This window comes from Arthrobacter sp. KBS0703 (genome assembly GCF_002008315.2).
Taxonomy (GTDB): Bacteria; Actinomycetota; Actinomycetes; order Actinomycetales; family Micrococcaceae; genus Arthrobacter.
This window is the reverse complement of record NZ_MVDG02000001.1, coordinates 4,097,091-4,327,776: the sequence shown is the minus strand read 5'-3', so window position 1 is coordinate 4,327,776 and position 230,686 is coordinate 4,097,091. Positions and strand designations below refer to the sequence as shown.

The 230,686-nt window shown below is 66.6% G+C and carries 196 protein-coding genes, 1 tRNA gene, 6 rRNA genes, 13 pseudogenes and 2 riboswitches (2 of these 218 only partly in view); of the genes and pseudogenes, 104 read left to right on the top strand and 112 right to left on the bottom strand.

The features are described 5' to 3' along the window. The 4 genes from B1A87_RS20070 to B1A87_RS20055 all read right to left on the bottom strand — a co-directional run. Window positions 1-1,406 carry the 5' portion of a sensor histidine kinase gene (locus tag B1A87_RS20070; RefSeq protein ID WP_078026994.1) on the bottom strand. The gene continues 232 nt to the left of window position 1, outside the view, so only the first 1,406 of its 1,638 coding nucleotides appear in the window; the start codon lies at window positions 1,404-1,406; its stop codon lies off the left edge, out of view. Window positions 1,407-1,599: 193 nt separating this feature from the next. Then, a complete protein-coding gene (locus B1A87_RS20065) occupies window positions 1,600-2,286 on the bottom strand; it encodes a DNA alkylation repair protein (protein ID WP_078026993.1) in 687 nt (228 codons plus the stop codon). 124 nt (window positions 2,287-2,410) lie between these two features. Continuing rightward, entirely contained in the window at window positions 2,411-2,641 is a 231-nt protein-coding gene (locus tag B1A87_RS20060) for a zinc-ribbon domain-containing protein (protein WP_078026992.1), read from the bottom strand. A gap of 31 nt (window positions 2,642-2,672) precedes the next feature. Continuing rightward, the gene (locus B1A87_RS20055; RefSeq protein WP_078026991.1) at window positions 2,673-3,383 is read right to left on the bottom strand and encodes a TetR/AcrR family transcriptional regulator C-terminal domain-containing protein; all 711 of its coding nucleotides are present in this window, start codon (window positions 3,381-3,383) and stop codon (window positions 2,673-2,675) included. A gap of 174 nt (window positions 3,384-3,557) precedes the next feature. On the opposite strand from B1A87_RS20055, the gene B1A87_RS20050 reads away from it, so the two are divergent. From B1A87_RS20050 to B1A87_RS20030, 5 genes are all read left to right on the top strand, one after another. Continuing rightward, entirely contained in the window at window positions 3,558-3,830 is a 273-nt protein-coding gene (locus B1A87_RS20050; protein WP_078026990.1) for a hypothetical protein, read from the top strand. A 143-nt stretch (window positions 3,831-3,973) separates the two neighbouring features. Further along, window positions 3,974-4,228, top strand: a complete 255-nt coding sequence (locus B1A87_RS20045; RefSeq protein ID WP_078026989.1) for a hypothetical protein — start codon at window positions 3,974-3,976, stop codon at window positions 4,226-4,228. A 3-nt stretch (window positions 4,229-4,231) separates the two neighbouring features. Then, complete coding sequence (locus B1A87_RS20040; protein WP_139362700.1) at window positions 4,232-4,657, top strand: hypothetical protein; 426 nt, start codon at window positions 4,232-4,234, stop codon at window positions 4,655-4,657. A gap of 58 nt (window positions 4,658-4,715) precedes the next feature. Then, window positions 4,716-5,771, top strand: coding sequence for an iron-containing redox enzyme family protein (locus B1A87_RS20035; RefSeq protein ID WP_078026987.1), 1,056 nt, complete (start codon window positions 4,716-4,718; stop codon window positions 5,769-5,771). Window positions 5,772-5,850: 79 nt separating this feature from the next. Beyond that, a complete protein-coding gene (locus tag B1A87_RS20030) occupies window positions 5,851-6,096 on the top strand; it encodes a CDGSH iron-sulfur domain-containing protein (protein WP_078026986.1) in 246 nt (81 codons plus the stop codon). On the opposite strand, the pseudogene B1A87_RS20025 reads toward B1A87_RS20030, so the two are convergent. After that, window positions 6,086-6,439: pseudogene (locus tag B1A87_RS20025) on the bottom strand (LssY C-terminal domain-containing protein); the annotation flags it as partial. The gene B1A87_RS20030 and the pseudogene B1A87_RS20025 overlap by 11 nt on opposite strands. A gap of 95 nt (window positions 6,440-6,534) precedes the next feature. Further along, a complete protein-coding gene (locus B1A87_RS20020; RefSeq protein ID WP_395940281.1) occupies window positions 6,535-7,440 on the bottom strand; it encodes a LysR substrate-binding domain-containing protein in 906 nt (301 codons plus the stop codon). A 273-nt stretch (window positions 7,441-7,713) separates the two neighbouring features. Between B1A87_RS20020 and B1A87_RS20015 the strand changes: the two genes are divergently transcribed. Continuing rightward, window positions 7,714-8,832 carry a PrpF domain-containing protein gene (locus B1A87_RS20015; protein WP_078026984.1) on the top strand — a complete coding sequence of 373 codons (1,119 nt, stop codon included), beginning with the start codon at window positions 7,714-7,716 and terminating at the stop codon, window positions 8,830-8,832. A gap of 12 nt (window positions 8,833-8,844) precedes the next feature. Continuing rightward, window positions 8,845-10,290 (top strand): SLC13 family permease, encoded by a 1,446-nt coding sequence (locus tag B1A87_RS20010; protein ID WP_078026983.1) that lies wholly within the window; start codon window positions 8,845-8,847, stop codon window positions 10,288-10,290. A 1,328-nt stretch (window positions 10,291-11,618) separates the two neighbouring features. Here the strand turns inward: B1A87_RS20010 and B1A87_RS20005 are convergent. Continuing rightward, complete coding sequence (locus tag B1A87_RS20005) at window positions 11,619-13,160, bottom strand: APC family permease (protein ID WP_078026982.1); 1,542 nt, start codon at window positions 13,158-13,160, stop codon at window positions 11,619-11,621. Window positions 13,161-13,282: 122 nt separating this feature from the next. Then, on the bottom strand, window positions 13,283-14,188 hold the full coding sequence (locus B1A87_RS20000; RefSeq protein ID WP_221937596.1) for a LysR family transcriptional regulator: 906 nt from the start codon (window positions 14,186-14,188) through the stop codon (window positions 13,283-13,285). A gap of 121 nt (window positions 14,189-14,309) precedes the next feature. Between B1A87_RS20000 and B1A87_RS19995 the strand changes: the two genes are divergently transcribed. From B1A87_RS19995 to B1A87_RS19935, 13 genes are all read left to right on the top strand, one after another. Further along, on the top strand, window positions 14,310-14,807 hold the full coding sequence (locus tag B1A87_RS19995; protein ID WP_078026981.1) for a secondary thiamine-phosphate synthase enzyme YjbQ: 498 nt from the start codon (window positions 14,310-14,312) through the stop codon (window positions 14,805-14,807). A gap of 2 nt (window positions 14,808-14,809) precedes the next feature. Then, window positions 14,810-16,264 carry an L-fuculokinase gene (locus B1A87_RS19990; RefSeq protein ID WP_185982374.1) on the top strand — a complete coding sequence of 485 codons (1,455 nt, stop codon included), beginning with the start codon at window positions 14,810-14,812 and terminating at the stop codon, window positions 16,262-16,264. 16 nt (window positions 16,265-16,280) lie between these two features. After that, window positions 16,281-17,126, top strand: a complete 846-nt coding sequence (locus tag B1A87_RS19985) for a sugar phosphate isomerase/epimerase (protein ID WP_185982373.1) — start codon at window positions 16,281-16,283, stop codon at window positions 17,124-17,126. Beyond that, window positions 17,123-17,851 (top strand): triose-phosphate isomerase, encoded by a 729-nt coding sequence (locus B1A87_RS19980; RefSeq protein ID WP_078026978.1) that lies wholly within the window; start codon window positions 17,123-17,125, stop codon window positions 17,849-17,851. The genes B1A87_RS19985 and B1A87_RS19980 overlap by 4 nt, the downstream gene beginning before the upstream one ends. A gap of 11 nt (window positions 17,852-17,862) precedes the next feature. Continuing rightward, window positions 17,863-18,630, top strand: a complete 768-nt coding sequence (locus B1A87_RS19975; protein WP_078026977.1) for an SDR family oxidoreductase — start codon at window positions 17,863-17,865, stop codon at window positions 18,628-18,630. An 18-nt stretch (window positions 18,631-18,648) separates the two neighbouring features. Continuing rightward, window positions 18,649-18,873 (top strand): hypothetical protein, encoded by a 225-nt coding sequence (locus tag B1A87_RS19970; RefSeq protein WP_139362699.1) that lies wholly within the window; start codon window positions 18,649-18,651, stop codon window positions 18,871-18,873. A 38-nt stretch (window positions 18,874-18,911) separates the two neighbouring features. Further along, a complete protein-coding gene (locus B1A87_RS19965; protein ID WP_078026975.1) occupies window positions 18,912-20,276 on the top strand; it encodes a glutamine synthetase family protein in 1,365 nt (454 codons plus the stop codon). Further along, window positions 20,276-21,430, top strand: coding sequence for an amidohydrolase family protein (locus B1A87_RS19960; protein WP_078026974.1), 1,155 nt, complete (start codon window positions 20,276-20,278; stop codon window positions 21,428-21,430). Before B1A87_RS19965 ends, B1A87_RS19960 begins: the two co-directional genes overlap by 1 nt. A 211-nt stretch (window positions 21,431-21,641) precedes the next feature. Further along, on the top strand, window positions 21,642-22,652 hold the full coding sequence (locus B1A87_RS19955) for a tripartite tricarboxylate transporter substrate binding protein (protein WP_078026973.1): 1,011 nt from the start codon (window positions 21,642-21,644) through the stop codon (window positions 22,650-22,652). Continuing rightward, window positions 22,649-23,152 (top strand): tripartite tricarboxylate transporter TctB family protein, encoded by a 504-nt coding sequence (locus tag B1A87_RS19950; RefSeq protein ID WP_078026972.1) that lies wholly within the window; start codon window positions 22,649-22,651, stop codon window positions 23,150-23,152. The genes B1A87_RS19955 and B1A87_RS19950 overlap by 4 nt, the downstream gene beginning before the upstream one ends. Further along, the gene (locus B1A87_RS19945) at window positions 23,153-24,796 is read left to right on the top strand and encodes a tripartite tricarboxylate transporter permease (protein ID WP_144275898.1); all 1,644 of its coding nucleotides are present in this window, start codon (window positions 23,153-23,155) and stop codon (window positions 24,794-24,796) included. Beyond that, on the top strand, window positions 24,793-25,188 hold the full coding sequence (locus B1A87_RS19940; RefSeq protein ID WP_078026971.1) for a universal stress protein: 396 nt from the start codon (window positions 24,793-24,795) through the stop codon (window positions 25,186-25,188). Before B1A87_RS19945 ends, B1A87_RS19940 begins: the two co-directional genes overlap by 4 nt. 159 nt (window positions 25,189-25,347) lie before the next feature. Beyond that, a complete protein-coding gene (locus tag B1A87_RS19935; RefSeq protein ID WP_078026970.1) occupies window positions 25,348-26,310 on the top strand; it encodes a D-2-hydroxyacid dehydrogenase family protein in 963 nt (320 codons plus the stop codon). A 52-nt stretch (window positions 26,311-26,362) separates the two neighbouring features. On the opposite strand, the pseudogene B1A87_RS19930 reads toward B1A87_RS19935, so the two are convergent. From B1A87_RS19930 to B1A87_RS19885, 10 genes and pseudogenes are all read right to left on the bottom strand, one after another. Further along, window positions 26,363-29,061 (bottom strand): annotated as a pseudogene (locus B1A87_RS19930) (PEP/pyruvate-binding domain-containing protein). Window positions 29,062-29,210: 149 nt separating this feature from the next. Then, the gene (locus tag B1A87_RS19925) at window positions 29,211-29,633 is read right to left on the bottom strand and encodes a heat shock protein transcriptional repressor HspR (RefSeq protein ID WP_144275897.1); all 423 of its coding nucleotides are present in this window, start codon (window positions 29,631-29,633) and stop codon (window positions 29,211-29,213) included. 15 nt (window positions 29,634-29,648) lie between these two features. Continuing rightward, window positions 29,649-30,643 (bottom strand): annotated as a pseudogene (locus B1A87_RS19920) (DnaJ C-terminal domain-containing protein). Between the two features lie 83 nt (window positions 30,644-30,726). After that, complete coding sequence (locus B1A87_RS19915; RefSeq protein WP_078026969.1) at window positions 30,727-31,407, bottom strand: nucleotide exchange factor GrpE; 681 nt, start codon at window positions 31,405-31,407, stop codon at window positions 30,727-30,729. Window positions 31,408-31,409: 2 nt separating this feature from the next. Beyond that, a complete protein-coding gene (gene dnaK, locus B1A87_RS19910; protein WP_078026968.1) occupies window positions 31,410-33,281 on the bottom strand; it encodes a molecular chaperone DnaK in 1,872 nt (623 codons plus the stop codon). A 322-nt stretch (window positions 33,282-33,603) separates the two neighbouring features. Then, window positions 33,604-34,026: a hypothetical protein gene (locus B1A87_RS19905; RefSeq protein WP_078026967.1), complete on the bottom strand. Its 423-nt coding sequence runs from the start codon at window positions 34,024-34,026 to the stop codon at window positions 33,604-33,606. A gap of 111 nt (window positions 34,027-34,137) precedes the next feature. Then, window positions 34,138-35,037: a carbohydrate ABC transporter permease gene (locus B1A87_RS19900; protein ID WP_078026966.1), complete on the bottom strand. Its 900-nt coding sequence runs from the start codon at window positions 35,035-35,037 to the stop codon at window positions 34,138-34,140. A gap of 2 nt (window positions 35,038-35,039) precedes the next feature. Next, window positions 35,040-36,017 (bottom strand): carbohydrate ABC transporter permease, encoded by a 978-nt coding sequence (locus tag B1A87_RS19895; protein ID WP_078026965.1) that lies wholly within the window; start codon window positions 36,015-36,017, stop codon window positions 35,040-35,042. A gap of 66 nt (window positions 36,018-36,083) precedes the next feature. Further along, window positions 36,084-37,415, bottom strand: coding sequence for an extracellular solute-binding protein (locus B1A87_RS19890; protein WP_078026964.1), 1,332 nt, complete (start codon window positions 37,413-37,415; stop codon window positions 36,084-36,086). Between the two features lie 171 nt (window positions 37,416-37,586). Beyond that, entirely contained in the window at window positions 37,587-38,297 is a 711-nt protein-coding gene (locus tag B1A87_RS19885; protein ID WP_078026963.1) for a TetR/AcrR family transcriptional regulator, read from the bottom strand. A 132-nt stretch (window positions 38,298-38,429) separates the two neighbouring features. On the opposite strand from B1A87_RS19885, the gene B1A87_RS19880 reads away from it, so the two are divergent. Then, window positions 38,430-39,392, top strand: coding sequence for an NAD-dependent epimerase/dehydratase family protein (locus tag B1A87_RS19880; protein ID WP_078026962.1), 963 nt, complete (start codon window positions 38,430-38,432; stop codon window positions 39,390-39,392). Here B1A87_RS19880 and B1A87_RS19875 read toward each other — a convergent pair. Then, window positions 39,385-41,601, bottom strand: coding sequence for an MMPL family transporter (locus B1A87_RS19875; RefSeq protein ID WP_078026961.1), 2,217 nt, complete (start codon window positions 41,599-41,601; stop codon window positions 39,385-39,387). The genes B1A87_RS19880 and B1A87_RS19875 overlap by 8 nt on opposite strands. A 224-nt stretch (window positions 41,602-41,825) precedes the next feature. Between B1A87_RS19875 and B1A87_RS19870 the strand changes: the two genes are divergently transcribed. Next, window positions 41,826-42,317: a MarR family winged helix-turn-helix transcriptional regulator gene (locus B1A87_RS19870; protein WP_260680990.1), complete on the top strand. Its 492-nt coding sequence runs from the start codon at window positions 41,826-41,828 to the stop codon at window positions 42,315-42,317. Here the strand turns inward: B1A87_RS19870 and B1A87_RS24310 are convergent. Then, complete coding sequence (locus B1A87_RS24310; RefSeq protein WP_260680989.1) at window positions 42,292-42,681, bottom strand: hypothetical protein; 390 nt, start codon at window positions 42,679-42,681, stop codon at window positions 42,292-42,294. The genes B1A87_RS19870 and B1A87_RS24310 overlap by 26 nt on opposite strands. Further along, window positions 42,645-43,645, bottom strand: a pseudogene (locus tag B1A87_RS19865) (APC family permease). Before B1A87_RS19865 ends, B1A87_RS24310 begins: the two are co-directional and overlap by 37 nt. 104 nt (window positions 43,646-43,749) lie before the next feature. On the opposite strand from B1A87_RS19865, the gene B1A87_RS19860 reads away from it, so the two are divergent. From B1A87_RS19860 to B1A87_RS24305, 5 genes and pseudogenes are all read left to right on the top strand, one after another. Further along, complete coding sequence (locus tag B1A87_RS19860) at window positions 43,750-44,565, top strand: methyltransferase domain-containing protein (protein WP_078026958.1); 816 nt, start codon at window positions 43,750-43,752, stop codon at window positions 44,563-44,565. 134 nt (window positions 44,566-44,699) lie between these two features. After that, the gene (locus B1A87_RS19855; protein WP_078027097.1) at window positions 44,700-45,323 is read left to right on the top strand and encodes a LysE family transporter; all 624 of its coding nucleotides are present in this window, start codon (window positions 44,700-44,702) and stop codon (window positions 45,321-45,323) included. Between the two features lie 115 nt (window positions 45,324-45,438). Next, window positions 45,439-46,011 (top strand): low molecular weight protein-tyrosine-phosphatase, encoded by a 573-nt coding sequence (locus B1A87_RS19850; RefSeq protein ID WP_078027096.1) that lies wholly within the window; start codon window positions 45,439-45,441, stop codon window positions 46,009-46,011. Then, a pseudogene (locus tag B1A87_RS19845) lies at window positions 46,008-47,952 on the top strand (chorismate-binding protein); the annotation flags it as partial. The gene B1A87_RS19850 and the pseudogene B1A87_RS19845, both read left to right, overlap by 4 nt. 146 nt (window positions 47,953-48,098) lie before the next feature. Continuing rightward, window positions 48,099-48,227 (top strand): hypothetical protein, encoded by a 129-nt coding sequence (locus tag B1A87_RS24305; protein WP_260680988.1) that lies wholly within the window; start codon window positions 48,099-48,101, stop codon window positions 48,225-48,227. Window positions 48,228-48,297: 70 nt separating this feature from the next. Here B1A87_RS24305 and cls read toward each other — a convergent pair whose 3' ends face one another. Next, window positions 48,298-49,785: a cardiolipin synthase gene (gene cls / locus B1A87_RS19840; RefSeq protein ID WP_185982370.1), complete on the bottom strand. Its 1,488-nt coding sequence runs from the start codon at window positions 49,783-49,785 to the stop codon at window positions 48,298-48,300. Window positions 49,786-49,878: 93 nt separating this feature from the next. Here cls and B1A87_RS19835 point away from each other — a divergent pair, with 93 nt between their 5' ends. The 6 genes from B1A87_RS19835 (at window position 49,879) to B1A87_RS19820 (ending at window position 54,696) form a co-directional block, all read left to right on the top strand. Then, window positions 49,879-50,811: an aminodeoxychorismate lyase gene (locus B1A87_RS19835; protein ID WP_078026956.1), complete on the top strand. Its 933-nt coding sequence runs from the start codon at window positions 49,879-49,881 to the stop codon at window positions 50,809-50,811. 49 nt (window positions 50,812-50,860) lie between these two features. Continuing rightward, entirely contained in the window at window positions 50,861-51,643 is a 783-nt protein-coding gene (locus B1A87_RS19830) for an alpha/beta fold hydrolase (RefSeq protein WP_078026955.1), read from the top strand. Window positions 51,644-51,812: 169 nt separating this feature from the next. Beyond that, window positions 51,813-52,988, top strand: a complete 1,176-nt coding sequence (locus B1A87_RS19825; RefSeq protein ID WP_260680987.1) for an FAD-binding oxidoreductase — start codon at window positions 51,813-51,815, stop codon at window positions 52,986-52,988. Then, window positions 52,989-53,267, top strand: coding sequence for a hypothetical protein (locus tag B1A87_RS24300; protein WP_260680986.1), 279 nt, complete (start codon window positions 52,989-52,991; stop codon window positions 53,265-53,267). It begins immediately after the preceding gene. Then, window positions 53,258-53,407, top strand: coding sequence for a Rieske 2Fe-2S domain-containing protein (locus B1A87_RS24295; RefSeq protein ID WP_260680985.1), 150 nt, complete (start codon window positions 53,258-53,260; stop codon window positions 53,405-53,407). The genes B1A87_RS24300 and B1A87_RS24295 overlap by 10 nt, the downstream gene beginning before the upstream one ends. Before the next feature lie 281 nt (window positions 53,408-53,688). Continuing rightward, window positions 53,689-54,696: an EAL domain-containing protein gene (locus tag B1A87_RS19820; protein ID WP_260680984.1), complete on the top strand. Its 1,008-nt coding sequence runs from the start codon at window positions 53,689-53,691 to the stop codon at window positions 54,694-54,696. A 46-nt stretch (window positions 54,697-54,742) separates the two neighbouring features. Here B1A87_RS19820 and B1A87_RS19815 read toward each other — a convergent pair whose 3' ends face one another. The 3 genes from B1A87_RS19815 to B1A87_RS19805 all read right to left on the bottom strand — a co-directional run bounded on the left by B1A87_RS19815 (window position 54,743) and on the right by B1A87_RS19805 (window position 58,739). After that, window positions 54,743-55,792, bottom strand: a complete 1,050-nt coding sequence (locus B1A87_RS19815) for a PLP-dependent cysteine synthase family protein (RefSeq protein ID WP_139362697.1) — start codon at window positions 55,790-55,792, stop codon at window positions 54,743-54,745. A gap of 258 nt (window positions 55,793-56,050) precedes the next feature. Then, the gene (locus tag B1A87_RS19810; protein WP_260680983.1) at window positions 56,051-57,439 is read right to left on the bottom strand and encodes an aromatic amino acid ammonia-lyase; all 1,389 of its coding nucleotides are present in this window, start codon (window positions 57,437-57,439) and stop codon (window positions 56,051-56,053) included. Between the two features lie 4 nt (window positions 57,440-57,443). Then, window positions 57,444-58,739, bottom strand: a complete 1,296-nt coding sequence (locus tag B1A87_RS19805; protein WP_078027094.1) for an NtaA/DmoA family FMN-dependent monooxygenase — start codon at window positions 58,737-58,739, stop codon at window positions 57,444-57,446. A gap of 243 nt (window positions 58,740-58,982) precedes the next feature. Continuing rightward, window positions 58,983-59,098, top strand: a riboswitch (SAM riboswitch). Window positions 59,099-59,111: 13 nt separating this feature from the next. Between B1A87_RS19805 and B1A87_RS19800 the strand changes: the two genes are divergently transcribed. The 4 genes and pseudogenes from B1A87_RS19800 to B1A87_RS25120 all read left to right on the top strand — a co-directional run bounded on the left by B1A87_RS19800 (window position 59,112) and on the right by B1A87_RS25120 (window position 63,729). Beyond that, the gene (locus B1A87_RS19800; protein WP_078026952.1) at window positions 59,112-59,420 is read left to right on the top strand and encodes a DUF1737 domain-containing protein; all 309 of its coding nucleotides are present in this window, start codon (window positions 59,112-59,114) and stop codon (window positions 59,418-59,420) included. Next, window positions 59,417-59,827 (top strand): rhodanese-like domain-containing protein, encoded by a 411-nt coding sequence (locus tag B1A87_RS19795; RefSeq protein WP_078026951.1) that lies wholly within the window; start codon window positions 59,417-59,419, stop codon window positions 59,825-59,827. Before B1A87_RS19800 ends, B1A87_RS19795 begins: the two co-directional genes overlap by 4 nt. Then, window positions 59,828-61,036, top strand: a complete 1,209-nt coding sequence (locus B1A87_RS19790) for an O-succinylhomoserine sulfhydrylase (protein WP_078026950.1) — start codon at window positions 59,828-59,830, stop codon at window positions 61,034-61,036. Window positions 61,037-61,108: 72 nt separating this feature from the next. Continuing rightward, window positions 61,109-63,729 (top strand): annotated as a pseudogene (locus tag B1A87_RS25120) (AMP-binding protein). Here B1A87_RS25120 and B1A87_RS19780 read toward each other — a convergent pair. From B1A87_RS19780 to B1A87_RS19770, 3 genes are all read right to left on the bottom strand, one after another. Then, entirely contained in the window at window positions 63,717-64,415 is a 699-nt protein-coding gene (locus tag B1A87_RS19780; protein WP_260680980.1) for an aspartate/glutamate racemase family protein, read from the bottom strand. The pseudogene B1A87_RS25120 and the gene B1A87_RS19780 sit on opposite strands and share 13 nt — an antisense overlap. 104 nt (window positions 64,416-64,519) lie before the next feature. Continuing rightward, window positions 64,520-65,755 (bottom strand): glutamate--cysteine ligase, encoded by a 1,236-nt coding sequence (locus B1A87_RS19775; protein WP_078026948.1) that lies wholly within the window; start codon window positions 65,753-65,755, stop codon window positions 64,520-64,522. 148 nt (window positions 65,756-65,903) lie between these two features. After that, on the bottom strand, window positions 65,904-67,427 hold the full coding sequence (locus tag B1A87_RS19770; protein ID WP_078026947.1) for a UDP-N-acetylglucosamine 1-carboxyvinyltransferase: 1,524 nt from the start codon (window positions 67,425-67,427) through the stop codon (window positions 65,904-65,906). Window positions 67,428-67,653: 226 nt separating this feature from the next. Between B1A87_RS19770 and B1A87_RS19765 the strand changes: the two genes are divergently transcribed. Together B1A87_RS19765 and B1A87_RS19760 are read left to right on the top strand one after the other, a co-directional pair. Then, entirely contained in the window at window positions 67,654-68,631 is a 978-nt protein-coding gene (locus B1A87_RS19765; protein WP_078026946.1) for a hypothetical protein, read from the top strand. 27 nt (window positions 68,632-68,658) lie between these two features. After that, on the top strand, window positions 68,659-69,144 hold the full coding sequence (locus tag B1A87_RS19760) for a GNAT family N-acetyltransferase (protein WP_078026945.1): 486 nt from the start codon (window positions 68,659-68,661) through the stop codon (window positions 69,142-69,144). Window positions 69,145-69,155: 11 nt separating this feature from the next. Here the strand turns inward: B1A87_RS19760 and B1A87_RS19755 are convergent, their stop codons facing one another. Genes B1A87_RS19755 through B1A87_RS19745 form a run of 3 tightly spaced genes read right to left on the bottom strand, consistent with a single transcriptional unit; the run spans window position 69,156 to window position 72,207 of the window. After that, window positions 69,156-69,959, bottom strand: coding sequence for an energy-coupling factor transporter transmembrane protein EcfT (locus tag B1A87_RS19755; RefSeq protein ID WP_078026944.1), 804 nt, complete (start codon window positions 69,957-69,959; stop codon window positions 69,156-69,158). Next, complete coding sequence (locus B1A87_RS19750; protein ID WP_078026943.1) at window positions 69,956-71,587, bottom strand: ABC transporter ATP-binding protein; 1,632 nt, start codon at window positions 71,585-71,587, stop codon at window positions 69,956-69,958. Before B1A87_RS19750 ends, B1A87_RS19755 begins: the two co-directional genes overlap by 4 nt. Next, window positions 71,587-72,207, bottom strand: a complete 621-nt coding sequence (locus B1A87_RS19745) for an ECF transporter S component (protein WP_078026942.1) — start codon at window positions 72,205-72,207, stop codon at window positions 71,587-71,589. Before B1A87_RS19745 ends, B1A87_RS19750 begins: the two co-directional genes overlap by 1 nt. A gap of 70 nt (window positions 72,208-72,277) precedes the next feature. Continuing rightward, window positions 72,278-72,421, bottom strand: a riboswitch (TPP riboswitch). A 118-nt stretch (window positions 72,422-72,539) separates the two neighbouring features. On the opposite strand from B1A87_RS19745, the gene B1A87_RS19740 reads away from it, so the two are divergent. Both B1A87_RS19740 and B1A87_RS19735 read left to right on the top strand, forming a co-directional pair. After that, window positions 72,540-73,091 (top strand): heme-degrading domain-containing protein, encoded by a 552-nt coding sequence (locus B1A87_RS19740; RefSeq protein ID WP_078026941.1) that lies wholly within the window; start codon window positions 72,540-72,542, stop codon window positions 73,089-73,091. 36 nt (window positions 73,092-73,127) lie between these two features. Then, complete coding sequence (locus B1A87_RS19735) at window positions 73,128-73,391, top strand: DUF4235 domain-containing protein (protein ID WP_078026940.1); 264 nt, start codon at window positions 73,128-73,130, stop codon at window positions 73,389-73,391. A 55-nt stretch (window positions 73,392-73,446) separates the two neighbouring features. Here the strand turns inward: B1A87_RS19735 and mnhG are convergent, their stop codons facing one another. The 6 genes from mnhG to B1A87_RS19705 are packed head-to-tail and all read right to left on the bottom strand — an operon-like array spanning window position 73,447 to window position 79,941. Further along, window positions 73,447-73,860 (bottom strand): monovalent cation/H(+) antiporter subunit G, encoded by a 414-nt coding sequence (gene mnhG / locus B1A87_RS19730; protein WP_078026939.1) that lies wholly within the window; start codon window positions 73,858-73,860, stop codon window positions 73,447-73,449. Continuing rightward, a complete protein-coding gene (locus B1A87_RS19725) occupies window positions 73,850-74,128 on the bottom strand; it encodes a monovalent cation/H+ antiporter complex subunit F (protein ID WP_078026938.1) in 279 nt (92 codons plus the stop codon). Before B1A87_RS19725 ends, mnhG begins: the two co-directional genes overlap by 11 nt. Further along, window positions 74,125-74,670, bottom strand: a complete 546-nt coding sequence (locus B1A87_RS19720; RefSeq protein WP_078026937.1) for a Na+/H+ antiporter subunit E — start codon at window positions 74,668-74,670, stop codon at window positions 74,125-74,127. The genes B1A87_RS19725 and B1A87_RS19720 overlap by 4 nt, the downstream gene beginning before the upstream one ends. After that, entirely contained in the window at window positions 74,667-76,271 is a 1,605-nt protein-coding gene (locus B1A87_RS19715) for a Na+/H+ antiporter subunit D (protein WP_078026936.1), read from the bottom strand. The genes B1A87_RS19720 and B1A87_RS19715 overlap by 4 nt, the downstream gene beginning before the upstream one ends. Continuing rightward, complete coding sequence (locus B1A87_RS19710) at window positions 76,268-76,876, bottom strand: Na(+)/H(+) antiporter subunit C (RefSeq protein ID WP_078026935.1); 609 nt, start codon at window positions 76,874-76,876, stop codon at window positions 76,268-76,270. Before B1A87_RS19710 ends, B1A87_RS19715 begins: the two co-directional genes overlap by 4 nt. Continuing rightward, window positions 76,873-79,941, bottom strand: coding sequence for a Na+/H+ antiporter subunit A (locus B1A87_RS19705; protein WP_078026934.1), 3,069 nt, complete (start codon window positions 79,939-79,941; stop codon window positions 76,873-76,875). The genes B1A87_RS19710 and B1A87_RS19705 overlap by 4 nt, the downstream gene beginning before the upstream one ends. A 191-nt stretch (window positions 79,942-80,132) precedes the next feature. Here B1A87_RS19705 and B1A87_RS19700 point away from each other — a divergent pair, with 191 nt between their 5' ends. The 3 genes from B1A87_RS19700 to B1A87_RS19690 all read left to right on the top strand — a co-directional run bounded on the left by B1A87_RS19700 (window position 80,133) and on the right by B1A87_RS19690 (window position 83,311). Next, complete coding sequence (locus B1A87_RS19700) at window positions 80,133-81,536, top strand: MFS transporter (protein WP_078026933.1); 1,404 nt, start codon at window positions 80,133-80,135, stop codon at window positions 81,534-81,536. Between the two features lie 102 nt (window positions 81,537-81,638). Then, window positions 81,639-82,121 carry a cation:proton antiporter regulatory subunit gene (locus B1A87_RS19695; protein ID WP_078026932.1) on the top strand — a complete coding sequence of 161 codons (483 nt, stop codon included), beginning with the start codon at window positions 81,639-81,641 and terminating at the stop codon, window positions 82,119-82,121. A gap of 5 nt (window positions 82,122-82,126) precedes the next feature. Beyond that, window positions 82,127-83,311 (top strand): cation:proton antiporter, encoded by a 1,185-nt coding sequence (locus tag B1A87_RS19690; RefSeq protein ID WP_078026931.1) that lies wholly within the window; start codon window positions 82,127-82,129, stop codon window positions 83,309-83,311. A gap of 58 nt (window positions 83,312-83,369) precedes the next feature. On the opposite strand, the gene B1A87_RS24280 is transcribed toward B1A87_RS19690, so the two are convergent. The 3 genes from B1A87_RS24280 to dcd all read right to left on the bottom strand — a co-directional run bounded on the left by B1A87_RS24280 (window position 83,370) and on the right by dcd (window position 85,047). Next, a complete protein-coding gene (locus tag B1A87_RS24280; protein WP_260680978.1) occupies window positions 83,370-83,564 on the bottom strand; it encodes a hypothetical protein in 195 nt (64 codons plus the stop codon). After that, window positions 83,561-84,001 (bottom strand): hypothetical protein, encoded by a 441-nt coding sequence (locus tag B1A87_RS24275; protein WP_260680977.1) that lies wholly within the window; start codon window positions 83,999-84,001, stop codon window positions 83,561-83,563. Before B1A87_RS24275 ends, B1A87_RS24280 begins: the two co-directional genes overlap by 4 nt. Before the next feature lie 470 nt (window positions 84,002-84,471). Continuing rightward, entirely contained in the window at window positions 84,472-85,047 is a 576-nt protein-coding gene (dcd, locus tag B1A87_RS19680) for a dCTP deaminase (RefSeq protein WP_078027092.1), read from the bottom strand. A gap of 105 nt (window positions 85,048-85,152) precedes the next feature. Between dcd and B1A87_RS19675 the strand changes: the two genes are divergently transcribed. Further along, window positions 85,153-86,988, top strand: coding sequence for a CAP domain-containing protein (locus B1A87_RS19675; RefSeq protein ID WP_260680976.1), 1,836 nt, complete (start codon window positions 85,153-85,155; stop codon window positions 86,986-86,988). A gap of 21 nt (window positions 86,989-87,009) precedes the next feature. Here the strand turns inward: B1A87_RS19675 and B1A87_RS19670 are convergent, their stop codons facing one another. Then, a complete protein-coding gene (locus B1A87_RS19670) occupies window positions 87,010-87,456 on the bottom strand; it encodes an SRPBCC family protein (RefSeq protein WP_078026930.1) in 447 nt (148 codons plus the stop codon). A 244-nt stretch (window positions 87,457-87,700) separates the two neighbouring features. Between B1A87_RS19670 and B1A87_RS19665 the strand changes: the two genes are divergently transcribed. The 3 genes from B1A87_RS19665 to B1A87_RS19660 all read left to right on the top strand — a co-directional run bounded on the left by B1A87_RS19665 (window position 87,701) and on the right by B1A87_RS19660 (window position 89,204). Beyond that, window positions 87,701-87,774 (top strand) — tRNA-Gly (locus B1A87_RS19665). Between the two features lie 123 nt (window positions 87,775-87,897). Further along, a complete protein-coding gene (locus B1A87_RS23140) occupies window positions 87,898-88,044 on the top strand; it encodes a hypothetical protein (RefSeq protein ID WP_185982369.1) in 147 nt (48 codons plus the stop codon). Next, window positions 88,041-89,204, top strand: a complete 1,164-nt coding sequence (locus B1A87_RS19660) for a N(5)-(carboxyethyl)ornithine synthase (protein WP_078026929.1) — start codon at window positions 88,041-88,043, stop codon at window positions 89,202-89,204. The genes B1A87_RS23140 and B1A87_RS19660 overlap by 4 nt, the downstream gene beginning before the upstream one ends. Before the next feature lie 3 nt (window positions 89,205-89,207). Here B1A87_RS19660 and B1A87_RS19655 read toward each other — a convergent pair. Then, window positions 89,208-90,511, bottom strand: a pseudogene (locus B1A87_RS19655) (MFS transporter). 176 nt (window positions 90,512-90,687) lie between these two features. Here B1A87_RS19655 and B1A87_RS19650 point away from each other — a divergent pair. Together B1A87_RS19650 and B1A87_RS19645 are read left to right on the top strand one after the other, a co-directional pair. After that, on the top strand, window positions 90,688-91,542 hold the full coding sequence (locus B1A87_RS19650) for a LysR family transcriptional regulator (protein ID WP_078026927.1): 855 nt from the start codon (window positions 90,688-90,690) through the stop codon (window positions 91,540-91,542). Window positions 91,543-91,757: 215 nt separating this feature from the next. Continuing rightward, window positions 91,758-91,988, top strand: coding sequence for a hypothetical protein (locus B1A87_RS19645; protein ID WP_260680975.1), 231 nt, complete (start codon window positions 91,758-91,760; stop codon window positions 91,986-91,988). 104 nt (window positions 91,989-92,092) lie between these two features. Here B1A87_RS19645 and B1A87_RS19640 read toward each other — a convergent pair whose 3' ends face one another. Next, window positions 92,093-95,626 (bottom strand): bifunctional proline dehydrogenase/L-glutamate gamma-semialdehyde dehydrogenase, encoded by a 3,534-nt coding sequence (locus B1A87_RS19640; RefSeq protein ID WP_078026926.1) that lies wholly within the window; start codon window positions 95,624-95,626, stop codon window positions 92,093-92,095. A 312-nt stretch (window positions 95,627-95,938) separates the two neighbouring features. Continuing rightward, a complete protein-coding gene (locus B1A87_RS19635; protein WP_078026925.1) occupies window positions 95,939-97,399 on the bottom strand; it encodes an amino acid permease in 1,461 nt (486 codons plus the stop codon). Between the two features lie 154 nt (window positions 97,400-97,553). Between B1A87_RS19635 and B1A87_RS19630 the strand changes: the two genes are divergently transcribed. The 4 genes from B1A87_RS19630 to B1A87_RS19615 all read left to right on the top strand — a co-directional run bounded on the left by B1A87_RS19630 (window position 97,554) and on the right by B1A87_RS19615 (window position 101,193). Continuing rightward, on the top strand, window positions 97,554-98,486 hold the full coding sequence (locus B1A87_RS19630; RefSeq protein WP_078026924.1) for a LysR substrate-binding domain-containing protein: 933 nt from the start codon (window positions 97,554-97,556) through the stop codon (window positions 98,484-98,486). Between the two features lie 59 nt (window positions 98,487-98,545). Beyond that, window positions 98,546-98,974, top strand: a complete 429-nt coding sequence (gene panD, locus B1A87_RS19625) for an aspartate 1-decarboxylase (RefSeq protein ID WP_185982368.1) — start codon at window positions 98,546-98,548, stop codon at window positions 98,972-98,974. Window positions 98,975-99,110: 136 nt separating this feature from the next. After that, window positions 99,111-100,037: an AEC family transporter gene (locus B1A87_RS19620; protein WP_078026922.1), complete on the top strand. Its 927-nt coding sequence runs from the start codon at window positions 99,111-99,113 to the stop codon at window positions 100,035-100,037. A 25-nt stretch (window positions 100,038-100,062) separates the two neighbouring features. Beyond that, a complete protein-coding gene (locus B1A87_RS19615) occupies window positions 100,063-101,193 on the top strand; it encodes an FAD-dependent oxidoreductase (protein WP_078026921.1) in 1,131 nt (376 codons plus the stop codon). A gap of 37 nt (window positions 101,194-101,230) precedes the next feature. Here the strand turns inward: B1A87_RS19615 and B1A87_RS19610 are convergent, their stop codons facing one another. The 3 genes from B1A87_RS19610 to B1A87_RS19600 all read right to left on the bottom strand — a co-directional run bounded on the left by B1A87_RS19610 (window position 101,231) and on the right by B1A87_RS19600 (window position 106,810). Then, complete coding sequence (locus tag B1A87_RS19610) at window positions 101,231-103,858, bottom strand: trehalase-like domain-containing protein (RefSeq protein WP_144275896.1); 2,628 nt, start codon at window positions 103,856-103,858, stop codon at window positions 101,231-101,233. Window positions 103,859-104,087: 229 nt separating this feature from the next. Further along, on the bottom strand, window positions 104,088-105,410 hold the full coding sequence (locus tag B1A87_RS19605; RefSeq protein WP_078026919.1) for a hypothetical protein: 1,323 nt from the start codon (window positions 105,408-105,410) through the stop codon (window positions 104,088-104,090). 410 nt (window positions 105,411-105,820) lie between these two features. Next, window positions 105,821-106,810 (bottom strand): LLM class flavin-dependent oxidoreductase, encoded by a 990-nt coding sequence (locus B1A87_RS19600; RefSeq protein WP_078026918.1) that lies wholly within the window; start codon window positions 106,808-106,810, stop codon window positions 105,821-105,823. Window positions 106,811-106,986: 176 nt separating this feature from the next. Between B1A87_RS19600 and B1A87_RS19595 the strand changes: the two are divergent. Beyond that, window positions 106,987-108,700: pseudogene (locus B1A87_RS19595) on the top strand (helicase HerA-like domain-containing protein). A 128-nt stretch (window positions 108,701-108,828) separates the two neighbouring features. Next, the gene (locus tag B1A87_RS19590) at window positions 108,829-109,821 is read left to right on the top strand and encodes a hypothetical protein (protein WP_185982367.1); all 993 of its coding nucleotides are present in this window, start codon (window positions 108,829-108,831) and stop codon (window positions 109,819-109,821) included. Window positions 109,822-109,980: 159 nt separating this feature from the next. Here the strand turns inward: B1A87_RS19590 and B1A87_RS24270 are convergent, their stop codons facing one another. The 16 genes from B1A87_RS24270 to rpmB form a co-directional block, all read right to left on the bottom strand. Beyond that, a complete protein-coding gene (locus B1A87_RS24270; protein WP_260680974.1) occupies window positions 109,981-110,283 on the bottom strand; it encodes a type IV toxin-antitoxin system AbiEi family antitoxin domain-containing protein in 303 nt (100 codons plus the stop codon). A gap of 182 nt (window positions 110,284-110,465) precedes the next feature. Continuing rightward, window positions 110,466-112,466, bottom strand: a complete 2,001-nt coding sequence (locus B1A87_RS19580) for an NHL domain-containing thioredoxin family protein (protein WP_078026915.1) — start codon at window positions 112,464-112,466, stop codon at window positions 110,466-110,468. Further along, complete coding sequence (locus B1A87_RS19575; protein WP_078026914.1) at window positions 112,466-114,661, bottom strand: cytochrome c oxidase assembly protein; 2,196 nt, start codon at window positions 114,659-114,661, stop codon at window positions 112,466-112,468. Before B1A87_RS19575 ends, B1A87_RS19580 begins: the two co-directional genes overlap by 1 nt. Before the next feature lie 119 nt (window positions 114,662-114,780). Beyond that, on the bottom strand, window positions 114,781-115,068 hold the full coding sequence (locus B1A87_RS19570; RefSeq protein WP_056625601.1) for an HU family DNA-binding protein: 288 nt from the start codon (window positions 115,066-115,068) through the stop codon (window positions 114,781-114,783). A 462-nt stretch (window positions 115,069-115,530) separates the two neighbouring features. Continuing rightward, window positions 115,531-115,647: ribosomal RNA gene (rrf, locus tag B1A87_RS19565) — 5S ribosomal RNA — on the bottom strand. A 222-nt stretch (window positions 115,648-115,869) separates the two neighbouring features. Continuing rightward, window positions 115,870-119,007 (bottom strand): 23S ribosomal RNA (locus B1A87_RS19560). Window positions 119,008-119,559: 552 nt separating this feature from the next. Beyond that, window positions 119,560-121,086 (bottom strand): 16S ribosomal RNA (locus B1A87_RS19555). The 16S, 23S and 5S rRNA genes sit together here, the layout of an rRNA operon. A 611-nt stretch (window positions 121,087-121,697) precedes the next feature. Next, window positions 121,698-122,663, bottom strand: a complete 966-nt coding sequence (locus B1A87_RS25115) for a beta-galactosidase small subunit (RefSeq protein WP_144275895.1) — start codon at window positions 122,661-122,663, stop codon at window positions 121,698-121,700. Next, entirely contained in the window at window positions 122,545-124,758 is a 2,214-nt protein-coding gene (locus B1A87_RS19545) for a glycoside hydrolase family 2 TIM barrel-domain containing protein (RefSeq protein ID WP_144275894.1), read from the bottom strand. The genes B1A87_RS25115 and B1A87_RS19545 overlap by 119 nt, the downstream gene beginning before the upstream one ends. Window positions 124,759-124,859: 101 nt before the next feature. Then, complete coding sequence (locus B1A87_RS19540) at window positions 124,860-125,969, bottom strand: LacI family DNA-binding transcriptional regulator (RefSeq protein ID WP_078026896.1); 1,110 nt, start codon at window positions 125,967-125,969, stop codon at window positions 124,860-124,862. Between the two features lie 150 nt (window positions 125,970-126,119). After that, window positions 126,120-126,236 (bottom strand): 5S ribosomal RNA (gene rrf / locus B1A87_RS19535). 222 nt (window positions 126,237-126,458) lie between these two features. Then, window positions 126,459-129,595: ribosomal RNA gene (locus B1A87_RS19530) — 23S ribosomal RNA — on the bottom strand. Between the two features lie 553 nt (window positions 129,596-130,148). Then, window positions 130,149-131,674, bottom strand: a 16S ribosomal RNA gene (locus B1A87_RS19525). A 667-nt stretch (window positions 131,675-132,341) separates the two neighbouring features. Then, window positions 132,342-132,647 (bottom strand): 30S ribosomal protein S14, encoded by a 306-nt coding sequence (rpsN, locus tag B1A87_RS19520; RefSeq protein WP_026266887.1) that lies wholly within the window; start codon window positions 132,645-132,647, stop codon window positions 132,342-132,344. A gap of 4 nt (window positions 132,648-132,651) precedes the next feature. Continuing rightward, window positions 132,652-132,819 (bottom strand): 50S ribosomal protein L33, encoded by a 168-nt coding sequence (gene rpmG, locus B1A87_RS19515; RefSeq protein WP_078026306.1) that lies wholly within the window; start codon window positions 132,817-132,819, stop codon window positions 132,652-132,654. Continuing rightward, the gene (rpmB, locus tag B1A87_RS19510; RefSeq protein WP_050687447.1) at window positions 132,819-133,055 is read right to left on the bottom strand and encodes a 50S ribosomal protein L28; all 237 of its coding nucleotides are present in this window, start codon (window positions 133,053-133,055) and stop codon (window positions 132,819-132,821) included. The genes rpmG and rpmB overlap by 1 nt, the downstream gene beginning before the upstream one ends. A gap of 496 nt (window positions 133,056-133,551) precedes the next feature. Between rpmB and B1A87_RS19505 the strand changes: the two genes are divergently transcribed. Genes B1A87_RS19505 through B1A87_RS19495 form a run of 3 tightly spaced genes read left to right on the top strand, consistent with a single transcriptional unit; the run spans window position 133,552 to window position 136,422 of the window. Then, a complete protein-coding gene (locus B1A87_RS19505) occupies window positions 133,552-135,021 on the top strand; it encodes a ferric reductase-like transmembrane domain-containing protein (RefSeq protein ID WP_078026307.1) in 1,470 nt (489 codons plus the stop codon). After that, window positions 135,018-135,551 carry an FMN-binding protein gene (locus tag B1A87_RS19500; protein WP_078026308.1) on the top strand — a complete coding sequence of 178 codons (534 nt, stop codon included), beginning with the start codon at window positions 135,018-135,020 and terminating at the stop codon, window positions 135,549-135,551. The genes B1A87_RS19505 and B1A87_RS19500 overlap by 4 nt, the downstream gene beginning before the upstream one ends. Further along, on the top strand, window positions 135,535-136,422 hold the full coding sequence (locus B1A87_RS19495) for an FAD:protein FMN transferase (protein WP_395940260.1): 888 nt from the start codon (window positions 135,535-135,537) through the stop codon (window positions 136,420-136,422). Before B1A87_RS19500 ends, B1A87_RS19495 begins: the two co-directional genes overlap by 17 nt. A 70-nt stretch (window positions 136,423-136,492) precedes the next feature. Here the strand turns inward: B1A87_RS19495 and B1A87_RS19490 are convergent, their stop codons facing one another. Then, the gene (locus B1A87_RS19490) at window positions 136,493-137,254 is read right to left on the bottom strand and encodes an SGNH/GDSL hydrolase family protein (RefSeq protein WP_078026309.1); all 762 of its coding nucleotides are present in this window, start codon (window positions 137,252-137,254) and stop codon (window positions 136,493-136,495) included. Window positions 137,255-137,310: 56 nt separating this feature from the next. After that, window positions 137,311-137,790, bottom strand: coding sequence for a MarR family winged helix-turn-helix transcriptional regulator (locus B1A87_RS19485; RefSeq protein ID WP_078026310.1), 480 nt, complete (start codon window positions 137,788-137,790; stop codon window positions 137,311-137,313). 94 nt (window positions 137,791-137,884) lie between these two features. Here B1A87_RS19485 and B1A87_RS19480 point away from each other — a divergent pair, with 94 nt between their 5' ends. Further along, window positions 137,885-138,187, top strand: a complete 303-nt coding sequence (locus B1A87_RS19480; protein WP_078026311.1) for a YciI family protein — start codon at window positions 137,885-137,887, stop codon at window positions 138,185-138,187. Between the two features lie 90 nt (window positions 138,188-138,277). Here the strand turns inward: B1A87_RS19480 and B1A87_RS19475 are convergent, their stop codons facing one another. The 10 genes from B1A87_RS19475 to B1A87_RS19430 form a co-directional block, all read right to left on the bottom strand. Next, the gene (locus tag B1A87_RS19475; RefSeq protein WP_078026312.1) at window positions 138,278-139,399 is read right to left on the bottom strand and encodes an ABC transporter ATP-binding protein; all 1,122 of its coding nucleotides are present in this window, start codon (window positions 139,397-139,399) and stop codon (window positions 138,278-138,280) included. A gap of 9 nt (window positions 139,400-139,408) precedes the next feature. After that, the gene (locus B1A87_RS19470; protein WP_078026313.1) at window positions 139,409-140,236 is read right to left on the bottom strand and encodes an ABC transporter permease; all 828 of its coding nucleotides are present in this window, start codon (window positions 140,234-140,236) and stop codon (window positions 139,409-139,411) included. Then, window positions 140,223-141,107: an ABC transporter permease gene (locus tag B1A87_RS19465; RefSeq protein WP_078026314.1), complete on the bottom strand. Its 885-nt coding sequence runs from the start codon at window positions 141,105-141,107 to the stop codon at window positions 140,223-140,225. The genes B1A87_RS19470 and B1A87_RS19465 overlap by 14 nt, the downstream gene beginning before the upstream one ends. Window position 141,108: 1 nt before the next feature. Next, window positions 141,109-142,203 carry an extracellular solute-binding protein gene (locus B1A87_RS19460; protein WP_078026315.1) on the bottom strand — a complete coding sequence of 365 codons (1,095 nt, stop codon included), beginning with the start codon at window positions 142,201-142,203 and terminating at the stop codon, window positions 141,109-141,111. Window positions 142,204-142,470: 267 nt separating this feature from the next. Further along, window positions 142,471-143,253, bottom strand: coding sequence for an SGNH/GDSL hydrolase family protein (locus B1A87_RS19455; RefSeq protein ID WP_260680973.1), 783 nt, complete (start codon window positions 143,251-143,253; stop codon window positions 142,471-142,473). A 311-nt stretch (window positions 143,254-143,564) separates the two neighbouring features. Then, window positions 143,565-144,569 (bottom strand): siderophore-interacting protein, encoded by a 1,005-nt coding sequence (locus B1A87_RS19450; protein WP_260681079.1) that lies wholly within the window; start codon window positions 144,567-144,569, stop codon window positions 143,565-143,567. Between the two features lie 98 nt (window positions 144,570-144,667). After that, the gene (locus tag B1A87_RS19445) at window positions 144,668-145,495 is read right to left on the bottom strand and encodes an ABC transporter ATP-binding protein (RefSeq protein ID WP_078026318.1); all 828 of its coding nucleotides are present in this window, start codon (window positions 145,493-145,495) and stop codon (window positions 144,668-144,670) included. A gap of 1 nt (window position 145,496) precedes the next feature. Beyond that, window positions 145,497-146,549, bottom strand: a complete 1,053-nt coding sequence (locus tag B1A87_RS19440) for an iron ABC transporter permease (RefSeq protein ID WP_395940280.1) — start codon at window positions 146,547-146,549, stop codon at window positions 145,497-145,499. Between the two features lie 107 nt (window positions 146,550-146,656). After that, window positions 146,657-147,760, bottom strand: coding sequence for an iron ABC transporter permease (locus B1A87_RS19435; RefSeq protein WP_144275893.1), 1,104 nt, complete (start codon window positions 147,758-147,760; stop codon window positions 146,657-146,659). 10 nt (window positions 147,761-147,770) lie between these two features. Next, window positions 147,771-148,883 carry an iron-siderophore ABC transporter substrate-binding protein gene (locus B1A87_RS19430; protein WP_078026320.1) on the bottom strand — a complete coding sequence of 371 codons (1,113 nt, stop codon included), beginning with the start codon at window positions 148,881-148,883 and terminating at the stop codon, window positions 147,771-147,773. Window positions 148,884-149,088: 205 nt separating this feature from the next. Here B1A87_RS19430 and B1A87_RS19425 point away from each other — a divergent pair, with 205 nt between their 5' ends. Together B1A87_RS19425 and B1A87_RS19420 are read left to right on the top strand one after the other, a co-directional pair. Then, entirely contained in the window at window positions 149,089-151,062 is a 1,974-nt protein-coding gene (locus B1A87_RS19425) for an MFS transporter (RefSeq protein ID WP_078026321.1), read from the top strand. Further along, entirely contained in the window at window positions 151,059-151,610 is a 552-nt protein-coding gene (locus tag B1A87_RS19420; RefSeq protein ID WP_078026322.1) for a TetR/AcrR family transcriptional regulator, read from the top strand. Before B1A87_RS19425 ends, B1A87_RS19420 begins: the two co-directional genes overlap by 4 nt. 64 nt (window positions 151,611-151,674) lie before the next feature. Here the strand turns inward: B1A87_RS19420 and B1A87_RS19415 are convergent, their stop codons facing one another. From B1A87_RS19415 to B1A87_RS19400, 4 genes and pseudogenes are all read right to left on the bottom strand, one after another. Then, complete coding sequence (locus B1A87_RS19415; RefSeq protein ID WP_078026323.1) at window positions 151,675-152,343, bottom strand: hypothetical protein; 669 nt, start codon at window positions 152,341-152,343, stop codon at window positions 151,675-151,677. A gap of 246 nt (window positions 152,344-152,589) precedes the next feature. Then, a complete protein-coding gene (locus tag B1A87_RS19410; RefSeq protein WP_078026324.1) occupies window positions 152,590-156,054 on the bottom strand; it encodes an ATP-binding protein in 3,465 nt (1,154 codons plus the stop codon). Continuing rightward, the gene (locus B1A87_RS19405) at window positions 156,051-156,893 is read right to left on the bottom strand and encodes a DUF4194 domain-containing protein (RefSeq protein ID WP_078026325.1); all 843 of its coding nucleotides are present in this window, start codon (window positions 156,891-156,893) and stop codon (window positions 156,051-156,053) included. The genes B1A87_RS19410 and B1A87_RS19405 overlap by 4 nt, the downstream gene beginning before the upstream one ends. Continuing rightward, a pseudogene (locus B1A87_RS19400) lies at window positions 156,886-158,374 on the bottom strand (DUF3375 family protein). Before B1A87_RS19400 ends, B1A87_RS19405 begins: the two are co-directional and overlap by 8 nt. Window positions 158,375-158,676: 302 nt before the next feature. Here B1A87_RS19400 and B1A87_RS19395 point away from each other — a divergent pair. From B1A87_RS19395 to B1A87_RS19385, 3 genes are all read left to right on the top strand, one after another. Beyond that, a complete protein-coding gene (locus tag B1A87_RS19395) occupies window positions 158,677-158,979 on the top strand; it encodes a hypothetical protein (protein WP_078026327.1) in 303 nt (100 codons plus the stop codon). A gap of 63 nt (window positions 158,980-159,042) precedes the next feature. Beyond that, window positions 159,043-161,088, top strand: coding sequence for an acyl-CoA dehydrogenase family protein (locus B1A87_RS19390; RefSeq protein ID WP_395940259.1), 2,046 nt, complete (start codon window positions 159,043-159,045; stop codon window positions 161,086-161,088). A gap of 179 nt (window positions 161,089-161,267) precedes the next feature. Further along, the gene (locus tag B1A87_RS19385) at window positions 161,268-162,188 is read left to right on the top strand and encodes a hypothetical protein (RefSeq protein ID WP_078026328.1); all 921 of its coding nucleotides are present in this window, start codon (window positions 161,268-161,270) and stop codon (window positions 162,186-162,188) included. Window positions 162,189-162,194: 6 nt separating this feature from the next. On the opposite strand, the gene B1A87_RS19380 is transcribed toward B1A87_RS19385, so the two are convergent. Continuing rightward, window positions 162,195-162,602, bottom strand: a complete 408-nt coding sequence (locus B1A87_RS19380; RefSeq protein ID WP_078026349.1) for a YchJ family protein — start codon at window positions 162,600-162,602, stop codon at window positions 162,195-162,197. A gap of 210 nt (window positions 162,603-162,812) precedes the next feature. Between B1A87_RS19380 and B1A87_RS19375 the strand changes: the two genes are divergently transcribed. The 5 genes and pseudogenes from B1A87_RS19375 (at window position 162,813) to B1A87_RS19355 (ending at window position 166,873) form a co-directional block, all read left to right on the top strand. Beyond that, window positions 162,813-163,397 (top strand): hypothetical protein, encoded by a 585-nt coding sequence (locus tag B1A87_RS19375; RefSeq protein WP_144275892.1) that lies wholly within the window; start codon window positions 162,813-162,815, stop codon window positions 163,395-163,397. Beyond that, window positions 163,303-163,683: a hypothetical protein gene (locus tag B1A87_RS19370; RefSeq protein ID WP_144275891.1), complete on the top strand. Its 381-nt coding sequence runs from the start codon at window positions 163,303-163,305 to the stop codon at window positions 163,681-163,683. The genes B1A87_RS19375 and B1A87_RS19370 overlap by 95 nt, the downstream gene beginning before the upstream one ends. Before the next feature lie 117 nt (window positions 163,684-163,800). After that, a complete protein-coding gene (locus B1A87_RS19365) occupies window positions 163,801-164,805 on the top strand; it encodes an aldo/keto reductase family protein (RefSeq protein ID WP_078026329.1) in 1,005 nt (334 codons plus the stop codon). Window positions 164,806-164,813: 8 nt separating this feature from the next. Further along, a complete protein-coding gene (locus tag B1A87_RS19360; RefSeq protein WP_078026330.1) occupies window positions 164,814-165,665 on the top strand; it encodes an SDR family oxidoreductase in 852 nt (283 codons plus the stop codon). A gap of 100 nt (window positions 165,666-165,765) precedes the next feature. Further along, window positions 165,766-166,873 (top strand): annotated as a pseudogene (locus B1A87_RS19355) (sulfite oxidase). A 46-nt stretch (window positions 166,874-166,919) separates the two neighbouring features. Here B1A87_RS19355 and B1A87_RS19350 read toward each other — a convergent pair. From B1A87_RS19350 to B1A87_RS19340, 3 genes are all read right to left on the bottom strand, one after another. Next, window positions 166,920-167,141, bottom strand: a complete 222-nt coding sequence (locus tag B1A87_RS19350) for a hypothetical protein (RefSeq protein WP_144275890.1) — start codon at window positions 167,139-167,141, stop codon at window positions 166,920-166,922. Between the two features lie 149 nt (window positions 167,142-167,290). Continuing rightward, window positions 167,291-168,064, bottom strand: a complete 774-nt coding sequence (locus B1A87_RS19345) for an SDR family NAD(P)-dependent oxidoreductase (RefSeq protein WP_078026333.1) — start codon at window positions 168,062-168,064, stop codon at window positions 167,291-167,293. A gap of 56 nt (window positions 168,065-168,120) precedes the next feature. After that, the gene (locus tag B1A87_RS19340) at window positions 168,121-168,945 is read right to left on the bottom strand and encodes a sugar phosphate isomerase/epimerase (protein ID WP_078026334.1); all 825 of its coding nucleotides are present in this window, start codon (window positions 168,943-168,945) and stop codon (window positions 168,121-168,123) included. Between the two features lie 193 nt (window positions 168,946-169,138). On the opposite strand from B1A87_RS19340, the gene B1A87_RS19335 reads away from it, so the two are divergent. The 4 genes from B1A87_RS19335 to B1A87_RS19320 all read left to right on the top strand — a co-directional run bounded on the left by B1A87_RS19335 (window position 169,139) and on the right by B1A87_RS19320 (window position 173,161). Then, window positions 169,139-170,476 carry an MFS transporter gene (locus B1A87_RS19335; RefSeq protein WP_078026335.1) on the top strand — a complete coding sequence of 446 codons (1,338 nt, stop codon included), beginning with the start codon at window positions 169,139-169,141 and terminating at the stop codon, window positions 170,474-170,476. Then, window positions 170,476-171,366 (top strand): transketolase, encoded by an 891-nt coding sequence (locus tag B1A87_RS19330; RefSeq protein WP_078026336.1) that lies wholly within the window; start codon window positions 170,476-170,478, stop codon window positions 171,364-171,366. The genes B1A87_RS19335 and B1A87_RS19330 overlap by 1 nt, the downstream gene beginning before the upstream one ends. Further along, on the top strand, window positions 171,363-172,370 hold the full coding sequence (locus B1A87_RS19325; protein ID WP_078026337.1) for a transketolase family protein: 1,008 nt from the start codon (window positions 171,363-171,365) through the stop codon (window positions 172,368-172,370). Before B1A87_RS19330 ends, B1A87_RS19325 begins: the two co-directional genes overlap by 4 nt. A gap of 131 nt (window positions 172,371-172,501) precedes the next feature. Further along, the gene (locus B1A87_RS19320; protein ID WP_078026338.1) at window positions 172,502-173,161 is read left to right on the top strand and encodes a GntR family transcriptional regulator; all 660 of its coding nucleotides are present in this window, start codon (window positions 172,502-172,504) and stop codon (window positions 173,159-173,161) included. Window positions 173,162-173,179: 18 nt separating this feature from the next. Here the strand turns inward: B1A87_RS19320 and B1A87_RS19315 are convergent, their stop codons facing one another. Beyond that, window positions 173,180-173,959, bottom strand: a complete 780-nt coding sequence (locus tag B1A87_RS19315) for an SDR family NAD(P)-dependent oxidoreductase (protein ID WP_078026339.1) — start codon at window positions 173,957-173,959, stop codon at window positions 173,180-173,182. Between the two features lie 95 nt (window positions 173,960-174,054). Between B1A87_RS19315 and B1A87_RS19310 the strand changes: the two are divergent. Then, window positions 174,055-174,479, top strand: a pseudogene (locus tag B1A87_RS19310) (RNA-binding S4 domain-containing protein). A 61-nt stretch (window positions 174,480-174,540) separates the two neighbouring features. On the opposite strand, the gene B1A87_RS19305 reads toward B1A87_RS19310, so the two are convergent. The 3 genes from B1A87_RS19305 to B1A87_RS19295 all read right to left on the bottom strand — a co-directional run bounded on the left by B1A87_RS19305 (window position 174,541) and on the right by B1A87_RS19295 (window position 177,272). Then, entirely contained in the window at window positions 174,541-175,191 is a 651-nt protein-coding gene (locus tag B1A87_RS19305) for a dihydrofolate reductase family protein (RefSeq protein WP_078026340.1), read from the bottom strand. Further along, window positions 175,188-176,108 carry a DUF4389 domain-containing protein gene (locus tag B1A87_RS19300; RefSeq protein WP_144275889.1) on the bottom strand — a complete coding sequence of 307 codons (921 nt, stop codon included), beginning with the start codon at window positions 176,106-176,108 and terminating at the stop codon, window positions 175,188-175,190. The genes B1A87_RS19305 and B1A87_RS19300 overlap by 4 nt, the downstream gene beginning before the upstream one ends. 717 nt (window positions 176,109-176,825) lie before the next feature. Further along, the gene (locus B1A87_RS19295) at window positions 176,826-177,272 is read right to left on the bottom strand and encodes a hypothetical protein (protein ID WP_078026342.1); all 447 of its coding nucleotides are present in this window, start codon (window positions 177,270-177,272) and stop codon (window positions 176,826-176,828) included. 242 nt (window positions 177,273-177,514) lie between these two features. On the opposite strand from B1A87_RS19295, the gene B1A87_RS19290 reads away from it, so the two are divergent. After that, entirely contained in the window at window positions 177,515-179,020 is a 1,506-nt protein-coding gene (locus tag B1A87_RS19290) for an amidohydrolase (protein WP_078026343.1), read from the top strand. Here B1A87_RS19290 and B1A87_RS19285 read toward each other — a convergent pair. Next, window positions 179,017-179,526: a hypothetical protein gene (locus B1A87_RS19285; protein WP_078026344.1), complete on the bottom strand. Its 510-nt coding sequence runs from the start codon at window positions 179,524-179,526 to the stop codon at window positions 179,017-179,019. The genes B1A87_RS19290 and B1A87_RS19285 overlap by 4 nt on opposite strands. A gap of 27 nt (window positions 179,527-179,553) precedes the next feature. Continuing rightward, a complete protein-coding gene (locus tag B1A87_RS19280) occupies window positions 179,554-179,829 on the bottom strand; it encodes a hypothetical protein (protein ID WP_139362658.1) in 276 nt (91 codons plus the stop codon). 10 nt (window positions 179,830-179,839) lie between these two features. On the opposite strand from B1A87_RS19280, the gene B1A87_RS19275 reads away from it, so the two are divergent. The 3 genes from B1A87_RS19275 (at window position 179,840) to B1A87_RS19265 (ending at window position 182,049) form a co-directional block, all read left to right on the top strand. Further along, a complete protein-coding gene (locus tag B1A87_RS19275; RefSeq protein ID WP_144275888.1) occupies window positions 179,840-180,640 on the top strand; it encodes a glycoside hydrolase family 16 protein in 801 nt (266 codons plus the stop codon). Window positions 180,641-180,867: 227 nt separating this feature from the next. Then, entirely contained in the window at window positions 180,868-181,263 is a 396-nt protein-coding gene (locus B1A87_RS19270; protein WP_078027536.1) for a nuclear transport factor 2 family protein, read from the top strand. A 168-nt stretch (window positions 181,264-181,431) separates the two neighbouring features. After that, entirely contained in the window at window positions 181,432-182,049 is a 618-nt protein-coding gene (locus B1A87_RS19265) for a uracil-DNA glycosylase (protein WP_078027535.1), read from the top strand. Window positions 182,050-182,077: 28 nt separating this feature from the next. Here B1A87_RS19265 and B1A87_RS24265 read toward each other — a convergent pair whose 3' ends face one another. The 4 genes from B1A87_RS24265 to B1A87_RS19255 are packed head-to-tail and all read right to left on the bottom strand — an operon-like array spanning window position 182,078 to window position 183,625. Next, the gene (locus B1A87_RS24265) at window positions 182,078-182,377 is read right to left on the bottom strand and encodes a hypothetical protein (protein ID WP_260680972.1); all 300 of its coding nucleotides are present in this window, start codon (window positions 182,375-182,377) and stop codon (window positions 182,078-182,080) included. Then, window positions 182,368-182,472, bottom strand: coding sequence for a HipA domain-containing protein (locus B1A87_RS24260; RefSeq protein ID WP_260680971.1), 105 nt, complete (start codon window positions 182,470-182,472; stop codon window positions 182,368-182,370). The genes B1A87_RS24265 and B1A87_RS24260 overlap by 10 nt, the downstream gene beginning before the upstream one ends. Further along, window positions 182,454-183,302: a type II toxin-antitoxin system HipA family toxin gene (locus B1A87_RS19260; RefSeq protein ID WP_260680970.1), complete on the bottom strand. Its 849-nt coding sequence runs from the start codon at window positions 183,300-183,302 to the stop codon at window positions 182,454-182,456. The genes B1A87_RS24260 and B1A87_RS19260 overlap by 19 nt, the downstream gene beginning before the upstream one ends. Then, window positions 183,299-183,625 carry a helix-turn-helix transcriptional regulator gene (locus B1A87_RS19255; RefSeq protein WP_078027533.1) on the bottom strand — a complete coding sequence of 109 codons (327 nt, stop codon included), beginning with the start codon at window positions 183,623-183,625 and terminating at the stop codon, window positions 183,299-183,301. The genes B1A87_RS19260 and B1A87_RS19255 overlap by 4 nt, the downstream gene beginning before the upstream one ends. A gap of 250 nt (window positions 183,626-183,875) precedes the next feature. Between B1A87_RS19255 and B1A87_RS19250 the strand changes: the two genes are divergently transcribed. The 13 genes from B1A87_RS19250 to B1A87_RS19190 all read left to right on the top strand — a co-directional run bounded on the left by B1A87_RS19250 (window position 183,876) and on the right by B1A87_RS19190 (window position 197,241). Further along, window positions 183,876-184,619, top strand: coding sequence for a phosphatase PAP2 family protein (locus B1A87_RS19250; RefSeq protein WP_260680969.1), 744 nt, complete (start codon window positions 183,876-183,878; stop codon window positions 184,617-184,619). Window positions 184,620-184,686: 67 nt separating this feature from the next. Next, the gene (locus tag B1A87_RS19245) at window positions 184,687-185,358 is read left to right on the top strand and encodes a response regulator transcription factor (RefSeq protein ID WP_078027532.1); all 672 of its coding nucleotides are present in this window, start codon (window positions 184,687-184,689) and stop codon (window positions 185,356-185,358) included. After that, the gene (locus B1A87_RS19240) at window positions 185,355-186,326 is read left to right on the top strand and encodes a HAMP domain-containing sensor histidine kinase (RefSeq protein WP_078027531.1); all 972 of its coding nucleotides are present in this window, start codon (window positions 185,355-185,357) and stop codon (window positions 186,324-186,326) included. The genes B1A87_RS19245 and B1A87_RS19240 overlap by 4 nt, the downstream gene beginning before the upstream one ends. 69 nt (window positions 186,327-186,395) lie before the next feature. Further along, window positions 186,396-187,109: a FadR/GntR family transcriptional regulator gene (locus B1A87_RS19235; protein WP_078027530.1), complete on the top strand. Its 714-nt coding sequence runs from the start codon at window positions 186,396-186,398 to the stop codon at window positions 187,107-187,109. Between the two features lie 45 nt (window positions 187,110-187,154). After that, a complete protein-coding gene (locus B1A87_RS19230; protein WP_078027529.1) occupies window positions 187,155-188,237 on the top strand; it encodes an asparaginase in 1,083 nt (360 codons plus the stop codon). A 9-nt stretch (window positions 188,238-188,246) separates the two neighbouring features. Next, window positions 188,247-189,662, top strand: coding sequence for an aspartate ammonia-lyase (locus B1A87_RS19225; protein ID WP_144275887.1), 1,416 nt, complete (start codon window positions 188,247-188,249; stop codon window positions 189,660-189,662). A 44-nt stretch (window positions 189,663-189,706) separates the two neighbouring features. Continuing rightward, window positions 189,707-191,248, top strand: a complete 1,542-nt coding sequence (locus B1A87_RS19220) for an amino acid permease (RefSeq protein WP_144275886.1) — start codon at window positions 189,707-189,709, stop codon at window positions 191,246-191,248. A 229-nt stretch (window positions 191,249-191,477) separates the two neighbouring features. Then, a complete protein-coding gene (locus B1A87_RS19215) occupies window positions 191,478-191,726 on the top strand; it encodes an SCO4226 family nickel-binding protein (RefSeq protein ID WP_078028286.1) in 249 nt (82 codons plus the stop codon). A gap of 218 nt (window positions 191,727-191,944) precedes the next feature. Next, window positions 191,945-193,315: an MBL fold metallo-hydrolase gene (locus tag B1A87_RS19210; RefSeq protein ID WP_078028287.1), complete on the top strand. Its 1,371-nt coding sequence runs from the start codon at window positions 191,945-191,947 to the stop codon at window positions 193,313-193,315. 39 nt (window positions 193,316-193,354) lie between these two features. Then, a complete protein-coding gene (locus tag B1A87_RS19205; RefSeq protein WP_078028288.1) occupies window positions 193,355-193,846 on the top strand; it encodes a universal stress protein in 492 nt (163 codons plus the stop codon). A gap of 108 nt (window positions 193,847-193,954) precedes the next feature. Next, window positions 193,955-195,271 carry an ATP-binding protein gene (locus B1A87_RS19200; protein ID WP_078028289.1) on the top strand — a complete coding sequence of 439 codons (1,317 nt, stop codon included), beginning with the start codon at window positions 193,955-193,957 and terminating at the stop codon, window positions 195,269-195,271. 31 nt (window positions 195,272-195,302) lie between these two features. Further along, window positions 195,303-195,953 (top strand): hypothetical protein, encoded by a 651-nt coding sequence (locus tag B1A87_RS19195; protein ID WP_078028290.1) that lies wholly within the window; start codon window positions 195,303-195,305, stop codon window positions 195,951-195,953. A gap of 28 nt (window positions 195,954-195,981) precedes the next feature. Next, on the top strand, window positions 195,982-197,241 hold the full coding sequence (locus tag B1A87_RS19190) for a low temperature requirement protein A (protein ID WP_078028291.1): 1,260 nt from the start codon (window positions 195,982-195,984) through the stop codon (window positions 197,239-197,241). Here the strand turns inward: B1A87_RS19190 and B1A87_RS19185 are convergent. The 3 genes from B1A87_RS19185 to gluQRS are packed head-to-tail and all read right to left on the bottom strand — an operon-like array spanning window position 197,219 to window position 199,838. Next, complete coding sequence (locus tag B1A87_RS19185) at window positions 197,219-198,232, bottom strand: NADP-dependent oxidoreductase (protein WP_078028292.1); 1,014 nt, start codon at window positions 198,230-198,232, stop codon at window positions 197,219-197,221. The two genes, B1A87_RS19190 and B1A87_RS19185, sit on opposite strands and share 23 nt — an antisense overlap. 2 nt (window positions 198,233-198,234) lie before the next feature. Continuing rightward, a complete protein-coding gene (locus B1A87_RS19180) occupies window positions 198,235-198,915 on the bottom strand; it encodes a phosphohydrolase (protein WP_260680968.1) in 681 nt (226 codons plus the stop codon). Between the two features lie 41 nt (window positions 198,916-198,956). Continuing rightward, window positions 198,957-199,838, bottom strand: coding sequence for a tRNA glutamyl-Q(34) synthetase GluQRS (gene gluQRS, locus B1A87_RS19175; protein ID WP_078028293.1), 882 nt, complete (start codon window positions 199,836-199,838; stop codon window positions 198,957-198,959). Window positions 199,839-200,203: 365 nt separating this feature from the next. On the opposite strand from gluQRS, the gene B1A87_RS19170 reads away from it, so the two are divergent. Together B1A87_RS19170 and B1A87_RS19165 are read left to right on the top strand one after the other, a co-directional pair. Continuing rightward, complete coding sequence (locus B1A87_RS19170; RefSeq protein ID WP_260680967.1) at window positions 200,204-200,680, top strand: Lrp/AsnC family transcriptional regulator; 477 nt, start codon at window positions 200,204-200,206, stop codon at window positions 200,678-200,680. A 186-nt stretch (window positions 200,681-200,866) separates the two neighbouring features. Next, complete coding sequence (locus B1A87_RS19165) at window positions 200,867-203,587, top strand: FG-GAP-like repeat-containing protein (protein WP_078028294.1); 2,721 nt, start codon at window positions 200,867-200,869, stop codon at window positions 203,585-203,587. A gap of 75 nt (window positions 203,588-203,662) precedes the next feature. On the opposite strand, the gene B1A87_RS19160 is transcribed toward B1A87_RS19165, so the two are convergent. After that, complete coding sequence (locus tag B1A87_RS19160; protein ID WP_078028295.1) at window positions 203,663-204,118, bottom strand: Lrp/AsnC family transcriptional regulator; 456 nt, start codon at window positions 204,116-204,118, stop codon at window positions 203,663-203,665. 104 nt (window positions 204,119-204,222) lie between these two features. Between B1A87_RS19160 and B1A87_RS19155 the strand changes: the two genes are divergently transcribed. Further along, window positions 204,223-204,870, top strand: coding sequence for a LysE family translocator (locus B1A87_RS19155; protein ID WP_078028296.1), 648 nt, complete (start codon window positions 204,223-204,225; stop codon window positions 204,868-204,870). A 7-nt stretch (window positions 204,871-204,877) separates the two neighbouring features. Here B1A87_RS19155 and B1A87_RS19150 read toward each other — a convergent pair whose 3' ends face one another. From B1A87_RS19150 to B1A87_RS19125, 6 genes are all read right to left on the bottom strand, one after another. Then, window positions 204,878-205,237, bottom strand: coding sequence for a nuclear transport factor 2 family protein (locus tag B1A87_RS19150; protein WP_078028297.1), 360 nt, complete (start codon window positions 205,235-205,237; stop codon window positions 204,878-204,880). A gap of 58 nt (window positions 205,238-205,295) precedes the next feature. Beyond that, a complete protein-coding gene (locus B1A87_RS19145; RefSeq protein ID WP_078028298.1) occupies window positions 205,296-206,258 on the bottom strand; it encodes a hypothetical protein in 963 nt (320 codons plus the stop codon). A gap of 26 nt (window positions 206,259-206,284) precedes the next feature. Continuing rightward, the gene (locus tag B1A87_RS19140; RefSeq protein ID WP_078028299.1) at window positions 206,285-206,788 is read right to left on the bottom strand and encodes a DUF456 domain-containing protein; all 504 of its coding nucleotides are present in this window, start codon (window positions 206,786-206,788) and stop codon (window positions 206,285-206,287) included. 158 nt (window positions 206,789-206,946) lie between these two features. Beyond that, complete coding sequence (locus B1A87_RS19135; protein ID WP_078028300.1) at window positions 206,947-208,152, bottom strand: NADP-dependent malic enzyme; 1,206 nt, start codon at window positions 208,150-208,152, stop codon at window positions 206,947-206,949. A 287-nt stretch (window positions 208,153-208,439) separates the two neighbouring features. After that, entirely contained in the window at window positions 208,440-209,039 is a 600-nt protein-coding gene (locus B1A87_RS19130; RefSeq protein ID WP_078028460.1) for a TetR/AcrR family transcriptional regulator, read from the bottom strand. A 145-nt stretch (window positions 209,040-209,184) separates the two neighbouring features. Next, window positions 209,185-210,486: an MFS transporter gene (locus B1A87_RS19125; protein WP_078028301.1), complete on the bottom strand. Its 1,302-nt coding sequence runs from the start codon at window positions 210,484-210,486 to the stop codon at window positions 209,185-209,187. Window positions 210,487-210,647: 161 nt separating this feature from the next. Between B1A87_RS19125 and rraA the strand changes: the two genes are divergently transcribed. From rraA to B1A87_RS19110, 3 genes are all read left to right on the top strand, one after another. Then, window positions 210,648-211,163 carry a ribonuclease E activity regulator RraA gene (rraA, locus tag B1A87_RS19120; protein ID WP_078028302.1) on the top strand — a complete coding sequence of 172 codons (516 nt, stop codon included), beginning with the start codon at window positions 210,648-210,650 and terminating at the stop codon, window positions 211,161-211,163. A 106-nt stretch (window positions 211,164-211,269) separates the two neighbouring features. After that, window positions 211,270-212,922: an MDR family MFS transporter gene (locus B1A87_RS19115; RefSeq protein ID WP_078028303.1), complete on the top strand. Its 1,653-nt coding sequence runs from the start codon at window positions 211,270-211,272 to the stop codon at window positions 212,920-212,922. Window positions 212,923-213,158: 236 nt separating this feature from the next. After that, window positions 213,159-214,598, top strand: coding sequence for a sugar porter family MFS transporter (locus B1A87_RS19110; RefSeq protein ID WP_078028304.1), 1,440 nt, complete (start codon window positions 213,159-213,161; stop codon window positions 214,596-214,598). 122 nt (window positions 214,599-214,720) lie between these two features. On the opposite strand, the gene B1A87_RS19105 is transcribed toward B1A87_RS19110, so the two are convergent. Beyond that, window positions 214,721-215,209, bottom strand: coding sequence for a GNAT family N-acetyltransferase (locus B1A87_RS19105; protein WP_078028461.1), 489 nt, complete (start codon window positions 215,207-215,209; stop codon window positions 214,721-214,723). A gap of 481 nt (window positions 215,210-215,690) precedes the next feature. Here B1A87_RS19105 and B1A87_RS19100 point away from each other — a divergent pair, with 481 nt between their 5' ends. Continuing rightward, window positions 215,691-216,734, top strand: a complete 1,044-nt coding sequence (locus B1A87_RS19100; RefSeq protein ID WP_078028305.1) for an NAD(P)-dependent alcohol dehydrogenase — start codon at window positions 215,691-215,693, stop codon at window positions 216,732-216,734. Window positions 216,735-216,895: 161 nt separating this feature from the next. Here B1A87_RS19100 and B1A87_RS19095 read toward each other — a convergent pair whose 3' ends face one another. From B1A87_RS19095 to B1A87_RS19075, 5 genes are all read right to left on the bottom strand, one after another. Next, on the bottom strand, window positions 216,896-217,603 hold the full coding sequence (locus B1A87_RS19095) for a triacylglycerol lipase (protein WP_078028306.1): 708 nt from the start codon (window positions 217,601-217,603) through the stop codon (window positions 216,896-216,898). Beyond that, a complete protein-coding gene (locus B1A87_RS19090; protein WP_078028307.1) occupies window positions 217,600-218,391 on the bottom strand; it encodes an alpha/beta fold hydrolase in 792 nt (263 codons plus the stop codon). The genes B1A87_RS19095 and B1A87_RS19090 overlap by 4 nt, the downstream gene beginning before the upstream one ends. A 111-nt stretch (window positions 218,392-218,502) precedes the next feature. Continuing rightward, window positions 218,503-219,666 carry a mannitol-1-phosphate 5-dehydrogenase gene (locus B1A87_RS19085; RefSeq protein WP_078028308.1) on the bottom strand — a complete coding sequence of 388 codons (1,164 nt, stop codon included), beginning with the start codon at window positions 219,664-219,666 and terminating at the stop codon, window positions 218,503-218,505. Further along, complete coding sequence (locus B1A87_RS19080; RefSeq protein ID WP_144275885.1) at window positions 219,666-221,714, bottom strand: PTS mannitol transporter subunit IICBA; 2,049 nt, start codon at window positions 221,712-221,714, stop codon at window positions 219,666-219,668. The genes B1A87_RS19085 and B1A87_RS19080 overlap by 1 nt, the downstream gene beginning before the upstream one ends. 57 nt (window positions 221,715-221,771) lie before the next feature. Beyond that, on the bottom strand, window positions 221,772-222,500 hold the full coding sequence (locus B1A87_RS19075; protein WP_078028310.1) for a TetR/AcrR family transcriptional regulator: 729 nt from the start codon (window positions 222,498-222,500) through the stop codon (window positions 221,772-221,774). Window positions 222,501-222,662: 162 nt separating this feature from the next. On the opposite strand from B1A87_RS19075, the gene ptsP reads away from it, so the two are divergent. From ptsP to B1A87_RS19055, 4 genes are all read left to right on the top strand, one after another. Continuing rightward, entirely contained in the window at window positions 222,663-224,348 is a 1,686-nt protein-coding gene (gene ptsP / locus B1A87_RS19070) for a phosphoenolpyruvate--protein phosphotransferase (RefSeq protein WP_078028311.1), read from the top strand. A 181-nt stretch (window positions 224,349-224,529) separates the two neighbouring features. Further along, window positions 224,530-224,949 (top strand): helix-turn-helix domain-containing protein, encoded by a 420-nt coding sequence (locus B1A87_RS19065; protein WP_078028312.1) that lies wholly within the window; start codon window positions 224,530-224,532, stop codon window positions 224,947-224,949. A gap of 138 nt (window positions 224,950-225,087) precedes the next feature. Then, window positions 225,088-225,360, top strand: coding sequence for a hypothetical protein (locus B1A87_RS19060; RefSeq protein ID WP_139362819.1), 273 nt, complete (start codon window positions 225,088-225,090; stop codon window positions 225,358-225,360). A gap of 89 nt (window positions 225,361-225,449) precedes the next feature. Further along, window positions 225,450-226,823, top strand: a complete 1,374-nt coding sequence (locus B1A87_RS19055; protein ID WP_078028313.1) for an FAD-binding protein — start codon at window positions 225,450-225,452, stop codon at window positions 226,821-226,823. On the opposite strand, the pseudogene B1A87_RS19050 reads toward B1A87_RS19055, so the two are convergent. Then, a pseudogene (locus tag B1A87_RS19050) lies at window positions 226,820-228,137 on the bottom strand (PucR family transcriptional regulator). The gene B1A87_RS19055 and the pseudogene B1A87_RS19050 sit on opposite strands and share 4 nt — an antisense overlap. Before the next feature lie 136 nt (window positions 228,138-228,273). Here B1A87_RS19050 and ald point away from each other — a divergent pair. Continuing rightward, window positions 228,274-229,413: pseudogene (gene ald / locus B1A87_RS19045) on the top strand (alanine dehydrogenase). Window positions 229,414-229,523: 110 nt separating this feature from the next. Here the strand turns inward: ald and B1A87_RS19040 are convergent. Together B1A87_RS19040 and B1A87_RS19035 are read right to left on the bottom strand one after the other, a co-directional pair. Continuing rightward, window positions 229,524-230,582, bottom strand: a complete 1,059-nt coding sequence (locus B1A87_RS19040) for a Gfo/Idh/MocA family oxidoreductase (protein ID WP_078028316.1) — start codon at window positions 230,580-230,582, stop codon at window positions 229,524-229,526. 9 nt (window positions 230,583-230,591) lie between these two features. Further along, on the bottom strand, window positions 230,592-230,686 hold the final stretch of the coding sequence (locus B1A87_RS19035; protein WP_260680966.1) for a TetR/AcrR family transcriptional regulator. It continues 517 nt past the right edge of the window; the window shows 95 of its 612 coding nt (coding positions 518-612); the start codon falls outside the window, past its right edge — the gene reads right to left on this strand; the stop codon is at window positions 230,592-230,594.

The following is a 230,686-nucleotide window of genomic DNA, read 5'->3' as shown; positions in this document are numbered from 1 at the left end:
TCCATGACGTCCGCCGGGACCCCCGGTCCGGAGTCCCGCACCACAACCTGCACCCCGCCGTCGTCCTCCTCGATGAGCACCTCCACCTCGGCGCCGGCAGCGGTGTTGGTGACGGCGTCGAGCGCGTTGTCCACGAGGTTTCCCACCACGGTGGTCAGGTCCCGGGACAGTTCCTCATCAATCCGGCCGAGCCGGGACTCGTCGGCCAGCTGGAGGGACACGCCGCGCTCCGTGGCAAGGCTTGATTTGGCGATGAGCAGGGCGGCCAGCGCGGGGTCGTGGATCCTGCTGGTGACTTCGTCGTTGAGGCGGGTGCGGTTCGAGGTGGTGCCGTTGACGAACTGCACCACGGCGTCATACTCGCCGATCTGGATCAGCCCGGAAATGGTGTGCAGCTGGTTGGCGAACTCATGGGCCTGGGCGCGGAGGGTGTCCGTGGCTGTCCGGGTGGTGCCCAGTTCCCGCTCCAGGGAAGCCAGTTCCGTCCGGTCACGCAGCGTGGTCACCGAGCCGATGACGCGGCCGTGCGAGCGCATGGGCATCCGGTTCAGGACCACCAGGCTCTCGCCGACCAACACCAGCCGGTCCGGGCCGGGCTGGTCCTGCGTGAGGACTTCCTTGAGCGCGGGCTGCACGGCAAGGCTGCGGAGGTCCTTCCCGACGCAGTCGTCGGGGAGGCCAAGCAGGCGCCGGGCGCTGTCGTTGACCACGGTGATCCGCTGCTGGGGATCCAGTGCCACCACCCCCTCCTTGAGCCCGTGGAGCATGGCTTCCCGGTTCTCGACGAGCCCGGTGATCTCGTCCGGTTCCATGCCGAGCGTCTGGCGCTTGACCCGCCGCGCAAGCAGCAGCGAACCGGCCACGCCCAGGACACTCGCCACCCCCAGGTACGTCAGGAGGTTCGGCACGGCATCGACCAGCCGCTCCAGCACGGACGGGAAGTTCCTGCCGACGGCGGCGATGCCCACCATCTTCCCGCCGTCGTCCAGCACAGGGACGTGGGCCGAGAGCGCTTCGGCGCCGCCGGTGTCCACCAGGCCGGTCCAGGCCCGCCCATCCATCACGACGCTGTCACCGAGCTGCATCTCGCGGCCCTCCTGTGAGGGGTCCGAGGAGGTCACCACCGTCCGGTCGGCGCGGGCCAGGGCGACGTGCGAGGAGCCTGAGATGGTCCGCACGGATTCGGCGACGGCGGGCAGCGCGGACCCGCTTCCCGGTTCGGCGTTTGCCAACAGGCTGCGGACGGCCGGGTGCGCCGCAAGAGTTTCTGCCGCCGACAGCGCGCGGCGGCCTTCGATGCGTTCGAATGCGGCGGCGGACTGCGCCAGCGAGATCGCCACCACAGCCACCAGAACGGCCAGCACGATCAGCAGCTGCAGCCGGAGATACTGCCCCGCAAGGGACATTCCTCGACGTCGAGTCATGTGCTGCTGTCTTTCTGTGCGTGTGGGCCGCCGGAGTGCGGTACGTGGAGTGCGGAGGCTGTCTGCGAGCCTGTTCGCCGTGCCCCGCGATTTCCGCGCCGTTTCCGTGGCGGTGGGGTGAACTATACCGCACCTGTGACGGCGGATTTTTTGCGGGGTGCGGAGGCGAACCTGGCTACTGATCGTGCCGTCGGCGCACCATCTCGGTGATCCAGACGGGCGCGAACGGCGAGGTGCAGTTGGGAGGAGTCGGGTAGTCCTTGAGCACCTCCAGGCGCTCACCGATGCCGATTGCACGGGCGCGGTGCTCGGCGTGCTCGATCCCGATCTGGGCCAGGCACTCGTTCATCGCCCACTGCAGGCGGTCCGGGGCGTCTTTCATCTCCGCCTCAAGGACGTCGAGCAGTCCTGCGAGGTCGAGGCCCTCGGGCTTCTCCGCCACGCGTTCGGTGGTGAGCGCCCAGCCGGCACTCGCAACCACCGGATCCGGGTCGGCGGACCAGGCGAGGCGCAGCTCTTCGGAGTGCGGGGTCTTCTTCACCACGTAATTCACGAGCCAGCCGTGCACCTTGGGCGTGCGCGCCTGGCGCAGCATGACGTCCAACTCGTCACGCCCGAACGCCTTCGGGCGGCAAATCAGGATCGCCAGCAGTCTCGCCGCGGTGTCGCCCGTCTCCCAGAGCCGGCATGCGAGTTCCTGCTGAGTCTTCAAGCGCTTCGCGACCGCGCGCAGCTTGCCGAGGTTCACCCCGTGATCGTCACCGTGTTTCTCGTTCACCTCGCGTGCCCTCGGGTCCTCGAGCGCAGCCAGCTCGGCCATCACCTCGGCCACCATCGGCTCCGTCACCGTCGTCTCTGCCATTGGGCCCTCCTCTCCATCACGTGCGGGATTCAGCCTACGACGGAGGTGGCCCCCCTCGGGTCCGTCCGGGCCTCCGGTGGTGCCCGGGCCCGTGCTTTTTGCAAAGCACGGGCGGTTCACCGGTTCACCGGACCAGCGCGTTTTTCTGGCGGGCGTTGATCACTGACATCTGTCCGCAGTTCGAGCAGGTGATGCGATAGGACCTGGAGGTGGTGAAAACGGGAATGAAGAAGAGCGTGAATTTGGTGGCGCGCTCCTCGAGGTGATGATGGACGAACGACCCGCAGGACTGACATGTGGCTGCCCGTCCAGGCAGGGGGCGCAGAACGGTCTTGAGACCAAAGAGCAGAAGCATCGTTTGTACTTTCTAACGTCGAAGTTGCCGCTCACGCGGTGGTTGAATGGCCCGGCGACGGGAGGCGTGCGGCCAGGCCGGAGAGCAGGATACTCAGGCCCTGGTCCAGTTCGGCCGCTCCGTCGTAGTCGGCGAGGACCGGAGCCAACGCGCGCAGGCGCGGAAACTCCTTCGGCGGCAGGCGGTGCAGGCCAAGACGGAGCAGGGCCTCATTTTCTTCGGGATCGACGATGAATTCCTGCAGTTCATTGAGGATGTGCCCGTACAGGAACCCGTAGTAGGCCCGGTAAACATGGAGCGCTTCGCGGGGTTGGAATCCCGCGTCGATAAGCAACGACAGGATCTGCTCCAGCGGACGCAAGGTCCCCAGCGGCCGCAGGCCCAAGGGCGTGGACAGCGGCCGGGTGACCAGCAGCGGCACGACGTTCGGGTGTCGCAGCGCAAGCAGGCGTAAGTCATGGGCAATGCGCCTTAGCTGCGATTGCCAGTCCGGGTCATCAGGAATGATCGCCAGCTCGTTCAAGACCAGCTCGGACACTCCGTCCAGCAGTGCGGCGCGGTTGGCTGCGTAGCGGTAAAGACTCATCGGGTCCCGGCCGAGTTCCTGCCCCAGTCGGCGCATGGTCAGCGCATCGAGTCCGTCTGCATCCACCAGCTCCAACGCAGCGGAGAGCACCACCTCCCGGCTGAGGCGCTTCTTCGTGCCGGGGGCGGCTGCCACCGGATTCTGTGCGGGCACCATGGGTTCCCTCCTAAAGGACGGGCAGGCGTGCTGCCGATGAAGGTAAGCATGCTTGCTTTACTTGGTAGTCTACGGGTAACGTCTACGTTGTAGAGAATTTGTTATCACCGGTTTTAGAAGCGGGACCCTGGTGGCATGGCCGTTCCGGCCGCTCACACCACCAAGGAGTAACCAATGACATCCCACGCGCAGTCCGCCCACGCTGAAACCACGCGGAACACCAACAACATCAAAGCCTCCGTCAGGACCGTCGAATTCGCCGTCTACGTCGCCGCGGTGCTCGCCACGATCATCACGTCCGCGGTTGTCGGGGACAACGCCAGCGAAAACGGCGTCGATGTCTTCAACGCCAGCCAGGCCATGCAGTACATCACCTGGCTCACCGTCGGATTCATGATCGCCCGCGGACTGGCCAAGGCCGGCAACCGCGCACACACCCACGCATAACCACCGGCGTCACCATGCTCGACCCACCGGCCCCGCAGAAATTGCGGGCCCGGAACCGCTTCAACGCCCCGTGCAGGCCTTGAAGCGTCAGCCGCTGTAGCCTCACGGCGGCACCAGACGCACCCCGCGGAAAAGAGCCACTCTTGGCAACTTCGCAGTACGACCAATTCCTCAACGAAGCCACCGCCGCCGACGGGTCCGGCTCGACACTCGGGCAGGACTGCCTCTACGGCCTGTATACGAGCTGGTGCTTCCTGCATCAGCGGACGCCCCGGCCCGAAGGCGCCTTCTGGTCGGCCATGAAAAAGAAGCACGTCCATCCCCGCCACAACAGGCTCCGCATGAAGGGCCCGGCCGCCGCTGACTACATCCTGGCCAGCTACCCGGGGCTGGTCTGACCAGTGAGTACTTTCGCCAGCACCTACATCCCGCGGGACGCCCAACAGCCCCGGGGAAAGCAGCCCTGGTGCTCGACCTGCGATACCGACTTGCACCTCGTTGTGGACTCCATCGCCGTCATGGACAGCCGGAGGGAAAGCCTCGCCGTTGCCTTCAACTGTGAGAAGTGTGGCGGAACCCGGGTTCTGTCCACCACGGCAGGTTTCGTCGCTGCAGTTTTGGCCCGGTCGACCCACAACGATGACGTCATGCACCTGGGCACCGAGTACATCCACTGCGGCGAACCCATGTCCCCGACCGATCCGGAGCTCAGGAACTCCCGTACGCCGGTCGCCACCCATCCGCGGCCGGCGGATTTCCTCGGCGCCTACCTTCGGACCCGGGTAATTCGGTGCCGGTGCGGCTTCCAAATGGAAATCCCGCACTAATTCCAGATACCCCACCCCGGTCTTTAGCCCCCACGGCTAAAGACTGCATAGGAGAACAATGAAGATCCCTGAACCACGTGGACCCGTCAGCTCCGGGGTGCTGGGCCTCCTTTCCGGACGGCCCGGGGCCGAGCCGGCGGCACAGGCGCACCTGCACGAACTGGTCACAGCGCAGATGCGCGACATCGGGGACATCATCGAGGACGATGACCTCCAACTGGCCCTGTTTTGCCTCTACGAGCTTCACTACGGGGGTTTGGACGGTGTGGATGACCTGTGGGAATGGAATCCCGGATTGCTCGGGATCCGTCAACTGCTCGAGGCACCGTTCGAAAAGGCGCTGCGCTCGGCAGCGCACCGCTGCGCCCCGCAAACCAGTTTGCCTCCGGCGGAAACCCTGAGCAGCGATGACGTCGCTGCCATCCTGTTCGAACTCGCGGCCCGGGACAGCGGACCCAGCGTGTCCCGCTTTATCGCCAGGAAGGCGTCCGTCGAGCATCTCCGTGAGTTCCTGATCCACAAGTCCATGTATCAGCTCAAGGAAGCCGACCCGCATACGTGGGCGATTCCCCGCCTGGCCGGGCGGGCCAAGGCAGCGCTGGTTGAGATCCAGGCTGACGAGTATGGCGGCGGACGCCCGGACCGGATGCACAGTGCCATGTTTGCCCGGACCATGAGGGGCCTGGGCCTCGAAGACCAGTTTGGCGCCTATGTGGATGCCGTACCGGCGATCTCCCTGGCCTCAGTGAACATGATGTCCCTGTTCGGCTTGAACCGCCGGCTCCGGGGAGCCATAGCCGGGCATCTGGCGATTTACGAAATGACGTCCTCCCGGCCGAACCAGCTGTACGGCCAGGGGTTCCGGCGCCTCGGCTTCGGCGCAGAGGTGACAGCATACTTCGACGAGCATGTGGAGGCCGACGCGGTCCACGAGCAGATCGCCGGAAGGGATCTCGCCGGCGGCCTGGTGGAGGCGCAGCCGGACCTCCTCGCCGACGTATTGTTCGGCGCCACGGCCGTCCTTGCGATCGACGGGCGGCTCTCCTCCCTGGTCACGGACGCATGGGACAACGGCAGGTCCTCCCTGGGAACCGCTGTCCCGGCTGGCCTGTGACGCTCTCGGAAACTCTGCGCGCCCAGCACGCGTGCCACGGCAGCCACTCTTTCCTTGCCCTACCAGATCGGGATTACACATGAATCAGAACCAGCAGGAGTCTCCCGGAAACGGCTCGATCGTCCTCTGTCCCGACGGCCCGATCCTGGTCCGCGGCGACTTCGACATCGTCGCATCGTCGGGGGAACCTGTGCCCCGGCAACGGCGGACCGTAGCCCTTTGCCGGTGCGGGGCCTCCGCGATCAAGCCCTACTGCGACGGCACCCACAAAATGATTAAGTTTCGGACCGGTTACCCGTCCGCTCCGGAGGATTCAGATCAATGATCGGAAGGTGGCCGTCGGTTCGGATGGCGTCACCCCCGCCGTTGCGATGGTGATAGCCAGTCGAGAAGTTCCTGATGACATGCACTGATTCGACCGCGTTGGCCGCCCGCAGGGTGTCGATGATGAAATCGCGCTCTTCGTCGGTGCGGTCGGCGATTTTGTGGGTGATCTGGAATGTGAAGAGGGAAAGACCGACACTTCTGTCGTAGGTTCCGGCGCCCACCCAGTCCACCGCAATGCCGCCGGGCAGCATCCACGTGTCCGGGCATCTCCAAAACCGCACGTGATGCCGTTTGCGGGGGTTGCCATCGATTTCCCGCTGAAAGGCCAAATGCTCCTGGCGGTCGTCAGCCCGGGCGTGGTCCGGTTCCGCCGGAACGTCCCCGCAATCCTCCCCTGACATCACTTCGCAGTCCCCTTCCACCAAGAGCACACAGTCTAGAGGTAGTCGCCGGCTTGTTCGCGGGCGATTTCAAGCAGTGTGGAGTGGAAGGCGACCTCAGCCGGAGCGTAGACCTTGTCCTGGCGCTGCGCCAGCAGAATCCGCCGCAGCGGGGCGGCCGGACCGAGGCTGAGCACCCTCACGTCGGGGTGCTGGAGAGCTACGGCGGTCTTGGGCACCATGGCCACCCCCATCCCGACGCTGACCATGGCCTGCGCCTCTTGGTAATCGTTGGCCAGGAAGCCAATGGTTGGTTCGAACCCGGCTTCGTGCGCGGAACGCTGCAGCACCTCGACCACCGGGTGGGCCTCCGCGCGCACGATCCACGATTCGTTGCGCAGATCCTCCATGCTGACCTGCTCCCGGCCGGCGAGCGGATGGTTGCCAGCCACCAGGATCACAGTTCTCTCGAGGAAGACTTCGGTTACCCGGATCGACTCGTCGTGGAAGCGATTCCAAGGGTAATCCCACAGCAGGCACAATCCGGTGACCCCGGACTCCAGGTCCGCCACGAGTTCGTCGAAGCGTGCGCTGCGCAGCGAGAGGCTGATGGCCGGGTAGCGCTTCTTGAAGGTCCTGATGACGATGGGCAGGAAGGACCCGGCGAGCGTGGGGAAGGTGCCGACGGTCAGGGACCCGCGCTTGAGGCCGGCGATCTGGTCCAGGTCGGATTGGGCTGCTTGCATCTGCCGCACGATCTTGCGGGCGTGGCCGGCCAGCACCTGGCCGGCTTCGGTGGGTACCACCCCGCGGGAGCGCCGGTTGAGCAGAGGCTGCCCGACCTCTTGTTCGAGCTTGCGCAGCTGTTGGGAGACGGCGGAGGGCGTGTACATCATTAGTTCCGCCGCTGCCGTGATTGATCCCTGTTCGACGACCTCCAGCAGCAGGGCCAGCCGGCGCATGTCGAACAAAGACTGGTTCTCTTCGTGAAGCAACGGTTTACCCTTCTTCGGATTTGGTTCATTCCCTGCATGCACACTCATATCTGCGGGATGACGGGCCACTTCTAGGGGCCGTGAATGCCGAACCATGCGGCCATCATCCTTTTCGGAACAGTGACTTAAGCAATACTACATCCCTCCTAAAAAATCGAACATTGTCTTACTTTGTGATCTGGCTCAATCTTTTCTCAGGCCCAAAGCAAAGTTGAGGCACGAGGAGATGTGGGAAACGCGATGAAGCTCGAAGCAGAATTAATGCGTGGAGGCACCAGTAAGTGCTGGGTGTTCGAAGCCGAGCATCTGGACGAGTGCGGCACCAGCCCTGATGTGCTGCTGCCGCGGCTGTTCGGCAGTCCCGACCCCCGGCAGATAGACGGGGTCGGCGGGGCGACCTCGACGACCAGCAAGGCCGTCATCCTGCACCGCCCCGACGACGAGAATATCGACGTCGACTTCACCTTCGCCCAGGTGGGCATCGAAGAGGCCGCAGTGGACTGGGGCAGCAATTGCGGCAACTGCTCGGCGGTTGTAGGCCTCTACGCGATCGAGAAGGGATGGGTGATCCCCAGCGGCGACATCACCCGGATCGTCACCCGCAACACCAACACCGGCCAGGTCATCGTCCAACGCGTGGCCACGCCCGCAGGTGCCCTTCCCATCGTTCCGGACGCCCGGATGCCCGGGGTGCCCTTCCCCGGATACCGGGTCGGGCTCGGCTTCCAGGACCCTGCCGGCAAGACCACCGGCAAGTTGCTTCCCACCGGGTCAGCTTCAGACCGGATCACCGCCGGCGGAACCCGCTGGACCGTCTCCATGGTCGACGCCGGAGCGCCGGTAGTGATTCTCCGTGCCGAGGACCTTGGCCTTGACCCGGAGCGCTACGACAGCTGGCTCGCCGGGGTGGAGCTGCAACTGGAAACCCTGGAATACGTCCGTCGCCAGGCCGCAGTGCGTATGGGGCTGGCAGCGACCACGAGCGAAGCTGCCCGCGCCGTCCCCAAGGTCGCAATCGTGGCTTCGCCGGCCCAGTCCGATCCGGACAGCGACGTCAGCGTCATGATGCTCTCGATGGGCAAGCCGCACCCGGCCTTGGCCATCACCGGCAGCATCGCACTGACCCTCGCCGCCCGCACCCCGGGCACCGCACTCAACGACATCACCGGCGACACCCTTCAGCCCACCCTGCGGCTGCGCACACCGGCCGGGGTCATCGAAACCTGGTGCGAGGAACGGGACGGATCGCTGCTCGTCGGCGTCGACCGAACGGCCCGCACCATCGCCACCACCATCATCCACCTCCCCGAGGCCTTCGGCAGCGCCGTCGAGGCCTCCTTCGCCAGCGCCACTCAATGAGGAGACAGCATCATGACTAAGACCGCAGAACAAACTGCACCCCTGGAAAGCGACACCCGCGACGACGGCTCACAGCGTCCCAACCGTCGCCGCCGTATCCTGCTGATGACGGTAGCCGCCATCACTATCCTGGGTCTGGCCGCCCTCCTGTTCGGGGGTGTCCTCTTCAATCCAGCGGCCGCCTCGGGATCGGAGCCGACCATGACCGCCACCCAGATCATCCCGCTCGTCATTCTCGTCGTGATGTTCGTCGTCGCCACCAAATGGCCGCTGAACATCGGCGTCATGGGGCTGGTGGCATCCTTCGGCGTCGGCTACTTCATGCTCGGAATGAGCGACAAGGAAATCCTTGAGGAGTTCCCGGCCAGCATCGTCCTGACGATCATCGGCGTCACCTACTTCTTCAGCATGGCCCAAAGAAACGGGACCATCGACATCATCGTTCAGACCTGCGTGCGCCTGGTCAGGGGCAAGACAGTGCTCCTGCCATGGGTGTTCTTCCTCATGGCTGCCGCGCTGACCGCTCTGGGCACCTTCTCACCGGCCGCCGTCGCACTGCTGGCACCGGCGGCCCTCGGACTTGCCTACGAGTCACGCATCCACCCTGTCCTCATGGGCGCCTTCGTCATCAACGGGGCCCACGCGGGCGGCTTCTCCCCGCTGTCCGTTGCGGGCGTGCTGGTGCACGACATCGCACTGAAAAACGGATTCCCCATCTCCCAAGGCGCGCTTTTCACGGCCAGCTTCGCCCTCAATCTCATCCTTTCAGCCCTGACCATCGTGCTGTTCGCCCTTTTCGGCAAGCTGCACGATAACCACGTCAACGAGTACGCCGGTCTCGACACAACCCGCGTCGGACGTCCGAAGGGTCAACAGATCTTTACGCTGGCGTTGATCGCTGTGATTCTCGTGTGCACCCTGGGCTTCCACATGCCCATCGGATTCGTCGCTCTCTCGGCCGGCCTGCTTCTGGCATTCGTCAACATCAAGGAACACAAAACGTTCATCGGCGGCGTTTCCTGGTCCACGGTCCTCCTGGTGGCCGGCATGATCACCTACGTCTCACTGCTCCAGCACGTAGGTGTCATCGACACCCTCGCCGAGCAAGCCCTCGCACTGGGTGCACCCCTGCTGATCGCCCTGGTGCTCTGCTACGTCATTGGCGTAGGCTCAGCCTTCGCCTCCTCCACGGCATTGCTGACGGCATTCATCCCCCTGGCCGGTCCCCTCTTGGCATCCAGTTCGCTGAGCGCTTCGGGAACCGTCGCTGCACTCGCCATCGCCGCGACAGTGGTGGACGTCTCCCCCTTCTCCACCGACGGCGCCCTCGTTGTAGCCAACGCCCGGGAGAACGACCGCCAACGCGTCTACAAGCAGCTAATGATGTACGCCGGCGGAGTGGTCCTGGTGGCCCCCGCGCTGGCATGGGCCCTGCTGGTACCCACCGGCATCATGTGACCCGGATCCCGCACCTCGGCCACCGGTCAGCCAAGACGGTGACCACGCCGATGTGTGAAATCTGCCGGACTCAACGTCCGGCACGCGCGCTGCCGTTCCCGCACTCCATCGCAACAGGTAGCCCGACGGACGGGCGCGGGAACTCCGCAGCATGCAAAGGAGGCAGGGTGACCACGACGTCGCCCTGCCTCCTCCCATAATGGATCAGCGTCAGGAGTGCTCCGATGGATTCCGCTCAGCCGGTATCGCGGCCACTACTTCGTCGCCGATAGACCAGAATGCCGATTAGCCCAAGGGGTGCGACGTCGGTCTCGCGCGTATTGGCCGATCGCCCGAGCGTTTCCCTGATCTGCAACTTTACCAATCTTCACTTTGGCTGGAACGGTCCATCCGCGACAGTCAACTTGCGGCGAACGTCCAACAGGACCCCGCATGCATTCCCGTCGCGGTCGCGGAAGCACTCAGGGATCTGTAATTCTGTGATGCCAGGGAACAGACAAGGACACTCAGGCCTTCCAGCCCATCCTGCCCAAAAACTATCCGCACCACATCGGCAATGCGGTCAGCCCCGAAACATGGGTTGGGAAATTCCTCCGCTGCCATTTCTGTCAAAGCCAGGGCAGCATCATGGGGATTGGAGTAAGGCGTCATACCGAATTCACCGTTCTTTTTTCTCTGCGAGACAGTTGTGGGGACCTACCCCACTCGGAAGCGCCCAAGGTACTGAAGACACAGCAAGACGATGGCGTGCGGAGGTCAGAAGGTTAACGAGACGGCGGCTGCGCTAACAACAGCCGGTTCCGACGCTGAACGTCCAAGTGCACTGCGCAAATTCCAACCGATGGGCCGAAGTCTAGAGGGGTGGTTCGGCGTGCCCTTTCTGGGGTAGGTGCGGCCGCCCAGTCAGACCAGCCGTCACGTGCTCACTAATGTGCTGACGTTTGGTACTCCATCGGAGATCTCCACTCCGGCTTTAGGCCATGTGGACTCACTGACCACAAGGGCGGCACCCGCTTGTTCGTATTCATCTTGGAGAGTGCCGGTATCGAAGCGGACTTAGATCGCCCGTGTATCGTCCCATGGTGCGAGCAGGGCGTGGGCATTCCGGTGATGAAATCCGTACACCGTACTCTCCCATAGGTCGCTCCCTTTCTCGGCCGATGCGATAAGCGCGGCCCCCGTCTGGCCGTGTCCGCGTCGGACGCGACCACGCTCCGCTTACCCAGGAGATCGCGGATCTAGGGTGCTTATTCGTATGGTCCTGCGCAAATAGATCTTCACTGGATCACCGGATAGAAAGGCATTCCAGAATTCCTATGTCGCGGAACTCATCCGATGTTTGATACTGCTGGGCTGTGATCATCGGGGTGTTCCTGAGCATATCGGGGGCCGGCCTCGCCCTTCTTGAGACGTTTCCGCAACGCCAGCAGCCACCAGATCGCCGCGAGTGCCATGAAGCCGGCGAAAACGTAGGCGTTGCCGGCGAATGCGGGGAGGAAGATGAGCGCAGCTTCCACCAGCAGGAAGACGATGAGGCTGACAATCAGGAGCGGCACGCGTGCCCGGCCGAGATCGAATGTGCCAGGCTCGGCTGCTGGAATCCGGCCACGGGCTGCAGCATTGAGAAGACCGATGGTCTGCAGCACGTAGGTTGTGAAGAACGCCAGGGTCGCGATGCCCAGGAAGTAGTTGAACGCCTGCTGATTGATTAAAGCGGACAGCAGAAGCAGCACGGACACGACGCCGAGCGAAACAACTGCTGTCGAAGGCGTCTTCCGCTTTGATGCGACGTGCCGAAGCGCGTGCGAGAACGGCATCATGTTGTCACGAGAAAGTGAGTACAAAAGTCGAGTTCCCACGAGCACGTTGGACAGCAGGCAGACAAGGATGTTCGTCAGTGCGATGGCAACGACCATGCGTGCGAACACTGGCCCGAGCTGCCCAGAGATGATCTCTTCGATCGGGGCGGGCGAATCCGCCAGCGCGGCAGGGTCCTTGATCGCGAGCACGTACACGAGGTACATGAAGAACTCAATGACGCACGACACCGCAAAGGCATAGAACATGGTGCGTGGAATTACTCGTCGCGCGTTCTTCGTCTCTTCTGCAACATCGGCAACAGCCTCGACGCCTACCAAGCCAAAGAAGGGGCCGAGCGATGCGGAGAACCAGGCAAGGATGTAAGGCGTCGACTCGTCGGCGCTGCGCCCGACAAAGAGTGAAGAGATCGGTTGCGCGTTGTCCGGGATAACGATGAGTAGTACGGCGATGACTGCGGTGACACCGACCGTCACGACGATTTCCAATCCGACACCGATGTTGTTAACAAGGGTTGCCAGACGTACGCGGTATGCGTTGATGAGGACGCACACGATGACGACGCCGACGGCGATGAGGATCTGCTGGGGTTGGGTGAGCTGCCAATCGAAGACGCTCCCGAAGTACCCGGCAAAAATGTATCCGAGGCTGGTCATGCCGCTGATCCAGCCGATGAGGGCGCTGACGCCGGTGAACCAGCCGAAGGTGGAGCCGTTCAGCCGGCTCGTCCACTGATAGGCATAGCCGGCGAGCGGAATCTTCGCGGCGATATCCGCGGCAATCAGCGTCCAGAGCAGGAACACCGGGATCGCGAGGAAAAGGGTCCAGATGAATGGCGACCCGGCATTGAGGTACCCGGCGGAAAACCCGGTGAACACCGCCGTGGTGGCGCTGATCGTTGAGAAGCCGATAGCGAACGATGCGATCCGGCCGACGGAACGGTCCAGCTTCTGCTTGTAGCCGAACTCCTCGAGGCGCGTGTCTTCGTCCTCGCCCACTACCCGCGGTGGCGGTGCAAGCGATGGATCCTGATGTGTTTTCGATTCGGCCATGGTGTTTCTCCTCGCGTCATTGCTGGACGGGTCCGGAAGACCTGTTATTGATCAATGAAGCCAGCAGAGGGGACGGCGCGGAAGGTGAAAGTTTCTATTTATTGATAAGCACGGCTGATAAGTCAGGCGGACTTTCGGGGAACCAGTCGGCCGAGCATGTGCTGCACCAATGGGCGCATGGCCGTTGAAAGACGCTCCGGGCGCCAGGCGACCGCGGTGAAGCTGGTTGGTCTGTCGATGATCGGAACGAACTTAATACCCGGCCGATCGTACAAACGAACCATTGAGGACGTCGTGAAGCTCAGTCCGACTCCGCGGGCTACCATCGTGGTTTCCGCTTCGTATGTTGCGGCCTCGGCCGCAACTATTGGGGGCTTGCCTTGGCGTGCGTCCGCAGCGAGCCAGTAGTCGCGCCAGCGTCCTGCGGATTGCGGTGCCACGATGATTGGTTCATCCAGGAGCTCTTCGATGCGTAGCTCGGACCTGTTCGCCAGGCGGTGAGAGCGTGGAAGGCATGCGACCCAGGACTCTTCGGCGACAACCGCCATCTCCAGGCCCGGTACGTCGACGGGTGGTCGTAGCAGGGCAATGTCCGTGGCTCCGGATGCGAGCCCGGCGCTTGGATCAGAGAAGTCGTACTCGACGGTTTCGATGGTGATATCGGGGAAGGCACGATCTGCCCCATCGAGGAGCTGGAACAGTAGATCTGCGCCGGTGCCGATCAGATAGCCGATGCGCACGTGCGCATGGTCGACGAGCATCGCCACAGCCTCGCGTGCCAGGTCAACTTCAGCGAGGGCCTTCCGCACATAGGGCAGCCAGTCTCGCCCGAGCTTCGTGAGAGCAACCGAACGAGTATCACGGTCAAACAGGCGATCACCGATGGCCCGCTCGAGCTGCTGGATTGCCCCGGACAGGGCCGGCTGCGTGATGAACAGTTTCTCGGCCGCGCGCCGGTAGTTCAGCTCGCTGCCCAGTACCTCGAAGTACCGCAGCAGCCGCAGGCTCACGTCGGGTAAGGACCGCATGTCACCAGCTCCATTGATAAGCAGTAGTTATCTCTTCAGTGTAACTTCGACCTTCCGTCCCCCGGAACGCGGCCACAAACTGGATCAGAGTCTTCCGGATGCATGAAAGTAGGAACCCCCAATGGCCAGTCAGAGCCGATCGATCACCCTTGAAACTCCCGCACGGCAGGAGTTCTTCGATGTGACGTCCCAGCTAGAGGACTTCGTTCGGGACAGCGGGGTGTCCGATGGGATCGCGATCGCCTATTCACCACACACCAGCTGCTGCGTGGTGATACAGGAGGAGTCCGAAGACACCACTTACTACGGCACTCAGCTGCTCCTGCAGGACACTTTGAACGTGTTCGCCAAGATCGCGCCGACGACGCGACATGAGGGGCAGTACCTTCACCCGGGGCCGATCCACATCCGAAATGCCGGCGAACTGCGCAGCGAGTTGCCGGAATGGGGGCTCAACACCGATGGGCATATCATCTCCTCAATCCTCGGCCGTTCAGAGGTCATCCCGATCGTCGAGGGAGAGCTTGTGCTCGGAGAGTTTGGGCGCGTGTACTTCGGGGACCTCGACTCTGTTCGGGCGCGTACACGCACGGTGCACTTCCAGATTCTGGGCAGCTGACGGTGCTGGTTTATGCAGTGGACGTCGGCACCACCAACCTGAAGGTGGTGCTCTACGACGACCAGCTGCGCCGGCTTGGGACCGCTTCGGCGCCCGCCGTGTACGCTCGTGACGGCGTTCGGGTCGAGTTCGATCCCGAACAGCTGTTCGACACCGTGCTCGATCTGATCGGCCAGTGCGCGGCGAACTGCGACGATGTTGCCCGACACGAGGCCGTCATTGCCATCACCGGGCAAGCTGAGTCGCTCGTGATCAACGACCGGAGGGGCACGCCCGTGCGTCCGGGGATGTCCTGGCTTGACGATCGTGCGGTGGCCGAAGCAGCCGAACTCGCCGAACGGTTCGGGACTGATTACGCGTTCGCGGTCACGGGTCAACCCTTCCCATCTGCGACCTGGCCGGCCGCGAAGCTGCGCTGGCTTGGGCGGCACGAGCCAGCGACGCTCGACTCCGCTCGATCGGTGCTCATGATCAAGGACGACTTGGTCAGGCGTTTTACCGGGATCGCCGTCGGAGAGATCACTACTCGTGGTTTCACCTACTTCTGGGACGTGCCGAACGGCATGTACTGGCACGAGATGCTTGATTTCTGCTCGATTCCAGGCGGCTCTCTCCCGGAGGTGGTACCGGCCGGGACTGAGGTGGGCCAGGTTTCCGAGGACGTCGTGACCCGGCTGCCGGGCGCGAGCGGGTACCGTGTCAACGTGGGGGCGCTCGATCATTTCTGCGCCATGGCCGGCACGGGTTCCTATGCAGCTGGCATCGTCAGCGAGTCCGCAGGGACGGTTCTTTCCCTCTCTCTGCTCGATCACGAGTGGTCGTTCGACGCGGACCGGAAAGTTTCCTTCCATTCTGGCCTCCGCCCCGGTGACACGGTCCTGTTCAGCGGCGTCGACGGTGGCGGGGCAGCCTTGGAATGGTTCCGAGGCCATGGCCTCGCCGGCATGTCCTACGACGAGCTCGAGCAGCGGCTCGGATCCCGGGAATACCGCGAACCGCCAATCTTCCTGCCCTATCTCACCGGGGTAAACCCACCGGACTACTTCCCGGACGCCAAGGGCGCGTTCCTGAATCTCGACCTCGGCCATGACCAGATCGACATGGCCTTCGCTGTCGAGGAAGGAATCGCGCACCTGCTCCGGCGCAATGTCGAGTACCTCTCGCCTGAGCCCGCACACGGGATGGTCTCGACAGGCGGGGGTGCCGCTTCCGCGTTCTGGAACCAGCTCAAGGCGGACGTCTGCGGAGTGGACGTGCTCGTCCCGGACGAGCACGAGGCAACGTGCCGCGGCGCCGCAGTGCTGGCCCTTGTCGCCGGCGGAAAGCTCAACCGGCTCGAGGACGCGAACCAGCTGCATGCACCCGCCACGGTCCGGTACCGGCCGTCCCAAACGGAAACACGGCAGGCACGTTACCGGCTCTTCGCAGACTATCTGCGCCGCCTTTACCAAAGCTGATCACGACGGAGGACACATGAAAACGCAGGACACGATGAAAACGGAGGAGACACAGATGAAGTTGTGCTGTTCGTCCCCCATGGTGCCGGGGACAACACTGACCGAGAAGGCTGAACTGCTCAAGCAGTGGGGCTACGAGGGGATCGCAGTGTTTCAGCCGCTCGATACCTGGGATGACAAGACCCGACGTGAGCTGACCTCGCTGCAGAGCCGCACCGGTGTTCGGCCGGTGGAATTCGTACTGACGGACGATGTCTACGGTAAGGCCATGTCCCCGAACGCGGCGCTCAGAGAGCAGTGCCGGGCAATGTACCGGGAATCGGCAGCGGTCTGCGCCGAGATCGGAGCTGTCACCGAGATCGAATTCGAATACGGCTCGCAGAACCCGCTGCCGCTCTTCGAACCTTTCCAGCAGCTGAACACCCAGCAGCACGAGGAGTTCCTCGCTTTCTACCGAGAGATGCTGGACCTCGTGGCCGGATCGGAGGCACACATCCTGCTGGAGCCAATCAACCGGTACGAGAGCCGGTACCTGAACCAGGTGGCAGACAACATCAGGATCATCGATGACGTAGCGCACCCCAACGCCGGTCTGCTGCCTGACCTGTTCCACATGTCGATCGAGGAAGCCGACCCGGCGCAGGCGCTGCGTGATGCCGGAGACCGGACCGTCCATGTGCATCTCGGGGACAGCAACCGCCTGCTGCCAGGCCACGGTCACCTCAACTGGCCAGAGATCTTCGCGGCGCTACGCGACGTGGGCTATGACGGATACCTCAACCTCGAATGCTCAACCATGGGTGACGCATCGACGACGCTGCCCGCGACCGCAAACTATCTCCGGAAACTTGTCGAGGCGTGAAGGCCGCACTGACCGCTCCGTTCTTCGAGATCGGGCCGAAGAACTTCCTCCGCCGCGCCGAGCTGGAAGCGCTTGCGCACGCCGCTGGGCGCGCGGGCAGCGAGTTCGACGTCGCAGTGGTCCTCACGGTGCCGATAGCGCTTGTCGCCCCGATCGCCGATCTTCGCACCGGCGTTCTCGTCTTCGCGCAAGGCATGGACGCGGATCTGCCGGGCGACTCCGTAGGACGCGTGACCGCTGAGTCGCTCGTCGACGCCGGTGCCGCTGGAGTAATGCTCAACCACGACAGCAACCCGCTAGACAACGACAGCTTGGCCCGCACGGTTCACCGGGCCCAGGCCGTTGATCTACAGACAGTCGTATGCGCGGGAACAGAAGCCGACGCCTTCCGGTACACCACCCTGGGTCCAACCGCAGTCCTCTTCGAACCCCCCGAGCTCATCGGAACCGCCGGCAACGCCGTCCGGGCATGGATTCCCGGCACCACTGCAGTTATGCGGGAAGCACACCCGGATGTGCTCGTCATGCACGCGGGCGGCGTCGCGTCACCATCGATTGCCCGGGCCATCATGGCCGCCGGCGCCGACGGCACCGGCTCGACCAGCGGCGTCCTCACGGCGGACAACCCATGTGCCGCCGCACGGTCGTTCATCGCCGCCGCCCGAGCCGGATGGGACGACGCCCAAACCGACGCCCCGGCGCCGACCAATCATCAACACCAATAAGGAGAAACAGAATGGAAACCAACCTCAACGGCAAGACCGCTGTCATCACCGGAGGAGCGCGCGGCATCGGCCTGGCGATCGCTCGGTCGCTGGCATCGGAAGGCGCCAACATTGCCCTGCTCGATCTGCTTGACAATGTTGCAGAAACCGCGCAAGAGATCGCTGATAAGTACCATGTACGAACTTTAGGGCAGCAACTCGATGTCACCGACCAGGACGCGACCGCAGCTGCCTTCGACGCAATCAGTGAGGGGCTCGGTGTCCCGCAGGTCCTCCTGACCGCAGCGGGAATCGAAATCAACGGCGATTCAGTGGACGTTTCAGCCAATGAATGGCGCAAGGTCATCGACGTGAATCTGACCGGGACATTCTTCGCGGCCCAGTCATTCGGCCGTGGCTTACTCGCGGCCGGCTTGCCCGGGAGCGCAGTATTCATCTCGTCAATGTCGGGATCCATCGTGAATGTGCCTCAATGGGCGGCGTCGTATAACGCGTCAAAGGCTGCGGTCGCCCACCTCGGTAAGTCTTTGGCGGTCGAGTGGGCGGCGGCAGGCATCCGAGTCAACTCGATTGCCCCAGGGTACGTTCTCACTGACCTGACTCGGCAAATCATCGAACGCGAACCGTCCCTCGAAGCCGACTGGATCTCTCGAATTCCTCAAGGCCGTATGGCCACACCCGAGGACCTTACAGGGCTCGTGAGGTTCCTTGCTTCGGACGTTTCCAGCTATCTGACTGGCCAGGAGATCATTATCGATGGCGGGTACACCGCGATCTAGCTTCAGAAAGCTGTCCGGGTGATGCGCGTTGCCTGCTTAGTTGCCAGCAACGCGCAGACCCGGACAGCGAACTGCCTGCTGTTGAATGCCATCATCATCGGAACAGGAGTCGACGAGGTGATCCCCACCCCGAGAGCGTTCACCGCCTGGACCGACGCTCTGGCCTTCTCCGGCGGCGGCTTCAGCGGAATCGTCGCATCCAACGGAGCTACCCCCACTGGCCCAAACCCGGCACATTTCTGAACCTTTCATTGGCCGGGGAGGCACCGCATGATAGGCGCATGACCCAAACCGCATCAGCCGACGAAACCTCCGTATCCAGCGCACATCGCGAGCTCCAGGAGGCCGGCGTCCGCGCCGTGATCGGCACGGTGGTGAATGCTGCGGGCATCACGCTGGCCAAGAGCGTTCCGTTGGCCCGGCTCGGAGCCTTCCACGAATCCGGGATGGGTGCCGCCCCTGTCTGGCATGTCTTCACCATCGACGGCGGAATAGCGTTCACGGACAGCATCACCCCCGTAGGCGATATGCGCCTCAAGATAGACATCGCGGGACTCCGCGTCCTGCGGGGCGGCCGGGCATGGGCACCAGCCGGCCTTTTTGAACAAAACGGAGCCGCCTCCCCTGCCTGCACCCGCAGCGTTCTGGCCGGTGTCGACGGCAGTCTCAACGGCGCCGGATACCAGGCGCTCGTCGGCCACGAACTTGAGTTTTTCCTGGTCTCCCCTGATGGTTCAGCGCTGGAAACCACGCCCTGGGTTCCGTACGGGGCCACCGGGCTCCTGGACCGCTCGGAATTCCTTGACGATCTGCTGTCGGCGCTGAACCGGGCCGGCATCCCCATGGAGCAGATCCACGCCGAGTACGGCAGGAACCAGTTCGAGTTTTCCCTTCCCCCCGCCCCGCCCGTTCAGGCCGCGGACACTGCGGTCCTCGCCAAGATCATCGTTGGCATCGTCGCCAGGGCCCACAGCATGCAGGCCTCGTTCTCCCCCTCGCCCTTTCCCGGCACGGTCGGAAACGGCGCCCACCAGCACTTTTCGCTCCGAAAGAACGGCCTGCCGCTGTTCTCCGGCGGCAGCGGACCGCACGGCATCTCCGGCGAGGGAGGCGCCGCCATCGGAGGAATCATCGCAGGACTCCCGGATATGCAGGGTTTCCTCACGGGATCAGTCCTGTCCGGAAGCCGGCTGGCGCCCGGCACGTGGTCGGGTGCCTACTTATGCTGGGGCCTGGAAAACCGGGAAGCCTCAGTGCGCTTTCTGAACGAGGGCACGAGCAATCCGCACGGAGCCAACGTCGAGGTGAAAATCATCGACCCGTCGGCCAACGTGTACCTGGCCTCCGCGGCCATCCTCGCGCTCGCCCTCGACGGCATCCTCGGCGGTCGCGAGCTTCCGGCGGAGGTACCGGACGACCCGGGACGGCTTTCCGAAGACGAGCGGCACCGGTCCAACGTCCGTTTGCTCCCAAACTCCCCCGCCGCCATCATCGACACGCTGGACAAGTCACGCCTTGCACGCGGGCTTCTCGGCGACGCCGTCGTGGATGCCACGGTGGCCGTGCGGCGCTATGAACAGCGGACCTTCGCGGAACTCGCGCCTGACGTACTTGCCGAACGCTTCCGCCTTGCCTGGTCAATCTGATGGCGGGCAATTCCTTTCCGGACTTCGTCGAACACGTCAGCCTTATTGACCACCACGTGCATGGCGCGTTTCATGCCGACGGTGATGAGTCACGCTTTCAGAACGCGCTCAATGAGGGGAACACCGAGCCTCTGGCCAACCCTGGGGACGCCTACAACACGCAAATCGGGCTCGCCATCCGCCGCTGGTGCAGCGGCATTCTCGATCTGCCGCGGCACGCCTCAGCGGCTGACTACTGGAGACGGCGCTCCGAGCTTGCAGAACTCGAGGTCAGCCGGCTCATGACCCGGGCTGCCGGCGTGAGCGACTGGCTGATCGATACAGGATTGGATACCGCTGACTACCTCGGCATGGCCGGGATGGCCGCCGCCTCCGGCGGGCGAACCCACGAGATCGTTCGGCTGGAAGCGGTCGCCGAGTCATTGATCCAGGAGATTTCCGACCCGGCAGGTTACGTCGATGAGTTCGGCCAGCGGCTGCACGAGCTCACGCGCAGCGCCGTGGGCGTCAAAACAGTTCTCGCCTACCGCGCAGGATTCGACCAGAATCTCAGCCGGCCCACCCCCGCCGCGGTCGCCGAAGCAGCCCGGCGCTGGCAGGAGCGCTGGCACGAGAAAGCGGGCGCCGGCATCAGGGCGAAGCTCACCGACGTGACCCTCATGGCCCACGGGATGCATACGGCGGCGTCCATGAAGCTTCCGCTGCAGTTCCACGTCGGATTCGGTGACCGCGACCTGGACCTCCACAAAACCAATCCCCTGTACCTCCTGGACTTTCTCCGTTCCCCCGAAATCCGGGGCACGCCGATCATGCTGCTCCACTGCTATCCGTTCGAGCGCGAGGCCGGCTATTTGGCGCACGCTTTCGAGAACGTCTACATCGACATCGGCCTTGCCCTGAACTTCACCGGGGCACGGAGCCCGGACCTCGTGGCCCGCACATTCGAACTGGCCCCCTTTCCAAAAATCCTCTACTCCTCCGACGCATACGGCCCGGCCGAACTCCACTACCTTGGGGCGAGACTCTGGCGGAACGCCATCACCAAGGTGGTCGGCGGATGGATCGACGACGGCGACTGGTCGGAGGCGGACGCCCGCAAGATCGTGCAACTCATCGCACGCGATAACGCCCGCCGCGTGTACGCGCTCCCCTGAGCCGCCGGCCCGAGCCGGCCCGAGAAGGGCCGAGCCGCCCCGAGCCGCCCCTGGAAGGGCCGCAATTGGCCACGGATTGCCCGCCGTGCGCCCCCGGAAACGTGAACGCAATGAACTTAACGTTCTCTGGTTACACAAGAGTGAGCGGCGTCACTTTCGGCCCTAGCATCGGAGAACCCCAATCAAACGGACCAACGAGAAGAGGAACAACATGCGCGGATTGAGCGCATTGCGCGTGGCTGCAGTCGCGGCAGGCATCGCCCTGATGGCGTCAGGCTGCGGAGCAACCGGGAAGCCTGCCGCCGGCCCCTCCACGAGCGGAGCCAGCACCGCCCCCCTTGCCGGACTTCGCATCATGGTGCCGAACACCCCCGGCGGCGGCTACGACACCACGGCCCGTGCAGCGGCGAAGGTTCTCGAAGACGAGAAGCTTGCCACGAACCCTGAGGTCTTCAACCTCGCCGGCGCCGGCGGCACCGTGGGCCTGGCCCGCATCGTCAACGAAAAAGGCAATGGCGATCTGGCCATGCTCATGGGCCTTGGCGTCGTTGGCGCAAGCTATACGAACAAGTCCGAGTCGAAGCTGACCCAGACCACCCCGTTGGCCCGCCTCATCGAAGAGCCTGGCGCCATCATGGTCTCCAAGGACTCCCCGTACAAGACCATTGACGATCTTGTAGCCGCTTGGAAGAAGGACCCGTCCAAGATCAGCGTCGGCGGCGGCTCCTCGGCCGGCGGCCCGGACCACCTCCTGCCCATGCAGCTCGCAGGGGCCGTGGGCATCGACGCCAAGAAGGTCAACTTCGTTTCCTACGACGGCGGAGGCGACCTGCTCCCGGCCATCATCGGCAACAAGCTCGGCTTCGCGGCCTCCGGAGCCGGCGAATACATCCAGCAGATCCAGTCCGGCGACATCCGAGTGCTGGCGACAAGCGGTGAAAAGCGCCTTGAAGGGGTAGACGCCCCCACGCTCAAGGAATCCAACATCGACCTGGTGTTCACCAACTGGCGCGGCATGGTAGCTCCCCCCGGCGTCAGCGACGCTGACCGCGACGCCCTGATCGCCACCCTGGAGAAGATGCATGAGTCAGCGGCGTGGAACGAGACGCTGAAGACGCGCGGCTGGACCGACGCCTTCATCACCGGCGACGAATTCAAGTCGTTCCTCACCGACCAGGACAAGCGCGTTGCCGACGTCTTGACGAAGCTCGGCCTGGCGTGACCTCCTTGTCTTCCCGCCTCAAAGGCCGCTCCGAGCTGGGCGTCGCAGCCCTGCTCGGGGCGGCCGGCGCCCTGGTCCTCCTCGACGCAGCGCGCCTGGTTGTGCCCTACTCCCAGTCGGATCCGGTAGGCCCCAAAACGCTGCCCATCGTCGTGGGGGCACTCCTGCTCATCTGCGCCGTGATGCTGGCAGTGAACGTTGTGCGCGGCGGCCGCGGCGAGGCCGAGGCCGGCGAAGACGTCGACCTGACCCACCCGGCCGACTGGAAGACAGTCCTCCCGCTGGCCGGCGCCTTCATCGCCAACATCCTGCTGATCGACTGGGCCGGCTGGGTCATCTCCGGAACGGTGCTCTTCTGGGGCAGCGTCTGGGCGCTCGGAAGCCGCCACTACGTCCGCGACGGACTCATTTCCCTGGCGCTGGCGCTCTTGACCTTCTACGGCTTCTACCTCGGCCTGGGCATCGCCCTTCCGGCCGGGCTCCTTGAAGGGATTCTCTAAATGGACATCCTGTCCTCACTCATGGCCGGGTTCGCGACGGCGCTGACCCCCATGAACCTCCTGTACGCCCTGATCGGCGTCATCCTGGGCACCGCCGTCGGCGTCCTGCCCGGCATCGGCCCTGCCATGACCGTAGCGCTGCTGCTCCCGGTGGCCACCGTCCTCGAACCGACCAGCGCGTTCATCATGTTCGCCGGCATCTACTACGGCGGCATGTACGGCGGTTCCACAACGTCCATCCTGCTCAACACTCCCGGCGAATCGTCCTCCGTGATCACCGCGATCGAGGGCAACAAGATGGCCAAAGCCGGAAGGGCCTCCCAGGCCCTGGCGACGGCGGCCATCGGCTCGTTCATCGCCGGCACCATCGGCACCACCCTCCTGGTGGTTTTCGCACCGATCGTGGTCCAGTTTGCGGTCAGCCTCGGCGCGCCGAGCTACTTCGCCATCATGGTCCTGGCCCTGCTCGCCGTGACCGCCGTCCTGGGTTCGTCGCGGCTCCGCGGTTTCGCGTCCTTGGGCCTCGGCCTGGCCATCGGCCTCGTCGGGCTCGACTTCGTCTCAGGCCAGGCCCGCCTCACCTTCGGCCTGCCGCTGCTGGCCGACGGCCTCGACGTCGTGGTGGTCGCCGTCGCAATCTTCGCCGTCGGTGAAGCCCTCTGGGTGGCGGCGCACCTGCGCCGCACGCCGCTGCAGATTATCCCGGTTGGCACTCCGTGGATGGGCAAGAAGGACTGGAAGCGGTCCTGGAAGCCCTGGCTGCGTGGCACGGCCCTCGGCTTCCCGTTCGGCGCGCTGCCCGCCGGCGGCGCTGAAATCCCCACCTTCCTCTCGTATGTCACGGAGAAGCGGCTGTCCAAACACCCCGAGGAGTTCGGCAAGGGCGCCATCGAAGGCGTTGCCGGGCCGGAGGCTGCCAACAACGCCGCTGCGGCCGGCACCCTGACCCCTATGCTGGCCCTCGGCCTGCCGACGAACGCCACCGCCGCCGTCATGCTGGCCGCCTTCACGCAGTTCGGGATCCAGCCCGGACCGCTGCTGTTCAAAAACGAGGGTCCCCTGGTCTGGGCGCTGATTGCCAGTCTGTTCATCGGCAACTTCCTCCTGCTGCTGGTCAACCTTCCCTTGGCCCCGGTCTGGGCGAAGCTGCTCCGACTTCCGCGCCCGTACCTGTACGCCGGCATCCTGTTCTTTGCCACGCTGGGCGCCTACTCGGTGAACCTGCAGGCGTTCGACCTGGTGATCCTGATGGTCCTGGGCGGCCTCGGCTTCATGATGCGCCGTTACGGGCTTCCCGTCCTGCCGCTCATCCTCGGCGTGATCCTGGGACCGCGCCTCGAAAAGCAGCTACGCCAGGCACTGCAGCTGAGCGCGGGCGACGTGTCCGGCCTATGGAGCGAGCCGATCGCCGTCGTGGTTTACATCATCGTGGCTCTGGTCCTGGCCTGGCCTCTGGTGGCTAAGCTCTGGCGCGCCCGGCGGCCCCGGACGTCCGGGCTGGCCATGGCCGGCGCCCCTGCTATTGACGGACCCCTTGTTGAGGGCACTCGCGCTGACAGCCCTGCTGTTGCTGTGCCTGCGAACGCTGAGGCGGCCGAAGTCCCGGACGCCACCCCCGCCAACCACGGACAGGAGAAATCGTGAGCATCATCGTCGGCTACGTCCCCACCGCAGAAGGCTCGGCAGCGCTCGACCGCGCCATCAGCGAGGCGCACAAAAGCCAGAGCCGGCTGGTCATCATCAACTCGTCGCGGGGCGACGCCATCGTGGACAAGCGGTACGCCCAGGCGCAGGACATCAGCGAGGTCACGGACCGGCTGGAGAAGGAAGGCATCGAGCACCTTGTCCTGCAGCCGGTCCGAGGCAATGACGCAGCCAACGAGGTCCTGGACGCCGCGGAGAAATACCAGGCGGAACTGATCGTCATCGGCCTCAGGAAGCGCACCCCCGTGGGGAAACTGATCATGGGCAGCACGGCGCAGCAGATCCTGCTCGAAGCGTCGTGCCCTGTGCTGGCGGTCAAAGCCGGCGCCTGACGCTGCAGCGGAGCACTCATCAGTCCGCGCCACCCACCACGTCAACAACCTCGCCCCCGAACTCCGGGCCCGTTCAACGTGGCCGCCCCGCGAACCGGTAGCCAACTGGGCAACGTTGTCCCTGGCTGACGAGTTGGGCCCGTCCGATACCGTAAAGCCATGAACCAGTACCGGCTAGCCATCCTGGACGACTACCAAGGGGTCGCGGAGGACTTCGCCCCGTGGAGCTCCCTGGAGCAGCGGGCCGTCGCCGTCGTGGTGTTCGGCGGTCATTTTGGCTCGGAGGCCGAAACCGCTGCGGCCCTCGCGGACTTTGACATCGTCATCGCCATGCGGGAGCGCACTCCGTTCCCCCGCAGCGTCATCGGGCAGCTGCCCCGGCTGAAACTGCTCGTGACCACCGGCGCCGCCAACGCGGCCATTGACCTGCAGGCGGCGGCCGACCACGGCGTGGTGGTGTGCGGAACCGGCGGCTCTCCCACAGCCGCGCCGGAACTTACGTGGGCCTTGCTGCTGGCTTTCGCCCGGAACCTGACCGCCGAGGAGGCCGCCTTGCGCTCCGGCCGCTGGCAGACCGCCGTCGGGTTCGAGCTGTCCGGAAAGACCCTGGGTATCGTCGGGCTGGGAAAGATCGGGACGCGCATCGCCGCCTACGGCCGCGCCTTCGGGATGGACGTGCTGGCCTGGAGCCAGAACCTGACGGAGGAAACCGCCGCGGCGGCCGGGGCCCACAGGGTCGGCAAGGAAGAACTCTTCACAGAGTCCGACGTCGTGTCCCTGCACCTGCGCCTGTCGCCGCGTTCGGAGGGAATCGTCGGCGAACGTGAACTGCAGCTCCTCGGCCCCGACGGCGTCCTGGTCAACGCCGCCCGCGGCCCGCTCGTCGACCAGACGGCCCTCGTCTCCGCCCTGCAGGAGGGGTGGATCCGCGGGGCGGCCATTGACGTATTCGACGAGGAACCGCTTCCGGCCGGGCACGCCTTGCTGGCCGCGCCCCGGACACTCCTGACGCCCCACCTGGGCTATGTCACGCAGGAAAGCTACCGGGCGTTCTTCGCCGGCGCGTTCGAGGACGTGACGGCGTGGCTGGACGGCGCACCGGTCCGGACACTGACGCCGTAACCGAAATGCACGCAGGCGCCGGCTGGCCCCGCCGCCGCCACCGGCGGCTGAGTCATGCTTCGGCGCGCTCCACCGTGACGGTGCCGGCGTCGCCGTCGACCCTGACCCGCTGGCCGCTCGCGAGCCGCTGCGTGGCCACGCCGGTGCCCAGGACGGCCGGGATGCCGTACTCCCGGGCGACGATCGAGCTGTGGCTCAGCGGCCCGCCCACGTCGGTGACCACCCCCGATGCCATGGCGAACAGCGGAGTCCACGCGGGCGTGGTCATGCGGGCAACCAGGACCTCGCCCGGCCGCATGCTGGCGAAGTCCTCGGGGCCGCCGAGGAGGCGTGCCGGCGCGGTCACCTGCCCTGAGCTGGCGCCGACTCCCGAGATCGTGTCTCCACGCTGGTCCTGGGAGCCGGCCGGCATCATCTTTCCAAACGCCCGATCGGCCCAGCGGCTCTCGGGCAGGATCTGGGGCGCGGCTGCCTTCCGCTGGCCGCGCCACAGCATCTTGCGCTGCTCCACGGCGTCGGCCCGCACCGGCCGTGCGGCGCCGGTGATGGCTGCCCCGGGGTAGCGAGGCCGAAATCGATGGCGTTGCGGAGCTCACCGAGCCGCAGCCAGAAGATGTCGGCGGGTTCGGCGATGATCCCCGAGTCCACCAGCCGCCGGCCGAGCTCCAGCAGCATCCGGCGCATCAGCGGCCACGCCAAGCCAATGTCGGCCAGCGCATCCTCACGGACGGGCGCCGCTTTCTGCGCCCAGCGCAGCAACCGGGTAAAGACGGCGCGGCGTGCGGGGCCGAGCCTGTCGCGGATCGCCCGGCCCTGGCCATCCCGGCGGTGTCTCTTATACACATCTAGATGTGTATAAGAGACAGCATGCGGGTCGTTGCCCTCCCCGCGCAGGAAGAACTTCAGGGTTTCCAGCAGGGCGGATGGGTCGTCGGCGGGCACCGGGTTGACGAAGTCGAGGTTGTACACGGCGTGTCCGAACCGGTCCAGATGCCGCTGGAAGCGCGTCCGCCATTCCTCCCAGTCCCCCGCCTCGACGCCGTCGGGCCTGTCTCCCGTCCGCAACGACGCCGCGATCGATGCGGCCGGTCCTGAGGTCAGCGCTGCGGCCAGCCCGGGATGTCCGCGGGTCCACGCTGCGAGGTTGTACAGCGACTTCTCCGCACGGATGGGCTCGCTGTCGTACCCGAGCAGGAACGTCTGCCCCGGCGGGTCGCCGGCACGGCGGACCAGCCGGTCGTAAAACGTCCGGAACGCGATCTCGCTCGAAGCCGCGATCGGGATGACGGACTGCACCGCCGTGTAATAGGAGGTTCCGGCGTCGAGCAGTTCGGAGATCCCGCCCAGCAGCTCCGCGGACGGAAGGTCCTTCAGCGGTTTGGCGGCCCAGCGCCGCACCAGCCCGCGGTAGCGGGGGTGGGAGTAGTCCCGCCAGCCGTTGATGCCCATGTGCGCCTTGCCCCGTGCCAGGGCACTCATCGCGGTCAGCGACTTGCCCATCAGCCGCCACATCCCGCTGGACGTGTAGTAGTAGTACGCGTAGCCGTTGATCGTGGGCAGGGAGATGTCCCCCTCCCGCACCACGTCGCTGCCGACGGCCTGCGCCATCAGGGCCTTGATCGAGCGCGTCACCGAGCCGTCAATGAGGTCGGCGAACAACGGCGAGAGCGGATCGGGCAGCTGCTCCACAATGCTTGCCCGGAAGTACAGGCCCTTCGGAAAGGGCAACGGCCATTCCGTCGGGGCCTCGGCCGAGGGTTCGGGCAGCGCGGTGACGGGGCGGGACTGGACAATGGAGAACTCACCGGCGGAAAGAGCCCATTCGATGTCCTGCGGCGAGCCGAAATGCTCCGCGATGGCCACGCCCTGCCGTGCCAGTGCGGCCGCCGCCGCGTCATTTAACACCGGCTGGCGGCGCTGCCGCTCGGGAACCGGGAGCTCCGTGGTGCCCTGGTCCGAGTAGGCGGTCATGACCTGCTTATCCGCGGTCAGCCGGGACGCCACGCGGCCGGTGGCGGGATCCACCACGACGTCGTCGGTGGTGACGGCTCCGCTGACCACGGATTCGCCCAGGCCCCAGGCGGCACTGATCACCACCTGGTCGCGGCGGCCGTTGGAGGGGTTGGCGGTGAACATGACCCCGGCGGCGTCGGACTCGACCATCCGCTGGACCACCACCGCCAGGCGGACCGTGGCGGGATCGAGCCTTTCACGGGACCGGTAGGCCATGGCGCGCGCGGTCCACAGGGACGCCCAGCAGTCGATGACCGCGGCCGTCACGGCGTCAGGGCCCTGGACGTTCAGGTAGGTGTCCTGCTGACCCGCGAAGCTGGCAGAGGCGAGGTCTTCGGCGGTGGCCGAGGACCTGACGGCCACGGACGCATCTGCCCCGGCGTCGCCGTCGCCGCCGTCGATCTGGGCCGCGGACCTCCGGGAGAGCCCGCTGTACGCCTCACGCAGCTCGCGGGCGATCTCCTCCGGCATCACGCCTCCGGTGAACAGCGCTCGGATCCGCTGCGACGCGGCATCGTAATCGGTCCCCTGCGCACCGGCGGGAAGGGCGGCAAGTTCCAGGATCCGCGGGGCGATGCCGTTGGCCTCGACGAAGTCCGCGTACGCCGCGGTGGTCAGGACGAAGCCGGGCGGAACCGGAAATCCTGCCTGTAGCAGTTCCCCGAGGTTGGCGCCCTTGCCGCCGGCCATGCCGACGTCGCCGCGCCCCACCTGGGCAAAGTCCTTGATGTAGGTCATGACAGTGCGTCCCTTCTGCCCGGGCCCAGGTTAGCGTGCCGCCCAGTTCGCAGCGCTGCGCCTGGTTGACCCCATTTTGGCACGGCCGGACGCACTGTCCTATGGCCCGGCGTGACCCCTCAGATGCGGGCAGGTCCGTGAAATGCCCTCTAGTCCCGGCTGTGCGGGCGCCATACCACCACGGCCTGGGACCTTGCCCGCGGCCGCTGTCCACGGGTCAGGCTGACCACGTCACCGGCCGTGCCGGCGGCGAAGATGCGGGAGTCCAGGGGCTGGCGACGGCGGCCCAGCTCCTCGGTCAGTTCGCTCACCCGCCGCTGCAGCGCGGCCACCTGGTTCTCCAGCTCGAGGATCCGTTTGATCCCCTCGAGGGAGACGCCCTCGTGGGAGAGCCGCTGCACCTCCCGGAGCATGGTCACGTCCCGCTGGGAGTACCGGCGGGACTTGCCCGGGGCCCGGCTGGGCGACACGATGCCCAGCCTGTCGTACTGGCGGAGGGTCTGCGGGTGCATGTCAGCGAGCTCGGCTGCCACCGAGATGACGAAGATCGGCTGATCGAAGTTGATGTCCACGGCTGACGCCCGTCGCTAGAGCTTGGCCTTGGCTGCCAGGCCCTCGCGGACATCCGCGCCGGCGGTGGCGGCTGCGAATGCTTTCACGGCCTCCTCGGCTTCCTTGCTCAGGTTCCGCGGAACGGCGACATCGATGGTCACCAGCAAATCGCCGGTGCCCTTCGAGGTCTTCACGCCGCGGCCCTTGACCCGGAGGGTGCGCCCGGACGGGGTGCCGGCCGGCACCCGGACCCGGACGTGTTCGCCGTCGATCGTGGGGACTTCGATGTCGGCGCCCAGGGCGGCCTCGGGGAAGCTGACCGGCACGTGGATGCGTAGGTTGTCGCCGTCCCGCGTGTAGAAATCGTGGGGCTTGACGTTGACCGTCACCATCAGGTCGCCGTTGCCGGAGGGGCTGTACTGCCCCTTGCCGCGGACGCGGACCTTCTGGCCGTCCTTGATACCTGTCTCTTATACACATCTAGATGTGTATAAGAGACATCGCCGTCCGGCTCGCGCAGGCCGATCGTCGTGCCGCGGATGGACCCGGCGAAGGAAATGCTGGTGGTGGCCGTCCGGTCGGCGCCCTTCTGGGGCGCGCGCTGGTAGCCTGCCGGCCCACCGGCGCCGCCGAAGCCGCCGCCGAACAGGTCCGCGAACTCGGGCGGGATGCCGCCGGCGGTGCTGTATCCGCCGGAGTGCCGTCCGCCGCCGCCGGTGAACAGGCCGCCGAAGAGGTCTTCGAACCCGCCGTTTGCGGTGCTGCCCGCACCGTGGGGCGCGAAGCGGGCCCCGCCGCCCATGGCGCGGATGGCGTCGTACTGCTGGCGCTCGTCGGGGTCGGACAGCACGGAGTAGGCCTCGGAGATGTCCTTGAACTTCTTCTCCGCAGCCGCTTCGCCGGAGTTCGTATCCGGATGGTACTGCCGTGCGAGCTTCCGGTAGGCCTTCTTGATATCAGCGTCGGAAGCGTCCTTGGCAACACCAAGGATCTTGTAGAAGTCCTTGTCCACCCAGTCCTGGCTAGCCAATGGCGTTTCCTTTCAAAAGTAATGGGCCGGTGGTTGAGCTTGCCGAAACCGGGTTTCGACAGGCTCAACCACCGGTGATAAAACTACGCCGGAACGGCCACAATCACTTGTGCCGCGCGGAGGACGCGCTCGCCCGACTTGTAGCCGGAGCGGAGCACCTGGCTGACGGTGTCAACCTCGATGTCCTCGCCAGGCTGCTGGATGAGAGCCTCGTGGATGGTCGGATCGAACTCCACGCCGGTCTCATCAATACGGCTCAGGCCGTACGTCTTCAGCGCGTTTTCCAGCTTGGCGGCGATCGCGGCGAACGGGCCGTCCGCGAGGTCACCGTGCTGGCGGGCGGCGTCGACGTCGTCCAGCACCGGAAGCAGCGAGTTCAGGACGCCGATGACGGCCATCTCCCCTGCCACGGCGCGGTCGCGCTCGACGCGCTTGCGGTAGTTGACGTATTCGGCCTGCAGGCGCAGCAGATCGTTCTTCAGCTCCGCGGCAGCGGCGGCTTCAGTTCCCTGGGCCACCGATTCCTCCGCCGGCACCTCCACCTGGTTGAGGATTTCCTCAGCCTGGGCGAGGGCGTCGCCGTCGGAATCCGCGGCGGCCTCGACAGGCTCGGCCGCCGGTTCGCTGTGGTGCTCGCCCTGCGGGTGCCGTGCCTGCCCGGTCACCGGGTCCACCTTGCGGTGGTCCCGGATGACCGGTTCGTCACGCTTGCTGCCCTGATCGCGGGAAGAATCGTGCTCTTCTTCGTTACCGTGATGCGGCATGGTTACTTCTTCTCGTCTGCGGCGTCTTCGTCAACGATCTCGGCGTCGACGATGTCCTCGTCAGCCTTGCCGCCGGCGGGAGCGCCTTCAGCACCAGATGCACCCGTGGCACCGTCCGGCGAGCCGGCCTGTGCGTAGATGGCTTCGCCGAGCTTGGACTGGGACGCCTGCAGCTTCTCGAACGCGGCCTTCACGGCTGCGTCGTCGGTGCCTTCGAGCGCTTTCTTGAGGGCGTCGACGTCGGCCTTGACCTCGGTCTTGACCTCTTCCGGCAGCTTGTCGCTGTTGTCGGCGATCAGCTTGTCCACGGAGTAGGCGAGCTGCTCTGCCGTGTTGCGGGTGTCCGTTGCCTCGCGGCGGGCCTTGTCCTCGGCTGCGTGCTCCTCGGCGTCCTTGACCATCCGGTCAATGTCTTCCTTGGAGAGCGCGGTGCCGCCGGTGATGGTCATGGACTGTTCCTTGCCGGTGCCCTTGTCCTTCGCCGAGACGTGCACGATGCCGTTGGCGTCGATGTCGAAGGTGACCTCGACCTGCGGGACGCCGCGGGGAGCCGGGGCGATGCCGGTCAGTTCGAACGTGCCCAGCGGCTTGTTGTCGCGGGTGAATTCACGCTCGCCCTGGAAGACCTGGATGGCCACGGACGGCTGGTTGTCGTCAGCCGTGGTGAAGGTCTCGGACCGCTTGGTGGGGATGGCCGTGTTGCGCTCGATGAGGTGCGTCATGACACCGCCCTTGGTTTCGATGCCCAGGGACAGCGGGGTGACGTCGATGAGGAGAACGTCCTTGCGCTCGCCCTTCAGCACGCCGGCCTGCAGGGCAGCGCCGACAGCCACGACCTCGTCCGGGTTGACGCCCTTGTTGGGCTCCTTGCCGCCGGCCAGTTCCTTGACCAGTTCGTAGACGGCGGGCATGCGGGTGGAACCGCCCACGAGTACGATGTGGTCGATCTCGGAGAGCTTGATGCCGGCTGCCTTGATGACGTCCTGGAACGGCTTCTTGGTGCGCTCGAGCAGGTCCTTGGTGAGGTCCTGGAACTTGGCGCGGGTCAGCTGCTCGTCCAGGTGGACCGGGCCGTCGGGGGTGACGGAGAGGTACTGGAGCGAAACGTTGGTGCTCGAGGAGGAGGACAGTTCCTTCTTGGCCTGCTCGGCAGCTTCGCGGAGGCGCTGCAGGGCGATCTTGTCCTTGGACAGGTCGATGCCCTTGACCTTGAGCTGGTTCAGCAGGTAGTCAACAACGCGCATGTCCCAGTCGTCGCCGCCCAGGTGGTTGTCACCGGCGGTGGCGCGGACCTGGATGGTGGAGAAGTTGTCTTCATCCTTGCCGACTTCCAGCAGGGAGACGTCGAACGTTCCGCCGCCGAGGTCGAACACCAGGATGAGTTCGTCTTCCTTGCCCTTGTCCAGGCCGTACGCGAGCGCGGCGGCGGTGGGCTCGTTGACAATGCGGAGGACGTTGAGGCCTGCGATTTCGCCGGCTTCCTTGGTGGCCTGGCGCTGGGCGTCGTTGAAGTACGCCGGAACCGTGACCACTGCGTCGGTGACCTTTTCACCGAGGTAGGACTCGGCGTCGTTCTTCAGCTTCATCAGGATGCGCGCGGAGATTTCCTGCGCGGTGTACTTCTTGTCGTCGACCGGGACGCTCCAGTCAGTGCCCATGTGGCGCTTGACGGAGGCGATGGTGCGGTCAATGTTGTTGACGGCCTGGCGCTTGGCGATCTCGCCGACCAGGACTTCGCCGGACTTGGAGAACGCAACGACGGACGGCGTGGTGCGGCCACCCTCGGCGTTGGCAATAACGGTGGGCTCGCCACCTTCGAGAACGGAGACGACGGAGTTGGTGGTTCCGAGGTCGATACCTACTGCACGTGACATGTGTTGCTTCCTTCTTTCCTTGGAAACTTGTTGCCCCGATCCTGCGCCGGCGGCCGGGCTTTGACCCGGCGGAGGACCGCAGGCCCGCTGACCGGACCTGCCTGGATCGGGGTTCGCTCACTCCTTGAGCGATCTGCACTCAACTCTACTCAGGACCGGATTTAAGTCAATCCAAACTTGAGTCAAACACGCTCAACTTTGGTTTTGGGGCAGTCTGCATCCAAGGAAAAGCCCCCGGTATTCCGCGGATATCCGCGGAATACCGGGGGCTGGGACTACGGCGCCACCACAGTTTCGCTGAGCGTGAACTGCGGGCGGGGAGCTACGCGCCAGCGGGAGCGCCGCCGTCGTCCTTCCGTGGTGCGTTGACCTGGCCGTCCGTCAGTTCATCCTTGAGGTCATCGGCCGTGCCGCGCTCCGGGGCGGTTCCGGCGGCACCGTAGTCGCCTTCCGGGTACTCCCCTTCTTGTTCGGCGGGCAGTTCCTGGCCCACCGTGCCGGCCTTCCCGTAGTCGCCCTCGGGGTAAGTGCCTTCCTCGGCATCGGCAGGGACTTCCACCGTTCCGGCGTCGCCGTAATCACCGGTAGGGTATTCGCCTTTCGCATCTGCGCGAGCATCGTCACCCACCACGCCGGCGTCGCCGTAGTCGCCTTCAACATACTGGCCGCTCTCATCCTCGAGCGCCGGTTTCCCTGTGCTGTTGGCGGCCTTTCCCGGGGTTTCAAACTCGCTGTTTTCGGTCATCGCGTGATCACTCCTTCGGAGGACTGGGCGCGCCCATCCAGGCGCATTGGCAGTCTACTCAGCCGGGGCAGGCCGCAACAGGGGCCCGAACGGGGGGCCGGCCGGTGCGGCTCAGGTCCCGGCGAGGCCAGTGGTGGCCACGCCCTTGATGATCTGCCGCTGGAAGAACAGGAAGACGACGATCAGCGGCAAGGCGGCCAGCAGCGCGGACGCCATGTTCTGGGCGTACTGGATGCCGTAGGCGCTCTTGATGGTCTGCAGGCCCACCGGAAGGGTCAGCAGCGAACTCTCGTTGGTGGCGACGAACGGCCACAGGAAGTTGTTCCATGCACCGATGAACACGAAGATGGCCACGGCGGCCAGGATCGGCCGGGACAGCGGCAGCACAATGGTGGTGAAGATCCGCAGCCTGCCGGCGCCGTCCATCAGTGCCGCTTCCTCGAGTTCACGCGGGATCTGGTCAAAGAACTTCTTGAGCACGAACACCATGGGCGAATGGATCACCTGGGGCAGGATCAGCGCCCAGTAGGTGTCGATCAGGCCGAGGGACTGCATCTGCTGGAACAGCGGGATGATGAGGACCGGCGGCGGAATGATGATGGACGCCACGATCACGCCCATCAGCATCCTCTTGCCGCGGAAATCGATCCGCGAAATGGCGTAGGCCACCGACGCGGAAATCACCAGCGTGATGGCGGTGATCGCCGCTGACGTGAACAGCGAGTTGAGCGTCCAGGTGGGGATGTTGCCGCTCTGCAGCACTTTGGCAAAGGCATCGAGAGTGAAGCCCGACGCCGGTATCCAGCTGATGGGGGTGGACGCGGCATCCGTTTCGGTCTTCAGCGCGGTGGCGGTGGCCCAGGCGAAGGGCACCAGCCACGCCACAGCGAGGGCCGACACGACGACGGTGGCCAGGACGCGGCACAGCGGCGGCTTCGGGCGGCGGTTTGGCACGGGTTCGGCGGAGCCCTTGAGCCGGAGTGCGGGCTTGGACAGTGTGGTGGTAGCCATGGCTAGGCGCTCCTTTTCCGTGTGGTGAAGACCTGGGCCAGCGCAATGAGCAGGATCAGGCCGAAGAAGATGTAGGAAATGGCTGCCGAATAGCCCAGCCGGTAGCCCGTGAATCCGGCCTCGAAGATGTACTGCACGATGGAGCGGGTCGCTCCGCCCGGTCCGCCTTCGGTCATCTGGTAGATCTGGTCAAAGACCTTCAGGGACGCGAGGATCTGCAGGATGACGATCATCACCGTGGTGGGTCCGAGTTGGGGAAGACTGATGGAGAAAAACTGCCGCCAGCCGCCCGCGCCGTCGAGTGAGGCCGCTTCATAGTGCTGCTGCGGGATGTTCTGCAGGGCGGCCAGGTACAGCAGGAAGTTGAAGCCCACGGTCCACCAGACCGTTGCAATCACCACGGCCCACATCGCTACCGAGGGATCGTTCAGCCACGCCACCGGCGGAATGCCCAGGTTTGCGAGCATGTCGTTGAACAGCCCCAGCTCCGGGTTGTACATCCAGGCGAAGAAGAGCGAGACCACGGTGGAGGCGAGCAGGAACGGGGAGAAAAAGGAGAGCCGCCACAGCCACTGCGCCGGAAGGCCCATGTTGACGAGTGCCGCGAGTGCCAGGGCGATCACCACCAGCGGCACGGTGCTGATCAGCGTGAAGTACAGGGTGTTACCCAGCGACCGCCACATGTCCGCGTCGGCGAACGCCTCGGCGTAGTTGGCCAGGCCGATGAACCCGCTGTTGGCGCCCGTGAGCGACTTTCCGGTGAGGCTCATGACCGCCCCGGAAATCATGGGCCAGACCAGGAACGTCAGGAAGAAAACCAGGAACGGGGCGGAGAAGGCCCAGCCGTGGATGTTGGCGCGCCTGGCGCGGGGCGATTTCGCCGCGGGCGCCGGGGCGGGCGATTGGACCTGCGCTGGAATGTCGTCGCGCCGGATTCGGGATGATTTCCCGGCGGGCGCCGTTGTGGGGGCGGTGCTCATGAGGACTCCTTTGTCACGAACGGGTCGGTGCTCAAACGGGGTTCGGCGGCCATGCGGGATCGCTGCTCACACCGGGTTGGGCATGGCGAGGACTGAGTTGATGCGCTTCATGAAGGCGTCCCAGCCGTCTGCGGCCTTGTCCCGTCCCAGGAACACGTTCTGGACGTTCTCGGCGAAGTAGCTCTGGAAGTCGGATCCGGAACCGGTGAACCAGGCCTCGGGATCGTAGTTGATGATGTCCGCCGCGTGCGCATAATCCGCCTGCGGATGCAGTGCCGCGTACTCGCTGGACTTCACCACCGGCTGGTAGGCCGGAATGTGGCCGGCCTCCGCCCAGCTCAGCGAACCCTTGAGCATCGACGCAACGAACTGGTACACGCCGCGGCGCTTGGATTCGTCCAGCTGGGCCTGGTGCGGCAGCACGAACGAGTGCGAGTCGGCGAAGGCCGCCGGCGTTCCGAACAGGGTGGGGATGGTGCTGGCACCGAGCGGAACACCCGCCGTCTTCATGGTGGGTAGCTCCCAGACGCCGGTGAAAAGCAGCCCCGACCCCTGGCTGGCGAATTCCGCAATGGCCGTGCCGCCGTCGCCGCTTTTCGTGGAAATGGTGTTGTCCAGCAGCGACCTGATGAACTCCAGGCAGTCAATGGCCACGTCCCGCTCCACCTGGGCGGGCTTGCCGGGATCCAGGACGAAGTCCGCGCCGTGCTGGCGGTAGAGCGTATAGAACAGGCGCCACATCTGCGCGCCGTCGCCCAGGTATCCGTACGAGAGCCCGTGCTTGCCGGTGACGCGCTGCAGTTCACGGCTCACATCAAGGAACTGAGAGGGCGAGGAGATCCCGGCCAGCTTCCCGTTGCTCCCCAGCACGCCGGCCTTGTCTGCCACCTCCGTGTTGTAAAGCATCACGAACGGGTGCGAATCCAGGGCCAGCGAAAACACCCGGCCGTTGAACTGGCTCTTCTCCCAGATTCTCGGGCCGAAGTCCTCCGGGCGCACCCCGAACTCCGCCAGCAGGTCCAAATCCCAGGCATCAAGCAGTCCGCCCGGTGCGTAGCCGGGCACCCTGGCCGCATGCATGATGGCCACCTCGGGCGGCCGCCCGCCCGCCGAGGCCATGGCCAGTTTGGTGTAGTACGGAGCACCCCACGCCAGCACAGTGGGCTTGATCCTGAAGTCAGTGTGGTCCGCGTTGGCTTTGTCGATCATGGCCATCATCTTGATGCCGTCGCCGCCGGAGAGCAGGTGCCAGAAGCGGATGTCATTCCCGGCAGCCTGCGCGGACCCGCCGCATCCTGTCAGGCTTGCCCCGAGCGAAAGACTGCCAACCAGCGCACCTCCTCCCAGCAGCAGTTGCCTGCGGGAAAGATGCCTCGGGCCTGTATCAACTTGCTTCACCGTCACTCCTTTGGACGTAGCCGCTGGCAAATGGACGGCCCCGGCGACCACCGGGGCCAGGCTCAACGACTGTGGGCTGAAACACACTTTATATCGTTGTAAATTCACATACAAGACATTTTTGTTAGCGTTAACAAACTGATAGTGGCCACTCTTCCGGCACAGCAGTCCCTACTCGAGACCAGCGACGCCGGCCAGTATCTGCACGTGGTGCTCGAACAGCTCATCCCGCGCCGCGAAGGTGTCGGCACCGTACTGGCCGAAGACTTCAAAGCTGATGGCACCGAAGACCGACGTCCACGCCAGCGCGCCGCGGGCCAGCAGCGCCTCGGGAACAGCCAGCCCCAGTTCACCGCGGATTGCCTTAAGGTCCGCAGCCAGCGCGGGACCCACGGCGGCGGCGTCCGGCGCTGCCAGCTTGCCGGCCCTGTAGGCGGAATCCAGGATCCCCGTCAGGCTGATGACCACGCGCGTGCCGGGGCCCGTGGTCCGCTCTGCCGGGGCCTGATAACCGGGCACCGGACTTCCGAACAGGAGCGCGTAGCGGGCGGGTTCGCCGAGTGCCCATTTCCTGACGGCATGGGCCAGGGCGCCAAAGCGGCCCGTGAAGTCGCCCGCCGGGAGGGCCTCGACGGCAGCGTCCACCGCATCCCCCAACTCGCCATAGGCATCGATGAGCAGGAGCGTCAGGAGCTCGTCCCGGTTCTCCACGTACCGGTAGACCGCCGAGGACACGACGCCGAGGTCGCGGGCCACCGCGCGGAGCGAGAGGGCGGCGGCTCCGTGCAGGGCGAGATGCTCGCGGCCCAGCCTGATGATCTGCTCGATGGTCCGGATGCGGGCCTGTTCGCGGGGCGTCCGGGGCTTGGGGGATTCGGCCATTCCCCAAGGATGGCATGAAATAGAGCAGCGGACACAATTGTGAGCAGTGCTCTTGACTTTCAGACGCCCAGCGCCCATTCTGGATTCAGAGAGCACCGCTCTCATACGACTCCTCACGAAAGCGGGCACACCATGCCAGAAGAACTATGCGTCGTCACGGGCGCCGGGCCGGTGGGCTGGACGGTCGCCGAGCAGCTCGCCGGCCAGGGCCACCGCGTCCGCGTCCTGACACGGTCCGGCAGCGGTCCGGAACACCACCTGATTGAAAAGCGCGCCGTGGACGTGAGCGACCGGGCCCTGGTGGCGGATTCGCTGGCCGGCGCCACCGCCCTTTTCCATTGCATCCACGGCTCTGCCTACAGCGCCAAGGCCTGGGAGCGGGAACTTCCGCGGGCAGAAGAGGCCATCCTGGCGGCGGCAGGCGAGGCGGGCGCCGTCGTCGTCTTTCCCGAAAGCCTCTACTCCTACAGTGAACCCGACCGGGTGATGACGGAGAACGGCCCGCGCGAGGCCCAAGGCGGGAAGCGCAGGGTGAGGACGGCGCTGCTGCAGGCACGGGCGGCGAGCGCCACCAATACCGTTAGCGTGGTTGCAGGCGACTTCTTCGGGCCCCGGGTGCGGACATCGCACGCGGGTGAGCGCATGGTGCCGAGAATTATGGCGCGGCGGCCGCTGCAGGTGGTGGGCAGCGCGGACCAGCCGCATTCGTTCACGTTCGTGCCCGACCTGGCGGCGGCCATGATTAAGGCCGCACAAACGCCCGCGCTGTGGAACCGCGTGCTGCACGCCCCCACCAACCCGGCCCTGACCCAGCGGCAGCTCGCCGGCGCACTGGCTGAGGCGGCTGGCGTCCCCGGGCCCAAGGTCGGCGTGCTGCCGGGCTGGCTGCTGCGCGCGGTCGGAGTGTTCTCGGCCGATATCCGCGAACTCGCCGAGATGCTCTACCAGTTCCAGCGGCCGTTTGTGATGGACTCCGCGGCCAGCGAGGCGGCGCTGGACCTACGGCCCACTCCCCTGGCCGACGCTGCCCGGATGACCGTGGACTGGTGGAAATCGGAGGCGCCCGCAGGCGCCGCACACGGTACGGCTAACTGACGCCGGCACCCTGGACCTCGGCCCTGCCCGCACTTTCGTCCGCCGGGGGGAAGGGCTCCTGCTCCGTGCGCCCCGGTCCGCGCCCCAGCCTGCTGGGCCACCAGATGCGCCGGCCCAGATCGTAGGCCAGGGCCGGGACCAGCAGCGAGCGCACCAGCACCGTGTCCAGCAGCACGCCGAAGGCTACGATGAACGCGAGCTGGACCAGGAACATGATGGGGATGACGCCCAGCGCCGCGAAGGTTGCGGCGAGGACCACCCCGGCGGACGTGATGACGCCGCCCGTCACGCCGAGGCCGCGCAGGATCCCGGGCCGGGTGCCGTGCTTGAGCGATTCCTCGCGGACGCGGCTCATGAGGAAGATGTTGTAGTCCACGCCGAGGGCCACCAGGAACACGAAGCCGAAGAGCGGCACGGTGGCGTCGGCTCCCGGGAACCCGAAGATGTGGTTGAACACGAGGGCGGAGACCCCCATGGCGGCCGCGTAGGAAAGGACCACGGACGCCACCAGCAGGGCGGGCGCAAGGACGGACCGCAGCAACAGCATCAGGATGACCAGGATGACGCCCAGCACCACGGGGATGATGGTGAACAGATCCCGCTGCGCCGTGGTGTTGGTGTCCCGGGCCGTGGCCGTCACCCCGCCAACCAGCGCCGCCGGGTCCAGCCCCTTCATGTTATCCCGCAGCGCGACCACAGCATTTTCGGCCTCATTCGAGTCTGCGGCGAAGTCGAGGGTGGCGTTGATCAGTACCCTCCCGCCGCGGACGGCCGGGGCGGTGGGCGCACCGGGCGCGCCGGTAATCGGCACGCTTCTGTCGGCCAGCAGATAGGCGCTCCCCACGCCGTCGGCCGCCCTGACCTCCGCCAGCACCTCCGCGGCTTTGGCCTCCGAAGCCACAATGACCGCGGGGCTTCCGCTTCCGGCGTCGAAATGTCGGCCCAGCGCGCCCTGGCCGTCCACGGCGTTGGAGGCGTTGAGGATGACGTCGGTCTGCGGAACGCCGTGAGCCTTGAGCTGCAGGATGCCCGCCGAAGCGGCAAACAGCAGGAGGGCAGACGCCACCCAAACAATCCGCGGCCGCCGGGACACCAGGGAGCCGGCGGCACGCCACAGCCCCTTCTGGCCTTCCAGCCCCGTGGCCAGCCGCGGCCCGCGCTCACCTTCCGGCACCAGTCCGGGACGGAACGGCCAAAAAGCGCCGCGCCCGAGGAGCGCCATGAGGGCGGGCAGCAGGGTCAGCGCCGCAAAGAGGGCGCACAGGATGCCTGCTGCCGCCACCGGACCCAGGGCCTTGTTGGAGTTGAGGTCGGAGAACAGCAGGCAGAGCAGGGCAATGATCACCGTGGCTCCGGACGCCAGGATCGGCTCGAAGGAGGCCTTCCACGCCGTGAGGACGGCCGCGGTCCGGTCCGCGGTGTGGGTGAGCGCCTCGCGGAACCGTGCCACATAGAGCAGGGCATAGTCCGTGGCGGCGCCGATCACCAGGATCGACAGAATGCCCTGGCTCTGGCCGTTGAGCTGGATCCAGCCGAGTTTCGCCATGCCGAACACCAGCAGGATGGCCGCACACAGGGCGAACACCGACGTCAGGAGGACGGCGAGGGGCAGGAGCAGGGACCGGTAGACCGCCAGGAGGATGGCGAAAACCGCTCCAAGCGCCACGAGCAGCAGGATCCCGTCGATGCCGGCAAAGGCGCCCGCCAGGTCCGCCGCCAGCCCGGCGGGGCCGGTGACAAACGTCTGCGTTCCGCCCGGCGCTTTGGCGCGGACGGCGTCCCGCAGCTCCGCCACGGCGTCCTTCACTTCGCCGGACGACGAAATGGGCACGATGAACTGCACGGCCTTTTGGTCCTGGGAGGGCAGGGGCCCGATCACGGTACTGCCCGCCCGCAGCGCCTCCAGCGCGCCCTTGAGGGCTGCCGCCTCGCCCAGTTGGGCCCGGGTGAAGGCGGCACCGCTTTCAAGAACGACGACGGCGGGAACCTCATCGGAGTCCCTGAACTTTTCCTGCCAGTCGCGCGCCTCGGTGGCTTCCGCACCGGCCGGCAGGAACGACGCCTGGTCATTGGACGAGACTTCGTCCAGCCTGCCGAAGGTGGGCCCACCGACGCCGGCGATGGCCAGCCACGCGAGGACGAGCAGACCCGGAATAAGCCACCGCAGCCAGAACGGGACGCGCGGCGCGGTGTGGATTCTCATCTTCATGGCGACCTTCGTTGATGGTGGTGGACCTCGGCTGGTATGGGCCGAAGCAGAATCAATCCAGCATAGACTATCTCCATCATAGAGATAGTTCCCACTCTGTAGTGGCGGCGCGCTGCTCCGCGTGGCACCGCTGGAGTAAACTCCGGAGGGCGTCAAAGGGAAAGGAGGCCACCGTGTCCGAAGAACCGGCTGACCGACCGCACCCCGATGAGCCTAAGGAGGCCTTGCCCGGCACACCACAGCCCCTGGTGCGGCTGCTTCAGGAGTTCACGCTCGAGGCCAACCGGTACGTCGATGCCGCCGGCGGCCGGAACGACATGCACCGCACCGACCTCAACGCGCTCGCCGTGATTATGCGGCACTCCGCCACGGATCAGGTGGTCACCCCCGGGACACTGCGCAAGGAACTCAATCTGAGCTCCCCCGCCACCACCGCGCTGATCGACCGGCTCTGCAGCTCGGGGCACGTCATCCGCGAGCGCCAAGGCCAGGACCGCCGGCAGGTCCAGCTCCGGATGACGGACAAGGCTTACCATGACGGCAGCGCCATGTTCCTCCCGCTTGCCCGGCACATGGGCGCGGCGATGGCCGGGTTCACGCCGCAGGAACTGGAGACGGTGACCCGGTTCATGAACTCGATGATCGAGGCCACCGTCCGCGCCGGCGTGGAAGCCTCCGGCAAAGCGCCGGCTACCGGACCGTACGGCCCGCGCTAGGCTTCTGTGCCGGCACAGCTTGTTCAGCCGCAGCGCCGCTACGGACTTCGGCCTCTTTGCGCCGGCGTTGACCGCGCCCGCCGGCAACCAACGCCGCCGCGCCGAGGAGGACCGGAACCAGCAGCGCCCACCCGCTGAAAAGCAGGACCAGCACCATCACCGCGGCGGCAACGATCACGCCGTACCAGGCCGCCGTCCCCGGACGAAGCAGCCGGACGCCTGACGCAAGCCCGAACGCCGTCACCGCCGTGAAGCAGGCCGATGCCGCACCGATCTGGAACTGCATGCTGGCCAGTCCGGCCGCCGCCGCGCCGAAGGACACGAACGTCATCGCGGCCAGCAGCGCAAGGCTGGCGGCCGGCACCTGCCCTGGGGCTCCGCCGCGCGCCAGGCGCCGCGGCAGCACGCCGTCGGACGCCAGCTTCGCGCCTGGCGGCTGGCGCCGGCAACGAAGGTGTTCAGCGGGCCGAAGGTGAGGACCGCCGCCGCGACCGCCGTAAGCGGGGCGGCCAGACCTCCGAGCCCTTTCTCCAGCAGGTCCGCCACGGGCACCGCACTGCCGGGCAGCCCGGGGCCGAGGACCGCGACGGCGGCCGCCACGACGCCGATGTAGACCACGCCCACCACGATCAGCGTGAGCCAGGTGGCCCGTTTGAGGTCCTGCTCCGGGTGGCGGAACTCCGCGGCCAGATGCGTCACGGCCTCCCAGCCGGCGAAGCAGAAGAAGAGCAGGCTCGCGGCGCCGCCCACAGCCCAGTAGCCGTGCGGAGCGAAAGGCTCGAAGTTCTCCGCCTTCGCGTGCGGCGCCGCGACGGCCACGGCCAGCGCCAGTAGCCCCACGAGGACCACCATGAGCGTCAGCTGGATGCGGCTGGAGAGCTTGATTCCGACGGCGTTGCTCGCGAACCCTGCCGCCAGCAGCACGGCTCCAGCGGCCAGCGCCGTTCCGCGGCCGCCGCCCAGGGCGTGGGCGATGTAGTTGCCGCCGATCACCGCGGTGGCGGGAGCCCCGAACGGGATGGCGAAGTAGAAGAGATAGCCGGCCACGGCGGAGGCGCGCCGCCCGAATGCCCGCGTCACGAAGTGCGCTATCCCCCGGCGTCGGGCTGCTGACGGCTCATTTCGGCGAAACTGAACGCCACGGGAGTGCAGAACACCAGCAGCAGCGCCCACGCGAGGAGCGACGCCGGACCCGCCTCCCGGGCCGCGATGGCGGGGAGCACCAGCACGCCTGACCCGAGGATGGCACCGACATAGATCCCTGTTGCCCGGAAGACGCCGAGCCCTGCTTTGTTACTGATCCTGTTGTTCTCCACCCCTCTAATCATCCGCAGAAGCCGGGCCGGCAGAAGCGGGGAAACAGACGGCCGACGACAAAAAACTGCCGGTCTTGCTCCGGCCCATCCCCGGCGCGGAGGAGTAGCGTTTCCCTATGAGTGCGCAGCAGCCAGAAGATGTATATACGCATGGCCACCACGAGTCAGTGGTCCGCGCCCATGCCTCGCGGACGGCGGAGAACTCCGCGGCGTTCGTGATTCCGCACCTCACCCCCGGGGTGTCGGTGCTGGACGTCGGGTGCGGGCCGGGCAGCATCACGTGCGACTTCGCCGGACTGGTGGCCCCCGGGAAGGTGACCGGGCTGGACCGTTCCCCGGACGTCATTGCCCACGCGCGGGAACTTGCGTCCGATCGCGGCGTGGAGAACGTCGAGTTCGTGGCCGGCAACATCTACGACCTGGACTTCGAGGACGACACGTTCGACGTCGTGCACGCCCACCAGGTCCTGCAGCACCTGACCGATCCCGTGGAGGCGCTGCGCGAGATGCGACGGGTGGCCAAGCCGGGCGGCATTGTGGCTGTGCGCGACGCCGATTTCCACGGCATGAGCTGGTACCCCGCCATCCCCGAACTCGACGAGTGGATGGACCTGTACCAGCGGATCGCCCGGAGGAACGGCGCCGAACCCGACGCCGGACGCCGCCTGGTTTCCTGGGCGCAGGCGGCAGGATTCACGGACGTGGCGCCCACGAGCAGCAATTGGCTTTACGCCACCGGGCAGCAGCGGCGCTGGCAGGCCAGGGTGTGGGGCGAGCGCGTGCTGCACTCAGCCTTCGCCGAACAGGCCCTCGAGTACGGGTTCGTGCAGGAGGCAGACCTCACCCGCATCTCGGCAGGGTGGCACCGTTGGGGCTCCACGAACGACGGCTGGTTCCTCATCCCCAACGGCGAGGTCATCGCGCGCGCCTGAACCTGGGCCCGGCCCGTAGGCCCGCCGCCTCCACCGATTCACCAAAAATGGCCGACCAGGGCACCGTCCGGGCGGCCATTTTCGGCGAATGGCCGCGGGCGCAGCCCACCGGCAGGCCGCACTAAGCTTGTTTGGTGCAAATCTCCCTGTGGCTGGCCCTCGCGGGCGCCGGCGTCCTCATCAGCTTCACTCCCGGCGCGGGCGCCATCAACACCATGAGCAACTCGCTGACGTCCGGCTTCCGCCGCTCCATCTGGGGGATCCTCGGCCAACAGGCCGGGCTGATCATGCACGTTGTCATCGTCGCACTGGGCGTCGGAGTCCTCGTGGCGGGATCCCCCGTTGCCTTCAACGTCATCCGCTACGCCGGGGCCGCCTACCTCGTGTACCTCGGGATCCGGCAGTTCCTGCACAAGCCGGACCTGGACCAGGAAAAGGCCGCCGCCCTCAGGAACGAGCCCGCCTGGTCCATGTTCCGCCGCGGCCTCTGGGTGAACCTGCTCAATCCCAAGGCGATCGTGTTCTTCCTGGCGTTCATGCCACAGTTCATCCGGCCCGAACAGCCGCTGCTGCCGCAATACGTCGCCCTCACGGCCACCGTGGTGGTCATCGACATCCTCGTCATGTGGTTCTTTTTCGCAGCGGCCGCGAAGTCGTTCCAGCGCTTTACCCACGATGTCCGGGGCCAGACGAGGCTCAACCGGATCTTCGGCGTCCTCTTCGTCGCCGTGGGCGTCCTGCTGGCGCTCATCCATTAACCGGGCGGACGCGTTTTCGCAAATGTGACCCCGCGGTCAGGCAACTTTACGGAATCCGTAGACCATAAGGGCACTTACTAGCCAAGCGGGACGGTCATCCTCCATGCTTAGCACCATGACCTCAATGACCAGCCCGTACCGGATCATCGCGGTCTGCACCGGCAACATCTGCCGCTCCCCCATGGCCGAGCTGATGCTCACCGAGGCCTTCGCCGCCGCGGGGCTCGCGGGGGACGTCGTGGTGGACTCCGCCGGCACCACCGCCTACGAGGCCGGCCGCCCCATCGACCTCCGGGCGGCGCGGAAACTGACTGCCAACAACCTCAGCTCGGACCACCACACCGCCAGGGAGTGGCGCGCCGAATGGTTCGCCGAACGCCATCTGATTCTTGCCCTGGACGTGGACCACTACGGCTGGCTGCGCGCGTCGGCGCCGGATTCGGAGTCGCTCGCGAAGGTCCGCATGCTGCGCAGCTTCGACCCCGCACTCGAGTCGAAGGACCCGCTGGAACAGGGCATCGAAGACCCCTGGTACGGCGGGCACGCGGACTTTGATGCCGTATGGGACCAGGTCCGGGCATCGGTGCCGGGAATCGTCGAGTACGTCCGTTCCGCCCTCGCTGCAGCCTCAGCCGATGACGCCCCGCTCCAGCTTCAGAACAGCGAGCAGGTACGCTCTATTTCATGACCCCCGCACCTGTGATCATCGCCATTGACGGGCGGTCCGGCGCAGGCAAGACCACGTTGGCCATCGAACTGGCGGCACGGCTGCGGAACCACCACAAGGTCTCCCTGTTTCACCTTGAGGACATCTATCCCGGCTGGAACGGCCTCGCCGCCGGCGTGGAGCGTTACGTGACCACGGTGCTGGCGCCCCTCCGGCGCGGCGAACCGGCAACCTGGGTCAGCTGGGACTGGGAACGGCATTACGACGGCGACGCCCGGGTCACGCTGCCCGCCGAGATCGTGATCGTCGAAGGCGTGGGAGCAGCTGCCGCGGCGGCCAGGCCGCACCTGGACGCCGTCATCTGGGCCGATTCGCCGGACAACGAACGCCGCAGCCGCGCCCCTCGAGCGCGACGGTGATACCTATGAGCCCTACTGGGACCAGTGGGCCGCCCAGGAATCAGAGCTCCTTGCCGCGGACAACGTGCGGGAGTACGCGGATGTCCGGGTCCTGAACCGTGCCGACGACACCGCTCCGGCGGACGTGCTGCAGGCGCTCACTTACCTCCCGGCCCTCGCCACCGTGCTGGTTCCGGAGCTCTCCGCGCGCCGCGGCCTCCGGCTGCTGGCCGAACGCATCGACGGCCGCCCGGACGCCGCTGTCCTCTTCGAACGGCTATACGGCGCGTCGGCGAATGCCGTCTGGCTGGATTCGTCCCTCGTCCCGCCCGTCCCGGACAGCGCGGACTGGGAGGGGACGCCCGCCGCGGAGCGCAGCCGCTTCAGCGTCCTTGCAGACGACGGCGGCACGTTCGGCCAGTCGGTCCGGCACCGCTCGGGGACCAACCGGATCACCGCCGGCTGCGCCACGGCCGAGGTGCCCGGCACGTTCTTCCGCTGGCTGGAGACCGTCTGGGGCCGGAAAGCGCTCCGCGCCCCCGAGGGGTATCCGTGCGATTTCACCCTGGGCTGGCTCGGGTACCTCGGCTATGAGCTCAAGCGCGAAACCGGCGGATCCGACGTCGCGGCGGAGACCCCTGATTCGGCCCTGATCTTCACCGGGCGGGCAGTGGTCCTGGACCACGCTGAGGGCTCCGCATGGCTGCTCGCCCTTGACGCGCCGGATGCAGCCGACTGGCTCGCCGACGCCCGCGCCGCCGTAACCGCGGCCGGCACCGCACCCGAGGCGGGTGCCGGCAACCAGGCCGGCGGCAGCAACGGCGTCGTGCGTCCGGCGGTGCCGGCCTTCAGAAACCGGGACACCGAGGCCGGGTACAAGCGCAAGATCGCCGAGGCCCAGCACGAGATCGCCGAAGGCAACACCTACGAGGTCTGCCTCACCACCACCCTCACGGCCGAGGTTCCCGCCGGCGGCCTCGATCCGTGGCCGACGTACCTGGCGCTGCGAAGGCGGAACCCGGCGCCGTTCGCGAGCTACCTGCGCTTCGGCGCCCTGACGGTGGCCAGCACGTCGCCGGAGCGTTTCCTGCGGATAGCGTCCGACGGCGGCATGCGGGCCGAGCCGATCAAGGGCACCCGGCGCCGGGCTGCCGATCCGGAGCTCGACGCGGCCCTGCGGCGCGACCTGGCGACCTCGCTGAAGGACCGGGCCGAGAACATCATGATCGTCGACCTGCTCCGGAACGACCTGAGCCACTTTGCCGAACCGGGCTCCGTGACCGTCAGCCGGCTGTGCGAAATCGAAAGCTACGCAACGGTCCACCAGCTCGTGAGCACCATCGACGCCACCTTGCCGCCGGGGTCGCCGCGGGCCGAGGCGGTGGCCGCGTGCTTCCCCGCCGGCTCCATGACAGGCGCCCCGAAAATCAGCACCATGGCCATCCTCGACCGGCTGGAGGGAGCCCCGCGCGGTGTCTACTCGGGGGCTATCGGCTACTTTTCGCTCAACGGGGCCACGGACCTTGCGGTGGCCATCCGCACGCTGGTGATCCAGACGGACGGCAACGACGGCGGGACGGCCGGGCCCGGCGCCGCAGGAACGGACGCCGGCAGCACGGGCGCCGGCGGGAACGCCTCCGGGGGAACGCCTCCGGGGGAACGCCTCGGGGGAACGCCTCCGGGGGGAACGCCTCCGGGGGAGAGCGGCGGATGAAGCTCAGCCTTGGCATCGGCGGCGCGATCACCGCCGATTCGGCGCCCGGGGAGGAATACGAGGAAATCCGTACCAAAGCCTTCGGCGTGCTGTCCGCGCTGGGTTCGGAATTCCCCGGCGAATGAGCCGGCGGCCGGCCCGAATGCGGCCGCCACTGCGGCCTGGTTACTGCACCGTCGCTTACTGGACCGTGGCTTACTGGACCGTCGCCGTGAGCCGGGCGACGTTGTCCACATACCTCGCCGCAAGCGGACGGCGCATCCAGTCCTCGAGCTTCAGCTCGTGGGAGATGTCCCGGTAGGTGTCCTCCACTGAGCGCATGCTGTCCACGATCTCCGCGCCCAGGAGCATCACGGAAACCTCCATGTTCAGCGAGAAGGAGCGCATGTCCATGTTGCTGGAACCCAGGACGGCCACTTCGTCGTCAATGGTGAAGTGCTTGGCGTGGAGCACAAATGGCGCCTTGTAGAGGTAGATCTTCACGCCGGCTTCGAGGAGCGCCTTGTAGTACGACTGCTGCGCGTGGTGGACCAGGAACTGGTCGCCCTTCTCGGAGACAAAGAGTTCGACGTCGACACCCCGCTGCGCCGCGGTGGTGATCGCATAGAGCAGCGAGTCATCTGGCACGAAGTAGGGGCTGCAGATGGAGATCCGGTGCTGGGCGGAGTAGATGAGCGTGTTGAACAGGCGAAGGTTGTTCTCAGTGCTGAACCCGGGGCCGCTGGGAACCACCTGCGCCGTGACATTGCCCGGGGCGGAATTGGCGGGAGGCTGCAGCTGGTCCTCGAGCTGCGCTTCCAGGGACTCGTCCGTCTCGCTGAGCCAGTCGGTCGCGAAGACCACGTTGAGCGTCGGCACGATGGGGCCCCGCAGCCGGGCCATCAGTTCCACCCATTCACGGCCCACCTTGCGGTGCTTGGGGTTGTTGTAGGACGGCTCGATCAGGTTCTGCGACCCGGTGAAAGCCACTTCGCCGTCAACCACCATGATCTTGCGGTGGTTGCGCAGGTCCGGCCGGCGCCACTGGCCGTGGATGGGCAGCAGCGGGAGCATCCGTCGCCACTGGATCCGGCTGGCCCTGAGGCGCCTGAGAAGCCTGCGGTAGCCCTTGATCCGGAGGGTGCCGATGTGGTCAAACAGCACGCGCACTTCAACACCGCGGTCGGCGGCCTCTTCCAGCGCCGTGAAGAGTTCATCCGTCACGTGATCCGTGCTCATGATGTAGAACTCGGCGTTGACGAACCTCTTGGCGTTGCGGACGGCCTCGGTCATGGCCGCGATGGAATCGGGGTATCCGGGGATCAGGTCCACGGAGTTGCCGTCCACCATGGGAATGGACCCCAGCCGGTGGTTGAGTTCGGCCGCGGACTTCACCCATTCCGGCCCCGGGTATTCGCTTGCGGCGTCGGTCAGAACGGACGTGCGGGCCCGCACCCTTTCGCTGACCAGCTGCTGCTGCTCCACGCGGCGCCGGGAAAGCCGGAAGTTGCCGAAGAGCAGGAACAGGATCAGGCCGACGGACGGCACGAAGAAGATGCCCAGCAGCCAGGCCATGGCGGTGGTGGGCCTGCGGTTGCCGGGAATGATGCCCACCGCGAGGATCCGGATGATGAGGTCAGCGGCGCCCAGCAGCAGGATCAACCAGGACGGCAAGGTCCCGGCAAGCGGAAATGGCCACAACACAGGCGAACCCCCGATATTTCGTACCCTCGGAGCCGTTCCGGAAGGCGCTGACCTGCCCAGCCTATCGGGCGCGGCCCGCACTAAGCTGGAAGCATGACTTCTCCTGCCCTCGCCACCGTGCTGGTATTCCTCGACCCGGACTACGAATATGGCCGGATAGCCGACCCCACGCAACCGCAGCTGATGGCCACCGACCAGGGCGCCACGCGCGGCGACGGCGTATTCGAATCCATGCTCGCCGTCGCCGGCCGGACCCGGAAGGTCCAGGCGCACCTGGACCGCCTGGCCGGGTCCGCGCGGGCCCTGGACTTGGAAATCCCCGGTGAGGATGTGTGGCGACGGGCCATCGAAACGGGCGTCTCGGCGTTCCGTTCGGACAACCCGGCCTCCTCTCCCGATGAGGATGAGGCCGTAGTCAAGCTCCTGGTGACGCGCGGCGTGGAGGGCGCCTCCTCCCCCACGTGCTGGGTGCAGGTGTCCGCTGTCGGCGCGGCCGGCCGCCGGCAGCGCGAAGCGGGCGTCGACGTCATCTTCCTGGACCGCGGCTACGACAGCGATGTTGCCGAACGCGCTCCGTGGCTGCTGCTCGGCGCCAAGACCCTGTCCTACGCGGTGAACATGGCAGCGCTCCGCCACGCGCACAAACAGGGCGCTGACGACGTCATCTTCACCTCGTCCGACGGCCGCGTGCTGGAGGGCCCGACGTCCACCGTCCTGCTCGCCCACGTCGAAACGGGCGACGGCGGCGCAACGGTCAAGCGGCTCATCACGCCGCAGCTGGACAGCGGCATCCTTGCCGGCACGTCGCAGGGAGCCCTGTTCGCCGCAGCCAAGGCAGCCGGCTGGGAGCTCGGCTACGGCCCGCTGGAGCCCCAGGACCTGTTCGACGCCGACGCCGTCTGGCTGATTTCCAGCATCCGGCTGCTGGCGCCGGTCAACCACATCGACGGCCGCGAAATCGGCACGCCCGCCCTCCGGAAGCAGCTGACCGCCGAGCTGAACGAGCTGTTCGCCGGGATCGAATAGGCACGCCTGCCGTTGTGGTGCTGGCCGGCCCGGAGGAAAATAGCGAACCATGGCCAGCACAGTGGAAATCGACGGGCACCCGACATGGGTCGAAGACCGTGGCGGTTCAGGCCCACCGCTGCTACTGCTGCACGGTGGCCTGAGCAACAGTGACGAGCTACTCAACAGCATCGGGCGCGACCTCTCCGAAAGCTACCGCGTTGTCGCCTTCGACCGCCGCGGCCACGGCTATACGGCAGACTCCGACGCCGACTTCCACTACGCGGACATGGCTGCCGAAACCATCGGCGTGCTGGAAAAGGTAGTGGGCGGGGCGGCCCACCTGGTGGGCTGGAGCGACGGCGGGATCATCGCCCTGCTCGTCGCCTTGCAGCGGCCCGACCTGGTTCGGAAGATGGTGGTCATCGGGGCGAACTTCCACTATGACGGCATGGTGCCCGTGGAGATGGACCCCGATTCGCCGATGGCAAAGGAACTGGGCAGGGCCTACATCGAACGCTCCCCTGACGGCGCGGAACACCTGGATGAGGTCTTTAGGAAGAGTCTCGCGATGTTCTCCGCAGAGCCGACACTCACCGCCGCGGACGTCTCGCAGATCGGCAGTCCGGTGCTCGTGTTGTCCGGCGACGACGACCTCGTCTCGCTGACCCACACCGTCGCCCTCTACGAAGCGCTGCCTGAGGGCCAGCTCGCCGTCGTACCGGGCGCATCGCACGCGCTTCCACTCGAGCAGCCGGACGCCGCCACCGCCCTCATCCTCAAGTTCCTTGGTGCTGCAGGGTCGCCGCAGACGCTGTTCCCGATCCGCCGCGCACGCCCGGCCAACGCATAACTCCAAGCCCGTTCCTTCCCGGACGCATTAAAGGTATCGTCTGGCACAGCGACTACTACTGCTTCATGTCCCTGGCGGACTTCATGGCGTGGATAGAGGAGGACGGCGGCAGTGAACCGAACATGTCCTACACCCGGGAACGCGCCAGGTAGTCGATGGGGCACGGGCCGTGGTTGAGCGGCCTGCGGATGGGCAACCCGGGGGCAAGCCCCTTTCCCTCTGGGTGGCAACGGCAGGGGCCACCGCCTATGCCTCCCTGGACGCCGACATTGACGTCGACGTTGCCGTGATCGGTGGCGGCATCGCCGGACTCACGGCGGCTTTGGCCCTCAAACGCGCGGGCCAGACGGTTGCGGTGGTCGAGGCCGCACGGGTGGGCACCGGAGTCACCGGACACACCACCGGGAAAGTCACCTCGCTGCACCGCCTCGCCTACACGGAGCTGGCCGGCAGCCACGGAGAAGCCGCCGCCCGCACCTATGGGGAGGCCAACCAGGCCGCGATCGAACACATTGCACGCACGGTTGCCGGGGAAGGCATCGACTGCGGCTTCCGCCGCGTCGACAACTACACCTACGCCGAGACCGACGACGCCCTGGCCCGCGTGCGCGACGAAGCCTCCCTCGCGGCCCGGCTCGGCCTTCCGTCCGCCTATACGTCCGATGTCCCCTTGCCCTTTTCCGTCAAAGGCGGCGTCCGCTTCGACGGCCAGGCACAGCTCCACTCGGTGAAGTACCTTCAGGGCCTGGCGGGCGCCGTCCACGGCGACGGCAGCTTCGTGTTCGAGGAGTCGCCTGCGGTCTCGCTGCAGGACGGGTCACCGGCCGTGGTCAGCACCGAGCGGGGCTCTGTCCGGGCGCGGGACGTCATTGTGGCCACGAATGTGCCGTTCGCCGACCGGGGCGCCTTCGACGCCCGCTGTTATGCGCACCGCTCATACCTCACCGCCAGCCTGGCCACCGGGCCAGTCGATGATGCGTTCAGGAGTTCGTCGTTCATCAGCGTCGACGAGCCGATGCGCTCCATCCTGACCGTCGATGTGGACGGAACCGGTTACATGCTCACCGGCGGTGAAGGCCACCGGGCGTCCGACATCGGCGACGCCGCCGAACGGTACGGCCGGCTCGCCGCCTTCGCCCGGGACCGCCTCGGCGCCGGCGAGACGGCATTCCGATGGTCAACGCAGGACGCCATGCCCGTGGACGGGTTGCCGTACGTCGGGCTCATGCGGCCGGATGCCCGCCACGTCCACGTGATCACCGGCCTGCGGAAGTGGGGCCTGACCAACGGCACTGCCGCGGCGATCATCCTCACGGACGCCCTCCTGTCTCTTATACACATCTAGATGTGTATAAGAGACCGCCGTGTTCGACAGCAACCGGCCCACCCCGGTAACGGAGGCACTCCAGCCAGCCCCTTCCGCCGCCGCGCCGACGGCCGGCGCGGGCGCCCAACCGGCGGCGCGCCCATCCAGCCGGCGGGCGGGCGCGGCCCCGCGTTGCCGGCTCCGGGTGAGGGGAAGGTCATAGACGTGGGCGGGGAGCCCACAGCCGTCTACGCCACCACGGGCGGCCAAATGGAAGCGGTCTCGGCCTGTCTCTTATACACATCTAGATGTGTATAAGAGACAGGGGCTGCACCGTCGGGTTCAACGCGGCCGACCTGAGCTGGGACTGCCCCTGCCATGGTTCCCGCTTTGCCACCGACGGCACGGTTATCCAGGGCCCTGCCACGAAGAATCTCCCGCCCAGGCACCTGCCCTAGCGTCCAGATGCCGGTGCCGGCCGGGCGGAGCAAACGCGGCGCAGCGCACAAAATTCGCAGTGCGCAAAAATGAGACACGTCAGTCTTTCCCGTTGTACGCTTCTACCACGGCCATCCCGTCAGCGCCCCGCGGCGAAGCGGCAGGACGGCCCGGTTCCGGGCTCAGCCGGAATCGTGAACCTATAAAGGAATAGCCGATGTCTAGGGACGAGACCTCCCTTCCTCCGTTGACAAACTCACTACCCACGGGTCTGGGGGCCCAGGCAAAGCTGCCGGGGGATGTGGGTGGCATAACTGTGCGCTGGCAGGCGCAAGAAATCATCGACGAACTGCTGTCCGAGTCCGAACCGGACAGCCAATGGACGCGCACCCAACTGCGCGAACTCGTGGCGGCGCATCCGGACAGCCCTGAACAGGCACTCTTGGAGCACCTCACCGCCACCACCGCGCTGACGAACGCCCCGGATAACGGCGCACCTGGTATTCAAGCCGATCAGCCGCTGCAGGCGCCCGCCCCCGTTCCCTTTACCAGGCGCAGCAGGAACCGCATTGAAGCCGTCCTCGGCGACAAGATGCTCATGACTGCCTTCCAGCCTGTCCGCCGGATTCCGGCGGGGCACGTGATCGGCGTCGAAGCCCTGACCCGGTTCGTCAGCGACGACGGCGCCAGCGCTGACCACTGGTTCAGCGAAGCCCAGTCGGTGGGCCTCGGCACTGACCTTGAAATCGCCGCCCTCCACCGGGCCCTTACGGCGGCGCAGGCTGTCCCCGAGCACCTGTTCATCGCCCTGAACCTCACTCCCGCCACATGCATGGATCCTCGGATCCAGGGATTGCTCGAGCACTCCCAGCTGGCGATGGACAGGATCGTCATCGAGCTGAACGGCAACGTCCCCGCCGATCAGTACGCGTCACTCACGGCCGCGCTGGCACCGCTCCGCGGCCGCGGACTGCGGATCGCCGTGGACGGAGCCGGTGCGGGGTTCACCTCGATGGACCAGGTGCTGGCACTCCACCCGGACATCATCAAGCTGGGCCGCAAGTTCATTGACGGAATCGAAAACTCCGAGTGGCAGCGGCTGCGCGCCGCCGCAATGGGTGAGCTCGCCCGGCACATCGGCGCTGTTCTGGCAGCGCAGGGCGTCGAAACCCAGGAGGAACTGGCCGCAGTGACGGACCTCGAGATGGCTGCTGCGCAGGGTTATCTCCTGGGCCGCCCCACCGTGCATCCGCTGGACTGGAACGCCTGGACGCAGTCGGAAAGCGAGGCCGCTCCCAGCGGTTCCTGACTCCGGCCGGCACCGAAAGACCGGCCGGCACCGAAGGACGGAAGGATCAGTCCTCGGCAGTGTCCGTGGCAAGGCGGATGTGGTTGTCCGCCAGCCACTCCGGGTTGAAGGCCTTGCTCAGGTAGTTGCTGCCCGTGTCGGGGGCTATGGCCACCACCACGGACCCGTGCGGCGCCGCCCGCGCCACCCGGAGGGCCGCTGCCACGGTCAGCCCGGATGACGGCCCCAGGGACAGGCCCTCCTCGTTGAGAAGCCGGTGCACGGTGGTGTACACCTCGTCGTTGGGAATCCGAAGGAACCGGTCCAGCAGGCTGCGGTCAAAGACCCTCGGCCAGTCCGGCTTGGGCCAGGAATTGCCGACGCCGTCCACCAGGATCTGGCCCGGGTGCCCGCCGCTGTACACCGAGCCGTACGGGTCCGCGCCGATCACCTCCACATGCCCGGCCGATTTCTCCTTCAGGTACCGGCCGTTCCCGGTGATGGTGCCGCCGGTTCCCACTCCGGCCACGAAGTGCGTCACCCTTCCGGCCGTCTGTTCCCAGATTTCGGGAGCGGTGCCCTCGTAGTGCGCCTGCGGATTGGCGGGGTTGTCGAACTGCAGTGGCCGCCAGGCTCCCGGCGTTTCCGCGGTGATGCGGGCGGCGACGGCCCTGGCGTTGGCCGGCGAATCCGAGGGTGCGGTCCAGTCCGTGAACACCACGCGGGCGCCGTACCGGTGCAGCAGCTCCAGCTTTTCGGCGGAAATGGAGTCTCCGGTCACCACCACCACCGGATGGCCGGTCAGCGCCCCGATCAGCGCCAGCCCGATCCCCGTGTTCCCGGACGTGCTCTCCACGATGGTTCCGCCGGGCTGCAGTTGCCCGCTGCGCTCGGCCGCCCGGACCATGCTCAGCGCGGTCCGGTCCTTGATGGAGCCGCCGGGATTCTCCGATTCCAGCTTCACGAAGACCTTGCTGCCCAGCCCGCGGCTGAGAACGTCCAGGGGGACCAGGGGCGTGTTGCCCACCTGCGCCAGGACAGCCCCGGCGTCGGCCGCAAGGTCCAGCGCGGGCGCCGCATGCCTGGGCGGCCGGTTTTGGCCGGTCACGGTGCTCATGCCTCTCCTCTCACATCGTCGTCCTCGGGGGCCGGCGTGCGCAGCTCGGGCAGCCCGGAAATCAGCTCCCCCAGCTCGTCCCTGGCCCTGTCAGCCAACACCGCCGCCGGCAACTGTTCCGCCAGCAGCACGGCGAGGCGGTCGACGACGGCGCCCGTCCCCTGCCGAGCGGCCTCGCCTCGCCCGCGGACTGGCTTCCTCCGGCCTCCGCGCCCTGCGCCTCGGCCAGGAGGTACGCGGCCGTCAATGCCTCGATGGTCAGCAGCTTCCCGCGGTTTCCACCGCCCGTTCCAGCTGCTGGAGGGCCAGCGGCGCCAGGGTGGAGTGGTCCTCCACGTCGGCAGAGAGGGTCGGGGCGCCGAGCGTTGCCGGGGCGGCGAGGAACTTGAGTTCGGCCAGCAGCCCCGCGGCCGAATACCACAGCAGGCCGGGAAGGTCCTCGGCCGCCAGCGGGGTGCCGCTCCGCGCGGCCTCCAGGTTGAGCTGCCTGATAAGCCGCTGCGGCGGATAGAGCTTCGCAATCCGCCGCTCGCTGCTGATCCCCACGTGCGCCAGTCCCAGCCGCAGCGCTTCGAAGGCCAGGGCAAGCTGCATCGGCTGGAAATTTCCGCCGGAGACCATCCGGCCGGACACCAGGTCCGTCAGAGGATTGTCGCCGCGGCCGTTGAGTTCCACCTCCAGCGCCTCGGCGAGCGCCGTCACCTGGGCCCTGAACGCCCCGTGCGTCTGCGGTGCCGCGCGGAAGGACAGGGCGTCCTGCACCGAGGCTTCGCGCCGCGGGTCCTCCAGCCAGCCGCCCCGCAGCAGGCACCGGACCTTGGCGGCCGAAACCCTTTGGCCGTCCACGGCCTTGGCCGCCTGCACCGCAGGCGAAAACGGGCTGAGGTTCCCGCCGCCGTCGTACCTTGCGGTGGCCTCCAGGGACAGCGCGAGCGCGGTGTCTGCGAGGTCGGCGAGCCGCAGGAGCCGGCCGAACTGGAGTGCGCCCGCGCCGATGGAGTACGCGTTGGCGCTGACCAGCGCGAGGGCCTCGCCCGGTGCCAGGACCAGCGGTTCCAACCCTGCCCGGGCGAGCGCCTCGGCACCGGTCACGACGGTGCCGTCCTCTGCGAGCGCCTGCCCTTCGCCGATGGCGACGGCGGCCACCGCGGCCAGCTGCGTCAGGTCCGATGAGCCCACGGAACCGTCACGCGGAATGGCCGGAACCACCCCCCTGTTGAGCAGTTCGGCATAGAACCGGGCCGTGTCCGGGCGGACTCCCGAACCGCCGCGGGTGAAGCCGATGAGCCTGGTCAGGATCACGGCGCGCACCTCGTCGCGGGCCAGCAGTGCTCCCACGCCGCTGTGGTGGTACCGGATCACCTGGATCTGGTAGTCGAGGATGGATGCCTCCTCGACGGCGGTGTCCCGGCCGGAGCCGAGCAGGGTGTTGAGCCCGTACACCTTGTGGCCGGAGTCGATGGCCGCCTGGACCACATCGCGGGACAGCCCCATCAGCTCCAGGGCGTCGGCGCTCAGGACAACCTCGACTGCCGGATCCGCCGCGGCCCTGGCCACCTCCTCCGCCCGGATATGCGCCGTGCCGATCAGGAAAGCAGCCGGCCGAGTGCCCGGCCGGAGGTCTTCGGAAGCTCTGGCCCCGTCCATCGCGCTAGAAGTCCAGCAGGTTCCGGCGGAACCCGCCGTCGCCGTAGCTTGTGCGGAGCAGCCCCCGGCGGCGCAGCACCGGCGCCAGTTTGTCCAGCACGCCGTGCACGGTGGCAGGGTCCACGAAGCCGGAGAACAGGAAGCCGTCCCCGCCCACCGCCGCCCCGGTCTCCTCAAGGTGGTCGGCGATTTCCTCGGCGGTGCCGATGATGCTGTCGCCCGCGCCGCCGCTCCTGGCCTGCAGGAGCTGGCGCAGCGTGGAGCCGGGCGGACCGGACTTGGCGAAGTGGTCCAGGGTGCCCTGGTTGCTGTTGGTGGTGAGCTCCGGGAGCGGTGCGTCGAGGTCGAACTGCTTGAAATCGATCACGGAGAGGTAGGAGATGGAGTTGAGCTGGCTGTCGATGTCCCGCTGCGTGAGCTCCCGGCGCGCGGCCCGGAGCTCCTCAGCCTCGGCCCGGGATCCCACCACCGTGGGTTTGAGGACGAAGAGGACCTTGACGTCGTCGGGGTTCCGGCCGGCGGCCGCGGCCTCGGAGCGGATGGAGTCGCGGTACGCCTTCATGCCGTCGGCACCGCGGGCCAGGGCGATCGCCACGTCCGCGTTGCCTCCGGCGAAGGCCTTGCCCCGCGGGGAGGCGCCGGCCTGCACCAGCACGGGCTCCTCCGGCAGCGGTGCCGTGTTCAGCGGGCCGCGGACCTTGAAGAACTCGCCGCTGTGGTTGATGGGGTGGACCCTTGTATGGTCCGCGAAGATCCCGGCCCCGGCGTCCTCCACGATGGCGTCCGGCGCCCAGCTGCGCCAGAGCTTCCGCACGACGTCCACAAACTCCTCCGCCTTCTCGTACCGGAGGTCGTGTTCGATCTGCTGGTCCAGGCCGAAGTTCTGCGCGGCCAGGTCGCTGCCCGAGGTCACGACGTTCCAGCCGAGCTGCCCGTTGGAGAGGTGCTGCAGCGTGGCCAGGAGCCGGGCCGCGGTGAACGGCGGGTAGAAGGAGGCGCTGACGGTGGGCACGATCCCGAGGTGCTCCGTGGCGGACAGCAGGTACGGCACCAGCGCGAGCGGATCGTGCTTCGGGGCAAAGGACGCCTGCGCCAGGGACACCTCGGCACTGCCGCCGTACGTGTCCGGCACCGTGAGGGAGTCCTCGATGATGAACAGGTCCAGGCCCGCCCGCTCGAACTCCCGCACGGCGTGCTGGTACAGCGCGGGTTTCTTCCAGTCGTATCCGATCCCGTAGCCCGGCGTCCCCCAGCCCTGGACTCCGAAACCGTGGCCCACAAACCATCCAAAGTGCAGCATGGGACTGACTGTATTGCGGTTCGACTCGTTCACTGTTGCCTGGTTTCATCCGGCGTTACGGTGGTTCATCTCCCGTCATTATCCTCCCGGGCGGCGGCATTGTTACCGCGACGCGGGGTCACTTACGGCCGCTTCCGCAGCCTCGATTGGGCCGTAAGTGACCCCGCGTTGCTGTTTGATGCGTTACGCAACATGACGACGACGGCGGTGCGCGCCGCCGTCGTCGGTGTTACGTTTTTGGGGAGTAATGAGAACCGGCGCCAAGCCCTGACTGGCCGGTCGGCAACCCTCCCTTTCGCGGCGGGGTGCCTCAGGTGAATACTCGGCATATCGACCACTTCGAGCTGCAAGCGTGAGAGAAGGAGATCCGTCATGACGGACGCCCCCGCCGGCACAACCCTGCCGTCCCCGCAGGACCAACCTGAGGAAAAACTGTCCTACCGCCTGATCACGGGCCCGGACGACCGCACCTTCTGTGAGCGCATCTCCACGGCCCTGGCGGAGGGGTACGTGCTGCACGGCAGCCCCGCCGCCGCGTACAACGGCATCAATGTGATCGTGGCGCAGGCCCTTGTGCTGCCCGCCGCCATCGCCAGCGCCGACGCCGCGGTGGCCACGGCCGTGGACCGGCTGGACTCGGACGACGACCTCAACGCCGAAGCATTCGAGGGGCACGCATGAGCTACGCCGGAGACCTGACCCCGCCGGATGCGTGGGCCAAGCTGGAGCAGGGCGCCATATTGGTGGACGTCCGCACCGAGGGCGAGTGGGCCCACATCGGCATTCCGGACACCAAGGCCACGGAGAACGACCCGCTGTTCATCCAGTGGACCTTCCCCGGCGGCATCCCCAACCGCGACTTCATCGAGCAGCTTAAGCAGCAGGCCCCCGAGGACACCGCGGTGGAGCTCATCTTCCTGTGCCGTTCGGGCCAGCGCTCCATCGCCGCCGCCATCGCCGCCACGCAGGCCGGCTTCACGGCCTACAACGTCCTTGAGGGTTTCGAGGGCGAGCCGGACCGCTACGGCGAGCGCACCGTCAACGGCTGGAAGAACCGCGGCCTGCCAACGAACGTGGGAAAGAACTAAGTGACCTTCAATCAAGACGCCGCAGGCTGGAGCCCGGAGACCCAGGCCGTCCGCGGCGGGCTGGACCGTACCAACTTCCAGGAAACCACGGAGCCCGTGTTCCTGAACTCCGGGTTCGTTTATGAATCCGCCGCCGCCGCCGAGCGCGCCTTCACCGGCGAGGACGAACGCTTCGTCTATTCCCGCTACGGCAACCCGTCCGTGGCCACCTTCCAGGAGCGTCTGCGCCTGCTGGAGGGCACCGAAGCGTGCTTTGCGACGGCGTCCGGCATGTCCGCCGTGTTCACCGCCCTCGGCGCGCTGCTCGCCGCCGGGGACCGCGTGGTGGCGGCCCGCTCGCTGTTCGGCTCCTGCTTCGTGATCCTCAACGAGATCCTGCCGCGCTGGGGCGTGGAGACGGTGTTCGTTGACGGACCGGACCTGGACCAGTGGCGCGAGGCCCTCTCGGGGCCCACCACGGCCGTGTTCTTCGAATCGCCGTCGAACCCCATGCAGGAGATCGTGGACATCGCCGCGGTCAGCGAACTGGCCCATGCCGCGGGAGCCACCGTCGTCGTCGACAACGTCTTTGCCACCCCGCTGCTCCAGCGCTGCGGCGAGCTCGGCGCGGACGTGATCGTCTACTCCGGCACCAAGCACATCGACGGCCAGGGCCGGGTCCTGGGCGGGGCGATCCTGGGCACCAAGGAATTCATCGACGGACCGGTCAAGCAGCTCATGCGCCACACGGGGCCAGCCCTGTCCGCGTTCAACGCCTGGGTGCTCACCAAGGGCCTGGAAACCATGGCCCTGCGCGTGAACCACTCGTCGGCCACAGCGCTGCGCCTCGCCGAATGGCTCGAGGACCAGCCCGCTGTCAGCTGGGTCAAGTACCCGCTGCTGAAGTCCCACCCGCAGTACGAGCTGGCCGCGAAGCAGATGAAGGCCGGCGGCACCGTGCTCACGCTGGAACTCGCGACGACGGCCGGCCAGTCCGGCAAGGCCGCCGCCTTCGCGCTGCTGGATGCCCTGAAGATCATCGACATCTCCAACAACCTGGGCGACGCCAAGTCCCTTATCACCCACCCCGCCACAACGACGCACCGGGCCATGGGCCCGGAGGGCCGGGCGGCCATCGGCCTCAGCGACGGCGTGGTGCGCCTGTCGGTGGGGCTGGAGGATCCCGAGGACCTGATCGGTGACCTGGAGCAGGCACTCAAGCAGATCTAACGAGAATGGCACGGCGTAACGCCAGGCCGACCGGTTTTACTTAGGTAAGCCTTAACTAATAAAATCTTCCGGGTGACCACACAGCTCGATTTCGAGCGGGTGTCCTTTGCCTCGGATCTTGCGAGCCACGGGGACAGGCCCGCCATCCTCGCCGGCGACTTCGCCCTGACCTACCGGGAGCTTGCCGACCGCGTCGATGCCCTCGCGCTCCGGCTCGGCACCGAGCGGCGCCTGGTGGCGTTGGCCGCCGCCAACGACGTCGATTCGCTGATCGCCTACCTGGCGGCCCTAGTCTCCGGCCACCCGCTGATCCTCCTGCCGGAGGACAAACCCGCAGCCCTGGACTCCATCGTTGCGGCCTACGAGCCCGACGTCATTCTGCGCTCCGGAGACGGGCAGCCCGTGCTGGAGGAGCGCCGCCCCGGCACCCGGCACGAGCTGCACCCGGACCTTGCGCTCATGCTCAGCACGTCCGGCTCCACGGGCTCCCCCAAACTGGTGCGCCTGTCCCACGCCAACCTGCAGGCCAACGCGGAGTCCATTGCCGGGTACCTGAACATCGGCCCGGATGACCGCGCGGCCACGACCCTGCCGATGTCGTACTGCTACGGGCTGTCCGTGATCAACAGCCACCTGCTCCGCGGGGCAGGCCTGGTGCTCACGGACCTGTCCGTGGTTGATCCGTGCTTCTGGGAACTGTTCCGCAGCCGCCGGGCGACGTCATTCGCGGCCGTTCCCTACACCTTTGAGCTGCTGGAACGGGTCGCCTTCGCTGAGATGGATCTCCCCAGCCTGCGCTACGTGACCCAGGCCGGCGGCCGCCTCGCACCCGAGATGGTGCAAAGCTACGCCGGGCTCGGCCGCCGGCGCGGCTGGGAACTCTTCGTGATGTACGGCCAGACGGAGGCCACGGCCCGGATGGCCTACCTTCCTCCCGATCTGGCAGCCACGGTCCCGGGTTCCATCGGCGTTCCCGTGCCCGGCGGGGCGTTCCGCATCGACCCCGTGCCCGGCCTGGAGCACGGCGAACTCGTCTACACCGGACCCAACGTCATGCTCGGGTACGCCGAGAGCCCTGCGGACCTCGCCGCGGCCAGGACCATCAGCGAACTCCGCACCGGCGACCTCGCCCGGAGGCATCCCGCCGGTGTCTACGAAGTGGTGGGCCTGTCTCTTATACACATCTAGATGTGTATAAGAGACAGCTCCGGGTCGACCTCGGGCAGGTGGAACGGATCCTGGCCGGCCTTGGCGTGCAGGCGGCGAGCGCCGGCACCGACCAGGGCGTCGTGGTCGCCGTCGAGGGCGACCACGACACGCACCTGCTGGCCAAGGTCCTCGCGCAGATGTGTATAAGAGCCAGGCCCCGGGCGGCACTTGAGCTGCACGCCGTCGAGCATCTCCCCCGCCTGGCCACCGGCAAACTGGACTATCCGGCGGTCCTTGCGCTGTCCGGAAACGGCGTGTCCCACAGCAACCGGCCCGGAACTGAGCCGGCGGCGAGCTCTTCGGGGGCCGCCGCCGGGCCCGACAACGTCCTCAGCATCTTCCAGGACACGCTGGAGCTCACGGAGATCGCGCCCGGCGATACGTTCGTCTCGCTGGGCGGGGACTCGCTGTCCTATGTGGCGGCGTCCGTCAGGCTGGAACAGGCGCTGGGGCACCTCCCGCAGGACTGGCACGTCACCCCTGTCCGGGACCTGGAACCGCGACTGCGCGATGTGCCGGAGCGCAGCCTGCCGGGGCGGAGCAGTGTGTCGGGGCGGAAGATGCGGCGCTTCTTGGTGCCGCTGGAAACCAGCATCGTGCTGCGGGCTGTGTCGATCGTGCTGATCGTCAGCACGCACGTCGGATTCTTCAGCTGGCAGGGGACAGCCCACGTGCTCATGGCGGTGGCCGGCTACAACTTCGCGCGGTTCCAGCTGTCCGGGGAACAGCTGCCCCGGCTCCGGCGGCAGCTTGCCAGCCTGGCCAGGGTGGTGGTCCCCAGCATGGCGTTCATCGCGTTCGCCTACCTCATCACCGACAGGTACAGCCTCGCCAACATCGTGCTCCTCAACGCCGTCATCGGGCCGGAGGCGGTGACCACCCAGTGGCACTTCTGGTTCATTGAGGTGCTTGTCTACCTGCTTGCGGGCATGACCGCCCTGCTCGCGATTCCCTGGGTGCACCGCGCCGAGCGTCGCCTTCCGCTGCTCTTCCCGCTCGTCCTCACCGGGGCAGGGCTGCTCACGCGCTACGAGCTGGTTGATCCCGGCGTGCCGCACACCGCGCCCGCCCTGTGGCTCTTCGCCCTGGGCTGGGCCGTCGCGCGGTCCCGGACCGCGGTTCAGCGCTGCGTCGTGTCTGCCCTTGCCGCCGCGACGGTTCCCGGTTTCTTCGAGAATGCCACCCGGGAGCTTACGGTGGTCGCGGGGATCCTGCTGCTCATCTGGCTGCCAACCCTGCCGGTGCCGAAGGTCTTCGGCCGCCTGACCATGCTGCTGGCCAGCGCCTCGCTCTACACGTACCTGGTCCACTGGCTGGTCTACCCTCCGCTGGCCGGGATCAGCCCCGCCCTGGCCGTGGCGGCATCGCTTGCCGCCGGCGTGGCCTACTGGGCGGTGTGCACACGGGTGATGGGCACGGCGCACCGGTGGAAGACCAACCGGCGGCGGCAACGTGCCGGCAGGATCCGGCCTCAGACCGCCTGAAGCGCCCGGGGCGTCGGCAGGGCACGCGACGCCACGGCCGAGACCAGCATGGACCCGGCAGCCATCACCGGGTCGATGACCGGAATCCCGAGCCTGCTCCGCAGGACGTCCGCCATGCCGATGCTGGTCAGCCCGGTGCTGGCCTCCACGATGACATCCGCGCCCGCGTCCACCAGCATGTGGGCGGCGGCCAGGGCGTCGAAGATCCCCGTCGGCATGAGGAACCCTTCCGGAGTCTCCACGCTCTCCGGGCCGTCGATCAGCAGCATCCGCTCCCCCAGGGCGTCCGAGATCGGGCTCGGCACCGAGTCCTTGAGGCCCAGCACCCCCACCCGGCCGCCGAACGTGAGCGCGGCAGCAGCAGCCGCGGAACCGGCACCGATCACCGGAACGTTCACCAGGCCGCGCGCCTCCGCCAGGCCCGGATCGGCGGCGCAGCTGACGATCAGGGCATCAACGTCGCCGGCCATGTCGAGCGCCAGTTCCACGACCTTCGGAACGGCGCGCTGCAGCGACTCGGCGTTGTGGACCCCGGACGGCTGGTCCGGGATGCACCGGGACGTTACCTCGAAGCCGAAGGTTTCCTGCAGCAGCCTGCCGTGGGAGTTCAACAGTCGCCGGTCCGACGTCGTCAAAACCCGGATGATTCCTACGCGCATGGTCCATGCCTTCCCCGAGTGGATCATTTGGTTCCACAGTAGCCAGCCAATATTTCGGCTGGTTTACCGCGAAATGACCATCGGAAACATCCCCGCCCCTTTGAGCGCGAACGAACATTTGGGCAACGGGATCAGGACTGGCGCACGCGCAGCAGCTCCGGCACAGGCACCGTGTCCGCGTCGTCCGCGTAACCCGCCGTCCCGCGCAGCGTGGCCCGCACGGCATGCCCGACGACGGCACCCAGCCCGCCGTCGTCGGGCTCTGCCTTTTCCATCACGGTTTCCCGGACGGTGCGCTGCTCCGCGGCGCCGGTACCGCGCGCAATGATCTCCTCGACGCCCTGCCTGGCGAGCTCGAGCTCACCGTTCTCGGCCAGGACCGGCTCGAGGAAATCGACGAGCGAGCGCGCTACGTCCGCGGCGGGTGCGGGCCGGAAGCTGCCGAAATCCAGCAGCTCGCCGCGCAGGCCGAAATTACTGGCCTGCCACGCCGCCATGCGCAACAGCACGGTGGGGACCGGTGCCGGCTCCACGCCTTCGCGCCATTCCCTGCCGGCGGACTCCACCAGCGCGCGGACCAGGACGGCGATCAGCGCGGCGTCCTCGGCACGGAGGCAGACGTCGGCCACCCGGACCTCCACCGTGGGGTGGTTCCGGGAGAGCCGCGCATCGAAGTAGATCATGCCCTCATCCAGCAGCACACCGCTGTCCAGCAGGCGGGTCACCACCCGCCGGTACGCCGACAGGCTGCCGTAGATGGCGGTGGGGCCGGACGTCGGCCAGCGGTTCCAGGCCTGGGTGCGGTAGCTCTCGAACCCGGTTTCCACGCCCTGCCAGAACGGGGAGTTGGCGCTGAGGGCAATCAGGACAGCCAACTTGTCCCTGATCCGGTCCAGGACCGCCACGCCTTCGTCCTGGGATTCGATGAAGGTGTGGACGTGGAAGCCGCAGGTCAGCTGTTCCTGGGCGGTCAGGCCGAAGCGCTCGAGCATCCGGGCGTACCGCGGGTCCGGGGTCGTGTGGCTTGCGAGGGACAGCGGGGAGGTTGCCAGCGCCGCCACCCGCGCGCCCTGCCGCTGGGCGGCATCATCCGCCATCGCCCGGCCGGCGCCGATCTGGCGGAGCAGTTCCGCATAGTCCAGGCACGGCCGGGTCTGGGTTTCGATCTGTTCGAGCTTGAGTTCAGCGCTCAAGCCCATTTCGTCGTCGCAGGCGGGTTTGGTCTGCTTCTGCAGCAGCCGGGGCTTGTCCGGAGCGTCGTCGGCCGCGAGTTTGCGGCCGGCCAGCAGCGCATCGGCGAGCGCGAGCGGTTCGCCGCTGTCCGGATCCACGATCAGCAGTTCTTCCTCGACCCCAAAAGTCCGCATGCCTACATTGTGCGCCAGACCGGCCCAATCGTCCCCGACATGACGAAGCGCGAACGAGCACTTGTGGCCCTCAAATCCTCCCGGAGCGGTCGTTGTCTGCCAGTTCGCGCCCTCGGGCGGGGGCTTAAGTGTCCGTTCGCGCCCTGCGTTAGTCCTGGAAGTACTCGATCTTGGCGCCGATCGTGTTGAGCCGCTCGGCCAGGTCCTCGTAGCCGCGCTCGATCACATAGATGTTGCGCAGTTCCGACACTCCCCGCGCCGCGAGCATGGCCAGGAGCAGGCAGGCTGCCGGGCGGAGGGCCGGCGGGCAGCCCACCTCGGCGGCCCGCCAGCGGGTGGGGCCGTTGACGTAGATCCGGTGCGGATCCAGCAGCTGCACGCGGGCGCCCAGCTTATTCAGCTCCGTGAGGTAGATGGCACGGTTCTCGTAGACCCAGTCGTGGATCATGGTCTGGCCCTCCGCGTTGCCCGCAATGACAGCGAAGAACGGCAGGTTGTCGATGTTCAGCCCCGGGAACGGCATCGGGTGGATCTTGTCCTCCGGCGCGCGCAGTTCGGAGGGCCTGGTGGTCACGTCCACCAGCCGGGTGCGTCCGTTGCGGGCCATATACTCCCCGGAAACCTCCAGCTTCTGGCCCATCTGCTCCAGGGTGGCAAGCTCGATTTCCATGAATTCGATGGGCACCCGGCGGATGGTCACCTCGGAATTGGTCACGATGCCGGCAGTGATGAGGCTCATCGCCTCGATCGGGTCCTCGGAAGGGAAGTATTCGATGTCGACGTCGATGGACGGCTTGCCGGTGATCTTCAGCGTTGTGGTGCCCACGCCGTCGATCTCCACGCCGAGCCTCTGCAGGTAGAAGCAGAGGTCCTGCACCATGTAGTTGGGGCTGGCGTTCCGGATGATGGTGCTGCCGCAACGGTGGGCGGCGGCCATGATGGCGTTTTCCGTGACCGTGTCCCCGCGTTCGGTCAGCACGAAGGACCGGTCAAAGCTGTCCGACGGCGGCGCCTGTACGGTGTAGAAGCCGGCGGTGGCCTCCACCGACAGCCCGAACTGGCGCAGCGCCTGCATGTGCGGCTCCACGGTGCGGGTGCCCAGGTCGCAGCCGCCGGCGTAGGGAAGCCGGTACTCGGCCGACTGGTCCAGCAGCGGCCCGAGGAGCATGATCACGCTGCGGGTCCGGCGGGCGGCCTCGACGTCCATGGACTCGAGGTCCAGGACTGCGGGCCGACGGAGCTGGAGATCGTTGTCGTTGAGCCAGATGCATTCGACGCCGATGCTGGTGAGCACCTCGACGATCCGGTTGACTTCCTCAATCCGGGCCAGCCGGCGCAGGGTGGTGGTGCCGCGGTTGATGAGGCTGGCGCAGAGCAGCGCCACGCCGGCGTTCTTGCTCGTGTTGACGTCAACAGAGCCGGAGAGCGTCCGGCCGCCTTCCACACGGAGGTGGGTCATCTGGGACTTGCCGAGCTGGACGATGCTCCGGCCAAAGATCGCCTCGAGGCGCTGGATCATTTTCAGGCTCAGGTTCTGCTTGCCCTGCTCCATCCGGGCAACGGCACTTTGGCTCGTCCCGAGCTCGGCCGCAAGCTGCCCCTGCGTCCAGCCGTTCTGCCCCCGGGCGTCGCGGAGCATGAGGCCGACCTGTTCAGCAGTCTGTTGTGTCATGATGAAAAAATATCACTAATGATGTATTGCTACCGAGGAAACGACTAAAGTGCCGTAAATGTCACATTCATACCCGCTTCATGCGATAAAAGTAATCCTCCCGTTATCTGACCTGCGCCAGCAGCAACGCGTCCCGGCTCGGCACGCCGGAAGGCCTTGACCGGAGGAGGCATCCGGAGCAAGCTAACGCTACCGGCTGGGGTCGTTATCGGAACGGGAGGCCGCATTGTTCACCTTCACCTCCGCGGTGTTCAGCAAGAAACGCCCTCCCCGGCCGCAGGCGTCCGTGATGCTCTCCTTCGTGATCACAACCGTCCTGGGCCTGGTGCCCGGACCCCGCGTGGATGGAGGTCCGGTGCCTGCGGGAGACTGGCCCGCTGCCCAGTCGTCTACCGCCCAGCCTGCCGTCCCGCCGTCGTCATCTCCCTCCCCCCTGGCCCAGCCGTCGGGCGCACAGCCCCCCGGCGCACAGCCCTCCGGGGCTCAACCATCCGGGGGCGGCGGGGTCCTGCTGGGCAACGACGTTTCCTGGCCGCAGTGCAACAAGGCCCTGCCCGAGGACGCGGCGTTCGCAATCGTGGGCGTCAATAACGGGCTGGCTAACACCACCAACCCGTGCCTGCACCAGCAGCTCGACTGGGCGGATGACTCGCTCGGCGGAACCGGCCAGCCCACCGTGGCCCTGTACGTCAACACCGCCAACCCCGGCACGGCCGGGACCTGGTGGCCCACCAGCAACGAATATGGCGGCAAGACCGTAGCGAACCCGTACGGCGAGTGCACGGAAGGAAAGAAGGACGCACCGTGCTCCTACATGTACGGCTACGCCAAGGCCTTCGACGACGCCTACCTCCGCAGCATAACCAACCCCGAGGACTACCTCTGGTGGCTTGACGTCGAAACCGGGAACACGTGGTCCGGGGACAAGACCGCCAACCGGGCGGACCTCGAGGGCATGACGGACTTCTTCCAGAGCATCGGGGCGACCGTGGGCATCTACTCCACCGGGTCCCAGTGGGGGCAGATCGTCGGCCAGGTCACTGCGGACAGCAGCCTGTATGACCTCCCGAGCTGGCTCGCCGGTGCCCGCACTGCGACCGGGGCCAAGAACAACTGCGCCGCCTCACCCCTCACTCCGGGCGGCAACGTGGTCCTCACCCAGTTCGTCGCCAAGGGCTTCGACTACGACTACTCCTGCCTCTAGCGGGGCACCGGCCGCTAGAATCTGGCCATGCATACCATCGACGGCGTCCGGCCAGCCGAACCAAGCGAGGCCGAGGCCCTGGCCCGGCTCCATCTTGAGTGCTGGCGCGAGACGTACTCGGGGCTCCTGTCCCCCGCATTCCTCGCGGCACAGCGCGTGGAGGAACGGCTGGCCCTGTGGCAGCGCCTGCTGGCCGGCCCGCACGCGGAGCGTCAGTTCGTGGCCATGAGCGGCGGACGCCCGGTGGGATTTGCCGGCTCACTTCCGCCGGCGGAAGGCCGGGACGTGGCCGAACTCTGGGGCATCTACCTCCTGAAGGCTCACCACGGCACGGGGCTGGGCCAAAAGCTCCTGGACGCAGCGCTCGGAGCCGGGCCGGCGGCGCTCTGGGTTGCGGAAGACAACCCGCGCGCCCAGGCGTTCTACCGCCGCAACGGCTTCACCTTCACCGGCGCCCGGGAAACCATTGACGAATGGGAGGGGCTACCCGAGCTGCGGATGGCTCGCTCCTGAAGCCCCTGGGCCTAGGACCCTTCGAGCCACACCATGTTCCACGTGCCCGCCCACAGCGCGGCGGTCACGGCTCCTCCTGCGATCAGGGCGCCGCCCAGCAGTACCCAGATGTCCAGCCCGCTGTACGTTGATTCGCGGGCCCAGGTCCGGCTGGCGCCGCCGAAGCCGCGGGCTTCCATGGTGACGGCCAGGCGGGTTGCCCGGCGGATGGCCTGCACCAGCAGCCCGAAGCTCTGGCCCAGGGTGGCGCGGAGCCGCTGCCACGGGTTGCCGCGGGACCCCACTCCACGGGCCCGGCGCGCCATGCCGATGGTCTGCCATTCCTCCGCCATCAGCCCCACCAGCCGCATCGCCGCGAGTGTGCCGAGCACGAAGCGGTGCGGCAGCCTCGCCTTCTGTGCCAGCGCGTCGGCGAGGTCCGTGGGGTCGGTGCAGCTCATCAGGAGCACCGCGGGCAGCGCGATGGCGAGGCCGCGGAGCAGGAAACCGAGCCCCAGCTCCAGGGAACCTTCGCTCATGGACCAGAGTCCGACGTCGAGCAGCACCTTGCCGCTGTCCGGCGCCAGGATGGAGGTGCTCCAGCCGCCGACGGCCGCCGCGAGGATCAGCGGCCAGCCGCGCTGCCACAGCAGCGTGAAGGTCAGTCCGGCCAGCGGGAACAGCAGGATCTCGCACACCAGCGCCACGGACGCGGACATCCAGTCGATGGACAGCGCCAGGACCAGCGTGATGAGGAAGACCGCCGCGAATTTGGCCAGCGGGTTGGCCCGGACCAGCACGGCCTGGTTGCCGGCGAGGGTCAGCGCGTCCCTCATGGCGCGGCCTGTTCAGGAGCCCTGAGTTCACGGCTGCCCAGCCGGAGCTCGGTGCCGCCCAGGACGTGGGTGAACTCCTCGTCGTGCGTCACGGAGACCACGGCGGTTCCGGCGTCGAGCAGTTCGGACAGGAAGGAGGCGAGCTCGGCCCAGGTGTTGGCGTCCTGGCCGAAGGTGGGTTCGTCGAGGACCAGGACCTGCGGGTGCGCCGCCAGGACGGTGGCCACCGAGAGCCGGCGCTTCTCTCCGCCGGAGAGGGTGTATGGGTTGGCGTCCACGAGCTCGGTCAGGCGGAGCCGTTCCAGCAGCTCGTCCACGCGTTCCTCGCCGTGGCCCAGGTGCTTGGGGCCGAACTGGAGCTCGTCCAGGACCCGGCCCGTGACGAACTGGTGCTCGGGTTCCTGGAACACCGTTCCAATCCTGGCGATCAGCTGCTCCGCCTTCCATTTGTAGGGGTCGATCCCGGCGCCGCGGCTCAGTTCCACTGCGGCGGACACCGTGCCGGCCACGGGCGGAAGCAGTCCGGCGAGGGTCAGCGCGAACGTGGACTTGCCGACGCCGTTTGGTCCGGTGACGGTCAGCGCCTCACCGGCGCGGACCTGTGCCGCGACGTCCCGCAGGACGGGAACGGGCGGGACGGACTTGAAGCCGCGGCGGCGGGGACGTTCGCGCGAAACCGCCAGGTCCTCGGCGGCGAGGAGCAGCTGGCCGGAGGCAACGGCCAGCTCCCCCGGCATGTTGGCGGCAGCAAGGCCCGCGGCTGCTGCAGTGCCGCCAAACGTCCGCCGCCGCGTGGCCGGAACGTAGCCCGGCACCCAGACCCCGGCGGCGGTGAGCATGCCGCGTGCCTGTTCCAGGACCTGGTCCGGGGGGCCGTCGATCAGCACGGCCGGCCGCGTGGCGGACCCCGGCTGCAGGACCACGATCCTGTCCACGAGGTCCTTCCACACCGCCACCCGGTGCTCCACGACCACAAGCGTGGCGCCCGTCTTGTCGAGGCAGCGCCCCACGGAGTCCCGGACTTCCAGCACACCGGCCGGGTCAAGATTGGCCGTGGGCTCGTCCAGCAGGATCAGCCCGGGACGCATCGCCAGGATGCCGGCCAGCGCAAGGCGCTGTTTCTGCCCGCCGGACAGCGCCGACGTCGGATGGTTCAGCGGCAGGTGCACCAGCCCGACGTCGTCCAGCGCCTCGTGCACGCGCGCCCAGATCGCGTCGCGGGGAACCGAGAGGTTCTCCGCGCCGAACGCGACGTCGTCGCCGAGGCGGGAGAGCACCACCTGGGTTTCGGGGTCCTGCTGCATGAGGCCGGCGCGGCCCCGCCGGGTGTGCGGCGGCTCGCCGTCGATCAGGAGGCTGCCGGATTCGTCCGCGTCGTCGCTGTCTGGGGTGCCGCCGTCGGCTGCTGTCACGTTTCCGGAGGTACTGTCGCCGAGCACGCCGGCGAGGGCGTGGAGCAGCGTGGATTTGCCGGCGCCGGAGGGGCCCAGGAGCAGGACGCGCTCCCCGGGACGGATGTCCAGGTCCAGCCCGTGGACTGCCGGCCTGATTCGTCCGGCGTGGCGCCAGCCCCAGCCGCGGGCGGTGACCGCGGCGGGGCGGACACCGCCGTCGTGAGGTGTGGGCATCAGGAGAAGACGGGCTCCGTGGCTGCCTTGCGGGACGCGAACGAGCTCAGCACGCCGGTTTTGGCCAGGGCGCGGGTGGCGATCCAGGACAGGGCGCCGGCAATGATCGCGCCGGAGATGGAGGTGAAGATGATGTACGCGAGCTTGTCCCCTGCCGTGTAGGCGATGTTCCAGCCCCACGGGAGGAACGAATCGTTCAGGCCGCAGAACAGGCCGGCGCCGGCTCCTGCCAGCAGCGACCCGGGCAGGTTGAATTTCTTGTACATGAAGGCGGCGAACACCAGCTCAGCGCCGAGGCCCTGCAGGACACCCGAGATGAGCACCGTGGTGCCGTACTGGGATCCCATGATCAGTTCACCGGTGGCGGCAACGGTCTCGCAGAACAGCGCCGCGCCCGGCTTGCGGATGATGAGCATGCCGAGCACGGCCGGGATCATCCAGCCGCCGGCGTAGAGCCCGGAAAGGGGCGGGTAGACCGCGTTGACCGGAGCGGAAATGAGGTTGGCGCCCTGGGACCAGGCCCAGAAGATCACGCCGCCGGCAACGGCGATCAGTGCCGCCACCACGATGTCCGTCACGCGCCAGTTGTAACCGGTCTTCTTGATTGCTGCAGTTGTCATAATGTCCTCCTGAGGAACAGGAGGGGAAAGCGCTCCCCGGCTGCGGGTGGTTGGGCCGCCAGCTGCCGGACACTTTGAGAACTCGACTCCCTTGCGCCGGTACTAGCCGGATCAGGTTCGAGGGTCTGCGGCTGTCCGCACTCTCAGCGCCCATCCGCGGTTCGGCTGGCAGTTGCCAGTGATCCCCGACGGTGGCGCTCCCCTGTCGTAATAAATCTGCCCTTGTGGGCTGATCCAGTTTACACCGGGACGGCCCCGGAAGACCGGGGGCAGGTGTCACAATCCGGGAGTTTCCGCGCCTGCCGGTTACCGGTCCGGAGTACATTGGGGCCATGACACAACAGGACTCCGTCATTGGCGCAGCGACCGGCTTCGACCCCGACTCCCCCGACGAACAGCCCGCAGGTTCCCTGGAGGCGCTGATCGCCGAGATCGAGGCGCAGATCGCCGCGCTGCAGTTTCCCGCCTTCAGCAAGGACGACGCCCTCAACCTGGGCCTCCTGCTGGTTGAACTCGGCAAGAAGGGCAACCTGCCCATCGCCATCGACATCACCAAGGGCGAACAGGTCCTGTTCCACGTGGCGCTCGAAGGCGCCACGCCGGACAACGAGGGCTGGGTCAAGGCCAAGCAGCGGACGGCGGCACGCTACGAGGAACCGTCGCTGCTGGTGGGCCTGCGCGGCAGGGTGGGCGGCAGCCGGATCGAGGACAACGCCTGGTTCGACCAGTCCACCTATGCGGCCCACGGCGGCGCCTTCCCCGTCTATGTGCGCGACGTCGGCGCGGTCGCCATTGTCACGGTGTCCGGGCTGCCGCAGAAGGCCGACCACGATCTGGTGGTTCAGGCGCTGACGGAAATCCACCAGTCCATGCGGCTAGGCTAGGGGAAGTCCAGAATTCAAGACGCTAGGAGTCCCTGAATGAATTTCTTCATCAAGCTGCTTGGTACGGGCGTCAGCCTGCTGGCCGGGTTCGCCGGCACCAAGGCCGTGGATACCATCTGGGAAAAGACCACCGGCCGGAAGCCGCCGAAGGGCGGCAAGGACGACGTCCCCACCACGCTGCGTTCGGCGCTGACGTTCGCGCTCATTTCCGCATCCGTGAGCGCCGTCATCCAGGTGCTGGCCAACCGCGGCACGCAGCGGGCCATCACCCGCTTCGCCAAGAGCCAGGACATCGTCTAGCCCACGCTGGTTGAGCCGGCCGCTGGTTGAACCTGCCGGAACCCGCGGGCCGCGCTCAATCGGCGGTGCGGTTCCCGCCGTCGCGCTTCGCGTCCTTGGCCGCCTGGGCGGCCTTCAGCACCACGGCTTCCAGCTCATCGCTGCTGAGCAGCTCCCTGTGGAGGTGCTTGGTGCGGTAGCCGGCCCGGCCCACCATGTGGGCGGAAACCGGCACCGTCAGCAGCTGGAAGATCCACGCCACCAGCAGCACCGGCCACACCCACCAGGTGCGCAGCTGCAGCCCCACCGCGGCCAGCAGCAGGAACAGCCCCAGCACCTGCGGCTTGGTGGCCGAGTGCATGCGGCTCATGAGGTCGGGGAAGCGCAGCAGGCCAATGGCTGCGGCCAGGGACATCACTGCCCCCACGATCATGAAGACGGCCGAAACCGCGTCGATCACAGTGTCCACGGTGCTGGCCTCAGGATTCATTGGTCTGCTCCCGCCGGTCGGCCACGAACCGGGCCACCGTGACCGAACCGATGAAGCCGATGATGGACACGGCCACGAGCAGCATCAGGTTGTTGAGGTGCCTGTTCACGGCCATGTCGATGCACAGCGCCGCTCCGAGAATGGCCAGCAGCACGTCGGCCGCCAGCACCCGGTCCAGCAGGGAGGGGCCGCGGGCGATGCGCACGATTGCGCCTGCCGCGGCGAGGGACAGGACCACTGCCGTGACGGTCAGGACCAGCTCCATCATGCGCCAACCTCCTGGTTCAGGGCGGCAAGTTCTTCTTTGGATCCCATGACCCGGATGAGCCCTGCCTCGGTGTCCCGGACCTCCTTGCGGAGCTTCTGCACGTCGTCGGCGTTCCGGACGTTCAGCCCGTGGATGTACAGCGTGGACGTGGACCTGTCGACTTCCACCACCAGTGATCCGGGGATCAGGGAGATGACGTGGCCGGTGGCGGTCACCATGAGGTCGGAATGGCTCCGCAACGGCACGGCGACGACGGCGTTGGTCACCTTGGGCCCCTTGGCCACGGCCAGGTAGAAGACCTGGAAACTGGCGGCCACCACCCTGCCAAGGAACATGACGGCGAACGGAACCGCCCGGAGAACGTTGAACCGGCCGCTCAGCTCCACGGGCGGCAGGTAGAAGAGGCGCGCAACTGCGGCGGCCAGCAGGGCTCCGAACAGCAGGTTGCCCGGGCTGAAGTCCTGCCAGAGGGCGCCCCAGACGATCACGAGCCACACGAGCAGCGGCAGTTCCTGCCGCAGGGAGATTCGCTGCCGGCTCATTTCCCACCGCCGCCCAGGGCAAATCCCGGAACAGGCGCGTTCTCGCCTAGCACCGACTGGATGTAGGCTGACCTGTCCAGCATGACCGCCGCGGACTGGTTTGCCAGGTCAAACAGCGGGCCTGCGAAAACGGTCAGCGCCACGCCCAGCACCACGAGCCCGAGCGTGGAGCCCACCATGGTCCTGGGCAGCAGCGTCACGTTGGACTTGCCCGCGCGATCGCCGGTCGCTGAGTCCTTGGCCTCGGCGAGCAGCACGGGATCCGGGTGCTCGGCGTCCTCGGGTTTCCGCCAGAACGCACGGTTCCAGACGCGGGCAACCGCCAGCAGGGTCAGAAGGCTGGTCAGCGTCCCTCCTATGACCAGTGCGTAGGCCAGTGGGGTGCCCAGCCCGATGCCTGCCTGCATCAGCCCGAGTTTGCCCAGGAATCCTGAGAACGGCGGAATGCCTGCCAGGTTCATGGCGGGCACGAAGAACAGGAGGCCCAGGAGCGGGGACAGCTTGGCCAGCCCGGCCAGCCGGTCCACGGAGGAGCTTCCGCCGCGCCGTTCAATCAGGCCGGTGACCAGGAAGAGGCTGGTCTGGATGGTGATGTGGTGCGCCACGTAGTACACGGCCGCACCGAGCCCGGCCACGGAGGACAGCGCGAGACCGAACACCATGTAGCCGATATGGCTGACCAGCGTGAACGAGAGCAGACGCTTGATGTCGCTCTGGGCGAGGGCGCCAAGGATTCCCACCACCATGGTGAGCAGCGCGGCCACCATCAGCGGCGAATTAAGGGTGTCCCCGGGGAAGAGGAGGGTTTCGGTGCGCACCATGGCATACACGCCCACCTTGGTCAGCAGGCCGGCGAACACGGCGGTCACGGGCGCGGGAGCCGTGGGATACGAGTCAGGCAGCCAGAAGGACAGCGGGAAGACGGCCGCCTTGATCCCGAAGGCGACGAGCAGCATGACGTGCAGGAGGGTCTTGGTGCCTTGGTCGAGCTCCCCGAGCTTGATGGCCAGATCGGCCATGTTGATGGTGCCGGTGGCGCCGTAGATCATGGCGATGGCGATGAGGAACAGCACGGAGGAGACCACGGAGACCACCACGTACGTGACGCCGGCCCGGATGCGCGGGCCCGTGCCACCCAGTGTCATCAGGACGTAACTTGCCGTCAGCAGGATCTCGAAACCGACGTAAAGATTGAACAGGTCCCCGGAGAGGAAGGCGTTGGAGACGCCCGCCACCAGGATGAGGTACGTGGGGTGGAAGATTGAGACGGGGGCGTCCTGGTCGCCGTCGGCCATGCCCTGGCCGGTGGCATACACCAGGACCGCAAGGCTCACCGCGGAGGAGACCACGAGCATCAGCGAGGAGAACTGGTCCACCACCAGGACGATTCCCCAGGGCGGCAGCCAGCCGCCGATGTTGACCGCCTCGGTGCCGCCGCCCCAGACAGACGCCAGCAGCCAGCATTCCAGCAGGAGCGTGAGCGACAAAAGGGCGATACTGACGGTGCGCTGGGCGTGGGAATGCCGGATCAGCAGGAACGTCAGCGCGGCGCCCAGGATGGGAAGTACGACGGCGAGCGGGGCAAAGCTTGCGATGTTCACTTCACACCTCCTTCGGGGCCGGGGTGGACGTTGGCGGAGCCGGGTTTTTCCTCGAGGGCGGCGTCCTCTGCGGGAATCGTCTTCGCGCCGGCCTTGACGGTGGCCGACGAGTCGCTGCCTGCGGAGTCGCCGTCCGCCGCGTCGCCGGCGGACGAATCTGTCACGCCGGTTCCGTCGGAGCCGAGCATGGTGAGCGGAAACTCCGAGGTCTCCACGGGGATGACGGCGTCGTCCTCCGCGTCGAAACTCGGTGTTTCCGCCACGCGGCGGTCCTCGACGTCGTCCTGGATCTCATCCTGGCGGGCCAGCACCCAGGTCCGGTAGATGATGCCGAGCATGAAGGCGGTCACGGCGAAGGAAATCACGATCGACGTCAGGATCAGGGCCTGGGGCAGGGGATCGTTGTAGGCGCGCGGGTCCGTGTCCTTGCTGAAGAACGGAGCCAGGCCCGCGTAGCCGCCGGTAGCCAGGATCAGCAGGTTGGTGGCGTTGACCAGCAGCATCAGGCCCAGAAGCACACGCGTCAGGCTGCGTTCCAAAATGAGGTAAATGCCGCAGGCGTAGAGCGCGCCCATGACCGTCAGCAGGGTCAGGTTGACGCTCATGCCTTGCCCCTTGCCGTGGTTTCGGCCGGGATGCCGCCGGGCTCCCGCTCATCGGGCGGCTGGTCTGCCGGTTCCCCGTCCCGGCCGGGCTGGTCCGGCTGTTCCTCAAAGTGTTCGTCGATCTCCGCGCCCAGGCTCCGCAGCACATCGAGCACCAGCCCGATCACCACGATGTAGACGCCGATGTCGAAAATGGTGGACGTGACGAACTTGATGTCGCCGAAGACCGGCAGCCAGAACTGGAGGATGGCGCTCTGGAAGACCTCGCCGCCCAGGAGGACGGGAGCAACGCCGGAGGCCGCCGCCGTCGCCAGTCCGATTCCCAGCAGTGTTCCCGCGCTGATGGGCGTGGCCTCCCGCAGCTCAAAGCGGCCGCCGGCCAGGTACCGGAGCGTCAGCGCCAGGCCCGCCATGAGCCCGCCGGCGAAGCCGCCGCCTGGAAGGTTGTGGCCCGCCAAGAGCAGGTACAGGGAAAAGATGATCATCGAATGGAAGATCAGCCGGGTGACCACCTCGAAGATGATGGAGCGCCGCTCCGGCGCGAGCGTGCGGCCGGCAACCAGCCAGGCGTCCCGCGTCGAGTCGGCAAATTTCCGGCTCAGGGCCAGTGCCGCGCCGTCCCGGGAAGACTTGTCGACGCCGGTCCGGCGGCCAACGGTGCCCTCGGCAACGGTCGACGACGTGCGGATCCGGTCACCGCGGCCCCTGACGAAGATCAGGCTGGCGACGCCCGTGGCGGCCAGCGCCAGCACGGAAATTTCGCCGAACGTGTCCCACACCCGGATGTCGACGAGGGTGACGTTGACGACGTTCAGCCCGCCGCCGCCCTCATAGGCGAGTTTCGGGAACTCCAGGGACACCGGAGTGGCGATGCGGGCGCCCATGGCGTGGATGGCGACGAATATCATGGTGACGCCGAAGGCCAGCCCGATGATCACGCGGACCACCCTGTACTTGCCACCGGTGCGGTCCCGCAGTTCGGCGGGAAGGCTGCGCATGGCGAGCACGAACGCAACGAGGATGATCGTTTCCACGAGCATCTGCGTCAACGCGAGGTCAGGCGCACCCTGGAGCGCGAACATCAGGGCGATGCCGTACCCGGTCACCGAGACCATGAGCACCGCGAGGAACCGCTTGTTGGCCCGGACGGCGGCCAGCGCCCCGATCACGATCCCCGCTCCCGCCACCAGCTGCAGCGGGGAGTTGGGATCCACGAAGTACAGGCCCTCCGGCAGCGGCTTGTTCGCCGCGATCAGGGCGGTCAGCGGGAGCACGAAGGCGACGCTCAGGATCACGGCGAGGTAGAAGTACAGCGAACCGCGCTGCGTGCGTCCGGTGATCCAGACGGCGACGTCGTCCAGGGCGCCGATGGTCAGTTGGTAGCCGCGGTCGGCGTCGACCCATGCCGGGACGGCGCTCTGTGCGCGGTCAACGAGCACGCGACCGTAGAACATGGCCGCGCCGAGCGCGAACGTCACCGCCGTCAGCCCCAGCGCGGGGGTGAATCCGTGCCACAGCGACAGGTGGCCCGCGGCGGCTGCCGCAGTGCCGGCGTCGGACGCTCCCCCGGCGAACAGCGCCGCATACGGCTGGATCCAGCCGTCCACCGGAGCTGGCCAGAGACCGTAGGCGACGGTCAGGACGCTCAGGATGGCCGGCGCCGCCAGGAAGGACGGCCTGATGGGTGTGAACGGCGTGCGGTCCACTCCGGGTTTCACGGCGAAGGCGCCCCACATGAACCGCGCGCTGTAGGCAAACGTGAGCACCGAACCGGCCACCACACCTGCGAGCACCACCGCGCCCCAGGGCCCGTAGTCCGGATCGCCGGCGAAGTGGACGAACGCTTCGAGCACGGACTCCTTGGCCACGAAACCGCCCAGCAGCGGCACGCCGGCCATGGACGCGGCGCCGACCCCGGCCACCACGGCGAGGGCGCGGGAGGACCGGAAGACGCCGGAGAGCTCGCGGATGTCGCGGGTGCCGGCCTGGTGGTCGATGATTCCGACCACCAGGAACAACGTGGCCTTGAAGAGTCCGTGGGCGAGCAGCATGGCGAGGCCGGCGAGCGCCGCGTCGGGTTTTCCGAGCCCGACGACCATGGTGAGGAAGCCGAGCTGGCTGACGGTGCCGTAGGCCAGGATCAGCTTGATGTCCGTCTGGCGCAGGGCCCGGTAGCCGCCCACCAGCATGGTGGCCAGCCCTAGCCCCAGGACCATGGGCAGCCAGAACGCGGTGTCGGTGAACCCCGGGGCCAGGCGGGCCACGATGTAGACGCCGGCTTTCACCATGGCGGCCGCGTGCAGGTAGGCGCTGACGGGGGTGGGTGCCGCCATGGCTCCCGGGAGCCAGAAGTGGAAGGGAACCAGCGCGGACTTGGTGACCGCACCGATCAGGATCAGAACGACGGCGGCGCCCACGGCGCCTGCTGCCTCCCCGGTCACGAGCTCCGGCGCCCGCGCCAGGATGGCCGAAATCCGGTAGGTCCCCGCGCTGGTGCCAAGCATGATCAGCCCGACGAGCATCGCCAGGCCGCCGGCAGTGGTGACCATGAGCGCCTGCAGGGCGGACCGGCGGGCCGCCAACCGCGTGCGTGCGTACCCGATCAGGAGGTAGGACAGGACGGTGGTGAGTTCCCAGAAGATGAAGAGCATCAGCAGGTCATCCGCGGTGACCAGCCCGAACATGGCCCCGGCGAAAGCCAGGAGCTGGGCACCGAACCCGCCCAGGTAGCTGTCCTTGTTCTTGAAATAGCCGGCGCAGTAGACCAGCACCAGCGCGCCCACACCGAGCACCAGGAGGGACATGACCCACGCGAGGGCATCCATGCGGAACGCGAACTCGATGCCGAGGCCGGGAATCCAGGGGATGGTTTCGGCAGATTGGCCAGCGCCTGCTCCGGCGGACTCCGCGGCGGGCCCGTAGACGGCGCCGTACTGAAGGAGCAGCCACACGAAGGAACCGGCAGGCACGGCGGCCAGGGCGTAAAACGAACTCCGGCGGAATTTCCGGAAGATGAACGGCGCCACAGCAGCCACTGCAAAGTGCACGGCAAGGACTGTGATCACTGGTATCTCCGCAAAGTCAGAAATTCGATTGTCAAAGGTTGGAGCAGGCGGTCATTCGTTGGGTTCGGTCCGGACAGTTTATCAAGGGGGCACGGACAGTTTTCCCGCCGGGGCGCGAAGTTAGCCCATGTTTCGCCAGCCCACGGGAGAGTTTCCGTCCGGTGTTCGCCGCGGGCGGATAGCATCGCCGTATGAACTCCGCCGCCGCGCCCGAAGCCACGCAGCCGTCCTCGGACCTCGAAGCCGGGAACCAGGCATCCAGCAAGGGACGCATCCTTGCCTGGGCGGCGTGGGACTGGGGGTCCGCCGCGTTCAACGCGGTCATGACCACGTTCGTCTTCACCGTGTACCTGACCTCCAAGGCCTTCGGCGGCGAGGACCAGGCCTCGGCGGTGCTTGGCGGGGCGCTGGCCGTCGCAGGGGCGGCGATCGCCCTGCTCGCACCCGTCACCGGCCAGCGCTCGGATACCGGCGGACGGCGCAAGCTGTGGCTGGGAGTCAACACGGCCGCCGTCGCCCTCCTGACCGCCCTGTGCTTTTTCGTGTTTCCCCGGCCGGAGTTCCTCCTCCTGGGGGTTTCACTGATCGCCCTGGCCAACGTGTTCTTCGAGTTCGCGGGCGTCAACTACAACGCGATGCTGGCGCAAATTTCCACGCCGCGGAACATCGGCAAAATCAGCGGCTTCGGCTGGGGCATGGGCTACCTGGGCGGCATCGTGGCCCTGCTGATTGTCCTCCAGCTCTTCGTCCAGCCCCGTTTTGAATGGTTTGGCGCCTCAACCCAGGACAGCCTCAACATCCGGCTCGTGGCGGTGTTCTCTGCCCTGTGGTTCTTCATCTTCGCGCTGCCCGTGCTCTTCGCGGTCCCGGAGCTGCCCAAGCCCCAGCGCGGTGCCCGCCTCGGGTTCCTGGCCTCCTACGGGCTGCTGGGCCGGCGGATCAAGGCGATCTACCGGACCAGCCCGCACACCATCTTCTTCCTGCTCGCCAGCGCCATCTTCCGCGACGGGCTGGCCGCCGTGTTCACGTTCGGCGGGATCATCGCGGCGGGAACCTTCGGCTTCGAGCTGTCGCAGGTCATCTTCTTCGCCATCTTCGGCAATGTCGTGGCGGCCGTGGGCGCCATCATCGGCGGCTTCCTGGACGACAGGGTCGGCCCGAAAGCGGTGATCCTTGGATCGCTGACGGGGCTGCTGGTCGCGGGCAGCGTGATCCTGGTGCTGGGCAACGGCGCTTACGTCTTCTTCGGGATGGAGTGGGCAGGCAGCACCACGTTCTGGGTGTTCGGGCTCTTCCTCTGCCTGTTCGTGGGCCCGGCCCAGGCGTCCTCCCGCGCCTACCTGGCCCGGCTGGCCCCACAGGGCGAATCCGGCGAACTTTTTGGCCTGTACGCGACGACGGGCCGGGCCGTCAGCTTCCTGGCGCCCACACTGTTCACGCTCTGCATCGCCGTGGCCACTCCCCTGGTGGCCGAAGGGGAGGCCCAGCGCTGGGGCATCCTGGGCATCATGGTGGTGATCCTTGCCGGGTTCCTGGTCCTCCTCCCGGTGAAGGCGCCCACCGAAACCGAGATCGCCGTCGTCCCCCAGTCCTAGCGCGAAGTCCCGGCGCCAACGCCGGGCGCGAACGGACACTTAAGCCTCCGTTTCCGGCGCGAATCGGGCCGTAAATGTCCGTTAGCGGACTAGGCTGATGCTATGAACGTGGAAGAGACGGATCTCCCGGGCCTCGGCAGGCGCAAAGATTTCATGACAGCCTCCGGCCGGAGGATCGGAGTGGTGGAACTCCGCGAAGGCCAGACAGAATTGTTCATTTCCACCTGGGACGATCCCGACACCTGCCAGGCCTCGATTCCGCTAACCGGCGATGAAGCCGCCACGCTGGGCAACCTGCTGGGCGGCCAGCACCTGGCCATGAAGCTCACCGAGGCGCACCGGGAAGTCCCGGGCATCGTCACCCGGCAGTTCTCCATCGCCCCGGATTCGCCCTTCCAGAACCAGCCCATGGGCAAGGCATGCATCCGCACCCGGTGCGGCGTTTCGATTGTGGCGATCATGCGGGAGGGTGAGGTGGTCCCCTCGCCCGGGCCCGACGTCGTCCTTCACTCCGGCGATCTCCTCGTCGCAGTCGGCACGCAAGAAGGCCTTGATTCAGCGGCCGATATCCTGCGCAACGGCTGAGCGTCATGGACCGCCTGGCCCTGACTCTCATCGAACTGGGGGCGGTCGTGTTCTGCCTCGGCCTGCTGGCCAGGCTGGCCGGCCGGATCGGAATGTCCCCCATCCCCCTATATCTGGTGGGCGGCCTGTGCTTCGGGGCCGGTGGCTTTGTGGAACTCAGCGGCATGAAGGAGTTCGCCCATCTGTCCGGCGAAATCGGCGTCATCCTGCTCCTACTTATGCTCGGTTTGGAATATACGGCCACTGAGCTCGTGACCGGACTGCGGAGGTCGTGGCAGGCCGGCGTCCTGGACCTGGTCCTGAACTTCCTCCCGGGCGCGGGCCTTGCCGTGCTGCTCGGCTGGGGCCTGGTGGGGGCCATGGTGATGGGCGGGGTCACGTATATTTCATCGTCCGGCATTGCGGCCAAGGTCATCACCGACCTTGGCCGTATCGGCAACAGGGAAACTCCCGTGATCCTCTCGATCCTGGTGTTCGAGGACCTGGCCATGGCGGTTTACCTGCCCATCCTCACCGCCACCCTTGCCGGCGTCAGTTTCCTGGGCGGCCTGCAGACCGTGGGCATTTCACTGGCCGTCGTCACGGTGGTGCTGCTGGTTGCGCTGCGGCACGGGCACCGTGTGTCGAAGGCCGTGCACAGCGAAAATTCCGAGGTTTTCCTGCTCAACCTGCTGGGCGCCGCGCTCCTGGTAGCCGGCGTGGCCGCGGCCCTGCAGGTCTCGGCAGCGGTGGGTGCGTTCATGCTCGGCATTGCGATTTCCGGAGCCACGGCGCACAGCGCGACCCAGATCCTTGAGCCATTGCGCGACCTGTTCGCGGCCATCTTCTTCGTGGCCTTCGGTCTCAACACCGATCCCGCGTCCATTCCGCCGGTGCTCGGCTGGGCGCTGGTCCTGGCCGTCATCACCGCCGCGACGAAGATCATCACTGGAGTCTGGGCGGCCAAACGGGTCGGGATTGCACGGCCCGGCCGGTTCCGTGCCGGTGCGGCCCTGATTGCACGCGGCGAATTTTCGATCGTCATCGCAGGCCTGGCGGTGACCTCGGGGGTGGTTGAGGCGGAGTTGGCGGCCCTTGCCACGGCGTACGTCCTGCTCATGGCGATCCTCGGTCCGCTGGCCGCCCGCTACATCGAGCCTGTGGTCAAGAAGTTCACGCGGCGCGCGCGTCCGGAGCCGGTCCCGGCCTAAGCCCCGCTCATCGATGCGTGAGGTCCCGCGACTTACACGGAGCCTAAGTGCCGAGATCTCACCTCTCGATGCACCAACCCCTGCGGACCAGGGCGTCCAGGACCCGGTGCGCGCTGCCGTCAAAGCCCCACGCCTTCACGTGGGCCGCGGTCACCGTCACCGACGTCCAGCCGATCGCGGCTATCGACTCGTCCCGCCGGATATCCAGGTCCCGCTGGCGAGGTTCCAGGTGGTGCCGGCCATCGTAGTTCACCGCGACCTTGAACTCCGGGAAAGCCAAGTCCGGCCAGGCAAGCTCCAGTCCGTGGAATCCGTGATCACGTAGCCCAGGGCAGGTTCAGGAAGTCCAAGCCTGCCGATGGCCAAGCGGAGTTTCGTCTCCGGCGCGGAGTCTGCCCCGGCGCGTGCCAGCTCAAGCGCGGTCTTTGCCTTCCGGATGCCCCGGGCACCACGGTTGCCTTCCACCTGGCTTCGGAGATCAGCCAACGAACAGAGAGCCAGACGGTTTCGACCGAAACTCCGGGATTGGCTGCAGATGAAGAAGTCCGCAGCGGCCACGAGGTCCTCTATGTCCAGGACCGAAGCCAGGTCGAGCCAGGTCCTCGCCGGACTGGTGAGGGGAACGCCGTCGAGCTTTGTGACGTCCTCGGCCCGCAGCTCCAGGCGGTGGCCGGCTACTCCCTTCCGCACAGGCCGCGTTCCGCCATCCACCCGGGCCAGATGCACGCGAAGGTCATTCTGGATGTTCCATGGCAGCGGGCATCGGAGGAGCAAGCCCGCTGTGCCGAGGCAGCAAGCGGTTGACGGACAGATTCCCGTGAGTAGGCGGCAGGTGTGCAGGAGGCTCTGTTCTGCCGCCCACGGTACGCGCACGCCGCGGCTCGCCACACGGATATCGCTGCTCCATGCGCGGTGCGGCGCCACGCCGGCAGCAAGCTGCTCTGCCAATGTGAAGGACCTGCCCGCGAGCTCGTCGGGCAAGGGTCGCGGCTTCCTCATGGCCCATTCTGGGCACACTCAGACAGTCTCGTTCCGGTTATCCACAGTGGGGAGGAGGAGTGCCCCGGCCGGCGCCTCATCGATGCGTGAGGTCTCGGGACTTACGCGGAGCCTAAGTGCCGAGATCTCACGCCTCGGCCACAAGAAAGCCAGAAGCGGAGCTAGATGTCCGTGCGGTGGAAGTTCAGGTGGCTGCGGCTCGCCGTGGGTCCGCGCTGGCCCTGGTAGCGGTTGCCGTATTCGCCGGAACCGTAGGGGTGTTCCGCGGCGGAGGTCAGCCGGAAGAAGCAGAGCTGGCCGATTTTCATGCCGGGCCACAGCTTGATGGGCAGCGTGGCCATGTTGGACAGCTCCAGCGTGACGTGGCCGGAGAACCCGGGGTCGATGAAGCCGGCAGTGGAGTGCGTCAGCAGGCCCAGCCGGCCGAGCGAGGACTTGCCCTCGAGCCGGGCGGCGATGTCGTCCGGCAGCGTCACGGTCTCATACGTCGAGCCGAGCACGAACTCGCCGGGGTGCAGGATGAACGGTTCGCCCTCGTCCACTTCCACCAGGCGGGTCAGATCGGGCTGGTCTTCCGCGGGGTCGATGTGCGCGTACTTGTGGTTGTCGAACAGCCGGAAAAACCGGTCAATCCGGACGTCCACCGAGGACGGCTGCACCATCGCGGAGTCGTAAGGGTCCAGGACGATCCGTTCGGAATCAATTTCGGCACGAATGTCGCGGTCAGAGATCAGCACGCCTTCCAAAATAGCATTGCTGGCGCCCCCGCCTCCCATTAGTGTTGCCAGAACAATCCGGCCGACGGTCTCACGTCACACGGCCAAAATAGAGCTGGGGATATTTTGAAGAAGATTGCGGCCCACGCCGTCGTGGCGATCATGTGCGCCCTCGCACTGGCTGCTCCGGCAGCGGGAGGGCATCCGGCACCTGCATCAGCCGGAGCGCCGGCGGCGTCACTCACCTCCGGACCTGTCTCTTATACACATCTAGATGTGTATAAGAGACAGGCGGAGCGGCCGCCGCTTCTCCCTCACCGGGGCAGCCGCCCGCCTCAGCTCCCTCACCGGGAGGCCGCTGGCCGATACGGCCAACACGGCCGGCTCGGGGGCCGACCCCCCGGCTCCCCGGCCGCGCGCTCGTCCTCGGTCCTGTCCGCAACGGCAGCATCACCTTCCGCGGCAACGCAGCCAGCACCGTCATCCCCACCGGCCAGCACAGAGACGCCGGCGGTCGACGCGGCAGGCGCGGTCGATGCAGCAGGCGCGGCCGCCGCCGGTATGCCTGAACCGGCATCCATCCCGCCGCTGTCAGCACCAGAGGGCGCCCTTCCCTCCCCGCCGACGGCAGCCCAGCCGGAACCAGCCCAGCCGGGGCCCACCGGATCGGCACCGCGGACGCTGACTCCAGAGGCGCTGGTGCCGGAAAGCAACGCGGCCCAGGTCGCTGCCGTCTTCAACGCGATCAACACGTACCGGGCATCCCTGGGCCTCCCCGCCGTGAAGTACCACGCCACTGTCGCGGGCATGGCGCAGGAATGGTCGGACAGCATCGCCTCCCGCGAGGTCATCGAGCACCGGTCCAGCTTCTGGACCGATGCACGGGCGCTCAGTCCGAACAACGGCGCGGGTGAGGTCATCGCCGTCCGCTGGGACCGGGACGCCGCGCAACTGGTCGAGTGGTGGAAAGGCTCCCCCGCCCACAACGCCATCCTCACGGATCCGCGGTTCAACGTGGTGGGCATCGGCATCTCCTTTACCGACGGCAACTGGCAGACCACCCCGGGCCGCTACACCATGTGGGGCGTGGTGGACTTCTTCGGCTACAGCGCCCTTCCGTCCGGGACCACCGCCGGCCCGGGCGGCACCACCACGGTCCCGGTCCAGCCAGCCGACGTCTGCGAACCCCTGGTCAAGCACATGCCGCCGACCCTTGACCTGGCCACGGCGGCCATCAGGAGTGCCGGTGACCTGCTGTCCGTGGACGCTGCGGGCCAGTTGATCAACCGGCCGTCGCTCGGGAACGGGCTGTTTGGTCCGGCGGAAGTCGCCGGTTCGGGATTTGCCGCCGCCCAGGCCGTTTATGTCACGGACTGGGAGCGCGACGGCATCTTCGATGTGCTGGCGCAGTGGGCGGACGGCCGGCTGACGCTGCATTCGGGCTCGCTGGCAGGCGGTTTCCTGGCACCGGTCACGCTCGGCCAGTCCGGCTGGGCGGGACTGACGCTGGCAGTCGGCGGGTGGTGCTCGGCCAACCGGCTTCCCCAGCTCCTGGCCCTGGACTCCGCGGCAAACCTCTGGCTGTATCCAAACCGGGGCAGCGGCGACCTGGTTCAGCGCACGCTGATCGCGTCCGGCGTCTCGGCGACGCGCCTGGCGATGGTGGATTTCGACGGCGACGGTTTCCAGGATCTGCTGGCCCGCCAGGGCGGCGGGAACGTTCTCCTGTACCGGGGATCCGGCACACCGTGGCCCACGGTCGAGGCCAGGGCCGCGGTGGCCAGCGGCTGGGGCGATGTGACCGCCATCCGCTCCCTGGCGGACGTCACGGGCGCCTATTCCGCCGGACTGGCCCTGCAGAGGACCGGCAGTTCCGTTCAGTACCTTGGCCTCAGCGGCGGCATCCTGAGCCCGCCGTCCGCGGTTCCAGGAATCTGGACCGGCCAGCGGCTCGCCCAGTAACCCCGGCCCCGCCGCGGAGTCCTAATCCGCCGTCGGACGCTCTTCGAGCACGGCCTTGAGCCGCTCGAGCTGGGCGACCCGCTCCTGCAGCCTCCGCTGGACGGCCGGCCGGCCGAGACCCCGGAGGCCTTTGAGCGGGGCTTCGAGGGCGAAGCGCACGCGCGTGCCGGCGCCCTCGGTGCTGAGGTAGAACCCGCCGCTCGGCAACGAGGGGCCGGCCACCACCTGGAACCTGATTTCGGCCCCCGGCCGTGCGTGTGAGATCTCAAAGTCCGCCGCGACCGGACGGCCCCGCGGCCCCGTGAGTGTCACCTGATACCGGGCGCCGGCGCTCCCCGCGCTGCCCGAACTCAGGCTGATGCTGCGGATACCCGGCTGCCAGGCCGCGAGGTTCAGCCCGTTCAGCAGGAAGATGTAGACCGTCATCGCATCGCGCTGCACGAGGACCTCGTGTTCTGCAAATGCCATCGGATCCTTTTTCCAGCGTCGGGCGGTTCTCGTAGCCCGTATCCCCGTTCCGCGGCTAACTGGACTCAGGATAGCCAGCGGCATGAAGCCGCGGGGAAAGCTGACCGGGCCTTTACCGAAGAGTTACGGGAGACAGCCAGCGGGGCCTGCCCGGAGGACGCGCGAAGGGCACGGACCGCCGGTGACCTGGCCTGCCACGCAACTGCGCTAAGCTAGGTTTTGCGCCGGCGAAATCCGGGGCACTGCGGCTGTAGCTCAATGGTAGAGCGCTAGCTTCCCAAGCTCGACACGCGGGTTCGATTCCCGTCAGCCGCTCCATTTTCCCCGGCCCGCCGCCCGGGAAGTTCGGCGCCAGGCCCGCCCACTTCCCCGGGGCCCATTAGGCAGCTACCTGTATGGTCAGAAGTCAGGAACCTCTTCGGTTCCGCTACAGGAGCAACCATGGCTGACAAGTCCCCCCGTCAAGCAGCATCCAAAAAATCCGGCAAATCCATCAAGGAAAAGCGCGCCGACAAGAGAGCCGCCACAGCACCGGCCAGCTCACTGGACAAGACCAGCGCTAAGCCGGTGGCGGCAAAGAAGAAGTGACCGGCTCGCCGAACCATCTCACCCTGGGGGTTGTCTCGTCGTCGCGAAAACCGGATGAACGCCGCCTGCCCCTGCACCCCCTGCACCTTGAGCGCATCGCCCCGGAGTTGCGCCAGCGCATGATCCTGGAGCACGGCTACGGCGAACGCTTCGGCTTTTCCGACGCCCAACTCGCCCCGCTGGTGGGCAGCCTGGCCAGCCGCGACGAACTGGTGGCGAAGGCCGACGTCGTCCTGCTGCCCAAACCGCAGCCGCAGGACCTCGCGGAACTGCGCGACGGCCAGGTCCTCTGGGGCTGGCCGCACTGCGTCCAGGACCGCGCCATCACCCAGCTGGCCATCGACAAGAAGCTGACACTGATCGCCTTCGAGGCGATGAACCACTGGGCCAGCGACGGCGGCTTCGGCCTGCACGTGTTCCACAAGAACAACGAACTCGCAGGCTACTGCTCGGTGATCCACGCCCTGGCCCTCACCGGGTCCACCGGCGATTACGGCCGGCGGCTCAGCGCCGTCGTCATCGGTTTCGGGGCCACGGCCCGCGGCGCGGTCACGGCCCTGAACGCGCACGGCATCCATGACGTGCAGGTGCTGACCAACCGCGGGGTTGCCGCGGTTGGCTCCCCCATCCACTCGGTGCGGATCGCGCAGTTCGACCACGACGACAAGGCGCCGTTCCTCAGCCAGGTCATCACCGAACGCGGCCGCGTCCCGCTGGCCCCGTTCCTGGCCGAAAGCGACATTGTGGTCAACTGCACCCTGCAGGACCCCAACAATCCGCTGACGTACCTGCGCACGGAGGACCTGGGCGCATTCCGGCCCGGCAGCCTGATCGTGGACGTCTCCTGCGACGAGGGCATGGGGTTCAGCTGGGCCAGGACCACCACCTTCGCCGAGCCGATGTTCACCGTGGGCGACCACATCGACTACTACGCGGTGGACCACAGCCCGTCGTACCTGTGGAACTCCTCCAGCTGGGAAATCAGCGAGGCTCTCCTGCCGTTCCTGGAGACCGTCATGTCCGGTCCCGCCGCGTGGGAGGACAACGACACCATTGCCCGCGCCATCGAAATCCGCGACGGCGCTGTCATCAACAAGGACGTTCTGGAGTTCCAGCACCGGGCGGCTGACTACCCGCACGAGGCGCTGCCGGAAAGCTAAGGCTTAGGCGGCCCGCTGCACCACCCGCAGCAGGCGGCGGTCCCGGAAGTCCACCTTGAGCTTCAGCTCACCCTTGCGGGCGAGGACGACGGCGACCGTCGCCGCCGCGAGCACCGGCACCCCGCCTGCCACCAGCAGGGCGGTGTGCGGATCCAGGTGCTCGGCAATGGACCCGATCATGGGTCCGCCGATCGCCTGGCCGCCGATCAGCACCATGATGTAAAGGCTCATCACCCGGCCGCGGATCCCCATGTTGGAGCTGATCTGGACCAGCTGGTTGGACGCCGTGAGGAACATCAGGCACCAGAAACCTGAGAGCACCATCGCGGTGCCGAACCAGGCCAGGGACGGCGCCAAGGCGGACAGGCACAGCATGAGCCCGTACATCCCGGCGCCGAGGACCACCGACCGCAGCCTCAGCTGGCGGCGCCGCGTGGAGGCGACCGCGCCGCCAGCGCGCCCAGTGCCACGAGCGCGTTCAGCATCCCGTAGCCGCCGGCACCGATGCCGTAGACGCGGTCCGCAAACGCGGCGAGCAGCACCGGCAGGCTCATGGCGAACACCGCGATGAACCCTGCCATCAGCCACGGCCAGTAGATGGTGGGCTTGCTGAGCGCGTACCGCAGCCCCTCGCGCAGCATGCCCTTCCGCTTCGGCGCCGGGGCGCTGACAAACAGCTGGTCCTTCCGCAGAAGCAGCAGCATGGACACCGTGGAGCAGCAGGCCACCGCGTTGGCGGCGAAGGCCCAGCCGGCCCCGACCGCGGTGAGCAGCACTCCGGCGAGTGCCGGGCCGATGAGTCCGCCGAGCTGGAACGTCGTGGAGTTCACGCTGATGGCATTGCGCAGGTACTGCGGCCCCACGAGCTCATGGACGAACACCTGCCGCGCAGGCTGGTCCAGCACCGTGACCAGCCCCAGGACAAACGCGATGACGTACACGTGCCAGACCTCGATCACGCCGCCGAGCGCGAGTACAGCAAGGGTGGCCGCCAGGACGGCGGCGACGGACTGGCAGATGATCAGGATCTTGCGTTTCGCGAACCGGTCCGCCACTATCCCGCCCCACGGGCCGAGCACCAGCGACGGCATGAACTGCAGGGCCACGGTGATGCCGACGGCGGTGACGGATCCGGAGAGCTGCAGCACCAGCCAGTCCTGGGCGATGCGCTGCATCCAGATGGCGATGACGGCCACGAAATGGCCAATCGCGAAGATCCGGAAGTTGGGGACTCGGAGGGAAATGAAGGTGTGGCGCCACGGAAGGCGTTCACTGACGACGGCGACGGGCTGGGTGACGGTGGCCATTGACGGCGGTGGGGGTGTCACAGGAGTTCCTCAGGAGAGCGGGCCGGCGGGGATGCCTCTAACGCTAGGGCGGCGGGGAACGATCATGTAAGACTATTGGTCGTATAACTAGCATTGCGGATCGTAATGTCGGCCCCGCAGCCATCTTCTGCTCGGGGCGCAACCCAGGAGGACGCATGTTCGAACCGGCGCAGCTCCGATCGTTCCTCGCCGTCGCCGAAACGCTGAGCTTCACCAAGGCCGCGGACCGGCTGGGTCTCGCCCAGCCGACCGTCAGCCAGCATGTGCGCAAACTCGAAACGGCGGCCAAGCGGATGCTGATCACCCGCGATACGAGGGACGTCCGGCTGACGGACAACGGCGACGCGATGGCCGGGTTCGCCCGCAGCATCCTCGCGGCCCACGACGCCGCCGCGCGGTACTTCTCCGGTTCGGCCATGCGCGGCCGGCTGCGGTTCGGCACTGCGGACGACCTGGCCATCACGGGACTTCCGCGCATCCTGCGGGAGTTCCGGCAGATCTATCCGCAGATCAACCTGGAGCTGACGGTCGGCCAGAGCGACCAGCTGTACAAGAGACTCAACTCCGGTCAGCTGGACCTGGTCTTCGTCAAATGGGTGGCCGGGGCCAAGGACGGCACGGTAGTCCAGCATGATTCGTTTTCCTGGGTGGGACTCGAGCAGACCACCCTGGAGCCCGGCCAACCGGTTCCGCTGATCGCCTACCCGTCGCCCAGCCTGAGCCGGAAACTCGCCATCGACGCCCTCGAATCCGTGGGCCGGACCTGGCGCATCACGTGCACCACCAAGCAGATCAGCGGCGTACTGGCGGCCGTCCGCGCGGGCATCGGAGTGGCGGTCATGCCCTCATCGCTGGTGCCCGAAGACCTGAAAATCATCACGCGCCGTTTCGAGCTGCCGCCGGTGGGGGACGTCGATTTCACCCTGATTCGGAACCCGCTGGCCAACGCCGAGGTCATCGATGCACTGACCCAGGCCATCATGGGAAGGACGCTCAAGAAGCCGGTTTGAGCCGCGCCAGTCCGGGGTGCGGACGAAAAATCATTGATAACCGTTCGCAGCGGGCCTATGCTGGCTCTGTTGGAGGTCATGAAGCGGCTGATAACAATAAGGTTTCGATGACGAACTTGCCAGGCAACGACGCCCGCACTGTTCGGGATAGGTACGCCGTGACCACAGCCGCAAACCACCGCCACATCCCGCACCACTCTACGACCCACCACCCTATGACGCGCCACTCTATGACCGTCGACACGGAATATGTCGGCAAGCCCAACTGCGAAAAGTGCGGAACAGACGAGTTCGTTTACCTCGAGTCGTTCATTCCGCCGAAGTACCGCCATGACGGCACCGTCAGGACGCTGGGCGAAGTCGCCTACACCTGCACACGGTGCGAGGACTTTTCCGCTCACAGCGTCCCCGCGTCCTGGGCTCCGCCCGGCTGGTACCTGGGCTAAAACTGCACGATTAAGCTGCACGAGCACATTCCGCCAGCAAACTAACGGGCGGGCACCGGATGGTGCCCGCCCATTGTTCTGCCCGCCTTAGGCCCGCATGGAGGCTAGATCAGCGAATCGGACAGGTGGTTAGGCGTTCCGAAGCGGTGCGCGGTGATGCTGACGGCCTGCTCGTGCAGGAACGGAAGCATCTCGATGCGGCCGGCCTCCGTGACCTGGTGCGCGTAGATGGCCAGGTCCGGGCGGCCGCCCGTTGCCTCGGCCAGCGCCGCCGCCGAACCGCCAATCAGGCGGATGCGGGCGCCGGACAGTTTGCCGGCAGCCGCGAGCCTGCCCGCGGAGGCCAGCCACGCGGCGTCGTCCTCCGCCGTGACGGCGATGTCCAGGCCGGTCAGCACCGCCCGCAACTGCGCCGGGAGTTCGACGCCGGTGGAGACCGTCAGCCGCGATCCGGCAAGCACGCCGGCGGCTACTGTCCGGACGAGCGCCGGGAGCTGTTCGCCGTCGGACAGCCGGACGGTGACCGGCAGGGCACGGTACCGGAAGACGTTCCGCTCGGCGGCCAAGCCGGAGACGTCCTTGGCGGCGCCGAACTCGTCCGCCCAGGCCAGGGCGTCGGAGCCCAGCGCCCGCTGCAGCTTGTCCAGCTCTGCGGCGTCGAACTCGCCTTTTACGGCATTCACGAGGCGCCGCACGCCGGGGCTGGAGATGCGCGCCGTTGAGCCCTGCGTGCTTTCCTTGCTGGTCCAGTCGCCGAGGCCGGCGAGGTAGTTGGGGCCGCCCGCCTTGGTACCGGCGCCGACTGCGGACTTCTTCCAGCCGCCGAAGGGCTGGCGCTGCACGATGGCCCCGGTGATGCCGCGGTTGACGTAGAGGTTTCCGGCCTGGATGGTGTCCAGCCACAGGCCGAGCTCGTCCGTGCTGAGGGAGTGCAGGCCGGCGGTGAGGCCGTATTCGATCTGGTTCTGGATGGCGATGGCTTCCTCGAGGGTTTCCGCCGTCATGACGCCCAGGACCGGGCCGAAGAATTCGGTCAGGTGGAAGTAGGACCCGCGCCGCACGCCGTGGCGGACGCCGGGGCTCCACAGCCGGCCGGTGCCATCCAGCTTCCGCGGTTCGACGGCCCAGTTCTCGCCTTCACCGAGCGTCGTGAGGGCATTGAGCAGCTTGCCGCTCGCGGGTTCGATGATCGGGCCCATCTGGCTCGTGGGGTCTTCCGGGTAGCCCACTTTGAGGGACGTCACGGCGTCGATCAGCTGGTTGTGGAACCGCTTGGACTTGGCAACGGAGCCCACCAGGATCACGAGCGACGCGGCCGAGCACTTCTGCCCGGCGTGCCCGAACGCGGAGTAGGCCACGTCCTTGGCTGCCAGGTCCAGGTCCGCGCTGGGGGTAACGATGATGGCGTTCTTGCCGCTGGTCTCGGCCAGGAGCGGCAGGTCCTTGCGGAAGGACCGGAACAGCTCAGCTGTCTCGTAGCCGCCGGTGAGGATCACGCGGTCAACGGACGGGTGCGAGATCAGTTGCTGGCCGAGCTCACGTTCGCCCAGCTGCACCATGGTTAGCACGTCGCGGGGCACGCCGGCCTCCCACAGCGCCTCGATCATCACGGCACCGCTGCGGCGTGCCTGCTTGGCGGGCTTGATGACGACGGCGGAGCCGGCGGCGAGCGCCGCGAGGGTGGAACCGGCGGGGATGGCCACCGGGAAGTTCCACGGCGGGGTCACCACGGTGAGCTTCGCCGGAACGAACGTGGCGCCGTCGACGTCGTCGAGCTTGCGTGCCGACTCGGCGTAGTAGTGGGCGAAGTCCACAGCCTCGCTGATCTCGGGGTCGCCCTGGTCGATGGTCTTGCCGGTCTCGCTGGCCATGACCTCAAGCAGGTCCGCACGGCGGGCCTCGAGGGTTTCGCCGGCGCGGTGCAGGATCTCGGCGCGCTCGGAGCCGGAGAGTGCGCCCCACGCCTTGCCCTTTTCGACGGCGGTTTCGATCACCGTGTTAAGGGTGGCTGCGTCCGAGATTGTGGCGGCCTCCACGGCGGCGTTGCCGAGCGTGGACGTTGCGACGCGGCCCAGGATGGCGCGGCCCCAGTCGCGGTTGGCGGGCAGGGACGGGTCCGTGTCCGGGGTGTTCCGGAAACCGTCGTGCGGCATGGGCTCTGCCGGGAGGCTGCGGTTCTGCCGGCGGCTGGGCCCCGGAACCTCGTCGTCGAGTTCTGCCAGGGAGGAAAGGAAGCGCTGCTTTTCGCGCTCGAACAGTGCCTCGTTCTCGCTGAGTTCAAAGACTGCGGACATGAAGTTTTCCTGGCTGGCGCCCTCTTCGAGGCGGCGGATCAGGTACGCGATGGCGACGTCGAACTCTGCCGGGTGCACCACGGGGGTGTAGAGCAGCAGCGAGCCGACGTCCTTCTTGACGGCTTCGGCCTGGCCCTGTGCCATGCCGAGGAGCATCTCGAACTCGATGCCGGATTCCACGCCGCGCTGCTTGGCGAGCAGCCAGGCGAATGCGATGTCAAAGAGGTTGTGGCCGGCCACGCCGATCCGGATGTTCCGGATCCGCTCCGGGTGCAGCGAGTAGTTGATGACCCGCTTGTAGTTGGTGTCCGAGTCCTGCTTGGTGCCCCACGTGGCCAGCGGCCAGTCGTGCAGCGAGGATTCCACCTGTTCCATGGGCAGGTTGGCGCCTTTGACCACGCGGACCTTGATGGCGGCTCCCCCGTTGGCCCGGCGGGCGGCGGCCCAGTCCTGCAGGCGGATCATGGCGGACAGGGCGTCCGGGAGGTAGGCCTGGAGTACGATTCCGGCCTCGAGGTTCTTGAACTCCGGCTTGTCCAGGATCCTGGTGAAGACCGCGATGGTCATGTCCAGGTCCTTGTACTCCTCCATGTCCAGGTTGATGAACTTGGCCTTCTGCCCGCCGGCGGCAAAGGAGGCGGCGCGGGCGAACAGCGGGGTGAGCTTTTCGACGACGTGCTCCACGGCTTCGTCGAAGGCCCAGGCCGAGTGCGGCGCCACGGTAGAGGAGACCTTGATGGACACGTAGTCCACATCCGGGCGGCCCAGCAGCGTGTGGGTGCCCTCGAGCCGGCGGGACGCCTCGTGCTCGCCGAGGACTGCCTCGCCGAGGAGGTTCACATTGAGCTTGATGCCGTCTTTGCGGATCTTGGCGATGGCCGGGCCCAACTTGGCGTCGGTGGCATCGACAATGAGGTGGCCCACCATTTCACGGAGGACGCGGCGGGCGATCGGGATGACCACCTGCGGCAGGACCGGGGCCATGGTGCCGCCGAGCCGGACGGCGCTGCGCATGTGCCACGGCAGGAAGGCGGGAACCTTCGGGGCAAGGGCAGCGAGGTTGCGGGCGGCCACGTGCAGGTCTTCCGGACGGACCACGCCGTCCACGAAACCGACAGTGAACTCCAGGCCGTTCGGGTCCTTGAGGACGCCGGCGAGCTGCTCAGCGGAGGCGTCCACCGGGACCTTGGCGGCCTCGGTCAGCCAGCGGCGCACGAGTGCGATGGCTTCGCCGGACAGGGCCGTAGCCTCGGCGACGTCGGAGACTGCCGGGCGGGGAGCCACGGCGCCGGTCTCAGCGGCATCCTTGCCTGAAACGCGGTGATCCGTTGCGGTGTTGGTCATAGCTTTACTCGTTCTTTCACTGGTGGGGACCGTCTCACTCATCAGTATGAGCCTGCAGTAACATAAGATAAAGCGATCTTTTCTGAGCAATACAGGTTAGAAAAACCGAACGCTCAAATTTCCGCCCGAACGTTCGGAAAATCGGGCAAAGTCCCCTTAAACACCATCGCCACCCGGCGGAAACCGGGTGGCGATGGCTGGCGGTGAAGACGACGGCGATGCCGCCCAGGGAGTGGCATCGGGCCTGTCGGAGCCGGACGGGGGTGGCATCGCCGTCGTCGAGAGTGCGCAACTCATTTAGACAGCAGCTGGTTACACGGGGGTGTGCATCTCCACCGCCTCTTCATGCCGCGGGCTGTTCGGGTTCATCAGCGAGTGTTTGCGTCCGTAGCCGAAGTAGATGGCCAGGCCGATGACCAGCCAGATGGCGAACCGCACCCAGGTGGCGAAGGGAAGTTGGGTCATGAGGAAGCCGGAGGACAGGATGCCGAAGGCCGGCACCAACGGCATCAGCGGGAGCCGGAAGGTACGCGGGGCGTCGGGCTTCTTGTAGCGGAAGATGATGACCGAGAGGCAGACGACGACGAACGCGGCCAGGATGCCGATGTTGGTCAGGTCCGCGACCTCCTTAATGGGGAAGACGCCCGCCAGGAAAGCTGAAGTGATGCCGGCGATCCAGGTGACGCGCTGCGGCGTGCCGTGCCGGTCCGTTTTCGCGAACCAGCCCGGGAGCAGGCCGTCGCGGCTCATTGAGAACCAGACGCGGGTGACACCCAGGAGGAACGTCAGCATCACCGTGAGGATGGAAAGGACCGCAAAAACGGAAATGATAGTGGCGATCACGGGCAGCCCTACCGAGGTGAAGGCGGATGCGAACCCGGCCTTAGGGTCGATGTCCTGGTAATTCTGCATTCCGGTCAGCACCAAAGTGGCAGCCACGTAAAGGAGCATGGCCACAATGAGGGAGAGGATGATGGCCTTGGGCATGTGCTTCTTGCCGTCGGTAGCCTCTTCCGCCGCGGTGCTCATGGCGTCGTAGCCGAACACGGCGAAGAACACGGTGGCCGAACCTGCCACCACGGGGCCGAAGCCGCTCGGCATGAACGGATTGTAGTTGTTGGTGTCGACGTAGAAAATGCCCAATCCGATGATGAAAATGATCAGGACCACCTTGATGGCCACGGCCACGAGTTCAAACCGGCCGAACGCCTTGGTGCCGCGGGACAGGATCCAGGTCACGATAAGGCAGACGATGATCGCGGGAATGTTGACGATTCCGCCCTTGCCCTCGTCCACCGTGGACGTCATCCAGGCGGGCATATGGATCCCGATTCCGGACAAGAAGGCGTCGAAGTAGCCGGAGATGCCGATGGCCACCACCGCCACAATGGCAATGTACTCCAGGAGAAGGTCCCAGCCGATGAACCAGCCAATGACCTCCCCAAGGGCGACGTATCCGTACGTATAGGCCGAGCCTGCGCGCGGGATCATGCCGGCAAATTCGGCATAGGAGAGCGCGGCGGCCGCCGACGCCAGGCCGGCGATCAGGAAGGAAAACAGTACGGCCGGCCCGACGCCGGGGGTGTCCTCGCTGCCGTGGGCCACGAGCCCGGCCAACGAAAAGATGCCGACACCGATAATGCCGCCGACGCCGATGGCCGTGAGCTGCCACAGCCCAAGGGACTTGAACAGCCCGCTGTGTTTGTTCTCTACTTCGATGTCATCAATGGGCTTGCGCCGCATCACAGACTGGGTGGGATCTTTAATGGTCATCAGGGACTCCTGCTTAGATGCGGCCCCATCATCCGCCCTGTGATGGGGGTAACTCTGATCAGTATGCAAGCAACATTGCATTAGATAAAGTGAATACTTCTGAACAGTATTCGTCAGTTCATCCACTCATTCGCTTTACCCAAAGGAACAGCCAGTGCTCGATGTCCGCCGCCTGAGACTGCTCCGCGAGCTGAAGATCCGGGGCACGCTCGCCGAGGTGGCCGCAGCCCTGCAGTACAGTCCGTCCTCAGTTTCCCAGCAATTGGCCCTTCTTGAGAAGGAAGTGGGGGTCGAATTGCTCAGGAAAACCGGGCGCAGGGTTCAGCTGACTCCCCAGGCCGAGGTCCTCGTGGCCCATACCGCGCAGCTTCTCGAGACGCTCGAGCAGGCCGAGGCGGATCTGGCTGCGTCACTCACCACGGTCTCGGGCACGGTCCGGATCGCAGTTTTCCAGTCCGCGGCCCTGGCGCTCATGCCGGACACCCTCACCCGGATGACGGGCACCTACCCGGAGGTCCGGATCGAAATGATTCAGCGCGAACCGGAAACGGCCCTGCACGAGACGTGGGCGCGGGACTTCGACCTCGTTATTGCAGAGCAGTATCCGGGCCACGCGGCGCCCCGCTATCCGGAACTGGACCGCGTCCGCCTGACGAGTGATGCCATCCGGCTCGCGGTGCCGCCGGAGGCGGAGGGCAGGGCCAAGGTCACGTCCCTCGCGGACACAGCGGAGATGCCGTGGGTCATGGAGCCGCGCGGCGCAGCCTCCCGCCACTGGGCCGAACAGGCGTGCAGGAGCGCCGGCTTCGAACCGGACGTGCGCTTCGAAACGGCAGACCTCCAGGCCCAGATCCGCCTGATCGAGTCGGGAAATGCCGTCGCGCTGATGCCGGACCTCGTGTGGACCGGCCGCGGCACCACCGCCCAGCTGATGGAGCTACCGGGAAAACCCCGCCGGACGGTCTTCACCTCGGTACGCCGGTCCAGCGCACAGCGGCCAGCCATCCTCGCCGCACGCGAGATCCTCGCGGCGACAGCCGCCTCCATCGCGGCCGCCCAGGAAGAATCGGACGCGGGAGCAGGGTAGCGGCCGGAGTGTTCCGGCTCACAGCCATACGGCTAGCCCGGCGTTAGACTGTTCACGTTATGAATCGCACAATGTTTAAGTCCAAAATCCACCGCGCCACTGTCACGCACGCGGACCTCCACTACGTGGGTTCCGTCACTGTGGACCTGGACCTGCTGGACGCTGCCGACATCATGCCTGGCGAGCTCGTGGCCATTGTGGACGTCACCAACGGCGCCCGCCTTGAGACCTATACCATCGCCGGCGAGCGCGGTTCCGGCGTCATCGGGATCAACGGCGCCGCCGCGCACCTGATGCACGAGAACGACATCGTCATTCTGATCACCTACGCCCAGATGACCACGGATGAGGCCAAGGCCTACACGCCCAAAGTGGTCCACGTGGACAAGGACAACAAGATTGTCCAGATCGGCAACGATCCCGCGGAGGGCCACACTGCCGGTCTCATGCGCCCGCCGTTCGCGCTGAACAACGCCACGTGCAGCTGAGGCCGCAGGACTTCGCGTAACAGGCCGCCCGAATAGCGAGATCCCTGCCACAAGCTCATCCTTCGCCGAATAAATCTGATTAGGCTGGGATGGTGGACGCCACCCCCTGTAGACCCCAGCCTTCAGAGACGCCCGGATGCTAGGCGTCCTGGCGGGCTTTTTCGTCGTCTGGTGCATCATCCTGGTGGGCATGTTCGTCGGCAGGAGAGGCATCCTCGGTGAGAACGCACGCCAGGTCCTGAGCGGGCTGACCTTCTTTGTGGCCAGCCCCGCCCTGCTTTTCGAGACGCTCAGCAAGGCCCGGCTCCACGACGTCTTCGCCGCTCCCCTGCTGGTGACGGCGGTGGGGGCCGTGGCCACTGCAGCCCTGTTCTTCATCATTGTCAGGTTCCTGCTCAAGCGCAGCGTGCCCGAATCGCTCATGTCGTCCATGAGCGCCTCCCTGGCGAACTCCGCCAACCTCGGCATTCCGATCGCCGTCTACGTCCTCGGCGACGCCAGCTATGTGGCTCCCCTGCTGATCTTCCAGCTGGCGTTCTTCACGCCGCTGTTCCTCATGGCCCTCGACTCCACCACGAGCTCGCACCGCACCACCCCGCTCCGCTTCGTCCTGATGATCCTCAAAAACCCGATGATCGTGGGCTCCGCACTTGGCCTGACGGTGGCCGGAACCGGCTGGCAGGTCCCGGCGCTGGTCCTGCAACCCATCCACCTGATCGGCGGCGCCGCCATTCCGGCCATGCTGATGGCGTTCGGCATGAGCCTGAACGGTTCCAGGCCGCTCCAGGCGGCTCAAGGACGGCGGGTTGACGCCCTGCTTGCGAGCGCCTTCAAGCTCGTCGTCCACCCGGCGATCGCCTACATTTTTGCCCGCTTCGCCCTGGGACTCGAGGGCCAGGCGCTGTTCGCCGTCGTGGTGACCTCTGCCCTGCCCACCGCCCAGAACGTCTTCGTGGCGGCCAGCCGGTACAAAACCGGCCTCACGGTCGCCAAGGACACCGTGCTCGTCACCACCGTCGTAGCCGTCCCCGCCATGATCGGCGTGGCCCTGCTCCTGGCGTGAGAACCCACCCCGATTCGGAGGAACCGTGAACCCAACCCTGGACACCGTAGTCATCGGAGGCGGCGCCATGGGCTCCGCTGCGGCGTGGGCGCTGGCCCGGCGCGGGCGGGACGTGACCCTGCTGGAGCAGTTCGGCCCGGGGCACCGCATCGGGGCCTCGCACGGGGCCACGCGGAACCTCAGCCTGGCCTATTCAGAGCCGGAGTACGTCGCCATGCTGGCCGAGGCGCTCAAGCTCTGGGGTGAGCTCGAAAACGAGAGCGGGGAGCAGCTGCTGGCGCGCACCGGCGTCGTAAACCACGGCCCCGACCCCCGGCTCAGCGATATTCACGCGGCGCTGGCCGGCGCCGGGCTGCAGGCGGATTTTGTGCCGCTGGCCGAGGCCGGCGAGCGCTGGCGGGGCATCCGGTTTGATCAGCAGGTCCTGTACATGCCTGACGGCGGGCAGCTCAATCCGGAAGCGGCGCTGCCGGCCCTCCAGCGCCTGGCCGCCGCAAACGGGGCCGCGATCCGCCACCATGCGGCGGTTCTGGAACTCAAGATTCTCGACGACGGCGTGCGGCTCACCGTGGACGACGGCGGCCGCACCGAGGTGCTGACAGCCCGCCAGGCGGTGGTCACCGCCGGCGGCTGGACGTCCAAGCTGCTCGCGGGCACGGTGGCCGTGCCGAGGCTCACCGTGACCCAGGAGCAGCCTGCGCACTTCGGCGTTTCCGACGGCGGCGCCGCCTGGCCCGGATTCAACCACTTCCCGGGGTCCGGGGAGGGCTACGCCGGCTGGTACTCGCCCGTCTACGGCATGCTCACCCCGGGCGAGGGCGTCAAGGCGGGATGGCACGGCGTGGGGCCGGTGGTGGACCCGGACCGCCGCTCGTTCCAGCCCGAACCCCGGCAGCGGGCCGCACTCCAGCGCTACGCCCGGGACTGGCTGCCCGGCGTTGATGCCGACGACATGGCGGACATCAGCTGCACCTACACCACCGCCGCGGACCACAACTTCGTGCTGGACCGCATCGGACCGGTGGTCATCGGCGCGGGCTTCGCCGGCCATGGCTTCAAGTTCACGCCGGTGGTGGGCAGGATCCTGGCCGACCTCGCCGCCGGGGACGGTCCGGCCCCGGCCATGTTCTCCGCCACCCGCGCAGGACTCCGCTAGCGCGTAGCAGCCGGAACACCCTGCGCGCGTCCCGGACCTACGCCCGCTGGTGCTGTTCCAGGAGCCGGGCACAGCGGATGAAGCCGAGGTGCGAGTAGGCCTGCGGGTGGTTGCCCAGATGGGTCTCGGTGCCCGGATCGTACTCCTCCGGCAGCAGCCCCGTCGGTCCGAACAGGTTGACCAACTGGTCGAACAGGTCCCAGGCCTCCGCGATGCGGCCCACCGCCACGTACGCCTCAATCAGCCACGTGGTGCAGATGTGGAAGCCGCCCTCCAGGCCCGGCAGGCCGTCGTCGTACCGGTACCGGAAAACGGTGGGACCGACGCGGAGCTCCCGCTCCACGGCGGTGACGGTGTCCAGGAACCGCTGGTCGTTGACGTCGAGCAGGCCGGACAGCCCGATGTGCAGGACCGCCGCGTCCAGGTCGGGGCTGTCGTAGGCCACGGTGTAGGACGAGGCGGTGTCGTCCCAGCCCTCGCGGAGCACCTCGTCCCGGATAATGGTGGCCATGGGAGCCCAGGACGGTTCGGGATCCCGGCCGAGCCGGGCGGCGGTGCGGAGGGCCCGGTCCAGCGTGACCCAGCACATCACCTTGGTGTAGACATGGTGCCGCGGTGCGCGGCGCGCCTCCCAGATGCCGTGGTCGGCCTCATGCCAGCGCGCCAGCACGGCACTCGCCATCTGCACCATCAGGTCCCAGTGCGCGGGCGCCAGGGATCCCTGCGACGTGCTCAGCGCATGGATCAGTTCTGCGATGGGACCGAACACGTCCAGCTGGACCTGGTGGTCCGCGGCGTTACCGATCCGCACCGGCCGCGAGCCCGCATACCCGGGCAGGCTTTCGATGATGGCCTCCGTGGAGAGCGGCGCGCCGGTGACCGAGTAGAGCGGATGCAGCCACTCCGGGCCCGGCGCATTCGCCAGGATCCGGCTCAGCCAGCCGAGGAATCCCTCAGCCTCCGCCGTGGACCCCAGGTCCACCAGCGCGTTGACCGTCATGGATCCGTCCCGCAGCCAGCAGTAGCGGTAGTCCCAGTTGCGGGTGCCGCCGATTCCCTCGGGCAGCGAGGTGGTGGGCGCCGCGAACACGGCGCCGGTGGGCTCGTGCACCAGCGCGCGCAGCACCAGGGCCGAGCGCCGCACCAGGGAGGGCTTCACGGACGGCAGCACCAGGCCCTGCACCCAGCGGCGGGAATGATGCGCGACGGCGGAACGGCGGTCCGCCTCGTCCGTTCCGTGCGAGTGACGGGACTCCGTGTCACCGCACCGCAGATTAAGGACCACCGGGCCGTTCTTCAGGTTGACGTCGGCTGTCGCCGTAGCGTGCCGCCCGTCGGAGGTGATGGCGAAGCTGACGCCGGGGGCCAGCAGGACGATGGGATCGGAGGTGCCGACGACGTGCAGCTCGTTGCCGCGGGCTTCCATGCTAAACGGTGCGTTGGCGTAGTCGGGCCGGGGTGCGAACACGATCCGCGCCGCCCCTGTTCCGGACAGCACGCGGACCAGGCTGGTGATCCCGTCAGGGGCAGGCTCGAGGTAGTCTGTCACCGTGACGTCCGCCCAGCGGGTCTCCACGATCATGGTGCTGTCCACGTACCTCTGGCCGAGCACCTGCGAGGCCTTGACCGGTTCCACCGAGAAATGGCCCGCGGCATCCCCGCCCAGGATATGCGCGAAGAGCGAGCCCGAGTCCGGCAGGGGATGGCTCATCCAGCAGATCTTGGCCTCGGGTGTCAGCAGCGCCGTGGAGGAGCCGTTGCCGATCATGGAGTGCCGCTCCAGCCCTACGGCATCCTCGCCGAACAGCCAGGCGCGCCGCAGTTCAAACAGGATTGCCAGCACCCGGGCAAACGACTCGGGGTCCTTCAGCCGGTGCTTTGCCTGGCTCGGCTGGTTGCCGACCCACAGCCCCATGTCCGGGCCCCGGAGGGTGGCCATGGCCAGTTCGTCGCTGAGGGCGTCCCCGGCGTACAGCGCCGCGCTGACCCCGAGCCTTGACCGGAGGTGTTCAAGGGCGGGGGCTTTGGAGGGCTCCACCACGGACAGGTCCAGCACCGATCCGTCCACGATGAAGAACAGTCCCAGGGCACGGGCCACCTCCTCGGCCTTCTTCGCCGTCTTGGCGGTAATCGCCGCGGACGCCGGCCGGGTGTGCACCGAAACCGCCACCGGCTTCCGCTCGATGCTGATCCCCTTGTAGGCGCCCACGGATTCGATCAGGGCCTGGTTGGCCTGCTGCAGCACGGATTCGGTGGCCAGGGACAGCCCGTGGGCGAATCCCATGTCGAATTCGGCTCCGTGCGAGCCCACCAGATGCACCTCGGCGGGCAGCCTGGACACTGCCGCCAGATCGCGCAACGACCTCCCGGAGATGACCGCCGCATGCGTATTCGGCAGCGCGGCCAGGGCACGCAGCGCTATGGCGGCGCTGCCCAACGGCAGCGTTTCGGTGGAAATCCCCTCCGCGGCGCACAGGGTACCGCCGTAATTGCAGGCCACCAGGAGGGTTGGTGTGCGGGCCAGGATCTTCAGTTCGGCGAGCAGCTGGGGGGTCAGGCCGTCGTCGGCGGCTTCCGACTGGACGAAGGCCCTCAGCAGGCCCAGCGGCAGGGACTTTGTCAGCAGCGCAGAATCGGCCACGGTCTGGTTGAGCGGAGTAGGCACAGGCGACGTCCTTCGGATAATCCCCAATGATGCGCGAGAAAAGTCCGGCGAGGGACTTACCCCCAGTTTCCTGTGCCGTCGTTACATCAGAATAGCCCCGGCGTTGCGGGAATGTAACGCTGTTGAAAATCACCGCGCCAGGAACGTCAGCACGGACAGAAAGATCCGCCCGGGCCACAGCGAACGTGACCCGGGCGGACCGGAAATTTCTTGGTGCAGGTGCCTGAAGCTAGCAGGCGGGCGAATCGAACTCGTAGGCGCCCGAATCAGCAGCCGCGGTTCCCGCGCAGTCGCCGTTCATGGTGGCGGGAGCGCCGGCCAGGTCGAGCGTATAGGCGGTGGTCCCGGCCCGGTCGATCGCCGGGCTGGTGCTGGTCAGGTGGAAGTCGGTCGGTGCGCTGACGAATCCTGCCGGCGCCTTGGTAGACGTGCTGTTTGGCGTGATGTTCGTCGGGCCGTTGAGGACGTTCTGCTTCTCGGTCCAGCCGGAACCGTTCATGTACAGGGCGTTCTTGACCCCGACGAGGATGTTGGCCCGGACCACGGTTGAGGACGGGCAGGTCGCGTGGCAAACAACAGCCTCGGACACCGAGCCGGTCAGATACACCGTATTGAACTCGAAGACCGTGCCGTTGGTGGGGCCGAAGGAAGTTCCGGTTCCGCGGGCGATCAGCCCCTTGGCCTCGGAGCAGCTGGCTCCGCAGGTTGAGCGGACCAGGTTGTAGCGGTACATGTTGCCGTCCGCAGTACCGGAGGACTTCCCAAGCTCGGAGAAGTTGTTATTGTCCACGGACACATTGTGGTGAATGTTGTTGCGGTTGCCGTTGTAGATTTCGAAGGCGCCGCCGTCCTGGTTGAAGTCGTAGGACTTCCCTGTGGAACCGCTGACGGTATTGCCGGAAAACTCATTGTCGTTGCCGTTGATCAGCACGCCAAAGGCACCGGAGTCGTCGCTGCAGTTCACCGCGGACGCTGTTCCACAATTCGTGCCGGGGGTATTCACATTCATGACGTTATTGTTTGTCAGTGAATTCCCCGTGTACTTGCCGAAATCGGAGCCGGCGCCGATCTTGAGGCCGACGGCGTTGTTGGAGGCACTGGAGTTCCGCACAACGTCGCGGTCCCCGGTGAGACTGAATCCCGCGTAACCGCAGGCGACGGCACGCAGGCCGTCAACCGTGGTGTAGCTTCCGTTGATCCTGATGCAGTTGCCCGACTTGCCGCCGGTCACCGTGGGGGCGTTCCCGGTTCCATAACTGTTCAGGGTGATCGGTGCCGCGGAGGTGCCGCTCTGGGCGGTCACGATGCCCCCGGTCCAGGTGTCGCCCTTGCGGAAACTGACGGTGTCTCCGGGCTTGAGGAAGGCCTGGCCGACCTTCGTCAGGGACTTCCAGGGGGCCGCGCTGGACGTGCCCGCGTTGCTGTCACTGCCTGCGGCACTAACGTAGTAGGTGGTGCCCGCGGCCGAGGCCGGGGCGGAGAAGCCTGCAACCAGCCCGCTGACCATGAGGAATGTCATGAGTGCGGCTGCAACGGTGGATTTGATCTTCATAATTTCTACCTGGGTCTGATTGTGAACGGAGCTGAGCGCATTCCATCCGGTGGATTTCTGAATCAGGCGCGCCGAAAAACCTCAACCGCACGCGGTTGAGGTTGTCAGGTGTAGTGATCTTGACGTCGCTACATTGGACCAGCTAGCCACAGCATCTGCACTTGCTTTTGCAGAAGCTTTAAAGCACCCGGAATTGCGGGCGGGGTAACGCCCATTACCGAAGCAAATTGAGACCTTGCGATGTTAACGCTAAGTTCTGCCCGGCGTAGAAGTCAAAAGATATCGGTTGAATGGCGCTAATTTGAGCCCGTATTAACCCGGTGCACATTCCTACCCAGTGCACCCTGACCTGCAGGTTTATGCCTCGGATGCCGCGCGCGGAGGCCCTAAAAAATATTTCTATTGGAGGGCTAAACGCGCGCCAGGCCAGCAACCTCGGCCAGTAATTCCACCGACCGGAGACGCGATTCCGTCGCTGTGCTCTGGTGAGCCACGATGAGCTCGTCGGCGTCGGCGTGCTTGGCGAACCCGTCCACGTACTCCATCACGGCGTCCGGCGTTCCCACCGCCGAATACTTCATCATCTGGGACACGTGCTGCCCCTGCGGGGAATCGAGGACCATGTCGGCTTCGTCGTCCGTGAATTCCCTCCCGCCACCGAAAAACAGCGAGACGCGGGCGCGCAGCGTGGCCCGGAACATGTCCTGTGCTTCCGGTGCCGAATCGGCGGCGATCACGTTCACACCGGCGATGACGTGCGGCGTGGCCTGCTGCTCGGACGGCTGGAATTCCCGGCGGTAGATGGCCACGGCGTCCTGCAGCGCATTCGGCGCGAAGTGGGAGGCGAAGGCGAAGGGCAGGCCCAGCTGCGCGGCCAGCCGTGCCCCAAACAGCGAGGACCCCAGGATGTAGAGGGGCACGTTGGTGCCCTTGCCCGGCGTTGCCTCGACACCCTGGATGCGCGTGGGGCCGCTCAGGTATCCCTGCAGTTCCAGGACGTCCTGCGGGAAGGTCTCCGCCGACTGGGGATCCCGGCGGAGCGCCCGCATGGTGTTCTGGTCGCTGCCCGGGGCACGGCCAAGCCCCAGGTCGATGCGTCCCGGATGCAGGGTAGCCAGCGTCCCGAACTGTTCGGCAATGGTGAGCGGCGAATGGTTGGGGAGCATCACCCCGCCCGCCCCGAGCCGGATGGTCTCCGTCTTCGCCGCGACGTGCGCAATCAGGACGCTCGTGGCAGAGGACGCGATCGAGGACATGTTGTGGTGTTCGGCGTACCAGACCCGCCGGTAACCGAGTTTCTCCGCAAGCTGGGCCATGGCGACGCTGCCGGCAAAGCTCTCCGCCGCTGTCTGGCCCTTGCCGATGGTCGCAAGGTCAAGGATGGAGAGGGGAACAGTCACGGTGGAGCCGGCCTTTCGTTGCGGGGCATGGCGGGCCGGGACCGTAAATGGTCCCCGGCACGCTTTTGACAACGACGGCGGCTCCCGGCTTATTTCTGCGGGGCCGGGTGACGCTGTCCACACTTTCACCACGTGTTCCCTGCCGCCGGGCGGCAGGCCGCCGCTAAGCTTGCGGCATGGCCAACAAATCCACTGCAGATAAAGTCGCCACAATCCAAAAAGGCTATGTCCTGGAGGGCACCACCATCGAGCTGGGAGCCGCCATCGTCGACGGCGAACTCCACAAGGACGCCCCGGTCCGGCTCCCGCTGTCCATGATGAACCGGCACGGGCTCGTGGCGGGCGCCACGGGCACAGGCAAGACCGTCACGCTGCACATGATGGCCGAGCAGCTTTCCACCGCGGGCGTGCCGGTCTTCCTGGCCGACATCAAGGGCGATCTGTCCGGCCTCGCCACCGCCGCCCCCGGGAATGAAAAACTGACCGCGCGCACCGAAAGCATCGGCCAGCAGTGGGCCGGCAAGACGTTTCCCGTGGAGTTCCTGGCCCTCGGAGCGGACGGCAACGGCGTCCCTGTACGGGCCACCATCACGTCCTTTGGGCCCATCCTGCTTTCCCGGATCATGGAGCTCAACGACACCCAGGAGTCCAGCCTCCAGCTGGTGTTCCATTTCGCCGACAAGAACAACCTCGAACTGATCGACCTGAAGGATCTCCGCTCCGTCATCCAGTTCCTCACGTCGGATGAGGGCAAGGAGCCGCTCAAGGAGCTGGGCGGCCTGTCCAAGGCCACTGCCGGCGTCATCCTCCGCGAGCTGGTGACCCTCGAGGCGCAGGGCATGGAGCGCTTCTTCGGCGAGCCCGAGTTCGACACCGCGGAGCTCCTCCGCACGGCCCCCGATGGGCGCGGCGTCATCAGCTGCCTCGAGCTCCCCACCCTGCAGACCAAGCCCATGGTCTTCTCCACCTTCCTGATGTGGCTGCTGGCGGACCTCTTTGAAGACCTGCCCGAGGCCGGCGACCTCGACAAGCCCAAGCTCGTGTTCTTCCTCGACGAGGCCCACCTGCTGTTCAATGACGCGTCAAAGGCCTTCCTGGAAGCCATCACCACCACGGTCCGGCTCATCCGTTCCAAGGGCGTGGGCATCTTCTTTGTCACGCAGACACCGAAGGATGTTCCCGCCGACGTCCTCGGCCAGCTCGCCAACCGCATACAGCACGCACTGAGGGCGTTCACGCCGGAGGACGCCAAAGCGCTCAAGGCCACCGTCTCCACGTTCCCGATCAGCGACTACGACCTCGAGGAGACACTCACCTCCGCCGGCATTGGCGAGGCGGTGGTCACCGTGATGAACGAGAAGGGCGCGCCCACGCCCGTGGCGTTGACCCGCCTGCGCGCACCGGAGTCCCTCATGGGCCCCAGCGCCGATGAGCTGATTAAGGGCACGGTGGCGCACTCGGCGTTGCTCACCAAGTACGGCACCGCCGTGGACAACATCTCCGCGTACGAGAAACTTTCCGGCAAGTCCGCCGCCTCCACGGGCGCCGCAGCACCGGGCCAGCCTCCGGTTCCCTCCGCAGGCGTTTTCGTTCCCGGCAGCCTGGACACGCAGGCAGTCGACGCCGATGCCCGCCGCATCGAAGAGGAGATCCTGGGACGGCCCAGCAGCTGTCTCTTATACACATCTAGATGTGTATAAGAGACAGCCGTCCGCGCCCGCGCCGCGCTCCGCTCCCCCTGCCGGCGGCGGCATGATGGAGGACATCACCGGCGCCCTGGGCGGGGCCCTCGGCGGAGGGCTGAAGAGCATGGTCCGGTCAATGGGAACCCAGCTGGGCAGGGAACTCCTCCGGGGCGTTTTCGGCACCTCGTCCCGGCGCCGCCGCTAGCGCCGCTGCCCGCCCGGCCGGGCGGTGACACCCCGCCGTCGGGCGTTTTTTCGCGCCCTCCCGGCGTCATGGCGGCGCCCCTTACTCCTGTGTTCGCGGCACTAGCAGGTAACGTAAGGTGCGTGCAGATGAGTCAAGCGTTGGTGAGGACCGCGGCCGGGTGGCTGTTGGGCCTGATGCTTGCCGTGGTCGGAGCCATCGTTTCGGTCAACCTTGTGAACAACTCGGTGGCCAGTCCGCAGCAGCCAATACGCGAATATCTCGAGGCCCTGCAGAAGGGTGAGGGCGAGCGCGCCCTGGGCCTGCTCCGCGCTTCCGTGCCGGACGCCGACCCCGCCATGCTCGACGGCACGGCGCTGCAGACGTCCGCCTCACGCATCACGAACGTGAAGCTCGGCGACGCCGTAGCGCGCACCGGCAACCGGGTCATGGTGCCCATGGACTACACCATCGACGGAAGCCAGCTGCACACCGAGTTCCTGCTCGAAAGCACCGGCACTGAATGGCTGTTCTTCCACAAATGGGCATTCGTGCCCGCACCGCTGCCCACGGTGGACGTCACTGTGGTGAACTCCACCGAGGCCACAGTCAACGGTGTGCCGGTGAACATGCCCGGCGGCCGCAACTCATTCGCCGTGTTCTACCCCGGCGAGTACCAGGCCTCCTTGAACGGCCAGTTCTTCTCGGCGCCGGCCACCAGCGCCACCGTATCCGGGCGGGACTCCCCCACGGCACCGCTGAACCTCCTGACCCAGGCAACGGATGAGCTGAACCAAGCCGTGTCCACCCGGGTCAAGGAATTCCTTGACAAGTGCGCCGCGGAGGCAGACAAGCAGCAAAGGCTTCAGCCTGACTGCCCGTTCTACCACGCCACCAACAACCGGGTGGTGGACGGGACCATCAAGTGGAGCATCACCGAGTACCCGAAGATCAGCATTGAACCGTTCGACGGCAAATGGGTGGTTGCACCGCTGGACGGCAAGGCCAAAATCACCGCACAGCAGGTGGACCTCTTTACCGGTGCGGTTTCGGCCCTGAACGTGGTCCACGACTTCAGCTTCACCACGCGCCTGGACATCGAGGGCGACACCATCAAGGTCACTCCGCTCCTGAGCTTCTAAGGCCGCCGACCCTGGCCTTGGCTGCCCGGAGTGGCCCAGTTTTCAGGCTCCCGCGACGGAAATCACTGCCCCTGCAGCCGGCTGGCGACTCCATAACCGGGCTGGTCCGGCTGCGGCCAGCGGAGCGAGCCGCGAGCCAGTTGTGGGCGCATTCCACCATCACCAGCGCTTCCAGGGGCGGCCGGCACAGGAGCGCGTGGAGCAGGACATCCGGGCTGCAGGACGCAACTGCCAGAGGGCGTACCTCGGGGCGGCCGAGGCGCATGTGAGCCGGCCCCGGGAACGTCCGGCGGCCACGAGTTCCGGGTCGGCTCCGGCGACGGCCAGCAGGCCCCGTTCCAGCCTGACCACATCGCCGTGCCGGATGGCTCGGCGGAGGGCGGCCTCGGAGGAGCCCCGGGCCAGCACGTCCCGGGTGAGCAGTACGTCGCCGGCCGATTGGAGGATGTCCGTTGGGTCCATAAGCCCACAATGTCCGCCGCCCCGGCCCGCACACAGGCCAAACTGGGCTATGTGGACAAGCCCGGCGCCGGCGCCGTGCGCAACTGGCCCGGCTTTGACCCCGGCAGCAACGGAAATGGCCCGGAATTCAAGCCTTGGGGGTCGAAAACCGGGCCACTTCAGCAATCTTGGCTGCGGGGACCTTAGTCCATGCCGCGGAGGTCCAGCACCAGCTCGGTGTCGCCGTCCGCCTGCAGCACCACCGGGATGCCCCAGTCCTGCTGGTACAGGTGGCACGCCGCGTGGTCGGGGATCTCCCCGTCCTCGGTTTCCGGGCCGTCGCAGGCTGCCGCGCGGGCCGTTATGTGCAGCACGCCCTCGGGAACGTCGGAGGACAGCTCCAGAGTGCGGAGCAGACCTACGGAGGTTCCGCCGCCGGACACCAGTAGCTCCGGCGGGGTGGAGGAGATCTTCAGCTGCGTGGGGTCGCCCCAGCGGTCGTCGAGCTTCTGGCCGGTCGGCGCCGTGAAGCGGACGGTCAGTTCCAGCGGCCCCGCGGCCACGGGACTCTTGGGCCGGTGCGTCTGCACCGCGCCTTCGTCCACCTGCTGGGCTTCCTTCGGAATAGGCACGTAGACCAGCTGGTGCTTGTTGGCCTCCACCACCACCAGCAGCGGCTCGGAGCCGGCCACCTGGGTGTGGTCCACAATGACATCGGAAGGTTCGGACAGGCCGCGTGCGAGCGTGGACACGGTGCGCGTGGCGGGGTCGTAGCGGCGCACCGCCCCGTTGTAGGTGTCGGCAATGGCCACGGAGCCGTCCGGCAGCACCGTCACGCCCAGCGGGTGCTGCAGGCGCGCCTCGGAAGCCTCGCCGTCGCGGAAGCCGAAGTCGAAGAGTCCCTTGCCCACGGCGGATTCAACGGTGACCGTGCCGTCGTCGTCAATCACGAGTTTGCGGAGCGCGGAGGTTTCCGAGTCCGCCACCCAGACGTTGCCGTCGGCATCCTCGGCGAGGCCGGAAGGCTGCGCGAACCATGCCTCGTGGGCAGGTCCGTCCAGCAGCCCTTCCAGGCCGTTGCCGGCGATGATCGACACGGCCCCGTTCAGCGGATCCAGGCTGAAGATCTGGTGCACGCCGGCCATGGCAACCACCACGGCGTTGAGCTTGGCGGACCACACCACGTCCCAGGGCGAGCTGAGGGAAACCTCCAGCGGGTGCTCGCTGAGGCGGCCGGTAAAGCCGGCGGCGTCCTCGTCCACGCGGGCCGGGCCGGTCTCCAGCAGCCGCTGCACGCCGTTGCCAGCGAGTGTAGTGACGGTGCCCTCCGCGAGCGACAGTCCACGGAGGCGGTGGTTGACGGAGTCGGCAATCACGACGTCGTAGCCCGTCTTCGCTGCCACGTCTTCCGGCAGCAGGACAAGGCCTTGCGGCTCGTTGAACTGCGCGGTCGGCTCGACGGAGTCGACGTTCGTGCCGGGGCCGTCGGCGTAGCCCTTGGTCCCGGAGCCGTAGGTGCGCAGTACGGTGTGGAAGTCGGTGTCCAGCTCCACCAGGCGGTGGTGGCCGGTATCGGTGACCAGCCAGGATCCGGCGGCGGCAGCAGCGCCGTCGGGCTGTCCGGCAATGGAGCCCCGCCCCGCCGGCAGGTAGAGGGCCTTCCCCGGGAAGCGCAGCGTGCCCGACGTCGGCTCCGGCGCCACGTAAGGGCCGTTGCCGCGGTGCAGGGTCCCCTTCGCCTCATGTTCGGCGATGAGTTCCGGGATGAGCACGGCGAGACCGTCCGCGTGGCCTTCTCCGGAGAGGTGGGCCACGATGTAGCCCTCGGGGTCGATGACCACCAGCGTGGGCCAGGCGCGGGCCGTGTAGGCCTTCCAGGTGTCCAGCTCGGGGTCGTCCAGGACCGGGTGGTGGATCTCGTAGCGCTCAACGGCGGCCGCAAGGGCCACGGGATCGGCCTCGTGCTCGAACTTCGGCGAGTGCACGCCCACCGTGACCAGGACGTCGGAGTACTTTTCCTCCAGCGGGCGGAGCTCATCCAGCACGTGCAGGCAGTTGATGCAGCAGAAGGTCCAGAAGTCCAGGAGGACAATCTTTCCGCGCAGGGCTTCCAGGTCCAGGGACTTGCCGCCGGTGTTCAGCCAGTTGCGGCCGACCAGTTCGGAGGCGCGGACCCGGTGGTGGGTGCGTACGGTTTCGCTCATCAGCGTCCTTCCAGCTTTGAGTCACGTTCAGCCAGCTTGGCGTCGCGTTCAGCCAATTTGGCAAACATATCGTTGTAAGCGGTGAGATCGGCGTCGTTATTCCTGTCCGCGGCCCGGTCGGTGCGGCGGGTCTCGCGTTCATCGGACCTGGACCACATGATGGCGACGCCGATTGCCACCAGCAGGGTCGGGATTTCGCCGATGCCCCAGGCCACGGCCCCGCCCATTTGCTGGTCCAGGAGCGCGGACGGTCCCCAGGCCCGGCCGAGGTTGCCGAAGTAGTCTGCGGCCAGCAGGTTGGTGCCACCCATGATGGCTACGCCGAAGAAGGCGTGGAAGCCCATGGTGGCCAGCAGCAGCACCAGACGCAGCGGGTACGGTGCCCGGAGCGGCAGCGGGTCGGTGCCGATCATGCTGAGCACGAAGATGTACCCGGTCAGCGCGAAGTGCAGGTTCATCAGCTCGTGGCCCACGTGCTCGCGCATCGCGAAGCCGAAGGCATCGGAGTAGTAGAACAGCACAATCGAGCCAGCGAAGTTGGCCGCCGCGAACAGCGGGTGCGTGACCAGCTGGGAGAACTTCGAGTGCACAAAGAGCAGCACCCATTCGCGGAGTCCGCGGGAGCCGTCGGTCCTGGCCGGGAGGGCGCGCAGGGCGAGCGTCACAGGGGCGCCGAGGACCAGGAAGAGCGGCGCCACCATGGTCAGCGCCATGTGGTCCACCATGTGCGCCGAGAACAGCACACGCCCGTAGACCGACGGCGGCCCGGAGGTTATGTAGGTCAGCACCAGCAGCCCGATCACCCAGTTGATGGACCTGAACCATGGCCATTTGTCGCCGCGGGCACGGACCTTGGCCACTCCGAGGAAGTAGGACACGAGCCCAAAGAGGGCCACAGCGATCCACAGCCAGTCGAGGCGCCACTCGGAGAGCCAGCGTGCCGGCGTCAGCTCCGGGGGCAGCTCGTAGCCGGACAGGATGAAGGCCGGAGAGGCGTTCGGAGCGTACGACGTCGGCTCGGGCGGCGCGGAGCGGCCCAGAGCTACGGCGATACCGGAGGTGGCTCCCATGATGAGCAGTTCCATGAGGATCAGCTGCCACAGCACGCGGCGCGAGGACATGGCTGCGCCCTTGCGTCCCAGCTGCGGAAGGATCCACTGCCGGTGCATGAAGCCGATGCCGCCGAGGACCACGGCGGCGGCAGTCTTCGCCAGGATCAGCTGGCCGTAGGGCGACCCGAAGAGGTCGGCCCAACTGGTCACCCGGACACTGGCGTTGATCACGCCCGAGGCGAAGACCAGCACGAACGCGAACCCCGCCAGGGAGGAGAAACGCCGGAGCGTCGGTTCGGTGATGTCGGCGGGGCCGCCGGGCTGGGATGCCTGGATGGCCTGCTTGCCGGCACCGTTCCGCGTGCCTGCCGAGTTCCGGGCGCCGGCCAGGATGCCGGAAAGCAGCGCGAGCATGATGATGCCGCCGACCCAGGCGCTGACGCCCACCAGGTGCAGGCCGAGGGAGTTGATGGCGCCCTCGTGGTCATTCGAGCTTGAGGAGTGCCCGATCAGAGCGGTCGGAACCAGGCCGATCAGCGCCAGCACCAGGGCTAGCGCCAAGCCTGTCAGGGATCGCACACCGAACAGGGCTGTGGTCACCACGGCGGCGATGATGGTGACGGCCAGCCAGGCCCGGCCGGTTTCAATGTCGGTCATGAAGTAGACCAGGGCCCTGGTGAATTCGGCGTCCCCGGAAATACCTTGCCCTGCCACGTCCGCGTAGGTGAGCACCAGCACGGCGATCGCTGACAGGGTCCAGGCCACACCGGCGGCCGCCGCGATGGCAAGGGCGCGGGCGAAGGCCGGGTGCTCGGGAGCGTCATGATCCTTGGTGCGCGAGCCGCCAAGCTTCCACGGCAGGATGCCCGCAGCGAATATGAGCCCGCCGATCACCGTGGCCAGCGAGATGTTGTGGATTGCCTTGCTGACAGGGAGGCCCCAGCGCACCAGTGCTCCGGGATCGGACACCTCGCGGGCCGCCGCAGCGCCGGAGAACAGCAACGCGGCCGCCAGCCCTAGGAAGAGGGCGGCCAGGCCGGCCAACTGCCAGGGCCGAGGAATACCGAGGGCGGCGTCAGCCTGGCTCTGCGTTCCCTGATCGGGCGCAGGCTGTGGGATACGGGATTTTGCTGCTGAGGGCACTTATCCATTGTCCGCTACCGCTGCCCGGGCGGCGAATCGGTGCTTACGGCGAATCGGGCCTTAAAAGCAGGAGGGGCGGCAACCGTGTGGTTGCCGCCCCTCCTGAGCTGTCGAGAAGACTACTTCTTGTTGGAGACAGCGGCCTTCAGCTTGGAGCCGGCGGTCAGCTTGACGCTGTGGCCTGCTGCGATCTGGATGGTTTCGCCGGTCTGCGGGTTGCGGCCAGTGCGGGCTGCGCGGTCGGTACGCTCAACTGCGAGCCAGCCCGGGATGGTGATCTTCTCGCCGGAGGCGACGGAAGATTCGAAAACCTCGAACAGTGCATCGAGCACGGAGTTGACGGCTGCCTGGCTGGTGCCGGCCTTGCCTGCTACCTCTGCAACAAGTTCACTACGGTTCTTAGCCATTTATGTCCTCCTGGACGCTTTGGATTTCTGGAGCCTGCACACGGCATGCGTACAAGCCACTGTTCGAAAACTTACCAGCTTGCACCCGTGAGGGGGGCAAATTCCGCGTGTTTCCGCGACTTTTTGACCTAAATCACCGAATTTTCGGGGGTTTTCCACCGAATTCCGCCCATAGCGGACGATGTTAAGGCCTCACTACGGTGAGGCCCGACGGCGGCGGCACGGTTTTCAGCGTGCGGCACCTCGTGCATCGGTTGAGCCACTAACCAGCTGGCCACGCCGGTTGAGCTTGCCGAAACGCGGCCGGCCGCTGGTTGAGACTGTCGAAACCGGCGGGCTGCGTTGGTTGGGCTTGCGCGAAACCGGCCGGCCGCGTTGGTTGGGGCGGTGCGGCCGGGTTGAGGGGGTTAAATGCGGGAGAGCCCCAACCTTGTGGTTGGGGCTCTCGACCGTGTAATGGTTGTCCGGCGGTGACCTACTCTCCCACACCCTCCCGGGTGCAGTACCATCGGCGCTGTGGGTCTTAGCTTCCGGGTTCGGAATGGGACCGGGCGTTTCCCCCACGCTATGACCGCCGTAACCCTTGCTCCGCAACCCTTTTGGGGGTTGGGAAATTTGTGGTTACAACATCCCTGCCCGGTGAAGGGCAGGTGTGGTGTTGTTATGTAGTTGTTGGTTCCTGTGCAACAAACCGGTGGTGCGGGTTTGTTGGTCGGGAACCACATAGTGGACGCAAGCAGTCTTGTTTCTTCTTACCGCCCCTGGGTGCAAACGCTTTTGAATCCGTTTGCGGGGTGGTGTGTGGTGTAAGTTATCGGCCTATTAGTACCGGTCAGCTTCACGAGTCGTTAGTCCTCGCTTCCACATCCGGCCTATCAACCCAGTGGTCTGGCTGGGGGCCTCTCACACACAAGGTGTATGGAAATCTCATCTCGAAGCGAGCTTCCCGCTTAGATGCTTTCAGCGGTTATCCCATCCGAACGTAGCTAATCAGCGGTGCACTTGGCAGTACAACTGACACACCAGAGGTTCGTCCGTCCCGGTCCTCTCGTACTAAGGACAGCCCTTCTCAAATTTCCTGCGCGCGCAGCGGATAGGGACCGAACTGTCTCACGACGTTCTAAACCCAGCTCGCGTACCGCTTTAATGGGCGAACAGCCCAACCCTTGGGACCTACTCCAGCCCCAGGATGCGACGAGCCGACATCGAGGTGCCAAACCATGCCGTCGATATGGACTCTTGGGCAAGATCAGCCTGTTATCCCCGAGGTACCTTTTATCCGTTGAGCGACGGCCATTCCACAATGTACCGCCGGATCACTAGTCCCGACTTTCGTCCCTGCTCGAGATGTCTCTCTCACAGTCAAGCTCCCTTGTGCACTTACACTCGACACCTGATTGCCAACCAGGCTGAGGGAACCTTTGGGCGCCTCCGTTACTTTTTAGGAGGCAACCGCCCCAGTTAAACTACCCATCAGGCACTGTCCCTGACCCGGATTACGGGCCGAAGTTAGATGTCCAAAGTGACCAGAGTGGTATTTCAACGATGACTCCACCCGAACTGGCGTCCGGGCTTCAACGTCTCCCACCTATCCTACACAAGCCACTCCGAACACCAATACCAAACTATAGTAAAGGTCTCGGGGTCTTTCCGTCCTGCTGCGCGTAACGAGCATCTTTACTCGTACTGCAATTTCGCCGAGTTTATGGTTGAGACAGCGGGGAAGTCGTTACTCCATTCGTGCAGGTCGGAACTTACCCGACAAGGAATTTCGCTACCTTAGGATGGTTATAGTTACCACCGCCGTTTACTGGGGCTTGAATTCTCAGCTTCGCCTTGCGGCTAACCGGTCCTCTTAACCTTCCAGCACCGGGCAGGAGTCAGTCCGTATACATCGTCTTGCGACTTCGCACGGACCTGTGTTTTTAGTAAACAGTCGCTTCCCCCTGGTCTCTGCGGCCCCGATCCCCTCCCACCAGCAAGTGGTGTTCAAGGTTGGGGCCCCCCTTCTCCCGAAGTTACGGGGGCATTTTGCCGAGTTCCTTAACCATAATTCTCTCGATCGCCTTAGTATTCTCTACCTGATCACCTGTGTCGGTTTGGGGTACGGGCGGCTAAAACCTCGCGCCGATGCTTTTCTAGGCAGCATAGGATCACCGAATCCCCCCTTTACGGGAGTCCCGTCAGATCTCAGGCATCATGAACGGCGGATTTGCCTACCGTTCGCCCTACATCCTTGGACCGGGACAACCATCGCCCGGCTCGGCTACCTTCCTGCGTCACACCTGTTAATACGCTTGCCTCCCAGGATCAGGTCCCGCGCTCCACCAAAACCCGCACACCACAAGGGTGATAGGGCAGGCTTCGGGCAGTTAGTATCCCCTGTTCAACATGGACGGTTTTTCGCCGGTACGGGAATATCAACCCGTTGTCCATCGACTACGCCTGTCGGCCTCGCCTTAGGTCCCGACTTACCCAGGGCAGATTAGCTTGACCCTGGAACCCTTGATCATTCGGCGGACGGGTTTCTCACCCGTCTTTCGCTACTCATGCCTGCATTCTCACTCGTGTAGGCTCCACCGCTGGTTTACACCGCGACTTCACTGCCCACACGACGCTCCCCTACCCATCCACACTCCTGAACCACGAAGGCTTGGAAAATATGTGAATGCCACAACTTCGGCGGTGTACTTGAGCCCCGCTACATTGTCGGCGCGGAATCACTTGACCAGTGAGCTATTACGCACTCTTTTAAGGATGGCTGCTTCTAAGCCAACCTCCTGGTTGTCTTCGCAACTCCACATCCTTTCCCACTTAGCACACGCTTAGGGGCCTTAGTTGGTGGTCTGGGCTGTTTCCCTCTCGACTATGAAGCTTATCCCCCACAGTCTCACTGCTGCGCTCTCACTTACCGGCATTCGGAGTTTGGCTGACGTCAGTAACCTTGTAGGGCCCATTAGCCATCCAGTAGCTCTACCTCCAGCAAGAAACACGCAACGCTGCACCTAAATGCATTTCGGGGAGAACCAGCTATCACGAAGTTTGATTGGCCTTTCACCCCTACCCACAGCTCATCCCCTCCATTTTCAACTGAAGTGGGTTCGGTCCTCCACGACGTCTTACCGTCGCTTCAACCTGGCCATGGGTAGATCACTTCGCTTCGGGTCTAGATCACGCCACTGCAACGCCCTATTCAGACTCGCTTTCGCTACGGCTTCCCCACACGGGTTAACCTCGCGACGTAACACTAACTCGCAGGCTCATTCTTCAAAAGGCACGCCGTCACAACTACTATGCGATCACTCGCGGTTGCTCCGACGGATTGTAAGCACACGGTTTCAGGTACTGTTTCACTCCCCTCCCGGGGTACTTTTCACCTTTCCCTCACGGTACTGGTCCGCTATCGGTCATTAGGGAGTATTTAGGCTTATCAGGTGGTCCTGACAGATTCACACGGGATTTCTCGGGCCCCGTGCTACTTGGGATACTCTCCAGGCGGTGCACAGCATTACGGTTACGGGGCTCACACCCTCTACGGCCGGCCTTTCAAGACCGTTCACCTATACCTGCACCCTCACCCCACTGTCCCGGCAGAGACAGAACGGAAAGTCCCACAACCCCGCCCATGCAACGCCCGCCGGCTATCACACATGGAACGGTTTAGCCTGATCCGCGTTCGCTCGCCACTACTAACGGAATCACTATTGTTTTCTCTTCCTGCGGGTACTGAGATGTTTCACTTCCCCGCGTTCCCTCCACGCACCCTATGTGTTCAGATGCGGGTCACCAGGTGGCTCGCGCCCCTGGCGGGGTTTCCCCATTCGGACACCCTGGGATCACAGTCCGGTTATCGACTCCCCCAGGCTTATCGCAGATTCCTACGTCCTTCTTCGGCTCCTAATGCCAAGGCATCCACCGTGTGCTCTTAAAAACTTGACCACAAAAGATCAAAAACGCTAATTTACGAGAGAACCACAGAAACCAACCACACCCAACAACCACACCCCAAAAAGGGCGCCATCATCACGCGCAGCCAGATCCAGGTTCATATTCTTGGAAATTGCTTCTTATAAAAGATGCTCGCGTCCACTATGTAGTTCTCAAACAACAACCCCGTACCACACACCCCACACACCAGCCCCTCCCAAAAGAAGAAACCACCATGCATGATCGGTGCAGCCAGGAAACCAGAAACACAAGTCCCACACCCCGCACCATCCCCCGTAAGGGACGGCCCGCGGGCCATGGTCCTGTTGCCTCAGGACCCAACAGTGTGCCAAACACTAAACCGCACGCACCCGCCCCCACCGTTCCAGGCACCCCTCAAGAGAGGAACCGTACTGGGCAAGGAAAAGAACCTGCGGCCGCTATCCGTTGATATTCCACCCATGAGCACCCGCCGCAGAACAATCGCCTGCGCAACGGGCTTTACTCCTGACAACCCCTCCACACTCACATACATGAGGCAAGGCGACTGTAGGTGCTCCTTAGAAAGGAGGTGATCCAGCCGCACCTTCCGGTACGGCTACCTTGTTACGACTTAGTCCCAATCGCCAGTCCCACCTTCGACGGCTCCCTCCCACAAGGGGTTAGGCCACCGGCTTCGGGTGTTACCAACTTTCGTGACTTGACGGGCGGTGTGTACAAGGCCCGGGAACGTATTCACCGCAGCGTTGCTGATCTGCGATTACTAGCGACTCCGACTTCATGGGGTCGAGTTGCAGACCCCAATCCGAACTGAGACCGGCTTTTTGGGATTAGCTCCACCTCACAGTATCGCAACCCTTTGTACCGGCCATTGTAGCATGCGTGAAGCCCAAGACATAAGGGGCATGATGATTTGACGTCGTCCCCACCTTCCTCCGAGTTGACCCCGGCAGTCTCCCATGAGTCCCCGCCATTACGCGCTGGCAACATGGAACGAGGGTTGCGCTCGTTGCGGGACTTAACCCAACATCTCACGACACGAGCTGACGACAACCATGCACCACCTGTGAACCGGCCCCAAAGGGGAAACCACATTTCTGCGGCGGTCCGGTCCATGTCAAGCCTTGGTAAGGTTCTTCGCGTTGCATCGAATTAATCCGCATGCTCCGCCGCTTGTGCGGGCCCCCGTCAATTCCTTTGAGTTTTAGCCTTGCGGCCGTACTCCCCAGGCGGGGCACTTAATGCGTTAGCTACGGCGCGGAAAACGTGGAATGTCCCCCACACCTAGTGCCCAACGTTTACGGCATGGACTACCAGGGTATCTAATCCTGTTCGCTCCCCATGCTTTCGCTCCTCAGCGTCAGTTAATGCCCAGAGACCTGCCTTCGCCATCGGTGTTCCTCCTGATATCTGCGCATTTCACCGCTACACCAGGAATTCCAGTCTCCCCTACATCACTCTAGTCTGCCCGTACCCACCGCAGATCCGGAGTTGAGCCCCGGACTTTCACGGCAGACGCGACAAACCGCCTACGAGCTCTTTACGCCCAATAATTCCGGATAACGCTTGCGCCCTACGTATTACCGCGGCTGCTGGCACGTAGTTAGCCGGCGCTTCTTCTGCAGGTACCGTCACTTTCGCTTCTTCCCTACTGAAAGAGGTTTACAACCCGAAGGCCGTCATCCCTCACGCGGCGTCGCTGCATCAGGCTTGCGCCCATTGTGCAATATTCCCCACTGCTGCCTCCCGTAGGAGTCTGGGCCGTGTCTCAGTCCCAGTGTGGCCGGTCACCCTCTCAGGCCGGCTACCCGTCGTCGCCTTGGTGAGCCATTACCTCACCAACAAGCTGATAGGCCGCGAGTCCATCCAAAACCACAATAAAGCTTTCCACCCCCCACCATGCGATGAGGAGTCATATCCGGTATTAGACCCAGTTTCCCAGGCTTATCCCAGAGTTAAGGGCAGGTTACTCACGTGTTACTCACCCGTTCGCCACTAATCACCGGTGCAAGCACCGGGTCATCGTTCGACTTGCATGTGTTAAGCACGCCGCCAGCGTTCATCCTGAGCCAGGATCAAACTCTCCGTTGAAGTAAAACAGACACAGCATGCGCCCCCGGGAAAACGGGACACGCACCCTGCACAAAATTTGAAACCAGCTGTCAAAACCAGACCACACCACGGGGTGGCGGGCCCGGCAAATTCAACCAATTCATATAAAATAAACCGGTATCAACAAACTTGGCACACTATTGAGTTCTCAAACAACAGACACACCCGGCACCACCACAACCAAACAGCCGTGGATCGCTCCGGAGCAACTTTTCAAACTTACCCGGTTTCAGCCCCCGACGCAAATCCATGTTCCAGGACCCACACCAACAAACAAAACCAGCCCCACCCGCTCCCGGCACGCCAAACAAGCGAACCATTCACAGGCTGTTCAAGAAAGGGATTTGGCCGCCTCCGGACACCAGCTCCTCGCTGGCCCCCTCGCGGCGACTTAGAAAACAATACACCCACCCCACCCCCACCGCAAACCCACCCAAACACGCCCCTGCGCCCCTGAAACAGCCCCTGGAATCCCCGGATTTGCAGGGATTTCAGGGGCTGTCAGGACCGCCGCCTGGCGGATTGTCGGTTATTTTCCCGCTATGCGGCGCGTCACATTTCTGCCGGCCCAAGGGTCGGCGGACGGACGGTCAGCCTTTGGCTTCGAACACCAGGGTGAAGTCCGCCTCCCGTTGGGCAATCCGGTAGGCGTCCAGCACTCCGGGCCCGCAGGCGCCGGTCCCCACTCCGCGTTGGACGTGGTCGAGATAGACGTGGGTGCGTCCGTCCGGCACAAGGTCCGGCTGATGCTTTGCGGCATCCAGTGTTGCCTGGCCATACGGCATCAGCGTCAGCGCAAAGGGCTCCCCGCTGATGGCCAGGTCCCCTGCATCCAGCTGCAGCGTTGCGCTGTGCACAGCGGCGCGGGCACCGGACTCCTGCGGGCGGACGTAGTCCACGGCCATCTCCGCCGCAGGCAGCGAGTACCATCCCTTGCGGGTGCCCTGGCCGGTGTCCGGGTACGCCTGGTGGGGACCTTGCCCGAACCAGTCCACATGCCGGGGACCGGCGCCCAGCACGAGCTCCAGCCCTATCCGCGCCCAGGGCACGTCGCGGCCCTTATCCCTCCAGTCCCCGTCCGGCCGCACCCGCGTCCGCAGGCTGAGCCTTTCACCGTCGCTGGTCCACGTGTAGTCCACGAACACTCCGTATTGCTTGTCCGCGATGCCGACGCGCGTGCGGATCTCCAACGCCTCCCCGCCGTCCGGGGCCGGGACAGCCGTGATCCCGATCAGCCGGGAGTGCAGCCGGTTGAGGCCGGCGTCGACCCACCGCTGAGCAAGAGTCCGGTCTTCGGGGTTCCCCCACCAGTCCACTCCGTAGTCGTTGTCCGTCGGGGCGCGCCACAGCACCAGCCGGAGGTCGTCCACCGGCAGTCCGCCAAGCCGGGTCAGCGCTCCGGTGGACCGGGAGAAGGCGGCCGGCCCCAGCAGCAGCTCATCGGATCCGGCGCCGGGTGTGCCGCCCGAAGAATCCGTCGCGCCCGCCTCCCCGACGCCTTCGGTGGCACGGACCTGCGGCGCCGCGGGTGCGTTGAGGCTGTCTCTTATACACATCTAGATGTGTATAAGAGACAGGCGCCGGCCCACCCGTCGCCTCGGCCAGCTCGGCACGGACAGTCAGCACCGCGGCCGCATCGCCGGCCAGGTCAGCCAGCCCGGACGGCAGTTGAACGGAGGCTTCGCTGCGGGGCGCCAACGGCGCAACCGCCACTACGCCGCCGTCGAGAGTGCCGCCGTCGGCCTCCACGGAATAGCCGAACCGGAGTGCGGAGGTGTCCGCGAAGTCGAACTTGCTTGCAACGGTGAAGCTCGTCCAGTCCTCCGCGACCGTGATGGCCAGCGGCTCAATGACCTTCTTGAAATCCAGAAGCCCGGGCCTCGGTTTGCGGTTGGCGTCGACGAGTCCGTCCGTCACGAAGTTGCCGTCGTGAATTTCCTCACCGAAGTCGCCGCCGTAGACGAAGTACTCCTGGCCGTCGCCTGCAGTGCGGGTGATCCCGTGCTCCAGCCACTCCCAGACGAAGCCGCCCATGAGGCGCGGATACCGGTCGAAGAGCTCCTGGTACTCGGTCATTCCGCCCGGTCCGTTGCCCATCGCGTGCACGTATTCGCACAGGACAAAGGGCATGGCGCGGCGGCGGGCGTCGAGTTCGGGATCCTCCAGGGCCGGCTCAATTCCCTGACCGATCAGCGCGGTCTCGGCCTGGTCCGCGTACATCCGTGAGTAGACGTCCACGTAGGGCGAGCTCCAGTCACCCTCGTAGTGGATGGGCCGGGAGGGGTCGCGGTGCTTGGTCCAGCGGGACATGGCCGCAAGGTTCCGCCCCGTGCCGGACTCGTTGCCCAGTGACCACATGACCACACAGGCATGGTTCTTGTCGCGCTCAACGGTGCGCCGCATCCTGTCCAGCAGGGCCGGCTCCCACCGGGGATCGTCACTCGGATTCTGCTGCCAGCCCGCGCTTTCGAAGCCGTGGGTCTCCAGGTCGCATTCCAGCACCACGTAGAAGCCGAGCCGGTCCGCGAGGGCAAGGAATTCCGGGTGCGGCGGGTAGTGGGAGGTGCGGATGGCGTTGATGTTGTGCTGCTTCATGAGCCGCAGCTCGCTCTCCATGACTTCGCGCGGCACCGCACGGCCGAGGCGCGGGTCATGTTCATGCCGGTTCACGCCGCGCAGCAGGATCCGTTGGCCGTTGACCTTGAACTGCGCGTCCTCGATGGCGATGCTGCGGAAACCAAGCTGAAGTTCCACGGTCTCGCCGCCCGTGCTGACGTTAGCGGGGTACAGCCTCGGCAGTTCGGCCGACCACGGCTCAACCGCAGGGATGCGCTGCTCACTTCCCGCGGGCAGTTCAAGTTCGAGATCTCCAACGCGCACGACGGCGTCAATCGCCTCGCCGGCCCGGGTCACCTCGACCTTGAGGATCCCTTCGCCGGTGAGGTGGTCAAATCCCGCGTGGACAAAGACGTCGTCGATGCCGTTGTCCGGCCGAGCCTGCAGGGTGACGTCCCGGAAGATGCCGGGCAGCCACCACATGTCCTGGTCCTCCAGGTAGCTGGCCGCCGAAAACTGGGCCACGCGGACGGCCAGGATGTTTCGGCCCGGAACCAGGACGTTGGTGACGTCAAACTCGTGGGCGAGGCGGCTGCCGCGCGTCATGCCGAGCCTTGTTCCGTTCAGCCACACGGTGCCGGCGGATTCAATGCCGTCGAACCGAAGAACCGAGCGCGGAAAGAACTCGGGGCCGGCCTCGAACTCCAGGAGGTGGTCGCCGATGGGGTTGGCGTCCGGCACGTGGGGCGGTTCCACGGCAAAGGGATATTGGACGTTCGTGTACCAAGGTGTTCCGTGGCCGTGCATGGGCCAGCTGGATGGCACCGGCAGGTCGCCGAAGTTGGCCAGGTCCTCGCCGAGCTGCCAACCGACCTGAGGTGCCAGCCTCGCGCCGCCGTGTAGCCGGAACTTCCAGGTGCCGTTCAGGATCAACCGAGGGGCATCGCTGTGCAGGTATGCGCGTGCAGGCAGCGCACCGTCAGCAGGCTCCATTGATTCGAGCTCCCGGACCTCGGCTGCGGCCGTGTCGAGGGACCGGTTGGCGGGCGATGCCGGCCGTGAATCGGTGGGCACAGTGGATGAATCGACTGACATATTTGTTCCCCTGGGTGGGCCTATGATGATTTCCGTGAACGTTCACGAACTTGTACAAGCCTAATGTGATCCAGGCAGTTTGGGTAGGGCCAGGCTCCCGGTCAGGCGGACTGGCGCAGCACCAGGTGGTGCCGGAGCAACAGGTCCGTACCCGGACCGCCGGGCTCAAGGGATCCGGTAAGCAAGCCGTCAAGGAGTTCGACGGCGGCCCTCCCCACCTCCCGCAGGTCCAGCGCGAGAGTGCTCAGCTCAGGAGTCAGCAACTCACCGAGCGGGATGCCATCCATGCCGATCACGGCACAATCAGCCGGGACGGCCCGCCCCACGTCGGCCAACGCCTTCAATACGCCGGCCGCCATGAGGTCGTTGAACACCACGATTCCGTCCGTTTGGGGGTGCTCGTCGAGCAGCCGCCGCGTCACTTTTCGGGCCGCGTCCGCCGACTCCGGGGAGGCGGACACGGCCAGGGCTATTCCGGAGTCAGCCGCGCTGCGGGAAAACGCCTGACCACGCACGGTGACAACGCCTTGAACCGGGTCAGTTCCGGGCCTTGGCCCGGCGGCGCCCGCGGGTTCCGGGGAGCTGTGCTCCGTGCCGGCCCAGGCGCGATCGATGTAGGCCAGCTGGCGGCAGCCCCTGGCCCGCAGGTGTTCCAAGGCGGTTCGCGCGGCGTGCGTGTAGTCAAAGGCGATCCCGCCGGACGCGGATCCCGCAGGCTGGTCGAGAACCACCAGGGGCCGGCGCCCAAGGATGGCCTGCGCCTCGTCCGCCGCTCCGCCCAAGTATCCGATCACGGCGTCCACCTGTGGAGCGAGATGCTGCACTGACTCGACGCCAGTGGTACCGCCGTGGCCGTAGTCATCCATGACGACGTGCCAGCCGCGCTGCGTGGCCAGCTCAACCACGCTGGACGCAAACGCCGGATAGTACGGGTTGGTGAGGTCAGGAATGGCCAGCCCCACCGAGGTGCGCGCTCCTTGGACCAGCCCCTTGGCAAAACGGCTGGGCGTGTACCCCAGTTGGCGTGCCGTCTCTTGGACGCGCTCACGTGTTTCCCGGCGAATACCCGGCATCGCGTTCATGGCGCGGGTGACGGTCTGCCTCGAGACGCCGGCCGCGGCTGCCACGTCAAGGATGGTGGCCCGCCGGGCGGGTCCGGCGGAAGCGCCCGGGGCAAGGCCGGAGGGAACATCGCCGGAAGAAGTGGTCATAGTTGGTAAGTCTAGATGCGGGCACCGGCCGCTGGTTGAGCCTGTCGAAACCGGCCGGCCGCGTTGGTTGGGGCGGTGCGGCCGGGTTGAGGGGGTTAAATGCGGGAGAGCCCCAACCTTGTGGTTGGGGCTCTCGACCGTGTAATGGTTGTCCGGCGGTGACCTACTCTCCCACACCCTCCCGGGTGCAGTACCATCGGCGCTGTGGGTCTTAGCTTCCGGGTTCGGAATGGGACCGGGCGTTTCCCCCACGCTATGACCGCCGTAACCCTTGCTCCGCAACCCTTTTGGGGGTTGGGAAATTTGTGGTTACAACATCCCTGCCCGGTGAAGGGCAGGTGTGGTGTTGTTATGTAGTTGTTGGTTCCTGTGCAACAAACCGGTGGTGCGGGTTTGTTGGTCGGGAACCACATAGTGGACGCAAGCAGTCTTGTTTCTTCTTACCGCCCCTGGGTGCAAACGCTTTTGAATCCGTTTGCGGGGTGGTGTGTGGTGTAAGTTATCGGCCTATTAGTACCGGTCAGCTTCACGAGTCGTTAGTCCTCGCTTCCACATCCGGCCTATCAACCCAGTGGTCTGGCTGGGGCCTCTCACACACAAGGTGTATGGAAATCTCATCTCGAAGCGAGCTTCCCGCTTAGATGCTTTCAGCGGTTATCCCATCCGAACGTAGCTAATCAGCGGTGCACTTGGCAGTACAACTGACACACCAGAGGTTCGTCCGTCCCGGTCCTCTCGTACTAAGGACAGCCCTTCTCAAATTTCCTGCGCGCGCAGCGGATAGGGACCGAACTGTCTCACGACGTTCTAAACCCAGCTCGCGTACCGCTTTAATGGGCGAACAGCCCAACCCTTGGGACCTACTCCAGCCCCAGGATGCGACGAGCCGACATCGAGGTGCCAAACCATGCCGTCGATATGGACTCTTGGGCAAGATCAGCCTGTTATCCCCGAGGTACCTTTTATCCGTTGAGCGACGGCCATTCCACAATGTACCGCCGGATCACTAGTCCCGACTTTCGTCCCTGCTCGAGATGTCTCTCTCACAGTCAAGCTCCCTTGTGCACTTACACTCGACACCTGATTGCCAACCAGGCTGAGGGAACCTTTGGGCGCCTCCGTTACTTTTTAGGAGGCAACCGCCCCAGTTAAACTACCCATCAGGCACTGTCCCTGACCCGGATTACGGGCCGAAGTTAGATGTCCAAAGTGACCAGAGTGGTATTTCAACGATGACTCCACCCGAACTGGCGTCCGGGCTTCAACGTCTCCCACCTATCCTACACAAGCCACTCCGAACACCAATACCAAACTATAGTAAAGGTCTCGGGGTCTTTCCGTCCTGCTGCGCGTAACGAGCATCTTTACTCGTACTGCAATTTCGCCGAGTTTATGGTTGAGACAGCGGGGAAGTCGTTACTCCATTCGTGCAGGTCGGAACTTACCCGACAAGGAATTTCGCTACCTTAGGATGGTTATAGTTACCACCGCCGTTTACTGGGGCTTGAATTCTCAGCTTCGCCTTGCGGCTAACCGGTCCTCTTAACCTTCCAGCACCGGGCAGGAGTCAGTCCGTATACATCGTCTTGCGACTTCGCACGGACCTGTGTTTTTAGTAAACAGTCGCTTCCCCCTGGTCTCTGCGGCCCCGATCCCCTCCCACCAGCAAGTGGTGTTCAAGGTTGGGGCCCCCCTTCTCCCGAAGTTACGGGGGCATTTTGCCGAGTTCATTTAACCATAATTCTCTCGATCGCCTTAGTATTCTCTACCTGATCACCTGTGTCGGTTTGGGGTACGGGCGGCTAAAACCTCGCGCCGATGCTTTTCTAGGCAGCATAGGATCACCGAATCCCCCTTTACGGGAGTCCCGTCAGATCTCAGGCATCATGAACGGCGGATTTGCCTACCGTTCGCCCTACATCCTTGGACCGGGACAACCATCGCCCGGCTCGGCTACCTTCCTGCGTCACACCTGTTAATACGCTTGCCTCCCAGGATCAGGTCCCGCGCTCCACCAAAACCCGCACACCACAAGGGTGATAGGGCAGGCTTCGGGCAGTTAGTATCCCCTGTTCAACATGGACGGTTTTTCGCCGGTACGGGAATATCAACCCGTTGTCCATCGACTACGCCTGTCGGCCTCGCCTTAGGTCCCGACTTACCCAGGGCAGATTAGCTTGACCCTGGAACCCTTGATCATTCGGCGGACGGGTTTCTCACCCGTCTTTCGCTACTCATGCCTGCATTCTCACTCGTGTAGGCTCCACCGCTGGTTTACACCGCGACTTCACTGCCCACACGACGCTCCCCTACCCATCCACACTCCTGAACCACGAAGGCTTGGAAAATATGTGAATGCCACAACTTCGGCGGTGTACTTGAGCCCCGCTACATTGTCGGCGCGGAATCACTTGACCAGTGAGCTATTACGCACTCTTTTAAGGATGGCTGCTTCTAAGCCAACCTCCTGGTTGTCTTCGCAACTCCACATCCTTTCCCACTTAGCACACGCTTAGGGGCCTTAGTTGGTGGTCTGGGCTGTTTCCCTCTCGACTATGAAGCTTATCCCCCACAGTCTCACTGCTGCGCTCTCACTTACCGGCATTCGGAGTTTGGCTGACGTCAGTAACCTTGTAGGGCCCATTAGCCATCCAGTAGCTCTACCTCCAGCAAGAAACACGCAACGCTGCACCTAAATGCATTTCGGGGAGAACCAGCTATCACGAAGTTTGATTGGCCTTTCACCCCTACCCACAGCTCATCCCCTCCATTTTCAACTGAAGTGGGTTCGGTCCTCCACGACGTCTTACCGTCGCTTCAACCTGGCCATGGGTAGATCACTTCGCTTCGGGTCTAGATCACGCCACTGCAACGCCCTATTCAGACTCGCTTTCGCTACGGCTTCCCCACACGGGTTAACCTCGCGACGTAACACTAACTCGCAGGCTCATTCTTCAAAAGGCACGCCGTCACAACTACTATGCGATCACTCGCGGTTGCTCCGACGGATTGTAAGCACACGGTTTCAGGTACTGTTTCACTCCCCTCCCGGGGTACTTTTCACCTTTCCCTCACGGTACTGGTCCGCTATCGGTCATTAGGGAGTATTTAGGCTTATCAGGTGGTCCTGACAGATTCACACGGGATTTCTCGGGCCCCGTGCTACTTGGGATACTCTCCAGGCGGTGCACAGCATTACGGTTACGGGGCTCACACCCTCTACGGCCGGCCTTTCAAGACCGTTCACCTATACCTGCACCCTCACCCCACTGTCCCGGCAGAGACAGAACGGAAAGTCCCACAACCCCGCCCATGCAACGCCCGCCGGCTATCACACATGGAACGGTTTAGCCTGATCCGCGTTCGCTCGCCACTACTAACGGAATCACTATTGTTTTCTCTTCCTGCGGGTACTGAGATGTTTCACTTCCCCGCGTTCCCTCCACGCACCCTATGTGTTCAGATGCGGGTCACCAGGTGGCTCGCGCCCCTGGCGGGGTTTCCCCATTCGGACACCCTGGGATCACAGTCCGGTTATCGACTCCCCAGGCTTATCGCAGATTCCTACGTCCTTCTTCGGCTCCTAATGCCAAGGCATCCACCGTGTGCTCTTAAAAAACTTGACCACAAAAGATCAAAAACGCTAATTTACGAGAGAACCACAGAAACCAACCACACCCAACAACCACACCCCAAAAAGGGCGCCATCATCACGCGCAGCCAGATCCAGGTTCATATTCTTGGAAATTGCTTCTTATAAAAGATGCTCGCGTCCACTATGTAGTTCTCAAACAACAACCCCCGTACCACACACCCCACACACCAGCCCCTCCCAAAAGAAGAAACCACCATGCATGATCGGTGCAGCCAGGAAACCAGAAACACAAGTCCCACACCCCGCACCATCCCCCGTAAGGGACGGCCCGCAGGCCATGGTCCTGTTGCCTCAGGACCCAACAGTGTGCCAAACACTAAACCGCACGCACCCGCCCCCACCGTTCCAGGCACCCCTCAAGAGAGGAACCGTACTGGGCAAGGAAAAGAACCTGCGGCCGCTATCCGTTGATATTCCACCCATGAGCACCCGCCGCAGAACAATCGCCTGCGCAACGGGCTTTACTCCTGACAACCCCTCCACACTCACATACATGAGGCAAGGCGACTGTAGGTGCTCCTTAGAAAGGAGGTGATCCAGCCGCACCTTCCGGTACGGCTACCTTGTTACGACTTAGTCCCAATCGCCAGTCCCACCTTCGACGGCTCCCTCCCACAAGGGGTTAGGCCACCGGCTTCGGGTGTTACCAACTTTCGTGACTTGACGGGCGGTGTGTACAAGGCCCGGGAACGTATTCACCGCAGCGTTGCTGATCTGCGATTACTAGCGACTCCGACTTCATGGGGTCGAGTTGCAGACCCCAATCCGAACTGAGACCGGCTTTTTGGGATTAGCTCCACCTCACAGTATCGCAACCCTTTGTACCGGCCATTGTAGCATGCGTGAAGCCCAAGACATAAGGGGCATGATGATTTGACGTCGTCCCCACCTTCCTCCGAGTTGACCCCGGCAGTCTCCCATGAGTCCCCGCCATTACGCGCTGGCAACATGGAACGAGGGTTGCGCTCGTTGCGGGACTTAACCAACATCTCACGACACGAGCTGACGACAACCATGCACCACCTGTGAACCGGCCCCAAAGGGAAACCACATTTCTGCGGCGGTCCGGTCCATGTCAAGCCTTGGTAAGGTTCTTCGCGTTGCATCGAATTAATCCGCATGCTCCGCCGCTTGTGCGGGCCCCCGTCAATTCCTTTGAGTTTTAGCCTTGCGGCCGTACTCCCCAGGCGGGGCACTTAATGCGTTAGCTACGGCGCGGAAAACGTGGAATGTCCCCCACACCTAGTGCCCAACGTTTACGGCATGGACTACCAGGGTATCTAATCCTGTTCGCTCCCCATGCTTTCGCTCCTCAGCGTCAGTTAATGCCCAGAGACCTGCCTTCGCCATCGGTGTTCCTCCTGATATCTGCGCATTTCACCGCTACACCAGGAATTCCAGTCTCCCCTACATCACTCTAGTCTGCCCGTACCCACCGCAGATCCGGAGTTGAGCCCCGGACTTTCACGGCAGACGCGACAAACCGCCTACGAGCTCTTTACGCCCAATAATTCCGGATAACGCTTGCGCCCTACGTATTACCGCGGCTGCTGGCACGTAGTTAGCCGGCGCTTCTTCTGCAGGTACCGTCACTTTCGCTTCTTCCCTACTGAAAGAGGTTTACAACCCGAAGGCCGTCATCCCTCACGCGGCGTCGCTGCATCAGGCTTGCGCCCATTGTGCAATATTCCCCACTGCTGCCTCCCGTAGGAGTCTGGGCCGTGTCTCAGTCCCAGTGTGGCCGGTCACCCTCTCAGGCCGGCTACCCGTCGTCGCCTTGGTGAGCCATTACCTCACCAACAAGCTGATAGGCCGCGAGTCCATCCAAAACCACAATAAAGCTTTCCACCCCCCACCATGCGATGAGGAGTCATATCCGGTATTAGACCCAGTTTCCCAGGCTTATCCCAGAGTTAAAGGGCAGGTTACTCACGTGTTACTCACCCGTTCGCCACTAATCACCGGTGCAAGCACCGGGTCATCGTTCGACTTGCATGTGTTAAGCACGCCGCCAGCGTTCATCCTGAGCCAGGATCAAACTCTCCGTTGAAGTAAAACAGACACAACATGCGCCCCCGGGAAAACGGGACACGCACCCTGCACAAAATTTGAAACCAGCTGTCAAAACCAGACCACACCACGGGGTGGCGGGCCCGGCAAATTCAACCAATTCATATAAAATAAACCGGTATCAACAAACTTGGCACACTATTGAGTTCTCAAACAACAGACACACCCGGCACCACCACAACCAAACAGCCGTGGATCGCTCCGGAGCAACTTTTCAAACTTACCCGGTTTCAGCCCCCGACGCAAATCCATGTTCCAGGACCCACACCAACAAACAAAACCAGCCCCACCCGCTCCCGGCACGCCAAACAAGCGAACCATTCACAGGCTGTTCAAGAAGGGGATTTGGCCGCCTCCGGACACCAGCTCCTCGCTGGCCCCCTCGCGGCGACTTAGAAAACAATACACCCACCCCACCCCCACCGCAAACCCACCCAAACACGCCTCCCGCGGGGCCGGGATCCGCGTGATTCCGCGGAAAAATGGTGCGGTCCGGGCGAAAAGCCGGGTGCCGGCGTCGTAATTCCGCTTTGTGTGGTGCGTCACCCACAGACCGGCGCGGCGCCGACGCGGCGTTAACGCAAAGAAGGGCCGGCAACCATACGGTTGCCGGCCCTTCTCAAGCAGCTGGAATCAGCAGTGCTGAATTACCAGGAAGACTTCGTGATGCCCGGGAGCTCACCGCGGTGAGCCATGTCGCGGAAGCGAACACGGGAGATACCGAACTTCTGGAAGGTGCCGCGGGGACGGCCATCGATGATGTCGCGGTTACGCAGACGTACCGGTGAGGCGTTGCGGGGCAGCTTCTGCAGGCCGAGGCGTGCAGCTTCGCGAACTTCGTCGGTCGAGTTGGGGTCAACCAGAGCCTTCTTCAGTTCGAGGCGCTTTGCAGCATAACGCTCGACGATGACTTTACGCTGTTCGTTCTTAGCGATCATTGACTTCTTAGCCATGTGTTTAGCGCTCCTCTCGGAATTCGACGTGCTTGCGGATCTTGGGGTCGTACTTCTTCAGGACCATGCGGTCCGGATCGTTACGACGGTTCTTACGCGTTACGTAGGTGTAACCCGTGCCCGCGGTCGACTTGAGCTTGATGATCGGACGTACGTCCTTGTCCTTAGCCACTAGAGCTTCACCCCTCGTGCCAGGATGGCGGCGACGACTACGTCGATGCCGCGTACGTCGATGGTCTTAATGCCCTTTGCAGAGACCTGCAGGGTGACATTGCGGCGCAGGGACGGAACCCAGTAGCGCTTCTTCTGAATGTTCGGGTCGAACCGGCGCTTGTTGCGGCGGTGCGAGTGCGAAATGCTGTGTCCAAAGCCCGGCTCGGCTCCGGTCACCTGGCAGTGTGCTGCCATGACGACTCTCCTCTGAAAAATAATTGAAACGGCTGGCAGAGTTCTGCGTCACCGTGCGGCAGGCGGCGTCCGCATCCAGCCACATGCGTTTCCGATAATTCCGCAGGCCTGAAATCGACGGCGAAAAGCCGTGGAATTCCTTGCTGCGGCGAATACGATGAGCCACGGGCACCGGGCAGTGGAAGCCACCGCGAAGTGCCGGGATGCTGGGCGAAATACTGGAATGCACGCAACTTGAGCCCCTAACTACCGGCCGCCGGAGCTGCCATTACTGACAACAGCCACCGTCAACCGGAGCAATTGCACACGCTCCGCGCCACCTAGCGCCCACCAAGTCTACGAGACGCGCCAATTAAAGGCCAATCACGCGTCAGCGGGTGTATGCGAGGCGGCCGGTGCACGGCCTCATGGGCGTCGGGACTGCCTGCAGCGAAGTCACACCCGGGGAGAAGGGTTTTCACAGCAAAATGAAAGCCTCAAGGCGGAATCTTGAGTCATGAACACACAGCTCTCTCCCCGTCTTGGGACCGATGATCCGCGAAACCCCGGCAGCGGACTGCCCGCCGGCAAGGGGGCCTGGCCCCGCTTTGCGGCCCTGCACCGGCGCCGCCTCCTCCGCGCCGATGCACTGACGGTGGCGGCGTGGGGCTCACTGGCTGCCTCCGTTTCGTTGTGGCTGGCCGACGGCGGCATGGCGGCGGTCTCGACGGTAGCCTCCGGCGTCACCGCCCTGGGCATCGTTGCCGGGCTGGCCGGCATGGACCTGGTTCTGCTCATGCTCCTGCTGGCCGCCCGGATTCCGCTGATCGATGGCGCGGTGGGGCACGACCGAGCCCTGGAGTTCCACCGGAAGCTGGGGAAACCGTCCCTGTACCTGCTGCTGGCGCACGGCATCCTGATAGCTGTTGGCTACGGCATGGCGGAGGGCTTGGACCCGGTCAGCGAGGCAGTGGCCCTCTGGGTGCTGGTGCCGGACATGTGGCTTGCCTTCGTCTCCCTGGCGCTCTTCATCGCCGTGGTGGTGACGTCGCTGGTGGCAGTACGCCGCCGCTTCCCGTACGAATTCTGGTACGTCGTGCACCTGCTCACCTACGCGGCCGTGCTGACGGCACTGCCGCACCAGTTCAGCGTGGGCGGACTCTTCGCGGAGGGGACATGGCAGCGCTGGTACTGGATTGCCATCTGCGCGGCGACCGGCGCCGCCCTGCTCTACTACCGGGTGATGCAGCCGGTGCTCGCCACCTTCCGGCACCAGCTGACGGTTGAACGCGTGACGGCCGAAGCCCCGGGTGTGATCAGTATTGAGATGAGCGGACTGCACTTGAAGGCACTGGAGGGCAACGGCGGCAGGTTCTTCATTTGGCGGTTCCTGGCCCCCGGCCTCTGGTGGCATCCGCATCCCTTCAGCCTCTCGGCCGAGCCGATGACGCCGGGGAACGACGGGCGCGGACTGCTGCGGATCACAGTGCGGAATCTTGGCAGGGGCACCGCGCAGCTGGCAGCGCTAAGGCCAGGGACCAAGGTGGCGGTCGAAGGCCCCTACGGACTCTTCAGTTCCGCTGCCCGCAGCAGGGACCGGGTCGTCATGATCGGCGCCGGCATCGGCATCACGCCGCTGCGGGCCCTTCTGGAACGCACTCCGTTTGCCCCCGGCCAGGCCACCGTCCTGCTCCGCGGACACAGCGACCACGAGCTCTACCTCAGCGGCGAAATCCTTGAGCTGTGCCGGCGCCGCGGCGCCACCCTGTTTCACCTCACAGGCGCCCGGGATCCGGGCGCTCCAGACAGCTGGCTTCCGGTGGCCGGGCATCGGGCCGGCTACGCCCTGACCGACTACGCCCCGGACATCGCCGATGCCGACGTCTATGTCTGCGGCCCCGCAGGATGGGCAACGAATGTCCTCAGCGCCGCCCGTTCGGCGGGCGTCCGCGAAGATCAGCTTCATTACGAAAGGTTTGACTGGTGAGAATCAGAGCAGCAGTTTCAGCCGCCTTGGCTTCCGCCGGAATCCTCCTGGCCGGCTGGCAATCAGGCGTCCACGTGGCGGATACCCGCAGCGTGGTGGCCGCCGCGTCCACAGGCAACGCCGAGGAATCCTCGTCCGGGCCGGACACGTCCGGCGCCTCAGGTTCTTCCGGAACCAGCTCCTCGGGGACCGGCTCTTCCGGGACCACAGGCGCGGCGGGCGCGGCGGGCTCTGCGGGGGCGGCGGCCAAAGCCGGCGGAACGTACGACGGCGACGTCGTCCAGACCCGCTTCGGTACGGTCCAGGTGCAGATTACGGTCAAGGCCGGCGCCATCACTGACGTCACCGCCCTGAAACTCACGGATCACGAGGGAAGGTCCGTGCAGATCAGCAACTACGCCGCCCCGATCCTGCGCAGCGAGGTGCTCCAGGCCCAGTCGGCCAACGTGCAGACGGTGGGCGGCGCCACCGTGACCAGCGACGCCTACCTCACCTCGCTCCAGGCGGCCCTCGATGCAGCAAACCTCTGACAACAGATACCGTCTGCGGGCCCGCACCTTCACCTGCATGGGCACGGTCATCAGCCTGACCGTCCCCGCCGATACCCATAGGGCACCCCAGGCGGCGGAGGATGAGCTGGAAGCGGCCACCGCCGTCGTCGAACGCCTTTTCACCGAACTGGACGCGACGTTCAGCCTGTACCGGCCCGATTCGGAGGCCAGCAGGATGGCGCGGGGCGAGCTAGTGCTGCGCGACGCCTCGGCAGGGATGAGGGCGCGGTATGAGGAGGCCGCCGGGTGGCGGCTCCTGACCCAGGGCGCCTTCACGCCGGAACGCCCGGACGGAGCCTTGGATCTCTCCGGGCTCATCAAGGGGCATGCGATCAGGGAAGCCGGCACCTCACTGCGCGCCCTGGGGCTGGACGATTGGTGCGTCAACGCCGGAGGGGATGTGCTGGTCAGCGGCTCACCTGCTCCCGGCAGCGGCGAACCCTGGCGGGCAGGCATCGTCGATCCGGCCGACCGGCGGACCCTGCTGGCTGGCTTTCCGCTGGGCGGGGCTGTGTCGGAGCGGTCTGCTCCGGACGGTTTGGCGTCCGGCGGTTTGGCGTCCGGCGGTTTGGCGTCCGGCGGTTTGGCGTCCGGCGGCGGCAAGGCGGCGCTGGCGACGTCCGGTTCAGCGGAACGCGGTGACCATATCTGGAGTCTTGCCGCAGGCGCCTCGGAGTTCCGGCAGGTTTCCGTGGCCGCCGCGGACGTGGTCACAGCCGACGTGCTGGCAACGGCGATCGTGGCCGGCGGCGTCCCGATGCTCCACCGCGCAACCGCACTGTGGGACGTGGAGGTGCTGGCTGTCCGCAGGGACGGGGACCTCCTCGCGACGCCCGGATTCCGGCGGTAGGTCTCGACAGGCTCGACCAGCGGAGGGCACGCTGAACCGGCAGAGGGCAAGCTGGACCGGCGGAGGAGCGTTAGAGCCGGGTGAGCTGGCTGTACCTCGGCTGGAGGTTGTCGCCGGATGATTTGCCGGTGACGCGCCGCACTACCCACGGGGCGGCGAACTCCCGCACCCAGCGGGCGTTGGCCCGGATCGCTTCCACCTTGCCGAGCTCCGGCACCGGAGTCATCGGCGGAACCTCGATGGAGTGGTCGTGCTCAAGGACAGTCAGGAAGCGCTTGGCCATATTCGCGTGGCCCGCGGCGGACATGTGCATCCGGTCCTTCGCCCACATGCCCCAGTCGTAATACTCGCTGAAGCGCCAGTAGTCCACGAGCAATGCCCCGTGGTCTCCGGCGATACCGCGGACCAGTTCGTTGTAGATGGCGGTGCGGCCGCGCGTCGTGCTGAAAACCTTCGACCCCCGGGAGTCGAAGCCGGTGAACATGACCACCTTGGCGCCGGTGGCGGTCAGTTTGGCGATGGCGGCGTCGTAGTCCACCAGCAGGTTGTCGATGTCGACCTTCGGACGGAGGATGTCGTTCGCCCCGGCATAGATGCTCACCAGCGTGGGTTTGAGCTCGACGGCCGCGTCCACCTGCTCAGCCATGATCTGGCGGAGCTTCTTGCCGCGGATGGCGAGGTTCGCGTACCCGAAGCCGGGGTCGGCTGATCCGAGCTGCTCGGCAACGCGGTCGGCCCAGCCCCGGACTCCGTTGGGCAGGGTGGGGTCGTCGTCACCCACGCCTTCCGTGAACGAGTCTCCTAGAGCGACATACCGAGCCGTGAAATCCATAGGGCAAGTCTGCCATCCGTTGCCGGGAGCAACCAAGACGGCTGGCAGAGCTGAGCTTACTGCTCGCGGAGGATCCAGTGGTTGCTGTCCAGCCGCGCCACGATCTTCTCGCCGATGCGGGCCAGGTCCGCCACGTCACGCTCGCTCAGGGCATCGAGGAACAGCGAACGCACGGATTCCACGTGGCCGGGGGCGAGCGCCACGATCGTGGTCATGCCTTCCTCGGTCAGGTGCGCGGTGGTGACGCGGGCGTCCCCCGGATGGGGCCTGCGCTCCACCCAGCCCCGGTTCTGGAGCTTGGTGACAACGTGAGAGAGACGGGAGAGGGAGGCGCTGGTCCGCGCCGCGAGTTCGCTCATCGGCAGGAAGCGGCCCTCCGCCTCGGAGAGCATGGCAAGCACGTTGTAGTCGAACAGCGAGACCTTGCCGGCGGCGTGAAGCTGGGTGTCCAAAGCTGCCGGCAGCATGGTGTTGATGCTGAGCTGGGCAAGCCAGGCCCGGCGTTCATCGGCATTGAGCCAGCGCGGTTCCGTCATTACCCCATCCTAGGAGAAAAAAAGCTTGACAGTTCAAGGTGGAGCGCCGGTGTTTGCGGGCTGCCCTGATGGCCCTGAGGGTAGGCTGGCGGGCATGTACGTAGTTTCCCTCACCTACAAGGTTGCCCAAGACATCGTGGACTACCACCTGGATGCCCACGTGGCCTGGCTGAAGGATGCCTTCGACGACGGCGTGTTCCTGGCCGCCGGCCGGAAGGTTCCGCGCACCGGCGGCCTGCTGCTCTCCAAGACGGACCGGGAGACCCTCGACGCATCCCTGGCCAAGGACCCGTTCTACATCAACGGCGTTGCAGAGTTCGAGGTCATCGAATTCGCCGCGAACCGGGTGGCTCCGGGCTTTGAGAACCTGCTGGACGAGCCCGGGCTGCAGAACTAGCCCACTTTTGAGGCCCCGGACGCGCTGTCCGGGGCTTCAACAGGCGGAATGCGGGTCAAAACCGGGCCAGTTCGGCCCGGGTGGGGCGCCTTAGGACTCCAGGACCAGGAGCTGGGCCCGTCCGGAGTCCCATCCCACGAATACCTGGCCGCCGGGTGCGGGCCTGCCGGCGGAATCAGGGCTGAGTTCGCGCAGCTGGAGCTCCTGGCCGCCTGCGGTCAGGCGGTGGCGGACGGTGGCTCCCAGGTTGGTGGAGGACACCAGCGTTGCCGCGCCGCCGTTGCCGCCCTCACCCGCCGAACGGAATTTGAGGTGCTCCGGCCGGATGGAGACGGCGTAGTTTTCGCCCTGGACTCCGCGGTCTGCCACGCGTGCCGTGCCCAGCCCGCCGAGGTCCACTAAGGCCTCGGTGCCGTTGCGTTCCAGCACGGTGCAGGGAATGAGGTTGGTATCGCCGAGGAAGCTGGCCACCCAGTCCGTCAGCGGGTGGTTGTAGACCTCCTCCGGCGGGCCGGACTGGACGATCTTCCCGTCCTTCATCACCACGATCCTGTCGGACATGGCCATGGCCTCGTCCTGGTCGTGGGTGACGAAGAGCACGGAGATGCCGAGGCTCTTTTGCAGGGTCTTGATTTCCTCCTGCATCTGTTCCCGGAGCCGTTTGTCCAGTGCGGCCATGGGCTCGTCCAGGAGCAGCGCGGCCGGGTTGAAGACCAGCGCGCGGGCCAGCGCGACGCGCTGCTGCTGCCCGCCGGAGAGCTGGCGGGGCTTGCGGCTTCCCATCTTGCCAAGGCCCACACGGTCGAGGGCTTCTTCGGCCCGTTTGCGTCGTTCGTTCTTGGGGATTTTCCGCATGCGGAGTGCAAATTCGACGTTTTCGAGTGCGCTCATGTGCGGGAACAGTGCGTAGTTCTGGAACACCACGCCCAGGTTGCGTTCCCGGGGCGGCAGCGTGTCCACCGGCTGGCCGTCGATCAGGACCGAGCCTGCGCTGTGCTCCTCGAAGCCGGCAACCATCATCATGGTGGTGGTTTTGCCGGACCCGCTGGGCCCGAGCAGGGTGACGAACTCGCCGGGCTGGACAACGAGGTCCAGCCGGTCCACGGCCACGACGTCGCCGTAGTTCTTGCTGACGCTGCGGAGTTCAATGGCGCCCCGCGAAGCGGTCCGGGTGCCTGACATTGATTCTGCGGAGATCACTGATGTGGTCATCGGCATTCCTTACGATTGGGCGGAGACTGCGAGCGGCAGCATCCGTGCGGTGGACCGGCGCCTGAGGACAAACATGACCTGCAGAAGGAGCCCGATGGTGGCGACGCTGACCAGAAGCGCGGAGGAAACGGCGATCTTCGGGGTCAGGTTGAACTGGATGTCCGTGAACATCTTGACGGGCAGCGTGGTGGCGCCCGGGGACTGCATGAACAGCGACATCACGGTCTCGTCGATGGAGACCGAGAACGCAAACAGGGCGCCCGAGATCAGGCCCGGCAGGATGATCGGGAGGTACACGTGCCGCAGTACTGACAACGGGCCGGCACCAAGGCTTTGCGCCGACCTCACGAGTGCCGGGTTAAGGCCTGCGAGGGCCGCCCGGGTAGTGAGGTAGACGTACGGGGTGGCGATCACGGCGTGCGCCAGGCCGATGGGGAGGATGCTGCCCACCATCCCGATCGAGATGAAGAACTGGTAAAACGCCAGGGCCAGCACCACCGTTGGCACGATCATCGGCGCGAGGATCAGCCCCATCACGGCTGAGCGGCCGGGGAATTTCCGCCCGTGCAGGCCGATCGCGGCCGTGGAGCCCAAGAGCACACCGATGACGACGGCGATACCCGCCGATTGCAGGCTGGCCGTCAGTGCCGACGTCCATGCTTTGTCCCCGAAGAAGCCGGCTACGGCTGCGAGGGAGAATCCTTCCGGCGGAAAGGTGATGTAGCGGCTGTCGTTCAGCGCCACCGGCACCACGATCGCCGTCGGAATGACCAGGAACAGAAACACGGGAACGGAAAGCAGCGCCAGCACCCGGTGCTGCGGATTAGTGGTCTTCATGTTGGCCTCCTGCCTTGAGCACACGCTGATACACGGCCACCATGATGCTCACCATCACCGTGAGGACCACGGCCAGTGCCGCGGCGCCGGAGAAGTCCGTGAGCTGGCGCGCGTAGTAGTCGATCTGGTTGGCGATCATCATGTCGCCGGGTCCGCCCATCACCACGGGAGTGATGAAGAAGCCGGTGCTGATGATGAAGACCAGCAGCCCCGCCGCCGAGATGCCGGGCATGCTCAGCGGCAGCGTGATCCTCCGGAAGACCGATCCTTCCGGCGCCCCCAGCGAGCGGGCCGCCAGGCCAAGCCGGTCATCGATGGACGTCAGGGAGGAGAAGATCGGGAACACCGCGTATGGCAGGAGACAGTGCACCATGCCGACGATCACGGCGAACCGGTTGTGCAGCAGCTCGATCGGCGCATCGGTCAGACCGATTCCCTGCAGGAAGGCGTTGACGATGCCGTTGTCCTGGAGCAGCACCGCCCAGGCGAAGTTCTTCACCAGGATGCCGGTCCAGAAGGGCAGGAGTACGACGGCGAACAGGATCACCCGGGCGACGTTCCCGGCACGCCACAGGACCATGGCGATGATGTAGCCGAGCACCACCGTCACGATCGTGCTGGCGAGGCTGATCGTCAGGGTGTTGACGAGCGAGCGCAGCACCAGCGGGTCCTCGAGCACCCGCTGGTACGCGTTGTCGGCGAAGCTGGAGGCCACGAGTTTCCCGAGCGGCGTCAGGAACAGGATCACGTCGAAGACCATGATCGGTGCCAGCAGCAGCCACCAGCCACTGAGCCGGCGCCGGACCCTCGGATTCCCCTCCCCCGGCGCTCGGCGGCCCTGCGGCCGGACTGTGAGAGTTGCAGCCGTCATATCAGCTTGCCTGCCACAGCTTGAACTGCTGCTCGGTCTTCTTCAGGTTCTCAGACCACCACTTGTCGTCCCGCACCAGGATCTTGTCGGCCAGCCGCGGGCTCGTCGGCAGCGTGTCCGCGATTTCCTTCGGCAGCTTGGACAGAGCCGGCGTGTTGGCCAGTGTCAGGTTGGTGACCTTGTCGAACGCGGCACCGGCCTCGGCGTCGTTGGACATGAAGTTCATGAGCTTGAATGCCGCTTCCTTGTTCTTGGCCCCCTTTGGCACCACAAAGTAGTCTCCGGCCAGGACCGCGTTTTCAGGCGAGAAGTTCAGCTTGGCGCCGTCAGTGCGGGCGGCGTTGATCCGGTTGTTGAAGCTTGTCGAGAGCGAGACCTCGCCGGACGTGAGCTGCTGGATCGGCTCCTGGTTTGCGGCGTGGTAAAGCAACCGGTCCTTGCCCGGGTGGTGTCCAAGGACGCGAAGGGCGCGGTCCACGTCGAGGGGGTAGATCTTGTCGAACGGGACCCCGTCTGCCAGCAGCGCGGCTTCCAGGACCGAGCTGTCGGAGAGCTGGTTGTAAACGGAACGCTTGGTGTTGTACTTGTCCTGGTCAAAGAACTGGGCCCAGTCCTTTGGCGCTTGCGCGTCCGGAATGACCTTCTGGTCCCACGCCATGACAAACAGAAAGCTGAGGTACTTGATGCCGTACTCGGCCTTGGCGTAGCCGGGGAGGCCCTTGTCGCTGATGATGTCGTAATCGAACTTTTCCAGCAGGCCCTCGGCGACGGCCGTCTCGTACTCCGGTGCCGTGATTTCCACGAGGTCCCACTGCACGTCGCCGGACTGCACCTGGGCCTTGAGCGCCGCGAGGCTGGTGTTGGCCAGCAGCGTGGGCTGGATGCCCGTCTTCTTGGAGAAGGGATCCAGGATTGTCTGCGTCAACTGGTCGTTGTAGGAGCCGCCATAGGACGTGACCGTCACGGTCTTGTTGGCTGCCGCACTTTCGGCGGGCTTTGAGCCACAGCCGGACAGGGCCAAGCCGGCGAACGGCGTCAGCGCCGCGGCCTTCAGGAGCTTCCGGCGGTCGAAATGGAGGGAATTGCTGTCAGTCATGGCGGTGATGCCTCTCGTGGCGGTGGCTCCCCTCGGCGCACGCGGGAAGAAGGTGAGCGTGGATGAGGGAGCAGGGGCAGGGATCCGGCTGTTACGTCGGGTTGCCGGCGACGGCGGTTCACGCCCTCGAACGGTACCCGCAACGCTGAGCGGACTTGAAGCTTGATGATTGACGGATTGTCAGTGCCGCAACACTAGCTGTGACGTTGCACACAAGTCAACAGTTGTTTACAGTGGCACTATTCAAGCCACAAATTGGAAGGAGCCCTACCGGTCCATCAGCTTCTTCAGGCCGCCTTTGCGCGGAACTTTCACCGGCCTGGGCCAGCGCGGGCTGAGGTTGTCTCCCAGCGTGACGCCGCGGAGCTTCCTGCCGAAGAGCGGGACCACCCAGTCGTTCACCCAGCGCCGCTGCCTTCGCTCCCAGTCGCGGAGAGTCACCTTGGCCGGCGGCTCCCACTCCTTGAGGGTGATCTTGTGCGGCACGCCGAGGTGGTCCAGGACCTGCCCCGCAAGGTATTTGTGACCTGCCTTGGACATGTGCAGCCGGTCCGTGTCCCACATCCGGCGGTCGTGGAAGGCATCAAAGCACCAGTAGTCCACCAGGACGGCCCCGTATTTGGCCGCAAGGTCGCGCACCCGCTGGTTGTACACGGCGTTCCGCTTCTTCAAAGGCTCCAGCACGGCGGACACTTTGACGTCGAAACCAGTGAACAGAACCAGCGTGGCGCCGGTCGCAGCCAACCTGGCGACGAGGGCCTCGTACTGGGCCATGAGGACATTGATGTCCGTTCCGAAGTCCAGGATGTCGTTTCCGCCAGCGTACAAAGTGATGAGCGTGGGCTTCATGGCGAGCGCCGGTTCGAGCTGTTCGTCGACGATGTGGCGCAGCCGCTTACTCCGGATGGCCAGGTTGGCGTACTCCCAGCCGGGCTCCGCCTTGGCCAGCTTCTCCGCGACCCGGTCGGCCCATCCGCGCACCCCGTTCGGCAGCCGGGAGCTCCGGTCCCCCACGCCCTCGGTAAAGGAATCCCCCAGAGCAACGAACACACGCCGCCCACCCCGGTCCGGCAGCAAAGGAGACACACCCACCCGGCCACCCTAATCAAGCAAAGCGAGCGCCAGGGAACGGCTGAGTTAACGGCCAGCGACAGGATCGGCGAGACCGTCCAGAAAAAGAGAGGCCGTGAGGTGGCCATCCGGAAGCGTGCGTCTAAGGGAGAGGCCCGCCGTCGGGGTTCCCTGGCCGAGCTTGCGAGGTCAGGGGGACGGCGGGGCAAGCGACCGAGCACGCGGGATGGCCGCCTTACGGCCGCCCCTCACCCGTAGTGTGCGGCGTCGCCGCCAGCGGCGCAGAAAGCCTAGAGCTCAGCCTTCCCCTGCCGCCAGTACCCCATGAAGGCCACCTGCTTCCGGTCGATCCCGACGTCGCGGACCAGGTAGCGCCGCATGTCCTTGATGACGGCGGCCTCGCCAGCGATCCACGCATAGAACGGCATGGCCCCGGCGGGCTTGTCCGGATTCTTGGTGGCACTGATCGCGGCCGTATCCATGCGGGCCGGCGTTTCCCACAGGATGTCCCGGTCCACGTCGACGTCGTCCGGTTCAGGCCCGGCAGGGCCGGCAGCCTTGATGGCCACCCCGCCCGGGACGGAGACGGCCTTGCGGACCGCGGCCTGGAGGAGCTCCCCGTGCGGCCGGGAGCGGCCTCTCGCGGCGCCGCGGGCGAGCCAGGTTATTTCGACGTCGGCGGCCGTGCGGAGGTCAAGGAAGTCGCCTGCTTCGGGCACCTCCAGGAAAACGTGGCCGGTCATGTACTCGGGCAAGTTTTCCAGGATGGCGCTGATGGCGGGAACGGCCGTCTCGTCGCCGGCCAGGAGCACGCGCTGCGCCAGGCCGGGCCGCCACTCGATGCCGGAGTAAGTTTCGGCCGTGACGCAGTGCGCCGCGCGGTTGTTCGGGCCGATCAGCGTCAGGGCGTCTCCCGGTTTGGCGCTGAGTGCCCAGTTCGCGGCGGGACCGCCGTTTCCGTCCGGGTCAAAGTGCATCACGAAGTCGACGTCGATCTCCGGATAGACGGCGTCGAGCCGAGCCTGCCGGACAGTGTAGGTGCGCATAGAGCCGCGCGTGGCCGGATCCATGGCCAGCCACTCCTGGAACCAGCCGCTTTGCTCCATCCGGAAACTGGGCAGCGGGAGCCTGCTGCCGTCCGGCGCCAATGAGGGGATCATCAGTTTGACCCGCAGGTCCAGCGTGTCCCCGTGCACGCCGAAGTCGCGGAGCGCGTAGCCGCCGAACGTCACGCGCCGGAAGTTAGGGCTCAGTTCCTCCACGGCGGACACCGTGACGCCGAACGCGAGCGTCATGGGCTCCGTGGAGACCGGGTGCCTCTCGGCGACTGCCCGGGCGGAGCTTCCGGGGACGGCTGTCAGCCGCGAGCGGGCAGGGCTGTTCTTTGCTGTGCTCATGAGGCCATCTCCAGGATTGAGGTCGGGGCTTTTGGGTCTGCGTGATGCCTCCCGAGCGGAATGATCAGCGGCGTGCCGGAGACGGGGTCCGGCAGCACCCGGCATTCCAGTCCGAACACGTCGCGCACCAAGTCCTCGGTGATCACGGCGGCCGAAGCGCCCTCGGCGACGATCCGACCGCCCTCCAGCGCGATGACATGGTCCGCGTACCGCGCCGCGAGGTTCAGGTCATGCAGCACCATCGCCACCGTGGTGCCGCGCTGACGGTTCAGGTCGGTGACCAGGTCCAGCACTTCCACCTGGTGGGCAAGGTCCAGGTACGTGGTGGGCTCATCGAGCAGCAGCACCTCCGTTTCCTGGGCGAGGGCCATGGCAATCCACACGCGCTGGCGCTGCCCGCCTGAGAGTTCGTCGACGTTCCGCCCGGCGAGGTCCAGCGTTTCGGTGGCCTCCAGCGCGCGCTGCACCGCGGCGTCGTCCTTCTCCGACCAGCCGCGGAAGAAGCCCTGGTGCGGGTACCGGCCGCGGCCCACCAGATCGCGGACCGTAATTCCGTCCGGTGCGGCGGGGTGCTGCGGAAGCAGGCCGAGCGTGCGTGCCAGCTCGCGCGCGGGGCGGGAATGGATGTCCTTGCCGTCGAGGGTGACCGTGCCGCCGGCCGGCTTGAGCAGCCGCGACAGCCCGCGCAGCAGCGTGGACTTCCCGCAGGCGTTGGCCCCGACGATCATCGTCACGCGGCCCTCCGGAATCTCGGCGGTGAGGTTCTCCACGACGCGACGTTGATCGTACTGCAGCGTGAGGTCCCGGGCTTTGAGAACAGCCATGTCAGGCATCCTTTCGGTTGGAAGTGACCAGCAGCCACAGCAGGAACGGGGCGCCCAGCGCACCGGTGATCACACCCACCGGCAGCACGGTGCCGTCCAGCAGCAGCGGGGCGATGTTGGCGGCAAAGTAGTCTGCCGCCAGGACGATCGAGGCACCGACAAAGGCCGACGCCGGGAGGCTGGCCTTCCCGGTGAAGCGGCGCGCGATGGGTCCGGCCAGGAAGGCGACGAACGCCACCGGCCCGGCTGCCGCCGTCGCCACCGCGGCAAGTGCGACGGCGGTCATCACCACACCCAGCCGGGTCCGCCGTACACGGATTCCCAGCCCTGCGGCGGCGTCGTCCCCGAGTTCGAGGATGCGCAGCGGGCCGGCCAGGAGTGCCGCGGCCGGAATGAGGACCAGCAGCGCCAGGGCGAGCACGCCGGCGCGGTCCCAGCTGGCCGAATTGAGCGAGCCGTTGAGCCAGACGAGGACATCCGCCGCCGTGCGGATATCCGCCCGTGTCAGAAGGAAGTTGACCACGGCGTGGAGCGCCGCGGCGATGCCGACGCCCGCCAGGATGAGCCGGTTACCGGCCGCGCTGCCGTCGCCGAGGGAGCCGCTGCGGGAGATCCCGTAAATCAGCGCGGCCACCGCTAGCGCGCCGCCCAGCGCCGCCCCGGAAACAGCGGCCCCGGAGGCGCCGAAAATGACGATGGCGGTGACAGCGCCGGCGCTGGCCCCGTAGCTGATGCCGACCACGTCCGGGCTGGCCAGCGGATTGCGCAGCATGGTCTGGAACAGCCCGCCGGAGAGTCCGAAGGCCACGCCGATCATGGCGCCGATCACGGCGCGGGGCAGCTTGGCCTCCATCACGATGAAGCTGGCGCCCGGGATCTTCTCGCCGCCGGTGAGGTGGGCGGAGAGGACCCTGAAGAAGTCCGGGATGGTCACCGTGTAGCTGCCCAGCAGGACGCCCGCTGCGAAGAGGAGCACGACGGCGAGCGCCAGGGCCGCTGTCCGGTTCAGCACCGCGTCCGGCAGCCTGTGCAGCCGCGGAGCGCGAACCGGCAGATAATGCCCTGTGTTCGCGGTTTTGAGGGCATTATCTGCCGATTCGCGCACGGTGCCGGGTGCGTTTTCGCCCAGTTCGCGCCCGACGGCGGCGAGGTCTGACTTGTTCACAGGCCTGCCCTCTTGCCGCGGCGGACCAGCCAGACGAAAAAGGGAGCACCTACGAGGGCGGTCATGATGCCCGCCGGCACCTCGCCGGGAAGCAGCACAACGCGGCCCACCACATCGGAGAGCAGCAGCAGCGCGGGAGCGAGCACCAGGGAAAACGGCAGGATCCAGCGGTAGTCCGGGCCGGTCAGGGCGCGGACGGCGTGCGGGACAACCAGCCCCACGAACCCGATCGGCCCGGCGAGAGCGGTGGCGGAGCCGCACAGCAGCACGATGCCCAGCGCTGTCACCCCGCGGGCGAGGCCGACGCGCTGGCCCAGTCCGCGGGCAATGTCGTCTCCGAGGGCAAGGCCGTTGAGGGTCCGCCCGGCCGAGAGCACGATCAGTGCGCCGGCCAGGAGGAACGGCACGCCGGGCAGCACCACGGACCAGTCGCGCCCCGCGATTCCGCCCACCTGCCAGAAACGGAAGCGGTCCAAGGTGTCCTGGCTGGAGACCAGGATGACGTTCATCAATGAGTACAGGCCCGCGCTGAGGGCGGCGCCCGCGAGGGCGAGCTTGACCGGCGTCGCGCCGTCCCTGCCCATGGAGGCAATGAGATAAACCACGACGGCGGCGCCCGCAGCGCCCAGGAACGCGAACCAGATATACCCGGTCAGCGAGGAGACGCCGAAGACGTAGATGCCCGTGACCACGGCCAGCGCGGCGCCCGCGTTGACGCCGATGATGCCGGGATCGGCCAGGGGGTTGCGGGCCACGCCCTGCATGGCTGCCCCGGCGAGGCCCAGCGCACCGCCAGCGAGCAGCCCGAGGATGGTGCGCGGAATGCGTGCGTGCACCACCGCGTGGTCGCCGTCGGCGGGATCGAAGTGCGTCAGCGCCCGCCACACGGTGTCCGGAGACAGCCCGCGGGCACCCACGGCCAGCGAGGCGGCGCAGGCGGCAGCAAGCACGACGACGGCGGCCAGCAGCCACGCGGCCTGCGGGCCACGAGCCCTCCCCGGGGGAGCGCGAACTGGCAGGTAATGCCCTTTGGACCCGGATTTGGCGTCGTTAGCTGCCAGTTCGCGCGAATCGGCCGCCGTCGTCGTGCCGTTTGTCATGAAGTGCTGCCTACCGGACCGCGTCGGCGGCCTTGGCCAGCTGCGGCAGGAACGTGTCCAGTGACCACGGCAGGCTCAGCGGCGAGGAAGCGGAAATGGACAGGGTCAGCGTGTTATCCGAGTCAGCCACCAGGGCGCCGCCCTTGATCGCCGGAATCTGGCTCAGCAGCGGATCGCTCTTGATCGACTCGGCGGTCTTGGAATCGGGAACCCAGGTCACGAAGATGTCCGAATCAAGCTCGTTGGCCTTCTCGGCGGACCACGGGACAAAGAACTCCTTGGAGCCCTTCGACTTCTCCTCCACCACGGGAGCCAGCTTCATGCCGATCGCGGTGAGGAACTTCGGCCGGTTGTCATTAGCCGTGTAGACGTTGACGCCGTCACCCTTGGCGGGCTCGAGGTTGCCGTAAATGTAGGACTTGCCCTCGATCTGCGGGTACTTGGCGACCTCGTCCTTGATGGTGGCTTCGGTGTCGGAGATCAGCTTCGCGGCCTCGGCTTCCTTGCCCAGGGCCTTGCCAATGATGCTCGTGGAATCCTGCCAGGACGTGCCGTACGCCAGCTCCGGGTGCGCCACCACGGGGGCAATTTCGCTGAGTTTCTTGTAATCCTCAGCCGTGAGCCCCGAGTAGGCGCCCAGGATGACGTCCGGGTTGAGCTTGGCGATTTCGGTGAAGTTGATGCCGTCCGCCTCGGAGAACTGGGCCGGCGCCTTCGCCGAGCCGAAGCCGGCGCCGAGCTTCTCCAGCGCGGCGTCCTTCCACGGGGTGGAGCCCTTGTCGTTGCCGCCCCACTCGTTCTTCGGCACACCCACCGGAACCACGCCCAGGGCGATGGCAACGTCGTCGTTGACCCAGGAGACCGTAACCACGCGCTTGGGCTGGGCCTTGATGGTGGTTTCGCCAAAGACGTGCTTGATGGTGACGGGGAACTGGGCACTTGCTGACGCGGTCGAGCCGGCGTCGGAGGCCGAAGAGACTGGTCCGGTAGAGCAGGCTGTCAGCGAGAGCGCCGCGGCGGCCAGGACTGCGGTCGCCTTGCCGGCGGTCTTGAGCAGCGTCCGGCGGGTGGCGCCGGCGGCGCCCAGGCCGGCGTTCGGGCCGGGGAAGAGGGGGGAAGTCACGGAACTCCTTAGGTCATTGAAGCAAACCCAAGTAAGGCTAGCCTATCCTTCAATAGATTACGAAAGGTTTGCGTCACGTAATTGCCGAGTGATGCAAAGCATGCCCAAATCCCTTTGCCTTTCCGGGGTGAACAATGGTTCACTCGAAGGAGTAAACGCGCGTTCACCATGCCTCCGCGCCCCTCCGTACCCCGAAAGTCCTCCCATGACAGATTCCGCTGCCACGAGACCATCCCGCCGTCTCTCCCCGTCCGCCATCACGGCCGTTCTCGCGCTGAGCGGCACGGTGGTGGCGCTCATGCAGACCCTTGTGGTGCCGCTGCTCCCGGACTTTCCCCGGATTCTGGACGTCACGGCGGACGACGCGTCATGGCTCGTGACGGCCACGCTGCTCTCCAGCGCCGTGGCGACCCCGATTGTGTCCCGCAGCGCCGACATGTACGGCAAGCGCAGGATGATGGTGGCGTGCCTGGCCATCATGGTGGCGGGCTCCATCATGGCTGCCGTGGGCGGAACGTTCCTGTGGCTCATCATCGGCCGCGCCCTCCAAGGCTTCTCGTCGGCCCTGATCCCAGTGGGCATCAGCATCATGCGAGATGAACTGCCCAAGGAGAAGATGGGCTCGGCAGTGGCGCTCATGAGCGCCACCCTGGGCATCGGCAGCGCCCTGGGTCTCCCCCTTGCCGGCGTGCTGTACGAGGGCCTCGGCTGGGAATCAATCTTCTGGGTTGCCGCCGGCGCGGGGTCGCTCCTGCTCCTTGCTGTGGTGCTGGTGGTCCCGGAATCGAAGGTCCGCACCCCGGGCCGCTTCGACTATGCGGGCGCCTTGGTGCTGTCCGCCGCGCTGGGGTCCCTGCTGCTGGCCATTTCCAAGGGCGGCTCGTGGGGCTGGGACTCCGAACCGGTGCTCCTGCTGTTCCTTGCCGCCGCAGTCCTGCTGGCAGCCTGGGTGCCGTACGAGCTCAAGGTTGGCCAGCCCATGGTGGACCTGCGGACTTCGGCCCGCCGCCCGGTGCTCATGACCAACATCGCGTCGCTGCTGATCGGCTTCGCGATGTTCGCCAACATGCTCCTGACCACCCAGCAGCTCCAGCTCCCCACAGCCACCGGCTACGGGTTCCAGCTGAACGTCATCACTGCCGGCCTGTGCATGGTGCCGTCCGGACTGGCCATGGTGGTGTTCGCGCCTGTGTCAGGCGGGATCATCCGGCGGTTCGGCGGCAAGACGGCGCTGATGACCGGCGCGTGCGTCATGATTGCCGGCTACGTGGGCCGCGTCTTCTTCCACGACTCCATCACCGTGGTGGTCATCGGCTCCACGGTGGTGAGCGTGGGCACGGCCATCGCATACGCGGCCATGCCCACCCTGATCATGGGCGCCGTCCCCATCACTGAAACCGCGTCCGCCAACGGGCTGAACAGCCTGGTCCGCTCGATCGGCACCTCGACGTCGAGCGCCGCCGTCGCCGCCGTCCTCACCTCCGTGACCATGAACCTGGGACCGGTCCGGGCGCCGTCCTTCGCGGCGTTCCAGGACGTCTTCTGGATGGCGGCGATGGCCTCGGCGGCCTCGGTGCTGGCCGCCATCGCCATCCCGCGGGCCGCCGCGCACCGCCCGGCCGTGCCCGCCGTCGCGGCTACCGAGCTCGTCGTTCAGGGCCGCGTCCTGGCCGCCGACCACCGCCCGCTGACTCCCGCCGTCGTGACCGTCCTCCAGACCACCGGCGAGCCCATCGACTGGAGCCGGGTGGACACCGAGGGCAACTATTCGGTGGCGCTGCCCGGCGCCGGCAAGTACCTCATGGTGGCCAACGCGGCCGGCTGGGCGCCCATGGCCGAGGTCTTCGACTTCGACGGCCGCACCCTCCAGCAGAACTTCCTGCTGCACGATCGGCTCGAACTCAGCGGGACCGCCACCCTCGGGGCCGAGCCGGTTGCCCGCGCCGTGGTGTCGCTGCTGCAGGCCAGCGGCGAGCACGTGGCCACCACAACGACTGACGACGACGGCGTCTACAGGCTTCCGCTGCCGGCAGCCGGCCGCTACATAGTGACTATGCTTCATCCTGTGAATCATCAGGCCATGGCGCGGAAGCTTGCCGTCGACAACCGCTCCGTGACCGTGGATCTCAGGGCTCCCCTTCGGGAGCCACAGAACGCCGGCGAGCCGGTGAGAGCATGAGCGGCCCGAGCCAGGAGGCCATCCTCAGCGCCGCCCGGCGCCTGTTCGGAGATCGGGGCTACCGCGCGGTCACGGTCCGCGACATCGCCGCCGAAGCCGGCGTCTCGGCCGCCCTGGTCATGAAGCACTTCATCTCCAAGGACAAACTGTTCGCCGCCGTGCAGCCGGACGAGTCGCTCCTTACGGAACTGGACGTCCCGCCGTCGGAACTCGGCAGCGCCCTCGTGTTCCGCGTGCTGATGCGCCGGGAGCGCGGCATGCAGGAACCGTGGGCGATGATTCCGTTCAGCGTCCACGACTCCCCCGATCCCGACGCGGCGCGGACAGAACTGCGCGAACGCTACCTGGGAGCCATGGCCCGGCTGATCGGGGACGCCACGCCTGAGCGACGTTTCGCCTCCACGGTGACGGCCCTGATGACCGGCTTCGGCGAGACCGTACGGACCCTCGGCCTGTTCGACGGCTGGGACTTTGACGACCTCGTGGCGCACTACGGGGCGATCGTCCAGGCCCAGATCGACGCGTGCGCGGATGAAACCGCGGATTGATCTGGCCGAAGGCGCGGGTTGAGCCGGCCGAAACGCTGGTTCGGCCGGCCCACCCCGCTTCAAGTCAGCGGTAGGTGACGCTCAACAGCAGCGCCTTGATGGACTGCCCCTCGTCGCTGGCCAGCCAGGCTTTGGCTGCGGCGTCGCTGGCGAAGGGCTTCTCGATGAACTGCGCGTCCGCCACGAGGACTTCCTTCCCGATGCGGACGATCCCGTCGAGCGCCATGCCCTTCCCGGCCGCCGGCGCCCCGGCTGTCAGGTGCATCCGGTACGTGGGATTGTTCTCCATCCGGTCTACGTAGAAGGAGTAGTGCGCGGCGGGGGCCTGCTGCTGCTGGAGGCCCGCGACGGGTGCGGACTCGAACACGGTCCGGGTGACCGGATGGGTCACGCCGTCGGCCACCAGCCCCGAGTAGACCGTGACCTGCTTGGTGCCGCTGGCGTCGAAGACAGTGGCGGTCCTGGAGGTGGAGGGCTTCACGTCCCCGGTGAACAGCTCCACCTTCCAGTCAGCCGGGTACTTGAAAGACAGGCGCCCGTCCGGGAACGTGTACGTCGCCAGCGCGGCCGGAGCGGTAGCGGACGACGACGGCTGGGCGGCTGTCGTCGTCGGGCTCGCCGTGGTGGACGCGGACGGGGCGCCGGCGGCGCAGCCGCCCAGGCTGATGGCGGCGGCGGCGAGGGCTGCGACAAAGGTGCCGTGATGTGCAGGACGCATGATGGTGCCTTTCATGAAGGACGCCGTCAAGCCCGGAAAGGGTAGCTTTGGCCCGCCGCGTGGGAGTGTTGATGACCCTGGTGGAGCGTGAGGCGAAGTGTTGGTGCTCAACACAATCGCACGCAGAAGCAGGCGCTCACTAGGGATCCGTCAATAAATCCATCGATTTGTTATTTTACGGCGCGGAAAGATCACGACGGGTGATCCGGCCAACACGGGCTGGCTGTACAGGTGCCGGCCGCACAGCCACCTGTTGTCCGGCTAGCGGAGCACGATGTCCACGGGGTTGGCTTCGGACCGCCACTGTCCCTCGGAGCCGGGCTTCGGCGTGATCACCGGGGCGGTCAGCACGCCGGAGCGGTTGGTGCGCTTGTCCCGGAGGATCTCGGTGACCGAGCCAAGGTGCCGCGACAGGTCGATCACGTTCTCCGGGGCGGCGAGGAGCAGCTGGAAGCCGAATTCGTGCAGCGCCTTGATGCCGGCGCCGGCGAATTCCTCGGAGGCCAGCACGAACGCCTCATCCATCATGACGGTGCCGTAGGTGGTGAAGCCCTGTTCGGCGATGCCCAGCTGGTAGCTCAGCGCCGCGGCCATGATGAACGCGGTGAACCGCTGCCGCTCACCGCCGGACATCGATCCGGTGTCGGCGTGCATGAAGACTTCGGTCTTGGTGCCGGCCTTGGCGGCCTTCTGCTTCGCCGGAGCCTCCACCTCGCGGTGCTCCTTGCACTGGATGAACAGGTGCCCGCGGACGTCCAGCACCTCGGCGCGCCAGCGTCTGTCCTCCGGCGCCTGCGAACCCAGGCGCTTCACGAGCGTTTCCAGGGACTTGTAGCGGTTGGTGAGCTCGGCGTCGTCGTCGGTATCCGCGCCGGCGGCGGGCTTGCCGTGCCGCGTGTGCCGGGTCTTCAGCGCGTTCTGGATGGCGTCCTTGAACTGCTTGGCGGTGGCCGGCAGGGTCTGTTTGATGTCCAGTTCCAGGAAGCTGCCCTCGTGGAAGTTGACCTCGGACAGGATGCCGTTCAGCGGCAGGATGCGGCTGGTGATGGAGCGGCGCTCCTCGTCCAGCAGGTGCAGCAGCGTGCTGAAGGATTCGTGCGTGCGCTGGTTGAAGAACTGCCGGAATTCGGCCTCCTGCGCGGGCAGCCCGTCGCTGACAATGGCGTGGTAGCGGGCCTCGAATTCGCCGGCCGCCCCGATGGACGTGCCGTGGTCGGCGGAGATGGCGGTGCCCCATTCACGCACGAAGCCTTCGAAAATCCGGGTCAGCCGCTCGGACGTGGCTTGGCCGCGGGATTCCGCGGCATGGAGTTCGCCCAGCAGCTGGGTCTTGACCCGGGCAGCAAGGTTGTCCAGCTCATGCATCTCCGTGACGTCGCCGAATCCGGTGAAATCCGGTTCCAGCGCGGTGACTGTGGAGTCCGACGGCGGCGCCTGGCCCAGGCGGGTCCGGCCGGCTTCCAGCAGCGAATCGGAGGCGGTGAGCTGGTGGTCCAGCGCCTTGTATTCGCTCTGCAGCACAGCCGCCGCCTCGGTGCTGGACTGGTGCTTCTGGCGTGCCGCTTCGATGTTGGCCCGGAGCGGCTCGAGGTCCGCCTGCGCGGCCAGGGCATCCTTGAGCCGCTGCTCGATCCTGGCGAGCTCGTCCGCGGCCACGGCGGCCGAGACCTGCTCCCACGGCCGGTGGTCGTCGGCCACGCGGCGCAGGGCCTCGAGCTGCCGGGACATGCCCTGGTGGGATTCCTCCCGGCTTTGGGCCAGCTCGGCGGCCTTGGCGAGTTCCTGCTGAAGGTCCGCCACCTGCCCGGCCACGAGTTCCAGTTTGGACGCGTTGTCGAATCCGAGGACGTAGTCCTGGCGGCTGGTGAAGCGGTCGTCCTTCTCCACGGTGTGCCGGTTGCGCTTGACCACGCCGCCCAGGCTCAGGCCCTTGTCCAGGCCGGCCAGTTCGTCCGGGTTTTCCACACACGGATAAGCGAAATCGAGGGCGATGCGTTCACGGATCCATTCCCCCGCGGCGGCGTTGTGCCCGGTGGTGAGGATCTCCAGCTTGGTCAGCAGGTCGCCGTCGGACACGTCCTCCACGGCCAGCGCCGCGCCGGCGAGCGGCTTGGACACGTCCACGGCGCGCAGGGCGCCGCGGACGGAGTGGTCGTTCAGGTACCTGGTGACGGCGGCGAAGTGCGCGCCGGGAACCAGCAGTGTGGTGGCGAGGTTCCGCAGGGCGCGCTCGGCGGCAGGCCGCCACTGATCCTGGCCGTCCGCGAGGTCGATGAGCTCGCCGCCGAACGGCATCTGTTCCTCGGGAACACCGGTGGCGGCCGCGATGGCGGCGCGGTTTTCAATGCTCGACGGCGGCAGCAGCGATTTGCGCGTCTTCAGCGACACGAGCTCCTGCTCCGCCGCGGCGAGCTCCCGCTTCTTCGTGGCGTGGCCGTCGAAGGCCTCGAAGCGGAGCTCCTTGAGGGCCTCCGAATCGTCCTTGAGTTCGGCGGAACGCGCGGCGGCTTGCTCGTGGGCCTGCTCCCAGCCGTCGGCCGACCAGTCCAGCTCGAGCCCGGCCTCGGCCAACGCCTGGCGGGCGGCCTCCTCCACCTGCTGGCGGAGCTTGAGCCCCACCCGTGCATTTTCGAGCGACTGTTCGATCGAGGAGATGGCGTTGCCGCCCTGGTTGTTGTAGTCCGCCTCGAGCTGCCGCAGCTCCTTGGCCAGGCCGTCCCGGACGGCGCGCTCGGCGCTGAGCTCCCTGGCCTTGGCCTGCGCGAGCGCCTTGAAGCGGGCCAGGGTCTTCTCGTGCACCGCGACGGCAAGCTGCTGCCGGTAGGCCTCGAACTCCTCGCCCGCGAGCTCGCGGAGCCGGTTGGCGTCCAGCAGCGCCTGGGCGTATTCCTTGTTCAGCCCCGGCACGGGAGCCAGCTGGTCCCGCTGCTGGCGGACGTCCTCCAGCCGCTGCCGGATGGACATGAGGTTGCTGAATTCCTCCACGACGTCGTCCGCCGCGGCCAACGTGGCCGGGGCGTCCAGCACCTGGTCACGGAAGAAGGTGTTGACGCTGCCGCCCAGGCCCTTTCCTGCCTGGATCACCCGGAGCAGCGGAAGTGCCTGGTCCGAATTGATGCCCAGGAGGCGGCGGAACCGCTCGGCGAACGCCTTGTGGACGTCGAAGACCTGGGCGTCCGGGAAGATCGTCTCCAGCGCCGCCTTGGTGAAGCGCTTCTCGGCGATGTCCTCGATCGCGGGAAGGTCCAGCGGCTTGTTGTCGATCACGTAGTACCGGCCCACGCTCGATTCCGTGCCGTTCTTCGGCAGGTCGAACAGCGCGGACACGGTCACCTTGGTGCCGGCGGCGTTGTCGAACGTCAGGGCGACGGCGGACCACGTGGCGCCCGGGCGCTGGAAGGCACTGGCCGAGCCTTCGCCCACGGCCTTGTCGCCCACCTTGCCGCGCATGTACGTGAACGTGGTCCTCTTGTCCTCCACGGCTCCGCCGGCGCGCTGGGCGGCGGCCTCGTTGGAGCGCGGCCGGGCATCGAACACCCTCAGCATGGCGTCGAACAGCGTGGACTTGCCGACGCCCGAGTTGCCCGTCAGCAGCGTGCCGTTGCGGTCCACGTGCATGGTGTGGGCGCCATGGAACGTGCCCCAATTGACCACCTGGACCAGCGCGAGCCGCATCTGTCCCGGGTTGGTGAGCTCGCCCATCGGCAGCATGGTTGCGATGGTCACTTGGCTTCTCCAATCATGGCCGTGGTCGCCTTGGACGACGACGGCGATTCCGCGTCGTCGCCACCGTCTTCCTCCGCGGAACTGTCGCCGTCGAGCTCTATCAGCGCTTCGGTTCCCGTGGGGTCAGCCGTGGCTGTGACCAGGGCTTCGATCTGGGCGGGGATGTCCCCGATGTTCTCGAAGGGCAGGGCCAGCGGGAGGGCGTTGGAGATGGTGTAGACGTCGTCCAGGGCCGTGGTGAGCAGGAGCTGGCGGGCCAGAAGCTTGGTGATGGCCCGGTTGACCACGTCCGAATCGCGGAGCGCGTCCTGCTGGCCTGCCGGCTGGTAGTGGGCCACGAGCTCGGCAATTTCCTCGCGGGAGATGGTGGGGTCGGTCTGGGCGGTGACGTGGCGGTCCAGGAGGAGGCGGAGACGGAGCAGCACGATGGTTTCGACGCGGCTCAGGGCACGCTGCTGGCGCAGGATGCTGGATCGCGTGCTGCCGCCGATGGCTTCCGGATCAACCGGCCGGAGCACGGCAATCTTGCGCTCGTGGTCCAGCTGCAGCGCCAGAAACAGCTCGGACAGCCGGCTGCGCAGGATCAGCTGGTTGTCCAGGAGCGTGGTCCACAGTTTTTCGTCGCGGCCGCCGTCCACGTACGGGCCCTTCAGCAGCTTCACCAGGGCCTGGCGGACCTTCATCGACAGCACGCCGGTGTCGCCCGGGAACAACGCGGCGCCATCAACGAACGTGTCCCGCGGGGTGACCGAGAACGGGTCGGCGCGGGGTGACTCCGGAGCCGATACCGCTGTGTCGGCGTCCGGCCTGCCGTGTGATTCGCGGGGAAGTTCAGTCATCGGAATCCTTCTTGAGCGTGACCACCGGCAGGTACGCCGTGCGCGTGGTTCCGTCTATCTGTTCGAAGTCGAGGGCGTCCACCGCTGCGCGGTCGAAGCGGGCACCGTCGTGCAGGGCGTGGGACAGGAGGGCCCGGATCGAGTTGATGTGCTGCTCCTCCGGCGGAAGCTGCGCCCAGGCCCTGTCTCTTATACACATCTAGATGTGTATAAGAGACAGGGATGAACAGGTGCCCGCGGACGTCCCTGATGGCCCCCGGCTTCGCCTTGCCCGTGCGCGGCGAGCGCACACGGTCGGAGTCGCTGAACGCGATGGGGTCGGCGAGCCGGGGCGGGGCCGCGAACTCGTCGGGATCGAACAGCTTGACCATGGCCAGCGATTCGAAGCCCGCGTTGAACAGCACCGGTCCCCGGACCAGGCCGGGGCGTTCGCGCTCGTAGGGCAGGGAACGGATGGCCTGTTCGGCTTCCCGGAGCACCTTGCGGAGGCGCACCGACTGGCGGAAATCGTCGCTCTGGACGTATGTGTTCAGGCTTTCGCTGAGCTTGCCGTAGATGCGCTGGATCTGGCTGTGCTGCTGCCGGAGCTCTGCCACGAGGTTCTTCAGGGTTTCGCGGTCCTCCGGCGAGAGGTCGTCCGCGAACTGGCGGCTGAGCACCTCGCCGATCGCGGAACGGAACCGCAACTGCTGCTGCGGGTCCTCGAGGAAGGCCGTGAAGGAGCGGAACGTCCTGCCTTCGGGGCTTTGCCGCAGCCGCTTGTCGGCTTCCAGGACCTGCGCCATGGTGGCACCCTTGCTCAGGGATTCCTCGATGATCTGGTTGCGGAGCTCACCCACCAGCTCCTCGATCCGGTCGCGCATCTTCTTGTAGTCGGCGGGCAGGCTGGCCGCGAGGTCCAGGATATTGCCCGCGGCTTCCACGGCCTGGTCGTCGTCGAGCAGCCCGTCGAAGTCACCGGACGCGATGTCCTGGATGAGCTGGCGGCGCTCCCCGATCTCCTCCTCCAGCGATTCCAGCCGGGCCGTCTGGTCCGGGTTGGTCTCGTTGGCGAGTTTCTCCACGTCGCCCAGCAGCGTTCCGAGCCGCGACCCGTTCAGGGTGGAGCGTTCGCTGGAAAGGCTGTCCAGGAAGGCGAGGACGCGCGCAGCCGGTTCGGTGACCTCGTAGACGATCTGCCCGGACTGGTTCCGGCGGGTAAGGAACTGCCTGCGCGTCCATTCGTCCCCGAAGGACTTACCGTTGGCACCGCCGCCCAGCCCGGGATCCTGGCGGCGGAGCTGCTCAAGGAAGGAGTCGACGTCGGCGTGGAACTCTTCCAGTGGAAGCTGCGGCCTCGTGCGGGTAAAGGAGGCCTGCAGCACGGCGATGACCCACGGGGCGGAACGCGTGAGCGCCCAGGCGGGCCCCTTGGTGAGGAGCTCGAGGTCCCGGAGCCGTGCGCCGATGGCGTCAGCGGAGGACGTGGCGGACCGGGGCACACACTCTCCTTCAGTAGCTGGGGATCGTTTCGGCGGCGGAATCCTGAAAACGGCCAAGTACAAGGTTAACGCAGACAGACTTCCAACCGGCGCCCCGCATGGAGGCGCCCCGAGTTGACCGGTAAGCAACGTTACGGCTGTTGCTGGTGGGGCTGCTGAGACAAATCCGTGACCTGCGGAGCAGTATGATTTCGATCCCGTATCAACGGCTCCGACTCACCCCGCTGTCGGTGGCCCCGTGCTCACGGCAGGCACTACGCTCGTGCTACTGATCCAACCGCAGCAAAGGCGCAGGGGGAAGCATGTATTTCGACCTAAGTGCAGTGGAGACGGCCACCTTGGTGTTCATCGGAACCTTGGCTTTTGCCTTGGTGCTCGTCTTGTTCGTGGCCGTGGCGGCCTTCGTCGCGCTGATCCTGGTGGGGGTGGGACGGCTGGCCTGGCTGATTGTGGCGGGCACCCTGGTCCGGCTGGTCCACGGCATCAACGATTTGTGGGACGGGCTGGTGCGCCATGCTTCCACGGTCGAACTCCCGGGCGATTTTCAGGCCCAGCCTTCCCCTAGCACCGGTACTTACCCGCGAGTAGCATTGAGGGACAGCTGAAGGGTTCTCCACCCGCGGCGGACCCAGGGCTTGAGCCGGTCATCCGGTTAAAGGAGATGCCCCGTGAGCTCCGCCACTGAGAGTCAGGCCACCGAGGATCCCGCCCAGGCCAAGGGTCCCGGCACCATCCCGCCCATCGACAGCCCGGCCTCCGAAACGCCGGTCGCCGCCGAGAAGATCGGGGCCGGCGCGTCCGCGGAGGACGCCCGCGCCATCGCCGAAGCAGCCCGCGAGACCGAATGGGGCCGGCCCAGCTTTGCCAAGGGCCTGTACCTCGGCAGTTTCGACCTGACCCTCATCCACCCGTGGCCGGCGGCCAAGCCGGACGACGTGGTCCGCGGCGAGGCCTTCATGGCGCGGCTCACGGAATTCTGCCGGTCCTTATCCGGGCGGGTGATCGAGCGTGACGCCAGGATCCCCGACGAATACCTCAGGGGGCTGGCCGATCTCGGCGTGTTCGGCATGAAGATCCCGCTGGAGTACGGCGGCCTGGGCCTGTCGCTGGTGTACTACGGCCGCGCCCTCGCGCTGCTCGGCTCCGTTCACCCCAGCCTCGGCGCGCTGCTCTCGGCGCACCAGTCAATCGGCGTCCCGGAACCCGTCAAGGTGTTCGGCACCCCGGAACAGCGGCAGGAGTACCTGCCGCGCTGCGCCTCGGGCGCCATCACGGCGTTCCTGCTCACCGAGCCCGACGTCGGCAGCGACCCCGCCCGGATGGGCAGCACCGCCGTCCCCACGGACGACGGCGAGGCGTACGTGCTGGACGGCGTGAAGCTATGGACCACGAACGGCGTGATCGCCGAGCTGGTGGTGGTGATGGCCGTGGTGCCGCGCCACACCGACGCCGACGGCACCGTCCACAAGGGCGGGATCACCGCCTTCGTGGTGGAGATGGACTCCCCCGGCATCACCGTGGAAAACCGCAACGCCTTCATGGGCCTGCGCGGAATCGAGAACGGCGTCACCCGGTTCCACCAGGTCACGGTTCCCGCGGCCAACCGGCTGGGCCGCGAGGGCCAGGGCCTGAAGATCGCCCTCACAACACTCAACACGGGGCGGCTGTCCCTCCCGGCGCTCTGCGTCGCCACGGGCCGCTGGAGCCTGAAGATCGCCCGCGAATGGTCCAATGCGCGGACCCAGTGGGGCCGTCCGGTGGGCAGGCACGAGGCCGTGGGCAAGAAGATCGCGTTCATTGCCGCAACCGCCTTTGCCCTGGACGCGGTATTCGAGCTCTGCGCGGAAATGGCGGACGCCGGGCAGAAGGACATCCGGATCGAAGCCGCGCTGGCCAAACTGTGGTCCACCGAGATCAGCTACCGGATCGCCGACGAACTGGTGCAGATCCGGGGCGGGCGCGGTTTCGAGACGGCCGATTCCCTCGAGGCCCGCGGCGAACGGGCCGTCCCCGCGGAGCAGCAGCTGCGCGACCTCCGCATCAACAGGATCTTCGAGGGCTCCTCGGAGATCATGAAGCTGCTGATCGCCCGTGAAGCCGTGGACGCCCACCTTGCCGCCGCAGGGGACCTGGCCTCCGCGGAAGCGAGCCTGTCAGACAAGGCGCGGGCCGCCGTCGGGGCCTCCGGCTTCTACGCGAAGTGGCTGCCGAGGCTCGTGGCCGGCGCGGGCATGGACCCGCGTTCCTATGCCGAATTCGGCCGGCTGGCCAAGCAGCTGCGCTTCGTGGAGCGGTCCTCGCGGCGGCTGGCCCGGCAGACGTTTTACGGCATGGGCCGCTGGCAGGCCGGGCTCGAGCACAAGCAGGCGTTCCTGGGACGGATCGTGGACATCGGCGCGGAGCTCTTCGCGATGGCGGCGTCCTGCTCGCGCGCGGAGATGCTGCTGCGCACGTCACCCGAGCGGGGCGCCACCGCGTTCGAACTCGCGGAGGCGTTCTGCGAGCAGGCGCGCGTGCGCGTGGACGAGTACTTCGACCAGCTGTGGAGGAACACCGACGACGGCGACCGCGACCTTTCGCGAAAGGTCCTCGCCGGGGACTACGAATGGCTCGAGGCGGGGGTCCTGGACCAGTCCGAGGGCACCGGGCCGTGGATCGCGGACGCGTCTCCCCGGGCGACGGAGAAGGAGAATCTGCACCGCACCTACCGGTAGTCACGGATCTGATCCGGCTTCCGCCGGGCACGGGCGGCACGAAAACCCAAATACTAAGCTTCCTTGCTATGGGGCATTGATGGGCGTTAGCTAGAAGTGAGGCCATCGCGGTGGCCCCGGCATTGCGTTGCCCGGCTTAGACCATGAGCCTGGTCCGTTCAAGGAAAGTGAGACGTTCGATGAGCAACTCCATGGGCTCCGAGGACAAGCGCCCCCGCCGCACCCCCGGCGAGGAGCGCGCCGCCGGTGAACAGCGCGCCGCAGAAACCGGCTCATCCGAGCCCCGCACCGAGGCCACGCCGGTCTACGATGCCACCCAGGCCCGCGGCGCAGGCGCCGGCGGTAGGGTGACGGGCGGTTCAGCCGCGGATACGAACACCAGGACGCTGGACACGCGGGACACCGGCATGCGGGACCGCGGCGACCGGGGCAGGGATCTCAGGGAACCGTCCGCTGAACGGGAGTACACGCCGGAGACCTACACTGCAGACGTGGTCCCCGCCGATCCAGCACTCGCGACGCGGGAGATCGCCGTCGCCCGCGAAAAGGAGGCCTTCGGCGGGGTCAAGGTGGGCTCGGCATTCTTCGGCTGGCTGGCCGCCACCGGAATGGCCGTGCTGCTGACGGCCCTGGTGGCGGCAGCCGGGACGGCCGTGGGCCTCGCCACGAACACCGATGTCAACACGGCTGTCGGCCAGGCGGCGTCGGACCAGACGGTCGGAATCGTGGGCATCATCGTGCTGCTCGTAATCCTGTTCGTCTCCTACTACAGCGGAGGCTACGTGGCCGGGCGGATGGCCCGCTTCAACGGGGCCAAGCAGGGCATCATGGTGTGGATCTGGGCGCTCATCGCCGCCGTGGTGGTCGCGGTGCTGGGACTAATCGCCGGCGAGCGGTTCAACATCCTGGCCCGGCTGAACAGTTTCCCGCGTATTCCGGTCAACGAGGGCCAGCTCACCACCACCGGCATCATCGCCGCCGTCGTGGTCGCAGCGGTGGCGCTGGTGGGCGCCGTCCTCGGCGGCCTCGCCGGCATGCACTTCCACCGCAAGGTGGACCGTGCCGGATTCACCCCCGCGGCGGAAAATAAGGAGCGGTAGCAGCCGCTACGTTTGGTGAAGGACGACGGCGTCGAGGTAGTACCAGCGGCCGTCCACCCTCAGGAAGCGGCTGGTTTCGTGGTGGACGCCGCGCTCCCCGTCCTGCCGGAAATGCGCCTTGAACTCCACTTTCCCCTCGGTGTCGAGCGGGCCGCCCCTCGCTGTGGACACGATGTCCAGGCGGCGCCATTCGAGTCCCGGATCGAGTTCCAGCTCGGTAGGACGCGTGTCCGGATGCCAGGTTTTCAGCAAGTAGCCGGCGTCGAGGAGCACAAAGGCACTGTAGCGGGAACGCATCAGCTGCTCGGCTGTGGCCGCCTCCGCTGGGCCGCTGTGGAACCGGCCGCAGCAGTCTGCATACTGCTCACCGGAGAGGCACGGGCAGTTACCGGTGAAGTGCTGGGGCTGGGTCATGTGCATCCCTAAAAAGTATGGAGTCCGCCTGCTAATTCCGACTATAGGCCCCGCCCGGGGACGCATCCGATAACAGCTTCGAAACAACCCCCGGCAGGGCTTGTCATGCGGGCATGTCGGCAGTAAATAGTCCGTATGGTGGTTAGGGGCCATTTTTCCGCTGCGCTGCGGCGGGACGAGGTGGCCGCGGGCTGGTTTTAGGAGGGCGAAGTGGAAGATCCGACAACGATCGCACTTAACCTGACCTTTTTCGGCACCGTGGGCGTGGCGTTCGTCATGTTCATCGGCATGTTCATCCTGTTCATGGTGACGCTGGTGATCGCCGGAGTGGGACGCCTGGTTGCGCTGATCGTGATGGCCCTGTTCGGCCGCTTCCCCGGGAACGACACCATCGAGGTGGTGCGGCTTCCCGTGGGGACGCAATCTTTCGACGCCGCCGCCCCCGACGAGGTCCCCGCAGCGGAGGAACGCCCGGCAAAAAAGCCGAAGGCCCCCCGGCCGGCGCGGGAACCGCGCCCTCCGCGCGACTGGAAGAAGCTCCTGAGCCGTGCCGGGCTCAAAGAGGCGCTCCGCACCGCCGTCGCCCACCACCCGCTGCTGACCGCCGCGCGGCCGGTGCCGCCCGTCCTGTCGAAAGACTGGGCAGCCGCGGTGGCCGCCGCCGATGCCCGTGCGGTGGCTGTCTCTTATACACATCTAGATGTGTATAAGAGACAGCGCCCCGGACCGGCCCGGACTGGGTGTGGCTGCCGACGGCGTGGTGAAGGTTGCTCCGCTGGTGGAGTCCGCCCTTAATGCGGAGGCGCTGCACACGGCGGCCCTGGATAAAAAGGCGCTGCACAAAGAATCCCGGCGCCAAGAGGGCGTGCAGGAAGACGCCCAGAACAATCCGAAACCGAACGCAGAGGCCCCCGCCCCCGGCGAAACGGGACCCAAGGAAGCACCGGCACGGTCCGCGCTTGCCTTGTCCGCCCAGCCTCCGCGGCCGGCGCGGAAGCCCGCCGCCGGGAACATGGCCGTCCTGGACACCGGGTCCATGGTCTCGCTGGCACAGCACGAGGACGTCCGCGTCCGGTCCTGAGGCACCGCCCCTGCAGTCAGGCCCGGCGGACTGGCCCGGCGGTCAGGCCGGCGCAGCAGGCAGATGAACCGCGCGCATCCCTTACCCTGAGCAACCATCTCCGCTAGCGTAAAGCCCATGGAATTCAGATATCTCGGAAACAGCGGCTTCAAGATCTCGGAAATCACTTTCGGCAACTGGCTGACCCACGGCTCCCAGGTGGAGAACGACGTCGCCACCCAGTGCGTGCGGGCGGCGCTCGACGCCGGCATCAGCACCTTTGACACGGCTGACGTCTACGCCAACACCGCGGCCGAGACGGTCCTCGGCGAAGCGCTGAAGGGCGAACGCCGCCAGTCCGTGGAGATTTTCACCAAGGTGTTCGGGCCCACCGGCCCCAAGGGCAAGAACGACCTGGGACTGTCGCGCAAGCACATCATGGAATCGATCGACGGCTCCCTGACCAGGCTGCAGACCGATTACGTCGACCTGTACCAGGCGCACCGCTACGACTTCGAGACGCCGCTCGAAGAGACGATGCAGGCGTTCGCGGACATCGTGCGGCAGGGCAAGGCGCTGTACATCGGCGTCAGCGAGTGGACCGCCGAGCAGCTCCGGGACGGCCACGCGCTGGCGAAGGAACTGGGCTTCCAGCTGATCTCCAACCAGCCCCAGTACTCCATGCTGTGGCGGGTCATCGAGGCGGAGGTCGTTCCCGCGTCCGAAGAGCTGGGCATCTCCCAGATCGTCTGGTCCCCCATGGCGCAGGGCGTGCTGAGCGGCAAATACCTGCCCGGCCAGCCGCTGCCCGAGCGGAGCCGCGCCACGGACGACAAGGGCGGCGCCAAGATGATCCAGCGCTGGATGCGCGATGACGTCCTCGCCGGCGTGCAGCAGCTGAAGCCCATCGCCGAGGAGGCCGGACTGAGCATGCCGCAGCTGGCCGTCGCCTGGGTCCTGCAGAACCCGAACGTGGCCTCGGCCATCATCGGCGCGTCCCGGCCCGAGCAGATCGCGGACAGCACGGCGGCCGCAGGCGTCAAGCTGGAACCGGAGGTCCTGAAGAAGATCGACGACGCCATCGGCTCCCTCGCCGAGCGCGATCCGGCCCAGACAAAATCCCCCGCAACGCGCGAAGGCTAGGACCGGCCATGACAGACCTTCCCGATCTCGCCGTCACCGGCTCCACGGGGGTCCTCGGCGGAATGGTGGCCCGCCAGCTCGCCGACGCCGGGTTCTCCCAGCGCCTGCTGGTGCGCGACGCCGGACGCGCACCAGAGCTGGATAACGCACCGACCGTCCTGGTCAGCTACGCGGACCCGGTGCTTTCGCGCCCCGCGCTGGAGGGCGTGAAGACCCTGTTCATGGTCTCGGCGGCCGAGGCGGAAGACCGGCTGCAGCACCACCACGCGTTCGTGGATGCCGCGGCCGAGGCGGGCGTGCAGCACATTGTCTATACGTCGTTCTTCGGCGCCGCCCCGGACTGCACGTTCACCCTGGGCCGCGACCATTACGCCACCGAGGCGCGGATCCGCGCGTCCGGGATGTCTTTTACGTTCCTGCGGAACAACTTCTACCTGGACTTCCTGCCGAAGCTGACCGGGGAGGACGGCGTGATCCGCGGTCCGGCCCGGGACGGCGTCATGGCAGCCGTGACACGGGAGGACATCGCCCGCAGCGCCGTGGCGGTACTCCGGGATCCGGCCGTGCATGCCGGGTTCACCTACAACCTCACAGGCCCGGAGGATCTCTCGCTGGCGCGGGCGGCGGAGGTGCTCACCCGGGCCACCGGCCGGGCCGTCACGTACCACGACGAAACCTTGGAGGAGGCCTACTCCTCCCGGGCCTCGTACGGGGCCCCGGCGTGGCTGGTGAACGCCTGGGTGAGCACCTACACGGCGATTGCCGCCGGTGAACTGGCCGGGCCGACGTCGGACGTAAACGGGCTCACCGGGCAGGACCCGATCGGGCTCGAGGAGTTTGTGAAGCTGCCGCAGCTGTAGCCGGCAGCACAGCCGGACGGGACTGTTGACGGCCCTGAGGGTGCGGCGTAAACCTAAAAGGGAGCACGCCGTCAGCAGCACCGAGCAGAATCGCAACGCCATGACAAAGCTGATCTACCGTCGCCGTCAGTCAGCCCGGCCCAGGCCGCATCCAGGGGAACCCACGTACGGGCCGCTCACCCAGGACGAACTGCAGCTCGCCGCGCGGAACCATTCGATGCCGCTGGAGGCCCTCCGCCAGGACGTGACGCCGCCGGGCATGCACTATGTGCTGACGCACTTCGACATCCCGCAGATAGAGGACGGCTCCTGGCACCTGCGGATCGGCGGCGCCGTGGAGATGGCGATGGAACTGAGCCTGGCCGCGCTCAAGAAGGACCCGGCCATCAGCGTTCCGGTGACGCTTGAATGCGCCGGCAACGGCCGCTCACTGCTCAAGCCGCGGCCGCTCAGCCAGCCATGGGTCCTCGAGGGCGTGGGCACGGCAGTCTGGACAGGCGTCCCGCTGGCCTACCTGCTCGCGCAGGCCCGCGTGGAGCCTGAAGCCGTAGAGGTGGTGTTCACCGGGGCGGATGAAGGGGTCCAGGGCGGCGTCCGCCACCACTACGCGCGGAGCCTGCCCATCGCGGAAGCGCTGCGGCCCGACGTCGTGCTTGCCTACAAGATGAACGGCAGCGAGCTGCCGGCCCAGCACGGCTACCCGCTGCGGCTGGTGGTTCCCGGCTGGTACGGCATGGCGAGCGTCAAATGGCTGCAGTCGATCCAGGTGGTGACGGCCCCGTTCCACGGCTTCCAGCAGGCGGTCGCGTACCGCTACCAGCACAACGCGAACGACGCCGGCACGCCGGTTTCGCGGATCAGGGTACGGTCGCTGATGGTTCCCCCGGGAATTCCGGACTTCTTCACGCGGCGCCGCATCCTCCCCCGCGGCCCGGTCATGCTGCGCGGCCGGGCCTGGTCCGGCGAGGCGCCGTGACCGGCGTGGAGGTCGGCATCGACGGCAAGTGGGTCCATGCCCAGCTGGACAAGGCCGCCGGCGCCTTCGCGTGGCGCGGCTGGAGCCTGCCTTGGGTGGCGGATCCGGGCCATCACGAGATTGCCTGCCGGGCGGCGATGCCACCGGCGCAGTCCAGCCGCTGGAGCAGCAGTGGAACTACCAGGGCATGGGGAACAACGTGGTGCAGCGCGTGCGGGTCACGGTGGAGTAGCCCGGCATCTCAGGTGCCCCAGTTGCCCGCCAGGACTTCGGGCACGTCAGGACACGGCCGTCCCAGGCGCGTGCACGGCGGTGAAATGCGGGCCCATCACCGTGAAGATCATGGCCAGCGACGTCGCGCCGGGATCGGCGGTCCCCAGGTTCTTCTCGGCCAGCCGCCGTGCCGCGTGCGCCGCACCCGACTGCACGGGCGCGGTCCCGCGCCGGTTGCCGATGAGGCCGGCGACCTTCGGCCGGACCGGCCTGTCTCTTATACACATCTAGATGTGTATAAGAGACAGGTCCGGGACCTGGCGCACCAGTCCGGAGTGGAGGTCGCAGAAGCCAGCGAGCGCTTCATCGGCGAAGTCGGCGGGGTCGTTGAAGATTCTGGTCATGGCGGTTCTTTCAGCTGGGTGGGCAGGGGCTGTTAGTGGATGTGGCTGCCGCCGTTGATGTCGATGGTGGTGCCGGTGAGGTAGGCCGACTCCTCCGAGGACAGGAAGGTGATGACGGCCGCGATCTCTTCCGTGGTGGCGTTGCGGCCCAGCGGGATGCCGGCGTTGATGGCGGCTTCCTGCTCATCGGTGCTGCCCACCCGGATGTTGGTGTCCACGGCTCCCGGCGTGATGGCGTTGACGGTCACTCCCGTGGCGCCGATTTCGCGGGCCAGGGCCTTGGTGAAGCCCAGGATGGCTGCCTTGGCGGCCGAGTAGGGGACCTTGCCGAAGACGCCGCCGCCGCGCTGGGCGGAAACAGAGGACATGTTGACGATCCGGCCCCAGCCGCTGGCGATCATGTCCGGCAGGAACGCCTTGGTCACCAGGTACGTGCCGGTGGAGTTGACTGCCATGACCTGGTTCCAGAGATCCAGGGTGGTTTCCAGGAACGGCACGGGAGAGGTGATGCCGGCGATGTTGGCCAAAGCGCCGACGGCCGGAAGCGTGCCGGAACTGACCTCGGCCGCCACTGCCTTGTAGGCGGCGTTGACGGAGTCCTCGTTGGCAACGTCGATCTCGTAGCCGAAAGCCGGGACATTGAATTCGTTGCCGATTTCCGCTGCGACCTTCGCGGACTTCTCGCCGTCGAGGTCCAGGATCACGATGCCCCAGCCTTGGCTGGCGTAGCGGCGTGCGGTGGTGATCCCGATGCCGCGGTCCGAGGTGGCTCCGGTGAGGACGGCGGTGCGCTGGATGGTGGTCATGATGCTCCTTGGGTTGCTTGGTGGTGGTTCAGGTGAGTTGATTCGGGTGGGTCGGTTCAGATCAGGTCGGTGATGAAACTGGCTGCCTTGGCCGCGGCTGCCGGGCGTTCGTCGTGGGTGATGTCCCGGGTCTCCAGCTCGAGCGAGAAGTGGCCGGCGTAGCCGTGCCCTGCCAGGGACCGGAGTCCGGCGGCGAAGTCGGCGTGGCCGTTTCCGATGCTCAGGTTGATGTTGCCGGGCACGGCGTCGCGCAGGTGCACGTGGGCAATCCGGCCCTGCTGGCGTTCGATGTACTCCAGCGGGTCTTCACCGGCGGCGACGATGTGGCTGAAGTCCATCACAATCCCGACGCCGGAACCTGCCAGCCGGCGGGCCAGCAGCTCCGCGCGCTCCAGGTTCCAGCAGAAGCGCAGGAAGTGCAGTGACTCGGTCCAGAGTTCGACGCCGAACTCCGCCGCCCGCTGGCCGGCCCGGGTCAGTTGGGCTGCTATTTCGTCGAGGTCCTCCTCGGGGCTCCGGACCGGTTCGTGGCCCAGGGCGCCGCACGGAAGGACCAGCGCCTTCGCGCCCGTGTTCGCCGTGAGGGTGAGCAGCGCATCAAGGTGCCGGTCGCGGGCCGCCTGCTGGCCGGCGTCGAGCTGTGCGTTGAGGTCCCCGATGTCCCCGTTGACAGAGCGGACCCGCAGCCCCGAGGCGGCAACCTTCGCAGTGACGGCCGTGACGGCATCCGCATCCAGGTCATAGGGGACGTGGTCGCAGACGCCCGGCAGGGCGCCCAGGTCGATTTCTTCGAAGCCCAGGCCTCCGATGGTCCGCAGTGCGGTGCCCAGATCCTGGTGGCGGAAGCTGATGGACGAGCAGCCGAGTCGGGAGTTGAACATCGTCGTTGATCCTCTGGTTATGCCCGGGGGCGGTAGTGATGAAAACCACAGTACAGACGTTGACTGTCAACAGTCAACCTTTGAAGTTGACTGTTGACATAGAGGCATGATGCAGGTCACACTGGCATATCATTTGTTAACAGTCGACAGTGCCGGTGCGGAAGCGCAGGGCGCTCTTCGAAAGGGATTCACAATGAGCAAAGAAGCTCTCAGCATGAGGGGCCCGGTCCACGGCACCAAGGACGCCAGGCGGGTCGCCATCGGCTCCGGCGTCGGCGCAGTGATCGAGACCTACGACTTCATCGGATTCGGCACCGCGGCTGCACTCTACTTCGGAACGGCCTTCTTCCCGACCGGAGATCCGGTGACCGGCACGCTGGCCGCCTTCGCCACCCTCGGCGTCGGCTTTGCGGCCCGCCCCATCGGCGGCATCATCGGCGGCCACTTGGGCGACAAGCTTGGCCGCAAGCCCGTCCTGGTGGCGTCGCTGATCCTTATGGGCGTTGCCACGTTCCTGATCGGCCTGCTCCCCACCTACAGCCAGGTGGGCCTGCTGGCTCCCGCCCTGCTCGTGTTCGTCCGCATCGTCCAGGGCCTGGCCTTCGGCGCTGAATGGGGCGGCGCCATCCTGATGAGCTACGAGCACGCACCCTGGAAGGCCAAGGGCAAGTACACCGGCATCGTCCAGGCCGGCTTCCCCGTGGGTCTCCTCCTGGCCAACCTGGTCTTCCTCGTCAGCGTCCAGCTCGGCGGCGAACTCGCGTGGCGCATTCCCTTCCTTGCCAGCATCGTGCTGGTGGTCGTCGGCCTGATCATCCGCTCCAAGGTGCCCGAATCCCCCGTCTTTGATGAGGTCAAGGACAGCGGGGACATCGTGAAGTCCCCCATCGTCGAGGTCATCAAGACGGACTGGCGCAACATCGTCAAGGGCATCGGCCTCCGCATCGCAGAGACCGCCGGCTACGCCGTGTCCATCACCTACATGATTTCCTACCTGAACAGCCAGCACCTGGCCGACAAGACCCAGACGCTCGTGGCGCTGTGCATCGCCTCCGCAATCGGCATCTTCGCCACCCAGGCCTGGGCGCGCCTGACGGACAGGATCGGCCGCCGGCCGCTCTACATCTGGTCCTGCGCCTTCGCCCTGCTGTTCGCGATCCCCATGTTCCTGCTGGTCAACACCGGCATGGCCATCTTCATCATCGCCACCCTCGTGATCTCCTACGCGGTCTGCCAGAACTCGCTCGCCGGCTCCCAGGGCGCCTGGTTCCCGGAACTCTTCCAGGCGAAGACCCGCGCCTCCGGCGCATCCCTGTCCTACCAGATCTCGGCCATGGTCTCCGGCTTCACCCCCTTCATCACCACGCTGCTGTTCGTCAGCTTCGGCTGGATGGGCCCGGCACTGCTCTTTGGCCTGTACGCAGCCATTGGCCTCTGGGCCGCAGTCGCCACCCGCGAAACCTGGGGCAAGCGCGAGCGCCAGTTGGCGGACGAGGCCACGAAGAACACCCCCGAGTCGGTGACGGTCTAATGACTATTGATCAGGAAACACGCACGCTGAAAGAAACTGCCACGGACCGCTTGCACCGCATCAGCGCTGCCGCTTACCGGATCCGTCATCACGCCCTCACCATGGGCGAGGTCCAGGGCCAGGGCTACGTCGGCCAGGCCCTCGGGGCGGCGGACATGCTGGCCGCCGTGTACGCGGACCAGCTCCGCTTCCAGGCGGACAACCCCGGCTGGGAAGGGCGTGACCGCTTCCTGCTCTCTACCGGGCACTACGCAATCGGCCACTACGCCGCGCTGGCCGAGGCCGGCATCTTTCCGGTCGAGGAACTGGAAACCTACGGTTCCGACGATTCCCGGCTCCCGATGTCAGGGATGTCCACCTACACCCCGGGCATGGAAATCTCCGGCGGATCGCTGGGCCACGGCCTCACCATCGCCGTCGGCATGGCACTGGGCCTGCGCCACCAGGGCTCCGCGGCGAGGGTCTACAACTTCCTCTCCGACGGCGAACTGGACGAGGGCTCCACCTGGGAGGCCGCCATGGGTGCGCACCACCACCAGCTGGGCAACCTCACCGCGATGGTGGACATCAACGCCCTGCAGGCGGACGGCAAGACGGACACCGTGCTCCGCACCGAACCCGTCACGGAAAAGTGGGAAGCCTTCGGCTGGTACACCCAGCGGGTGGACGGGAACGACGTCGGCGCGCTGCTGGCGGCGTTCGACAACGCAGCAGCCCAGGCGGCCGCCGTCGGGCGTCCCTCCGTCATCCTGTGCGACACGAAAGTGGGCCGCGGCGTGCCGCTGCTCGAGGACCGCGAGAAGGCGCACTTCATGCGCATCGAGGAACACGAATGGCAGCTTTGCCGCGAGCAGCTGACCGCAGGATACGAAGGGAAGGCAGTCCGATGAGCACCTCCACCGCCTTGACGGGCACCGCACCGAAGCTGAAGACCTCGGCCATGATCGCGTCCTTCGCCGATCCGGGCCAGAAGACCGCGTCCGCCCCGTTCGGGCACGCCCTGGTCAAGGCCGCGCAGGAGAACGACAAAATCGTTGGCCTCACTGCCGACCTCGGCAAATACACGGACATGCACATCTTCGCCCAGGCCTTCCCGGAGCGGTTCTTCCAGATGGGCATGGCCGAGCAGCTCCTGTTCGGCGCCGCGGCGGGTTTGGCGGAGACCGGCCTGGTGCCGTTCGCGTCCACCTACTCCGTGTTCGCCGCCCGGCGTGCCTATGACTTCCTGTGCCTGGACAGCGCCGAGCCGAACCTGAACGTGAACATCGTGGGCGGACTTCCTGGCCTGACCACCGGCTACGGGCCAAGCCACCAGGCCACCGAAGACATGGCGATCTTCCGCGGCATGCCCAATCTGACCATCGTGGATCCCTGCGACTCGATCGACATCGAACAGGCCGTGCCGCAGCTGGCAGCCAGCGACGGGCCCACGTACCTGCGGCTGCTCCGCGGCAACGTCCCCACGGTGCTGGACGAGTACGGCTACACGTTCGAGCTCGGCAAGGCCAAGGTGCTGCGCGGCGGGAACGACGTCGTGTTTGTCTCCAGCGGGCTCATGACCATGCGGGCACTGCAGGCCGCCAAGGCGCTGGCGGCGCACAACGTGGACGTCGCCGTCGTGCATGCCCCCACCATCAAGCCGTTCGACGCCGAAACGGTGCTGGCGGAGCTGAACACCGACCGTCTCGCCGTGACGCTGGAGAACCACAGCGTGGTGGGCGGCCTGTTCGAAACGGTTGCCTCCGCCGTCGTCACCGCCGGCCTGGGCAAGCGGGTGGTGCCGGTGGCGCTGCCAGACGCTTTCCTCGACGCGGGCGCGCTGCCCACCCTGCACGAACGCTACGGCCTGTCCGTGCAGCGGATCGTGGCCAAGGTTCTTGCGGAGCTTGGCTGAGCGGAATCTCCGGGCGGAAGCGCGGGGCCGGTACGCGCCGGTTCCGCGCTTCTGACGTAACATCAACAGTTAACAGACCAGCTGTAAACAGTTGACCACTGACATAGAGTCACTGACCTTGAGGACGAACGATGGCCGGAGCAACAGCACCCCTGCTGGGACTGGAAAAGAAGAGCCTTCGCGAGCAGGCGCTTTCCGCGCTGCGCACCGCCATCACCAGCGGCGAGCTTGAGCCCGGCCGGCACCTGGTGGAAACCGAGCTGTCCGACATGCTCCAGATCAGCCGTGGAACGCTCCGGGAGGCCCTGCGGCAGCTCGAGCAGGAAGGCCTGCTGTCCGCGGGCCCGCGCGGCCGCCTCTCCGTTCGCCACCTGGATGCCAAGGAAATCCGCGATATCTACTCCGTGCGGGCCGCGCTGGAGTCCCTCGCAGCCCGGGCCCTGTGCGAACTCCCGGACCGCCAAAATGTGATCACGTCGCTGCGCGCGGCAATCGACGCCATGGCGGCCGCAACCGAAGGCAGCCTCGAGGAGCGGATCGAGTCCGACCTCGAGTTCCACCGCACCATGTGCCGGCTTACCGGCAACGAGACACTGCTTCACTCCTGGGAATCGCTGGAGGGATCCATCCGGATGTCCATCATGTTTGCCGGCCTGGAGAAGGGCGTCAGGAACATGAGCGTCGAACGGCACCACGACATCGTGGCGGCCATCGAGACCGGCGACGCCTCCCTGGCCGGCAAGACCATTCGCGAGCACATGGACAGTGCGGCCGCCGTCCTGGTGGCGTAAGCCGGCTTAGCGGTCGCGTCAGTAGTCAACGATCGCGCCGCCGGAGATATTGAAGGTGGCGTCCGTCATGGACCCCGCCTTGTCCGAGGCGGCGAAGGCGGCCACGTTGCCCACGTCCTCCAGGGTGGCCGTCCGGTTGAGGTGGGCCGTCCTGATGATCTCGCCCACGATCTCCTCGCGGCCTTCCATCTGCCAGGGAATGGTCTCGGTGATCCCGCCCGTGACGATCGTGACGACGCGGATGCCGTGCTTTCCGAGCTCCAAGGCCCATTGCCGGCGCAGTCCTTCCATGGCGTCCAGCGCCACCTTGAATCCGCCCAGCCCCGCGAGGGTCTGCGGCCCGGAACCGCCGAACGTCAGCACCACCCCCGAGCGCTGCCGGATCATGTGCCGCGCCGCGGCCCGGGTGGTGAGGAAGTGCGTGCGCGCGGCGTTGGCGATGGGCTTGAGGAAGTCCGCCGCGGGGATCTCCATGAGCGGCTGCTGGACATCGCCGAGGGAAATGAGGTTGAACGAGACGTCGATCCGTCCGGTCTTCTTGGCCACCTGGCCGACGAACTCTTCCACCTGGGCTTCGTCCAGGGCGTCGACGACGGCGGTCTCTGCCGCGCCGCCTGCCTCACGGATGTTCCGGGCCACCCGGTCCAGCCTGGACTGCGTCCGCCCCGCCAGGAAAACGCGGGCACCTTCGCCGGCGAATGCCTCGGCAACAGCCGTGCCCACGGGCCCTCCCGCGCCGTAGATCACGGCGGTCTTTCCGTCCAGGATGCCGCGTTGCTGGTTCCCGTCGTCGAGCATGCCGGCCTCCCCGAGGTGAACTTCTGCCAGTTCACTCCACTATGTTCTTGCCCGGCGAACGTGGCAAGGGCGGCCAGCTATACTCGGCTGCAATCATGAGCAGCCTTCCTTCCGCCCCCGCCACGGTCCGCGTCGACGCCTGGCTCTGGGCCATCCGCGCCTACAAGACGCGCTCCGCGGCCACCGCCGCGTGCCGGGCAGGGCACGTCCGCCTCAACGGAAACCCGGCCAAGGCCTCTCAGTCGCTGGTTCCCGGTGACACCGTCCGGGTCCGCCAGCCGGGCTACGAACGCATCCTCGAGGTGCGCCGGCTGATTGCCAAGCGCGTGGGTGCGGAGGCCGCATCCCACTGCTTCACCGACCACACTCCCCCGCGCCCCTGTCTCTTATACACATCTAGATGTGTATAAGAGAATCTAGATGTGTATAAGAGACAGGCCTGCCGCAGCGCGACCGCGGGACCGGGCGGCCCACCAAGAAGGACCGCCGGGAAATGGAACGCCTCAAGGGTTCCGGCTAGGCGTCGTCCCACGCCTCCGGGTTGACCACCGTCGGGTTGACCACCCTCGCGGTGCGGCGGCTCAGTCCCGGACGCGCTCCTGCCCGTCCCGCACCTCGAACTCGCCCACTTCCAGCTCGCCGGCGCCGAACGCCGTGGGCAGGAGGGTCAGGTATGCGGCGCCGGCCGACGTCGTCTTGCTTCCGGCCAGGGTGAACGCGGACGGCGCAGCCCCGGTTTCAAAGAGCCGCTTGCCCTGGCCAAGCACCACCGGAAAGACGAGCAGCCGGTACTCGTCCACCAGGCCGGCGTCGTGCAGTGCGCGGGCCAGCCGGTGGCTGCCGTGGACCTGGAGTTCCCGGCCGGGGCCGGACTTGAGGTCGTCAATGGCCTCCAGGAAATTGCCGGAGAGGACTGTGGTGTTGGTCCACGTGGGGTCCGTGAGGGTGTTGGAGACGACATACTTCGGCAGGCCGTTGAGCGCGGCAGCCACGGCGTTGTCGGGGTCCGTGACCTGCTCCCAGTAGGGCTGGAACAGCTGGTACGTGGTGCGGCCCAGGAGGAGGGCGTCGGCCTCGGCGAACCAGCCGTCCACAATCTTGCCCATGTCGTCGTCGTAATGCGGGACGAGCCAGCCGCCGAATTCGAAGCCGCCGGACGGATCCTCTTCCCTGCCGCCCGGCCCCTGCATGACGCCGTCGAGGGTCAGGAACGTGTGGACAGTGAGTTTCATGACGGGCCTTTCGGAGGAGTTCCGGGGTGGGCTTCTCCGGGATCGACCGGGCCCATGTCGAGGCGGAACGGCGGATACTCGTCGCGCATGAGCGCCACGTAGGCGACGACGCGGTAGACCCAGCGGTTCAGGCCGAGCAGCAGGTCAAACAGGCTCCACAGGTATCTGCCCGTGAACAGCAGGATGACGCCGGCAATGAAGGCCAGGAGCGAGATCAGTGCGATCGAGTTGCCCGCCGACGAGTAGCGCGCGGCGCCGCCGGCAAAGTCGTCGTCGGACGCCACCCACACCCGCGAGTTGCCGGCGAGCACCGCCACAATCAGCAGGTGCGGGATAGCCAGCAGCCAGGATTTGACCAGCACCAGGCCGCGGGAGAGGTGGTCCGGGTAGTCGACGTCGAAGTCCGCAGGGTAGTCCGTGCGGGCCAGGGTGAAGGGCGGGTAGCGGTCGGTTCCGATCGCCGAAAACGCATAGAAGGACACCCGCCAGCTCCAGCGCAGCACGCCGACATTGAAGTTGAACAGCGAGCGCGGATAGCGGGCAGTGAACAGGATCGCGAACCAGGCCACGATGGTGGTGACAATCAGGGCGAACCAGAGGAAGAACAGGACGATGAGGTGCGGGATGGCCAGGAACCACTTGACCAGCCACATCCAGCGGGACAGCGCGGGATCGAGATGCCCGCTGAGGCGCGCGGGGTATGGCACGTTTGCAAAGATCCCGACGGCGGCAGGCGGCGCGGTGCCGGGAGGCAGTCCGCCTGCACCCGCGACCGAGATGTGTATAAGAGACAGCGCCTGGGACTCCCGCACCCGGCGTTCCTCCGCCCGGCGCACCTGCGCTGCCGGGGACGCCTGGGACTCCCGCACCGCCGGGCGCGGCGGCGTTGGCGAGCGGCGCCTGTCTCTTATACACATCTAGATGTGTATAAGAGACAGCTGCAGGATAGTGCGGCGGCGGCCCGTGCCGGCCGAGTCCGGCGGCGCCCACAACGATCAGCGGCACACCGATGGCCACGAGCACGATGCCTGAGATCAGCAGCCACAGGAAGAGAGGCCAGAGCAGCTCGGAGCGGACTCCGGCCTGGAGGTCCGCGGCAACAGGCGTGCTGGAGTCGGCGTTCATCACCACGAACGTCCAGCTGCCGGGCCGGGCGTCCCACCTGAGTTCCTGGGTGCCGGTGCCCTCGGCGGAAGCGGTCCAGAAACCCTGGGCGCCGGGGGCAGCGGGCGTCTTGGTGCCGGGGACTTCGTTGTACTGAACCCTGAAGGGCCGGAGTTCGAGCTCCCTGATTTCTGACCGCTTCACGCCGTCGAGGTACCGGGCCGCGTCGTCCTGCGGGGCGACGCCAATGAAAATTCCCTTGCCCGGGGTGGCTGTGGCGCCGCGGAGCAGGACACTGCCTGCGCTGTCGGTGGGAATAACGTCCGGCAGCCTTCCGCCGGCCATGATGTCCAGCCCGGCGGACGTGATGGCGTAGGAGCTGACTTCGAACCGGTGCGATTGCGTGGTGAAGTACCCTTCGTCGCGCTGCTGGAAGTTCAGCCAGCCCACGCCAAATGCGCCGGCCAGCAGCCCCAGCCCCAGGAGGGCGGAGAGCGTGCCAAGGACGAGCATCACAATGCGGCCGGGTTTCATGCGTTCTCCTTGGGTCGGGCGCGGGGCCGGGCAACGCGGGATTCGCCGCCGGCGGGCTGCGTTCCGTGGATCTGGGTGGCGTGGGTTTGGCTGCCGCGGGAATGGATTCCGTGCGTATGCGCGCCGTGCGCCGGGGCGGCCGGCGGCCGGGGATCCAGAATGCTGAGCCGGCAAGGATGCGCTGACGTTCCCTCGCCGCTGAGCTCGGTGAGCTGGGCAGGGTCATGGAGCGCAGTGATCGCTTCCTCCACGGCACGGGCCTTGGTCAAGTCGAGGACGATTTCCCGGCCAGGCAGGAGCGTCCTGGCCCGCCGGGCGACGATGTACAGCGCCCGGATGTTGGCTGCTGTGACGGTTCCGCGCACCTCAATGCGGGCGCGTTCCATGTTGGAATCGATGTGCACAAGGACCTTGAGCCGGTGGTGGGTTGCAGTGCGGTCCATCGCGCGCTCACGTCCGCCCGGGGGCCTGCGGCAATGGCTCAGGCATTCCGGCGGCCTCAATGTAAAAGCCCATGCCGACGCCTCCCCCGACTTCATTGTCAGAACCGTGTCACGTCCAGAATGCACCTTCTTATCTGTGCTGGGAAGAGGGCACAATCACCGTTCTGGACGGCGGAGAGCGCACCCCGGAGGGGGCATCAGCGTGAATTGGCGAAGACGCGATCCACCCATAGCCTGTTCGTATGCTTTCCAGTGCAGCGGACCGCGCCTTGCCTGACATTGTGCTGGCTTCCGTCAGGCAGCCCGGCGACGCAGCCTGCTCCGACGTTCACGTCCGCGGCGGGCTCGTGTCCCGGATCGCCGCCGCGGATGAGCGGCCACGGGGTGTCCGTGTTGTGGACTTCGACGGCCGGTACGCCATCCCTGGACTCTGGGATGAGCATGTACACATGACGCAATGGGCTCTTGCGGCCAACCGGATTGACCTTTCCCTGGCGGAGTCGGCGCGGGCCGCCGCAGACCTCGTGCGTTACCGCATTTCCGCTGCCGGACCGTCCCTGGCAGGCCCGTCCCCGACAGTTGTGGGCGTCGGCTTCCGGGATGCCGTGTGGGATGACGTCCCGGGCCTGGAACTCCTCGACGGCGCGACGCAGGGAGTGCCGACGGCCCTGATCAGCCACGACCTTCACTGCGTGTGGCTGAACTCGGCAGCGGCCAAGCGATACGGCGTGCGGCCCGATGCCGGGGGTCTGCTCCGTGAGGACGCCGCATTTGCAGTGACCCGCGAGCTGGGCCGCCTCCCCGATGACGTGGTGGACGGCTGGGTCCGCACTGCCTCCGGCGCGGCCGCCACCCGCGGAATCGTGGGTGTGGTCGACTTCGAAATGACCTGGAACCGGGACGTCTGGCTGCGCCGGATCGCCGGGGGCTTCGACTCGTTCCGCGTGGACGCAGGCGTGTATCCGGAAGACCTGGAGCGTGCGGCAGCTGCTGGAATGCGGACCGGTCAACTGCTCGACGGCGGTGCGGGGCTGCTGAGCGTTGGCCCCCTGAAGGTCCTGATCGACGGGTCCCTGAACACCCGCACCGCATACTGCGTGGATCCGTATCCGCACGGTGGCCGGGGCGTCCTGACGGTCAGCGAAGCGGAACTGCTGGCGCTGCTGGTGCGGGCCCGGGAGGCCCGATTCGTTCCGGCGGTTCACGCGATCGGCGACGCCGCCAACCAGGTGGCCCTGGACGCCTTCGCCGCAGCCGGCGTCCCCGGACGCGTCGAGCACGCCCAGTTTGTGCGCCGCGAGGACTTCGCCCGGTTTGGCGAACTGGGCCTGACGGCCAGCGTCCAGCCGGCCCACGCCCTCGACGACCGCGACGCCGCGGACGCCAACTGGGACGGCCGCACCGGCCGCGCCTTCCCGCTGCGTTCGCTGCTGGACGCCGGGGCATCCCTTGCGCTCGGGTCCGATGCGCCGGTGGCACCGCTGGATCCGTGGCTGGCAATGTCGGCCGCGGCCACCCGGTCCCGGCAGGACGGGCGCGGGCCGTGGCACCCGGAGCAGGCCATCACGCGCCAGGAGGCACTCGTGGCCTCGACCCGGGGACGCGGGCGCATAAGTGTCCGGGAAGCGGCGGACATCGCGGTGCTCGACGGCGATCCGCTGGCGGTGCCGGATTCGGTGTTCGCAGAAATGCCGGTTGCCGCAACGCTGGTGGCAGGCCGGTTCACGTACCGTGGCCCTGGCGTTTAGGTCCCTTTGACCCGGGCCTGGACGAGGTTGGCGAACGGCAGGCTGCCGTACAGCTCGCTGAAATCAGCGTGGCACTTAGCCTCCGCTGGATTCACGTCTGCCGCGGGCAGCTCTTTCCAGGCGATGACCAGCGACTGAGGTTCGGCGAGCTGCCAAATCAATCGGCCGTCCCAATGGCCTGGCGGCTTGCCCTTCCCGAAATCCAGGAACTCCTGTATTTGCCTGCGAAGTCCCCGGTTACCCTTGCTTCCGACGCCGGCTTTCCCCAGATACAGGACATCCGCGTCGTCGATCCATTCTGCAGCCAGGGCATCCGCGCGCAACGAGGGGTCCTTCTTCTTGAAGACTCCGGCCGTGCTCTTCACCAGGAACCGCGGCTCAAAGCCTTCGGGCTTCAGCACCGCGAATATGCCGGGAGCCTGCGGGACCCTGTTGATTTCGAGGCTGGCTAGCGTCCGGAACCCGGCGAATCCGTCCGCCTTAAGCGTTCGTTTGTTGATCGGCAATGGGTTCCTTACGTTCACTGGACCCTGTCAACCGGGCGGACCGTTGAGCAGGTTCCCGAATATGGCAAAGCCGATCCGGCAGATCTCTTCATCCCCTCTGTGGAAGGTATGAATCGAGTGTAGTTGAGGAGCTGGCGTGGGGATCGGCATGGTCTTCTCGTAGCCGGAATCGCCACCCCGACCGTTGCCCCGTGCCGCGTTGTCTGGCCCGGCCGGCCTCATCATCTGGCCGTGCGGGCGCAGTTGGCACATTTTGGTGACAACCGCCCGGCAGAGGAGGAACATATAGGTCAGAAAGGTCAAAGGAGACCTCATGCTGTTGAAGCGAACGCTGCCCGCGGCTGCCATTGCCGCAGCCGTGTTGACCCTCGCCTCAGGAAGCCTCAACGGACCCCTGTCCGCGCCCGTGCAGGTGCAAGTGCCGGCACTGCACAGGGAACTGGCCGTGACCGCGGCCCCCAACAACGTCCAGGCCGCAGTCCTCCGGGGATGGGGCCCGGTGAAGGCAGGTGACGAGTTTTCCTACACCGGGGCACCCAATCCCCGGAAATGGAAGGTTTACGACGGCGCCGGCCACGCGGGCAAAGGTATTCGCAGCCCGAAGGCGTGGAATGTGGCCAACGGCGTGGCCACCGTCAGTGGGAACGCCTACGGCGCGACGGGCGGGATGGCGGCAAAGTTCGCCCAGCAAAAATACGGCCGATGGGAAACCCGGATGAGAACCAGTGTGCGGGACCCGAAATACCACCCGGTGCTGCTCCTGTGGCCCAACGGCAACAGCTCCCCAAACTGTGCGGAGGTCGATTACGGCGAATCCCTCACCGACACCACCCTGATCAAGTTCGCCCTGCACTACGCGTGTGCCGGACTGCAGAGCTATCAGACCCGGGCTGAACGGAAAATCGACACCACCCAATGGCACAACTACGCCGTGCAGTGGACCTCGACCAGTATCACCGGATACATTGACGGCGCCCTGTGGTTCACGGACACCAACCGGGCACACGTGCCGCCGGTCGGAATGCACCAAACCCTCCAACTCGACTGGTTCCCGACCGGAAAGCCCACCAAGCCCAGTTGGATGCAGGTCGACTGGGTCCGCGTATACCGATGACACCCGCGATGCCTGGCGGTCCGGGTGAGATCGGCACCGCTCCCGGGGCTGTCGCAGGCCGAGAGCGCGGACCAACGGTCCTGTAACGCCTGGCCCCGGACCTTTGTCAGTGCTGCGTGATTAGGCCACTGAGCACTCAGCAAAATCGTCATCGACAAGCGTACTGGCCAGGAATAGCCTTGACCCGTCCGAGAGTGTTCCGACAATGGAGACGGAGAGGTCCGGAAATGGGAACCCAGGAAAATGTTGAACTGATTCGGCGCGGCTACGAGGCCTTCGACGCCGGGGATGTGGACACACTCCGCGAATTATTCGCGGAGGACGCAGTCTGGCACGGCGCAGGAAACGGCGTGCTATCGGGAACCAAGCAGGGACGCGAGGCCATCCTGGCCTATTTCGGCGAGCTGGCGACGCGCTCTGACGGAAGCTTCAAGGTGACACTTCAGGAGATCATCGGAGGGGACAACCACATCATCGGGCTGCAGCACAACCACGCCGAGACCAACGGCAAGACGCTGGACACGGATGGAGCCCTGACGTTCCAGCTTCGCGACGGAAAGATCACCGAAGGCCGGGAGTTCTACGAAGACACCGCCCGGGGAGACGCCTTCTGGGCGGAATAACAAACCGGGAGGCCCGGCCGTTCGTTCGTGGAACGGCCGGGTCCTCCTCTGGCCCGAAGTCCCGCCGATCCCGCTCCTTAGCGTCCGGACCTGCCCACCCACCGCGCCAAAAGCGTACAGTGGAACAAGACGCCTGATTCTGGACGCCGTGCTGCTGAGGGAGAGATCGTGACGATTGACTGGGACGAAAAAAAGGCCCTGCTACAGGAACCGAACATCGCGGCGGTGACGCAGCTTTGCGACGAACTCATGGAAAAGAAGCCGGGATCCACCGTCCCCTACATCGACCCCGTCCATGACGAGGACGAATGCAGGATCGTCAGCCTCCACGTCAGCCCCGGCAAGGGCACCGAGTCCGGCTTCGTCTCGCACTTCAACGACGACGAGGCCGCACGCCGGGCCACGCAGATCTATCAACTCGCCGAACTGGACCCCCGTTACGTCATGCCCTGGAACGCGTACCCCTGGGTGCGGGATCCGGACATGCCGTCAGCCCTGAACGTCCAGGAAAAAACGGACGGCCTGCGCCCCTTCCGCCAGTTCCTGAAAATCAACAGACGCGTCTCAGCCGTCATCGCCCACGGCACAGACGCCGCCACCTTCCTCACCCTCTTCGAGAAGACCTACCACTCCTCGCTGAAGAACAGCGGCATCAAAATCTACAAGGCCAGCGCGCTCGGCGGGCGGGCCTTTGCTGTTTCCGAAGCCAAGCAGGAGGAGCTCCTCACCAAGAGCGTCGACATCTACAAAGACGCCATGCAGCGGGCAGGCATCCAGCACCTGTAGATCCGACGCAGCCTACCCGTCTAGCCGCCTACCCTTCCAGCAGCCTCCGCCGGTGTTTGAGTTCCTTGACCCACGCCCTGGTAACCATGTCCGGGAAAGGTGAGGCGCCGCCGTCGTGAGTTGACGCGAAGGCCGCGCCCGCTTCCAGGTCCGCGAGCAGCGGGCCGGCCGCCCGCAAGGCCAATTCCACCACCTGCGTGGCCGCGCGCTCCGTCAGCCCGAGCTCGCTGGCCCAGCCCAGGAAGTGCCTCCGCGAGATCCCGCTCCGCTTGCCTCCGAGCGTCAGGGCGAGCGTCTTGTCGCCGTAGACCCTGTCTCTTATACACATCTGGGCGCGATGGACCATTCCCCGTGCAGCTGCTGCACCATGGACACGTTCTTGGCATGCAGGTCCCCGTTGCCGCTCAGCCATGCGAAGGCCACCTGGATCGCGAGGTTCCGCAGGGCGGCAGCGGTGCCGCGCAGTACTCCGCCAGCGCCATGCACACGGTCCCGAACCCCACGTTGTACTTGTCCGCGGGGTACAGCTTCAGCACCTGTGCGCCGTCCTCGACGGCGAGGCGCTGCACGGCGTCCGGCTCGCCCGCCGCCGCCGGCACCCGGTCGAAGCGCTCCACCAGGAGCCCCGGCCGGCCGGCAACGTCCCGCATCAGCTGCACGCGGCTCAGCGGAATCCGCAGCTTCGCCGCATACCGGAACATGATGAGCTCGTTCTCCACCACGTGCGGAAACTCCGGCGCGTTGAGCTTGAGGATGAACCGCCGGCCGGCGCTGGCCACGGGCATGGAGATCATCCCGGCGGACAGCTTGTCCTGCACGCCCGCCAGCGCCACGGGATCGATCAGGCCCGAATCCCCCAGCAGTTCGTCGAAGTCCACCGGTTTCCGCGGATCCACCTCCACCGCGTGCTCCTCGGGATCCAGCGGCTCGCCGTGGCCCACGATCTGCACATCCCCCACCGGGTTCCCGCCCGCGGCGATAAGCAGGGAGAGGTCGTCGTCGGCACTCGTCTTGATGGACCGGCGCAGTGCGTTCAGCCGGCGGCCCTCCGGCAGCAGCCCGGTGAAATACGGCGGGGCGGCGCCGGCCGCGGACAGCACCGGCTCCGCGGTCAGCGGCAGGGAACTCGCCACCGCCGGCCCGCCGTGCTGGAGGTAGTCGGGCAGATAACTGAACTTCGTGCCGCCGTCGTGCCGTTCCAGCCGCGCGGCAAGGACGCCCCGTTTGTAGATATCGGCGACACGGTGCCTCATGGCCGGCCGCTGCTTTCGGGAGCGCTGCTTTCAGAAGCCGCCTCCGACGGCGGGACGTGCGGCCGGCTGACGTCCGACGGCGGCTGCCTCACCAGGGCGCGGGCCGCTTCCCGGGACCGTGTGCTGAGCCGGAGTTCGAGGCCGAGCGTTTCCAGGACCGCCTGCAGCGAGTCCAGCTGGACACTTGGTTTGCCCTGCTCGACGAAACGGACAAACCGCTCCGAGACGCCGGCCATGTCGGCGACGTCCTGCTGGCTCAGCCGCAAGGCGGCCCTGCGCGCCCGGACTTCATCGGCAAGGTAATCAGCGAAGTTAGCGGCCATGCGTGGACTCCAAGATAGGAACGAACGTACCGAAATCAGCTCAGGACCAGTCTATTTCCCCCATATAGGGTGAGGCAAGGGCATTTCGGCACGAACGTACCGCCGCGCGCCGCGGCCGGAAAGGCATTGGAACGCCCGGTTCCGAAGTTCTTAGAAAGTTCTTAGCATCCACCTCGCAGACTGGATCGAGGCGCCACGCCGCACCGGCGCGCGGCCGCACTGCCGCCCCAGCACACCAGGAGACGTACCCGTGAGCAGCACTGAACTTTCCGCCGACCAAGCGGCGGCTCGCACACGGATGGCCATCCTCCCGCAGCTGCGCCACTGGATCGTGCTGCCGCTGGTCTCCGCCGCGCTGATCGCAGCCGCCGGCCTCACTGTTGCGTCGGCGCCCGCCGTCACCGCGGCGGACCTGTCCGTCGATGCGGCCCTGAGCCACGAGCATTCCGCGCCGCTGACGGCAATCGCCCTGTTCATCAACACGGTGTTTAGCCCGGTGGGCGGCGTGCTGATGATTGCCGCGGTGTGCCTGTTCCTCCTGGTCGTCCGCCGGAGTCCGGTAAATGCCGTGGCCACCGGGCTGGTCGCTGCGGCAGCGTGGGTCAGTTGCGAGCTCTTCAAGTTCGTGGTGGGCCGCCACCGGCCGGACGCGAGCGCGCTCTTTGACCCCCTGGTCCCGGAACCGGGAACCGACAGCTTCCCCAGCGGTCACACCTCCCTGGCCGTTGCCTTGGCTATCGCCGTCTTCCTGCTCGCCCGGGGCACGCGCTGGCAGTGGCCGGCGCTGGCGGGCGGCGCTGGCGTGGCCGTGGCGGTTGCCCTGTCCCGCCTGTATCTGGGCGTCCACTACCCAACTGACGTGGCGGCGTCGTTCCTCTCATCGCTGACCGGGGCGGCCTTCACCACCGGATTGTGGAACGCGTACGGGCTGGCAGTGCTGGCCAGGCTTCCGCTGCTGGGCCGCCTGGGTCCGGTCCCGGCCCCAGGCTCCTGAGGACGCGCCAGCCAGTAAACACTGCTCCGATGCCTGCGGAGCCGCCGGTGTTGGCAGAATGGACGTAATGGACGCGAACCCCAAGAAGCGCGTGCTGCTGGTGGAGGACGACCGGCAGCTCGGTCCCCTCATCGTTGAGCTCATCGGTGACGACTTCGACGTGACCCTCGCCCGGGACGGGCAGCAGGGCCTGCACCTTGGCTTATCGCAGGACTGGGACGTGCTGGTGGTGGACCGGGGACTGCCGCTCCTGGACGGCGCCGCGCTCGTCACGGCGCTCCGGGACAAGGGCGTCAGCACGCCCGTGCTGATCCTCACCGCACTGGGCACGGTTCAGGACAGGGTGGACGGGCTCGACGCCGGCGCCAACGACTACCTCGTGAAGCCGTTCGACGCCGATGAGCTCGCCGCCCGGCTCCGCGCCCTGACGCGCACCTATGCGCCGGCCCCGCAGACGGTGACGCTCGGGGACTGGACATACGACGCCGGGTCCCGGCTCCTGCTGTCGCCCTACGGCCACCGCGTGCCGCTGTCACCCAAGGAAGGGTCGCTGCTCATGGCCTTGGCCGCCGAACCGGACCGGGTGTTCTCGCGTACTGAGCTGCTCGCGAAGGTGTTCACCGACGGCGACCAGCCCGGTGCCGTCGACACCTACGTGCACTACGTGCGCCGGAAGGCGGGCCGGGACGTCATCCGCACCGTGCATGGCACCGGCTACCAGTTGGGAGAACCGTCGTGACGCCGTCCGCCGCCGACCGGCGGATCCTGCGTGCCGCCGCGCGCAAGGTCAGCACCCAGATCGCACTCGTGTGCGCCGCGGCCCTTGCCGTGGTGATTGTGGCCCTGGTCCTGTTCGCCCTGTTCCGGTCGCAACCGGCCGAGCTCGCTGAGCACCCCGCTGGAACCGGCCGGATCTACATTGACGAGGCGGATGCGCTGCTGGCCCTGATCCTCGGCGGCGTCCTGGCCGTAGTTCTGGCTGCCGCCGCAGGACTCATCAGCGCCCGGAGTGCGGTGAAACCGCTGGGTGAGGCCCTGGCGGCGCAGCGGCGCTTCGTGCAGGACGCCAGCCACGAGCTGCGCACGCCGCTGGCCATTCTCGATGCCCGGCTGCAGCTCGCCCAGCGCAAAGCGGGCCCGAACAGCGCCGCCGCGCCCACCCTCGCACGCCTCCGCGAGGACAGCGCCGGGCTGGCGGAACTCGTGGAGGATCTGCTGCTGATGTCCGTTGCCACGGCCGGCGAAACAGCCGAACCGGTCAACGCCACGGCCATTGTTGCGGACGTGGCGGACGACTTCGGACTCCTCACCAGCAGCGCGGCCATCCAGCTGGACTACTCCGCCACGGGCGAAGCGCGGGTACGGGTGCCTGCGCATCTGCTGCGGCGCATGGTGACCGCCCTGCTCGACAACGCGATCTCACATACTCCGCAGTCCGGCCGGATCGGGGTATCCGTCGACACCGCCGGACGCACAGTGCGCATCAGCGTCCGGGACACCGGCCCGGGCATCACCGGCATCTCGCCGGACCGGATCTTCGACCGTTTTGCCCGCGGCCTTCCTGCGGACCATGAGCCCGCCCGGCAGGGCTACGGGATCGGCCTGGCCCTGGTCAAGGACGCTGCCCTGCGCCATGGCGGGGACGTCCGCGTGGCCGGCACGGGGCCGGACGGAACATCGCTCTGCCTCGAGTTGCCGGCGGCATAGGTCCCTGCTGCGGGTTTCTCGGCGCAGGCCGGGTTGACACACCACTGTGACCCGTGCCATATTTCAAGGGTGAACCTGTCAGACAGCCGGACAGCCGGACAGCAAAGTGGCGGAGCCGCTCCGCTTGCCCGCCTCAGCGCCGCCGAGGCTGTCTTCAACGCCATCCGCGGCGACATCGAAAGCGGCCGGGCGGCCGTGGGCGCCAAGCTCAACTCCGAGGCGGCCCTTGCCCAGCAGTACGGCGTGAGCCGCTCGGTGATCCGCGAGGCGCTCCGGTCCTGCACCGCCCTCGGCCTCACCGTGACGCGCACCGGCCGCGGCACGTTTGTCGTCGCCGACCACGTGGCCAATGACCTGGTGCTCGGCCAGTTCTCGGCCCGGGACCTGACCGAAGCACGCCCGCACATCGAAGTTCCCGCCGCCGGACTTGCCGCAGAGCGCCGGACCGCCGAGGACCTGGACATTCTTCGGGCGCTGGTGGCGTCCATGGCCGGGGAGACCGATCCCGAGGCCTGGGTGCTGCTCGATGCCGGTTTCCATGCCGCCATTGCCCGGGCCAGCGGCAACAAGGTCTTCGAAAGCGTCGTGGCGGACATCCGTGACGCCCTGGCCCACCAGTCCGAAACCCTGAACCTGGTGACCGACCGCCAGCACGCCTCCGACGTCGAACACCAGCGCATCCTTCATGCCATCGAAGCCGGATCCGCCGCAGAGGCCAGCGCCGCCATGAGCGCGCACCTTCGCGCAGTGGGCGATGCCCTCGACTCCATCCTCAGCCAGTAATTCTCAGCCAGTAACCGCCCCGCCAGATAACAGCCCAAGGACTCCATGCTTTCCCCTGCCTTGCCCGTCCATGCCGACGCCCGGGACGACACAGCCCCCGACTTCCCGGCCCTGCCCCGGCACGCCGCCCTGGCGGTCCAGACCCGCGACGGCCTCGTGGAAAGCGTCCACTACGGCTCGCTGATCGCCACCGCGCCCGACGGCAGCACCCTGCTTTCAGCCGGGGAGCCGCTGGCGGCGTTCTATCCGCGATCCTCGCTCAAGCCCCTGCAGGCCGTGGCAATGGTCCGGGCCGGGCTCGACCTCCCCGCCGACCTCCTGGCCCTCACAGCCGCGAGCCACTCCGGTTCCGCCGAGCACCGCGACGGCGCCCTCCGCATCCTCGAGCTCCACGGGCTCACGGCCTCGGCCCTGGAAAACAGCACGGACCTCCCCTACGGCGTCCCCGAGCGCGAGGAATGGCTCCGCGAAGGCGGGCTCCCCACCCGGATCGCCCAGAACTGCTCCGGCAAGCACGCCGCCATGGCGGCCACCTGCGTTATCAACGGCTGGCCGGTCCGGGGCTACCTCGACCCCGGGCACCCGCTGCAGAAACTCGTGGCGGAGACCGTCGCGGAACTGACCGGCGAGGAGCCGTCCGGCACCAGCACCGACGGCTGCGGCACCCCGCTGTTCGCGCTGACGCTGGCCGGAATGGGCCGCGCCTTCGGCCGCCTGGCCGCCGCGGAACTTCCGGACGGCGCGTCCGCCCCGGAAAGTCCGGAAGCCGCCGTCGCGCATGCCATGCGGCGCCATCCGGAGATGGTGGCGGGCGAAGGCCGCGACGTCACCGACCTCATGCGCCTCGTGCCGGGCCTGCTCGCCAAGGACGGTTTTGAGGGCATCCAGCTGGTGGGCCTGCGAGACGGCCGCGCCATCGCGATCAAGATTTCCGACGGCGGGGACCGTGCCCGCATGCCCGTCACCGTACGGGCACTGGAAGCGCTCGGCGTCGATACCACCCCGCTCGCGGGCATCGCCACCGGCGCTGTCCTCGGCGGCGGCAAGCCCGTGGGCCTGCTGCAGGCCGCAGATTTCCCCTCCCTTGTACCTGCCAACGACTTTGTCCCTGCCAACGATGCCAAATAAGGACCGCCCATGACCGAAACCCAGACCCTCCCGGACGTCCGGTCCGAGCATGACCTCCTCGGTGACCGGGACGTTCCCGCCGCCGCGTACTGGGGCGTGCACACCCTGCGCGCCGTGGAGAACTTCCCCATCACCGGCCAGCCGCTGTCCACCAACATGCACCTGGTCCGCGGCCTCGCCGCGGTGAAACTCGCCGCCGCCCGCACCAACCTCGAACTCGGGCTCCTGGACCCCGAACGTGCCGCCGCCATCGAAGCCGCCTGCACCGACGTCCTGAACGGAGACCTGCACGAGCAGTTCGTCGTCGACGTCATCCAGGGCGGCGCCGGGACCTCCTCGAACATGAACGCCAACGAGGTCATCGCCAACCGGGCCCTGGAAATCCTCGGCCACCCCAAAGGCCACTACACCCGCCTGCACCCCAACGACCACGTCAACCTCTCCCAGTCCACCAACGACGTCTACCCCACCGCGGTCAAACTCGGCACCATCTTCGCCGCCCGCGAGCTGCTCTCCGCCCTGGCCGAACTCGAAGAAGCGTTCGCCGAAAAAGCCCTGGAATTCCGCACCGTGGTCAAAATGGGCCGCACCCAGTTACAGGACGCCGTGCCCATGACCCTGGGCCAGGAATTCGGCACCTACGCCATCACCATCGGCGAAGACCGCCTCCGCCTCGCCGAAGCGGACCTGCTGATCCACGAAATCAACCTCGGCGCCACCGCCATCGGCACCGGCCTGAACGCACCCCCCGGCTACGCCGCCGCCGCCTGCCGCCACCTGGCCGAGATCACCGGCCTGCCGCTGGTCACCGCCCCCGACCTGATCGAAGCCACCCAGGACGTCGGCGCCTTCGTCCACCTCTCCGGCGTCCTCAAACGCGTCGCCGTGAAACTCTCCAAGATCTGCAACGACCTGCGCCTGCTCTCCTCCGGCCCGCGCGCCGGCTTCGGCGAAATCAACCTCCCCGCGGTCCAGTCCGGATCCTCGATCATGCCCGGCAAAATCAACCCCGTGATCCCCGAAGTCGTCTCCCAGGTCGCCTACGAAGTCATCGGCAACGACGTCACCATCACCATGGCCGCCGAAGCCGGCCAGCTCCAGCTCAACGCCTTCGAACCCATCATCGTCCACAGCCTCCACAAGAGCATCTCCCACCTCGAAGCAGCCGCCCGCACCCTCACGGCACGCTGCGTCCGGGGCATCACCGCCAACACCGAACACCTCCGCCTCACCGTGGAACAATCCATCGGCCTGGTCACCGCCCTGAACCCCCACCTCGGCTACGCCACCGCCACCGCCATCGCCCAGGAAGCCCTCGCCACCGGCCGCGGCGTCGCCGAACTCGTCCTCGAACACGGCCTCCTCACCGCCGACCAACTCCAGGAACTCCTCAGCCCCGAACGCCTCGCCAACCTCAGCAAATAGGCACACCCGCAGGACCCCCGAACCCGGAAACCAAAGGATCCCCCATGTCCAATCCCCAGCAGGGCACCGCGACCCAGCCGGCCATCACGGACCACACCGTCCCGGCACAGGCGCATGCCACCGAATCCCTCCTTCACGCCGAAGACAAGGGCTACCACAAGAGCCTGAAACCGCGGCAGATCCAGATGATCGCGATCGGCGGCGCCATCGGCACCGGCCTGTTCCTCGGCGCCGGCGGCCGGCTCAACGCAGCCGGCCCCTCCCTCGTCATCGCCTACGCCGTCTGCGGCTTCTTCGCCTTCCTGATCCTCCGCGCCCTCGGCGAACTCATCCTGCACCGCCCGTCATCCGGCTCGTTCGTCTCCTACGCCCGGGAATTCTTCGGCGAGAAGGCCGCCTTCGTCGCCGGCTGGTTCTACTGGATCAACTGGGCCACCACCACCATCGTGGACATCACCGCCGCCGCCCTCTACATGAACTTCTTCGGCAAATACGTCCCCTGGATGGCCGACGTCCCGCAATGGGCCTGGGCCCTGACCGCCCTGATCGTCGTCCTGGGCCTGAACCTCGTCTCCGTAAAGGTCTTCGGCGAAATGGAATTCTGGTTCGCCATCATCAAAGTCGCCGCCCTCGTCGCGTTCCTCCTCATAGGCACCTACTTCGTCATCTTCGGCACCCCCGTGGACGGCCAGGAAGTCGGCCTCAGCCTCATCACCGACAACGGCGGGATCTTCCCCAACGGCATCCTGCCCATGATCATCCTGATGCAGGGCGTGCTCTTCGCCTACGCCTCCATCGAACTGGTCGGCACCGCCGCCGGCGAAACCGAAAACCCCGAAAAAATCATGCCCAAGGCCATCAACTCCGTGGTCTTCCGCATCGCCGTGTTCTACGTCGGCTCCGTCATCCTCCTGGCCCTGCTGCTGCCCTACACCACCTACCAGAAGGGCGTCAGCCCCTTCGTGACCTTCTTCGGCTCCATCGGCATCCAGGGCGTGGACGTCATCATGAACCTCGTCGTCCTCACCGCCGCCCTGTCCTCCCTCAACGCCGGCCTCTACTCCACCGGCCGGATCCTGCGCTCCATGTCCGTCGCCGGCTCCGCCCCGAAGTTCGCCCAGCGCATGAACAAAGCCGGCGTCCCCTACGGCGGCATCGCCATCACCGCCGGCGTCTCCCTGCTCGGCGTCCCGCTGAACTACCTCGTCCCCACCCAGGCCTTCGAAATCGTCCTCAACGTCGCCTCCGTCGGCATCATCGTCACCTGGGCCACCATCGTCCTGTGCCAGATGCAGCTCAAACGCTGGGCCGACAAAGGCTGGCTCAAACGCCCCACCTTCCGGATGATCGGCGCCCCCTACACCGGCTACCTCTCCCTGCTCTTCCTCGTCGGCGTCCTCGTCATGGTCTTCATCGACTCCCCGCTCACCCTGCTCGTGACCCTCGTCGCCTGCGCCCTCATGGTCGCCGGCTGGTACGCCTGCCGCAAACGCATCCACGAAATCGCCGAAACCCGCGACGGCTACACCGGAATGTCCCCCGTAATCGCAAACCGCCCCGGCCCCGGCGGCACGGACCGCATCTAGCCCGCAACAATTGAGCGCGAACGGACACTCGAGGCCCTTGATGAAAGTGGCCCAAGTGTCCGTTCGTGCTTAATCCCAGGGTTCCTGCACCACCCCTGGGGCACCCGGGTTCCCTGGCAACTTAGCCGGGCGCCGCCGTCGGCGTTTTGCTTCTTGACCCCCGGGCTGGCGCGGGCGTAGCTTGGCCGCACCCTGCACCATCATCAAGCCCTAATAAGGAAGTGTCATCATGCCGGAATTCATGGATGTCCATCGCAACATGACTGGACTGACCAAGGAGGACCTTCAAGCTGCACACGATGCGGACCTGGCGATTCAAAGCGAGGAAGGCGTCGTGTTTAAGACGGCTTGGGGTGACCCCGAATCAGGCGTCGTCTACTGCCTGTCCGAGGCCCCGTCGGCGGACGCGGTGAGGCGCATACACGAACGTACCGGCCACCCGGCAGACGAGATACATCCAGTCCCCATTAAGGTCTGAAAACAACCTTCCCGGCATTTCTGCTCCGCTATTCGCCGTTCCCGGGCGGCCCGGGCCGTGGTTCCGGGCCTCCACACCCGGGCGGCCCGGCAAAGTGGTGCAGAAATGCCAGAGTTTCCCGTGCGACGGGCCGTTTCCGCCGCCAATCGGCCTACGATTGAAGAATCCGGGGGCGCACGAAGGCGCGCGGGCCGCGGAACGTCGAAGGACCGGGATCAATGGACGTCGTCGTCATCGAAACCCCGCAGCTGGGGGACCGCAGCTACCTGGTCCATGACGGCCGAGTTGGGCTGGTGATCGACGCCCAGCGGGACACGGACCGCATCGAGGAAGCCGCGCGGCAGGCAGGCGTGGCCATCACCCACGTCGCCGAGACGCACGTCCACAACGACTACCTCACCGGCGGACTGATCCTGGCCCGCGCCCACGGCGCAAAGTACCTGGTCAACGCCGCGGATTCCGTGGCATTCGAGCGCGAGCCCATCACCGACGGACAGACCGTGCAGATCGGCGGCTTCTCCCTCAGGGCCGTGGCCACGCCCGGCCACACGCACACCCACCTGTCCTACGTGGTCACGGACGGGCGCACCAAGGCTGTCTTTTCCGGCGGCAGCCTGCTCTACGGCTCGGTGGGCCGCACGGACCTGGCCGGCCCCGCGGATACGGCCGGGCTGGCCAGGGACCAGTACGCCTCGGTGCGCCGGCTGGCTGACGAGGCCGGTCCCGACGCCGCCCTGTTCCCGACCCACGGTTTCGGCTCATTCTGCTCTACCGGCCCGGCGACGGGCGCGGCGGCGTCCACCATCCGGGAGCAACGCGCCACCAACCACGCCCTGACCGATCCGGACCCCGAGCATTTTGTGGCCGAACTGATGGCCAACCTTTCGGCCTATCCCTCCTACTACGCCCACATGGCCCCGATCAACATGACCGGCCCAGAGCCCGCGGACCTGAGCCTGCCAGAATCCCTGGACGGCGCTGAACTCGTCAGCCGGCTGGCGAGGGGCGAGTGGGTGGTGGACCTCCGTCGCCGGGTGCTGTTCGCGAGCAGCCACCTGATGGGAACCGTGAGCTTCGAGTATGGGTCCGGGTCCAGTTTCAGTTCGTACCTCGGCTGGGTCTTGCCGTGGGGAGAGAAACTGACCCTCGTGGGCGACCGCAAGGATCTGCGGAGCGCCATCCGGGACCTCTCCCGCATCGGTATCGACCGCCCGGACGCCGCTGTCGGCACGGAGCCCCACGCACTGGCGCCGGGGGCCGCCGTCGCCTCCTACCCCCGGGCCGGGTGGGCCGCCGTGGTCGCCGAAAAACCCGCCGGCGACACGGTGCTGGATGTCAGGCGCACGGAGGAGTTTGACGCATCCCACGTGGCCGATGCGCTCAACGTGCCGCTGCACGAACTGCTGGGACGCCTGGACGAACTTCCGCCCGGCAGGATCTGGGTGCACTGCAATTCCGGCTACCGGGCCGGCGTGGCGGCCAGCCTGCTGCAGAGGGAAGGCCGGGACGTGGTGCACATTGACGCCCGGTTCCGGGAAGCCGCAGCGGCGGGTGTTCCGATGCACCTGCAACAGGCGCAGAGACTCTAAACGGCTTATCGAGGATCCACATGTCAAAGGAGAACGGTGATGGATGCTGAAGGCAAAGTGGTTGTCGGCGTGGACGGTTCGGAGTCCTCCATAGAGGCGCTGCGCTACGCGGCCCGGGTTGCGCCCGCCCTGGACGCACGGGTTCACGCCGTGGCCTGCTGGAATTTTCCCGAGATGTACGCCGGCTATGTGCCGCCGGACTTCGACGCGTTCGAGGCCTCCGCCGCCAAAATACTGGCGGAAACCGTCGACAAGGCGTTCGGACCGGACGCCCCCGAGGGCCTCACCACGGAGCTGGTGCGCGGCCCCGCACCGGAGAAGCTGGTGGAGGCTGGAGCAGGAGCACGAATGCTGGTGGTGGGCCGCAGGGGGCACGGCGGATTCCTGGGCCTGCATCTGGGGTCGGTGAGCTCAGCCTGCGTCTCGCATGCCGACTGCCCGGTCCTGGTGGTGCATGTGAAGGAAAGCCACCGGCCCCACCATCTCTGGTGGGGCTCCAAGGCCAAGAACCGCGACCCGGCCAAGGGCTGACCGGCCCGCGTAACGCAACGCGCGCGCAACCCCCTGCCCGGCCGGTTCGCATATGCTCAGCAGACAGACTCAAACTGGCTCAGCGACGAACCATCCGGGAGACACTTCATGACCAATTGGCGGATCAGGGATTTCCACTCAGCGGACCTGGACGGCATCCTGCACCTCTGGGAGTCGTTGAAGGCCACCAACGTTGAACCCGTGTACGCGCTCTCCGAAGTGCTCGCGTCCTGCGAAAAGGACCACGCCGTCGTGGCGGTGCTGGGCGATCAGGTGGTGGGCGCCGCCGTCGGACGTGCCGCGCACGACCAAGGCTGGATCGTCTTCCTGGCCACGCTGCCCGAGTACCGCGGCCGCGGGATCGGAACGTCGCTGCTGGCCGCCGTCGAGAACCGGATGGCGCCACACGGGCTCAACAAGCTGTCCGCCCTCATGCCGGAGTCGGAAACCAGGGTGGAGGCCTTCCTGAGCCGGGGGTTCATGCTCAAGAAGAACCTGCGCTACTTCGAGCGCACCATCCCAGTCCAGCGCCAGGAGCTTGAGCCGCTGGGCCTGCTGGGCGGCCGCATCCTGGCCCGGGACCTGTGGGAGAACGTGGCCGGCATGCGCCGCGAAAAGGAGCTGCTGGAACGGCGCCTCGTGCTGCCGCTGGCCGAGGCGGACCTGGCGGACGAGTACGGCGTGGTGCCGCCGCGCGCCGTCGTGCTGTTCGGGCCGCCCGGCACCGGAAAGACCACCTTCGCCAAGGCAATCGCGTCCCGTCTGGAGTGGCCGTTCGTGGAGGTGTTCCCCTCCCGGCTGGCCTCCGATCCCAAGGGCCTGGCCGGGGCGCTGCGCGAGACGTTCCTGGAGATCGCCGAGCTGGAGCACGCCGTGGTGTTCATCGACGAGGTGGAGGAGATCGCCTCGCAGCGCTCGGGCGAGCCCCCGTCGCCGCTGCAGGGCGTCACCAACGAACTCCTCAAGATCATCCCGGCCTTCCGCGAACAGCCGGGCCGCCTGCTGGTCTGCGCCACCAACTTCATCCGCGCCCTGGACACCGCGTTCCTGCGCCACGGCCGGTTCGACTACGTCATCCCCATCGGGCTCCCGGACCGCCAGGCCCGCGAGGCCATGTGGCAGCGCTTCATCCCCGCCGCCGTGGTGGACGACGTCGACGTGGAGCTTCTGGTGGACCGCACCGAGGGCTTCTCCCCCGCGGACATCGAATACGCCGCCCGCAGCGCCTCCCAGCGTGCGCTGGAAAAAGCGGTGTACGACGACGGCGGGCTGGCGTCCGGGGGCACCGTGGCTGTCCGCGAGGCCGTCCGGAAGGGCCCCGCCACGCAGGACTATCTCGATGCCATCGCGGATACCCGGACCACCGTCAGCGACGAGGTGCACGAGACCTTCCTCGAGGACATCGAGGCACTCGGCCGGGTGTAGGGCTGCCCTGCCGCCACGGGAAGGAGGCGCCGTGATCCTGTTCCTGACGGTTGTGAGCGGGCTGGCCTGGACCGTGGTGTACGCAGAGGCCATCCGGATCGGCTTCCGCGGCCGCACCTACGCCATCCCGGCGGCGGCCCTGGCCCTGAACTTCGCCTGGGAGGTGGTCCACGCCTCGCATTCCGTGGCCACCGGGATTACCGCCCAGGGCGTCTTCAACATCGTGTGGGGAGTGGCCGACGTCCTCATCGTGTACACGTTCCTAAGGTTCGGGAGGGCGGAGCTGCCGTCCTGGGTCACCCGGCGGCTCTTCATCGGCTGGGCGGTGCTGCTGGGCGTCACGGCCATGGCGGTGCAGCTGCTGTTCGTGGTGGAGTTCGGCTGGGACGACGCCGCCCGCTATGCCGCCTTCCTGCAGAACCTGCTGATGTCCGGCCTGTTCATCGCGATGTTCGTGGCGCGCGGCGGCAGCCGGGGCCAATCGCTCGTCATCGCGGTGGCGAAATGGATCGGCACGCTGGCCCCCACGGTGGTGTTCGGCTGGTACGGGAATTCACCGCTGGTCCTTGGCGTCGGCGCGCTCTGCAGTGTGCTGGATGTTGCCTACATCGGCCTGCTGTGGCTGGCCCGGACCGGCTCCTTCCCGCCCCGTTACGCCGGTCCTCGCGATCCGTTGGAATAGAGGCCGCCCCGGCGCTACTCTTTGAGCCATGTCTCCGAACCCGCTGCGGCATGCCGCAGCCCGCATGGGCGGCCGCAATCCCCACGAGCAACACAGGACTGCCACGCCGCTGGAACTATTCTTCGACCTCACGTTTGTCATTGCGTTCGGGGTGGCGGGAAGCCAGTTCGCCCACGAGATCGCCGAAGCCCACTTCGGCGCGGGACTGCTCGGCTTCTCCTTCGCGATGTTCGCCGTGATCTGGGCCTGGATCAACTTCACCTGGTTCGCCAGCGCCTACGACACCGACGACTGGGTCTTCCGGGTGGTCACCATGGTCCAGCTCCTGGGCGTGCTGATTCTCGCCATGGGCATCGAGCCGTTGTTCCGCTCGCTCGTGGCCGGCGACCATGTGGACAACGCCGTGATCGTGGGCGGCTATGTGATCATGCGCCTTGCCCTGGTCTTCCAATGGCTGCGCGCGGCGCGGCAGGACCCGGCCCGCCGCCAGACCTGCCTGCGGTACGCGAGCTACCTTGGCACGGTGCAGCTCGGCTGGATCGCGGTGCTGATCATTCAGGCCGACCTACCGACGACCATCCTGATGATCGTCCCCCTCTACGTGCTGGAAATGGCCACGCCCTACGTCGCCGAGCGGTCAATGCGGACCCCGTGGCACGCGCACCACATCGCCGAACGCTACGGGCTACTCGCCATCATCGCCCTCGGCGAATGCCTGATCGGCGCGATCGAAACCCTCCGCGCCATCGTGGCCAACCATGGCTGGAGCGTCGATGCGGCGCTGGTGGGGTTCGGCGGAACAGCGCTGGCCTTCAGCATGTGGTGGATCTACTTCATCCTGCCCGCCGGCCAGGCCCTGCACCTCCAGCGGCACCGCTCATTCTTCTTCGGCTACGGGCACATGCCGGTCTTCGCTGCCATTGCCGCGACGGGCGCCGGACTGCATGTGGCCGCCTACTACATCGACCATGGGGCGCACATCAGCGCCGCCGTGGCGGTTGCCAGCATTGCAATCCCCGTAGCGCTGTTCAAACTCTCCCTGACCTGGCTGTTCAGCGTCATGATCTGCGCGGACCGCACCGTCATTGCCGTCGCCGCCGGAGTGGTGGCGGTGCTGGCCGGCGCCGTTGCCCTCGCCGAAGCCGGGGTTTCGTTGCCCGTCTGCCTGATGGTGATTGTCCTGGCTCTTGCCGCGTCCATCGTCATTGATGAGCGCCGCGGCACGGAGCGGCTGGCCGCCGCATTGGAGCACTTGGAAGGCGGGGCTACCGTGGCGCCGGCAGAATGACCACGATTTTCCCTTTGGCGCGCCCATTCTCCAGGGCGGCGAAGGCGTCAGCGATGCCGCCGAACGGATACTCGCTGTCAACGACGGGCTGAAGCGCCCCTTCACCCACCAGCGCGGCGAGGAAGCGCAGGTCATCCCCGCTGGGATGCATGAAGAGGTAGCGGTAGCCGGCGCGCGCCCGCCTTGCCCGCAACCGGACCGGAAGGCTGATGGCCCAGAAGAGCGCCGCGACCCAGCCGGGGGCGGCCAGGTCCTTCCGCGCGGTCAGCGGCTCGGGGACTCCCGCGATCGACACCACCCTGCCTCCCGGCTTGAGGATCCGGAAAGACTGCTTCAGCGTGTCGCCGCCCACCAGGTCCAGCACGGCGTCATAGTCCGGCAGTTCGTCGGCTATGCGTTTCCGGGTGTAATCGATCACGCGGTCCGCGCCGAGTCTCCGCACCAGTTCGTCGCCGCGCGGGGACGCCGTGGTGGTCACCTCGGCACCGAAGTGCTTGGCCAGCTGGATCGCCAGCGTTCCCACGCCGCCTGCGCCACCGGAGATGAAGAGCCTGGTGCCCTTCCCGACGGCGAGTTCGTCGCGCAGGGCCTGAAGCGCGGTCAGGCCGGCCAGCGGCAGTCCCGCCGCTTCGGCGAATCCCAGCGACGCCGGCATGGCGGCGACGATCGCCTGATCAATGCACACAAGCTCTGCAAAAGCGCCGAGGGTGGCCTTGTCGACGCGCGCATACACGCGGTCCCCGATTTCGAAACCGCCCGTTCCGGGTCCGACGGCGTCCACCGTTCCGGCCACCTCGCAGCCGGCGATGATGGGAAGCCTGTAGGAGCTGATGGCCCGCAGCTTTCCCTGGCGCAGCTTGTAGTCGACCGGGTTGAGCCCCGCGGCAGCGACCCGGATCCGCACCTCGCCGGGTCCGGGATGCGGTTCGGGGACGTCCCGGAGTTCCATGGCGTCTGCCCCGCCGTACCGGGTGAGGACGTAGGCCAGCATGGCTAGTCCCTGGGTGCGCCGTCCGTCCCGGGGGTGCCGACAGGCTCGACCGGCGGCTCAGGCTCGGGGGTCGCGGCAGGCCCGACCTGCGGGGCGTCTTCGTAGGACAGATTCTCGTAGTCGGTGTCGTCCGCCTCGTCCAGGCGGTCGTCCAGTTCCTCGAGCAGCCAAGGGTTCACCCTCGCCAGGATCATCCGGATCTCGGCCTCGGGAACGGCTGCGTACAGCACGGGACGGGCGTCGGCATAGCGCGTCACCGGCGGCTTGTCCGGCCACTTCTCGGCCAGCGCCTTCACCCGTTCGGGCAGGGAATTGTGCGCGTTGTCGGCGATTTTCACCAGGGTGGCATCATGGTCCTCGGCGATGAAACGGATGCCGGCCTCGTAATCGTCCGGGTTGTCGTGCAGCCGCTTGGTGACCCGCTCGATGATGCCCACCGCCCGCTCCGAGACGCCCATGTCCAGCAGCGCCTGCCGCGTGATGGGCGTGTCCTCCGCGATGTCATGGAGGTAGCCGGCGATCCGGATGTCGTCGTCGAAATCGGCGAGCGCATCACCGACCGCGATAACGTGCTCGCGGTACGGGCGCTTGAGCTTGTCCTTCTGGCGGTTGTGCGCCACTTCGGCGAGGACCTTGGCGGTCTCTACGGTGAAGCGTGCTTCCGGCAATCCTTGTTCTGGCATGTATTCAGCGTACCCACCGGCACCAACTCCGCGGGCACCAACTAGACGCCCGGCCACACCCACGGCTCCCGCGGCAGCGATGCGGGATCAAACGCGTCAAGCGCCGACTCCAGGCTCTCGCCGGGCAGCCCCAGCGATTCCAGGATCGTCCGGCGGGCGGCGTCGGGGGAAACCCCGACGGCGGCCAGGTCTGCCAGCGTCACCGCGCCGTCGCGCTTCGCCAGCCGTGCGCCGTCGGCGTTGACCACCAGCGGGACGTGCGCATATTCCGGAATCGACATATGCAGCAGCGAGGCGAGATATGCCTGCCGCGGCGTGGACGGCAGGAGGTCGTCCCCGCGGACCACCTGGTCGATGCCCTGATCGGCATCGTCCACCACCACGGCGAGGTTGTAAGCCGTCACGCCGTCGTTGCGGCGCAGCACGAAGTCGTCCACCATGCCCGCGTAGGCCCCGTGCAGGGTGTCGTGGACCGCCCATTCCGCGACGGAGGACCGCAGCCGGATGGCGGCGGGGCGGGTGGACCGCCTGAACTCGAGTTCTGCCGTCGACAGCCCCCTGCACGTCCCCGGGTAGGCGCCCTGCGGCGCATGCGGCGCGGACGGCGCCTCCTGGATCTCCCGGCGCGTGCAGAAGCATTCGTAAGTGAGCCCATCGGCCGCGAGCCCGGCGATCGCCGCCGAGTAAAGCGGTTCACGGTCGGTCTGCCGCACGACATCGCCGTCCCAGGTCACGCCGACGGCCGCCAGATCGCGGAGCTGCTCAGCCTCCGCCCCGGCGCGGGCCCGGTCCAGGTCCTCGACGCGCAGCAGGAAGCGCCGGCCGGTGGAACGGGCGAAGAGCCACGCAAGGATGGCCGTCCGGAGGTTGCCGACGTGCAGCTCACCGGACGGGCTGGGGGCGAAACGGCCAGCGCTGGTCATGCCCTCCAGCCTATGCCGAACAACACAAGAGCCCCTCAGCTACCGCGCACTCCGGCAAATACCGGGCTCGGTGGCTCAGGGGCTCTTGCCGTGCCGGATCCGGGCTTCAGAGCTCCGTATCGGAGCTCCATCCCTCGAACCGTGGCACTGCTTGCGGACAGACGATGCGTGAACAAGTGTCAATCAGCGGCGGCTTCCTTGCGGGAAGCGTGGTCCAGGGGCCGGGTGGTGTGCCGGGGACCTGTAGCCTGCGGGCGTTGGCGGTGGCCGCTGCCCTTGTTGCCACAATTTGAGCAGAAGTCATACAGTTGGCGCAACAGGCATTGCCTGAGATGGTCAATCTGACCAACTCCAGGGTCCCTGATATGCAGGAAGTGATCAGATTGCAGCAGCTCGATGCCACCGACCGGCGGATCCTGGCCGCCTTGGACGAGGATCCGCGGGCGCCGATCATGGTGCTGGCCCAGCGCCTGGGACTGGCCCGCGGAACCGTTCAGTCACGCCTGGAGCGGATGACGGCGTCGGGCGCGCTCCGTCCCAACAGCAGCCGCGTGCTTCCCGCCGCCCTGGGGCGGGGTGTGGCGGCAGCGGTGAGCGCTGAACTGGACCAGAGCCACCTCAACGAGGCCATCGCGGCCCTCCGCGAGATCCCGGAGGTGCTGGAGTGCCATGCCCCGGCCGGGGACACCGACCTCCTGATCCGGGTGGTGGCCACCAGCCCGGATGACCTGTACCGGGTCTCCGAGGAGATCCGGCTGTGCCCGGGCATCGTGCGTACGTCCACGAGCATGTTTCTGCGCGAAGTGATTCCTTACCGGACCACGGGGCTTTTAGGCGACTGAGGGGCGACATTCCGCGCGCCACTCCGATCTTGTGCAAATCATTGGATAAAACTGCGGCTATTCTGCCGCCTGTCCTGCGGTGCCGACTGTAGCCTGATCCTGCATCAGCCTGCAGCGCGTCGCGGCCGGCCGTTGCGCCCTCCACCCCAAGGTCTCCGCCAGGGTTCGGTCTCAATAAGGAACTCCATGCGCTTAATTTCCCGTTCCATCGCCTCTGCCACCGGCCTGCTGGTGCTCGCCGCGGGGCTTGTCGCCCTCCCGGCCAGCCCGTCACTGGCGGCGGCCGATCCAGCAGTGGACGGTCCCGCTGCGCAGTTCATCGAGGGGACCCCGCACGGGGATCACGTGTACGAGTCGGCCCCCGGGGTGCCCATGGACGGGCTTCCCACGGGACTCGCCCTGCAGACGGAGGCGGGGGGTACGGCCGCGGCGCCGATCAACGTCAAACTGGTGATCGCCAAGCTGGCTGACAACAGGAACACCGTTTCCCTGGCCTCGGCCGAGCAGGCCGTCGCGGCTTCCAGCAACTACTGGAAGGCGATGTCCAACGGCCGCATCTCCATGACCGTCACCAGCCGCACCACAGGGTTCCTGTCCGCCGCCAAGTCGACGCAGTCCTACTACGACGTCATCAACACGATTACCAGCGAGCTGAAGTGGGCCTACAGCGCTAACACCGCGCTCGTCGTCTTCGTCCCGACCGCCACGCTGTCCTCCGGCGCCCTGGGCGCCGGCTACAGCAGCAACGGCAACAGCGGGCGCGTGCTGATGCCCCAGATCAGCACCTACACCAGCAGCGTGATCGCGCACGAGTTCGGCCACGTTCTGGGGTCCATGCATGCCGACGCACTGCAGTGCAGCAGCGGCGCGTCCGACGTCGGCACCACCAGCACCGGACAGTTCACCGATTCCTCCTGCTACATCCGTGAATACGGCGACACCACCGACCTCATGGGCGCATCGCACCCGAGCATGCCGGTGATCAGCTCGCCTTTCTGGGACTGGAGGGGCCTCGGCCTGGGCAACGAAATCCGCGACCTGGGCGTCGCCGCCGGCGTGAAAAGCTACACGCTGAAACCGTGGGGCGGAACCGGCGCAGGCCGCGCGGTGAAGTTCACCGATCCCGTCAGCCGGGAGGTCTACTACCTTGAGCTGAGGGAGCCGGCCGGCTATGACTCCTACCTCGCGTCGGGGTCCGCAGGCAACCGCGGCGTCAAGATCGTCCAGCGCGGCGGGGCTACCCCGTCGTCGTCCCTGACGCTGATGCCGTCCACCATTCCGTTCAGCGGCTATTACAGCCCCAACCACGCCTGGCAGGCAGGCCGCACGTTCACCACCCACGCCGGGACACGGGTGACCATCAACGCCGTCACGGCCGCTTCGGCCACCGTCACCATCGACGCCGACCTCGCGCTGCGCACCAAAATCCAGTTCTCGGCCGGCGACATCAACGGCGACGGCCGCGCAGATGCCATCTCACGCGAAGCCGACGGCTCACTGCTCCTGCTCGCCGGCCAGGCCGGAAACAAGCTGGGCGCACCGGTCAAGATCGGCATCGGGTGGAACGCCTTCAACACGGTCCTGGGCGACGGCGACTTCAACGGTGACGGCCGCAGTGACCTCATTGCACGGACCTCCGACGGCGCCCTCTGGCTGTACCCGGGCACGGGCACCGGCGGCTTCCAGGCACGGAAGCAGATCGGGTCCGGCTGGGACATCTTCAAGCGCATCATCGCGGCCGGCGATTTCGACGGCGACCAGCGCCGCGACCTGATCGGCATGCGCGCCGACGGATCACTGTGGCTGTACCCGGGCAACGGGACCGGCGGCTTCCTGCCGGCAAAACTCGTGGGAACCGGCTGGCAGGGGTTCACTGCCCTGGCGGGCGCCGGCGGGCTCGCCGGCGGCGCCCCCGGCCTGCTGGCACGGAGCAGCGACGGCACCGTGTACCTCTACCCGGGCACCGGAACGGGCGGATTCCTGGCGCGCACCACCCTAGCGACGGGCTGGAACGGCGCGGCCGACCTGATGGGCGGCCAGGACTTCACCGCCGACGGCCACACGGACGTTCTGGTTGCCAGCAAGACCGGCGCCCTCATGGCGTATCCCGGAAACGGCGGCGGCGGGTTCGCAGCCAAGCTCAAGATCGGTTCGGGCTGGAACTCCTTCAGCCAGGTCTGGGAGGCCGGCGACTTTGACGGCGACGGTAAACCGGATGTCCTGGCCCGTTCCGCGGACGGCGCGTTGCGGCTTTACTCCGGAAACGGTTCCGGCGGGTTCCGCGCCGCCCGCCAGATCGGCAGCGGCTGGCAGGGCTTTGACCAAGTGATCTCCGCGGGCAACTTCAACGGCGCCGGCGGCCCGGACCTGGTGGCCCGGCAGGCCGACGGCTCGCTCTGGCTCTACCCGACCGACGGGAAGGGAACCTTCCTGACGCCCAAGAAGATCGGCAGCGGCTGGAGCATTTTCACGCGGATGCTGGCACCGGGCGACTTTTCCGGCGACGGACGCAACGACGTCATCGGCCAGTCCGCGGACGGCAAGCTCTGGCTGTACCCCGGGAACGGGACCGGCGGATTCCTGGCACGCAAGGAGATCGGCTCCGGCTGGGGGATCTTCGACCAGGTGATTGCCGCGAACGACTTCAACGGCGACGGGAAGGCCGACCTCATGGCCCGCACCGCTGACGGCAACCTCTGGCTCTACCCCGGCAACGGAGCCTCCGGCTTCCTGGCCCGCAAGCAGCTCGGCGCCGGCTGGAACGCCTTCCAGTCACTGGCCAGCGTGGGCAGGTTCGCCGGAACAGCCAACCCGAACATCCTCTCCACCTCGCCCGACGGGACGCTCTGGCTCCATACGGGCACGGGAACGGGCGCCCTCCAGAACGTTGTCCTGAATCCCCGCTGAGCCCGGGGCCGACAACAACGGGCCGGCCGCGGAAGTCACCTTCCGCGGCCGGCCGCATTTAACGCTGGAGCGTGCTCAGACGGGCGGGCCTGCGTTCGACTTCAGGTTCTTCATCACCAGCGTCGACGTCAGCCGTTCCACGCCCGGGAGGGACGTCAGCTCGCTGTCGTAGAAGCGCTGATAGGACGGAAGGTCCGCGGCAATCACCTTCAGCAGGTAGTCCGGGGAGCCGAACAGCCGCTGGGCCTCCACGATGTTGGGATTCCCTGCCACGCGGTTCTCGAAGATCTCCATGGTGGGCCGGTCCACCTGCCGCAGGGTCACGAAGACGATCGCCTCAAAACCGAGCCCGACGGCGGCCGGGTCAATGTCCGCTTTATAGCCGCGGATCACGCCGGACGACTCCAGGTCCCGGAGCCGGCGGTGGCACGGCGCCACGGTCAGGCCCACCTTCGCAGCGAGGGCCGTGGCAGTCATCCGCCCGTCCTCTTTGAGGTAGCGCAAAATATTTCTGTCGATATGGTCGATCACGCAAAAATCTTACCCGCCAGGCGGCGATCTGGGCGAAAACAGTGAACACTTATGGCGGTGATTTGCCTAGGCTTTTTCCTGTAACCCTCAGTCAGGAGCCCAGCGTGAATCTTCAGCTATTCCTAGCGTTCGTGGTGGTCGCCGCCGCCCTCGCCTGCACCCCCGGGGTGGACTGGGCCTACTCCATCACGGCGGGCCTGGGGCGGCGCAGTTTTGTCCCCGCGGTGGCCGGCCTGTGCAGCGGCTACGTCCTGCACACCGTCCTTATGGTGGCGGGCCTGGCAGCCCTCCTTGCCGGCATGCCCGGAGTCCTGGGCTGGATCACCGTTGCCGGCGCCGCCTACCTGCTGTGGCTGGGGACCGCCACCATCAGGTCCTGGCGGGGCGCGAGCTTCACCGCGGCGGCCGCCGCCGACAACCCCGGGCAGAACCAGCTCCGAACCTTCCTCCAAGGCATGGGGACCAGCGGAATCAACCCCAAGGGCCTGCTCTTCTACGTCGCGCTCGTGCCGCAGTTCGTCAGCGCCGAGGCGCCGCTGCCCGTACCGGTGCAGTCGGGACTGCTCGGCCTGACGTTCGTGCTGCTGGCAGCCATCGTCTACACCTGCGTCGCCTTGCTGTCGCGGAAGCTTCTGCATTCCCGGCCGGGCGCCGCCCGCAAGGTGACACTGACCAGCGGGATCATCATGGTGTGCCTCGGCGCGGTACTGCTCTCCGAACAGCTACTCCCGCTCATCGCGGACCTGGCCTAGCCGACCCTCAGGCCTTGCGCTCCATGAACCACTCGGTGAAGGCGCTGGCCCGTCCGTCCGCGCCAAGCCGGATCACCCAGAGGTTCTCGTAGCTCGGCCTGTCATCGAGATAGGTGGTGCGTCCCTGCACGAAGGCGAGGTCGCCGTCGGTTCCCAGGACGGACCACTCGAACCTCCAGTCCTCGGGCTTGTCTGCGGACTCGATCCACTTCTCCACGATCTGCTCCCGGCCGCGCCAGGCGTCCGGGTCATACGGGCGGGTGGCGTAGACGGCATCCTCGGTGAACAGTGCCCGGATGTCGTCGGCCGCGTTGGAGGTCCAGGCCCGGATGTAGGCTTCCACCCAGCTGTTGATTGCGTCGGTCATTTGTCCGTTCTACCCCGGCAGCGTGCCACCCACAAGGGCCACAGGACGGGCAGCGGCGTCAGTCCCCGTCCAGTTCCTTCCACTCCTGCTCCCAGAGCCGGCGCTCCTCGACGTCCTTGCGGATGACCTCGAATGTCTCGAGCTCGGCACGCCGGCGCCGCCAGTCCCGCGGGTTCAGGGACTTGCGGCCGTTATCCAGCGCGAGCAGGGCCCGGTCAGTCAGGGCGTCGTTGCGCAGGGCCATGCTGGTTTTGCGCCGCCGCAGGACCTCCTTCAGGGCCCGCTGCGCGGGCTCGTGGGCGCCGAGCCGGCGCAGCGAACGCGCCCGGACCAGCAACAGGGCGGCGGAGAGGTCATCCGCGTTGAGCAGTCCTTCAGTCCAGACCACAACCTCGCGGTCCCGCCCAAGGGTGTAGGCCAGCGCGCATTTCGCGAGGGCGGTGGGCAGCGACGGCGGCAGCATGGAGAGCGCCTCCAGCGCCGCTTCCGTCTGCCCTGTCTCGCGCAGCGCATGCGACAGGGCCAGGAACACCGATTCCTCGCTGAACAGCACCGGCACTTCGACGCGTTCGGCGACTTCCACCCGGGTGACCACGCGCGTCAGGTAGCTGGCCGCGAACTGGTTCGCGTCGTCGTCGTTCCTGATGCTGAGGCCGCGCTGCAGCAGTTCCACGGCACGCAGGTAGCCGCCCTGCTTGTGGGCGAGCAGCCCGGCCATCACGTAGCAGAGGCCCGCCCAGCCGGGGTACTCGCGGGCGGCGGCAATCAGCCGGTTGGGGTCGGTGCTGGCGAAGATGGCCTCGTAGACGGCCTTGGTGGCTTTGCCCGGGAGGAGCTTGAGCCTGGGGACGCTGCCGTCCACGCTGATCCGCGCGGAGTCCCTGCCGCCAAGCACACCGTGGAGCAGCCCGCCGACGCCCTCGGCAATTTCCTTCACCGGGGTGCGGACCTGACTGCCGCCAAACGGCGTGAGGTCGCGGGTGTCGCGGTAGATCGGTCCTGGAATCTGCCCCGCGGTCATTCCTCCATGCTAATAGCTCAGCGAATCTAGCCCGCAGCCGCGGCCACCCACACGCCAATGACCCAGGTGCTGGCGGCCAGGCAGGCCAGCCCGAACTCCGCGAGCATGCCCAGGCCGGTGGCTTTGAGCGCCGCCCAGCTGGTGGTCAGGGCGGTGCGGAAGTCGCGCGTTCGGTGGAGTTCGCTGAGCAGGAGCCCGGCGGCAAAGCCCACGAACAGCCCCACCACGGGAATGATGAACATGCCCGCGATGCCCAGCACGATGCCGGCCACGACGCTCCGGTTGGGGATCCTGTGCTGCCTGAGCTTGCGGCCGGCGAGCACGGCGCTGGCCGCCATGCCGGCCAGCACGAAGACCATGCCGATGGCAAAAACCACCCAGCCGGTGGTGCCTTCGCCGCCCCAGATGGCCCAGGCCAGCAGGCTCAGGCCGATCAGGAAGCTGCCGGGCAGCACGGGGATGACGGTGCCGGCCACGCCCACGACGATGGCCAGGCCGCACAGGACGGTCACTACGGTCTGGGCGTTCATTCCCCCAGTCTAGGGTTCCCGTCCCGGAGTTCCGGTCCCGCGTTCCCGTCCGGGGAACGACGACGGCGGCGCCTCCCCAGCACGGGAGGCACCGCCGTCGGGCTTCAGTCAGCCGTCTCAGCTGCCGTTGGCGGCAGCCGCTCTCAGGCAGAGGCCCGTTAGACTCCGTCTTCCACGGCCGCCGCGGCCACGGCGGCCGTGACGGCCGGCGCCACCCGCGGATCCAGCGGGCTGGGCACGATGTAGTCCGCGGACAGCCCCTCCTCGGCCAGGGCAGCGATGGCGCGTGCTGCGGCGAGCTTCATGGCAGGCGTGATGCGGCGCGCACCGGCGTCCAGCGCGCCGCGGAAGATGCCCGGGAAGGCCAGGACGTTGTTGATCTGGTTCGGGAAGTCGCTGCGTCCGGTGGCAACCACGGCAGCGTACTTGGCGGCCACCTCGGGCAGCACTTCGGGGTCCGGGTTGGACAGCGCGAACACGATAGAGCTGTGGTTCATCAGCTTCAGGTGTTCCTCGGCCAGCTTCGAGGACGAGACGCCGACGAAAACGTCTGCGCCGAGCAGGGCCTCGGCAGGGCCGCCCGCGATGCCGCGGGGGTTGCTGCGCTGCGCCATCTGGGCCTTCTTGCTGGCGGAGTCCGCGGCGATGTCCGGGCGTTCGGCGTTGATCACGCCGCGGGAGTCCAGCAGCACGACGTCGCTGATGCCTGCAGTGAGCAGGATTTCGGCGACGGCGATGCCGGCGGCGCCGGCGCCCGAGACGACCACGCGCAGGCCTTCGAGCTCGCGCCCGGTGACCTTGGCAGCTCCGGTCAGTGCGGCAAGGACCACGACGGCGGTGCCGTGCTGGTCATCGTGCATGACGGGGCAGTCCAGGGCCTCGATGAGCTTTTCCTCCAGCTCGAAGCAGCGCGGCGCCGAGATGTCCTCGAGGTTGACGGCGCCGAAGCTGGGACGGAGCCTGACAAGGGTTTCCACGATCTCGTCCACATCCGTGGTGTTGAGGACCAGCGGGATGGAGTCCAGTTCACCAAAGGCCTTGAAGAGGGCGGACTTGCCCTCCATGACGGGCAGCGAGGCGCTGGCGCCGATGTTTCCCAGGCCGAGGACGGCGGTGCCGTCGCTGACTACCGCCACCAGGCGCTGGGCCCAGGTGTGGGTCTTGGCAAGCTTGGGGTCGGCGTGGATGGCGCGGCTGACCTGGGCAACGCCCGGGGTGTACGCGATGGAGAGGTCGCGCTTGTTGGCGAGCGGGACGGTGCTGGCGATGGAGAGCTTGCCGCCCTCGTGGGCCGCGAAGATTTCCTGGTCCGTCAGCGCTTCGGCCGCGGTGTTGTCGGTGGGGGCAATCGTTTCAGTGGACACGTCGTTGTCTCCTGGGCTAGCCGTGGGCGCACGGCACAGTGGGCTCAAGCATTGGAGGCTCAAGATGGTCGGGTGCGCGCTTCGCTGACGGCCCAAAGGGTGGCGGGGTCCGTCCGGAAGCCCGCTGGTACGGGTTGCTAGCCACTCCGGTCCTGCAATGGTAAACACTCCGGAACGGCCTGCTTGGCCACGGGGCGGCCATTTGACGGGATGCAGTGGATTTTGGCGGGTTCTGTGGCCTATTTCACCGAATTTTGCGCTTCAGAAGGGCTGGCGGTCTAGACCGGTTACGCTGTGTGGCGCATGGAACGGGGACGCGGCACCAGCAGGGTGCAGGCCTTCTTCAGGTCTTCTTCCGCTTCGAACAGCGACAAGCGGCGGCAGCGGACGGACTGGACTAGACCGGTGACGGTCAGCAGCAGGATCCGGGAGATGACGGCGTCGCCACTGGCGGCGGTGACCGCACGCTCGGCCAGGGCGTCGATCTCGCGCAGCAGCACCGTGGTGTCCCTGTCCTTGAGGTACACGCCTTGGTTGAGGCACTGTTCGACGGCGGGCTGCATCACCCGCATGTGGAAGATTTCCATCACCACGCCGGAGAGCGCATGGATCCGGACCGTGCCCGCACCCGGCCAACTCCCCACCTTGAGCTCAGTCAGCTGGTGCCGGTAGAGGGCCAGCATCAGATGCGTGGCGGAGGGGAAGTAGCGGTACAGGGTGCCGAGGGGGACATCGGCCTTCGCGGCCACTTCGGACAGCGTTACCGATTTGAGCCCCTTGCGCGCGAACCCGGCCGCGACCTCGAGGATACGGCCGTAGCGGCGCTGTTGTCGGGGCAGGGACGGCGGGTCGGCCATGGGCGGAAGATCAGGATTAAATTCAAGCATCATCAGTCCGGAGGTTGAGATTCCTGCGGCAGCCAGGAGAACCCCCATCCCGATCCCGCCCGCATTCGCAGTCAACTATACGGCACGGCCGCAGACGCCATCCGTCAGCGGTACGCAGGGGAAATGCGAACAGCCAAGCGAAAACCTAGTCGACGCCCTTGATCTTCACGACGAACACGGCGCCCAGCAAGCCGATCACTGCCGCGGCGACGTAGAGCGAAACGTAGCCGCCCCAGAGGGTCACGAACGGCCACGCCAGGGCCGGAGCGATGACCTGCGGCAGTGAGTTGGCGATGTTGATGACGCCGAGGTCCTTGCCCCGGTCAACGGCGTGCGGCAGCACCTGGGTGATGAGCGCGAAGTCCACCGCGAGGTAGGCACCGAAGCCGATCCCCAAGACGCTGGCGCCCACGATACCGCCGATCCACGTCGGCGCGAACGCCAGGATCAGTGACGCCAGCGCAATGATCACGGAGGAGGCTATGACCAGGGGCTTGCGCTTGCCCATGCGGTCGCTGAGCCGGCCGCCGATCACGCTCGTGATGATCACAAACACGGCGTAGAGCCCGGTCAGCACCAGCACGCCGAAGGCCGGCTCCATCCCGGTGGTCGCCTTCAGATGGACAGCGTCCGCGAGGAAGAACAGCAGGTACAGGGTGACCATGTGGTTGCCGATATTGACGAGCAGCCGGGTGATCCAGGCCCAGGCGAAGTCCGGGTGCCGCAGCGGCCGGACAAAGCCAAGCAGGAAATCGATCCAGTTCAGCGGCGGCCTGTCACCGGCGGGGAGCGGCACATCGGCGCTCTTGAACAGGTACATCACCACGCCGGCCAAAAGCGCGAGCGCGCAAACGATGTACCCCAGGGCGAAGTTTCCGCTGACGACGGCGGCAATCACCGCGCCAATGAGGATGCCCACCGTTTGTCCCATCGCGGCAAGGCCGCCCACCGTGGCCCGCTGCGGTAGCGGAACGCGGTCGGGAATGGCGGCGGTGATGGCAGCGTAGGCGCCGTTGCATCCGGCCTGCACGAGGCACCAGAGCAGCGTCATGACCGCCACGTTCGGCGCCCCGGCCAGGCCTATCAGTGCGGCCGCCCCCAGGACGGCCCCCACCACGACCCACGGCACGCGCCGGCCGAAGCGGGACGTGGTGCGGTCGCTGAAGGCGCCGAACAGGGGGTTGGCCACGAGGGAGACCGCCGCCCCTGCTCCGGTCACGAGCGCGAGGATGGCCTCCTTCTGGCCGGCGTCGAAATGTTCGGCCTGCTGGCTGAGGAGCACCTGGATGGGACCGAAAAACGCGGCGTTGATTCCCAGGTTGACCAGCACCACGCCCGTGGTCCACAGCGGCGTCACGCGGGACGTCGGTTCGGCGAGTGCCGTGGCCGATCGCGTCCCCACCAGCCCGGGATCGGGAACTGCACCGGGAATGTCGGACAGACTCATGGCAGGTTCCCCCTGGATCGTTTTGATCGTGTGAAATCAGACTATCGTGGGAGCCACCAGCAGCGCGGGGTCATTTGAGGCCCGATTCCCGCGTCTCATGGGGCGTTAAGTGACCCCGCGTTACTATCAACCGGACCCGATCCAAGAGCCAGGGAGAATCAATGTCCGCTTCGCCGGCCAGCCGTTCCGCCGCCACATCCGAGAAGGCCGCCGCCGTCAACACAGCCGACCTCTACGACGAGCGCGGCGAGGAACTCGACTCGATCGCCCTGCAGTTCCAGTCACTGGGCGGACGCTCGCACTTCAGCGGCCCTGTCCGGACCATCCGCTGCTTCGAGGACAACGCGCTGGTCAAGTCCACGCTGGCCACACCCGGCGACGGCGCCGTGCTGGTGGTGGACGGCAGCGGCTCGCTGCGCACCGCCCTGATGGGGGACATGATCGCGGCGAGCGCCGTGGAAAACGGCTGGGCCGGCGTCGTCATCAACGGCGCAATCCGCGACCGCGAGGCCATTGCGGAACTGCCGCTCGGGGTCAAGGCGCTCGGCAGCAATCCGCGCAAGAGCGCGAAGGCCGGCGCCGGCGAGACGGACGTGGAACTGCTGATCGACGGCGTGACCATCCGCCCCGGCGCCATGATCTGGTGCGATCCGGACGGCATCCTGGTGGAGCGCTGAGGTGAATTCCTCATTTTTTAGAGTCAAGGGAACAAATCACGAAGTAAGATAGTTACTGAAAGCAACTATCAAGCTTGATCCCCCTTTTCTTCGTAATGGAGCAGTCATGTCCAAAACCGCCGCCGGGCCCGCAGCCGGGGACGTCCTGACGAAGCGTCAGACCATCACAGTGATGGTAGGTCTTATGCTCGGCATGTTCCTGTCCTCGCTGGACCAGACCATCGTGTCCACGTCCATCTACACCATCGCCAACGATCTCGACGGCCTGTCCCTGCAGGCCTGGGCCACCACCGCGTACCTCATCACGTCCACGGTGAGCACTCCGCTCTACGGAAAGCTCAGCGACATCTTCGGCCGCCGTCCGCTGTACCTGGCCGCGATCCTGATCTTCCTGGCCGGCTCCCTGTACGCCGGCTCGGTGCACTCGATGACCGAACTGGCCATCGCCCGCGGCATCCAGGGCATGGGCGCCGGCGGCCTGCTGGCCCTCGCGCTGACCATCATCGGCGACATTGTCGCCCTGAAGGACCGGGCCAAGTTCCAGGGCTACTTCATGTCCGTCTTCGGCATCTCCTCCGTGCTGGGCCCCGTGGTGGGCGGCGCCTTCGCAGGTTCCGCGAACATCCTGGGCTTCGACGGCTGGCGCTGGGTGTTCTTCATCAACCTGCCGATCGGCCTCGCCGCGCTGACCGTCGTCTTCCTGTACCTGCACCTGCCCGCCAAGCACGTGAAGCAGAAGATTGACTACTGGGGCGCCGCGGCCATCACGCTGGCTATCGTTCCCCTGCTCCTCGTGGCCGAACAGGGCCGCAGCTGGGGCTGGACCTCGGCCGGTTCCCTGCTGTGCATCGGCCTGGGCATCGTCGGCATCGCGGCGTTCCTGCTGGCCGAGAAGCGCGCAGGCGACTACGCACTCATTCCGCTCCGGCTCTTCCGCAACCTCACCTTCGGCCTGTCCTCGCTGCTGAACTTCATCATCGGCATCGGCATGTTCGGTGCGATCGCCATGCTGCCCATGTACCTGCAGCTCGTGAAGGGCCTCACCCCCACCGAGGCCGGCCTGATGATGATCACGTTCACCGTGGGCATCCTCACCGGTTCCATCACCGCGGGCCGGACCATTTCGTCGTCCGGCACCTACCGGATCTTCCCCATCCTGGGCACGGCGGTCCTGACCGGCGCCGCCGTCGTCATGGGCTTCTCGCTTGGCGTCGACACCGGGCTCTGGGTTCCCGGCCTGATCGCGGTGTTCTTCGGCCTGGGCCTGGGCTTCTGCATGCAGCCGCTCACGCTGGCCATGCAGGTCTCCGTTCCGCCCAAGGACATGGGCGTGGGCACGTCGTCGGCTGCGTTCTTCCGTTCCATGGGCGGCGCCGTAGGAACGGCCGTCTTCATTTCCATGCTGTTCAGCCTCGCGGCGGACAAGATCGCCTCCGGGATGAAGGACGCCGTGCAGAACGCCGACTACCTCAAGGTCCTCAAGGACCCTGCCGTGGCCGCCGATCCCGCAAACGCCAAGCTCTACGAGTTCTTCAAGAACGGCGCCAGCAACGACTCCCTCAACGACACCAGCTGGCTGCACACGGCCAACCCCGTGCTCACCCGGCCCATCACCGAGGGATTCGCCCAGTCGATCGACGCCGTCATGCTCACCGCAGCCGTGCTCACGGGCATCGCCTTCCTGATCAGCTTCGCCCTGCCGAACAAGAAGCTCACCGACCCCAAGGCCGTCGCCAAGGAGTCCGTGCCGGCCCACTAGGGGCTTTCGCGCACGCGTCACGGCAGGCAGCCTTGCGGGGCTGCCTGCCGTTTCGTTTCCCCGCCACGGGACGACGACGGCGGGACGTTCCGCCATCGTCGTCTTCTGTACCGAAGTGGAACAGCGGGCGGTGACGTGGCACACTGTTAGGCGCGTGTGCGCCGGCTGTCTGGGCCGGTATCCGCAGCCGACGACGTCCGCACCGCATTCACCCAACCCCAACCCCAGGGAGCACCATGTCCACCGCCAAGGAGCAAACTACCGCCAAGATCCCGCAGCGGGTCATATGGCTGGCGCTTGCCGGCGCCGTGGGCGGCTTCCTGTTCGGCTTCGACTCGTCCGTGGTCAACGGCGCGGTCGACGCCATGAAGGACGAATTCGCGCTCAGCGAGGGCGTCACCGGGTTCGCCGTGGCCGTCGCACTGCTGGGCTGCGCCGCCGGGGCGTTCATGGCCGGCAAGGTGGCCGACCGCTACGGCCGCATTCCCGCCATGAAGTTGGGGTCGCTGCTGTTCCTGGTCAGCGCCATCGGCACGGGCTTCGCGTTCAGCGTCTGGGACCTGATCTTCTGGCGACTCGTGGGCGGCCTTGGCATCGGGCTGGCGTCGGTGATCGCACCCGCCTACATCTCCGAGATCTCTCCGCGCCACGTCCGCGGCAGGCTCGCCTCGCTGCAGCAGCTGGCCATCACCACCGGTATTTTCGCCGCGCTGCTCTCCGACGCGCTGTTCGCAACCGCCGCCGGCGGCGCCCACCAGGCCCTGTGGCTCGGCATCGAGGCCTGGCGCTGGATGTTCCTGGCCGCCGCGGTTCCGGCGGTCGTCTACGGCCTGATCGCCTACACGCTCCCCGAGTCCCCGCGTTTCCTCGTATTCCAGGGCAAGGAAGAGGAAGCCCGCAAGGTCTTCGATTCTATCGCGCCGGATGAGGACGCGGACCGCCACCTCCGCGAGATCCGCGAGGCCATCGAAGAGGACCAGCTGGCCGGCAAGAAGGGCTCGCTCCGCGGCAAGACGTTCGGGCTGCAGGCCGTGGTCTGGATCGGCATCACGCTGTCCGTGCTGCAGCAGTTTGTCGGCATCAACGTGATCTTCTACTACTCCACCACGCTGTGGAAGGCCGTGGGCTTCCAGGAGAAGGACTCGCTCACCATTTCCGTGGCAACGTCCATCACCAACATCCTGGTGACCCTCGTGGCCATCGCCCTCGTGGACCGGATCGGCCGACGCCCCATCCTGCTGGCCGGCTCGATCGGAATGGCCGTTTCCCTCGGCACCATGGCCCTGGCCTTCGCGTCCGCCACGGGCACCGGCTCCGAGATCTCACTCCCGGGCGCCTGGGGCCCCGTTGCCCTCGTGGCCGCGAACATCTTCGTGGTCAGCTTCGGCGCGTCCTGGGGGCCGCTCGTGTGGGTGCTCCTCGGCGAGATCTTCCCGTCCCGGATCCGCGCACGCGCCCTGGGCCTGGCCGCGGCAGCCCAGTGGGTCGCCAACTTTGCCATCACACTGAGCTTCCCCGTGATGGCCGCAGGTTCGCTGCCGCTGACGTACGCCATGTACGCACTTTTTGCGGCGGCATCGTTCTTCTTCGTCATGTACAAGGTGCCGGAGACGAACGGCATGTCGCTGGAACAGGCCGAAACCCTGTTTGTTCCAAAGGGGTCCGCCAAGGTCTGACCGGCTCTTGGCTCCCCCGGCATGAAAAGGAAGACGCCCAGGTTCAGCGGAACCTGGGCGTCTTCTGCGTTGCGGCGCGGCCTCGCGGGAGCACTAGGGGAGGCGGCACTTAGGGAGGCGGCTCAGAGCGTGAGCTTCATGCCTTCGTGGCTGGCCGCGAATCCGAGGCGCTCGTAGAAGCGGTGGGCGTCCTGGCGGGACTTGTCGGTGGTCAACTGCACCAGCGAGCAGCCCCGGCGGCGGGACTCCGCCACAACCCAGCCGATCATCGCGGACCCGACACCCTTGCCCCGGAGGCTTCGGTCCACGCGCACCGCCTCGAGCTGGCTGCGCCAGGAACCGCGGCGGGAGAGGCCCGGAATGAAGCTGAGCTGGAAGGTGGCCACCAGAGGGCCTACGCTTTCGCCCTCCCCGAGCAGCTCCCCCACGACGAGGAGATGCGCGGGGTCGGCGTGGATCGCGTCAAACGCCTGCTCGTAGGGCGTCAGGTCCCCCGTGTCCTCGCGGCTTGCGCCACGCCGGTCATCGGCCAGGAGCCGCAGGATGGCCGGCAAGTCGGGCTTCTGCGCGGGGCGCAGCCTGAAGGTGCCGCTCCCGACGGCGAAGATCATCAGGGCGGGCTGGTCACGGGAGTCGAAAGTCACCTTCACAGCTTTTCACAACGGGCGGCGACGGGGGAGCGCTCCTCAGGCGTGCCGCCCGGTCCGCGGCCTACTCAGCCCGCGGCCTGCCCGGCCTGCTGGACAGGCGGCAATGGCGGCGGCAGAGCCAAGGGGGTACTGCCAGTCCTAGGATCATCAGGGACTCCCGCAGCGGGTGAAGTTCCTGTTTCCTTGAATAAGAGGCATATCGAAAGGACGGCTCATGATGGCGGACATCCTCGCGGGAACAATTCAGCCCGGCCAGGTGTTGGACCATATTGTTGCCCAGGGCGACGTCCACGCCGGCCCCGCGACCGGCCACACAGCACTCAGAGTGCTCATCCGCCCATAAGACTTCCCCTCGGGACCGCCGGACCTTCCCGCTCCGCCGTTCCAACCAACCCAAACAGCCACCCAACCAAACGAATCCCTCACCCAACACAGGAGAGACATGCTTACCGTCAACGCTTACGCCGCACCGTCCGCCACCGGCGACCTCGTCCCCACCACCATCGAACGCCGCGCCGTCGGCCCGCAGGATGTGCTGATCGAGATCAAGTACGCCGGAATCTGCCACTCGGACATCCACACCGTCCGCGGTGACTGGGGACCCCAGCAGTACCCGCTGGCACCGGGCCACGAAATCGCCGGTATCGTCACCGAGGTCGGCGCCGAAGTCACCAAGCACAAGGTTGGCGACCGCGTCGGAGTCGGCTGCATGGTGAATTCCTGCCGCGAATGCGCCAACTGCAGGAAGGGCGAGGAGCAGTACTGCCTCGCAGGCAACACCGGCACTTACGGCGCCGTCGACCGCGACGGGACCATCACGCAGGGCGGCTACACCACGCACGTGGTGGTGACCGAGGACTTCGTCGTGCGCATCCCGGACGGTCTTGACCTCGACGTCGCCGCGCCGCTGCTCTGCGCCGGCATCACCACCTACTCGCCGCTGCGCCACTGGGGCGCGGGACCCGGCAAGAAGGTGGCGGTCGTCGGCCTCGGCGGGCTCGGACACATGGCCGTCAAGCAGGCACACGCCATGGGCGCCGAGGTGACCGTGCTGTCGCAGTCGCTGAAGAAGATGGAAGACGGCCTGCGCCTCGGCGCGGACGCCTACTACGCCACGAGCGACCCCGCCACGTTCGAGGCCCTCGCCGGCACCTTCGACCTGATCATCAACACCGTCAGCGCCTCGATCGACATCAGCTCCTACCTGCAGCTGCTGACCCTCGACGGAACCCTGGTGAACGTGGGCGCGCCCGCAGAACCGCTCCCGGTGAACGCGTTCTCGCTGATTATGGGCCGCCGGTCCTTCGCCGGTTCAATGATCGGCGGCATCCGCGAGACCCAGGAAATGCTCGACTTCTGCGCCGAGCACCAGCTGGGCGCCGAGATCGAGGTCATCCCGGCTGACAAGATCAACGAAGCCTACGAGCGCGTCCTTGCCTCGGACGTGCGCTACCGCTTCGTCATCGACACCGCAACCATGAGCTAAGCGGGCTACCCGCGCAGGCACCGTCGAAGCGGCCCGTCAGCACAAGCTGGGGGCCGCTTCCGGCGTTCCCGGCCACCGGGGCGTTCCCGGCCACCGGGGCGTTCCCGGCCACCGGGGCGTTCCGGGCTACAGGTCAGATGTTGCCGCCGGACCGCCGGTCATCACGGCTGCCGGGACTCGTGCGGGCCGGCGGGGAGGTCTGCCGGCATCTGCTCCAAGATGGCACGAACGGTCTCCGCGTGGCCCAGGATCCGGAAATGCCCAGCCACCGGGACCCGGATGTTCTTGGCTCCGGGCAGGACGCTGCCTTCGGGGATATGCGGGTCAAAATCGCCGTAAATGGAGCTGATCCGGTGGTTGATCGCTTCTTCGCGGGCCATCTGCCGGGTCAGGGCGTTGCGGGGAGAGAAGATGCGAAGGCTCGGGATGAGCAGGTACCGGGCATAGCGCGATCCGGAGAACGGCGTGCAGATGGCGATCAACCGGTCGATGCGCTGGTCCGGGTCCAGGGCGAGCATGATGTACTTCCCGATCAGGCCGCCTTTGCTGTGCGCGACGATCACGGCATCGTTCAGGCCGGCCGCGGCGATGTGTTCTGCTACGAACCGGGCCGCGACAGGCACGCCCAGCCGGTTCCTTTGCAGCAGGGTCACAACATGTACCGGGTGCCCGGCGCCGTGCAGGGCAGTAATCAGCGGCAGCATGAACTGCCAGCTTTCATACACTCCGGGGATCACGACTATGGGCCTGCCGTCACCGGTATGAAAGGCGTCCGCACGGGTCCGGGATAGCGCGCCCCGGACCTGCCATCCCGCGGCATAGGCGTAGTCCTGGACCCACCAGAGCGCCCTGCGCAGCGTGCCGTTCACGCCGGACTTTCCAGGGCCCGGCCGGGGCTTGCCACGAAGTCCCTGATGGCCTGCGCCACCTGGCCGGAGGCAGTGTGTTGGACGACGTGACCGGAGCCGGGTATCTCGCGGAATTCTCCGGACATGGCTCGGCCCGCCAGGAGGCGGCACCAGTCCCGCGACGCCACAGTATCCCTGGATCCCCGCAGGAAGAGGACGGGCGCGTCCACTTCGGCGATACGCTCCTCGGTGGGGTAGGCCATCATGACGGGGAGCTCGGTCAGGTACCACCGGGGCCCGCACCGGAAATAGTCGGCAAGGACCAGCAGGTTGGAGCTAGGGCTTTCGAAGAAAAGGCAGTCCACGGCCAGGTCGAAGGCCTGGCGCGCCACAGTACGGCGCCGGGAATCGACCACGGGTCCCATCAGCACCAGCTGCGTGAACCTGCCGGGCTCTTGCCTGGCGGCTTCCACGGCCAACTGCGTGCCCATGGAGTGGCCGATCAGGACGCACGGACCCACGCCTGCCTGGTCCAGGGCCGCCCGAAGAAAGCCGGCATAGTCTGCCATCGACAGCCGGCGGTCCGGTTTTGGCATACTTCCAAAGCCCGGAAGCTCGACCGAATAGGTCTCGGCGGTTTCAGCCAGCAGCCGGTGCAGCCGGTGCAGGTATCGGTGCGACGTGCCGATCCCGTGCACCAGAACGAACGTCGGCGCGGAACGTCCATCACTGCCTGCTGGGCGCCGCGAGGCATGAATCCGCCCGGTCAGGCCCTCGAAGTGGACCTCGGAAATGTCAGGATCAGCCATCTGTCGAGGATAGCCCTTACCGCAGCCCTGCGGCATTACTGACCCGCAAACGCACGACGCCGGACCTCACCTTCGTGAGTTCCGGCGTCGTGCGTTGGGCTGCGGATGGGGTCAGGCCGGAGCGGTGACGCCTTCTGCCTTGCGTTCCTCGACCAGGCCGCAGACGGCCGCGAACAGCGGGTGGTCCGCCGCCAGTCCCGTGATCCGCTCGGTCGCTTCAGCGGGCTCGGAGGCGGACAGGATCTGCCCGAGCTCCACGGCCTCGGCGTCGGCGGGATCGTTGAAGCGCAGGGCTGCGGCGATCGCCCCGAGAAGGGCCTCCGGCACGATCCCGCGCTCCGCCAGCTCAGCCGCCGGGCCGATGAACCGTTCATGCCGGCTGAGCTTGCGCAGCGGCGCCCGCCCCACGCGGTTCACGGTGTCCGGCAAGTGCGGGTTGGAGAAGCGGCCCAGGATCTTCTGGACGTAGGCTTCCTGTTCGTCGTGGTTGAAGCCGTGCTTGGACACAAGCAGCTGCTTGGTTTCGTCGAGCACGGCACGCACGTCCGCCGCCACGTCCTGGTCAGCCATGGCCTCGGAGATTTTTTCGACCCCGGCCTCGAACCCGAAGTACGCCGCAGAGGCGTGCCCCGTGTTGACCGTGAACAGCTTGCGCTCGATGTACGGCCCGAGCTCGTCCACAAACGTTGCCCCGGGGATGACCGGCGCCGCGCCGGCAAACGGTGTGCGGTCGATGACCCACTCGTAGAACGTCTCCACCGTGACGTCCAGCCCCTGGCCCGGTTCCTGGTTGGGCACGATCCGGTCCACGGCGGTGTTGGCGAACACGGCCACATCCTCCAGCGGCCCTGCGGCGTCGTCCCAGGACTGCACGATTGCCTCGCGCAGGATGTCCGTGGCGTTGATGGCGTTCTCGCAGGCCATAACCTGCAGCGGCGCCTTTCCTGCGGCCCGGGCGGCAATTCCCTTGGCGATCGCGGGGGCCACGAACTTGAGGATGTGCGGCCCCACGGCGGTGGTGACGATGTCCGCCGTCGCGATCTCCTCGATCAGCTGCGCCTCCTGGGTGCTGGAGTTGACTGCCCGGAAGTTGTCCACGGTGCGCACGGTGGGGTTCTCCCCAACCTCGTGGACGGCATAGCTGTCCGCGGCTGCGAGCTGGGAGATGAGGGCGTCCGCAACGTCCGCGAACACCACCTCATACCCGGCGTCGTGCAGCAGCAGCCCGACGAATCCGCGGCCGATGTTTCCGGCGCCAAAATGTACAGCCTTCACTATGCGTTGACCTTTCCGAACAGCTCCAGAACTTCCTCGACGGATGTTGCGGCCTCAAGCTGCGCCACCTGCGCCTTGTTCGTGAAGACCTTCGCGATCGAGGAGAGGATGTGGAGGTGTTCGTTGTTGATGCCGGCCACGCCCACCACGAACTTGACCTCTTTGCCGTTCCAGTCGATGCCGTCCGGGTAGCGGACCACGGAGACGGCCGACTTCTTGATGTGGTCCTTCGCGGCGTTGGTGCCGTGCGGGATCGCCAGGAAGCTGCCCATGTAGGTGGACACGGATTCCTCGCGCTCATGCATGGCGAGGATGTAGTCGTTATCCACGGCTCCGCGGGCCAGCAGCAGCTGGCCGGCCTCATCGATCGCGGCGTCCCGGGTTGCGGCGGAGCCGTTGAGGACCTGTCTCTTATACACATCTAGATGTGTATAAGAGACAGGCGGGGCGCCGGCTTCGGCGGGCGCCTCGGCAGCCTGTCTCTTATACACATCTAGATGTGTATAAGAGACAGCGACGGCACCGGCGGGTGCCGCAGCTCCGCCGCCAGCGGCTTCGGGTGCGTTGGCGCTCTTGACGAGTTCCACGATCTCGTCATAGCGCGGGCTGTTCATGAAGTTGTCCACGGAGTAGTGGACGGCGCTGGCCGTGGCAGGCTTGGCCCGCTCGGTGAGGTCCTGGTGCGTGATCACCACATCGTAGGTGTCGCTAAGGCTGGCGATGGACGAGTTGGTGACCTTGACGTCCGGAAAGCCCGCCGCCTTGATCTTGTTCCGCAGCACGGAGGCGCCCATGGCGCTGGAGCCCATGCCGGCGTCGCACGCGAACACGATGTTCCCGATGGGCCGGGTCAGGACCGCAGTGCCGCCGGCGCCCGCACCCGCACCCGTGAGCACGGAGGAGACGGAGCTCTTCTTGCCCTTCATGTCTTCCATGCGGCTGGTGGCGGCGCTGAGGTCGTCCTCGTCACTGTGGCGGGTGGTCTTCAGGATCACCGAGGCGACCAGGAAGGACACCGTGGCGGCGAGCAGAACCGAGAGGATCACGCCGACATAGCTGTCCCGCGAGGTTTGGGCAATCACCGCAAAGATGGATCCCGGAGCCGCCGGAGCCACGAGGCCCGAGTTGGTGACGGCAAGTGTCGCGATGCCCGTCATACCGCCGGCGATCGCTGCAAGGATCAGCAGCGGGCGCATGAGGACGTACGGGAAGTAGATCTCGTGGATGCCGCCGAGGAATTGAATGATCGCGGCACCGGGGGCTGATGCCTTCGCCGCGCCGCGGCCGAAGAACATGTACGCGAGCAGGATGCCGAGGCCCGGGCCGGGGTTGGCCTCGAGCAGGAACAGGATGGATTTGCCCTGCGCGAGCGACTGCTGAATGCCCAGCGGGGTCAGCACGCCGTGGTTGATGGCGTTATTCAGGAACAGCACCTTGGCCGGTTCGATGAAGATGCTGGTCAGCGGCAGGAGGCCGTTGTTCACCAGGAACTGAACGACGTTCCCGGCTCCCGTGCTGAAGGCCTGGACCAGCGGGGCGATCCCGTAGAAGCCAAGCATGGCCAGCAATGCTCCCCAGATACCGGCGGAGAAGTTGTTGACCAGCATCTCGAAGCCGGGCCGGATTTTGCCGTCCCAGAGGGCGTCCAGCTTCTTGATTGTCCAGCCGCCCAGGGGACCCATGATCATGGCTCCGATGAACATCGGGATGCCGGCGCCGACGATGACGCCCATGGTGCCGATGGCGCCAACCACGCCGCCCCGGACGTCGTAGACCATCCTGCCGCCGGTGTAGGCGATCAGGAGCGGCAGCAGGTACGTGATCATGGGGCCGACGAGGCCCACATTCGGCGCACCTGCGGCGTTGGTGCCGAAGCCGCCGAGTGCCGGGACGGGGATCCATCCCTTCTCGATGAAGAGGGCCGTGATGAGGCCCCAGGCGATGAACGCCCCGATGTTGGGCATGATCATTCCGGACAGGAACGTCCCGAATTTCTGGACGTGGACCCGCACGCTGGTGCGGGGTTTTGCAACTGTCTCTGTTGCCATGTGATTTCCTAACCGTGATTCCTGCTGCACCGCAGGATGGTCCGATATTTTCGACGACTAGCTGGTGGAACTGTTGGAGATCCTGTGGAGCCATTCGAGAAAGAGCTTGAGTTCCGAGCTGGACAGCTGGTCCGAGTGGGATGCCTGCAGCGCCGCGTTCAGCGCGATGGCAGCCACCACCACGGATGATTTCCCGGAATCCCCGGGCCCGGCATCCTTGGCCTGGTCGCTGGACACCGCGAAGATCATGGCGTCCCGGGTCATGGTTGACAGTTCGAGGTTCCGCTCCGGGGCCGGCTCCGCGATCAGCATGAGCGTGACACCGACGTTGGCCGCCAGGATGCTTCGTGCAGCCTCCCTCGGCTGGACGTTCAGCTGACCGGCCGCGGCGGCCTTGTTCAGCATCTCCTCCATGAGGGCCTCGGCATCGGCAACGATGGACGGGCGGCTCTCGGGGCGGATGTTACCGAACATGACCAGATACAGTTCCGGCTGGTTGAGCCCGAACTGGACATGGTTGTCCCACATCCGCCGGATGTCTTCCAGCGGCTGCCCGGACGGGGCGAAGTCCCGTTCGCCCGCCACGTATTCTTCGAATCCTGCGGCCACAACCGCGTCAAACAGGCCCTCCTTGTCACCGAAGTGGTGATACAGGGTGGGTGCCGTGACGCCTGCCAGCTGCGTGATCTGGCGGGTTGATACAGCTGCTCCCGCGGAGTTGGCCAGCAACTCGGCTGCCGCACGCAACAGCCTCAGTTTGGGCGGGAGCTGGCCATCGAAACTCATAACCGCTACCCTAGCACCTATAGCAACGCTATATGAACTGCATCACATACAATTTTTTCAGGCACCGCACAGAAATTTCGGACGTGGCCGTTCGAACCGCCCGGACCACTGTCCGGGCAGAGACCGGCGGGCCTGGCTACCGGCAGAGAATGAGGACCTTCAGTGCAGAACTTCACAGGAGTTGGCGTCAGCCCCGGCCGCATCATCGGCACCGTCCGGCAGATGCCCAAGCCCATCAGCGAACCTCCCGCCGGCGAGCAGCTGGCGGCGGGCACCTCCCCCGAAGATGCGACGGCGGCGCTGAAGGCAGCGGCGGGCGCAGTCCACGATGACCTCAAGGCGCGTGCCAGCCACGCCACCGGCGACGGCAAGGCGGTCTTGGAAGCCACGGCGCTGATGGCCAAGGACACCATGCTGATCAAGGGCGCGGGCAAGCTCATCGCCCGCGGAATGTCCGGCCAGCGCGCCATCTGGGAATCCGGATCCTCGGTTGCGGAAATGCTGCACAACCTGGGCGGCTACATGGCAGAGCGCGCCACCGACATCCTGGACGTCCGTGCCCGCATTGTGGCCGAACTCCGCGGCGTGCCCGCTCCCGGCATTCCCTCGTCCGAGAAGCCCTTCATCCTCGTGGCCGAAGACCTCGCCCCCGCCGACACCGCCACCCTGGACCCGAACAAAGTCCTCGCGCTGGTGACGGCCGGCGGCGGCCCGCAGTCGCACACCGCCATCATTGCCCGTTCGCTCGGCCTGCCGGCCGTGGTGGCCGCCGTGGGCGTGGATGAGCTGCCCGACGGCACCGAGGTCTACGTCGACGGCGCCGCAGGCACCATTATCGCCGAACCGGACGACTCCCTGCACGCCGCTGCGGAGGCCTGGGCGGCCACGGCCTCCCTCCTGGCCGAGTTCAGCGGCACGGGCACGACGTCGGACGGCCACCTCGTCCCGCTCCTTGCCAACGTGGGCGGCGCCAAGGATGCCGAAGCCGCAGCAAAGCTCGGGGCGCAGGGCGTGGGACTCTTCCGCACCGAGTTCTGCTTCCTCGAGCGCGACACCGAACCCAGCGTGGACGAACAGGCCGCCGCCTACAAGGGCGTGTTTGACGCCTTCCCCGGCAAGAAGGTGGTGCTTCGCACGCTGGACGCCGGTGCCGACAAGCCGCTCCCCTTCCTCACCGACTCCACCGAGCCCAACCCGGCCCTCGGCGTCCGCGGCTACCGCACGGATTTCACCACCCCGGGCGTCCTGGAGCGCCAGCTGGAAGCCATCGCCCGGGCCGAGAGGGAATCCGAAGCGGACGTGTGGGTGATGGCGCCCATGATTTCGACGGCGGAGGAGGCCGCGCGCTTCGCCACCATGTGTGCCGAGGCCGGCATCAAGACGCCCGGTGTCATGGTGGAGGTCCCGTCCGCCGCCCTGACCGCCGACACCATCCTCCGCGAGGTCGCCTTCGCGAGCCTGGGCACCAACGACCTCACCCAGTACGCCATGGCGGCCGACCGCCAGCTTGGCCCACTGGCCGGCCTGAACACGCCGTGGCAGCCTGCCGTCCTGCGCCTCGTCGGGCTGACGGTGGAAGGCTCGGCGATCGAAGGGCACAACAAGCCCGTGGGCGTTTGCGGTGAGGCCGCGGCGGACCCGGCCCTTGCCGTCGTACTGACCGGGCTCGGCGTCACCACCCTGTCCATGACCGCCCGTTCGCTGGCCGCCGTGGCCGCGGTGCTCAAGACCGTCACGCTGGCCGAGGCGCAGGAGCTGGCCAAGCTGGCCCTCTCCGCACCGAGCGCCACCGAGGCCCGCGCCTGGGTGCGGGAAAAGCTGCCCGTCCTGGAGGAGCTGGGGCTGTAACCCTTCCGGGAGGCCGGGGAAGGTCCGGGCGGGAGCCGGGCGCCGCGGTGCAGGGTGCCCGCTTCCGGTGTTTAATCCGGTGTTTTTGGTGCGGTCAGCTCCGCTCCCGGCCGGCGGCCGGCCGGGGAGTTCGCCCGGCCCGTCCCCCGGCCCGTCGCCGCGCAGCCGCTAGGCTTCTGCCATGGCACTGATAGCTCCCAGGGTGACCCCCGCCCTCCCAGCCGAGGACGCACTGAACCTCCGGCACGCGCTGGATGGCGGCAACGACATCACGGTGTTCGTGGACGGCACCGTCCACCGGCTGCCGCCCCAGGCGAGGGACGCCGTCGTCGACCTCCTGGCAAGGTTCAGCCGCGGCGAAGCCGTAACGGTGAGCAGCGTGGAGGAAATGCTCACCACATCCCAGGCGGCCGAACTCGCCGGAATCTCCCACACCTACCTGCGGAACATGACGGACCGCGGCGAGATTCCGGTGGAATACCGGGGCACGCACCGCCGGATCCGGCTGGCCGCCATCATGGCGTGGCTGGAGGCGCAGAAGAAGAAGCAGTCCGCCGCCGAACCGGCCGGCAACGCCACCGGCGAGAACCCTGGCCCGTAGCTCCGCCGGCCGCGCAGCCCGTGCCTGCGTGCCGGCCAAATGACATGCCCCCGGCACTGGATGACGGCGTGATAAGGATCAAGCAACGATCCCGCCCAGGCAGGGATTCCGGCCCGCGCACGGGGTTACTCTTTATTCGTGGTGAGACTCAGGGGATTGCACATCGTGGCGGGCATCGTCGCCATGGGTGTGGCTGCTGTACTCGGAAGCATCATGGGGCTGAACGACACGGCCGTGTTCACTTCCAGCTGCGTTGCGTACGTGGCCGTGTCCATGTGGGCGGAAGGCCGGCTCTCCCGGCGCGGCGGCACTGCCTCCGGTCCGATCCAGCTGCAGCCGCAGGCGTCGGACCCCGTGATCCTGGACCGCACCGCTGACCAGCTTCCCCGGCAGGAGGGGAACGCGGCCTGACCGCGCCGGGCATTGACAGGACCCGGCGGTGCCCTGAAGTATTGTTAGCGTTAACACTCGCCGGGGCGGTTCCGGCCTGAAGGGGGATCATGGGTACTGCACCGACGGAACTGGGCGGCACTGAACTCAACTGGGCCGGGAACTACCGGTACGGCGCCACTGCCATCCACCGCCCGCGTACCCTCGGTGAAGTCCGGTCCCTGGTGGCCGCCGCGCCCAAAGTCCGGGCCGTAGGGTCGCGCCACTCGTTCAACTCGATCGCCGACTCATCGGGCATCCTCATCTCCCTCGAGGACTTCGAACCGGATATCAGCATCGACGCCGCCGCACTCACCGTCTCCGTGTCCGGCGGAACCCGCTACGGAACGCTCGCCGCGGAACTGGACCGGCAGGGATTCGCCCTCGCCAACCTCGCCTCGCTGCCGCACATCTCCGTAGCCGGCGCCATCGCCACCGCCACGCACGGCTCCGGCGACGCCAACGGAAACCTGGCCACTTCGGTGGCTGCCTTGGAGCTCGTCTGCGCGGACGGTTCCGTGCGCACGCTGAACCGCGGGAGTTCCCCGGGATTCGACGGCGCCGTGGTGGGCCTGGGTGCCCTGGGCATCGTCACCCGGGTGACCCTGGACATCGAACCGCACTTTGAGGTGCGCCAGGACGTCTTCGAACAGCTGCCGTGGGACACGGTCCTGGCGGACTTCGACGCCGTCACCTCCAGCGCATATAGCGTCAGCCTGTTCACGGACTGGAGCGGCAGCACCGTGGCGCAGGCCTGGCTCAAGAGCAGGATTCCCGACGGCGGTCCCCCCGCCGGCGCCCACGCCGCCGTCCCCGCCGGCTTCATTGACCGCTTCGTTGCCGGCACCTTTGGCAGCACGGAGGGGGCAGGCCGGCCGGACCCGGCGCCCCGCACGTTCTTCGGCGGCACCGCCGCTCCGGAAGCACGCCACCCCCTGCCGGGCGTATCCGCGGAAAACTGCACCGAACAGCTCGGCGTCGCCGGCACCTGGGCGGAGCGGCTGGCGCACTTCCGCATGGCATTCACCCCCAGCAGCGGCGAGGAGCTGCAGAGCGAATTCTTCGTGCCGCGGGAACATGCCGTGGCGGCCATCGGCATCATGCGCGGCCTGTCGGAGGCGGTGACTCCGCTGCTGCAGGTGGCCGAAATCAGGACCGTGGCGCATGACCGCCTCTGGCTCAGCCCGGCGTACGGCCAGGCTTCCGTGGGGCTGCACTTCACCTGGAAGCCGGACCAGGCGGCCGTGGAGAGGGTGCTGCCGCTCATTGAAGAGAAGCTCGCCCCGCTGGGCGCCCGCCCGCACTGGGCCAAGCTGTTCACGGCCGGCGCCGCGGCCCTGGCGCCGCTGTATCCGCGTTTTGACGACTTCCGCAAGCTGGCGGAGGGAATGGACCCGGAGGGCAAGTTCCGGAACGCGTTCCTGGAACGCACGGTTTTCGGCTAGATGCGCGGCCGTCCGGCCCAGCGCCGGGCTTTGAGCGCGCCGTGCAGCTCCAGCCGGACCATGCCCTTCAGCGGGTCCACGCCCAGCAGCTGCCGGATGCGGCCCAGCCGGTTGTAAATGCTGCTGCGGTGCAGGTGGAGTTTCTCGGCCACGTCCTGGACCGAGCCGTCGTTGTCGTAGAGCAGCTCCAGCACCGGCAGCAGTTCCCCGTTCCGGTCGTGGTCCTCGAGGGTCCGGAAATTGACCGAGCCGGCGTCGCCCCAGACTCCGGCCCCGCCGCCGGCGGACGCCAGGAGCTGGTACACGCCGGCGGCCCGGCAATCCACGAGCTCCCCGAGCTGCGGGTCCACCGCTGCCGCCTGGGCGGCCACCTTCGACTGGCGGTAAGCCTCGGCCAGTTCCTTGGTGCGGGTGAAGCCCTCGCTGATGCCCAGGATGATGCGCTCCACGGGACGCCCGGAGCGCTTGGCGAGTTCCAGCTGGTAATGCACCAGGACCTGCGCGTGGCTGGCGCGCCCGGTGGACTCCCGGAACAGGACCACGGCGTGCGTTTCGGCCCCCGCGCTGAAAAGGGTGGCGTCCACGCCGATGGTTGCCTGCAGCGCCGCGGACCGGTGGATGAGCGTGGAGGCGATCGGATCGGGTCCGGCGGACCAGCCGTCGGCGTCGAGGACGGTCACCAGCTGCCACGGGCCGCGGTCCTGCACTTCCTTCCAGCCGGCCACGGCCGCCACGGCATTGGCTTCCCCGGCGCAGGCCGCCAGGAATTCGCGTTCGCGGCTGCGCCGGAACTCGGATTCCGCGGTATTGGAGTCCAGCAGGAGCCCGGACAGCAGATCAAGCTCGTCCCGGACGTCCGGCAGTTGGGTGAGGATCGCCGCAGCGCTCTGCTCCTCCGCGTCCTGCTGCACCCAGAGATACCCGACGCGGAATCCGCGGACCAGCAGCGGGACGCAGACGCGCCCCAGCATTCCCAGGTCCTGGTTGGCAGGAACGACGACGGGACGCACCGCCGTGGCGATCCCGTGCGAAAGCTGCCACGCCTTGACGTCCAGGGGCACGCGCTTGCTGAGCAGGAAGTTCACCCGGACCCTGTCCGCGTGCGACTGGTTCGAGCTGTAGGCCAGAAGGAGGCCGTCGAGGTCCTCCAGCGATAGGCCGCGGCCCAGTTTCAGCGCCACCCGTTCCACGAGCTGTTCCACGTCCTGCTGCTGCATGCTGCAAGACTACGTCCCGGACGGCCTGCGGGGCGAACGGACAGCAGGCGACACCTGACGCTTTGGGACTCGACAAACGTCGAACCGTGGTGCTCAAAATCCGCGGAATCACGCGGACGACGGCACTCACCGGCGCACCGTTCCTGTCGCCTGCCTCACAGGCGGATCTATTCTGGAATCACACCTCCCCCGCAACTTTCGGCCTCAACAGCCCATCGAATATGGAGCCCAAAATGATCATCGGTGTCCCCAAAGAGATCAAGAACAACGAATTCCGCGTTGCCATCACGGCCGCCGGCGTTCACGAGTTCCGCACGCACGGCCACACGGTCCTGGTCGAGCGCGGCGCAGGCCTGGGCTCCGGCATCACTGACGAGGAATATGCCATCGCCGGCGCCGAGATCGTCGCCGATCCGGACGAGGTCTGGTCCCGCGCCGACATGGTGATGAAGGTCAAGGAGCCCATCAAGGCCGAATACCACCGCTTCCGGAAGGGCCTGATCCTCTTCACCTACCTGCACCTCGCCGCCGAGCCCGAGCTCACCCGTGAACTCATCAACTCCGGCGTCACGGCCATCGCCTACGAAACCGTCCAGGAAGGCCGCACCCTGCCGCTCCTGGCGCCGATGTCCGAGGTTGCCGGCCGCCTGTCGGTCCAGGTCGGCGCCACGTCCCTGATGGCCCCTGCCCTGTCTCTTATACACATCTAGATGTGTATAAGAGACAGCTCGGCGGCGTCCCCGGCGTCCGCCCGGCCAAGGTTGTGGTCCTCGGCGCCGGGCGTCGCGGGCACCAACGCCGCGGCGATGGCAATCGGCCTCGGCGCCGACGTCACCATCCTGGACATCAACATCAACCGCCTGCGCGAGCTGGACGCCCAGTACCAGGGCCGGCTGAAGACTGTCGCGTCCAACAAGTACGAGATCGAGAAGTCCGTGGTGGACGCGGACCTCGTCATCGGCTCCGTACTGATCCCCGGCGCCAAGGCCCCCAAGCTGGTCACCAACGAACTCGTGGCCCGCATGAAGCCCGGCTCCGTGCTCGTGGACATCGCAGTGGACCAGGGCGGCTGCTTCGAGGACACCCACCCCACCACGCACCAGGAACCCACGTACAAGGTGCACAACACCATCTTCTACTGCGTGGCCAACATGCCCGGCGCCGTCCCGAACACGTCCACCTACGCGCTGACCAATGTCACCCTGCGCTACGGAGTGGCCCTGGCCAACCTGGGCGTAAAGGCCGCGTTCGATAAGGATCCCGCCCTCGCCTCTGGCCTGAACATCGCCGCCGGCCACGTGGCCCACCGCTCCGTCTCCGAGGCGCACAACCTGCCCCTCGTGGCGGACTGGCACGAGCTCGTCTCCGCCTAACCCTGGCACCGACCGACCGCACAGCTGGTTGAGTTCCGCTGGTTGAGCTCGTCGAAACCAAGGTTTCGATGAGCTCAACCAGCGGTTTCTTTTCGACCAGCGGTTTCGTTTTAAGCGAGCGAGCGGGCCTGCTCGATCAGTTTCAGGACCTCGACCGGGCCTGCCGGATCAACCGGGACGGGCAGAGCCGAGGCCGTGCCGCCCTCGGAGATCTTGGCCGCGAGGATCCGGTAGAACTCCGGGTAGGCGCCGCGCTCGGTGGACAGCCGGTCGAGGTGGCCGTCGCGGCCCAGCAGGCCTGCCCAGTCCTTGTCCTCGACGCCGTACTCTTCGTCCAGCGGGCTTCCGCCGGCAACAATGTAGGGCTCCTGCGGGTCCACGCCGCGCTTGGTGTAGGCGGCCTCGGATCCGAGCACGCGGTAGCGCGGCCCCTGCTGGGCGCAGAGCATGTTCATCCACAGGTGGCTCAGCACGCCGGACTCGTGCCGCACCACCAGGAAGCAGTCGTCGTCCACCTTCTCGCCCGGGCGCCGTGCCAGGAGTTCGGCGTGGACCACGGCGCCGGGCCCGAAGAGCAGCAGTGCCTGGTCCAGCAGGTGGGTGCCGAGGTCGAAGAGGACGCCGCCGCCGTCGGCCGCCGTGGCCTCCGCCTTCCAGGCCTTGGACACCTCGGGGGACCAGCGCTCAAACCGCGATTCGAACCGCGTCACCTGGCCCAGCGAGCCGGCCTCCAGGAGTGCCTTGACGGTCAGGAAGTCACCGTCCCAGCGGCGGTTCTGGAACACGGTGAGGACCCTGCCCAGTCTTTCGGCGAGCGCGATCAGCTCCTGCCCCTGCGCGCTGGTCACGGCGAACGGCTTGTCCACCACGACGTCGAGCCCGGCCTCGAGGGCGGCCTTCGCCAGCGGGTAGTGCGTGGCGGGAGGCGTTCCCAGCACCACAAGGTCAAGGTCGGCCGCCAGCGCAAGGACGGCGTCGCCGTCGGGCACTGTTTTCACGCCGGGGTACCGCCCGACGGCGGCCGCCTGGCGTCCGGCGTCGGACGTAGCAATGACGTCCAGCGAAAAGCCCGGCTCAGCGGCGATCAGCGGCGCGTGGAAAACGCTGCCGGAGAGGCCGTAGCCCACGACGGCCGTGCGGATACGGGAGGAAGCGGGGTCGGTGCGCATGGTGCAACGCTACTCCGCCGGCCGGACCACCCGCGTAACAAGCTGGCGCCATGATTCCTCCAGCCGCTCCGGGGACACGCCCTGCACGCGGACGGCATATAGGA

Bases quoted from the DNA above. Each gene is read 5' to 3' on its own strand.
- B1A87_RS19305 (WP_078026340.1), bottom strand. From the start codon at position 175,191: ATGAAACTCACTGTCCACACGTTCCTGACCCTCGACGGCGTCATGCAG.
- B1A87_RS19590 (WP_185982367.1), top strand. From the start codon at position 108,829: ATGAGTCAAGCGTTGGTGAGGACCGCGGCCGGGTGGCTGTTGGGCCTG.
- B1A87_RS20010 (WP_078026983.1), top strand. From the start codon at position 8,845: ATGACTAAGACCGCAGAACAAACTGCACCCCTGGAAAGCGACACCCGC.
- B1A87_RS19165 (WP_078028294.1), top strand. From the start codon at position 200,867: ATGCGCTTAATTTCCCGTTCCATCGCCTCTGCCACCGGCCTGCTGGTG.
- B1A87_RS19185 (WP_078028292.1), bottom strand. From the start codon at position 198,232: ATGCTGGCCTACGTCCTCACCCGGTACGGCGGGGCAGACGCCATGGAA.
- B1A87_RS19200 (WP_078028289.1), top strand. From the start codon at position 193,955: ATGACCAATTGGCGGATCAGGGATTTCCACTCAGCGGACCTGGACGGC.
- B1A87_RS24270 (WP_260680974.1), bottom strand. From the start codon at position 110,283: ATGGACCCAACGGACATCCTCCAATCGGCCGGCGACGTACTGCTCACC.
- B1A87_RS19710 (WP_078026935.1), bottom strand. From the start codon at position 76,876: ATGAGCGTCAACCTGACCCTGCTGACGGTCATGGGCGCGCTCTACGCC.
- B1A87_RS19755 (WP_078026944.1), bottom strand. From the start codon at position 69,959: ATGAGGGACGCGCTGACCCTCGCCGGCAACCAGGCCGTGCTGGTCCGG.
- B1A87_RS19605 (WP_078026919.1), bottom strand. From the start codon at position 105,410: ATGAAGATCAAATCCACCGTTGCAGCCGCACTCATGACATTCCTCATG.
- B1A87_RS19485 (WP_078026310.1), bottom strand. From the start codon at position 137,790: ATGACGGAACCGCGCTGGCTCAATGCCGATGAACGCCGGGCCTGGCTT.
- B1A87_RS19760 (WP_078026945.1), top strand. From the start codon at position 68,659: ATGCATACCATCGACGGCGTCCGGCCAGCCGAACCAAGCGAGGCCGAG.
- B1A87_RS24305 (WP_260680988.1), top strand. From the start codon at position 48,099: ATGAAGCTCAGCCTTGGCATCGGCGGCGCGATCACCGCCGATTCGGCG.
- B1A87_RS19425 (WP_078026321.1), top strand. From the start codon at position 149,089: ATGACAGATTCCGCTGCCACGAGACCATCCCGCCGTCTCTCCCCGTCC.
- B1A87_RS19915 (WP_078026969.1), bottom strand. From the start codon at position 31,407: ATGCCGCATCACGGTAACGAAGAAGAGCACGATTCTTCCCGCGATCAG.
- B1A87_RS19850 (WP_078027096.1), top strand. From the start codon at position 45,439: ATGACCTCAATGACCAGCCCGTACCGGATCATCGCGGTCTGCACCGGC.
- panD (WP_185982368.1), top strand. From the start codon at position 98,546: ATGAATCGCACAATGTTTAAGTCCAAAATCCACCGCGCCACTGTCACG.
- B1A87_RS19670 (WP_078026930.1), bottom strand. From the start codon at position 87,456: ATGGCATTTGCAGAACACGAGGTCCTCGTGCAGCGCGATGCGATGACG.
- B1A87_RS19210 (WP_078028287.1), top strand. From the start codon at position 191,945: ATGGACGTCGTCGTCATCGAAACCCCGCAGCTGGGGGACCGCAGCTAC.
- B1A87_RS25115 (WP_144275895.1), bottom strand. From the start codon at position 122,663: ATGTGTATAAGAGACAGCCTCAACGCACCCGCGGCGCCGCAGGTCCGT.
- B1A87_RS19290 (WP_078026343.1), top strand. From the start codon at position 177,515: ATGCTTTCCAGTGCAGCGGACCGCGCCTTGCCTGACATTGTGCTGGCT.
- B1A87_RS19130 (WP_078028460.1), bottom strand. From the start codon at position 209,039: ATGCTTGAATTTAATCCTGATCTTCCGCCCATGGCCGACCCGCCGTCC.
- B1A87_RS19540 (WP_078026896.1), bottom strand. From the start codon at position 125,969: ATGACCACTTCTTCCGGCGATGTTCCCTCCGGCCTTGCCCCGGGCGCT.
- B1A87_RS19995 (WP_078026981.1), top strand. From the start codon at position 14,310: ATGGCCAGTCAGAGCCGATCGATCACCCTTGAAACTCCCGCACGGCAG.
- B1A87_RS19385 (WP_078026328.1), top strand. From the start codon at position 161,268: ATGAGCAACTCCATGGGCTCCGAGGACAAGCGCCCCCGCCGCACCCCC.
- B1A87_RS19545 (WP_144275894.1), bottom strand. From the start codon at position 124,758: ATGTCAGTCGATTCATCCACTGTGCCCACCGATTCACGGCCGGCATCG.
- B1A87_RS19725 (WP_078026938.1), bottom strand. From the start codon at position 74,128: ATGATGGAGCTGGTCCTGACCGTCACGGCAGTGGTCCTGTCCCTCGCC.
- B1A87_RS24265 (WP_260680972.1), bottom strand. From the start codon at position 182,377: ATGTGTATAAGAGACAGGGTCTACGGCGACAAGACGCTCGCCCTGACG.
- B1A87_RS19985 (WP_185982373.1), top strand. From the start codon at position 16,281: ATGAAAACGCAGGACACGATGAAAACGGAGGAGACACAGATGAAGTTG.
- B1A87_RS19945 (WP_144275898.1), top strand. From the start codon at position 23,153: ATGGACATCCTGTCCTCACTCATGGCCGGGTTCGCGACGGCGCTGACC.
- B1A87_RS19080 (WP_144275885.1), bottom strand. From the start codon at position 221,714: ATGGCAACAGAGACAGTTGCAAAACCCCGCACCAGCGTGCGGGTCCAC.
- B1A87_RS19140 (WP_078028299.1), bottom strand. From the start codon at position 206,788: ATGAACGCCCAGACCGTAGTGACCGTCCTGTGCGGCCTGGCCATCGTC.
- B1A87_RS19225 (WP_144275887.1), top strand. From the start codon at position 188,247: ATGACCGAAACCCAGACCCTCCCGGACGTCCGGTCCGAGCATGACCTC.
- B1A87_RS19580 (WP_078026915.1), bottom strand. From the start codon at position 112,466: ATGAGCGAAACCGTACGCACCCACCACCGGGTCCGCGCCTCCGAACTG.
- B1A87_RS19220 (WP_144275886.1), top strand. From the start codon at position 189,707: ATGTCCAATCCCCAGCAGGGCACCGCGACCCAGCCGGCCATCACGGAC.
- B1A87_RS19460 (WP_078026315.1), bottom strand. From the start codon at position 142,203: ATGACTGACAGCAATTCCCTCCATTTCGACCGCCGGAAGCTCCTGAAG.
- B1A87_RS19145 (WP_078028298.1), bottom strand. From the start codon at position 206,258: ATGACCGCGGGGCAGATTCCAGGACCGATCTACCGCGACACCCGCGAC.
- B1A87_RS19905 (WP_078026967.1), bottom strand. From the start codon at position 34,026: ATGACCGAAAACAGCGAGTTTGAAACCCCGGGAAAGGCCGCCAACAGC.
- B1A87_RS19495 (WP_395940260.1), top strand. From the start codon at position 135,535: ATGCAGCAAACCTCTGACAACAGATACCGTCTGCGGGCCCGCACCTTC.
- B1A87_RS19800 (WP_078026952.1), top strand. From the start codon at position 59,112: ATGACGGACGCCCCCGCCGGCACAACCCTGCCGTCCCCGCAGGACCAA.
- B1A87_RS19465 (WP_078026314.1), bottom strand. From the start codon at position 141,107: ATGACGGCTGCAACTCTCACAGTCCGGCCGCAGGGCCGCCGAGCGCCG.
- B1A87_RS19750 (WP_078026943.1), bottom strand. From the start codon at position 71,587: ATGCCCACACCTCACGACGGCGGTGTCCGCCCCGCCGCGGTCACCGCC.
- B1A87_RS19405 (WP_078026325.1), bottom strand. From the start codon at position 156,893: ATGACTGAACTTCCCCGCGAATCACACGGCAGGCCGGACGCCGACACA.
- rpmB (WP_050687447.1), bottom strand. From the start codon at position 133,055: ATGGCAGCACACTGCCAGGTGACCGGAGCCGAGCCGGGCTTTGGACAC.
- B1A87_RS19475 (WP_078026312.1), bottom strand. From the start codon at position 139,399: ATGACCACATCAGTGATCTCCGCAGAATCAATGTCAGGCACCCGGACC.
- B1A87_RS19935 (WP_078026970.1), top strand. From the start codon at position 25,348: ATGAACCAGTACCGGCTAGCCATCCTGGACGACTACCAAGGGGTCGCG.
- B1A87_RS19075 (WP_078028310.1), bottom strand. From the start codon at position 222,500: ATGAGTTTCGATGGCCAGCTCCCGCCCAAACTGAGGCTGTTGCGTGCG.
- B1A87_RS24295 (WP_260680985.1), top strand. From the start codon at position 53,258: ATGTGTATAAGAGACAGGGGCTGCACCGTCGGGTTCAACGCGGCCGAC.
- B1A87_RS19295 (WP_078026342.1), bottom strand. From the start codon at position 177,272: ATGGACCGCACTGCAACCCACCACCGGCTCAAGGTCCTTGTGCACATC.
- B1A87_RS19810 (WP_260680983.1), bottom strand. From the start codon at position 57,439: ATGGACGGGGCCAGAGCTTCCGAAGACCTCCGGCCGGGCACTCGGCCG.
- B1A87_RS19570 (WP_056625601.1), bottom strand. From the start codon at position 115,068: ATGGCTAAGAACCGTAGTGAACTTGTTGCAGAGGTAGCAGGCAAGGCC.
- B1A87_RS19635 (WP_078026925.1), bottom strand. From the start codon at position 97,399: ATGACCATTAAAGATCCCACCCAGTCTGTGATGCGGCGCAAGCCCATT.
- B1A87_RS20020 (WP_395940281.1), bottom strand. From the start codon at position 7,440: ATGCGCCGGCTGGCCCTGCTGCTGGAGGTCGTCGAACAGGGATCAATC.
- B1A87_RS20000 (WP_221937596.1), bottom strand. From the start codon at position 14,188: ATGCGGTCCTTACCCGACGTGAGCCTGCGGCTGCTGCGGTACTTCGAG.
- B1A87_RS19230 (WP_078027529.1), top strand. From the start codon at position 187,155: ATGCTTTCCCCTGCCTTGCCCGTCCATGCCGACGCCCGGGACGACACA.
- B1A87_RS20060 (WP_078026992.1), bottom strand. From the start codon at position 2,641: ATGCTTCTGCTCTTTGGTCTCAAGACCGTTCTGCGCCCCCTGCCTGGA.
- B1A87_RS23140 (WP_185982369.1), top strand. From the start codon at position 87,898: ATGGCTGACAAGTCCCCCCGTCAAGCAGCATCCAAAAAATCCGGCAAA.
- B1A87_RS19830 (WP_078026955.1), top strand. From the start codon at position 50,861: ATGGCCAGCACAGTGGAAATCGACGGGCACCCGACATGGGTCGAAGAC.
- B1A87_RS19180 (WP_260680968.1), bottom strand. From the start codon at position 198,915: ATGCCAGAACAAGGATTGCCGGAAGCACGCTTCACCGTAGAGACCGCC.
- B1A87_RS19695 (WP_078026932.1), top strand. From the start codon at position 81,639: ATGAACGTGGAAGAGACGGATCTCCCGGGCCTCGGCAGGCGCAAAGAT.
- B1A87_RS19835 (WP_078026956.1), top strand. From the start codon at position 49,879: ATGACTTCTCCTGCCCTCGCCACCGTGCTGGTATTCCTCGACCCGGAC.
- B1A87_RS19960 (WP_078026974.1), top strand. From the start codon at position 20,276: ATGGCGGGCAATTCCTTTCCGGACTTCGTCGAACACGTCAGCCTTATT.
- B1A87_RS19345 (WP_078026333.1), bottom strand. From the start codon at position 168,064: ATGACCACCATCCAGCGCACCGCCGTCCTCACCGGAGCCACCTCGGAC.
- B1A87_RS19150 (WP_078028297.1), bottom strand. From the start codon at position 205,237: ATGACCGACGCAATCAACAGCTGGGTGGAAGCCTACATCCGGGCCTGG.
- B1A87_RS20035 (WP_078026987.1), top strand. From the start codon at position 4,716: ATGAAGATCCCTGAACCACGTGGACCCGTCAGCTCCGGGGTGCTGGGC.
- B1A87_RS24300 (WP_260680986.1), top strand. From the start codon at position 52,989: ATGTGTATAAGAGACCGCCGTGTTCGACAGCAACCGGCCCACCCCGGT.
- B1A87_RS19505 (WP_078026307.1), top strand. From the start codon at position 133,552: ATGAACACACAGCTCTCTCCCCGTCTTGGGACCGATGATCCGCGAAAC.
- B1A87_RS19125 (WP_078028301.1), bottom strand. From the start codon at position 210,486: ATGAGTCTGTCCGACATTCCCGGTGCAGTTCCCGATCCCGGGCTGGTG.
- B1A87_RS20005 (WP_078026982.1), bottom strand. From the start codon at position 13,160: ATGGCCGAATCGAAAACACATCAGGATCCATCGCTTGCACCGCCACCG.
- B1A87_RS19875 (WP_078026961.1), bottom strand. From the start codon at position 41,601: ATGAAGATGAGAATCCACACCGCGCCGCGCGTCCCGTTCTGGCTGCGG.
- B1A87_RS19110 (WP_078028304.1), top strand. From the start codon at position 213,159: ATGTCCACCGCCAAGGAGCAAACTACCGCCAAGATCCCGCAGCGGGTC.
- B1A87_RS19860 (WP_078026958.1), top strand. From the start codon at position 43,750: ATGAGTGCGCAGCAGCCAGAAGATGTATATACGCATGGCCACCACGAG.
- B1A87_RS19885 (WP_078026963.1), bottom strand. From the start codon at position 38,297: ATGGCCGAATCCCCCAAGCCCCGGACGCCCCGCGAACAGGCCCGCATC.
- B1A87_RS19650 (WP_078026927.1), top strand. From the start codon at position 90,688: ATGTTCGAACCGGCGCAGCTCCGATCGTTCCTCGCCGTCGCCGAAACG.
- B1A87_RS19245 (WP_078027532.1), top strand. From the start codon at position 184,687: ATGGACGCGAACCCCAAGAAGCGCGTGCTGCTGGTGGAGGACGACCGG.
- B1A87_RS20030 (WP_078026986.1), top strand. From the start codon at position 5,851: ATGAATCAGAACCAGCAGGAGTCTCCCGGAAACGGCTCGATCGTCCTC.
- dnaK (WP_078026968.1), bottom strand. From the start codon at position 33,281: ATGTCACGTGCAGTAGGTATCGACCTCGGAACCACCAACTCCGTCGTC.
- B1A87_RS20015 (WP_078026984.1), top strand. From the start codon at position 7,714: ATGAAGCTCGAAGCAGAATTAATGCGTGGAGGCACCAGTAAGTGCTGG.
- B1A87_RS19170 (WP_260680967.1), top strand. From the start codon at position 200,204: ATGCAGGAAGTGATCAGATTGCAGCAGCTCGATGCCACCGACCGGCGG.
- rpsN (WP_026266887.1), bottom strand. From the start codon at position 132,647: ATGGCTAAGAAGTCAATGATCGCTAAGAACGAACAGCGTAAAGTCATC.
- B1A87_RS19415 (WP_078026323.1), bottom strand. From the start codon at position 152,343: ATGAAAGGCACCATCATGCGTCCTGCACATCACGGCACCTTTGTCGCA.
- B1A87_RS19880 (WP_078026962.1), top strand. From the start codon at position 38,430: ATGCCAGAAGAACTATGCGTCGTCACGGGCGCCGGGCCGGTGGGCTGG.
- B1A87_RS19100 (WP_078028305.1), top strand. From the start codon at position 215,691: ATGCTTACCGTCAACGCTTACGCCGCACCGTCCGCCACCGGCGACCTC.
- B1A87_RS19900 (WP_078026966.1), bottom strand. From the start codon at position 35,037: ATGGCTACCACCACACTGTCCAAGCCCGCACTCCGGCTCAAGGGCTCC.
- mnhG (WP_078026939.1), bottom strand. From the start codon at position 73,860: ATGAATCCTGAGGCCAGCACCGTGGACACTGTGATCGACGCGGTTTCG.
- B1A87_RS19780 (WP_260680980.1), bottom strand. From the start codon at position 64,415: ATGATCCACTCGGGGAAGGCATGGACCATGCGCGTAGGAATCATCCGG.
- B1A87_RS20055 (WP_078026991.1), bottom strand. From the start codon at position 3,383: ATGGTGCCCGCACAGAATCCGGTGGCAGCCGCCCCCGGCACGAAGAAG.
- B1A87_RS19955 (WP_078026973.1), top strand. From the start codon at position 21,642: ATGCGCGGATTGAGCGCATTGCGCGTGGCTGCAGTCGCGGCAGGCATC.
- B1A87_RS19370 (WP_144275891.1), top strand. From the start codon at position 163,303: ATGTGTATAAGAGACAGCGCCCCGGACCGGCCCGGACTGGGTGTGGCT.
- B1A87_RS19190 (WP_078028291.1), top strand. From the start codon at position 195,982: ATGTCTCCGAACCCGCTGCGGCATGCCGCAGCCCGCATGGGCGGCCGC.
- B1A87_RS19090 (WP_078028307.1), bottom strand. From the start codon at position 218,391: ATGGCTGATCCTGACATTTCCGAGGTCCACTTCGAGGGCCTGACCGGG.
- B1A87_RS19770 (WP_078026947.1), bottom strand. From the start codon at position 67,427: ATGACACAACAGACTGCTGAACAGGTCGGCCTCATGCTCCGCGACGCC.
- B1A87_RS19115 (WP_078028303.1), top strand. From the start codon at position 211,270: ATGTCCAAAACCGCCGCCGGGCCCGCAGCCGGGGACGTCCTGACGAAG.
- B1A87_RS19335 (WP_078026335.1), top strand. From the start codon at position 169,139: ATGAGCAAAGAAGCTCTCAGCATGAGGGGCCCGGTCCACGGCACCAAG.
- B1A87_RS19965 (WP_078026975.1), top strand. From the start codon at position 18,912: ATGACCCAAACCGCATCAGCCGACGAAACCTCCGTATCCAGCGCACAT.
- B1A87_RS19445 (WP_078026318.1), bottom strand. From the start codon at position 145,495: ATGGCTGTTCTCAAAGCCCGGGACCTCACGCTGCAGTACGATCAACGT.
- B1A87_RS19895 (WP_078026965.1), bottom strand. From the start codon at position 36,017: ATGAGCACCGCCCCCACAACGGCGCCCGCCGGGAAATCATCCCGAATC.
- B1A87_RS19040 (WP_078028316.1), bottom strand. From the start codon at position 230,582: ATGCGCACCGACCCCGCTTCCTCCCGTATCCGCACGGCCGTCGTGGGC.
- B1A87_RS19255 (WP_078027533.1), bottom strand. From the start codon at position 183,625: ATGGCCGCTAACTTCGCTGATTACCTTGCCGATGAAGTCCGGGCGCGC.
- B1A87_RS19745 (WP_078026942.1), bottom strand. From the start codon at position 72,207: ATGACAACTGCAGCAATCAAGAAGACCGGTTACAACTGGCGCGTGACG.
- B1A87_RS19325 (WP_078026337.1), top strand. From the start codon at position 171,363: ATGAGCACCTCCACCGCCTTGACGGGCACCGCACCGAAGCTGAAGACC.
- B1A87_RS19105 (WP_078028461.1), bottom strand. From the start codon at position 215,209: ATGATCTTCGCCGTCGGGAGCGGCACCTTCAGGCTGCGCCCCGCGCAG.
- gluQRS (WP_078028293.1), bottom strand. From the start codon at position 199,838: ATGACCAGCGCTGGCCGTTTCGCCCCCAGCCCGTCCGGTGAGCTGCAC.
- B1A87_RS19490 (WP_078026309.1), bottom strand. From the start codon at position 137,254: ATGGATTTCACGGCTCGGTATGTCGCTCTAGGAGACTCGTTCACGGAA.
- B1A87_RS19350 (WP_144275890.1), bottom strand. From the start codon at position 167,141: ATGTGTATAAGAGACAGGCCGGTCCGGCCGAAGGTCGCCGGCCTCATC.
- B1A87_RS19775 (WP_078026948.1), bottom strand. From the start codon at position 65,755: ATGCGGACTTTTGGGGTCGAGGAAGAACTGCTGATCGTGGATCCGGAC.
- B1A87_RS19395 (WP_078026327.1), top strand. From the start codon at position 158,677: ATGTATTTCGACCTAAGTGCAGTGGAGACGGCCACCTTGGTGTTCATC.
- B1A87_RS19450 (WP_260681079.1), bottom strand. From the start codon at position 144,569: ATGACGCTCGCGTTCGGCGTCACGGTGTCCGCCGTGGAGGAACTGAGC.
- B1A87_RS19365 (WP_078026329.1), top strand. From the start codon at position 163,801: ATGGAATTCAGATATCTCGGAAACAGCGGCTTCAAGATCTCGGAAATC.
- B1A87_RS19065 (WP_078028312.1), top strand. From the start codon at position 224,530: ATGGCACTGATAGCTCCCAGGGTGACCCCCGCCCTCCCAGCCGAGGAC.
- B1A87_RS19435 (WP_144275893.1), bottom strand. From the start codon at position 147,760: ATGACAAACGGCACGACGACGGCGGCCGATTCGCGCGAACTGGCAGCT.
- B1A87_RS19315 (WP_078026339.1), bottom strand. From the start codon at position 173,959: ATGCTCGACGACGGGAACCAGCAACGCGGCATCCTGGACGGAAAGACC.
- B1A87_RS19330 (WP_078026336.1), top strand. From the start codon at position 170,476: ATGACTATTGATCAGGAAACACGCACGCTGAAAGAAACTGCCACGGAC.
- B1A87_RS19795 (WP_078026951.1), top strand. From the start codon at position 59,417: ATGAGCTACGCCGGAGACCTGACCCCGCCGGATGCGTGGGCCAAGCTG.
- B1A87_RS19640 (WP_078026926.1), bottom strand. From the start codon at position 95,626: ATGACCAACACCGCAACGGATCACCGCGTTTCAGGCAAGGATGCCGCT.
- B1A87_RS19300 (WP_144275889.1), bottom strand. From the start codon at position 176,108: ATGTGTATAAGAGACAGGCGCCGCTCGCCAACGCCGCCGCGCCCGGCG.
- B1A87_RS19805 (WP_078027094.1), bottom strand. From the start codon at position 58,739: ATGCTGCACTTTGGATGGTTTGTGGGCCACGGTTTCGGAGTCCAGGGC.
- B1A87_RS19270 (WP_078027536.1), top strand. From the start codon at position 180,868: ATGGGAACCCAGGAAAATGTTGAACTGATTCGGCGCGGCTACGAGGCC.
- B1A87_RS19740 (WP_078026941.1), top strand. From the start codon at position 72,540: ATGACACAACAGGACTCCGTCATTGGCGCAGCGACCGGCTTCGACCCC.
- B1A87_RS19360 (WP_078026330.1), top strand. From the start codon at position 164,814: ATGACAGACCTTCCCGATCTCGCCGTCACCGGCTCCACGGGGGTCCTC.
- B1A87_RS19215 (WP_078028286.1), top strand. From the start codon at position 191,478: ATGCCGGAATTCATGGATGTCCATCGCAACATGACTGGACTGACCAAG.
- B1A87_RS19815 (WP_139362697.1), bottom strand. From the start codon at position 55,792: ATGAGCACCGTGACCGGCCAAAACCGGCCGCCCAGGCATGCGGCGCCC.
- B1A87_RS19340 (WP_078026334.1), bottom strand. From the start codon at position 168,945: ATGTTCAACTCCCGACTCGGCTGCTCGTCCATCAGCTTCCGCCACCAG.
- B1A87_RS20050 (WP_078026990.1), top strand. From the start codon at position 3,558: ATGACATCCCACGCGCAGTCCGCCCACGCTGAAACCACGCGGAACACC.
- B1A87_RS19735 (WP_078026940.1), top strand. From the start codon at position 73,128: ATGAATTTCTTCATCAAGCTGCTTGGTACGGGCGTCAGCCTGCTGGCC.
- B1A87_RS19690 (WP_078026931.1), top strand. From the start codon at position 82,127: ATGGACCGCCTGGCCCTGACTCTCATCGAACTGGGGGCGGTCGTGTTC.
- B1A87_RS19260 (WP_260680970.1), bottom strand. From the start codon at position 183,302: ATGAGGCACCGTGTCGCCGATATCTACAAACGGGGCGTCCTTGCCGCG.
- B1A87_RS19275 (WP_144275888.1), top strand. From the start codon at position 179,840: ATGCTGTTGAAGCGAACGCTGCCCGCGGCTGCCATTGCCGCAGCCGTG.
- B1A87_RS19205 (WP_078028288.1), top strand. From the start codon at position 193,355: ATGGATGCTGAAGGCAAAGTGGTTGTCGGCGTGGACGGTTCGGAGTCC.
- B1A87_RS19700 (WP_078026933.1), top strand. From the start codon at position 80,133: ATGAACTCCGCCGCCGCGCCCGAAGCCACGCAGCCGTCCTCGGACCTC.
- B1A87_RS19620 (WP_078026922.1), top strand. From the start codon at position 99,111: ATGCTAGGCGTCCTGGCGGGCTTTTTCGTCGTCTGGTGCATCATCCTG.
- B1A87_RS19470 (WP_078026313.1), bottom strand. From the start codon at position 140,236: ATGAAGACCACTAATCCGCAGCACCGGGTGCTGGCGCTGCTTTCCGTT.
- B1A87_RS19420 (WP_078026322.1), top strand. From the start codon at position 151,059: ATGAGCGGCCCGAGCCAGGAGGCCATCCTCAGCGCCGCCCGGCGCCTG.
- rraA (WP_078028302.1), top strand. From the start codon at position 210,648: ATGTCCGCTTCGCCGGCCAGCCGTTCCGCCGCCACATCCGAGAAGGCC.
- B1A87_RS19645 (WP_260680975.1), top strand. From the start codon at position 91,758: ATGACGCGCCACTCTATGACCGTCGACACGGAATATGTCGGCAAGCCC.
- B1A87_RS19320 (WP_078026338.1), top strand. From the start codon at position 172,502: ATGGCCGGAGCAACAGCACCCCTGCTGGGACTGGAAAAGAAGAGCCTT.
- B1A87_RS19480 (WP_078026311.1), top strand. From the start codon at position 137,885: ATGTACGTAGTTTCCCTCACCTACAAGGTTGCCCAAGACATCGTGGAC.
- B1A87_RS19720 (WP_078026937.1), bottom strand. From the start codon at position 74,670: ATGAGCCGGCAGCGAATCTCCCTGCGGCAGGAACTGCCGCTGCTCGTG.
- B1A87_RS19055 (WP_078028313.1), top strand. From the start codon at position 225,450: ATGGGTACTGCACCGACGGAACTGGGCGGCACTGAACTCAACTGGGCC.
- B1A87_RS19975 (WP_078026977.1), top strand. From the start codon at position 17,863: ATGGAAACCAACCTCAACGGCAAGACCGCTGTCATCACCGGAGGAGCG.
- B1A87_RS20065 (WP_078026993.1), bottom strand. From the start codon at position 2,286: ATGGCAGAGACGACGGTGACGGAGCCGATGGTGGCCGAGGTGATGGCC.
- B1A87_RS19380 (WP_078026349.1), bottom strand. From the start codon at position 162,602: ATGACCCAGCCCCAGCACTTCACCGGTAACTGCCCGTGCCTCTCCGGT.